The organism is Micromonospora cremea (assembly GCF_900143515.1).
GTDB lineage: Bacteria > Actinomycetota > Actinomycetes > Mycobacteriales > Micromonosporaceae > Micromonospora > Micromonospora cremea.
Map to the genome: position 1 here is coordinate 2,516,365 of NZ_FSQT01000001.1, position 230,686 is coordinate 2,747,050.

At 70.2% G+C, this 230,686-nt stretch carries 199 protein-coding genes and 5 pseudogenes (2 of these 204 running past the window's edge); 108 read left to right on the plus strand and 96 right to left on the minus strand.

Annotated elements, in window-relative coordinates:
* Positions 1-1,113, minus strand: partial view of a CocE/NonD family hydrolase gene (locus BUS84_RS11600; protein WP_074311279.1) — the 5' portion only. Its footprint begins 801 nt before the window's first position; 1,113 of the gene's 1,914 nt are visible here — the first part of the coding sequence; its start codon is at positions 1,111-1,113; its stop codon lies off the left edge, out of view.
* 374 nt (positions 1,114-1,487) lie between these two features.
* Between BUS84_RS11600 and BUS84_RS11610 the strand changes: the two genes are divergently transcribed.
* The 6 genes from BUS84_RS11610 to BUS84_RS11635 all read left to right on the plus strand — a co-directional run bounded on the left by BUS84_RS11610 (position 1,488) and on the right by BUS84_RS11635 (position 8,577).
* Positions 1,488-2,321, plus strand: a complete 834-nt coding sequence (locus tag BUS84_RS11610) for a carbohydrate ABC transporter permease (protein ID WP_143728332.1) — start codon at positions 1,488-1,490, stop codon at positions 2,319-2,321.
* On the plus strand, positions 2,318-3,619 hold the full coding sequence (locus BUS84_RS11615; protein WP_074311283.1) for an ABC transporter substrate-binding protein: 1,302 nt from the start codon (positions 2,318-2,320) through the stop codon (positions 3,617-3,619). The genes BUS84_RS11610 and BUS84_RS11615 overlap by 4 nt, the downstream gene beginning before the upstream one ends.
* On the plus strand, positions 3,612-4,622 hold the full coding sequence (locus BUS84_RS11620; RefSeq protein ID WP_074311285.1) for an ABC transporter ATP-binding protein: 1,011 nt from the start codon (positions 3,612-3,614) through the stop codon (positions 4,620-4,622). The genes BUS84_RS11615 and BUS84_RS11620 overlap by 8 nt, the downstream gene beginning before the upstream one ends.
* The gene (locus BUS84_RS11625; protein ID WP_159451011.1) at positions 4,619-5,500 is read left to right on the plus strand and encodes a carbohydrate ABC transporter permease; all 882 of its coding nucleotides are present in this window, start codon (positions 4,619-4,621) and stop codon (positions 5,498-5,500) included. The genes BUS84_RS11620 and BUS84_RS11625 overlap by 4 nt, the downstream gene beginning before the upstream one ends.
* 18 nt (positions 5,501-5,518) lie before the next feature.
* The gene (locus tag BUS84_RS11630; protein WP_143728333.1) at positions 5,519-5,986 is read left to right on the plus strand and encodes a hypothetical protein; all 468 of its coding nucleotides are present in this window, start codon (positions 5,519-5,521) and stop codon (positions 5,984-5,986) included.
* 242 nt (positions 5,987-6,228) lie between these two features.
* Positions 6,229-8,577: a WD40/YVTN/BNR-like repeat-containing protein gene (locus BUS84_RS11635; protein ID WP_074311290.1), complete on the plus strand. Its 2,349-nt coding sequence runs from the start codon at positions 6,229-6,231 to the stop codon at positions 8,575-8,577.
* A 532-nt stretch (positions 8,578-9,109) separates the two neighbouring features.
* On the opposite strand, the gene BUS84_RS39820 is transcribed toward BUS84_RS11635, so the two are convergent.
* The 3 genes from BUS84_RS39820 to BUS84_RS11650 all read right to left on the minus strand — a co-directional run bounded on the left by BUS84_RS39820 (position 9,110) and on the right by BUS84_RS11650 (position 10,696).
* The gene (locus tag BUS84_RS39820; protein ID WP_244298479.1) at positions 9,110-9,997 is read right to left on the minus strand and encodes a hypothetical protein; all 888 of its coding nucleotides are present in this window, start codon (positions 9,995-9,997) and stop codon (positions 9,110-9,112) included.
* Between the two features lie 151 nt (positions 9,998-10,148).
* Positions 10,149-10,400 (minus strand): hypothetical protein, encoded by a 252-nt coding sequence (locus tag BUS84_RS11645; RefSeq protein ID WP_074311292.1) that lies wholly within the window; start codon positions 10,398-10,400, stop codon positions 10,149-10,151.
* Positions 10,397-10,696 (minus strand): DivIVA domain-containing protein, encoded by a 300-nt coding sequence (locus tag BUS84_RS11650; protein ID WP_074311295.1) that lies wholly within the window; start codon positions 10,694-10,696, stop codon positions 10,397-10,399. The genes BUS84_RS11645 and BUS84_RS11650 overlap by 4 nt, the downstream gene beginning before the upstream one ends.
* A 242-nt stretch (positions 10,697-10,938) precedes the next feature.
* Here BUS84_RS11650 and BUS84_RS11655 point away from each other — a divergent pair, with 242 nt between their 5' ends.
* Positions 10,939-11,355, plus strand: a complete 417-nt coding sequence (locus BUS84_RS11655; RefSeq protein WP_074311297.1) for a GntR family transcriptional regulator — start codon at positions 10,939-10,941, stop codon at positions 11,353-11,355.
* Positions 11,356-11,469: 114 nt separating this feature from the next.
* Here BUS84_RS11655 and BUS84_RS11660 read toward each other — a convergent pair whose 3' ends face one another.
* The 3 genes from BUS84_RS11660 to BUS84_RS11670 are packed head-to-tail and all read right to left on the minus strand — an operon-like array spanning position 11,470 to position 21,394.
* Positions 11,470-12,732 (minus strand): serine/threonine-protein kinase, encoded by a 1,263-nt coding sequence (locus BUS84_RS11660; protein WP_074311299.1) that lies wholly within the window; start codon positions 12,730-12,732, stop codon positions 11,470-11,472.
* A 50-nt stretch (positions 12,733-12,782) separates the two neighbouring features.
* Positions 12,783-14,966, minus strand: a complete 2,184-nt coding sequence (locus tag BUS84_RS11665; RefSeq protein ID WP_074312518.1) for a UvrD-helicase domain-containing protein — start codon at positions 14,964-14,966, stop codon at positions 12,783-12,785.
* Positions 14,963-21,394 carry a DEAD/DEAH box helicase gene (locus BUS84_RS11670; protein ID WP_074311301.1) on the minus strand — a complete coding sequence of 2,144 codons (6,432 nt, stop codon included), beginning with the start codon at positions 21,392-21,394 and terminating at the stop codon, positions 14,963-14,965. The genes BUS84_RS11665 and BUS84_RS11670 overlap by 4 nt, the downstream gene beginning before the upstream one ends.
* Positions 21,395-21,630: 236 nt before the next feature.
* Between BUS84_RS11670 and BUS84_RS11675 the strand changes: the two genes are divergently transcribed.
* Together BUS84_RS11675 and BUS84_RS11680 are read left to right on the plus strand one after the other, a co-directional pair.
* Positions 21,631-25,440 carry a GTPase gene (locus BUS84_RS11675; RefSeq protein ID WP_208869582.1) on the plus strand — a complete coding sequence of 1,270 codons (3,810 nt, stop codon included), beginning with the start codon at positions 21,631-21,633 and terminating at the stop codon, positions 25,438-25,440.
* Between the two features lie 2 nt (positions 25,441-25,442).
* The gene (locus tag BUS84_RS11680) at positions 25,443-27,056 is read left to right on the plus strand and encodes a GTPase domain-containing protein (RefSeq protein WP_074311303.1); all 1,614 of its coding nucleotides are present in this window, start codon (positions 25,443-25,445) and stop codon (positions 27,054-27,056) included.
* Positions 27,057-27,323: 267 nt separating this feature from the next.
* Here BUS84_RS11680 and BUS84_RS41220 read toward each other — a convergent pair whose 3' ends face one another.
* Together BUS84_RS41220 and BUS84_RS11690 are read right to left on the minus strand one after the other, a co-directional pair.
* Positions 27,324-27,557, minus strand: a complete 234-nt coding sequence (locus tag BUS84_RS41220) for a helix-turn-helix domain-containing protein (protein WP_425293451.1) — start codon at positions 27,555-27,557, stop codon at positions 27,324-27,326.
* Positions 27,558-27,593: 36 nt separating this feature from the next.
* Complete coding sequence (locus BUS84_RS11690; protein ID WP_084757353.1) at positions 27,594-28,037, minus strand: hypothetical protein; 444 nt, start codon at positions 28,035-28,037, stop codon at positions 27,594-27,596.
* A gap of 71 nt (positions 28,038-28,108) precedes the next feature.
* Here BUS84_RS11690 and BUS84_RS11695 point away from each other — a divergent pair, with 71 nt between their 5' ends.
* The 4 genes from BUS84_RS11695 (at position 28,109) to BUS84_RS11710 (ending at position 32,051) form a co-directional block, all read left to right on the plus strand.
* Complete coding sequence (locus tag BUS84_RS11695; RefSeq protein WP_074311305.1) at positions 28,109-28,381, plus strand: hypothetical protein; 273 nt, start codon at positions 28,109-28,111, stop codon at positions 28,379-28,381.
* Entirely contained in the window at positions 28,374-28,985 is a 612-nt protein-coding gene (locus BUS84_RS11700; RefSeq protein WP_074311307.1) for a DUF6879 family protein, read from the plus strand. Before BUS84_RS11695 ends, BUS84_RS11700 begins: the two co-directional genes overlap by 8 nt.
* A gap of 3 nt (positions 28,986-28,988) precedes the next feature.
* Positions 28,989-31,388, plus strand: coding sequence for an ATP-binding protein (locus tag BUS84_RS11705; RefSeq protein ID WP_074311309.1), 2,400 nt, complete (start codon positions 28,989-28,991; stop codon positions 31,386-31,388).
* A gap of 87 nt (positions 31,389-31,475) precedes the next feature.
* The gene (locus BUS84_RS11710) at positions 31,476-32,051 is read left to right on the plus strand and encodes a hypothetical protein (protein ID WP_074311311.1); all 576 of its coding nucleotides are present in this window, start codon (positions 31,476-31,478) and stop codon (positions 32,049-32,051) included.
* 23 nt (positions 32,052-32,074) lie between these two features.
* Here the strand turns inward: BUS84_RS11710 and BUS84_RS11715 are convergent, their stop codons facing one another.
* Positions 32,075-32,467 (minus strand): hypothetical protein, encoded by a 393-nt coding sequence (locus BUS84_RS11715; protein ID WP_143728334.1) that lies wholly within the window; start codon positions 32,465-32,467, stop codon positions 32,075-32,077.
* Between the two features lie 1,232 nt (positions 32,468-33,699).
* Between BUS84_RS11715 and BUS84_RS40645 the strand changes: the two genes are divergently transcribed.
* The 4 genes from BUS84_RS40645 (at position 33,700) to BUS84_RS11730 (ending at position 35,296) form a co-directional block, all read left to right on the plus strand.
* On the plus strand, positions 33,700-33,822 hold the full coding sequence (locus tag BUS84_RS40645) for a hypothetical protein (RefSeq protein WP_280175113.1): 123 nt from the start codon (positions 33,700-33,702) through the stop codon (positions 33,820-33,822).
* 24 nt (positions 33,823-33,846) lie between these two features.
* On the plus strand, positions 33,847-34,008 hold the full coding sequence (locus BUS84_RS11720) for a hypothetical protein (RefSeq protein ID WP_244298480.1): 162 nt from the start codon (positions 33,847-33,849) through the stop codon (positions 34,006-34,008).
* A 216-nt stretch (positions 34,009-34,224) separates the two neighbouring features.
* Positions 34,225-35,106 carry a helix-turn-helix domain-containing protein gene (locus BUS84_RS11725; RefSeq protein WP_074311315.1) on the plus strand — a complete coding sequence of 294 codons (882 nt, stop codon included), beginning with the start codon at positions 34,225-34,227 and terminating at the stop codon, positions 35,104-35,106.
* Entirely contained in the window at positions 35,099-35,296 is a 198-nt protein-coding gene (locus BUS84_RS11730; RefSeq protein WP_074311317.1) for a DUF397 domain-containing protein, read from the plus strand. The genes BUS84_RS11725 and BUS84_RS11730 overlap by 8 nt, the downstream gene beginning before the upstream one ends.
* 63 nt (positions 35,297-35,359) lie before the next feature.
* On the opposite strand, the gene BUS84_RS11735 is transcribed toward BUS84_RS11730, so the two are convergent.
* The 5 genes from BUS84_RS11735 to BUS84_RS11755 form a co-directional block, all read right to left on the minus strand.
* A complete protein-coding gene (locus tag BUS84_RS11735) occupies positions 35,360-35,803 on the minus strand; it encodes a hypothetical protein (protein ID WP_074311319.1) in 444 nt (147 codons plus the stop codon).
* A gap of 35 nt (positions 35,804-35,838) precedes the next feature.
* Positions 35,839-40,755 (minus strand): DNA methyltransferase family protein, encoded by a 4,917-nt coding sequence (locus tag BUS84_RS11740; RefSeq protein ID WP_074311321.1) that lies wholly within the window; start codon positions 40,753-40,755, stop codon positions 35,839-35,841.
* Positions 40,752-43,553 carry an SNF2-related protein gene (locus BUS84_RS11745; protein ID WP_074311323.1) on the minus strand — a complete coding sequence of 934 codons (2,802 nt, stop codon included), beginning with the start codon at positions 43,551-43,553 and terminating at the stop codon, positions 40,752-40,754. The genes BUS84_RS11740 and BUS84_RS11745 overlap by 4 nt, the downstream gene beginning before the upstream one ends.
* Before the next feature lie 13 nt (positions 43,554-43,566).
* Complete coding sequence (locus BUS84_RS11750) at positions 43,567-44,631, minus strand: serine/threonine-protein kinase (protein WP_074311325.1); 1,065 nt, start codon at positions 44,629-44,631, stop codon at positions 43,567-43,569.
* A 144-nt stretch (positions 44,632-44,775) separates the two neighbouring features.
* Positions 44,776-46,698 carry an N-6 DNA methylase gene (locus tag BUS84_RS11755; protein ID WP_244298481.1) on the minus strand — a complete coding sequence of 641 codons (1,923 nt, stop codon included), beginning with the start codon at positions 46,696-46,698 and terminating at the stop codon, positions 44,776-44,778.
* A gap of 84 nt (positions 46,699-46,782) precedes the next feature.
* Here BUS84_RS11755 and BUS84_RS11760 point away from each other — a divergent pair, with 84 nt between their 5' ends.
* The 5 genes from BUS84_RS11760 (at position 46,783) to BUS84_RS11780 (ending at position 51,913) form a co-directional block, all read left to right on the plus strand.
* Positions 46,783-47,307, plus strand: coding sequence for a DUF4352 domain-containing protein (locus BUS84_RS11760; RefSeq protein WP_074311327.1), 525 nt, complete (start codon positions 46,783-46,785; stop codon positions 47,305-47,307).
* A gap of 83 nt (positions 47,308-47,390) precedes the next feature.
* The gene (locus BUS84_RS11765; RefSeq protein ID WP_074311329.1) at positions 47,391-48,134 is read left to right on the plus strand and encodes a hypothetical protein; all 744 of its coding nucleotides are present in this window, start codon (positions 47,391-47,393) and stop codon (positions 48,132-48,134) included.
* A gap of 27 nt (positions 48,135-48,161) precedes the next feature.
* The gene (locus BUS84_RS11770) at positions 48,162-48,980 is read left to right on the plus strand and encodes a ribonuclease HI (protein ID WP_084757354.1); all 819 of its coding nucleotides are present in this window, start codon (positions 48,162-48,164) and stop codon (positions 48,978-48,980) included.
* A 93-nt stretch (positions 48,981-49,073) separates the two neighbouring features.
* On the plus strand, positions 49,074-51,527 hold the full coding sequence (locus tag BUS84_RS11775) for an AAA family ATPase (RefSeq protein WP_074311333.1): 2,454 nt from the start codon (positions 49,074-49,076) through the stop codon (positions 51,525-51,527).
* Entirely contained in the window at positions 51,524-51,913 is a 390-nt protein-coding gene (locus tag BUS84_RS11780) for a hypothetical protein (RefSeq protein ID WP_074311335.1), read from the plus strand. The genes BUS84_RS11775 and BUS84_RS11780 overlap by 4 nt, the downstream gene beginning before the upstream one ends.
* 117 nt (positions 51,914-52,030) lie before the next feature.
* Here the strand turns inward: BUS84_RS11780 and tnpA are convergent.
* A pseudogene (gene tnpA, locus BUS84_RS11785) lies at positions 52,031-52,448 on the minus strand (IS200/IS605 family transposase).
* A gap of 22 nt (positions 52,449-52,470) precedes the next feature.
* On the opposite strand from tnpA, the gene BUS84_RS11790 reads away from it, so the two are divergent.
* Together BUS84_RS11790 and BUS84_RS37470 are read left to right on the plus strand one after the other, a co-directional pair.
* A complete protein-coding gene (locus tag BUS84_RS11790; protein ID WP_143728335.1) occupies positions 52,471-53,703 on the plus strand; it encodes an RNA-guided endonuclease InsQ/TnpB family protein in 1,233 nt (410 codons plus the stop codon).
* Between the two features lie 47 nt (positions 53,704-53,750).
* A complete protein-coding gene (locus BUS84_RS37470) occupies positions 53,751-54,050 on the plus strand; it encodes a DUF4190 domain-containing protein (protein WP_143728336.1) in 300 nt (99 codons plus the stop codon).
* Positions 54,051-54,148: 98 nt separating this feature from the next.
* Here the strand turns inward: BUS84_RS37470 and BUS84_RS38625 are convergent, their stop codons facing one another.
* The 4 genes from BUS84_RS38625 to BUS84_RS11815 all read right to left on the minus strand — a co-directional run bounded on the left by BUS84_RS38625 (position 54,149) and on the right by BUS84_RS11815 (position 59,734).
* The gene (locus tag BUS84_RS38625; RefSeq protein ID WP_074311339.1) at positions 54,149-54,682 is read right to left on the minus strand and encodes a hypothetical protein; all 534 of its coding nucleotides are present in this window, start codon (positions 54,680-54,682) and stop codon (positions 54,149-54,151) included.
* Between the two features lie 261 nt (positions 54,683-54,943).
* Positions 54,944-57,505, minus strand: a complete 2,562-nt coding sequence (locus BUS84_RS11805) for a M14 family metallopeptidase (protein WP_143728337.1) — start codon at positions 57,503-57,505, stop codon at positions 54,944-54,946.
* A gap of 292 nt (positions 57,506-57,797) precedes the next feature.
* On the minus strand, positions 57,798-59,435 hold the full coding sequence (locus BUS84_RS11810; protein ID WP_208869583.1) for an amidase: 1,638 nt from the start codon (positions 59,433-59,435) through the stop codon (positions 57,798-57,800).
* Positions 59,432-59,734 (minus strand): hypothetical protein, encoded by a 303-nt coding sequence (locus tag BUS84_RS11815; protein WP_074311343.1) that lies wholly within the window; start codon positions 59,732-59,734, stop codon positions 59,432-59,434. The genes BUS84_RS11810 and BUS84_RS11815 overlap by 4 nt, the downstream gene beginning before the upstream one ends.
* Positions 59,735-60,254: 520 nt before the next feature.
* Here BUS84_RS11815 and BUS84_RS11820 point away from each other — a divergent pair.
* Positions 60,255-60,674: a PPOX class F420-dependent oxidoreductase gene (locus tag BUS84_RS11820; RefSeq protein ID WP_074311345.1), complete on the plus strand. Its 420-nt coding sequence runs from the start codon at positions 60,255-60,257 to the stop codon at positions 60,672-60,674.
* Positions 60,675-60,724: 50 nt separating this feature from the next.
* Here BUS84_RS11820 and BUS84_RS11825 read toward each other — a convergent pair whose 3' ends face one another.
* Positions 60,725-61,609, minus strand: coding sequence for a bile acid:sodium symporter family protein (locus BUS84_RS11825; RefSeq protein WP_074311348.1), 885 nt, complete (start codon positions 61,607-61,609; stop codon positions 60,725-60,727).
* 144 nt (positions 61,610-61,753) lie between these two features.
* Between BUS84_RS11825 and BUS84_RS11830 the strand changes: the two genes are divergently transcribed.
* Positions 61,754-63,097, plus strand: coding sequence for a glycoside hydrolase family 18 protein (locus BUS84_RS11830; protein WP_074311350.1), 1,344 nt, complete (start codon positions 61,754-61,756; stop codon positions 63,095-63,097).
* A 108-nt stretch (positions 63,098-63,205) separates the two neighbouring features.
* Here the strand turns inward: BUS84_RS11830 and BUS84_RS11835 are convergent, their stop codons facing one another.
* Positions 63,206-63,601, minus strand: coding sequence for an effector-associated constant component EACC1 (locus tag BUS84_RS11835; protein ID WP_143728338.1), 396 nt, complete (start codon positions 63,599-63,601; stop codon positions 63,206-63,208).
* Between the two features lie 179 nt (positions 63,602-63,780).
* Between BUS84_RS11835 and BUS84_RS11840 the strand changes: the two genes are divergently transcribed.
* The gene (locus tag BUS84_RS11840; protein WP_244298482.1) at positions 63,781-66,582 is read left to right on the plus strand and encodes a M14 family zinc carboxypeptidase; all 2,802 of its coding nucleotides are present in this window, start codon (positions 63,781-63,783) and stop codon (positions 66,580-66,582) included.
* A 315-nt stretch (positions 66,583-66,897) separates the two neighbouring features.
* On the opposite strand, the gene BUS84_RS11845 is transcribed toward BUS84_RS11840, so the two are convergent.
* A complete protein-coding gene (locus BUS84_RS11845; protein ID WP_074311356.1) occupies positions 66,898-67,836 on the minus strand; it encodes a replication-relaxation family protein in 939 nt (312 codons plus the stop codon).
* Between the two features lie 461 nt (positions 67,837-68,297).
* Positions 68,298-69,029: a DUF2637 domain-containing protein gene (locus BUS84_RS11850; protein ID WP_084757462.1), complete on the minus strand. Its 732-nt coding sequence runs from the start codon at positions 69,027-69,029 to the stop codon at positions 68,298-68,300.
* 1,279 nt (positions 69,030-70,308) lie between these two features.
* Between BUS84_RS11850 and BUS84_RS11855 the strand changes: the two genes are divergently transcribed.
* Entirely contained in the window at positions 70,309-71,673 is a 1,365-nt protein-coding gene (locus BUS84_RS11855; RefSeq protein ID WP_074311360.1) for a serine hydrolase domain-containing protein, read from the plus strand.
* Positions 71,674-71,723: 50 nt separating this feature from the next.
* On the plus strand, positions 71,724-72,434 hold the full coding sequence (locus BUS84_RS11860; RefSeq protein WP_074311362.1) for a SanA/YdcF family protein: 711 nt from the start codon (positions 71,724-71,726) through the stop codon (positions 72,432-72,434).
* 62 nt (positions 72,435-72,496) lie between these two features.
* Here BUS84_RS11860 and BUS84_RS11865 read toward each other — a convergent pair whose 3' ends face one another.
* On the minus strand, positions 72,497-73,519 hold the full coding sequence (locus BUS84_RS11865) for a LacI family DNA-binding transcriptional regulator (protein ID WP_074311364.1): 1,023 nt from the start codon (positions 73,517-73,519) through the stop codon (positions 72,497-72,499).
* 228 nt (positions 73,520-73,747) lie between these two features.
* On the opposite strand from BUS84_RS11865, the gene BUS84_RS11870 reads away from it, so the two are divergent.
* Complete coding sequence (locus BUS84_RS11870) at positions 73,748-75,373, plus strand: glycoside hydrolase family 43 protein (protein ID WP_074311366.1); 1,626 nt, start codon at positions 73,748-73,750, stop codon at positions 75,371-75,373.
* Between the two features lie 52 nt (positions 75,374-75,425).
* Here BUS84_RS11870 and BUS84_RS11875 read toward each other — a convergent pair whose 3' ends face one another.
* Positions 75,426-76,253, minus strand: a complete 828-nt coding sequence (locus BUS84_RS11875) for an ABC transporter permease (RefSeq protein ID WP_084757356.1) — start codon at positions 76,251-76,253, stop codon at positions 75,426-75,428.
* A gap of 57 nt (positions 76,254-76,310) precedes the next feature.
* Positions 76,311-77,537, minus strand: coding sequence for an MFS transporter (locus tag BUS84_RS11880; RefSeq protein ID WP_074311370.1), 1,227 nt, complete (start codon positions 77,535-77,537; stop codon positions 76,311-76,313).
* A gap of 41 nt (positions 77,538-77,578) precedes the next feature.
* On the opposite strand from BUS84_RS11880, the gene BUS84_RS11885 reads away from it, so the two are divergent.
* A complete protein-coding gene (locus BUS84_RS11885) occupies positions 77,579-78,721 on the plus strand; it encodes an ROK family transcriptional regulator (protein ID WP_074311372.1) in 1,143 nt (380 codons plus the stop codon).
* Here the strand turns inward: BUS84_RS11885 and BUS84_RS11890 are convergent.
* Positions 78,718-79,323 (minus strand): TIGR03086 family metal-binding protein, encoded by a 606-nt coding sequence (locus BUS84_RS11890; RefSeq protein ID WP_074311374.1) that lies wholly within the window; start codon positions 79,321-79,323, stop codon positions 78,718-78,720. The genes BUS84_RS11885 and BUS84_RS11890 overlap by 4 nt on opposite strands.
* Before the next feature lie 119 nt (positions 79,324-79,442).
* On the opposite strand from BUS84_RS11890, the gene BUS84_RS11895 reads away from it, so the two are divergent.
* The 3 genes from BUS84_RS11895 (at position 79,443) to BUS84_RS11905 (ending at position 82,343) form a co-directional block, all read left to right on the plus strand.
* Positions 79,443-79,823 (plus strand): YccF domain-containing protein, encoded by a 381-nt coding sequence (locus BUS84_RS11895; RefSeq protein WP_208869584.1) that lies wholly within the window; start codon positions 79,443-79,445, stop codon positions 79,821-79,823.
* 113 nt (positions 79,824-79,936) lie between these two features.
* On the plus strand, positions 79,937-80,734 hold the full coding sequence (locus BUS84_RS11900; RefSeq protein ID WP_074311378.1) for an SAM-dependent methyltransferase: 798 nt from the start codon (positions 79,937-79,939) through the stop codon (positions 80,732-80,734).
* 190 nt (positions 80,735-80,924) lie between these two features.
* Positions 80,925-82,343 carry a WGR domain-containing protein gene (locus BUS84_RS11905; RefSeq protein ID WP_074312528.1) on the plus strand — a complete coding sequence of 473 codons (1,419 nt, stop codon included), beginning with the start codon at positions 80,925-80,927 and terminating at the stop codon, positions 82,341-82,343.
* Positions 82,344-82,376: 33 nt separating this feature from the next.
* Here the strand turns inward: BUS84_RS11905 and BUS84_RS11910 are convergent, their stop codons facing one another.
* A complete protein-coding gene (locus BUS84_RS11910) occupies positions 82,377-83,216 on the minus strand; it encodes a peptidoglycan-binding domain-containing protein (RefSeq protein ID WP_208869585.1) in 840 nt (279 codons plus the stop codon).
* Between the two features lie 172 nt (positions 83,217-83,388).
* Between BUS84_RS11910 and BUS84_RS11915 the strand changes: the two genes are divergently transcribed.
* From BUS84_RS11915 to BUS84_RS11930, 4 genes are all read left to right on the plus strand, one after another.
* Positions 83,389-84,519: an endonuclease domain-containing protein gene (locus BUS84_RS11915; RefSeq protein WP_084757357.1), complete on the plus strand. Its 1,131-nt coding sequence runs from the start codon at positions 83,389-83,391 to the stop codon at positions 84,517-84,519.
* Positions 84,516-85,190, plus strand: coding sequence for a hypothetical protein (locus BUS84_RS11920; RefSeq protein WP_074311380.1), 675 nt, complete (start codon positions 84,516-84,518; stop codon positions 85,188-85,190). The genes BUS84_RS11915 and BUS84_RS11920 overlap by 4 nt, the downstream gene beginning before the upstream one ends.
* Complete coding sequence (locus tag BUS84_RS11925) at positions 85,187-88,441, plus strand: helicase HerA domain-containing protein (protein ID WP_074311383.1); 3,255 nt, start codon at positions 85,187-85,189, stop codon at positions 88,439-88,441. The genes BUS84_RS11920 and BUS84_RS11925 overlap by 4 nt, the downstream gene beginning before the upstream one ends.
* A 71-nt stretch (positions 88,442-88,512) precedes the next feature.
* On the plus strand, positions 88,513-89,439 hold the full coding sequence (locus BUS84_RS11930; protein WP_074311385.1) for an acetamidase/formamidase family protein: 927 nt from the start codon (positions 88,513-88,515) through the stop codon (positions 89,437-89,439).
* 42 nt (positions 89,440-89,481) lie between these two features.
* Here BUS84_RS11930 and BUS84_RS11935 read toward each other — a convergent pair whose 3' ends face one another.
* Positions 89,482-90,387 (minus strand): LysR family transcriptional regulator, encoded by a 906-nt coding sequence (locus BUS84_RS11935; protein ID WP_074311387.1) that lies wholly within the window; start codon positions 90,385-90,387, stop codon positions 89,482-89,484.
* Positions 90,388-90,645: 258 nt separating this feature from the next.
* Between BUS84_RS11935 and BUS84_RS11940 the strand changes: the two genes are divergently transcribed.
* The 6 genes from BUS84_RS11940 (at position 90,646) to BUS84_RS11965 (ending at position 98,281) form a co-directional block, all read left to right on the plus strand.
* Positions 90,646-91,584 carry an SDR family NAD(P)-dependent oxidoreductase gene (locus BUS84_RS11940; RefSeq protein WP_208869586.1) on the plus strand — a complete coding sequence of 313 codons (939 nt, stop codon included), beginning with the start codon at positions 90,646-90,648 and terminating at the stop codon, positions 91,582-91,584.
* A 247-nt stretch (positions 91,585-91,831) separates the two neighbouring features.
* The gene (locus BUS84_RS11945) at positions 91,832-93,109 is read left to right on the plus strand and encodes an IS701 family transposase (RefSeq protein ID WP_143728152.1); all 1,278 of its coding nucleotides are present in this window, start codon (positions 91,832-91,834) and stop codon (positions 93,107-93,109) included.
* 52 nt (positions 93,110-93,161) lie between these two features.
* Positions 93,162-93,707: an MFS transporter gene (locus BUS84_RS11950; protein ID WP_074311389.1), complete on the plus strand. Its 546-nt coding sequence runs from the start codon at positions 93,162-93,164 to the stop codon at positions 93,705-93,707.
* Between the two features lie 100 nt (positions 93,708-93,807).
* On the plus strand, positions 93,808-94,581 hold the full coding sequence (locus BUS84_RS11955) for a DUF1223 domain-containing protein (protein WP_074311391.1): 774 nt from the start codon (positions 93,808-93,810) through the stop codon (positions 94,579-94,581).
* A gap of 87 nt (positions 94,582-94,668) precedes the next feature.
* Positions 94,669-95,169 (plus strand): hypothetical protein, encoded by a 501-nt coding sequence (locus BUS84_RS11960; protein WP_074311392.1) that lies wholly within the window; start codon positions 94,669-94,671, stop codon positions 95,167-95,169.
* A 241-nt stretch (positions 95,170-95,410) separates the two neighbouring features.
* Positions 95,411-98,281, plus strand: a complete 2,871-nt coding sequence (locus BUS84_RS11965; RefSeq protein ID WP_084757358.1) for a glycosyl hydrolase — start codon at positions 95,411-95,413, stop codon at positions 98,279-98,281.
* A 63-nt stretch (positions 98,282-98,344) separates the two neighbouring features.
* Here BUS84_RS11965 and BUS84_RS11970 read toward each other — a convergent pair whose 3' ends face one another.
* Entirely contained in the window at positions 98,345-99,436 is a 1,092-nt protein-coding gene (locus tag BUS84_RS11970) for a winged helix DNA-binding domain-containing protein (protein ID WP_074311394.1), read from the minus strand.
* Between the two features lie 100 nt (positions 99,437-99,536).
* Here BUS84_RS11970 and BUS84_RS11975 point away from each other — a divergent pair, with 100 nt between their 5' ends.
* Together BUS84_RS11975 and BUS84_RS11980 are read left to right on the plus strand one after the other, a co-directional pair.
* Positions 99,537-100,529, plus strand: a complete 993-nt coding sequence (locus tag BUS84_RS11975) for a helix-turn-helix transcriptional regulator (protein WP_074311396.1) — start codon at positions 99,537-99,539, stop codon at positions 100,527-100,529.
* Positions 100,530-100,599: 70 nt separating this feature from the next.
* Positions 100,600-101,139 (plus strand): DinB family protein, encoded by a 540-nt coding sequence (locus tag BUS84_RS11980; protein ID WP_074311398.1) that lies wholly within the window; start codon positions 100,600-100,602, stop codon positions 101,137-101,139.
* 82 nt (positions 101,140-101,221) lie between these two features.
* Here the strand turns inward: BUS84_RS11980 and BUS84_RS11985 are convergent, their stop codons facing one another.
* The 4 genes from BUS84_RS11985 to BUS84_RS12000 form a co-directional block, all read right to left on the minus strand.
* Positions 101,222-103,375: an FtsX-like permease family protein gene (locus BUS84_RS11985; RefSeq protein ID WP_074311400.1), complete on the minus strand. Its 2,154-nt coding sequence runs from the start codon at positions 103,373-103,375 to the stop codon at positions 101,222-101,224.
* A complete protein-coding gene (locus BUS84_RS11990) occupies positions 103,372-104,052 on the minus strand; it encodes an ABC transporter ATP-binding protein (protein WP_074311402.1) in 681 nt (226 codons plus the stop codon). The genes BUS84_RS11985 and BUS84_RS11990 overlap by 4 nt, the downstream gene beginning before the upstream one ends.
* On the minus strand, positions 104,049-104,573 hold the full coding sequence (locus BUS84_RS11995; protein ID WP_074311404.1) for a PadR family transcriptional regulator: 525 nt from the start codon (positions 104,571-104,573) through the stop codon (positions 104,049-104,051). The genes BUS84_RS11990 and BUS84_RS11995 overlap by 4 nt, the downstream gene beginning before the upstream one ends.
* Before the next feature lie 264 nt (positions 104,574-104,837).
* Entirely contained in the window at positions 104,838-105,554 is a 717-nt protein-coding gene (locus BUS84_RS12000) for an isocitrate lyase/PEP mutase family protein (protein ID WP_074311405.1), read from the minus strand.
* Positions 105,555-105,900: 346 nt separating this feature from the next.
* Between BUS84_RS12000 and BUS84_RS12005 the strand changes: the two genes are divergently transcribed.
* Positions 105,901-107,085 carry a low temperature requirement protein A gene (locus BUS84_RS12005; RefSeq protein ID WP_074311407.1) on the plus strand — a complete coding sequence of 395 codons (1,185 nt, stop codon included), beginning with the start codon at positions 105,901-105,903 and terminating at the stop codon, positions 107,083-107,085.
* A 40-nt stretch (positions 107,086-107,125) separates the two neighbouring features.
* Here the strand turns inward: BUS84_RS12005 and BUS84_RS12010 are convergent, their stop codons facing one another.
* From BUS84_RS12010 to BUS84_RS12040, 7 genes are all read right to left on the minus strand, one after another.
* Positions 107,126-108,313: a low temperature requirement protein A gene (locus BUS84_RS12010; protein WP_074311409.1), complete on the minus strand. Its 1,188-nt coding sequence runs from the start codon at positions 108,311-108,313 to the stop codon at positions 107,126-107,128.
* Positions 108,314-108,425: 112 nt separating this feature from the next.
* The gene (gene pdxY / locus BUS84_RS12015) at positions 108,426-109,277 is read right to left on the minus strand and encodes a pyridoxal kinase PdxY (protein WP_074311411.1); all 852 of its coding nucleotides are present in this window, start codon (positions 109,275-109,277) and stop codon (positions 108,426-108,428) included.
* Positions 109,278-109,354: 77 nt separating this feature from the next.
* Complete coding sequence (locus BUS84_RS12020) at positions 109,355-109,963, minus strand: hypothetical protein (RefSeq protein ID WP_074311413.1); 609 nt, start codon at positions 109,961-109,963, stop codon at positions 109,355-109,357.
* A gap of 102 nt (positions 109,964-110,065) precedes the next feature.
* The gene (locus BUS84_RS12025) at positions 110,066-110,974 is read right to left on the minus strand and encodes a hypothetical protein (RefSeq protein ID WP_143728341.1); all 909 of its coding nucleotides are present in this window, start codon (positions 110,972-110,974) and stop codon (positions 110,066-110,068) included.
* Between the two features lie 151 nt (positions 110,975-111,125).
* The gene (locus BUS84_RS12030) at positions 111,126-112,097 is read right to left on the minus strand and encodes a pyridoxal-phosphate dependent enzyme (protein ID WP_074311417.1); all 972 of its coding nucleotides are present in this window, start codon (positions 112,095-112,097) and stop codon (positions 111,126-111,128) included.
* Positions 112,098-112,243: 146 nt separating this feature from the next.
* Positions 112,244-113,110: an alpha/beta fold hydrolase gene (locus BUS84_RS12035; protein ID WP_074311419.1), complete on the minus strand. Its 867-nt coding sequence runs from the start codon at positions 113,108-113,110 to the stop codon at positions 112,244-112,246.
* Positions 113,111-113,259: 149 nt separating this feature from the next.
* On the minus strand, positions 113,260-114,786 hold the full coding sequence (locus BUS84_RS12040; RefSeq protein WP_074311421.1) for a glycerol-3-phosphate dehydrogenase/oxidase: 1,527 nt from the start codon (positions 114,784-114,786) through the stop codon (positions 113,260-113,262).
* Between the two features lie 45 nt (positions 114,787-114,831).
* Here BUS84_RS12040 and BUS84_RS12045 point away from each other — a divergent pair, with 45 nt between their 5' ends.
* Both BUS84_RS12045 and BUS84_RS12050 read left to right on the plus strand, forming a co-directional pair.
* Positions 114,832-116,397, plus strand: coding sequence for an FAD-binding oxidoreductase (locus BUS84_RS12045; protein WP_074311423.1), 1,566 nt, complete (start codon positions 114,832-114,834; stop codon positions 116,395-116,397).
* A gap of 1 nt (position 116,398) precedes the next feature.
* Entirely contained in the window at positions 116,399-117,262 is an 864-nt protein-coding gene (locus tag BUS84_RS12050; RefSeq protein ID WP_074311425.1) for a diacylglycerol/lipid kinase family protein, read from the plus strand.
* An 85-nt stretch (positions 117,263-117,347) separates the two neighbouring features.
* On the opposite strand, the gene BUS84_RS12055 is transcribed toward BUS84_RS12050, so the two are convergent.
* The 7 genes from BUS84_RS12055 to BUS84_RS38210 form a co-directional block, all read right to left on the minus strand.
* The gene (locus tag BUS84_RS12055) at positions 117,348-117,938 is read right to left on the minus strand and encodes a TetR/AcrR family transcriptional regulator (RefSeq protein WP_074311427.1); all 591 of its coding nucleotides are present in this window, start codon (positions 117,936-117,938) and stop codon (positions 117,348-117,350) included.
* Between the two features lie 73 nt (positions 117,939-118,011).
* A complete protein-coding gene (locus tag BUS84_RS12060) occupies positions 118,012-118,824 on the minus strand; it encodes an RNA polymerase sigma factor SigF (RefSeq protein WP_074311428.1) in 813 nt (270 codons plus the stop codon).
* 207 nt (positions 118,825-119,031) lie between these two features.
* Positions 119,032-119,511 (minus strand): DUF3618 domain-containing protein, encoded by a 480-nt coding sequence (locus tag BUS84_RS12065; protein ID WP_074311429.1) that lies wholly within the window; start codon positions 119,509-119,511, stop codon positions 119,032-119,034.
* Complete coding sequence (locus BUS84_RS12070; RefSeq protein ID WP_074311430.1) at positions 119,508-119,939, minus strand: phage holin family protein; 432 nt, start codon at positions 119,937-119,939, stop codon at positions 119,508-119,510. Before BUS84_RS12070 ends, BUS84_RS12065 begins: the two co-directional genes overlap by 4 nt.
* A 94-nt stretch (positions 119,940-120,033) precedes the next feature.
* Positions 120,034-120,264, minus strand: a complete 231-nt coding sequence (locus BUS84_RS12075; protein WP_074311431.1) for a hypothetical protein — start codon at positions 120,262-120,264, stop codon at positions 120,034-120,036.
* A 95-nt stretch (positions 120,265-120,359) separates the two neighbouring features.
* A complete protein-coding gene (locus BUS84_RS12080; RefSeq protein ID WP_074312538.1) occupies positions 120,360-121,382 on the minus strand; it encodes a fatty acid desaturase family protein in 1,023 nt (340 codons plus the stop codon).
* A gap of 58 nt (positions 121,383-121,440) precedes the next feature.
* Positions 121,441-121,605, minus strand: a complete 165-nt coding sequence (locus BUS84_RS38210) for a hypothetical protein (protein ID WP_159451013.1) — start codon at positions 121,603-121,605, stop codon at positions 121,441-121,443.
* Positions 121,606-121,763: 158 nt separating this feature from the next.
* Here BUS84_RS38210 and BUS84_RS12085 point away from each other — a divergent pair, with 158 nt between their 5' ends.
* From BUS84_RS12085 to BUS84_RS12095, 3 genes are all read left to right on the plus strand, one after another.
* Positions 121,764-122,591, plus strand: coding sequence for a Stf0 family sulfotransferase (locus BUS84_RS12085; RefSeq protein WP_159451014.1), 828 nt, complete (start codon positions 121,764-121,766; stop codon positions 122,589-122,591).
* A gap of 7 nt (positions 122,592-122,598) precedes the next feature.
* Entirely contained in the window at positions 122,599-123,099 is a 501-nt protein-coding gene (locus BUS84_RS12090) for a helix-turn-helix domain-containing protein (RefSeq protein ID WP_425293429.1), read from the plus strand.
* A 117-nt stretch (positions 123,100-123,216) separates the two neighbouring features.
* Positions 123,217-123,519: a GNAT family N-acetyltransferase gene (locus BUS84_RS12095; RefSeq protein WP_074311433.1), complete on the plus strand. Its 303-nt coding sequence runs from the start codon at positions 123,217-123,219 to the stop codon at positions 123,517-123,519.
* A gap of 17 nt (positions 123,520-123,536) precedes the next feature.
* Here BUS84_RS12095 and BUS84_RS12100 read toward each other — a convergent pair whose 3' ends face one another.
* Positions 123,537-123,992 (minus strand): MarR family transcriptional regulator, encoded by a 456-nt coding sequence (locus BUS84_RS12100; RefSeq protein ID WP_208869587.1) that lies wholly within the window; start codon positions 123,990-123,992, stop codon positions 123,537-123,539.
* Positions 123,993-124,079: 87 nt separating this feature from the next.
* Between BUS84_RS12100 and BUS84_RS12105 the strand changes: the two genes are divergently transcribed.
* A complete protein-coding gene (locus BUS84_RS12105; RefSeq protein ID WP_074311435.1) occupies positions 124,080-124,622 on the plus strand; it encodes a hypothetical protein in 543 nt (180 codons plus the stop codon).
* A gap of 185 nt (positions 124,623-124,807) precedes the next feature.
* Positions 124,808-126,628: an AMP-dependent synthetase/ligase gene (locus BUS84_RS12110; RefSeq protein ID WP_208869588.1), complete on the plus strand. Its 1,821-nt coding sequence runs from the start codon at positions 124,808-124,810 to the stop codon at positions 126,626-126,628.
* An 84-nt stretch (positions 126,629-126,712) separates the two neighbouring features.
* Here the strand turns inward: BUS84_RS12110 and BUS84_RS12115 are convergent, their stop codons facing one another.
* The 4 genes from BUS84_RS12115 to BUS84_RS12130 all read right to left on the minus strand — a co-directional run bounded on the left by BUS84_RS12115 (position 126,713) and on the right by BUS84_RS12130 (position 129,637).
* Positions 126,713-127,888 carry a zinc-dependent alcohol dehydrogenase gene (locus tag BUS84_RS12115; protein WP_074311437.1) on the minus strand — a complete coding sequence of 392 codons (1,176 nt, stop codon included), beginning with the start codon at positions 127,886-127,888 and terminating at the stop codon, positions 126,713-126,715.
* 8 nt (positions 127,889-127,896) lie between these two features.
* Entirely contained in the window at positions 127,897-128,877 is a 981-nt protein-coding gene (locus BUS84_RS12120) for an SRPBCC family protein (protein WP_244298483.1), read from the minus strand.
* 185 nt (positions 128,878-129,062) lie between these two features.
* Positions 129,063-129,500, minus strand: coding sequence for a nitroreductase/quinone reductase family protein (locus BUS84_RS12125; RefSeq protein ID WP_074311438.1), 438 nt, complete (start codon positions 129,498-129,500; stop codon positions 129,063-129,065).
* Positions 129,501-129,514: 14 nt separating this feature from the next.
* Positions 129,515-129,637 (minus strand): ribosomal protein bL36, encoded by a 123-nt coding sequence (locus BUS84_RS12130; RefSeq protein ID WP_074311439.1) that lies wholly within the window; start codon positions 129,635-129,637, stop codon positions 129,515-129,517.
* A 297-nt stretch (positions 129,638-129,934) separates the two neighbouring features.
* Between BUS84_RS12130 and BUS84_RS12135 the strand changes: the two genes are divergently transcribed.
* Both BUS84_RS12135 and hflX read left to right on the plus strand, forming a co-directional pair.
* A complete protein-coding gene (locus BUS84_RS12135) occupies positions 129,935-130,411 on the plus strand; it encodes a PPC domain-containing DNA-binding protein (protein WP_074311440.1) in 477 nt (158 codons plus the stop codon).
* A 99-nt stretch (positions 130,412-130,510) separates the two neighbouring features.
* On the plus strand, positions 130,511-131,662 hold the full coding sequence (hflX, locus tag BUS84_RS12140) for a GTPase HflX (RefSeq protein ID WP_074311441.1): 1,152 nt from the start codon (positions 130,511-130,513) through the stop codon (positions 131,660-131,662).
* Positions 131,663-131,708: 46 nt separating this feature from the next.
* On the opposite strand, the gene BUS84_RS12145 is transcribed toward hflX, so the two are convergent.
* Positions 131,709-132,449 carry a class I SAM-dependent DNA methyltransferase gene (locus tag BUS84_RS12145; RefSeq protein ID WP_074311442.1) on the minus strand — a complete coding sequence of 247 codons (741 nt, stop codon included), beginning with the start codon at positions 132,447-132,449 and terminating at the stop codon, positions 131,709-131,711.
* A gap of 479 nt (positions 132,450-132,928) precedes the next feature.
* Between BUS84_RS12145 and BUS84_RS12150 the strand changes: the two genes are divergently transcribed.
* Positions 132,929-138,388 (plus strand): ATP-binding protein, encoded by a 5,460-nt coding sequence (locus BUS84_RS12150; RefSeq protein WP_074311443.1) that lies wholly within the window; start codon positions 132,929-132,931, stop codon positions 138,386-138,388.
* A 51-nt stretch (positions 138,389-138,439) separates the two neighbouring features.
* On the opposite strand, the gene BUS84_RS12155 is transcribed toward BUS84_RS12150, so the two are convergent.
* From BUS84_RS12155 to aceB, 5 genes are read right to left on the minus strand one after another with little or no spacing between them, the layout of a single operon-like run.
* Complete coding sequence (locus BUS84_RS12155; RefSeq protein ID WP_074311444.1) at positions 138,440-140,296, minus strand: L-lactate permease; 1,857 nt, start codon at positions 140,294-140,296, stop codon at positions 138,440-138,442.
* A 43-nt stretch (positions 140,297-140,339) separates the two neighbouring features.
* The gene (locus BUS84_RS12160) at positions 140,340-141,779 is read right to left on the minus strand and encodes a (Fe-S)-binding protein (protein ID WP_084757361.1); all 1,440 of its coding nucleotides are present in this window, start codon (positions 141,777-141,779) and stop codon (positions 140,340-140,342) included.
* Between the two features lies 1 nt (position 141,780).
* Positions 141,781-143,067 (minus strand): FAD-binding oxidoreductase, encoded by a 1,287-nt coding sequence (locus tag BUS84_RS12165; protein WP_084757362.1) that lies wholly within the window; start codon positions 143,065-143,067, stop codon positions 141,781-141,783.
* Complete coding sequence (locus BUS84_RS12170) at positions 143,067-144,539, minus strand: FAD-linked oxidase C-terminal domain-containing protein (RefSeq protein WP_074311445.1); 1,473 nt, start codon at positions 144,537-144,539, stop codon at positions 143,067-143,069. Before BUS84_RS12170 ends, BUS84_RS12165 begins: the two co-directional genes overlap by 1 nt.
* A gap of 32 nt (positions 144,540-144,571) precedes the next feature.
* Complete coding sequence (gene aceB, locus BUS84_RS12175; protein WP_074311447.1) at positions 144,572-146,155, minus strand: malate synthase A; 1,584 nt, start codon at positions 146,153-146,155, stop codon at positions 144,572-144,574.
* 158 nt (positions 146,156-146,313) lie between these two features.
* Here aceB and BUS84_RS12180 point away from each other — a divergent pair, with 158 nt between their 5' ends.
* Together BUS84_RS12180 and BUS84_RS12185 are read left to right on the plus strand one after the other, a co-directional pair.
* Positions 146,314-147,219, plus strand: coding sequence for a hypothetical protein (locus BUS84_RS12180; protein ID WP_244298484.1), 906 nt, complete (start codon positions 146,314-146,316; stop codon positions 147,217-147,219).
* A gap of 375 nt (positions 147,220-147,594) precedes the next feature.
* Positions 147,595-148,788, plus strand: coding sequence for an endo-1,4-beta-xylanase (locus tag BUS84_RS12185; RefSeq protein ID WP_074311451.1), 1,194 nt, complete (start codon positions 147,595-147,597; stop codon positions 148,786-148,788).
* Between the two features lie 1,162 nt (positions 148,789-149,950).
* Here BUS84_RS12185 and BUS84_RS12190 read toward each other — a convergent pair.
* Positions 149,951-150,772 carry an SAM-dependent methyltransferase gene (locus BUS84_RS12190; RefSeq protein WP_244298485.1) on the minus strand — a complete coding sequence of 274 codons (822 nt, stop codon included), beginning with the start codon at positions 150,770-150,772 and terminating at the stop codon, positions 149,951-149,953.
* Positions 150,773-150,902: 130 nt separating this feature from the next.
* Between BUS84_RS12190 and BUS84_RS12195 the strand changes: the two genes are divergently transcribed.
* Positions 150,903-151,364 carry a VOC family protein gene (locus BUS84_RS12195; RefSeq protein WP_074311455.1) on the plus strand — a complete coding sequence of 154 codons (462 nt, stop codon included), beginning with the start codon at positions 150,903-150,905 and terminating at the stop codon, positions 151,362-151,364.
* Between the two features lie 46 nt (positions 151,365-151,410).
* Here the strand turns inward: BUS84_RS12195 and BUS84_RS12200 are convergent, their stop codons facing one another.
* The 3 genes from BUS84_RS12200 to BUS84_RS12210 form a co-directional block, all read right to left on the minus strand.
* Positions 151,411-152,064 (minus strand): class I SAM-dependent methyltransferase, encoded by a 654-nt coding sequence (locus tag BUS84_RS12200; protein WP_074311457.1) that lies wholly within the window; start codon positions 152,062-152,064, stop codon positions 151,411-151,413.
* Between the two features lie 148 nt (positions 152,065-152,212).
* Entirely contained in the window at positions 152,213-153,631 is a 1,419-nt protein-coding gene (locus BUS84_RS12205) for an FAD-dependent oxidoreductase (protein WP_074311459.1), read from the minus strand.
* 73 nt (positions 153,632-153,704) lie between these two features.
* Positions 153,705-154,202: a GNAT family N-acetyltransferase gene (locus BUS84_RS12210; RefSeq protein ID WP_074311461.1), complete on the minus strand. Its 498-nt coding sequence runs from the start codon at positions 154,200-154,202 to the stop codon at positions 153,705-153,707.
* Positions 154,203-154,368: 166 nt separating this feature from the next.
* Between BUS84_RS12210 and BUS84_RS12215 the strand changes: the two genes are divergently transcribed.
* The 4 genes from BUS84_RS12215 to BUS84_RS12225 all read left to right on the plus strand — a co-directional run bounded on the left by BUS84_RS12215 (position 154,369) and on the right by BUS84_RS12225 (position 156,016).
* Positions 154,369-154,743, plus strand: a complete 375-nt coding sequence (locus BUS84_RS12215) for an ArsR/SmtB family transcription factor (RefSeq protein ID WP_074311463.1) — start codon at positions 154,369-154,371, stop codon at positions 154,741-154,743.
* 39 nt (positions 154,744-154,782) lie between these two features.
* Complete coding sequence (locus tag BUS84_RS39825) at positions 154,783-155,067, plus strand: aquaporin (protein ID WP_244298486.1); 285 nt, start codon at positions 154,783-154,785, stop codon at positions 155,065-155,067.
* Positions 155,068-155,118: 51 nt separating this feature from the next.
* Complete coding sequence (locus BUS84_RS39830) at positions 155,119-155,529, plus strand: MIP/aquaporin family protein (protein ID WP_244298487.1); 411 nt, start codon at positions 155,119-155,121, stop codon at positions 155,527-155,529.
* A 79-nt stretch (positions 155,530-155,608) separates the two neighbouring features.
* Positions 155,609-156,016 carry an arsenate reductase ArsC gene (locus BUS84_RS12225; RefSeq protein WP_074311465.1) on the plus strand — a complete coding sequence of 136 codons (408 nt, stop codon included), beginning with the start codon at positions 155,609-155,611 and terminating at the stop codon, positions 156,014-156,016.
* 4 nt (positions 156,017-156,020) lie between these two features.
* Here BUS84_RS12225 and BUS84_RS12230 read toward each other — a convergent pair whose 3' ends face one another.
* Positions 156,021-157,244, minus strand: a complete 1,224-nt coding sequence (locus BUS84_RS12230) for an MFS transporter (protein ID WP_074311467.1) — start codon at positions 157,242-157,244, stop codon at positions 156,021-156,023.
* Positions 157,245-157,277: 33 nt separating this feature from the next.
* Positions 157,278-158,066, minus strand: coding sequence for an SDR family oxidoreductase (locus tag BUS84_RS12235; protein WP_074311469.1), 789 nt, complete (start codon positions 158,064-158,066; stop codon positions 157,278-157,280).
* A 56-nt stretch (positions 158,067-158,122) separates the two neighbouring features.
* On the opposite strand from BUS84_RS12235, the gene BUS84_RS12240 reads away from it, so the two are divergent.
* Positions 158,123-159,133 carry an ArsR/SmtB family transcription factor gene (locus BUS84_RS12240; protein ID WP_074311471.1) on the plus strand — a complete coding sequence of 337 codons (1,011 nt, stop codon included), beginning with the start codon at positions 158,123-158,125 and terminating at the stop codon, positions 159,131-159,133.
* Positions 159,134-159,187: 54 nt separating this feature from the next.
* Here the strand turns inward: BUS84_RS12240 and BUS84_RS12245 are convergent, their stop codons facing one another.
* Positions 159,188-159,952, minus strand: a complete 765-nt coding sequence (locus BUS84_RS12245; protein ID WP_244298488.1) for a FadR/GntR family transcriptional regulator — start codon at positions 159,950-159,952, stop codon at positions 159,188-159,190.
* 187 nt (positions 159,953-160,139) lie between these two features.
* Here BUS84_RS12245 and BUS84_RS12250 point away from each other — a divergent pair, with 187 nt between their 5' ends.
* From BUS84_RS12250 to BUS84_RS12290, 9 genes are all read left to right on the plus strand, one after another.
* A complete protein-coding gene (locus BUS84_RS12250; RefSeq protein WP_244298489.1) occupies positions 160,140-161,381 on the plus strand; it encodes an ABC transporter substrate-binding protein in 1,242 nt (413 codons plus the stop codon).
* Between the two features lie 70 nt (positions 161,382-161,451).
* Positions 161,452-162,399, plus strand: coding sequence for a carbohydrate ABC transporter permease (locus BUS84_RS12255; protein ID WP_074312549.1), 948 nt, complete (start codon positions 161,452-161,454; stop codon positions 162,397-162,399).
* Entirely contained in the window at positions 162,396-163,211 is an 816-nt protein-coding gene (locus tag BUS84_RS12260) for a carbohydrate ABC transporter permease (protein ID WP_074311475.1), read from the plus strand. The genes BUS84_RS12255 and BUS84_RS12260 overlap by 4 nt, the downstream gene beginning before the upstream one ends.
* 7 nt (positions 163,212-163,218) lie before the next feature.
* On the plus strand, positions 163,219-164,367 hold the full coding sequence (gene dgoD, locus BUS84_RS12265) for a galactonate dehydratase (protein ID WP_074311477.1): 1,149 nt from the start codon (positions 163,219-163,221) through the stop codon (positions 164,365-164,367).
* Between the two features lie 2 nt (positions 164,368-164,369).
* Positions 164,370-165,008 (plus strand): bifunctional 4-hydroxy-2-oxoglutarate aldolase/2-dehydro-3-deoxy-phosphogluconate aldolase, encoded by a 639-nt coding sequence (locus BUS84_RS12270; protein WP_244298490.1) that lies wholly within the window; start codon positions 164,370-164,372, stop codon positions 165,006-165,008.
* On the plus strand, positions 165,005-165,958 hold the full coding sequence (locus BUS84_RS12275) for a sugar kinase (protein ID WP_074311481.1): 954 nt from the start codon (positions 165,005-165,007) through the stop codon (positions 165,956-165,958). Before BUS84_RS12270 ends, BUS84_RS12275 begins: the two co-directional genes overlap by 4 nt.
* 34 nt (positions 165,959-165,992) lie before the next feature.
* Entirely contained in the window at positions 165,993-167,222 is a 1,230-nt protein-coding gene (gene manD / locus BUS84_RS12280) for a D-mannonate dehydratase ManD (RefSeq protein ID WP_074311483.1), read from the plus strand.
* On the plus strand, positions 167,212-167,787 hold the full coding sequence (locus BUS84_RS12285; RefSeq protein ID WP_074311485.1) for a gluconokinase: 576 nt from the start codon (positions 167,212-167,214) through the stop codon (positions 167,785-167,787). The genes manD and BUS84_RS12285 overlap by 11 nt, the downstream gene beginning before the upstream one ends.
* A gap of 271 nt (positions 167,788-168,058) precedes the next feature.
* On the plus strand, positions 168,059-168,958 hold the full coding sequence (locus tag BUS84_RS12290) for an SDR family oxidoreductase (protein WP_074311487.1): 900 nt from the start codon (positions 168,059-168,061) through the stop codon (positions 168,956-168,958).
* Positions 168,959-169,013: 55 nt separating this feature from the next.
* Here BUS84_RS12290 and BUS84_RS12295 read toward each other — a convergent pair whose 3' ends face one another.
* Together BUS84_RS12295 and BUS84_RS12300 are read right to left on the minus strand one after the other, a co-directional pair.
* Positions 169,014-169,715, minus strand: coding sequence for a GAF and ANTAR domain-containing protein (locus BUS84_RS12295; protein WP_074311489.1), 702 nt, complete (start codon positions 169,713-169,715; stop codon positions 169,014-169,016).
* A 29-nt stretch (positions 169,716-169,744) separates the two neighbouring features.
* Entirely contained in the window at positions 169,745-170,458 is a 714-nt protein-coding gene (locus BUS84_RS12300; RefSeq protein ID WP_074311491.1) for an ANTAR domain-containing protein, read from the minus strand.
* Between the two features lie 240 nt (positions 170,459-170,698).
* Here BUS84_RS12300 and BUS84_RS12305 point away from each other — a divergent pair, with 240 nt between their 5' ends.
* Together BUS84_RS12305 and BUS84_RS12310 are read left to right on the plus strand one after the other, a co-directional pair.
* Positions 170,699-171,604 (plus strand): helix-turn-helix domain-containing GNAT family N-acetyltransferase, encoded by a 906-nt coding sequence (locus tag BUS84_RS12305; RefSeq protein WP_074311493.1) that lies wholly within the window; start codon positions 170,699-170,701, stop codon positions 171,602-171,604.
* A gap of 67 nt (positions 171,605-171,671) precedes the next feature.
* A complete protein-coding gene (locus BUS84_RS12310; RefSeq protein ID WP_074311495.1) occupies positions 171,672-172,436 on the plus strand; it encodes an inositol monophosphatase family protein in 765 nt (254 codons plus the stop codon).
* A 37-nt stretch (positions 172,437-172,473) separates the two neighbouring features.
* On the opposite strand, the gene bla is transcribed toward BUS84_RS12310, so the two are convergent.
* The 3 genes from bla to BUS84_RS12320 all read right to left on the minus strand — a co-directional run bounded on the left by bla (position 172,474) and on the right by BUS84_RS12320 (position 174,707).
* Positions 172,474-173,430 carry a class A beta-lactamase gene (gene bla / locus BUS84_RS12315; RefSeq protein ID WP_084757364.1) on the minus strand — a complete coding sequence of 319 codons (957 nt, stop codon included), beginning with the start codon at positions 173,428-173,430 and terminating at the stop codon, positions 172,474-172,476.
* 130 nt (positions 173,431-173,560) lie between these two features.
* Positions 173,561-173,692 carry a hypothetical protein gene (locus BUS84_RS40650; protein WP_280175115.1) on the minus strand — a complete coding sequence of 44 codons (132 nt, stop codon included), beginning with the start codon at positions 173,690-173,692 and terminating at the stop codon, positions 173,561-173,563.
* 64 nt (positions 173,693-173,756) lie between these two features.
* Entirely contained in the window at positions 173,757-174,707 is a 951-nt protein-coding gene (locus BUS84_RS12320; RefSeq protein ID WP_074311499.1) for a nucleoside hydrolase, read from the minus strand.
* Between the two features lie 155 nt (positions 174,708-174,862).
* Between BUS84_RS12320 and BUS84_RS12325 the strand changes: the two are divergent.
* A pseudogene (locus BUS84_RS12325) lies at positions 174,863-175,485 on the plus strand (DUF6766 family protein).
* Between the two features lie 12 nt (positions 175,486-175,497).
* Here BUS84_RS12325 and BUS84_RS12330 read toward each other — a convergent pair.
* Positions 175,498-176,211 (minus strand): GAF and ANTAR domain-containing protein, encoded by a 714-nt coding sequence (locus BUS84_RS12330; RefSeq protein ID WP_074311501.1) that lies wholly within the window; start codon positions 176,209-176,211, stop codon positions 175,498-175,500.
* 439 nt (positions 176,212-176,650) lie between these two features.
* Here BUS84_RS12330 and BUS84_RS12335 point away from each other — a divergent pair, with 439 nt between their 5' ends.
* The 6 genes from BUS84_RS12335 (at position 176,651) to BUS84_RS12365 (ending at position 181,924) form a co-directional block, all read left to right on the plus strand.
* Positions 176,651-177,082 (plus strand): STAS domain-containing protein, encoded by a 432-nt coding sequence (locus tag BUS84_RS12335; RefSeq protein WP_074311503.1) that lies wholly within the window; start codon positions 176,651-176,653, stop codon positions 177,080-177,082.
* Between the two features lie 327 nt (positions 177,083-177,409).
* The gene (locus BUS84_RS12340) at positions 177,410-178,279 is read left to right on the plus strand and encodes a manganese catalase (RefSeq protein WP_074311505.1); all 870 of its coding nucleotides are present in this window, start codon (positions 177,410-177,412) and stop codon (positions 178,277-178,279) included.
* 69 nt (positions 178,280-178,348) lie between these two features.
* Positions 178,349-179,461 carry a putative manganese transporter gene (locus BUS84_RS12345; RefSeq protein WP_074311507.1) on the plus strand — a complete coding sequence of 371 codons (1,113 nt, stop codon included), beginning with the start codon at positions 178,349-178,351 and terminating at the stop codon, positions 179,459-179,461.
* Positions 179,462-179,478: 17 nt separating this feature from the next.
* Positions 179,479-179,856 carry a hypothetical protein gene (locus BUS84_RS12350; protein WP_143728343.1) on the plus strand — a complete coding sequence of 126 codons (378 nt, stop codon included), beginning with the start codon at positions 179,479-179,481 and terminating at the stop codon, positions 179,854-179,856.
* A gap of 409 nt (positions 179,857-180,265) precedes the next feature.
* The gene (locus tag BUS84_RS39835; protein ID WP_244298492.1) at positions 180,266-180,880 is read left to right on the plus strand and encodes an SDR family oxidoreductase; all 615 of its coding nucleotides are present in this window, start codon (positions 180,266-180,268) and stop codon (positions 180,878-180,880) included.
* Positions 180,881-180,964: 84 nt separating this feature from the next.
* On the plus strand, positions 180,965-181,924 hold the full coding sequence (locus BUS84_RS12365; RefSeq protein ID WP_074311513.1) for a TIGR03557 family F420-dependent LLM class oxidoreductase: 960 nt from the start codon (positions 180,965-180,967) through the stop codon (positions 181,922-181,924).
* Here the strand turns inward: BUS84_RS12365 and BUS84_RS12370 are convergent.
* The 4 genes from BUS84_RS12370 to BUS84_RS39020 form a co-directional block, all read right to left on the minus strand.
* Entirely contained in the window at positions 181,917-182,321 is a 405-nt protein-coding gene (locus tag BUS84_RS12370) for a four-helix bundle copper-binding protein (protein WP_074312551.1), read from the minus strand. The two genes, BUS84_RS12365 and BUS84_RS12370, sit on opposite strands and share 8 nt — an antisense overlap.
* A gap of 106 nt (positions 182,322-182,427) precedes the next feature.
* Positions 182,428-182,886, minus strand: coding sequence for a hypothetical protein (locus BUS84_RS12375; RefSeq protein WP_074311515.1), 459 nt, complete (start codon positions 182,884-182,886; stop codon positions 182,428-182,430).
* Positions 182,887-182,889: 3 nt separating this feature from the next.
* On the minus strand, positions 182,890-185,325 hold the full coding sequence (locus BUS84_RS12380; protein ID WP_074311517.1) for a molybdopterin oxidoreductase family protein: 2,436 nt from the start codon (positions 185,323-185,325) through the stop codon (positions 182,890-182,892).
* Positions 185,326-185,426: 101 nt separating this feature from the next.
* On the minus strand, positions 185,427-185,588 hold the full coding sequence (locus tag BUS84_RS39020; RefSeq protein WP_208869591.1) for a hypothetical protein: 162 nt from the start codon (positions 185,586-185,588) through the stop codon (positions 185,427-185,429).
* A 36-nt stretch (positions 185,589-185,624) separates the two neighbouring features.
* On the opposite strand from BUS84_RS39020, the gene BUS84_RS12390 reads away from it, so the two are divergent.
* Together BUS84_RS12390 and BUS84_RS12395 are read left to right on the plus strand one after the other, a co-directional pair.
* Complete coding sequence (locus tag BUS84_RS12390) at positions 185,625-185,930, plus strand: hypothetical protein (RefSeq protein ID WP_208869592.1); 306 nt, start codon at positions 185,625-185,627, stop codon at positions 185,928-185,930.
* Positions 185,931-186,122: 192 nt separating this feature from the next.
* Positions 186,123-187,262, plus strand: a complete 1,140-nt coding sequence (locus BUS84_RS12395) for a carboxylate-amine ligase (RefSeq protein WP_074311519.1) — start codon at positions 186,123-186,125, stop codon at positions 187,260-187,262.
* Between the two features lie 64 nt (positions 187,263-187,326).
* On the opposite strand, the gene BUS84_RS39840 is transcribed toward BUS84_RS12395, so the two are convergent.
* The 4 genes and pseudogenes from BUS84_RS39840 to BUS84_RS12415 all read right to left on the minus strand — a co-directional run bounded on the left by BUS84_RS39840 (position 187,327) and on the right by BUS84_RS12415 (position 190,990).
* Positions 187,327-187,656, minus strand: a complete 330-nt coding sequence (locus BUS84_RS39840) for a hypothetical protein (protein WP_244298493.1) — start codon at positions 187,654-187,656, stop codon at positions 187,327-187,329.
* A 346-nt stretch (positions 187,657-188,002) separates the two neighbouring features.
* Positions 188,003-188,721 (minus strand): annotated as a pseudogene (locus BUS84_RS12405) (SigB/SigF/SigG family RNA polymerase sigma factor).
* A 491-nt stretch (positions 188,722-189,212) separates the two neighbouring features.
* Entirely contained in the window at positions 189,213-189,875 is a 663-nt protein-coding gene (locus BUS84_RS12410; protein ID WP_074311521.1) for a response regulator, read from the minus strand.
* On the minus strand, positions 189,872-190,990 hold the full coding sequence (locus tag BUS84_RS12415; protein ID WP_074311523.1) for a sensor histidine kinase: 1,119 nt from the start codon (positions 190,988-190,990) through the stop codon (positions 189,872-189,874). Before BUS84_RS12415 ends, BUS84_RS12410 begins: the two co-directional genes overlap by 4 nt.
* A gap of 238 nt (positions 190,991-191,228) precedes the next feature.
* Between BUS84_RS12415 and BUS84_RS12420 the strand changes: the two genes are divergently transcribed.
* The 3 genes from BUS84_RS12420 (at position 191,229) to BUS84_RS12425 (ending at position 194,455) form a co-directional block, all read left to right on the plus strand.
* Positions 191,229-191,651 (plus strand): DUF6223 family protein, encoded by a 423-nt coding sequence (locus BUS84_RS12420; protein WP_074311525.1) that lies wholly within the window; start codon positions 191,229-191,231, stop codon positions 191,649-191,651.
* Between the two features lie 149 nt (positions 191,652-191,800).
* The gene (locus tag BUS84_RS38215) at positions 191,801-191,938 is read left to right on the plus strand and encodes a hypothetical protein (protein WP_159451015.1); all 138 of its coding nucleotides are present in this window, start codon (positions 191,801-191,803) and stop codon (positions 191,936-191,938) included.
* 273 nt (positions 191,939-192,211) lie between these two features.
* Entirely contained in the window at positions 192,212-194,455 is a 2,244-nt protein-coding gene (locus tag BUS84_RS12425) for a penicillin acylase family protein (RefSeq protein WP_208869593.1), read from the plus strand.
* Between the two features lie 157 nt (positions 194,456-194,612).
* Here BUS84_RS12425 and BUS84_RS12430 read toward each other — a convergent pair whose 3' ends face one another.
* Positions 194,613-195,407 (minus strand): helix-turn-helix domain-containing protein, encoded by a 795-nt coding sequence (locus tag BUS84_RS12430; RefSeq protein WP_143728414.1) that lies wholly within the window; start codon positions 195,405-195,407, stop codon positions 194,613-194,615.
* A 132-nt stretch (positions 195,408-195,539) separates the two neighbouring features.
* On the opposite strand from BUS84_RS12430, the gene BUS84_RS12435 reads away from it, so the two are divergent.
* The 4 genes from BUS84_RS12435 (at position 195,540) to BUS84_RS12450 (ending at position 197,482) form a co-directional block, all read left to right on the plus strand.
* The gene (locus BUS84_RS12435; RefSeq protein WP_074311529.1) at positions 195,540-195,908 is read left to right on the plus strand and encodes a nuclear transport factor 2 family protein; all 369 of its coding nucleotides are present in this window, start codon (positions 195,540-195,542) and stop codon (positions 195,906-195,908) included.
* A gap of 89 nt (positions 195,909-195,997) precedes the next feature.
* Positions 195,998-196,342 (plus strand): DUF1330 domain-containing protein, encoded by a 345-nt coding sequence (locus BUS84_RS12440; protein WP_074311531.1) that lies wholly within the window; start codon positions 195,998-196,000, stop codon positions 196,340-196,342.
* A 33-nt stretch (positions 196,343-196,375) separates the two neighbouring features.
* Positions 196,376-197,158, plus strand: coding sequence for a protein phosphatase 2C domain-containing protein (locus tag BUS84_RS12445; RefSeq protein ID WP_074312555.1), 783 nt, complete (start codon positions 196,376-196,378; stop codon positions 197,156-197,158).
* 135 nt (positions 197,159-197,293) lie between these two features.
* On the plus strand, positions 197,294-197,482 hold the full coding sequence (locus tag BUS84_RS12450; RefSeq protein ID WP_074311533.1) for a hypothetical protein: 189 nt from the start codon (positions 197,294-197,296) through the stop codon (positions 197,480-197,482).
* 107 nt (positions 197,483-197,589) lie between these two features.
* Here the strand turns inward: BUS84_RS12450 and BUS84_RS12455 are convergent, their stop codons facing one another.
* A complete protein-coding gene (locus BUS84_RS12455; protein ID WP_084757367.1) occupies positions 197,590-198,024 on the minus strand; it encodes a ChaB family protein in 435 nt (144 codons plus the stop codon).
* 429 nt (positions 198,025-198,453) lie between these two features.
* Here BUS84_RS12455 and BUS84_RS12460 point away from each other — a divergent pair, with 429 nt between their 5' ends.
* Complete coding sequence (locus tag BUS84_RS12460) at positions 198,454-199,170, plus strand: hypothetical protein (protein ID WP_208869594.1); 717 nt, start codon at positions 198,454-198,456, stop codon at positions 199,168-199,170.
* Between the two features lie 129 nt (positions 199,171-199,299).
* Here BUS84_RS12460 and BUS84_RS39845 read toward each other — a convergent pair.
* Positions 199,300-199,485, minus strand: a pseudogene (locus BUS84_RS39845) (cation:proton antiporter); the annotation flags it as partial.
* A 348-nt stretch (positions 199,486-199,833) separates the two neighbouring features.
* On the opposite strand from BUS84_RS39845, the pseudogene BUS84_RS41225 reads away from it, so the two are divergent.
* A pseudogene (locus BUS84_RS41225) lies at positions 199,834-199,962 on the plus strand (hypothetical protein); the annotation flags it as partial.
* 80 nt (positions 199,963-200,042) lie between these two features.
* On the opposite strand, the gene BUS84_RS12475 reads toward BUS84_RS41225, so the two are convergent.
* Positions 200,043-200,657 carry a dihydrofolate reductase family protein gene (locus tag BUS84_RS12475; protein ID WP_074311535.1) on the minus strand — a complete coding sequence of 205 codons (615 nt, stop codon included), beginning with the start codon at positions 200,655-200,657 and terminating at the stop codon, positions 200,043-200,045.
* A 129-nt stretch (positions 200,658-200,786) separates the two neighbouring features.
* On the opposite strand from BUS84_RS12475, the gene BUS84_RS12480 reads away from it, so the two are divergent.
* Positions 200,787-201,497: a DNA alkylation repair protein gene (locus tag BUS84_RS12480; protein ID WP_074311537.1), complete on the plus strand. Its 711-nt coding sequence runs from the start codon at positions 200,787-200,789 to the stop codon at positions 201,495-201,497.
* Between the two features lie 107 nt (positions 201,498-201,604).
* The gene (locus tag BUS84_RS12485; RefSeq protein WP_074312561.1) at positions 201,605-203,107 is read left to right on the plus strand and encodes an IMP dehydrogenase; all 1,503 of its coding nucleotides are present in this window, start codon (positions 201,605-201,607) and stop codon (positions 203,105-203,107) included.
* 186 nt (positions 203,108-203,293) lie between these two features.
* Here BUS84_RS12485 and BUS84_RS12490 read toward each other — a convergent pair whose 3' ends face one another.
* Positions 203,294-203,791: a DinB family protein gene (locus BUS84_RS12490; protein ID WP_074311539.1), complete on the minus strand. Its 498-nt coding sequence runs from the start codon at positions 203,789-203,791 to the stop codon at positions 203,294-203,296.
* Between the two features lie 105 nt (positions 203,792-203,896).
* On the opposite strand from BUS84_RS12490, the gene BUS84_RS12495 reads away from it, so the two are divergent.
* Positions 203,897-204,355, plus strand: a complete 459-nt coding sequence (locus tag BUS84_RS12495) for an alpha/beta fold hydrolase (protein WP_074311541.1) — start codon at positions 203,897-203,899, stop codon at positions 204,353-204,355.
* A gap of 57 nt (positions 204,356-204,412) precedes the next feature.
* Here the strand turns inward: BUS84_RS12495 and BUS84_RS12500 are convergent, their stop codons facing one another.
* Together BUS84_RS12500 and BUS84_RS39850 are read right to left on the minus strand one after the other, a co-directional pair.
* The gene (locus BUS84_RS12500) at positions 204,413-206,845 is read right to left on the minus strand and encodes a M14 family metallopeptidase (protein ID WP_074311543.1); all 2,433 of its coding nucleotides are present in this window, start codon (positions 206,843-206,845) and stop codon (positions 204,413-204,415) included.
* A gap of 413 nt (positions 206,846-207,258) precedes the next feature.
* A complete protein-coding gene (locus BUS84_RS39850) occupies positions 207,259-207,564 on the minus strand; it encodes a LysE family translocator (protein WP_244298494.1) in 306 nt (101 codons plus the stop codon).
* Between the two features lie 60 nt (positions 207,565-207,624).
* On the opposite strand from BUS84_RS39850, the gene BUS84_RS39855 reads away from it, so the two are divergent.
* Positions 207,625-207,876: an endonuclease domain-containing protein gene (locus BUS84_RS39855; RefSeq protein WP_244298495.1), complete on the plus strand. Its 252-nt coding sequence runs from the start codon at positions 207,625-207,627 to the stop codon at positions 207,874-207,876.
* A 196-nt stretch (positions 207,877-208,072) separates the two neighbouring features.
* Here the strand turns inward: BUS84_RS39855 and BUS84_RS12515 are convergent, their stop codons facing one another.
* Together BUS84_RS12515 and BUS84_RS12520 are read right to left on the minus strand one after the other, a co-directional pair.
* On the minus strand, positions 208,073-208,468 hold the full coding sequence (locus BUS84_RS12515) for an AcrVA2 family anti-CRISPR protein (RefSeq protein ID WP_074311547.1): 396 nt from the start codon (positions 208,466-208,468) through the stop codon (positions 208,073-208,075).
* Between the two features lie 378 nt (positions 208,469-208,846).
* Complete coding sequence (locus BUS84_RS12520) at positions 208,847-211,603, minus strand: M36 family metallopeptidase (protein ID WP_244298496.1); 2,757 nt, start codon at positions 211,601-211,603, stop codon at positions 208,847-208,849.
* A gap of 667 nt (positions 211,604-212,270) precedes the next feature.
* On the opposite strand from BUS84_RS12520, the gene BUS84_RS12525 reads away from it, so the two are divergent.
* Positions 212,271-212,675 carry a DUF2007 domain-containing protein gene (locus BUS84_RS12525; protein WP_167627018.1) on the plus strand — a complete coding sequence of 135 codons (405 nt, stop codon included), beginning with the start codon at positions 212,271-212,273 and terminating at the stop codon, positions 212,673-212,675.
* Between the two features lie 366 nt (positions 212,676-213,041).
* Here BUS84_RS12525 and katG read toward each other — a convergent pair whose 3' ends face one another.
* From katG to BUS84_RS12545, 3 genes are all read right to left on the minus strand, one after another.
* Entirely contained in the window at positions 213,042-215,318 is a 2,277-nt protein-coding gene (katG, locus tag BUS84_RS12535; protein ID WP_074311551.1) for a catalase/peroxidase HPI, read from the minus strand.
* Positions 215,319-215,341: 23 nt separating this feature from the next.
* Positions 215,342-215,770, minus strand: a complete 429-nt coding sequence (locus tag BUS84_RS12540) for a Fur family transcriptional regulator (RefSeq protein WP_074311553.1) — start codon at positions 215,768-215,770, stop codon at positions 215,342-215,344.
* Positions 215,771-215,938: 168 nt separating this feature from the next.
* Entirely contained in the window at positions 215,939-217,549 is a 1,611-nt protein-coding gene (locus BUS84_RS12545; RefSeq protein ID WP_074311555.1) for an FAD-binding oxidoreductase, read from the minus strand.
* 355 nt (positions 217,550-217,904) lie between these two features.
* Here BUS84_RS12545 and BUS84_RS37475 point away from each other — a divergent pair, with 355 nt between their 5' ends.
* From BUS84_RS37475 to BUS84_RS12570, 6 genes are all read left to right on the plus strand, one after another.
* Entirely contained in the window at positions 217,905-218,360 is a 456-nt protein-coding gene (locus BUS84_RS37475) for a hypothetical protein (RefSeq protein WP_143728344.1), read from the plus strand.
* A gap of 330 nt (positions 218,361-218,690) precedes the next feature.
* Entirely contained in the window at positions 218,691-219,164 is a 474-nt protein-coding gene (locus tag BUS84_RS12555) for a hypothetical protein (protein WP_074311559.1), read from the plus strand.
* Positions 219,164-219,472, plus strand: a complete 309-nt coding sequence (locus BUS84_RS12560; RefSeq protein ID WP_074311561.1) for a winged helix-turn-helix domain-containing protein — start codon at positions 219,164-219,166, stop codon at positions 219,470-219,472. The genes BUS84_RS12555 and BUS84_RS12560 overlap by 1 nt, the downstream gene beginning before the upstream one ends.
* Before the next feature lie 95 nt (positions 219,473-219,567).
* Positions 219,568-219,834: a zinc finger domain-containing protein gene (locus tag BUS84_RS41230; protein WP_425293430.1), complete on the plus strand. Its 267-nt coding sequence runs from the start codon at positions 219,568-219,570 to the stop codon at positions 219,832-219,834.
* A gap of 561 nt (positions 219,835-220,395) precedes the next feature.
* Positions 220,396-221,373, plus strand: a complete 978-nt coding sequence (locus tag BUS84_RS12565) for a glycoside hydrolase family 11 protein (RefSeq protein ID WP_244298497.1) — start codon at positions 220,396-220,398, stop codon at positions 221,371-221,373.
* Positions 221,374-221,690: 317 nt separating this feature from the next.
* Entirely contained in the window at positions 221,691-223,016 is a 1,326-nt protein-coding gene (locus BUS84_RS12570) for an IS4 family transposase (protein WP_244298498.1), read from the plus strand.
* Between the two features lie 36 nt (positions 223,017-223,052).
* On the opposite strand, the gene BUS84_RS12575 is transcribed toward BUS84_RS12570, so the two are convergent.
* A complete protein-coding gene (locus tag BUS84_RS12575; protein ID WP_074311565.1) occupies positions 223,053-224,501 on the minus strand; it encodes a serine/threonine-protein kinase in 1,449 nt (482 codons plus the stop codon).
* Positions 224,502-224,682: 181 nt separating this feature from the next.
* Here BUS84_RS12575 and BUS84_RS12580 point away from each other — a divergent pair, with 181 nt between their 5' ends.
* Together BUS84_RS12580 and BUS84_RS12585 are read left to right on the plus strand one after the other, a co-directional pair.
* Positions 224,683-225,537, plus strand: coding sequence for an IS5 family transposase (locus BUS84_RS12580; protein ID WP_074311567.1), 855 nt, complete (start codon positions 224,683-224,685; stop codon positions 225,535-225,537).
* Between the two features lie 110 nt (positions 225,538-225,647).
* Complete coding sequence (locus BUS84_RS12585) at positions 225,648-226,334, plus strand: TOPRIM nucleotidyl transferase/hydrolase domain-containing protein (RefSeq protein ID WP_084757370.1); 687 nt, start codon at positions 225,648-225,650, stop codon at positions 226,332-226,334.
* A 149-nt stretch (positions 226,335-226,483) separates the two neighbouring features.
* On the opposite strand, the gene BUS84_RS12590 is transcribed toward BUS84_RS12585, so the two are convergent.
* Together BUS84_RS12590 and BUS84_RS12595 are read right to left on the minus strand one after the other, a co-directional pair.
* Entirely contained in the window at positions 226,484-229,033 is a 2,550-nt protein-coding gene (locus tag BUS84_RS12590) for a hypothetical protein (protein WP_074311569.1), read from the minus strand.
* Positions 229,030-230,364 carry an SWIM zinc finger family protein gene (locus tag BUS84_RS12595; RefSeq protein ID WP_074311571.1) on the minus strand — a complete coding sequence of 445 codons (1,335 nt, stop codon included), beginning with the start codon at positions 230,362-230,364 and terminating at the stop codon, positions 229,030-229,032. The genes BUS84_RS12590 and BUS84_RS12595 overlap by 4 nt, the downstream gene beginning before the upstream one ends.
* Positions 230,365-230,511: 147 nt before the next feature.
* Here BUS84_RS12595 and BUS84_RS12600 point away from each other — a divergent pair, with 147 nt between their 5' ends.
* Positions 230,512-230,686, plus strand: partial view of an RNA polymerase subunit sigma-70 gene (locus tag BUS84_RS12600; RefSeq protein ID WP_074311573.1) — the beginning only. Its footprint extends 824 nt past the window's final position; 175 of the gene's 999 nt are visible here — the first part of the coding sequence; the start codon lies at positions 230,512-230,514; its stop codon lies off the right edge, out of view.

Genomic DNA, 230,686 nt, shown 5'->3' on the forward strand with positions numbered 1-230,686 from the left:
GCCGTTCTTCACCCCGTGCAGCCAGAAGTCGAACCACCGGTGCAGGGTGTGCACCCACTCACCCCGGCGGAAGTCGAACGGGTCGATGTGACCGGTGCCGGTGAGCCAGAGCTTGCGCGGCACGTTCTCCTCGGCCAGCGCGTCCCACCACTTGCTGAAGTGGTCCGCGCGGACGTTGTTGTCGTTGATGCCGTGGACCACGAACACACTCGCTCGCACCCGGTCGGCGTGCGGGACGTAGTCTCGCTCGGCCCAGAAGGCGTTGTAGTCGCCGGTGACGTCGTCGCCGTCGACACCGAGCTGGGTCCGCACCGCCGCACAGTGTTCCCGCCGCTGCGGGTTGGTGACGGTGTTGGCGAGGCTGCCGGAGTAGTTGTTCGCCCGGGTGACCAGGCCGTTGCTGCGCGAGTAGTCGTACCAGCTGGAGATTGCCGAGATCGGCACGATGGTGGTGAGCCCCGGCACGCCGCTGGCGGCGGCCGCGTTGGCCAGCGTCCCGTCGTACGACTTGCCGATCATGCCGGTCTTGCCGTTGTGCCAGTCGGCGACGACCCGTTCGCCGGCCGCGTTGGTGCCGGCCCGACGACCGTTGAGCCAGTCGATCGCGGTCGGCGCGCTGATGTTGTCGGCGCGACCACCGGTGACCGGACAGCCGGTCGAGTTGTTGGTGCCGATCATGTCGAGCAGGACCACCGCGTAGCCGCGCGGGACGAAGTAGTTGTCGTAGAAAAGCGGCCACTGGTCGTTGAGGCCGTCGCCGTCGATGTCAGCCTTGCACTCGCTCTCGTTGCCCCGACACACGGTGGAGTAGTAGGGGCTGGCATCCATGACCACCGGCGCCCGCAGGCCGGCATCGCTGGCCTTGGGCCGCATGATGTCCATCGCCACGACGTCGCGGGCGCCGTCGCCGTCGGTGTCGACGTCGGAGGTGACGAATACCCGCTCGCGGATCGCGTCGGCATACCCGAACACCGGCTGGGTGACTCCGTGCTGAATGAGCGGACTGACCCGGCCCGCCGTCGGCTGCGCCGTCGCGGTTGCCGCCGGTAGGCCGACGGCGATGGCCGCAACGACCATCACCGACGCTCGCCACCAACTCCTTGTGGTTCGCATGGTGCTCCTCCCCATCTCCGGCACCGGCCGTGGACCGGTCGTCCCAGGCGAGGACGACGGGCCGGCGGTGCGGCAGTTGTCTCGCACCCTAGAAACCGATTCACGGATGGTCATCGGACAGATGCGGGAGGTGATCGTCGTTCGGTCCTACGTCTGTCGCATCTCGACAGGCGTAGGACCGGACGGCGGGTGATTCCAACAGGTGCTCGATGACGTGCCGGCCGCCCGGCCATAGGTTCGCCGCACCACCTCCGTCGGCCAACCAGACCGTCACCCAGGGTCACCGGCGGAGCCCATCGGTGGCATCGGAGACGAGCGCGCCAACCGGTTGCCGGGCACGGGAAGGGCGGGATGTGCGGTTCTCGGGCCCAGCCGTGATCCCGCGGTTCATGGGGCGGTTCCTGGTGCCGGCGGCGTTCGCGGCGCTCTTCGCCGCACCACTGTGGTTCATGGTGGTCGGCTCACTGCGACCTGCTGGCCTGCCCCCGCCCCGCACCATCGAGGTGCTCCCACCCGAACCGACCGTGGCCGCGTACGCCCGGCTGCCTGAGCTGATCCCGCTGTTCCGGTACCTGGCCAACTCGGCGCTGGTCGTCGCGGTCGCCGTGCCGCTGACCGTCATCGTCGCCTCACTGACCGGCTTCGGGCTGCGGCTGTTGACGCCGGTTGCCCGCCGCCGGGCGGTCCTGGGCCTGCTGGCGGTGCTCCTGGTGCCGGTCACCGCGGTGTGGGCCACCCGGTTCGAGCTGTTCCGACTGGCCGGCGTGGTCGACACGTACGTTCCGTTGCTGGCCCCGGCGCTGCTCGCCGGCAGCCCCTTCCTGGTGCTGCTCTACGCGTGGAGCTTCGGCGGTGTGCCGGACACCCAGCTCGGGGCGGCCCGGTTGGAGGGCGCCGGTTGGTTGACGATCTGGCGCCGGGTGGCGCTGCCGCAGGTGCGCCCGGCGACGCTGGCCGTCGGTGTGCTCGCCTTCACGCTGCACTGGTCCAACCTGATCGACCCGCTGCTCTACCTGCAGAGCGGTGACCGCTACACATACCCGCTCGGCCTGCAGTTCCTGCGGCTGCTGAACCCGACGGACTGGCCGCTGCTGATGGCCGCCTGCGTTGTCGCGACAGCACCGTGCGTGGTGGTGTTCCTGCTCGCTCAGCGAATCCTGCTCAACGACGATCCGCTGGCGGCACTGAGATCTGGAGGTCGTAGGTGAGCACGTTCCGCGCTCGACGATGGGTTGCCCTGATCACCGCCGCGCTGCTGCTCGGCTACGCGGCCGGCTGCGGCGCCGGCGACCGCGCGGCCGACCGACCAGGCATCACGGTCGTGCTCTTCGGCGACGCTGAGGAGATCGCCGGCTACCGCAGCCTGGTCGCCGCCTTCGAGCAGGCCCACCCCGACGTGCCCGTCAACCTCTCCCCCGTCGCCACCCAGGACGATCTGATGGCCCGCCTGACCACCTCGTTCGCTGGCGGGCAGCCACCGGACGTGTTCCTGCTCAACTACCGCCGTTACGGCCAGTTCGCCGCCCAGCAGGCGATCGAACCAGCGCAGGCGTACCTCGACCGCAGCGAGGCGCTGAAGGAGAGCGACTTTTCCCCGCGGGCGCTGGACGCCTTCCGGTTCGACGGTAAGACGCTGACCTGCCTGCCGCAGAACATGTCCTCCCTGGTCGTCTACTACAACGCCGACCTGTTCGCGGCGGCCGGAGTGCCGCTGCCGAAGGCCGGCTGGACCTGGGACGACTTCCTGGCCGCCGGGCGGGCCCTGACCGGCGACGGGAAGTACGGCGTGGGCGTGGAGCCGTCCCTGCCGCGGCTCGCCCCGTTCGTCTGGTCCAACCGGGGTGAGCTGGTCGACCACCCGGACAAGCCGACCACCCTGACCCTCACCGACGACCCGGCCAGCCGCGCCGCCGTCGACTGGTTCCTCGACCTGCAACTGAAGCACCACGTCGTGCCGCCCGACGCCGAGGAGCAGAGTGAGTCGAGTGAGGCCCGGTTCCTGCGCGGCACGCTCGGCATGTACCTCAACAGCCGGGTCGCCGTGCCGACGCTGCGCACCATCGACGGCTTCACCTGGGACGCGGCGCCGCTGCCGATCGCGCCGGGCGGCGTACCCGCGTCGATCCTGCACAGCGACGCCTACTGCATGAGCGCCGGCCTGCCCGACCACGACCAGGCCTGGCGGTTCATCGAGTTCGCGATGGGCGGGCAGGGCCAGCGGATCCTCGCCGGGTCGGGCCGCACGGTGCCGTCCCGGCTCGACGTGGCCAACTCCCCGGACTTCCTCGACCCGCAGAAGCCCCCTCGGTCGTCGCGGGTCTACCTCGACGCCGAGCCGCACCTGCGCGCCACCCCGCGCACCGGCACCTGGTCGCGCGTGGAGCGCGAGGCCGGTGGCCTGCTCGCGGAGGTCTTCTACGGCCGGATCGGACGCGAGGAGGGGCTGCGACAACTGGAGGACAAGCTCCGGCCGCTCTTCGCGCTCCCGGTGGGCGCCGGTGGCTGAGCGGGGCGTGATCCGCCTCGAATCGCTGACCAAGTCGTACGGGAAGGTCGTCGCCCTCGACGGCGTCGACCTGGCGGTGCGCGCCGGCGAGATGGTGACCCTGGTCGGCCCGTCCGGTTCCGGCAAGTCGACGATCCTGCGGCTGATCGCCGGGCTGGACCGGCCGGACCGTGGCCGGGTCGTCGTCGACGGGCAGGACGTGGCCCAGGTGCCACCGCACCGCCGCGCGGTGGCAATGGTCTTCCAGGACTACGCGCTCTACCCCCACCTCACCGTCCGCGGCAACCTGCTGTTCGGGCTGCGGGTCCGCCGCGTCCGGCGCGCGGAGGCCGAAGAGCGGGCCTGCGCGGCGGCCGACCGGCTCGGCATCGCGGAACTGCTCGACCGCTACCCCGACGAGACCTCCGGCGGGCAGCGCCAGCGCATCGCACTGGCCCGCGCGCTGCTGCGCGAGCCGACCGTCTACCTGCTCGACGAGCCGCTGGCCAGCCTGGACGCGCCGCTGCGCTTCGCCACCCGCGCCGACCTGCTCACCCTGCACCGGGAGCTGGGCACCACCACCATCCACGTCACCCACGACCAGGCCGAGGCGATGACGCTCGGCGAACGGGTCGTCGTCCTGAACCGAGGGCGGGTCCGTCAGATTGGCCCGCCGCAGCAGGTCTACGACGAACCCGAGGACACCTTCGTGGCCGGCTTTCTGGGCAGCCCGCCGATGAATCTGGTGCCCGGCGGCGGCGTGCTGGGCGGCGGCACCGACCTGACCCTCGGCGTACGCCCCGAGGATCTGCGGCTCGACCCCGACGGGCCGGTGACCGCGACCGTGGAAGCGGTCGAGGCGCTCGGCAGCGAGGCCGTCCTGCTGACCCGCTGCGACGACGGCACGCGGCTGACCGTGCGCACCGGCCCTCGGCCCGGCGTGTGGCCGGGCGACCAGGTGCGACTGCGCGCCGACCTGGGCCGGATCCACCGCTTCGACGCCGACACCGGGCGACGCCGGTGACCTCCGGCCGGGTCGGCCGACCACTGACCGCGTGGGCGTTCCTCGCGCCGTACGCGGTGGCGGTCGCGCTGCTGATCGCGCTGCCCGCACTGCTCAACCTCGGCTACGCGTTCACCGACCACACCGGACTGACCCGGGACCCTCATTTCGTCGGCTTGGACAACGCGCGCCGCCTGCTCGCCGACGGTTTCCTCGCCGACAGCATCCAGGCCTCCGCGATCCACCTGGCGCTGGCCGTACCGCTGCGGCTGCTGGCCGCCATCGGGCTCGGGCTGCTGCTGGCCGCGCCCCGCCCTGGCGGCCGCTGGTTCCGGGTCGCGGTCTACCTGCCGACCGTGGTACCCGACGTGGCCCTGGCGGTGCTCTTCCTGTGGGTGCTCAACCCGCTCTACGGCCCGCTCAACCAACTGCTCGGGCTCTTCGGCCACCCGGGCATGAACTGGCTCGCCGAGCCCGGCTCCGCACGGACGGCGGTAGCGCTGATGCTCGCGTTCCCGATCGGTGAGGGTTTCATCGTCGTGCTCGCCGCCCGACGGATGCTCGACGGACGGCTGTACGAGGCTGCGACGCTGGAAGGCTGCGGCCCGTTCGGCCAGTTGCGCCGGCTCACGCTGCCGCTGCTCGCGCCAGTGCTGCTGCTGCTCGCCGTCCGCGACACGATCCTCACCCTGCAGGTCAACTTCGTGCCGGCGTACGTCCTCACCGACGGCCGGCCCGCAAACGCCACGCTCTACCTGCCGGTCTACATCTTCGACCAGGTCTTCGAGTTCTCCGGCTTCGCCTACGGGGCCATGATCACGAGCGTCCTCATGGTGGTCACCGGCGTCATCATCACCGCGCTGCTGCTGATGGTGCGACGCTGGCGGGTGCTGCGCTGAGCGTGACATCCTGCTGCGGTGAGACTCCGGATGTTCGCCGTCGTCGCCACGGTTCCGTTGCTCGTCGCCTGCGGCGGCACGGACGCCGGGCAGCCCACCGACCGGAGGCCGGGAATGCTCGCGAACCTGCCCAGCTGCGACCGGGTGCCGCTGGACGCCGACGCCGAGGTTGACAGCCAGGTCACCGGCCTGCTCCTGCCGGAAGGCGCGCGGGTCACCTCGGTGGTCGAACAGGGCGCCCTGACCACGGTCGCGGCCACCATCCGGATGACCCCGCTGGACGTCCGCGCCCACTACGAGAGCCGTGGCGACATCGACCTACTGCGCGCCGAGGACGAGGTGTTCGAGGCCGAGGTGCTGATGCGGGCGCAGGAACGACGGACGTATCTGCGGGCCACCGCGCTCTGCGCGGACGGAACGACGCTGACCGCGGTGGTCGGGCCCGACTCGGAAGAGGCCGGCCTACCCGAGTTCCAGAGCAACTGACCATCGAACCGAGCTGATGCATGCCGACCCGGAACCAGGCGTTGCGCGTACGTCGGCGCGATCGGCTCGCTCGCTCTCGACAGGTGTCCTAATCAGACAGGGTGAATCGCGACAGATGCTCGGTGACGTCGGCCACTCCACTGTCTAGCGTGCGTACTGAAGACCACTTTCCGGTCGCCACGGCGCGTGGACAGGGAGACTGCATGAGACTCACGCTCGCCCGAAGGTACCGCGGCCTCGCGATGACAACGAGTCTGGGGCTGGTCGTCGCGCTCGCGCTGACCGCCTCGTCCGCACCCCGGCCGGTCCAGGAGTCGCTGGCCACCAACTCGCCCACCGGTCCGATGGAAATCCCCGACGAGTGGATGACCGCCCAGCGGATGAGCGACGGCAGCCGGGACCTCTCGGTGGCCAAGTACGCAAAGGCGCGCGGCGAGGCCCACGATCTCAACCTGCGCACCCGCCTCCTCAACCGCGACCTGGCGCAGCGGGAGTGGAACTTCTTCGGGCCTAGCAACATCGGCGGCCGGGTCGTGGACATCGCCGTCGACCCGCAGGTCCCCGACCAGATCTTCATCGCCGCCGCCTCCGGCGGCGTCTGGAAGTCCGACGACGCCGGCGCCACGTTCGAGACGGCCTGGCCGGACGACGGGACGCACAGCATGGGCGCGGTCGCGATGACCAGCGACGGCGTCCTCTTCGCCGGCACCGGCGAGGCCCAGCCGGGTGGCGGCTCGATCACCTTCGGCGGCGACGGCATCTACCGCTCGAAGGACCGAGGCAAGACCTGGCGGCACGTCGGCCTGAAGGACAGCCACGCCATCGGCCGCTTCGCCATCGACCCGAGCAACGAGGACCGGATTTTCGCCGCCGCCAGCGGCAACCTCTTCGTACCGGGTGGCCAGCGCGGCGTCTACCTCTCGGAGAACGGTGGGAACAGCTGGACGCAGGTGCTCGCGCCGCCGAACGCCACCACCGGCGCCACCGAGGTCGTGATCGACCCGAGCAACCCGCGCCGGATGTACGCGGCCATGTGGGACCACCTGCGCGAACCACATCAGCGCACCTACGGCGGGCTCGGCTCCAGCCTCTGGCGCTCCGACGACGCCGGCCGCACCTGGTCGCGGATGACCAACGGCCTGCCCACCGACGCCGACCAGGGCCGCTGGGGCATCGCGGTCGCCCCGGACAACCCCCAGCGGCTGTACGCGTACGTCGGCACCGCACTCGGCCCGTTCCGCGCCTTCTACCGCTCCGACGACGGCGGCGACAGCTGGACGCAGACCCCGGTCACCGCCGGTCAGGCGTCCCAGTCCACGTTCAGCTGGTGGTTCGGCAAGCTCTTCGTCGACCCCGGTAACTCCGATCACGTCTTCCTCACCGGGGTCAACCTGATGCGCTCGACCAACGGCGCGCAGAGCTTCTCGTCGGTGAGCGGCGTGCACGCCGACCAGCACGCGATGCGCTGGGACCCGAAGGTGCCCGGGCGGGTCTACCTGGGCAACGACGGCGGCCTCTACCGATCCGAGGCGAACGGCGCGAGCGGCTGGGTCAAGGCGACCTACGAGCCTTACACCCAGTTCTACACGGTGGACGTGGCGCAGACCGATCCGGTGTTGAAGGTTGGTGGCGCGCAGGACAACGGCTGCAATCGCGGCTACAACGGCGTCGGTGGCGCGTGGAACGCCATCGGCTGCGGTGACGGCCTCCAGGTGGTCATCCACCCGGAATTCCCGAACATCGTCTTCGGGTGCAGCCAGTACGGCTCCTGCTACCGGTCGGAGAACTCCGGTGGCAGCCCCCGCCAGAGCATCGGCACCGGCCAGACGACCTCGGAGCGGCGCAACTGGCTGACCCCGCTGCAGTTCGACCCGAGCGACCCGAACGTCATGTACTACGCCGGGAATATCCTCAACCGCTCGACGGACAACGGCCGCACCTGGACGCCGATCAGCCCAGACCTCACCGGCGGCGGCCCCAACGACCCGAACGGCTACCCGTGGGGCACGATCACCACCGTCGCCGCTGCGCCCACCGACGGCAACAAGCTCTACGTCGGCACCGACGACGGGCGGTTGTGGTGGACCGACGACCTCGGGCAGAACTGGCAGCAGGTCGACCCGGGGCAGCTGCCCGGCACCTGGGTCACCCGGGTGGCGGTGAACCCCGCCGACAAGAACATCGCCTACGCCACCTTCTCCGCGTTCCGGTCCGGTAGCGACCGGTCGCACGTGATGATGACCCGCGACGGCGGTCGTACCTGGAGCAACATCGGCCAGGGCCTGCCGGACGCGCCGGTGAACTTCGTCGTCCCGACCGCCGACGGCCTGCTGCTGGTCGGCACCGACGTCGGGGTGTTCATGTCGGCGTGGAACGGTGGCGAGTGGGCGGCGCTGGGCACCAACCTGCCGCAGGCGGCCGTGATGTACCTGCGTTACCACGAGCCGAGCCGGCAGCTCACCGCGGCGACCTTCGGGCGGGGCGTCTTCGACCTCACCGTGCCCCGCTGCCCGGCAGCGTCGACCAAGCTGCCGCTCAAGCAGACCGGTGTCGGCGTGATCGGCGTGCTCGCCTCCTGCCGAGCGGGCTGATCAACCGGTAGTTCGTCGCGTCTGACGCGGCTCGCAGGCCACCTTCCGGACCCGGGAGGTGGCCTGCTCGTTGACGCGCAACGCATTCGACACCCGAAGCCCGTCGACTGGTCGGCCGGACAGGCTCGGTACGCCGTGTCACGCCCAGCGCCGCCCTGCCTGCCATCAGGCCGGCAGAGCCGTCCGGTCGTCCGCTCCGCCGGACCGACTCGCACGCCTCTTGCGCCTTCTGCCAAGTAGCGTCGTCGACCCCTTCGAGCCGTCCCACCCCACGGCCGGGACCGCCAGACATGTTCGGGTTCTGAACGGCCGCGCGGTCGGTCTGGCTGAGACATTCCTGGTACGCCGCGAAGCCATTCTGGCCCTGGCTGTCACCGCCTCCGGTAGCCGTGGCGTCCGACCCGCCGCAGGCGCCCATCATCAGCACGGTCGAGGCGGCGGTCAGTGCGGCCGCCACCGGTCGACCCCTTCCAACTGAGGGTTGACGGTGGTCGGCCGGCCCGTTGCGAGCCGGCTTCTCCGTGACTAGTGCTCAGCGCCGGCGCTTGTTCAGACTCGGCAGACCGCCGGACACGGTCCGCACGCTGCCGTCCGGGTTGCTCCGGCCGGGCTTTTGTTGGGCCTCTGTCACCCGCCGCCCGGCCTGGTCGGAGGCACTCAGGTTGACGACGATCCGGTCTGACCGCCGCCAGCTCCGTAGGTGAGCCAGAGCCAGCTGACTGTCGGCGACGCCGGTCAGCGCACGAATCGCCGGCATGGCCCTGGTCGCGTCTGCGAGCAGGAGATGGGCGACGTCGGCTGGGCTCAGATTGCGCGGTGAGGCGTTGCCCGCCGAAACGAGAGACCCGTGGATCTCCCCATTCTCAAGCCACAGCCACACCGGCCGCTTGCCATCGCCGGCCCGCATCACCGGAGTTGTCGACGGGGTAACTGGCCTAGACGACGGCGTGGACGAGGCCGGCTTGGCCGAGAGGTGGGCTTGCAGAGCGGCCGGCGGCCGCGCTCGTCGCCGCGACTGTGCCGGGACGTCGACAATTGAGCGGGGCAAGGCCGCCCCTCCCGACGACGTCCCCGCGCCGGATTGCGGCGGCTCGGTCGGGACCGCCTGCCGTTCCCCCACGAACCAGCCGGCGAATTCCCACTGCTCCGGCGTGAACCTGACCGGGATGGCCTCGGTCAGGTGCGGTGCCGACGGGTCCTGAACGGTGAGTTGTGCGCGTCGCTTCGCATGGTCGGCTGCGGTGAGTGACCCGATGTCGAGGATCGCGGCCAGCGGTATCCGTCTGACGTAGGTCCTCGGCCACGGCAGCAACCGCCAACGCCGGAGGGCAAGGTGCTCCTCCTCGAACCAGGCGTCCCAACGCTGAGCGACCATCCCCGTCACCTCCCGTGCTGCGCACGTTAGCGGCCTGATGATCACGACTGCACTCGGCTCATCGGGCAGTTGAGATGACGGATCATCTGGTTGTGTCAGCGGTGCAGGCGGCGCGAGCAGTCGTCATCGTGACGGCCGCGGAGCACCGGGCACCGACTACTGGTGGCGGAGGAACCGCTGGCCCTCTCGGGGACGGTCATCTACGCAGCCGCCGGGCGCAGGGGCCGTCGTGGCCGTCGCGGAGGAGGCAGCGCCGGCCGCCAGGTAGCCGCAGGTCGCAGAAGACCCGGTGCCGGAGGAACTGCTGGTCCTCTTCGGAGACGGTGGTCTCCCCCGGGTCAGCCATCGGGAGCACCAGCATCCACCGCCCGATGACCCGGGCCAGGCGTTGTGCGGCAGACAGGTCGCTGGCAATCACGGGCAGGTGGATGACGTACCGCTGGCTCATCTCGGGTCGTCCCGCTCGTTGCGGGCACGGGCCTGGTCGGTCTGCCAGCGGCGCAGCGCGTTTTTGATCCGGACAGTCTCGAGGCGGCTCTCGGCGAGAGCGGCGTAGACGGCGGCCATGTCGACGGCGACCCGGTCGAGGAAGGCGTACACGTCGTCGGGGTTCAGACCGCGACGGCCGAGCCCGGTCGGCGCGAAGCGGCGCTCACGCACCTGCCACGGCAGCAGGCTGGTGTACGTCGAGGAGCGATACGTCGCTCCGACCTCTCGTGCCGGTCGTTCGTTGCGGGCAATCATCTGCTCGACCTGCCTTTCCCTTGATGGAAGGGGTGGGCCTTGTTCACACCGCTCGCGCGGGCCCACCCCGCCTGCCACCGCGGCTTCGACTAGCGGCACGGCAGCAGGTTTGCTGTACGGCGTCACTCGACCGGGCTATAGATCCGCCTCCCGCCTTGAGGCTCTGCCGCCTCGACAAATATACGGACAGGGGCACAGGGGCACAACCAGTGCGGCCCACGGGGGGACAAGGCTTACCAGGTATGACCGTCGATCCGCGCTCGCATACACCCGTCTATGTGCAGGTCGCCGACATATTGCGGCGGCGGATCGAATCCGGTGAGCTGGCGCCCGGGGTGTCGCTGCCGAGCGAAGCCCGGCTGACCCAGGAGTACGGCATCGGCCGTGAGGCCGTCCGGATGGCGATGTCGATCCTGCGGTCCGAGGGGTTGGTCAGCACCGTTCGCGGTCACGGAACGAGGGTGCGAAGCTCGCCCGAGCGGCAACGGGTAGAACTGCCGGCCGGCGCGTCGGTCGTCGCTCGAATGCCGACCGGCCGAGAACGGAACGAGCTGCACCTGGACGAGGGCGTCCCGGTGCTGGAGATCCGCCACGGCAAGGGCGAGGTCGAGGTCAAGCCCGGCGACCAGGTCGAGCTAACCCGCCCAACCGAGAGTTAAGCCGCACTAGCGCACCGATCCGCATAGCCCGAGTCTTGATGCTGGGCACCGATGATGGCGTCAAGCTCATCGGAACAGTTCGTCTTCAGGGCGGCGGCATCCGGGAGCTGCGGATCAGGGGCGGCTCACGGCTTCAGTCGACTCGCCTATCTCGAGCTGGCAAGCCACCGCCTGTTGGCGGCACTCTTGGGCAAGATCCTGCCCGTCTTCCGACTGCTCCAGGTCCCGAGCCAACGCCTCGAAGGCATGACGCGCCTGCCGGAAGTCACCCGCGAGCATGCGCAGGTTGGCGAGATCCAGTCGTAGAGCGACGATCTCCCCGACGAGCGGCTCACGACCGCCGGGCGCTGAGTGAAGGACACGTTCCAAGACCTCAGCCGCCTGCACAAAGCGCTCATTCTCGGCCAGTTCCCTGGCCTGCGCCCGCAATTCGACCAGCTCGGGCTGACTTCGCTGCGCCGGTACGGAGGCAGCAGTGGGCGATGAAACAGCCCCAGTGAGCGTCTCCGTCCGGGCGGCTGCCACCCCGCGAGTGCCCCTACCGTCGACGAACGGCGTGAGAAGCTGGTGGACCTCGGCGGCCGACGCGGGCCTCTCCGCTGGCGTCTTGGCCAGGAGGCAGTAGAGGAGATGCGCCAGGTCGTCGGGCACGTCCGAGCGGTACTCGGTGATGATGGGAATCGGCGAACGCACATGGCGGCGCAGCATGTCGGGGGTGTTCGTCGCCTCGTACGGAGGCTTCCCGGCGAGCATTTCGAAGAGCGTGCAGCCCAAGGCGTAAAGGTCGGCCGCTGATCCGACAGGACCGCCTTGAGCCTGTTCGGGTGCGATGTAGGCGGGAGTGCCGAGCGTGCGGCCGGTAGCGGTGAGCCGTGACGCTTCGGCTGAGCCGAGCAGCGCGGCGACGCCGAAATCGAGCACCTTCACCACCCCGAGTGGAGTGATCATGAGGTTCTGGGGCTTCAGGTCGCGGTGCACGAGGGAGGCGGCGTGGGCAACGGTAAGCACCGAACAGACCTGCGCGGCGATGGAAGCCGCTTCGCCGACATGCAGCTGTTCCTGCTCGGCAATGTGGTCGGCGAGGACGATGCCCGGCACGAGTTGCATGACAAGGTAGAGGTCCTCGCCGTGCACGCCCAGGTCGTACACAGATGGCACGCCCGGATGGTCAAGCCGGGCGGTGGCTCTGGCCTCGCGTCGGAAGCGCTTGACGGCCGTGTCGCGCTCGTCCTTCGGCACCTCCAGCTGCCGTAGGAACTTGATCGCCACCGGGCGGTCGAGGCGCTCGTCGAAGCCGGCCCAGACCTGACCCATCCCGCCGCGAGCGACCGGATACGTCAACTCGTACCGGTCACCGATGCGGTCCCCCGCCTGCATGTCTGGTCTCCCTGCGCTTAACACCAGCCCCCGCTGACGCGAGGGCTGAGTCACGGTAGTTGTCTCTGGACGAGACGGCTGGTGAGGAACGGGCTGGGCGTCCCGTGCCAGAACACCGCCAGCTCGTCGCGGGGGCGGGTGGCAGCTACGAAAAGCAACGACCTGTCACGCTGGCGTTCGCGCTGGTACCGCTTCGCGTCGGTGTCCCGGTACTTGCTGATCATCTGCCGGGGCACGAGCCCATCGCTGACCCCGGCGATGATCATGCGCTGGTACTCGAGACCCTTGAACCGGTGCATCGTGCCGATGTGCACTCCGCCAGGCCTTTTCGGACCGTCAGGGCCGATCTCCACCACCGCGAGCCCGTCCGCCTCCAGCCGGCTGATGACGTCGGCCGCCAGGTCCTTCGTCGGTACGCAGATGGCCACCGAGCCGTCGGTCGGGCTGCCCCAACTGCGAAGCTGCTCGACAATCAGGTCCCGTTCCTGTGCCCACGTCGGGGCACCGTGGAAGATCGGGCGGCCGCCGCGTAGCAGCGACCGGTAGCCGGCCAGGTCTTCCTCGCCACCGTCAAGGTCGTCGTACACCTCCCCGGTCATGATCTGAAGGGCGTCGGCGAGGATCTGACGAGTGGTGCGATAGCTCAGCGTGAGCCGCGACGACCGACCGCGGATGTTGACGCCGAGGCTGCTCAACGTGACGTGGTTGTCATAGATGCGCTGGTGGGTGTCGCCGGTGAGGAACATGTCGTCCGGGCCCGGCGCGACCATGGCGCGCAGCATCTTCCAGTGCGCGGCGCTGAGGTCCTGGGCCTCGTCGACCACCACGTGGCGGTAGCGCGGCCGGAAGAACCGGCCGGACGACTCGCCGGCGACCCCGGTGTTCTGCGCCGTGCGGTCCATCTCGAGGCGGGCGGCCCGTTGTGCCACCTGACGCCAGGTCCAAACGCCACGGTTCTCCAGCCAGGTGGTGAAGCGCTCGGTCAGCTGCCAGACCTGGTCCCGTTCCATCCGGGTGAGACTGCGGCCACGGTTGGGGCGGCGGGCCTTGAAGTAGTCCGTCCGCGAGTTGAGTACCTGGCCGAGGATCACCTGGGTCCACTCGGCGGCGAGGAAATCCGCCTGCCAGCCGGTCTCCCCCGTCTCGATGAGGAACTCGTCCCACAGCTCGAGGACACGGTTGTCGTCCACCACGCGCCGGCTACCGCTCGCCTTCGCCTCGGCCACCACGCGGCTGGCCAGGCGGTCGATGTTCACGATGTCGACGCGGGCCACCAGATCCTGCCCGCCCAGCGCCATCAGCCGGGTGCGCAGATCAGCGGCGAGGTTCCGGTTGAAGGTGGTGAGCAGGATCGGCTTGTCCGCTCCGGGCGGCAGTTGGCGGGCGAGGTGCGCCACGCGGTGCAGGGCAACGATCGTCTTGCCGGTGCCCGGCCCACCCCCGACCCGGGCCGGTCCCTTGTATTTCCGCTCGACGAGCTTACGCTGCGTGGGGTGCAGGAAGATCTGCCACCGCTCGAAGGCTTCACCGAGCATCGCCTGCAACGCTTCGTCGTCGGAGGTCACCTGGGTGGCGGGGCGCTCCACCGCCGCTTCGAAGTCCTCGGGATCGACCGGCTCGTCGGCGCGGACCGGGTCGGTGACCTGTTGAAGTACCTCGTCGTAGGGGGTGCCGTCGAAGAGCGCGAAGAGCACGTCGGTGGTGAGCTGCGGCGCCCGGTCGAGCAGTTCCAGCAGTTCCGCGTCGGTGGTCAGCTCCCGGATCTGCGGCAGCAGCGGCTCGGAGACGCCGAGCTCCAGCAGTTGGACGTCGGTGTACGCCTGGAAGAGCGGCTTCTGCGCGGGCTCCGGCTCGACATCCGGCGGAATGACCCGGCCGATGATGCTGTCAGTGACGGGTGCCAGGTCGACGACCTCGATGCCGCCGGTGACCCGGTTGATGCGGTACGCATACCGGGTGAGGTCGTCGTACACCTCACCGCGGTGCTTGACCGCGACGAGCAGGTAGTCGCGCTCGGCGATGTGCAGCAGCAGCGCGCGGTAGTCCTTGTTGACCCGGGCGGACATCAGCCGGGAGTCGCTGTTGAGCGCCTTCAGGTTGAGCCCCGGGTTCTCCGGGTTGTGCCGGAACTTGTGCATGAACTCGTAGACCGCACCGATGTCGGCGCGGGTGAGCTTCATGACCTCCTTGTCGGCGCGGTCCAGCATCCGCAGAGTTGTTGCTCCGGTGCTCATCGCCATTCTCCCCCGCTCGTGGCCTTGATCTGCGCCGCCAACTCGTCAACCGACCATTCCCGAGCGGTCCGGGCGTGCCAGCCCGCCTCCGCGTACGCCCGGTCGCGGTCTTCCGTCTCCGGGTCGCCGGACGGACCGGTGAGCACGATCGCGATCTGTCGATCGGGCCAGGCCAGCTCGGCCGGCCAGCCCTGGTCGCCCAACTCGTAGCCGACCACCGGCGCGGGCAGATCCTGCCGGGCGAGCTGCTGGACGAGCTGGTCCAGAGTGTTCTCGTCCGGGTCCAGGTAGCGCAGGACGTCCCGCCACGGCGACTCCGTGTCAAGCGTCTCGGGGCCGGCGGCCACCGGCTGAGCCGCGACGCCGAGCCACGTCGCCGTCTCCTCGTCGAGCGGCAGCGCGCGTTGAGCCAGCACGAGTCCGGTCCCCTCGGTCACCGCCATCGAGGCCGGCTCGAAGTCGTCGAGGGCGGAGACCGTGAGCTGGCCCGCGTCACCACCACCGTTGGCGAGGAACTGGATGACATTGCCCCATGCCAGCCAGGCGGCCCATCGTTCCTTGTGTCCCTCGCTGGCGACCGCGGCCGGCAGATCGTCGAGCACGGTGAGCGCGGACCAGGTCGGCAACGGCTTGCTCCGCCCGTCGACGACGACCGTCACCGGGCAGTCGGCGTTGTCCCGGGCGCGGGCCACCATGATGTGGCGCGACGCGGTGGGTCCGGGGAGGGGCTCTCCGCGCAGCGCGGGAACCAGCCGTTCACCGACGCCGCCGGAGTCGGTAGCCGTGTTGTCCCGGGCCTGTTTGAGCATGCCCGCCAACGTGGCTTCCGCCCGACGCTGCCATCGGGTGAGATCCGGATCGGCGAGGAAGCGCATCAGCTGCTCGATCGGGTTGACCCAGATGGTCTCTTCGAGCTCGTCCGGGTCCGCGCCAGGAAGGAACTGCCGGTATTTCTCCCGGGCAGCCTGCTTGCTGACCCCGCCGTACGGGGTCCACCGCCCCTGCGCGTCGGCGGCGCCCCAGGTCTTGACGTCGTCCCAGGTGGCGGCGAAGACCAGGTAGCCGTGGGCGCGCAGTCGGGCACGCTTCTCGGCGTCGTCGGCGAGCCGGTTGTACTGGGACGAGGCGTGGTACTTGAAACCGTCGAGGTAGACGGCCACCTCCGGCGACGGGGCGTCGAGGCGTTTGAAGTGGACGTCCGGCCGGGTGCCTCGAACGGTGTTCTGCAGCTTCATCTGCCAGTGGGTGACGCTCTGACCGTTGTCCCGGACGAACCGTAGGTCGGCGATCCGGGCGCCGTCGTGATCGGTACGCCGGTCGATTCGCAGGCCCGATTTGGGTGTCTCGCCAAGCGCGAGCAGCTTGGTGAGGAAGCGCATCTCCAACTCGCTCTCCACCTGGTGGATCAGCGAGATCTCGTCCGTGCGGGTGCCCTCCTGAACGTCCCAACTGTCGAGGAGCTTGTCCAGCATGCCCAACGCCTCATCGCGACTCATCAGGGCGAAGTGCTCGTTGCGCGCGTGACGCAGTAGGCAGCGGTGACACACCGCCCTGCCTTCGTGTCGGCAGACGCAGTCGGCGATCCGCTGCCGGGCCAGCTCGAGGATCGCGCGGAACTCCTCCGGTTTGGCGAGGCGATGCAGGTAGCCGGTGCCTTGCGGCTGGGTGTCGTAGACGACCACGAAGTTGCGCGTCCCGTCGCTCTGCCCGTCCGGCATAGTCGCCGACACGGCCTGAAGGTGCGCGGGGTCACCGCCGTACTGCGCGGCGATACCGAGGCGGATAGCGGCGGCGAACGACGCGATGCGCTCCTGCACCACGGCGGTCGCCGCGGGGATCAGGATGCGCAACGCCTCGGTCTCCAACTCGTGGGCCAGGATCAGATCCACGTGGGTGTCCGGGGCGGCCGGCGATCGTCGGTACGGGCACCAGGGCCGGTGATGCTCGGCACCCTGCACGATGGTCGACCCGGAGGCTTGCGCAGCCAGTTGTTGGCTCATCGCAGGCGCACCGTCGACTGTTGTCCCGCCGCAGGAGGTGCAGGCGTGGAACCGGTTGATTCGCACCTCCTCGCCAGCGAAGAGTTCAGCTGCCCGGTCGTAGCGCTGGGCACCGAGGTTGAAGTGCCGGATCATCGCGTGCCGGCTGTAGTCGACGCCGAAGGTGTCATGAGCGTGCCGCCAGGACGAATCGACCTTGGCCGGGTCAACGTCGACGGCGACACTGGTGGCGTAGAAGCGCCGGTCCCGGTCGTCGCTGTCGTCGCGGATGCGGGCGTCGTCGCGCTTGTCGCGGCTGAGCACCCGGGTCGGTTGGAGGACCTGGAAGAGTCTCCCGTGATCGGCGATGCCCGGGTCCGCACAGCGCGGGCAGGGGCTGGTGTCCTCCTTGGCCAGGTGGGTGCGGACGTAGCCACACTGCGCGCAGATCCGCCACTGCTCGTACGCCGGCCGGTCCGCTGGGCCGACGTCGAGCCCCGAGATCTCGTGTTTGTAGCCCCGCACGTAGTAGCTGTTCCCGGGGGCGATCTCGATCAGCGCCTGGCGGGCGGGGCGCGCGTACTCGCGGAGTTCGCTGTGGAACCGGCGGTCGCCGTCGGTCTTGTCCTCCCAGGTCAGGGTGGCTTCCAGGTCGGTCCGGGTGTCGATGAGCGCGTAGTTCGGCAGCAGACCGAACTCGACCAGGGTGCCGTGCGCGGCAGCCGCGCTGACCTCCCGCAGCCGGCGACGGACCGCACCCTCCTCCGCCTTCAGCATCTTGATTTCGCGGGCGTGGTCCGGGTCGCTGGGCACAAGCGTGCCCCGAGCGGTGGCGAGTTCCTGGAGTCGGCGACGCAGGTCGGCCAACCGGGACTCCCAGACCTCGTCGGCTTCCTTGACCCGGTGGACGATTCCGTCCACCGCGAATTCACGCAGCTGGTCTGCGGCGGCCCGCAGGACCTTGTCGCCGAAGAGCGTCAGGAACTCCTCCACCAGCCGGCCAGCGTCGCGACGGCCAGCCTCGGCGAGGCTGGTCAGCCAACCGGTCGGACCGAACAGCACGTGCGCCCGCCGTGGCATCGGCAGCACTCCGGCCAGTCGCCGGCGGGCGGCCAGGTCGATCAGGTGGGCGAGGTACTGGCGGCGCAGGATCTCCACGGCGGAGAGGAAGCAGCCGGGCGGGACGATCTGGCCGGCGATCATGTCGCGCGGATCGGTGAGGTAGTAGCGATCCCGCTCGGATCGCCCTACCAGGGTCAGCACGAGCGCGTTGCCGCTCTTGCGGCCGGCGCGGCCCGCCCGCTGGACGTAGTTGGCCGGGCCGTGCGGTAGCGACGCGAGCACGACCGCCGAGAGCGCTCCGATGTCGATGCCCATTTCGAGGGTGGGCGTGCAGGAGAGCACGTTCGGGTCGGTGTAGCGCTCGCCGTCGCGGAACTGCTTCTCCACCGTCTCCCGCTGGGCGCGGGTGAGCATGCCGGTGTGTTCGCCGGTGACCACGCGAAACACCGGGCTGTCCAGGTAGAGCCGCCGGTAGTAGTCGTCGGGAGCGGTGCCGTCGTGGGCGGCTTGGAGCTGACCGCGGCAGCGGTACTGCCGGCACGGCTGGCCGATCCAGTCGGCCACCCGGTCGGGGTGCTCCGTCTGCTGCCAGTGGCAGGTGTCGCAGCCGACCCCGGCCGCCGCGGCGGACGCGTCGTCGAGCCGGGTCACGCGCAGGTGGCCGGGCATCAGCCCGTAGACCGTGTTGCCGTCCTCGGTGTCGCCGGCGGCGACCACATCGGCGGCGGCGAGTGCTGGCAACAGCCGGCTGAGGAAGCTAGCGGCGTCGCCGGAGTCGAGACCGAGGCAGCGGGACGTCCAGTCCTGGTACCAGTTGCCACGCGCGGTGATCACGTCGAACTCCGAGCGGGACTTCGGCGTCGCGAGCAGGAACGTGGGCGCGGACAGGCCCCTCGGAAACGCGGGCATGCCGGCGGGGCGGCCGCCCCAGACCTGCCAACGGGTGCCACCGCGCTTCAGGTACGGCACCAGCCACTCGTGGAAAACAGCGCCGCGGGTACGCAGCCGTTCCAGCAGACCACGGAGGAAGGCGAGGTAGCGGGCATCGTCCGGGGGCGACCCGGCGATGTTGCCGGGACCGGTCAGGTGGACGTCCCGGCAGATCGCGGCGGCTCGCGCCGGGTCGTCGAGGGCAACCTCGACGGCGACGCTGCGGGTCAACTCCAGGGTGCGGCCCTGGCGGGAGCGCAGTCCGGTCTCCATCACGGTGGCGAAGACGAGCCGCTCGCTGATCAGCTCCCAGGTCTCCCGGCTGCCGTTGTGCTCACCGGCGAGCAGGCTGTCGACACCGGGCTGGTCGTGCAGGTCCGGCGGCACGACGGTGGAGAGGATCTCCGGCTGCGCCGCCGCTTCGATCATCTTGGCGAAAAGGTCGTCGAGCCCGATCGACTCACCAGCCGTCAGCCGGCTGGCGAGCAGGGAGCGCAGCGAGAACGAGTAGGACCGGTTGGCGACGAAACCGGCGCGGTGCGCGGCGTCCTGGACCGAGTCGTTGAAGAGCAGCGTCTTCTTCTCGGCCTCATCGAGCTCCCCACCGGTGAAGAGTTGCGTGATCGCCACCGAGGCGAGGGTGGCCAGGCCGGCGCCGAGGAAGCGGATGCCGTGGTCCAACTCGCAGGACGGGCAGCGGTCCTTCTCGGCACCGTCGATGTCGAGAACGTCGCCGAGCACCACGATCGCGTCGTCGGCGGGCTCCCGGTCGCGCTGCTCGTCGAAGGGGCGCACCCGACGGCCGTACTCCAGGACCAGCAGGCCACGGGAGCGCTGGCGTACCTCGTCCTCGGTCGCGGCGATCAGCGCGCGGACCCGGCGCTTGTCCCGACCGACGCTGGCTCGATAGATCTTGTCCGGGTCGGTCTCCAGCTCCTGCGGGTCCTTCTCCGGCGACAACGCCATCCAGCCGGAGCGGCCGCAGTGCCGGCAGTAGATGGCCGGCAGCCGGGGGTAGCGGTTGTCGGCCACGACCACGTCGGCGTCGGTGGCGTACGGGTCCAGCTCACGCGGCGCTTCGCCGTACCAGCCGAAGGCGGCCTGGTGGGAGGTGCCGCGCAGCAGGCGGGAGACGGCGCGTACCCACAGGTGGGTTTCGATGTTGAGCAGCGGGCGGCCGGGGGCCTCCGGGTTCTGCGCCACGGAGAGCAGGCCGACGAACCGGGCGAGAGCCTCCGCCGTGATCTCGGGCGGGGTCTTCATCACGCTGCCCCAGCCGGTGGCGTTCTTGCGGGGCAGCACATCGATGATCTCGTCGAGGGTGCACGGCCTCGCCTGGAGCGAGTCGAGCACCGCCTTCGTCAACGGATGCTGGCGGAGCAGGTCACCGAGCCGCGTCGGATCGTCGAGACACTGCTCGCCGAGGACCAGCTCGGCAACCTCAGCCATCATCCGCTCGGGGTCACGGTCGTCGACGGCCGCGAGCTGCTCCGGGCTGGGCAGCGGCAGGCTGAAGTCCTGGCGGGCAATGAACTCGCCGGCCTCGTACCGGTCCTCCCCCACCAACGACCCGGCGTCGAAGGCGACGCCGAAGACCTGCTCGGCGACCTCACGGATCGCGGTACGACCGTCCCGACCGCCGCCCTCACCGAGCGTGGCGGAGGTGGCCACCGGGCAGATCGGCCCGAGGGGCCGCTCCGGCTCGTCGAGGTCGAGCGCGGCGGCGAGCCGACGCAGCAGCATCGCCACGTCGGTGCCCTGCGCGCCGTCGTAGGTGTGGAACTCGTCCAGCACCACGTACGCCGGCTCGGCGCCTTCCCACAACGGCAGGTCGTCGGCGCGCTGGAGCAGCAGGTCCAGCATCTTGTAGTTGGTGATCAGGATGTCCGGCGGCGTGCGCCGCATCTCCGACCGCTTGGTGAACACATGCGGGTACTCGATGGCCGCGACGTCGCCGATGTAGAGACCGGCGGTGACCTGGCTGAGCGCCGGATCGGAGAGCAGCTCGTTGATGCGCTGCGTCTGGTCCGTCGCCAGGGCGTTCATCGGGTAGAGCAGGATCGCCTTGACCCCGGCCTTGCCCTGCTGCTTCTGCCGGCGGCAGTGGTCGAGCACCGGGATCAGGAACGACTCCGTCTTACCCGAGCCGGTGCCGGTGGTGATCAGGGTTGGCTCGGCCGCCTTGCCCTTCGTCGACAACCGGGCGAATGCGTTCGCCTGGTGCAGATAGGGGGTGAAACCGGCCGGCGCCCAGTCCAGGTGCGCGCGCCAATCACCCTCCGCCGGGCGGAAGGGGGTGCGGATCCGCAGGTAAGGGCCGCGGAAGATGCCCTGCTCCGGGTGGGAGAGGAAGCCCTCCAGGCCCTGGCGCACGCCGTCCTCGGTCAAGCCGAAGGTGGTGGTCAGGTACTGGGTGAGGGTCCGACGCAGGGTGTCGGCGGCGATGGTCGGCCTCATGAGCGGATCACTGCCGCATGCTACTTCACCCCTTACCTAGGCTGACCTGCCCGACAGCCCTGGCGGCAGGGTTAAGTCGGATTCACGACACCGGTCGTAGTCGATCACCGCCTAGGCTCCGCACCCATGTCCCCCACGCCCCGAGTCCAGCTTCACGCTGGATCAGGTCGACCGACACCCCGTAGACAAACTTCTCGGCAAGCGTTTCGCCGGGGAGTTGGCGGTGGGTTCGCGCCGTGACCGGTCTCTCAGCGGAAAGTGATGACGAGTTGACGACAGAGGTGGTGTCGCTCGAGGAGGCCGTTCGATCGGCCGTCGAGCAGGGACACGCGGAACTGACGCGCCTGGACGACATCACGGACGGCCTGGTTGGCGCATTCGCGCAAGGGCAGCGCGTCGCACCGTCCTCGTCTGACTTGATCACCCGACTGGACGACTTCACTCGTGGGTTTCCAGGGGAACTGCGACGTCACCTCGATCGTGAGCGCGAGTCGCTCGGGTCGTTCAACATCGCGTTCTTCGGACGCACCGGCGTCGGAAAGAGCACCCTGCTGTCGGCGTTCGGCCAGCTCGACGGGGAGTATGTCTCACCGGGTGTCAGCGATTGGACCACCGAGGTGCGTCCGATCGACTGGCGGGATTGCCGGCTGTTCGACACACCAGGGATCAACGGCTGGGGACGCACCGAGAGCCGCGACGATCTCGAGGCCAAGGCCCGCGAGGCAGTCGAGATCGCCGACATCGTGCTTCTGTGCTTCGACAACCAGTCTCAGCAGGAGATGGAGTTCGAGAAGATCGCCGCCTGGATCCGCGACCACGGAAAGCCGGTGGTGGCGGTCCTCAACGTCCGCAACCCGCGCTGGCGCCACCCCGCGAAAGTCCCCGAGACTCGCCGCAGACATCTGTCCGAATCGGTCCGCCAGCACACCGACAACATTCGGACCCAGCTCGTACAGATTGGGTTGCCCGACACACCGGTCGTCGCGATCCACAGCCGACGGGCCTTGTTCGCGCGCGCCACGACCCCCTTCCACGGCCCAGCCCAGAAGGACTTCCACCACGAACGGGAGGAGTTCGGGAAGGACTACCTCGATCGCTGGTCGAACTTCGGGACGCTAGAGCGCCTGATAGCCACCTCAATCGCGGAAGGCGGCGCCGATCTCCGGTTGACCGCGCTGCGCGAGGACATCCGATCACGGTCCCGCCGAGGGGTCGGCGAACTCGAAGACCTGGCGGTCGAGATCGAGCAGCAAGCGGAATCCCTCGAACGCGAGGTCGAGTCGCTGTTCGCCGTGTTGGGCTATCCGGAAGACGCCGAACGTGCCGTGTGGCTGCACGATGCGGCTCTCAGCGCGGATCTGGTTGACGTGTCCGAGCGCGCGCGGAGCCGCCCCTACACGTCGCCGGTCAAAGGGGCATTGGACCGCTTCGTCCGGCACCTCGCTGCCTCGCATCTTGCGGGATGCCGCCGACAGGCGAAGGCCAACGCGGATGATCTGATCCGGAAGGCATTCGACGAGCGCACAGCGATCGACGAGTCGAAGTTCACGAAGGTTGTGTTCGATCAAGGTGCCATTTCCGCTGCGGCGGAAGCCGTTTGGGCGGATCGCCGGGCGTTCCTACAGCGTGAGCTTGAAGTCGCGGTGGACCATGAGTTTATCGACAACGGGACGGCGGTATCGCACGCCGCGATGGTCCTCGGCGACGAGGGCGGCGGTGTGGCGGGTGATGTTGTCAGGGGGGCGGGCATCGCGGTGGGTCTGGGCGCCCTTGCGGTACCTGCGTTGGCTCTCTTCTGGAACCCCGTAGGTTGGGTACTGGGCGTAGCTGCCGCGGGCGTCGGGATCGCAGGACAGCTCCAGCAGCATTTCGGCAAGAAGATGAGCCAGCAAGCGTCGGAGCGAGCACGAAAAGCGAAGGCTCAGGCAATTGCAGACTGCCATCGCGCTGTGGATCAGACGTTCGTCGATTACGAGGATGCCCTCGTCCGCGACAGCCGGGAAGCGGCGTGGACGTTGTTGGCTCCTGCGGTTGGCGATTCGCTTCGCGCTGCGATCGAGCTTCGCATGGCGCGCAGCCGGATCGTGCGGTTGATCGACAGCCTGCAGACCTACGCCGGCTCGATCAAGCCCGCACCCGCGGTGACCGACGTCCTGCTGCGGGCGCAGCGCCGGATGGGGGAATCCCCGGCCGACGTGACCCGGGCATTGTTGGGCGAGGACTGGCTCGAGTCTGGCGTCGAGCACCAGTCGGCGCAGATCGACCGTGCCGTCCACGAGGCGTACTCGAGTCGCCGGGAGGAGGACCGCAGCCGGCTGACGCGCGTAATAGCTGCGGCGTGGAGCGCACCGTCGACGGCAAACATCCACTCGTGGCGAGGCGACCTCGAGGACGCTGCCCGACGCGACCCGGCACTGTTCGATATCGCACGAACCTTCTGGCGCGTCGACGGGGCAAGACCAGCTCTTGCCGTTCTCGGTGACTACAACTCGGGAAAGTCGTCGTTGATCCGTCGGATCATGGTGGACAGCGGCCGGCAACCGCACGCTGCATTCGACATCCGGGCGTCGCCCGCGACCGCAGCCGCGAACCGCTACCAGTTGCCCCGGTTCGATCTCGTGGACACACCGGGCATGCAGAGCGGACACGCCGAGCACGACAGCGCCGCGCTCGAGGCGATCGCCGAGGCTGCTCTCGTGTTCGTCGTCGTCCACATCAATCTGCTGGTCGGCAACACCTCGATACTGGAAGAGCTCTCGCTCGGCTCGGAGATGATCGCCGCAAAAGGCGGGCGGACGGTGTTCCTCGTCAATCGGTGCGACGAACTGGGCCTGGATCCGCTGACTGCACCCGAGGCGTTCCTCAACCTGCAGAACCGCAAACGCGAGGAACTGCATGCAGCCTTCGCCGCTCGTTCCATCGAAGTCGATATCGACAGAATCCACTGCTTGTCCGGCGATCCGTTCGGACTGGTGGGAGGCGATGCAACAGCAGAACGCGATGATTTCGACGAGAATCGGCTGTGGGACGGCGTGACCGCATTGACGAGCGCCATGTCAGGTCTCTCCGACGAGCAGCTGTCCGCTGCGGCATCGTCGGCCGCCTTTGACGCGGCGGTCACCGACCTCAAGCGTCACCAGCACACGCTTCACCAGGTGCAGGCCGACGACGCGAAAGACCTGCATCGCTCGGAACCGGTGATCGCCGCCCTCCGGGCCGCGGTGAAGGACGCCGTGGTCCTCGAAGGTTCACTGCGACAGGACGCCCGCCGTATGGTGGACCGCCACTTGGTGGCGACGAAATCCGCAGTCGCTGAACTCGGTCGGAAGGACGGCCAGAAGCTGGCGAACCTCGTCGAGGCCTGGTGGAAGGCTCCGCAGTTCGAAGCTGATCTCGAACGCTACCTTGCCGACGCGGCACGCGAACTGGACGAGTGGCACAGTGACCACATATCAGCGATCGGGCGCGAGATGCGCGCTGCTGAGTTCCAGGTGGCACCCGAGTTCGCGGCAGAATTCAAGGCCCAGGGAAACGCCTGGCACGAGGATCTGACCGAGGGTGCCGGTAACGTCGCAGGAACCGCAGCGCCGTTGGTGAAAGCCCTCGGAAATCGGGACGCGGTCTACGCGATCGGCAAGCAGTTCGGCCACAAGTTCAAGCCGTGGGGTGCGGTGAAGGGCGGCGCCAAGGTTGCCAAGGTCGGGGTCGTCCTCGGGGTCGTCGCTGCCGCCGTGGATGTCGCGGCGATGGCCAATGACATCAAGAAGGCTGGGGAACACGAACACCAGCAGGAGTCGGCGTTGCAGGTGATCGACGAATCGGCTGCAGGGATCGTCGCACAGATTGTGCACGGTGCGCAGGGGGAAGGTCCCGTCGGATACCTCGAACAGCGGACCAAGGAGCTCGAAGCAATGCTCGACGAGCACCTCGATCTCGAATCGTCGATCAGGGAACGGATGGACTCGGCGAAAGTGCGGGCCGAGGTAGCCGGGGCCTTGATCATGGCCGCGGACGAATTGATCGGCACACCGGGGAGGAACAAGTAACAGTGGTCGACATCGATGCAGTGCGAGACTGGCTGGGGCGACTTCCAGGCGGATCGTTGGCCGGGCAGTACGTCGATGACTGGGACGCGTTCGAGAAGCTGGACGGACCGGTCGTGACCCTCTTCGGGTCCTACGACACCGGCAAAAGTTCCCTGCTCCGCCGGTTGCTCGTCGATTCTGGCGGAGCTGTTCCCGGCTGGCTCACGATCAGCGCACGCCACGAAACCTTCGAGGTCAACGACGTCGAGGTCGGCGGGTGCATCATCCGTGACACTCCCGGATTCGCGGTCGGTGCGTCCGACATTCGTGCACAGAACAATTCGCGCCGAGCGATGGCGGCGGTCGGACTCACGGACGTTGGCATCGCGGTACTGACTCCGCAGTTGGCGACCGCCGAACGTGACGTGCTTCAGAAGCTGTTCACGCAGGGATGGCCGGTGGGGACGATGTGGTTCGTCATCTCGCGGTTCGACGAGGCGGGTGTGGACCCAGAGTACGACCTCGCGGAGTACCGGGAACTGAGTGATCGCAAGGTTCGCGAGTTGCGGGAACTGTTCGAATTGGACGACAGGACACCGGTATTCGTCGTCTCGCAGGACCCGTTCCAGACGGCAGGGCAGGACACAGATCTCAGCCGAGAGACCTGGGATGACTTCCGTGGCTGGGACGGCATGAGAGACCTTGCGGATGCTTTCGAGGCGGTGTCCCCCGCGGCACTGCCCGGATGGCGACATACGGCCGGGCAGCGGTACTGGACAGCGGTCCTGGACGAAACCGTGACCGAACTGCGGAGGCAACTGGCGGACTACACGGCACGTGCCGAAGTAGCTGCCGGTGGCGTCGCTCGCCGCGACGTATGGGAGAGCGAACTCGACACCTTCGATCGCGCCGCCCACGCGAGCCTTGACGGTCTCGTCGCGGAGGTGATACGCCGGTCGTGGGAGCCGAGTTCCGCCGCCGACGAACTTCAGGCCGAGATTCAGCGCACGCTCGACGAGTGGTTCACCAAGCATGCGGCCCGCCTCCAACGGCTGCGGCAGTCGATCCGCAAGACCAAGGAGCGAGAGCGCGCGCGACCCTCCTGGGCCGGCTTTGCTTCGCTGGTCGCGACCCTCGGGTCCGGGGAGGATGCCGCCACGACCCCGGCAGCACCCGGCGGTGTCGGAGAACATCTCGAGAAGGTCGGGACCATGTTGATCGGTGCATTGAAGGCCGCGAACAATGCAGCCAATCCGATCGGCGGCGGGAAGGCCGGTTCGGCGAAGACGGCTGAGGGTTGGGGACGGCACATCGGCACCGCCGAAGCCGTGCTTCCCCTTGTCGTCTACCTGGCGAAAGTCGTCGACGAGCAGAGAACGGATCGCGTGCGCCTGAACCAGGACAAGGCGGCGGCCGACAAGCAACAACACATCGTCGCTGAGTGCACGCAGCGCGCTCGCGACACCTGGCAGCCGTTCGTCGACGACGTGCGTGAAGCGATCGTCGCGGAGACGAGAGACCAGGTCGACCTCGACGCGAGCCTGCGCCAACTCGTCGGGCAACTGCAAGAAGCTGTGGCGGAAGGCGAGGGTCTTTTTCGAGCGGGTACCGGGCCGCTGCTCGAGACAAAGGCGTAAGCGAGTGGGCCACTGCAACCCGACCTTGGCGTAGTGACGGTTGACGGACTTCTGTCGGCGGGACGGGCGGGTGCGGCGGCGTTTGAACGGGGTCCAGACGGCGCCGCAGGCGCCCTGGTAGCCCTTATCCACGAAGGTCTACACATTCGCGCTGGCCAGCGCGTCGATCAGGCCGTCAGTGCGGTCGCGGTCAGATCATGGTGCGAGCGGGCAGTGCGGCGCACGCCGAGACCAGCCGCCCGGCGGCGTCGGCGAGGACCTGCACGTTCACGCTGCAGCGCTTGTGCTTACCGGAGTCGTACGGCGTAGGTAGCGCCAGACGGTGGTAACCGACACCTCGATGCCGGCCGCGAGGCGGGTGAGGGTATCGCCGTTGCGAAGGTGGGCCGGGGTCATCAATGCCTGCTGCCGCGCGGGCAGCCTGCGCCAATGCCCGCCGAACGCGAACGCGGCCGTTGTTGACGAGGGAAAACGTACCGAGAACGATGCCAGCTGCTGAATGTGCCGCTGCTCGTGAAGCTGCCGGGCGCCATGTCGTCAGTGTCGGGGCGGACCGTCGCCGAGGCAGATGCCGCCGTGGATGTCCCGCGCCTGCACCACCGGCCCGTGCACGTCACCAGAGACCGAGTTCGCGACACCGCCGGCGCCTTCGGCAAGGGTGACCTCGACCTGCGACCACCGCGCACGCAGCTCCGCACCGAAGGCCCTGTCGCGGCGCGATTCGCTGTCGAGGAGCTCGGCGAGGCGACCCACGGCCTCCGGTGACGGCTGTCGCAGAGCACCCTCAATGACGGCATGCGAGGACGAATCGTGCTGAAACCGGGTGCGTAGAAATGCGATCAGGGAGGACACCGCCGCCCGCCCACTCTGGGCCAGCTCGGTTGTCGCCCACGCGATGAGCGTCGTCGCCGCGGTGACCATGATCGGGTCTGTCATGCGTCCGCCTTCCGCCATCGCACCCGGCTCGCGGAGATGCAACACGGGCGACAGTCATCAAGAGAGTTCGATGTTACCGTGAGTGCTCGCACGAACACCTAATTCCGGAGGTCGCGATGAGCGGACAGCGTTGGGAAGCGGACCCTACCGCCGACCTCACGCGCCGTTGGGGTAAGTCCTCCCACGAACTGGGCAACACTTCCGGCGACGGCAGCTGCCCCGACGTCTGGGAGTTGAGCAACGGCGACATCGCGGTGATCGGGCAGGACCTCACCGAGACCTACCAGGAACGACTTCCGGCCGGTGTCTCAGTGGATCCGGGCGAGCGGCTTATCATCATTCCCCGATCGACAATGATCGCGGCGAAGGTGAATATACCTGATGCATGACCTGTTCCGCGGGGATCCTGGCGAGCAACTCCGCCTGGAGGACTACTGGGCGGACTTTGAGGATCGATTCTGGCAGACCGGCGATCCGGGCTTCTGGAAGCTGGAACGCCAGCAGACCTTCAAGGAGCCCGGGGACGAGGGTTGGCAGGCGTTTGCCGACGGGCGGTGGGAGGATTCGCTGCGAATCCTCGACACGCGCCGCCCTGAATTCCAGAGCTACTACCGGCGGATCGCCCAGAACGGGTTCGCCACCCGCCGGGTACGGGTCGTCGAACAGCCCCTCACGCCTTACCTTCGATGGGAGCTGCACGTGCTGCGACTGCGGCACGAGTACGGCGGTATGACCCATGTGGTCGGCGCGGACGCGGTGGCGGCAGCCGAGTCGGGCGGTGTGGCGCCGGAGATCTACACCCTCGGCACCGAGGTGATGTACGAGGCCGTCTACGACGCCGACGGTGTGCTGACGCCCGCCCGCCGCTGGCGTGACCCCGACTTGGTGGCAAGCTGCCAATCCTTCATCGAGTCGCTCTACCAGGGCGGTGAGCCGCTGGACGAGTTCTTCGCCCGTGTGGTGGCGCCGATGGGGCCTCCCCGCGCGGGGTGAGAGATGGAAGGCGCCGGGTCGGACGGAGCCGGGCAGCGGCCCGCTCAGGTGAACCGGTCCGCGCTGTCCGGACCGGCGGAGCTGGTCCAGGCCCGCGACGTGTACGGCGGTGTGCACTTCCACGGCGAGGCTGCTTCCCCGAAGCGACCGCAACAACTCCCCGGTGACGTCCGCAGTTTCGTCAACAGGGTGGAGGAGCTACAAACGCTCAACCGACTGCTGGCCGACGGGGACCGGAGCGTCGATGTCAGCCTGTCGGTGATCACCGGGACGGCCGGCGTCGGTAAGACCTCAGTCGCCCTGCGCTGGGCGCACAGCGTCCGGAGCAGGTTTCCTGACGGGCAGCTCTACGCCAACCCGCGTGGTTACGATCCGGGCGAGCCGGCGCAGCCGGATCAGATCCTCGACCGCTTCCTGCGGGCCCTTGGCGTTCCATCTTCGGCGGTGCCAGCAGATCTGGATGAACGGGCGGCGCTGTACCGCTCCCGACTGGCCGGCCGGCGCGTACTGGTGGTGTTGGACAACGCCGCCACCGCGCGTCAGGTGCGCCCGCTGCTGCCTGGCACGGATCATTGCCTGGTCGTGGTCACCAGCCGGAACATGCTCTCTGGGCTGGCCACCCGCGATGGCGGTCGACGGCTGACGCTGCGCATGTTGACCGAGGACGACGCCGTCACCCTGCTGCGCGGCATCACCTCGCCCTACCGCAGCGGCGACGACCCCGCCGAGCTGGGCGAGCTGGCCCGACTCTGCGCTCGGCTGCCCCTCGCACTGCGCATCGCCGCCGAACGGGCGACGAGCCGGCCATTCATGCCCCTCGGCGAGCTGATCGAGGATCTACGAGACGAGTCGGCCCTGTGGGACGCACTCACCGCCGAGGAAGACGAGGAGTCCGACGCGGTACGCGCGGTGTTTGCCTGGTCCTACCGCGCCCTGAACCCGACGGCCGCCCGACTGTTTCGACTTCTCGGGCTGCACCCTGGCCCCGACCTCAGTGCCCCGGCCGCCGCCGCGCTCACCGGCATGGCAGTGTCCCGGGTACGGCAGCCGCTCGACGCTCTGGTCAGCGCTCACCTGTTGGAGCAGAGCGCTCCGGGACGCTACCAACTCCACGACCTGCTGCGCGCCTACGCGGTCGACCAGGTCCGGCACCTGGAGAGCGCAGAGGATCGGCAGGCGGCACTGCGCCGTGGGCTGGACTGGTATCTACACACCGCCGACGCCGCGCTGGCCCGCACTTTGCCCTTCTACCGGACCGTAGCGTTGGATCCGCCGACCGACGTCACGCCGCTCGCCTTCGCGAGCAGCACCGAGGCGGACGCCTGGTTCGACGCCGAACGGGACAACCTGGTAGCCGCCACACGAGTGGCGGCCGACGCCGGCCTACCGCGGACCGCCTGGCAGCTGGCGGTGCTGCTGCGCAGCGTCTTCATGCATCAGAACGTCTTCGAGGGTTGGTTCGCGACGGCGCGGATCGGGGTGGCGGCAGCCCGCACGCTCGGCGACCGGCGCGGCGAGGCGGAGGCACTGGAAAGCCGCGGCAAGGCCCACTTCCAAGCCCGCCAGCTCACCGAGGCCGCCGAACACCACCGGGCCGCACTGGTCATCCGGCGGGAGATCGGCGACGAGTACGGCACAGCAGTGTCAATCAACGCGCTCGGGTTGCTGGGCCTGCGCAGTCGTCGTCTCACCGACTCACTCACCCACTTCGGCGAGAGTCTGGCGATCTTCGAGCGGCTCGGCAACCGCCGGTGGCAGGCCCTGCTGCTGAGCAACCTCGCCGAGACTCGCTACGAGCTGGGTGAGCTGACCGATGCTGCTGAGCTGCTGGATCGGGCACTCGTGGTGCAGCGGGAGATCGACGACCGGGGGCAGGAGGGCAATTCGCTCTTCTTCCTGAGCATGACCCTGCGGGAACTCGGCCGCACCGACGAGGCGCTCGCCGCGATCGAGTCGGCCATCGCCATCGCCGAGAGCGCGAGCCAGCTGTGGCTGGGGCACTGGCTGGTGGAGTACGCGCGGGTGCTGCGCGCCTTCGGTCGGCAAGCCGAGGCGCTGGAGGCCGTGCACCGGGCGGCCACAATTCAGCGCCAGCTCGGGGACCGCAGCCGCGAGGCGGTGGCCGTCGATGGTGCCGGTGAGGCTTACCGGGGGCTGGGGCAGGCGGACGAGGCGATCGCCTTCCACCTTCGCGCGGCGGCAGTCCACCGGCAGCTCGGCGACAATTGGCAACTCGCCCTGACGCTGGACCACCTGGCCGCCGCGCTGACGGCGGCCGGCCGCTCCGAGGAAGCCGGACAGCACTGGAGGGAGGCTCACTCCCTGCTGGCCGGGTTCGACGACGTACGTGCTGCCGCGCTTTGCGAAGACATCGCGGCGTCGATATCAGGGAACACCGGATAAGTCCACCCAATGGGGCGTGCGCCAGTCGGGGGCGCAGCCAAGCCTCCAGGGCAGACAATCGCGATCTTCCATGTTCTACTGCCTTCCGTGACCACTGAGATCACGACGGGCCTCTTCGGCTTACTGGGCGCGCTCGTTGGTGGCGGCGCCACGTTCGCCGTCGGTTACCTGAGCACCCGCACCCAACGTGCTCAAGCCGAACAGGCTCGCGGCAATGAGCTCGCGGACGCCGAGCGGGCCCGGAGCAGCCAGCTCGCTGACGCGCGTAGCGGGGCCTACGTCGTGCTTTTGACCCGAGTGGACAGCTTCCTTGATCAAGCCCGAGAGCTCAGCGACCTACTGAACCTGCATCCCGAGGGTGAGCAGCCAACAGACCAGCACCGGCAGTACACGGCCGAATGGAACCAACTCGTCGCCGCCAACGCCGTCGTCCAGGTAGCCGGACCTGATTCACTGGCGCAGCGCGCTCAGGCTCTGCTCGACGCGGTCGGCTCGCTCTCAGAAATCATCGACAAGCGGTACCGCGGCCGTCGTTGGCCGCCTGGGCTTGAGGCCGGCTGGGACCGTGCGCGCAAGGAGCGGCTGGAATTCCTACAGGCTGCCCGCCAGACGTACGTCGAGGGCTTCGTGATGGCTTCGCCCGCCACGGTCCACCCAAGCTAGCCGCCCCCACCCGGGTGCGCCACTCAAGGCCTTCCGGCGCTCCCGTACATGCCTCGTTCGGCCACCAAGGGTGAGGCCGGGAATCGCGCCAGAGCGGCCCAGTCCTCCATCGCGGCGACGAGGATCTTCTTAACCTGAGCCTTCGTTTCCTCAAGAGCAAGATCAATAAAGCACTGGCATCTCCTGATGTCATCACCGTTGAACAGACACAACAGCACTCCGGCCACCTGCAGCCCCCGCGCTGTAGCCACCATCTTGGCGTCGGAGGGCAGCGGGATGTTCGACGCGAGTTGACGGGCGAAGGACTGCACGACCCTGTCACCGCCGAGGAGGCTGGCCAGCCAGGCCGCTATGACTCCGACCAGATCGTGCAGCATCTGCTTGCCGGCCAATACTGCCCCGGCCGTCTGCGCCAACAGCTTGCACCTCCTGCGGCGCCGCCGCCTGAAGAGCCTCTTCCAGGTCTCCTCGGCCACGTATTCCGTCACACGGTCGGACACAACATCAGCCCACCCGCCGTCGATAACCCCGACACAGAATTCGGCAGCCTTCTCGACGCGCTCTTGGCGGTGGCGTTCCTGGACTCCCCAACCCCATCCGCTCCCCCCGCGCGAAACGCTCCCGCCAGCGCCCCGCCGACCTGGGCTGGTCGATGCCCGAGACCGTCGTCTTGCCGATCTCTGCTTCGGATGTCGCGGCCCCGCCTCCGGCATTCCCACATGGCGGCCGCACCGTGCCCCTGGCACGCCCACCGGGTTCTTGCAGAGAGTGTTGTCCTTGCACCGGGCACGGCATCGAGGCATGCCGCCATCCTCATCCACACCAGAATGGATTGCTGTCGATATACTTACTCGGCGACTGGCGGTCCAAGCCTGCCTCCCCGGCGGACAATCCTCGTTCTGGGGCGGGTCCCGCCGATGCCGCTACTCCGGCCGACGAGACACTGCGCGATGCGCCGAGTTCCCCGGCAGGCAGGCGCCACCGACGGCCGACGGCGTCGTGTACTCATTCTCCCGGGATGGCGCCGTCTTGGCCGTCCGGGTCCTCGATGGGCGGCGCCGGAAAAGGTCGTCGTCCAGTGCTCAACTTGCCGCCAACTCCAGGCACCACGGACTCGGTTCCGGTTGGCAGAATTGGGCGGATGGGCGTTCCGATGGCTGACCTCCGCGCCGGGCTGCTGGCGATGGCACTGGTTCTGACCCTTGTCGGCTGCTCCGACAGTGCCCCTGATGACGAGCCGACAGGGAGGGCCACCAGCGTGAGCCCGGCACCGGTACGGACCGACCGAGACCCGGTCGCCACACGGTTCCGCGCCTCGGTGACTTCGTAAAGTTTCACTGGCAAGCGTCGATGGCCAGGGCTGACACCCGCGGCGTCCCCGGGCCGACCGACACACGCATCGAGGCCGTGGGCGTGCTGCGACCTGACACCCTGGCCACAACCATCAAAGGGTACGAATGGCAGCCCGCGCCGCCCAAGTGGGACGCGCCGCTGAGCGCCAAGCTGCGCCCGTTCCTGCCGACCGACGGCACCTGGCAGGTCAGCGAGCAGTACGCCGCGGACGTGCGGACGTGCGGACGCCACAGTACAACCGCAACGTCTACCTCGATGCCGGCAGCGGCACGGTCCTCCTGCCGGTCATCGACAGTTGACCCGACAGGCATCGCGCCCGGCCGGGAGCACTCTGCTGCGGTGGAAGCCCGCCACGCCGCTGATCGGGCTGAGCCTGCTGATGGCCGTCCCTGCCGCGTTCGGCACGGTGACCTGGTGATCCTTCCACGGGGTCGGATACCGGGTGCTGAGCGTCGTCATCTGTCTCGTCCTCACCGCACAACTGGCGGTGGCGGTCTCCATCGGCGTCCGGCCGAGCACAGACGTGTCCTGTACGAGGGTCGGGCTGGTCGTTCTCGGCATCCTGCTCACCTGCGGCCTGGCCCGGATTCGCCACGAACTCTAAACCGCACCCCACACCATTCCACCCCCGACAGTACGCCGATTAAGCGCGCGTGGGAATTGCCGTGCTTAGCTGCTGTCGGGGGTGTCTTGTATGGTCAGAGACGTAGTTACTTGGCGTGGTAGCGCCCAATGGAATTGATTCCCGGGTGCAACGGCCGCGCGTTTCACCGATGGCGTCCGGATGTAACAGAATGCAACATGGAGAGGGCGGGAGCCGATGGCCGACGACATGGGATCGACAGTGCCGCGACGTCAGCTCGGGCGAGCACTACGCGAGCTGCGCACCGAGGCCCGGATGACCCTGGACGGCGCGGCCGAGGCGATGCAGTGCAGCCGCCAGAAGATGTGGCGCATCGAAACCGGCCTCGGCCCGGTCCGCGCCCTCGACGTCAAGGCCCTGTGCGAGCTGTACGGGGCGACGCCCGACCTGGCCGGCGCCCTCACCGCCCTGGCCGCCGAGACCGAGGCCAAGGGCTGGTGGCACTCGTACGGCGACGCCGTCCCCGACTGGTTCGAGCTGTACGTCGGCCTGGAATCCGCTGCCTCCCGGCTCCGGGAGCACGACGACACCTTGGTCCCTGGGCTGCTGCAAACTCCTGGCTACACGCGCGGCGTCTACCAAAACCGCCCCAACATGGCGACTGACGAGTTGGAAGAGGTTTTGGAAGTTCGCCGCCGCCGACAGGAGATCCTTGTCCGCCGGCTCCCGAAGGCACCCAAGCTGGAGTGGGTCTTATCGGAGGCCGTCTTGCTGCGACGCGTCGGCGGCCCGGCGGTCATGGCCGAGCAACTGGACCGCCTTCTTGAACGGACCGAGCTACCCAACGTATCGATCCGTGTGCTGCCGCTGTCGGCTGGCGCGCACTACGGCGCGCTGGCGGGGGCCTTCGTCATGCTCGACTTCCCACGCGTCAACCGAGTCGTCCCTGATCAGTCCGTCGTCTACAGCGAGTCGGTGACCGGTGCCCTCTACCTCGACAAGCCGGATGAGTTCGCGGTCTACGAGAAGGTCTGGGCGAGCCTCCTCGACCTCGCACTTGATGAGGAACAATCAAAGGGGATGATCGGCAAGATCAAGGAAGAGGTCCACCATGGCTGACGACCTGCTCGGTGCCCAGTGGCGAAAGTGCACCCGTAGCGGCGACAACAACGGCAACTGCGTGGAGGTCGCCGACAATTTGCCCGGCCTCGTCGCCGTCCGCGACAGCAAGGATCCGGCGGGACCGGCCCTCACCTTCTCCCCCGCCGCCTGGGCCAGCTTCGTCCGGGTCACCAAGTCTGGGCACTGAGCCGGACATCAGACGGGAGCGCAGCCGGCGATCACGCTGGAGGCGCTCCCGTGGCGCAATCGGTCAGGAAGCGGCGTCCCCGATCGCGGGCTGGGCCACGTCCTCGAACAACGACCACCGGTTCCGCCATGCCTCCACGTTCGCTGGGTAGATCGCCGCGTGCCGGCTGTCCGGGTTACGCGGGCGAACACCGCCAACGCTCGCCATGAACTCATCGTGCCGCTGGCGCACCCCGGCACGCAGGTCGTCGCCGGGCACGACATAGAAGTCCCGGCGTCCGTCGGTCACGTCCACGAGGACGTAGAGGTCGACCGACATCGCCGTCATCCTGTCGATGTCCGCGACCATCCAGCCGCCCTGCGCGGCGACCTGCACAGCCGCCGTCCTACCGTTGATCGTCACGAAGGTCTGCGCACCGTGCAGGCTTGCCGAATGGCCGTGCAACAGAGCCTCAGCCACCGCAAGGTGCCGCCCAGCCTGGTGCTTCTGGTGGTTGCTTGGAGCCATCTGTTCTCCTTCGGGGGTGGAAGAGGGGTAGCAGGCTACGACGGCTGCCAGCCCGCGTCGATCGCATCCTGAAGCCGCTTACTGAACACGGCATGCGCCTGCCGATACTCATTCTCCCGATCGGCCTTGTAGAACGGCGCCACATAGCCGTTCGGCGGAAGTTCCATCTCTGGGGATTCCAGATATCTCACTAACCTAAGATGGTCTTCTTTCGACTGACCCACACCGAAAGCGTGGTGATTCGCCGCAATCTTTCGACCCGCATCATCAAACCAGGTTTCCGCTTCATAATCAGCCAAGATTGGAAATCTGGACCGATAGATGGATACCAGTTCCTGGGGAGCGATACCGAGCCACACCGCCACCAAGGCATCAATCTCTACGAGCGCCGCTCTACGCTCTTGCTCAGTACGCAGGGCAGAACTCCACACCCATGAGGGTCCAACATCAGCTAGAGGGCGAGCGGGCCGTTGGCTAATCGACCAGTTTTCGTTGGAAGGCCATGCAGGATCGTAAACCTCCGACCACAGCGTCGAATAAGCGCGGGTCATGCAATTTAGTCGCAGGGTTCGGATTGCCAACGCGGCCGCGAGCGGATGATCAGACTGGGGAGCAGGAAAGTTGCGAGCCTCCGTCATCCGCAAATGGTTCTTACCCCAAACTCGGAGCAGATAGTCCAGCGGAAGTGACGCCCAGAAACCCGCGACAAGAACGGTTCCCAACGACTCCGAGAGCCTCATCGTATTTACTGCATCAACGTGAGTCGGCCCAGGCGGGATAAGAGCAGCATGTAAGCTACGCTCAGTATCGAAAGGGACCATCTCTCGCCAAGCTAGTCGATAAAAGCGAGAGTACCTCTGACCATTCCAGTTGTCTTGTGCCGACTGGAATTTATCAAGAGTGGTGGAGCGACGGTAGTTGGCCCGAGGAACGGTATCCGCATCCATGCTGCTTGGGTCAAATGCCTGCCAGTCACGATTTGACTTGCAGGGAACGTTGGGCTGTTTCGCCAATGGCGTAGCTATGCCGATATGAGTGCCTTGGAGAACGATCGAATCCCAATCCTCGCGAGATCCCGTGTCCCAAACGATTAGCCCGTCCTTCTTGGCCTTTCCTTCATCGAATCCGAGGCTTGTCACTGGATGGAGATGATGTAGGCGGCGGCTGGCCTGGGCGAGCGCAAGCATTGCTCCATCCTCTACTGACGTAACCGGGAACAGCAACCTCGTCTGTTCTACCGACTCCTGGCCGCCCAGCAACTTTCGCCAGTGTTTTAGCCGATCTTGGTCTACCGTCACAAGGCGAGCGCGATGAGGGCGCAGTTCCCATCGCCCATCATGCTTGATACCCGGCGCTTCTCCGCTCCCATCATGAGTTAGGGAGGCGGTGAGCGAGCCAGGCGCGAAAAGCCAACTAACGTGTGTGAAATTGATGGAACCGGTAGCGCCATAGAGGTGGACGCCGAACTGCCGCGTCCCTGCAACCTCATCAAACAGCTGTAGGCGATTCGAGAAGTGCGCATGGAATCTAAGATGCCTGTAGGCAGCCGCTCTAAGCTTACCTTCGCGAGATCCCGCGAAATGCGTGTCCGGATGGATTAGGCCAGCGATTCCGGATTGCCCGAGGTTCTCCCATGCCCGGCACATAAATGCGCGGTACAGGTCGGGCCGGGTGCCATCAAGAAGTGGGTATGTAACGGCACCACCAAGGACTTGCACCACTCCAACGTTCATTGCCAACTCCGAAAGGAAATACTGGAGCCAGCGGTCATGCTTACTGAATTGCTCCGCTTTCCGCTTCCGCCACTCCTCCGTCGTCGGCCTCTCCACGAGCCGAAACCAAGGGTCGCTCTCCGCGAGCACTACATCTTCAACCCAATCGGGCCGCACCCACGGCGGGTTGCCTACCTGGAGGTCGAAGCCGCCCTCGGCGAAGGCTTGGGCGAAGGTTAGTTCCCAGTGAAAAAAGCCTTGCTGCTCGGCGATCTGGTCGGCAGCGAGAAGCCAGGGGAACCGATCGGAGAGGGTCCAGGGTGAATCGACACCGATGACCCCGTCGAGCTTCCGCTCGAACTCGCTCATCTCGCTCAGGCTCGTGAGCTTTCGGCCAAAGAACCGTTCGGTATTCTCATCCGCGTCACTTCGCCCGATGAGCGCCTCGGCGAAGGTCAACCAGTCGTCGAGGCTAGACAGCGGCACCTGCTGACGGAGTTGTTCCGCCACCGTCATCCGCCGGGTGCCGCCGGTCAGCTTGGTCGGGAGCTTCATCTGCTGCGGTTGCACGTTGCCGAAGATGTCCGCGGTTTCGTAGACGGCCGGTTCCTCGTACGCCGGCTCGTCCTTGATGTGCGAGACCTGGACGGGCGCGGCCGGGTAGACCGGGTCGGAGCCGTCGAGCAGCCCGACCTTGTCCAGCGGCCAGAACCACAGCGCGCACCAGACGTCCATCAGCGTCTTGAGCCGCCAGTACGGCGTGCCCGGCGCGGTCAGGTCGGCGAGGATCTCCTCCCGGGGCACCGCCTCCGTGACCTTCGGCAGATCCTCGGCGCCCCAGACTGCGATGTCGCGGCGGATCTCCCGCTCGGAGATGTCGAGCCGCTGCTGCACCAGCCCCCACAGGAACTCGACCCGCCGAGCGAGAGCCTGCAAGCGCTGGACCTGCGAGTTCTTCCCCTTGGCTGACGGCGTGCGCTTCATCGCCGTACGCCACGCCTTTAGTCGGGCGGTCTCAGCCGGCGCCAGCTCGCGGGCCTCCTTCTCCCCCGCGACCGCGCCCCAGCCGTCGGCGGGGAGCAGGAAATGGTGGATGGTGCCCTCGTCGATCGGCCCGTCCCGGAAGGGCTGCTCCTTCGGCGTGGTGGTGAGCCATGACTTGTCGGCGAGCTGCTTCGGGCCGTAGGTCTTGCGTCCGGCGCCGATGAGGGAGTTGCCGCGTTGCAGGTGCAGGCCGAACCAGGGTGCTTGGAGGCCGGCGTGCATGACGTTGAGCCAGAGCGACACCTCGGCCAGTTCGACGGCGGTTCGGTTGAGGTCGACGCCGTAGCTGTTGTGCAGGGCGATGTACGCCTTCACCCGCTGGAGTTCGAGGTGGTAGTCCTCCGGGTCGAGGGTGACCTCCAGCTCCTTCTGGCGGCGCCGCAGGTATTCGGCGGCGACCTGGTTGATCGCCTCGTTGAGGAACGCGCCGGAGCCGAGTGCCGGCTCACAGATCGTCCAGTCCAGCAGCTCACGGGCCGGGGTGATCGTGTCGTCCTGGTCGAGCCGGTACTTGAGGGCGAGCTGGACGGTGACCTCGGTGAGCGACTGTGGGGTGTAGTAGGAGGCGCTGGTCTGCCGGTCGCGGCCGGCGAGCCGGTAGACGAACTCACCGGGTTGGTGACTGACCCGGCTGCGAACGCCGGTGTACGGGTCTTCCTTGTAGACGAAGACACCGTCGTCGTACTCGTCGACCTTGGAGGCCGGAATCATCCACGAGCCATCCTTCGGGTCGCCGTCTTTGGCGACCTCGTATAGCTGCTCGGTGGCGACGAACCCGGTGTACGACATCAGGCCCTCGTAGACCGCGCCGAGCTGGTTGATGCCAAGCTGGGCGTACGAGATGAAGCCGCCGCGGCGCTTCTTGCCACCCTTGGTGAGCATCAGCCGGCGCAGCACCTCGTAGAGGACCTTGTTACGCAGCCGCGTGTCGATCTTCGGTGCGTGCTCGTCGTCGGGGTCGCTGCCCGGCTCGGCGATCAGCCGGCCGATGAGCTTGGTTTTCTCCGGCAGGAACAGGTCGGAGCGCATCGGCTCGAAGCGCAGCCCCTCCCCCTCGCTGGCCTTGTCGTCGACGTCCGCGCCGCCGCGCGGCCGGTGCCCCTCGTTGACCATGCGGAAGAGCAGGTCGAGGGATTCGTACAGGTGGGTGCCGTCCTCGGCGGAGGGAGCGAGGCGGCGGGAGACGAGGTCGCCGAGGCGGGCAAGGCTGTAGCCCTCGACGTACTGGGGGTCGTTGACCGGCAGCACACCCAGTTCGGGGCGCGCCTCGGCGTAGAGCAGGAACAGGATCCGATAGAGGTAGCGCAGCGACTCCCGGCCCAGCTCCTTGGCCAGCTCATCGAGGTCCATCACCTGCTGCGGGTGGAAGCCGGCCCGGCGGATCTGGTCGAGGACCTCGTTGGCGATGAGCTCCACGGAGACCTTCAGGCCCTCGCGGAGTTCGCTGGAGACCCCGACGGCGTGCTGGCGGGAGCCGGCGACCAGTTCGGCGAGGGGTTCGGTGCCGCCCTCGGCAGGCGGACGCAGCGAGTCGGCGCCGAAGAGCGCGGCGACGACGTCGAGTTCCTTGTCGTCGTTGCGGGCGTACGCGGTATCGAGGCTGACGGCCAGGTAGCGGCCCTCGCCCCAGACAGTGCGGTCGGCGAGAGTGATCACGCCACCGCTGAGGATCAGCACGTAACGGGGCTTCGGGCTGTCGGCGGCGAAGAGCAGCGAGGCGAGCTTGGCGCCCGTCTCGATGGTCTCGGTGCTCGACAGGGTGAGCGGGTCGAGCAGGCGGCCGGCGTCCTCCGGGTCCTGTGCTGCCTCGGTGTCGACCGCCCAACCGCAGTCCAACGCGACAATGCCGTGTGCGGTGGTCAACTCGGCGTGGGCGACGCTGACCTCGTACTCCTGGCCGTTGCGCTCGACGGTGATGGTCTGCGGCTGCGGGTCGAAGTCGAGCGCCCGCAGCACGTCCTGGTGCTGCTTGCGCAGCCGCTCCGGGTCGAAGAAGTCGACGTCGGTCAGCTCGGTCTTGGCGTCGAAGTACTGCCGGCGCATGCCGCGCAGGTTCGTGCGTGGCGTGCCCTCCCCGGCTTTCTCCTGCTCGGCCCACTGCTTGAGCAGACCGCCCTTGAGGGTGGTGGGCAGGATCTCGGCGAGGTAGTGCGCGGAGAGGTACTCGCCGCGGTTGGTCAGCGACTCGAAACTCATGCGGCACTCTCCGAGGACGGTACGAGGACGGCGAGCACCCGCAGCAGCGGGTCGCCGGCGGTTTCCAAGCGGTCGAGCAGGTCGTGCTGCTCCTGGACGGTGGTGTCGACGCGTTGGCGTCGCTTCTCCCGGTGCGCACCGGGCAGCTCATCGAAGAGGCTGGCCTGTTGGAAACTCTTCAGCTGCTGGCGGTGCTTCTGCAGCGGCTCGGCGTTGGCCTCGGCCCACTCGGCGCGCTTGCCCTCCAGGTACTGGCGGGCGACGTCGACGGCCTCCGGCAGCAGTGCCTTCAGCGGTTCGATCGCGATGGCCTCGGCGCGGTTGACCATCGTCGGGCCGACGTTGGCTTCACGCAGCACCTCGTCCATCGGCCGGATCGTCGGCGACGCGGGCAGGTCGGAGACGGCCATCCACTGGACGACGGTGGGTTGGCCGAGACGGTTGGCGTAGACGCCCTGGATCAGGAACGTCGGCGCGGCCACGTCGGCGGTGAGCACCGGGGCCTGTTGGCGGCCGAGCCGGATCAGGACCTTGTCGACCAACCAGTCGACCATCGGGTGCACGTCACTGAGGAAAGCGATGTCCGGCCACATCGGAGTCTTGCTCTGCCGGGCCTGGTCGAGCTTGCGCTGCGCGAGGGCGCGATCGAAGGTGACCTTGAGCCGCAGGTCCTCGCCCTCGCGGTGGGCGCGCAGGTAGGTGCGGGGCAGGTCGGTGAGCCGGTGCACCAGGTCGTCTGGGGCGAGGAAGGTCATCAGTTCGTCCTCGCGGCGCAGGTCGATGTGGTCCTCGGGCCGGTCCTCGTAGATCTCGTAGAGGGCGGCGTCGACGAAGTCCTGCGTGGAGGCGAAGAGCTTCGGCACCCGGGCCAGGGGCACGTCCGCCGCCACGGGCGCTGTGCCCACCTCCGCAAAGAGGTCGGCCATCACGTCGACCTCGGCGTGGGCAGCCTCGTAGGACTGGTCCACCGACTTGCCGGCGAGCAGGTCCCGGACCAGCCGGTCCTCCTCGGCCTTGGCGTCGTACTGGCCCGTCACGGCCTCGACGCTGCCGAGGCTGCGGTGCGCGGTCTCCTCCCGGTTGAGGAGCTTCTCGGCGACCGTCCGGTCGTCCTTGGCGTCCTCGCGGTCGGAGGTGAGGATCAGCGCGCGGAACTGCGGCTGGTGCTTCTGCCCGTAACGGTCGATACGGCCGTTGCGCTGCTCGATCCGGATCAGACTCCACGGGATGTCGTAGTGGATCAAGTGGTGGCACTGCTGGTGCAGGTTGACGCCTTCAGAGGCGACGTCGCCGGTGAAGAGCAACCGGACGTCGCTGCCGGCCAGCTCGAACTCCTGCAGGATCGTCTGCTCGTCCTTGTCGGCCACACCGCCGTGCAGCACCCGGATCGCGTTCGGCTTGAGGCCGAGCAGCCCGGGGACGACCTCGGCGAGCCACTTGATGGTCGGCACTCGCTCGGAGAAGACCACGGCCCGCGTGTCGCTGCCCCTGCCGACACCGATTTTCCTCAGCTCGTCGACCAGTCCCTTGAGCTTGCTGGAGCCCCGGTCGGTCATCGCGGAGGTCAGCTCCGCGAGCCGGTCCAGCGCTGCCCGCTCAGTGCCGGTGGTCTTGTCGCGCCGATTCTTCACCGTCTCGTGCAGCGCCCGGTGCGAGGACAGAAAGGACTTCAAGAGGGTGTACGGGAAGAGCCGGTGCTGCCCGGTGATCGCCTCGTCGGTCCACTTGCCGGCCAGCCACACGTCGGTCAGCTCGTCGAAGATCTGCTCCTCGATGGGCGTCGCTGTGCAGTGCAATGCCTGAGAGGGGCCACGGTCAGCCCAGCGGTCACCGATCTGGTCGCGTACCTCCGGGCTGATCTTCGTGCGGCGCAGGTAGAGGTGGGCGATGTCACTGGCCTGGTAGTCCTTCTCGTTGGCGATGGCCGCCGGGTCGAGCAGCGAGATCAGCTGTGCGAAGGACTCCTTGTCGCCGTTGTGCGGGGTCGCGCTGGCCAGCAGCAACGCGTCGGTCTTCGCAGCCAGGCGGCGGGCCAGCTCGTTGCGCTGCGTGCCCTTGTTGATGAGGTTGTGCGACTCGTCGATGACCACGGCGTCCCAGGTCGTCGCGTCCAGGTGATGGCCGAACTGGCCCGCGTCCTTGAGGGTGTCGACCGAGATGATGGCCCGCTTGAAATAGGTGAACGGGTTCCGCCCAGCCGGGATCTCCTGCTGGATGCGTTGAATACCGGTCGAGTCGAGCCGGACCAGCGGGATCGCGAACCTGGTCCACAGTTCTCGTTGGAACTGTTCGAGGACCTGCTGCGGCGAGACAACCAGGATGCGCTCACCTCGGCCCCGTCGGATCAGCTCAGCGAGGATCAGCCCGATCTCCAGGGTCTTGCCCAGGCCCACCACGTCAGCGAGCAGGATCCGCGGCCGCAACCCGGACAGCGCCAACTCGACGGGCCGCTGCTGGTAGGTCAGCGCGTCGAGCAGGAACCGGTCGGCGAGGGCCAACCCACGCTCGGTGCGCGGCAGCGGAGTACGCCGCAGCACCGCCTCTAGGAAGAGGCGGCTCTGCCGGAACCGCGACGACGTGTCCTGAACGAGCTCCGTCTCCTCGGGCACCAGCGGCGTGATGTCCTCAAGCGCGGTGAAGAAGGTCGCCTCGACATCCTGGACGAACTCGGAGACGCCGACCGCCTTCACCATCGTGCCGTCCGCGGTGCCGGTCTTGACGCTGCGGATCAGCCATTCCTCGTCGCGTACGACGATGCGGGAGCCCGGGGCGAAGGTCGCGGCCTGGGAGGTGGTCATCGGTGGTGCCTTCCTACAGGGTCGAGCGGCGGGCGTACTGGCGGCGCATCTTGTCGACCAGCCAGGTGACGTCAGCACGTGGGTTGGCGGGCCGCTCGGGGTCGACCTTCGTGGGTGTCGTCTCCGGCACCGGGACGGTGTCCGCCTCGATGACCGGTGTGCCCTCCGGGTCCTGTCGCGGATCATCCAGGTCCGGCGGAACCAGCAGCTCGGTGTCGCCGTCGTAGGTGAGCGCCGCCACCTCCTGGCGCAGGGCGTGGACGCTCTTGCCGCTGACGGCGGTGGCGACCGCGAGCAGCCGAGCACGAACGTCGGTCAGGCCGGGTCGGGCGGTGGGGTCGAAGGCGAGCATCGTGCCGAGCAACTGCACCAGCTCGGCCGGCACCTCGGAGAGATCAGGAAGATCGGCCGGCTCGCTGATGCGCAGCAACAGGTTCCACGAGTTGGTCGCCGGGTAGAGCCCGTGGCCGGTGAGAGCGAAGACCAACGTCGCGGCGAGGGCATAGATGTCGACCGCCGGGGTGAGGTCCCGTTCACCCTTGACCTGCTCGGGTGACATGTACGCGGGAGTGCCGACCAGGGCACCCGGCTCGGTCAGGTAGTCGTCCCGCTCGATCAGCACCGCAAGACCGAAGTCGATGAGCTTGGGGCCGTCGGGGCCGAGGATGATGTTCTGCGGCTTGAGATCGCGGTGCAACAGCTTGACCTGGTGCACCTTGGCGAGGCCTTCGGCGAGCATCGCGCCGGACATCGCGGCCAATGGCAGCGGAAGCGGCCCTCGCGCGTCGACATGCTGGCGCAGCGTGGCGCCGGGGACGTACTCCACGGCGAGCCAGGCCGGGTTCGCGTAGGGGTCGGCACCCTCCAGGCGGGCAACCCGGGATCCGAAGACCAGCTTGAGGCTGTCGACCTCGGCGGCGAACCGCTCGCGCACCGTGGGCGCCTCGATGAGGTGCTGCTTGATCACCTTGACGGCGACCCGCTCGGCGGTCGGCGACACCGCGAAGAAGACATCGCCCATACCACCTGAGCCGAGCGGCCTGACCAGGTCATAGCCGCCGATTTTGCCCAGCGTCATTCGTCCCCCTCACGATGACACCCGCCCGAACCGCTGATCCGCACTGTCGGACCCGCGCCTGACGGACGCATGACCGTACAACGTTGAACATTCAACGAGGTACCGTCCGAATGGCGGTTCCTGCGGTTGCTGACCAGTCTGACCTCACCGCGGGCTGTCCGGTCGGATCGACCCGCGCGCCAGGCCGTCGGCCGTGAGTTGGGCCAGTTCCGCCCCCAGCGAAGCGGCCTGTCGGATCGCTGACTCGAAGGCGTCGAGGCGCCGGAACGCGTCCCCGTGCGCCCGTTGCTCGTCGAGCGGCAGCCGCCGCACCTGCGCCCGTCGAATGTCGAACCGCATGGTTCCGGAGAGACTCGACGCCTGCTTCTCGTTCGCCGACGTCCGCAGCTGCCCGGCCAGGAACCACGGGTCCAGCGCCGCCGGGTTGGGTCGCAGCAGGTAGAGGTTGCGCCCCAACAGCGCGCCGTCGGCGGTGACCACCCGCGGGATGAGTTGCCGCGCGATCATCGGCACCACCACGTCCCCCACAGCGAGGGGGATCTCCTGCCCGAACCGGTCGTCGACCCGCCCGGACGCCTCCACCCCGGCGAGCACGTCCGGCACGGTGAGCACCGGCGGCCCGTCGGGTGCGGGTGTGGACGTGCCGGCGCGGACCGGGCCGATCAGTTGAAGCGCCCCCGTCTTTGCCAGCTCCCCCACCGTGAGGAAGAGGCCGTCTGGCCCGTCGGGCGCGGGTGTGACCTGCGGCAGCAGCGCCGGCAGCTCGCCGACGATGGCGGCCAAGCGTTCTCTGGTGCGTACCAGATGCTCTCCTGAAGCCTCGCCCGCGACGGCCGGTTGCCGGCGCGCGGGGGTGAGGTCGACCTCCTCGTCGAGCAGCTCGATGACCGGGACCGCGCGGGCGAAGCCGGCCTCTTCGACGTCGGCGTCCGGGGCAGTGGCGAAGGCCCGCCACGCGGCCAGCACGCGCGGTGCGGTGTCGGCCAGGTCGCCGCCTGCGGCGTCGATCAGCAGCGCCCGCGCCGGCGGCGGTGCGTCGGCCGCGGCGCGCCGCAGCACCCACAGGTGCAGGGGTACGCCGTGCGGCGCTGCCACCCCCGGCGGGAGCGCGATGACGGCGCGCAAATGGCCTCGGCGCAGCAGCTCGCTGCGGATCCGCTTGCCGGCGCGCCGGCTGGCCACCGTGGGGGGCATCAGCAGTACGGCGTGCCCGCCCACGCGTAGGTGCGCCAGGGCGTGCTGCGCCCAGGCCAGCTCCGGCTCAGTACGGGGTGTGGTGCCGACGATCCAGCGGGGGTCGTGCCCGAGCTCCTCGTCGCCCCAGTTGGTGGCGCCGAACGGTGGGTGGCAGACGACGGCGACGACGGCGCGGCCGGCGAAGGCGTCGGCGCGCAGTGAGTCACCGGGGCACACCTCCCCGGGTACGTCGTGCAGGGCCAGCCACAGGCCGGCGAGCCGGGCCAGGTCCTCGTCGAGTTCCTGCCCGTACACCGAGGTGCTGCCGGCGCGGACTGCGGCTCGCAGGATGGCGCCGGAGCCGGCGGCCGGGTCGAGCACTGAGCCGCCGCCGACACTGGCGAGCCCGATCATCAGGTCGGCGAGGTCGTCGGGGGTGGCGAAGGGGCGGCCGGGCCCCGGTGCGGAGAACCGCTGCCACAGCTCGTCGAACGCACCCTGCGGGCGCAGCTCGTCCGCGAGCGCGTCGACGTCGGGCAGCAGCGGCGCGAGCTGCGCGTCGGGGTGGCCGCTTCGGGAGCCGCGCTGACGGGCCAACAGCAGCGCGCCGACGGCCGCGAGCCCGGCGGCTGGGGAGTCGCTGGCCGCGGCGAGGTGTCGCCAGAGCCGGTCGGCGGTGGCGAGCTCGGGGAGCTTGCCCTGGGTGCGTAGCCACTGCTCGACCTGGATCAGGTCGAACTCGGGGCTCGCCGTCGTCCCGCCCACTGGGGCGGGGAAGTCGGCGTGCCGTTTGCGCCAGTTGCTGACTGCAGCGCGACCGACGCCGGCGAGCCGGGCGATCTCCGCTGCCGTGATGGTCGGGTTCTCCTGCACGTCGAAAGTCTCGCACATCTGTCAAGCACGAGATTGTCTGTTGACACCGCTCTCGGACGATGCTCTTATTGACGCCGCAACGTTCACATCAGGAGGACAACGATGCGCAAGACCACCACTCTCGCTCTGATCGCCACCGGCCTCATCGCCCTGGGCTGCGGCTCCGGCGCCGCCGACACGTCCACGAGCTCCGGCGGTAGCGGCAAGGGCGAGGACGCCCCGGCGAAGACCGCCAAGGTGGGCGAGGCGGCGCGCGACGGCAAGTTCGAGTTCAAGGTGAAGTCCGCCAAGTGTGGCGTGGCCAAGGTCGGCAGCGACATGCTCGGCCAGAAGGCGCAGGGCCAGTTCTGCCTGGTCACGGTCAACGTGAAGAACATCGGCAAGGAAGCGCAGATGTTCGACGGCAGCAGCCAGAAGGCGTACGCGGCCGACGGCACCGAGTACTCCGCCGACGGCGGCGCGGCGATCTACGCCAACAAGAACGCCGAGACGTTCCTCAACGACGTCAACCCCGGCAACCAGGTCAGCGGCGTCGTCGTCTTCGACATCCCGAAGAACGTCAAGCTCGCCAAGCTCGAGCTGCACGACTCGCCGTTCTCCGGCGGCGTCGACGTCTCCCTCGGCTGACCACTCCCCCGTAGCACCGGGGCGGGTCTGAACGATCCGCCCCGGCTGTTCACAGCCCACCTGTTCACACGAGGAGCTCCGTCATGACTGATCCGACCGCCCCGAATCCGCCCGACCAGCCGACCGGACTGCCGCAGCCCTCGGTGCCGCCGGTCGGCGGTCCGACGTCCGCCGCGACTGCGGACACCATGCTCGTCGGCGAGCTCGGCCCTGCCACCAGCGAGAAGCGGTCCCACGTGCGGGCTTGGGCTGTCGGTGGCATCGCCCTGGCCATCGCCCTCTGCTGCGGCGGCGTTGTCATCGGCACGGTCGCCGGCGACGAACCGGAGGCGACCGCCGGTGCCAGCAGCTCGCCTGCGATCAGTCCCACGAGCGTGTCGCCGACGACAGCGGCTCCCACCACTGCCGCTCCGACCAGCGCGGCCCCTACCAGCGCCAGCCCCAGCCCGACGAAGACGGCCCCGCCGCCCAAGCCGAAGCCGCCGTCGTACAAGACGCTCACTGAGCGGCAGTGGAAGCTGATCGCGAAGGACCCGGACGGTTACCTGGGGAAGACCTACGTGGTCTACGGGCGGGTCACCCAGTTCGACGCGGCCACTGGCGTCGACAGTTTCCGGGCGGACGTCGCTCACCGCCGCATGGCCGACGAGTACGACTACGAGACCAACACCATCTTCAACGGGTCCCAGTCGGACCTCGACAACCTCGTCGAGGACGACATCTTCCGCGCCAACGTCACGGTGCTCGGCTCCTACAGCTACGACACCCAGAGCGGCGGCGAGACCACCGTTCCGCTGCTCCAGGTCGACTCCATCAAGGTCCTCTGAAACTCCCCTGAGACGTCAGGAGGCGTCGTGCGGCCCGATGAATTCCTCCGTGCCCTGGCCGAACTCCCCCCACCATTGCACGGCCGGGCACTCACCCTCCGTCCCTACGCCCGCTCCACCCGCTGCGACGACTGCCAGCGGATCGGTGACGCCGTCCGCCTCGCTCTCACCGCCGCCCACTACGCGGAGCTGACCTCCGCCGGCGAACTGCTCGCTACCGCCGAGCGCCTCGCTGTCGAGCACACCGAGCACGTCGCGCCGCGCTTGGACCAGCAGCGCGGGCGCGGCCGGGTGATCCGCTGGGCGGGGGCGTCCGCGCCGCTGGTGGCTGCGACCGACGCCAGCTGGAAGGGCCGCGCCGGGGGCATCGGGTACGTGGTCAGCGACGGCCATTACGGCCTGCTCGGTCGGGGCACCGGCCGGCTCGACCCGACCGGCGCCTCCCGGGTGCTCGTCGATGAACTGCGCGCGGTCGACTACCTGCTGACCGGGTACGACGAGGTGCCGACCGGCATGACCGTGCTGCTGGACAGCCTGACGGCTCTGCGATACCTGCACCGCTGGCAGGCCGGCGATACCGATGCGATGCCCGCCGGCTACAGCCTGCGCGAGCGCCGCTGGTCCGATCAGCCAACCCTGGTCCGGCTCGCCGAGCAGGTGGCCCACCGCCCCGGCCTGACCTTCGCGCACGTCAAGGGTCACAGCGGCCACCCGCTCAACGAGGCTGCCGACGGCCTGTCGCACATGGCCCGCCGCCGGCGGGAGGAGTCCTTCGACCTGCGCCCCCGGGCGTATGCCCTGGTTGATGCGTTCCTGCGCGACTGGCACGCGAACGCCACGGTCTGACCCGCGCGACCGTCACCACCCCCTACATCCACCGCTCACCCGGGCGGGCCGGCGAGTCGTCGGCCCGCGGACACCACACGCCTGGAGACGACCATGACCCAGCCTCCGCAGCCGACCGCGCCGCTGATCGAGCTGATCTTCGACCGACTTGCCGCCGCTGACGACGTACCGACCGAGACCGCCGAGCTGGTCCTCGCCGCGCTGACCAGCGAGGACGACCTGACCGCGGCGCTCGCCGGCACCCCCACCCGACTCGACCCGCGCTCCCCCACCGGCGACGGTCCAGCGGACCGGATCTGGCTGAAGTCGGTGACCGTCGCCGGCTTCCGCGGCGTCGGTCCGGAACGGACCCTCCGGATCGACCCCGGTCCGGGCCTCACCCTGGTCATTGGCCGCAACGGCTCCGGCAAGTCCAGCTTCGCCGAGGCCGTCGAACTCGCCCTCACCGGCGACAGCGCCCGGTGGGCCGACAAGACGAGCATCTGGCGTACCGGGTGGCGAAACCTGCACAACCCGGATCCGTGCTGGGTCGGCGTGGAGCTGCGGGTCGACGGGGTGGCCACGCCGACCCGGGTGCACCGCGCCTGGCCGGTCGGGGCCGAGCTGGCCGACGCCGAGGTGACCGTCACCAGCGCCCGGGGCCGGCACACCGGCCTCACCGAGTTGGGTCTGGCCCGCCCGCTGGAGCTGTACCGGCCATTCCTCACCGCCGCCGAGCTGGGCAAGCTCGCCGCCGGCACGCAGAGCCAGCTCTTCGACGCGCTGTTCGCGATCCTCGGCCTGGACGCGCTCACCGACGCCGACCAGCGTCTGCTGCGCGCCGCCCGGCCGCACGACACCACCATCAAAGAGGTACGCGCACAGCGCGCCGCCCTGGCCGACGCGCTCGCCGGAATCGCTGACGACCGGGCCCGACGGACCGCATCGCTGCTACGCGGCCGGGGCGCGGTCGACCTCGCGGCGGTGACGGCGATCCTCGACGAGCCCGACGAGCCGACCACCGAAGAGGCCGTGCTGCTCTGCCGGGAACTCGCCGCCCTCGACCCGCCGCCGGTCGACGAGGTGACCCGGCTGGCGGGTCAGCTGCGGGAGGCGGCGGTCGAGGCCCTGCGGTACGACGGCGGCCGGTCCCGCGCCGCGCTGCGCAGCGCCGAACTGCTCCGCCTCGCCCTCGAACATCACGAGGACCAGGGCGACGCGTCGTGCCCGGTCTGCGCCACCGGCACCCTCGACGGCGGATGGCGTACCGCCGCCGCGCAGTCGCTGACCGACCTCCGGCAGCGCAGTGTCGCCGCCCAGACGGCGACGACCCGGCTCACGACTCTGCTGCGGCAGACCCACCACCTGATCGACGATCTCGCGGTGCTCGAGGGTCCCGGGTCGGAGCCGCCGGTCGGCGCGCTGCGCGACGCCGTGGCCGCGCTACGTCGCGTACCCGGGAAGCCGGCCGACCTGGCCGACCACCTGGCCGCGCGGTACCCGGCGGTGGTGGCGGCGGCGGACGCGGCCCGCGCGTACGCGGAGGCGTTTCTGCGGCAGCGCGACACCGGCTGGCGGGCGGCGGCGGCCGAGGTGCGCGAGTGGGTGACCGCCGCCGGCGGGTTGCCGGCGCGGGAGGCGACACTGGCCCGGTTGAAGGCCGCGCGCGGCTGGCTGAAGGACGCCGGTACGGAGATCCGCAACGAGCGGGTCGCGCCGTTCGCCGGGCACTCCCAGCGGATCTGGGCGCAGCTGCGGCAGGAGAGCAACGTCGAGCTGGGAGCGATGACGCTCGAAGGCGCGAACACCCGGCGGCGGGTGGTCTTCCCGGTCAACGTCGACGGCGCCGACAACGGCACCGCCCTCGGCGTGATGAGCCAGGGTGAGATGCAGGCGCTCGGGCTGGCCACCTTCCTGCCGCGCAGCTGCGCCCCCGAGAGCCCGTTCCGATTCATCGTGGTCGACGACCCGGTGCAGAGCATGGACCCGTCGAAGGTGGACGGTCTCGCACGAGTGCTCGCCGAGCTGGCCGAGCAGCGGCAGGTCGTGGTCTTCACCCACGACACCCGCCTGCCCGACGCGGTCACCCGGCTCGGCCTCGGTGACGCCCGCATTGTCGAGGTGCACCGGGCGGAGAAGTCGGTGGTGACGCTGCGGCCGAGCTCCGATCCGGTGACCCGATACCTGGACGACGCGTACGCGCTGTCGCGCAACGAGGACATCCCCGCCGAGGTGCGCGGGCCGGTGGTGGCGGAGCTGTGCCGTTCGGCGCTGGAGGCGGCCTGCCACCGGGTGGTCTGGCGGATACGGGTCGCACGGGGTATCCCGCACGACGACATCGAGGCGGCCATCGAGGCCGCGTCGCGTCGGCTGGCCACCATCGTCGCGTTGGCGCTGTTCGACGACGCCGATCGGGGCGGTGACGTCCTCGGCCAGCTGAGCCGTCGGCACGGACGGCGAGCGGTGGACGCGTACCAGGCGTGCCGGGAAGGCGTGCACGGCGCGTACCTGGCGGACCTGCCGGGCCTGGTCGCGGACGCCCGCTTCCTGGCCGAGGCGCTGCGGTGACCGCGCCGACGCCGCAGCGCTGCCTGGCGGCGGCCGACCAGTTGCTGCGCGGCTCCGGCCGGCTGGGGGCCGTCGCCGTTCCCGGCGGCTGGTGGCCTCGGGCCTGCGCCTGCCTGATCCGGCTCGCCCTGGAAGGCGGCATCGACGCCTACTGGCGGCGGGTCAAGCCGACCGTCGCGGCCTGCCGGCAGGGCCGCGCCAAGCAGCTGATGCTGCGCGGACGGCTCGGGCCGGGCACGGAGACCGCCCGGCGGGTGGCGTACGCGTGGGCCACGCTCTCGACCGCCGCGCACCACCACTGCTACGAGCTGGCGCCGACGGCCGCGGAGCTGCGCCGGCTGCACACCGAGGTGAACGCGCTGCTCGCCCGACTCGACCAGCGATGACCGGACCTACCCACTTGTACGGGAGTGACCATGAGCTACCAAGATGCGGGCCAGTGCTCCGCCCTTTAGGGCGGGGGTCAGGGCCCGCGCGGGAGGGCCGCCAGGCCCGAGCGTGCGCTAACCGGGACGGTGTTGCTGCTCGATGTACTGGCGCAGGAGGTCAAGGGTGCGCCGCTGACCGAGCCGGCGAAGTACGAGGCTAACCACAGCTTGTTGGCTCGGTAGCAGTGGCGGATCAGGTCGGGGAACTCTTGTCGCATCCGCCGCGAGGACACGTTCTTAAAGGCTGTTGACCAGCTTCGCCAGGGCTACCTTGGGCGGAAAGTTGACCAGCAGGTGTAGGTGCTCGCCTTCGCCGTTGAACTCGACCAGGTCGGTGTCGAAGTCGGCGCACACCGCCCGCGTGATCTCCTGCAGGCGGGTCAGGTGCCGGTCACCGAACACTGTGTGCCGAAATTTTGGTCACGAAGACCACATGAGCGTGCAGGGTGAACACGCAGTGTCTGCCGGTGCGAACGTTCGATAATCCGGCCATGGGCCATTGATAGATTGTCCCTGTGCAGCTTCGGTACAACTACCGCGTCTACCCGACGCCGGCTCAGCAGGTTCTGCTGGCGCGGGCGTTCGGGTGCGCGCGGGTGGTGTTCAACGACGGGCTGCGCGCACGCCAGCAGGCGCGCGAGGCGGGCGAGGCGTACCTGTCCGATGGTGACCTGTCGAAGCGGGTCATCACCCAGGCCAAGCAGACGCCTGAGCGGGAGTGGCTGGGCGAGGTGTCGGCGGTGGTACTCCAGCAGGCCCTCGCGGATCTTAACGTCGCGTACCGGAACTTCTTCACCTCGATCAGCGGCAAGCGCCAGGGCCGCACGGTCGCCCCGCCGAGGTTCCGGTCCCGCAAGGACAACCGGCAGGCGATCCGGTTCACCGCGAACGCCCGGTTCAAGGTGCTCGACAACGGCCGGCTCAGGTTGCCGAAGATCGGCGACCTTGCGGTGCGTTGGTCCCGGCATCTGCCGGCCGCACCAACCTCGGTCACGGTCATCCGGGACGCGGCTGGTCGGTACTTCGCCTCGTTCGTTGTGGTCGCCACCGACGACCCGCTGCCGCCGGTCGACACCGAGGTGGGCATCGACCTCGGGTTGACCCACTTCGCCGTGCTGTCCAACGGCAAGAAGGTCGCCGCCCCGAAGTTTTTGCGTCGGGCGGCCCGCAAACTGCGCCGGTTGCAGCAGGACCTGTCCCGAAAGCAGCGGGGCAGCAACAATCGCAAGAAGGCCGTCGTCAAGGTCGCCCGCGCGCACGCTCGGGTGGCCGACAGCCGGCGGGACTGGCAGCACCAGCTCTCGACACGGATCATCCGCGACAACCAAGCGGTGTACGTCGAGGACCTATGCGTCGTCGGTCTCGGCCGGACCCGGCTGGCCAAATCGGTGCACGACGCGGGCTGGGCGCAGTTCGTGCAGATGGTGAAGTACAAGGCCGCCCGGCGCGGGCGGACGTTTGCAAAAATCAACCGGTTCCTGCCCACGTCGCAGACATGCTCGACGTGCGGCCGGATCGACGGACCCAAGTCGCTGTCCGTCCGGTCGTGGACCTGCCCGTGCGGGGCCGTGCACGACCGGGACGTCAACGCGGCCAGAAACATACTCGCGGTGGGACGCGCCGAGAGCCTAAACGCCTGTGGAGCGCAGGTAAGACCGGCACCCGTGCCGGCACCGCGCCGAGAAGCAGGAATCCGCCCAGACGCTGTGCGGTACACGCGCAGCGTGGAGGGAATCTCTGCCCTTTAGGGCGGAGAGAACGTCAACACCCCGGCTATGACCCGCACCGGGCGGCGTTGCCGGCACCGGCCACGCCGGCCAGCCCCGGCCCGTACCCGCCGATCGGTTACCCGCCGGCGCACATCGTCGTGCACGGCCCGCCCACGTCCGGCCTGGCCGTGGCGTCGCTGGTGTTGGGGATTCTCGGCGTGCTCGGCGGGTGGTGCCTGTTCGGGGTGCCGTGCCTGCTCGCCGTCGTCCTCGGCCACGTCGGCCAGCGCGACACCCGTCACAACATGAAGTCCGGCGAGGCATGGCGATCGCCGGCCTGGTCCTCGGGTACGTCTTCGTCGCCCCCATGGTCATCCTCACGATGATGTCTTCTTCGGCGGGCTGATCGGTGCGGCGACGCCCTCGACCACGCCCAGCCCGTGAACCGCGGCTGCACGCCCAGCGCGACCTCGCGCCCGCCATCTCACTCGGCGTCGCCGATCATCCGGCGGATGGTGAGCAGACGGTCGCTGTCGAGAGGCGCCGTGATCCGGCCAGCGTTGTCCCACCGCTCCAACAACCATCGGCCCTTGTCCCGCCGCAGGGTTACCTGGGCATGCGGCCCCACCCCGTGCCATGCCGCACCGCGCAGCGACACTCCGAATCGGCCACGATCCAGCAACTTCACCTTGCGCAGCTGAACGCAGGCGGGGCAGCGGCCGTCGGTCGAGGCGACGCACCGGCCGCAGAGCCGACCACCGCAGAGGACACACGGCTTGACGGGGTCGGGGCAGGCGGGGCAGGTGGCGCACGTCTCCACCTGCCGCACCAGGTGGTGCAGCCGACAGACGCTCGCCTGGTGCAGCGGCTCGCCGGTTACGGCGTCGCGGAGGTACCCGACTGTCTCCCCGGCCACGAGCTGGTACGCGACGGCCATGGTGTCGCCGTTGGCGAGGCGCCATTCCTCCTCCACGTTCAGGCCCACGGTCAGGTCCACTTCGCTGACCCGGCGGCTCATTGCCTGCTGACGTAGATCGGTCAGCAACGTGGCCGGTATCTGTGCCCTCGGCCTGGTCGCTCGCGCCCTCGGCCGGCAGGAAGTAACCGTGGTGCACACCACCGTGCTTGCCCACCAACCGCATCCACTCCCGGGCGAAGCGTTCAAACACTTCGATCTGTTCGGGATTGATGGTGTGCACCACGCAGGTGATCACGCATTCACCATACGCGCGTGGTGGCCGAGCGCAGAGCGCGCTCGGCCACCACGACTGACGTCAGGTCAGCGCTGACCCCCCAGGTACATCGCGTTGAACAGCAGCCGGTACGTACCGTGCGACTGAGCCCGGTGCTGCGGCTTGAAGCCGATCATCACCACCTGCCCGTCGCCCACCTTCGCCGTCACCACGGCCGCCTTGCCACCGATAACGTCCTCACCGAGGAGGAAGCCGCTCTTCAGCAGGTTGGTCTTCGGCCAGGTGGCCGCCACCGTGACACCCTGCGCGCCGTCCTCGACCTCGAACGCCGGCCCGTCGGCGACGAACGCCGACGCGGTCGATCCGAACCCGGCGGCGACCGGGTCACTGGCGTCGACGTTGAGGTTCAGCACCGAGCCCGGAATGTTGTAGCTGGTGTCCGGCACCCCCTCGGTGACGTCCTTGACCGGCACGTCGAACGCCTTGATCGGCAACTCTGCGGCCTTGTTGAGGGTGACCACCGTGCCGCCCGCCTCGACGAACGCCTTCAGGTTGGCCACGCCAGCGTCGGTCATCCCGCCGGTGTACTCCGGCGGCAGCGAGCCAGCCGCCCGGCCGTTGCGCATCGAGTTGTACGTGGCGTCGGGCAGCACGATCGTGTCGAACTTCGCCCGCAGATCGCCGGCCCGGACCGACGCGTTCGTCAGCTTCTGGTAACCGAAGCCGAACTGGTCCAGGGCCAGCCGGGTCCAGCCCTCGTCGTAGTTGTTGAAGCCGTCGTACAGTCCGATCCGAGGCGCGACGAGCTCCCGCACCTTGGCCGGCTTCGCGTCCACCGCGGCGATGCTGAGCCCGTACCGGGCGGCGAGCGCCGTCACCCGAGCCTCGGTGCCCGGACCGGGCGTCACCAGGAACGTGCCAGCCGGCAGCTTGCCAGTGCGAGTGGTCACCTCAGCGCTGCTGTGGAAGACCTTGTCCCCCGCCGCCAGCAGGGAGTTCACGGCGGCGGAGCTGTCGTTGACCCGGGGGTCGAGGGCGTACGCGTACTTCGGCGCGCCGGCCACCACACCCGCCGGCACCTTCGGCGAGTCGACCCGGACAGTGCTGGCCTGCACCGCCTGGCCGAGCTTGTCGACGGCGACGCCCATCTGGAACGACAGGGTGTAGCCGGTGATGTCGTACGGCGGCTCCAGCGGGCCACCCGGGTAGAGCCGCCGGTCCGGATAGACCTGCGGGTTCAGCAGGTCCAACACGGCTGCCCGGTACGGCTGGGCCTCTCGCACGAGGTAGCTCCCGGCTGGGTATGTGCGCTTGCCGACGGTGAAGGAGTTCACCGCACGCTCGACCTGGATGTTGTTCCAGCGCAGCTTGTCCACCAGCTTGGTGGCGGTCGGGAAGTCCGCCTGATCCGCGGGGATCACGTAGGTGGTGCCGGCACCATTGCGGGCACCGTCCCGGGCCATCTGTGCCGCGCCGTAGAGCAGGCCCTCGCGGTCGTCGCTGGCCACCCGCAGCATCGCCCAGGAGGCCGTCTTGATGTAGTCGCAGCTCTGCGACAGGTGCCACTCGCCGCCCTTCCAGGGGCTGGGGTAGAAGACCGACGGTTCGCTCGTCGAGGTGCCGTCCGCGAAGGTCTTCGGGAAGGTCGCCGGGTCGTACACCCTGGGGGTCGCCGAGGCGTGCGCGGTCTCGGTCAGGATGCCGATCTGGTTGTGGTAGTACGGCGCGGTCCGCGCGCCGCCGTTCCACCAGATGTCGTACGACTGGCGGGCCAGCGCGCCGACCTTGCCCTCGCGATCCAGCCGCTGCCCCATCGCGTCGCCGACGAGGTTGACGCCCCGGACCACCTGGGGGTTGATGTTCGGGTTCAGCGGGTCCTCGTACGGCGGGATGCTGATCCGGGCGGGGAAGACCGCGGTCTGGTGCACGTTGTGCATGACCTGCGGAATCCACTCGTGGAACAGTTGACGCCCGACGTTCTGCGTCTCCTGCAGGTTGAACATGTACCAGTCCCGGTTGTTGTCGTGCCCGGCGTACTTCTGGTACAGCTCGGGGTAGCCGGCATCCTGGTAGGGCCCACCCAGGTTCTTCTTGTACCACTCGGCGACCTTCGTGCCGCCGTCCGGGTTCACGTTCGGCACCAACAGGGTGATGACGTTGTCCCGGATCGCTCGCGCCTCGGGCGTCTCGCTGGTCACCAGGTCAAACGCGAACTGCGGGGCGGTCTGGTGGCCGGCCACCTCGGTGGAGTGGATGCCGAAGTCGACCCAGGCGATGGCCTTACCGTTCTTCGCCAGGTCACGCGCCTGAGACTCGGACAGCGAGTCGCCCTGAGAGAGCCGCACCGAGGTTTCCCGGTAGCGCTTGAGGTTCGCGTCCTTGAGATTCTTCTCGGAGGAGACGATCGCCATCAACTGCGGCCGTCCCTCGCTGGTCTTGCCGATCTCGACCAGCTTCATCCGGTCGCTGGCCTTGTCGATTGCCCGGTAGTACTCGGCGATCTGCTCGTAGGTGGCGAGCTTGTAGTCGGCACACGGCGCCCAGCCGATCACCGACTCCGGCTTCGGTACGCGGTTCGAGGCGGTAGCGGTGGTCGCCGACGTCAACACCGGCGTACCGACCAGAGTCAGCGCGCAAGCAACCGACACCGTTGTCCGAGACAGTCTTCGTTTCACCTGATACCCCTTCGCAGTACGTACACGACGGAAAAGGGTCCGGTAGGGGCGGCCGCGCCCATCGGATAGCTTGATTCAACAGGTTTCGATCGAGGTCCGGAATGCTCAGGATGGCAGTTGAGGAAATCTTGAGACTCACCACTGTGCCGGATCGGACCAGGACCAATTTTGTTTAGGAACGACAATTCCACCAAGGATGTAATGGACAGCCCTTGGCGTTGGCGTGGCCACAAAGGGCGGGCATTGAATGCCCGCCCTTTGCACGTCACTGGCTGAGCTCGGCGACCTCCTCGGCCGTCAGGCGGAGCGCTTCGGCGGGAGCTGCGCCCCGCGCGGCGGCGGTGGGCGGGTCGGCCGGCCGCCGCAGATGCCAGTCCGTCACCGCCTGGTAGGCGGCCACCACCGACAACAGCCGGTCCTCGGCGTACGGGAGGCCACCCAGGATGGTGCCGACCGGTAGCCCCGCGGTGGTGAACCCGATCGGGAAGGCGATCTCCGGCAGGCCCAGGATGTCGAAGGGCACCGGGTCGGTCTGCACCACGACGTCGCAGCCGTCGAAGAGGTCGTTGAGAACCCGGTCCATCAGCAGCAGCTTGGCCCGCTGACCGGTGATGAACTCGTTGCCACCCATCAGCGCTCCTTGCAGCCAACTGGTCACCGACACACCGAAGCCGCGCAGGTCTGTGCGCAGGTACGGCATGAACGGCTCGGCTCGCTCGGGCAACCGGATGTTGTTGAAGGTGCTGCCGGTCAGCTGACTCCACTCGGCGGGCAGCTGCACGTCCACCAGGGTGACGCCCGGGATCGCGGCGAGCTGTGCCAGGTACGCCGTACGGGCCAGCGCACCGGGCGAGGTGCCGTTGGCGAAGCCCGGCAGCACGCCGATCCGGGTTTTCCAGCGAAGCTTGACGCGGCGTCCCTGATAGACCGGGCTCGCCGCGTCGATCAGGTTGGGTACGTGGGGCAGGCCCTGGCTGCGCGGGTCCATGGGATCCTCGCCTGCCATCGCGGTCAGCATGATCGCAGCGTCCTTGGCATCGCGCGCCAACGGGCCCGGATGGTCGCGGCTGTACGTGAGCGGAATGATGCCGGCCGCCGAGACCCGACCCATGGTCGGCTTGAGGCCGGTGAGGTTCTGCGCGTTGGACGGGGCGGTGATCGAGCCGCCGGTCTGCGTGCCGATGCCCGAGGTGGCCATCCGGCCGGCAACCGCGGTGGCGGTGCCGGTGGACGACCCGCCCGGGTCGACGCCGCGGTCGGTCGGCGTCCAGGCGTTCACCGTGGTGATCACACCAGCCGGCGTGGTGGCACGGGTGGTCGCCAGCGGGCCCATCTGAGTCTTGCCGAGCACGATCGCGCCGCTTGCCTTCAACCGGGCCACCGCAGTCGCGTCGTACGGAGGCACGAAGTCCTCGAACAGGAACGAGTTCGCGGTGGTGGGGACCCCTTCCGTGTAGTAATTGTCCTTGATGGCCAGTGGGATGCCGTGCAGCGCACCGTGTCGGGGCCTGCGTCCGGCATCTCTCGCGGCCGCAATGGCCGCATCGGCGAGCACCCGGTTGAACGCCTGGTAGCTGCCGTCGTACCGGGAGATGCGATCCAGGTACGCCTCGACCAGGTGCTCGGGGGTGAGTTTGCCGGCGCGGATGAGCCAGGCTGCCTCGGCGACGGTGAGCTCGGACGGATCGGCGAGCGCCTCCGGCCGGGGCTTGGTGTAGGCATTCGGCTGGTCCAGCGGCCGTCCCCCCGCTCCCGGCTTGGCGTTGGTGGACAGGCCGCTACTCGCCAGCGCAACCGAGGGCAGTCCGACGTTGACGCCCACGGCTGAGACGGTGGCCAGAGCGGCGGCGCGGGCCAGAAACGCGCGGCGGTCGACCGTACGGTCGAGTGGTTCGGACGTCATGCCTTCCGCCATTCAGTGCTGTTCGAGGGGTAGAGGACCGGCACGTGCTGCTGCGACAGCGCCTTCGCGGTGTCCGGATCGGTGCCATCGGGAGCGGGCAACTGGTAGGCGGCGAGCGTCGCCACGGTGCCCCGCATGAAGGAGCGCAGCGAGGCGAGAACGGAGTCCCGTCCGGGCGAGCCGGTCTCCGGGTCGGGGCTGGTCCCTGGCGGAAGTTGGTCGAGGTCGATGCCGAGGGCGGCGAGCCGGGCACGGATCAGAACGTTCAGCTCAGCATCCGTGGGCGGAGTAGGTGCCATGATGCTCCCAAGTCGTGCGACAGGGGGTGTCGCGGGTCCCGGTCGAAGTGACCTTGACCGTAGGCCGGTAGCAACTCGCGGCGGCGGGGCGCGCGTACAAGTTGAGCAATATTTGAGTTTGCCGATCATGTTGCAGCCGGCACCCGTCGGAAACGGGTCGGCAGGGCGACCCTGCGCCGGTCACAATGAGCGCCGTGCAGAGATCAACGCAGCGCCTGCTCGACGAACTGGACGTCCTGCCGTACCGGGAGCGGATGGCCACGCTCGCGCGCCGGGCCTTCGATCTCAGCACCACCGGCGAGCTGCCGGGAGTGCTGACGGACCTGCGTGGCGGGACGACGTACCACCGGTTCCTCGCGGTCACCGTGCGACTACCCGGTCCCCCGTCGCGCGCAGCTCCCCGCGATGTACATCGACAATCGCCGACGACCTCAGCGTGCTATGCCCCCCATTCGAACAGGAGCGGACCGGCAGGTGCGTAACGTGCAGGGGTAACCCCCTGACGCGAAGAGGAGACTTCATGTCCAAGCCACCGCTTCCCGAGGCCGCGGTCGCCATGCTTCAGAAGCCGAACCCGGCCGTCATGACCACGCTTCGCAACGGTGGTCAGCCGGTGTCCGCGGCCACCTGGTACCTGTGGGCGGACGGCCGGATCCTGGTGAACATGGACGAGAGCCGCCGCCGGCTGGACCACGTCCGAAACGACCCCCGGGTCTCGCTCACCGTGCTGGATGAGGCCGGCTGGTACACGCACGTCAGCATCATCGGGCACGTCGCCGAACTGCGCGCGGACGAGGGCCTCGCGGACATCGACCGGTTGTCCGAGCACTACACGGGAAGTACGTACCCACGGCGGGAGCGCGCTCGGGTCAGCGCCCTGATCGAGATCGACCGCTGGCACGGCTGGGGCGCGCTCAAGGACAACAACCAGGTCGGCTGACCAACGCGGCCCGGCCGGCGGCACCGGCGGCCGGGCCAGCGACACCACGGTCAGGGCTGCACGGTGGTGGCGGCCGGGGCGCCGACGCGGGTCACCAGGTAGCCGAAGGCTGCCGCGGTGAAGAACATGACGATGCCGTAGACCGCCCCGGGGATCGCCATCTGGGTGCTGTCGAGCAGCGCCGGGCTGAGCGCGATCGTGATGGCCAGGGTGCTGTTGTGGATGCCGATCTCGAACCCGGCCGCGGTGGCGGCGCTCCGGTCGACCCCAGCCATCCGGGGTACGCCGTACCCGATGGCGAGGCTCAGCAGGTTGAAGGCGAGCACGGCCAGGCCGACCGAGACGAAGTAGTCGGCGATGTTCTCGCGTTCGCCGAGCACGGCGCCGGCGATCACCGCGACGAGCACGACGACGGACAGGATCCGGACCGGGCGGTTCAGGCGTTCGGCGATCCGGGGCACCCGGGCGCGGATCAGCATGCCGATCGCGACCGGTACGAGCACGATGGCGAAGACCTGCAACACCTTGACGAACTGCAGGCCGATACTCCTGCCCTCGGGCAGGAAGTACGCCGCCGACAGGTTGACCAGGATCGGCAGGGTGAACACGGCGAGCACCGAGTTGATGGCGGTCAGGGTGATGTTCAGGGCCACGTGTCCGCCGAAGAGGTGGCTGTAGAGGTTGGCCGTGGTGCCGCCGGGGGAAGCGGCCAGCAGCATCATCCCGACGGCCAGCTCCGGTGCCAGGTCGAAGGCGACGACCAGGCCGAAGCAGAGTGCCGGCAGCACCAGCACCTGACACACCAGGGCGATGACGGCGGCCCTTGGATGCTGGGCCACCCGCCGGAAGTCCGCAATGGTCAGTCCGAGACCCAGGCCGAGCATGATAATCCCGAGGGCGATGGGCAGGCCGATCAGAGTCAGGGCTGAGTCCATGACACAACATCGTTACCACCCGGTAACGGCTCCACCATCCCCCATGTGGCCGGACGGCTCTTGACCGTTGACCGTGATCGGCTTAACTTCATCAATCAGACAAGACTCTTTACTAATTCCGCTCCATTCCTCGTGGGAGTGCCGATGCGACCATTCCGCCACCGCCGCCTGACCGCCGTCGTCGCCCTGGCGACCATGCTGCTCACCGCTGCCCCGCCAACCGCTGCGAGCGCGGGTGACAAGCCCGACCGTCGGGCCGGCTACCACCGGGTCGGCTACTTCACCCAGTGGGGCATCTACGGCCGGGCCTTCCCGGTCAAGAAGCTCGACACCTCCGGGGCGGCGAGCCGCCTCACCCACGTCAACTACGCCTTCGGCAACGTCAGCGAGGACGGACGCTGCTATGTGGACGGCGGGCCGGGCGAGGGCGACGCGTGGGCCGACTACCAGCGTCCGGTCCCATCCGAGGAGAGCGTCGACGGCGTCGCCGACGCCCCGGGCCAGGCGCTCAACGGGAACTTCGGCCAACTGGCCAAGCTGAAGGCCAAGCACCGCGACCTGAAGGTGCTGATCTCCCTGGGTGGCTGGAGCTGGTCGACGTACTTCTCGAACGCCGCCCGCACCGACGCCTCCCGCAAGGCGTTCGTCGCCTCCTGCATCGACCTCTACCTCAAGGGCAACCTGCCCGGCGGGGACGGCGCCGCGGGCGGACCGGGTGCCGCCGCCGGCGTCTTCGACGGCATCGACCTGGACTGGGAGTGGCCGAACTGGGCCGGTGAGCCGGGCAACGTCATCCGCCCGCAGGACCGGGAGAACTTCACCAAGCTGCTCGCCGAGTTCCGCCGGCAACTAGACGCGTACGGGCGCACGACCCGCGCGCACTACGCGCTGACCGCCTTCCTGCCGGCCAACCCCGCCACCATGGACGCCGGCTACGAGGGTCGCAAGATCTTCAAGTACCTGGACTTCGCCACCGTGCAGGGGTACGACTTCCACGGCGGCTGGGACGCGGTCACCAACCAGCAGTCCGCGCTGCGCGTACCGGCCGGCGCCCCGGACAACCCGGACTTCTCCGCCGAGGTGGCCATCGACGGCTGGATCGCCCGCGGCGCGCCACGCGACAAGCTGGTCCTGGGCATCCCGTACTACGGTCGCGGCTGGACCGGCGTCACCGGCGGCGGCAACGGCCTCTTCCAGCCGGCCACCGGGCCCGCGCCGGCCACCTTCGAGCCCGGGTACGAGGACTACAAGCAGCTCAAGACCCTGGCCGGCAACGGCTACACCGTGCACCGCGACCTGCGCTCCGGGCACGCCTGGCTGTTCGACGGTACGACCTTCTGGACGTACGACGACCCGGCGGTCGTGCTGCAGAAGACGCTCTACATCCGGCGGGCCGGCCTGGCCGGGGCGATGATCTGGTCGCTGGACGGCGACGACGACAACGCCACGTTGACCAAGACGATCGGCGCCGGGCTGACGACCTGGTAGCCGTACCTCACACGCCGCAGTTTCCCGGCCCGTCGCCGACCGATCCTTCGGCCGGCGGCGGGCCGGCAGGCCATTCGACGGAGGATCAGCGCCCGGCGTCTCGGTGTCTCACGGCTCGCTCGTCTCGGGTTGCACCGCGCGCACCGCCGCCTCGATCAGCGCGGTGACCTGGTCCATGTCCCGGGCCTGGCGCACGTCCAGCTCGGCCGACCAACCGTCGGGACGGGCGAGCCGCACCGTCACGTCCTCGCGGCGGTGGGCCAGCCAGCCGGCGATCGCCTGGACCAGCACCATGACGGCGCCTCCGCTGTCGACAGTCACCACCAGCACGTCCGGGACCCCCGCCGACCCCTGCTCGGCCGGCGTCGGACCGGCGGGCGCGGTGGTCACCTGTCCGCGAAGGCGCTCCTCGGATCGCAGCCAGGACGCCAGAGAACGTCGGGCATCGGCAGACGGAAGATCGGGATAGACCGAGAGCGTGATCGTGTCCTGAGACGTCGGCACCGTCTTCTCCTTCCGGGCGAGGCCACCCGCACACCCTCATCCTGCCAGCCGATCCCCCGCCGGGCATCCCACGCAGTTACCGAAGTCGATCAGACCTTGACCCGGGTACCGGCGGTTCATAGGCTCCGGCCACTGCGAGGCTTTTCCCGAGAAGGGAAACACGAGACATGGCCCCATCGATGCGTCCGTCCTGGACGGCTCCCACGAGGCGGCTGGCGAGTGCCGCCGCGATCACCCTCCTGCTCGGCACGATTCCCCTGCTCAGCGGCACATCCGCCGCGAGCGCCGCCCAATCCTCCGCCCCCTGCAGCACCGACCCGACGGCACGTCTGAGCACCGTGCCCGCCCCGGAGACCGTGCTCGGCTTCCCGCTCGGGGTGGGTCAGGAGCGGGTCGTCACCAACGACGAGGTCCGGACCTACCTGGGAGCGGTGGACGGCGCCTCCGACCGGGTCGTCACCGGAGTGATGGCCACCAGCGTGCTCGGTCAGCCGCTGCCGTACGCGGTGGTGTCCAACGAGCGCAACGTCCGGCCCGCCGCGCTGCGCGAGATCGCCGACGACGTGCGGGACCTGCGCGATCCCCGCCGCACCAGCGCGAGGACGGCCGCCCGGACCGCCAACGACAGCCCGGCCATCGTCTGGGTCACCGCGAACGTGCACGGCGGCGAGAAGAGCGGCACCGACGCGGCGCTCAAGACGCTGTACGAGCTGGCCGCCGGCCTGTCCTGCGCGGTCGAGAAGCGCAACGACAACCTGGTCACCATCATCGTCCCGACGCAGAACCCGGACGGCCGCGACGCGACCCGGCGGCAGAACGAGTTCGGCTTCGACATGAACCGGGACTGGTTCGCCCGCACCCAGCAGGAGACCGACGGCAAGCTCGAACTCCTGCGCCGCTACCCGCCGCAGGTCTTCATCGACGCCCACGAGATGACTGGCCGCCAGTACTTCTTCCCGCCCAACGCGGACCCGATCCACCACGAGATCGCCGGCGAGGCAGTCGACTGGATCAACCGGATCGGCGAGGCAAACAAGGCCGGATTCGGCTACAACGGCGCCTGCGAAAACGACGACGACGCCGAGTGCTACTTCAACTACTCGACCTACGACATGTTCTTCATGGGCTACGGCGACACCGTGCCGACCACCGGCTTCGGCGCGGCCGGCATGACGTACGAGAAGGGCAGCGCCTCGGCGGTGGCCGACCGGGTCCAGCAGCAGTTCAACACCCAGTGGGCGACGCTCGGTTGGGCCGCCGCGAATAAGCACGAGGTGCTGAGCGACTACTTCGACATCTGGACCGACGCGCTCGCCCAGGGCAGGGCGGGCACGCTGGAGCCGAACGAGGTGGTCCAGCCCACCAACGAGGTCCAGTTCCCGGTGCCCGATATCAAGATCCGCTCGTACTTCCTGCTGCCCGACCGGCAGCTCGCCGACGTCCGCCAGCTCGTCGAGCGGCTGCGCCGGATGGACGTCGAGGTGTACGAGGTGCAGAAGCCGACCCGGGTACCCACCGCGCGGGTCTTCGGCGGCCGGACGGCCACCAACGTGACCGTGCCCAAGGGCGCGTACTGGATCCCGATGGACCAGCCGCAGAAGCACTGGATCCAGGCGATCATGGGCGAGGACCCGTACGTCCCCTTCCCCTACTTCTACGACGTGTCCTCCTGGAGCAACCCGCTGCTGATGGGTGTCTCCACCATCTACACCGGCGACAACGTCCGGCCGAAGGCGCAGCTGGTCCGCACGATCTCCGGCGGCCGCAGCGGGTTGGCGTGGCCGTGGGGCTCGTACACGTACCCGCTGGACTCCGCGGCAGCCGCGGAGTTCACCTTCACCCTGCTCGGTCGCGACGTGCCGCTCGTGCGCAACCTGGAGACCAGCACGGTCGCCCTCCCGGCGAGCAGGCTGAGCCGTACGGTCGACGAGCTGGCCGAATCGTTCGGGGTGACCCTCACCCCGGGCGGACGGGCCAGCGGGACCCGACTCGCCCTGCCGGACGTGGGGCTGTTCCAGGGCACCGGTATCTCCACCACGTCCGGCTCACACGGCGAGGCCCGGTACGTGCTCGGCAAGCGGTGGGGGCTCGACCTCACACCGGTGATCACGGCCGACATCAACGACAACACCGAGGCGTTCACCGGACGCACGGTCCTGCTGGTGCCGGACGGCAGCAGCCCGACCGGCGGCCTCACCGCCGCCGGGCAGGCCAACCTGCGCGACTGGATCGCCCAGGGCCACACCTACATCGGGCTGCGCAACGAGGGCACCCGGGTGGCTCGGGCAGCCGGGCTCACCTCCACCACCGAGAAGACCAAACCGGCCGGGTACCAGGTGATCGGCTCGCACCTGCGGGTCGACGTCGACCACGACAGCCCGGTCGCGCTGGGCCGCCCGGCGGAGGACTTCGAGTTCAACAACAGCGACCCGATCCTCAACCCGAGCACCACCGGGACCAACGTGCTCCGCTACCCGGCGGGCGACACCTTCTGGGCCAACGGCTACACCGTCGGCGACGACGCGCTGAAGGGCACGGCGGCACTGGTCGACGAGCCGACCGGCGCCGGCCGGGCGGTGCTGTTCGCGTTCAACCCGCTCTTTCGGGCGTACAACGAGAACGGTCTGCACCTGGTGGCCAACGCGCTGCTCTACCCGGCGCGCGCGACCACCGCGCCGGACGCCCGGCGCACGCCGGGCATCGACCCGGCGCGCGCCAGCGCCGCCGCCGCGCCGGTGGCGGCGGACCTGGGTGGCGGGTGGCGGCCGATCACCATCGAGGTGGCGGCGGGCGACCTCCCGCGCACCCGGGCCATCGTCGAACGCTTCACCTCCGGCGCCCAGGCGTCCGCAAAGGGCGGTTCGGCGTACGTGGTGATCCCGAACCCGCAGGGACTCCAAGTGGACGAACACCCGTTCGCGAGTGATCTGGTGCGCGCCCTGCGCGACGCCAGGGTGCCGCTGCGGTCGGTGGTGGGCTGACAAATCGCTGCACAGCGAAGCGCCCGTCCCCTCGACCGGGGGGGCGGGCGCTTCGGCGCATTCTGGGCCGGTTCCGGATGTGCCGGCGCCCGCCCTTCCTCCGGTCGGTGGAGCTGACCTTCGGCAGTGACCCGCAGCCGAGGCCCGGCTGACGGCTAGGGGGTTGCCGTTGACGACCAGGCCGGCCGGGGGCCGGTGGTGGAGTCCGGAGCCTGTGGAGCTGATGTCGCCAACGATGCAGGCGGGCGGGGCGATCGGGTGTCACGCGGCGTGTCAGCCTCGCCGGCCGCGTGACGCCCCACCTGGCCTGGGCCATCAGGCTGTCCGCTCATTGACGCGGGGCGCGGTGTGGGCCGGAAACTCATCGTCGTGGTGGGTGTCGCTGTAGGGCAGGTCGATGAGGCGGTGGCGGTCGGCGCTGCCGCCGGTCAGTTGCCAGATCTGCTCGGCGGGGCTGGCGCCGAATGCGAGGCGCAGTTCGGTCGTAGCAGTGGCGATGACCGTGTCCAAATCGAGGCCAGCGAGGCGGTGGTGCAGGTTCGCTTCGCGGCGGGCGGAGGGTAGATGGAACAGCACTGGCCACGCCCAGTTGCTGAGGCAGACCAGCCGTTCGTACTTGGCAATCTTCTCGGTGAGGACGTCGAGGCGTTCGCGGCCGGTGTCGTACTCGAGGAAGAACGGCACGGACCGTCCGTGCTCGGTCCACACCCCGGCGCCGTCGGGGCGGGGCAGTTCAGTCGGTCCGTGGACCATCATCTGCGGGTTGCCGCCTCGGCGGTAGAACACCCCGGGCTTGTGGAAGGCCGAGGCCGGCTGCCACCGGTCCAGGGCCGTGTCGGGGTGGGTGCGGGCGTGGGCGGCGAGGTCGATGAAGACCTGGTTGCCGCCGAGCAGGTGCGGCAGGTCCGGCCGGGCGGTCAGGGACTGCTTTCGGCGGCGGGCCTGGTCCCGGCGTGGTCGTCCGAGTCCGCGTTGGGCGTGGACGTGGTCGTAGCCGAGCTGGTCCAGGACGTAGTGGTACGGGTAGGAGCCGCCGTAGGCCCGGTTGGGTCGGAACCGGTCTGTCGCCCTCAGGACGGTGAGGCGACGTAGCCGGCGTTGGGCGAAGTCCAGGGACGGGAACAGGGCGGCGCCGATCTGGTCGGTGGTGAACACACCGTGGTCGTAGAGCCAGCCGAGGAGCCGGTCGTCGCGGGCGGTGATGCTGGCCTGTAGACGCAGCAGCGGGTCCGGAGCCGGTAGCGGTTTACGCATGGCCGGCCCCTGGGGGGACACCCCACACATGAGGGTGTGTCTGGAGCCGGCCCGCGCTCCTGAAAGGGAGCCTGACCTGGGCTGTGAGCGAGTACGGGGGGTCAGTTCGGGGGTCAGGATCAAGACGGACAGTAGAACGGGGACCGACATCGACACCGCAACGGCGAGTCACACCGCGTCCGGCGTAACGGTGCCGTGAGAGTCCGAATGAGCCCGGTCGGTGACGGCGTTGGCGGCGCAGGTGATGGTCGTTGTGCGGGGTCATGATGCGTGATGCTCCTCGATCAGGAATGCGGATGGGTTTTCGATGCGCGCCCGAGCTGCTGCGGCCGGACAGCCGGCGGCGGGCGACGTCGCGGTGACAGTTCTGTCAGGTTCTGTCAGGTCGCGGGCTCGCTGGCAGACGAAAGAGCTGGTCTGACAGCGGCGGTCCGGTCTGACAGAGGATGCTCGTGGTTCGGTCACGCGGCCTCCATTCGCGGCAGTTCCGGCGCAGTCGGAGCCGGTGGAGTGGTCTCGGCGCGCAGGACGCGCACGAGCGCGCAGGCGGTGGCGTTTGACAGCTGATGCCCGTCCAGGCGCAGCTGTCCGGCGAGGGCTTTGCGGGATAGCGGTGTCCCTGCGGCAGTAAGGGCGCGGGCGGCGGTCCGGGCGGCCGGGACCAGCGCCGCCACCTGCGGGCCGTCGTCGCCGATTGCTGCCTCGTGGTCCCGGCGGTCCGGGACCGTCCGGCCCTGGTCCGCAGCGGCGGGGACCGCGGCAGTGGGGTCCCGGACCGTCTCGCTGGTGTCCGAGACGAACGTGTCAGCGACAAGCGTCGGTCGTGGCCCGGTCCGATCGGGCCGGGCGGTCCGGTGAGGGGTCGGGTCCATACGGCCGAGGGCGATCTTTACCATCGCCAGGAATCCGAGCGCCGGTAGCGCGGCGGCCATCCAGCCGATCACCGACGCCTCGGCCTCCACCACCTGCGCGGCCAGGGACAGCAACACCGCCAACGTCAGCACCGTGCTGGGGAAGGCGACGCTGGTGCCTAGGCGCCGGTGGCGGCGCAACTCCAAACCGGCGGCGATCGACGTCAACTCCAGCACGACCGCGTCGGCCCAGGCCAACCAGCCCGGCTGGCCATGCGCCGCCGCGACGTCATGCACATGCGTGAACGACGCCGCGCCCGCCGCGCAGCCGATCAACAGCATGATCGCCACCTGGACCATGTCTTCGAGCCGCTGTCGCCTCGGCCTCGCCTCACCGGGCGGATGGTGGGGTCGATGCTCAGGTGTCGCCAACGGCCCACCGCCTGTCCACAAACGCTCCGCGCGACGCCGCGGCTGGCGTCAAGGCGCGCAGACGAACCGGGACAGCAGCCGCCGTCTCGGCCGGATTGATGTGGTGTGTAGTCACATTCTTCTCCAAGGGTGAGGTTGTAGCTTCGAGGTGCGGAACCAAGTGGAATCCGCCCCGGTCGCGTCTGCCCGCTCCGATACCTTCGGGCAGCCGCGACCCTGCCAGGTGACGCCCGGCCGGGCGGACCCCTCGTGCGTGCAGGGGCCAAGAAAAGTCACTGTGGTCGAGTCAACGGACACGCCAAACCCCGCGCAGGGGCAGGCACCAGGGCAGCAGGCATCGCCCGCAACCCGCATAGCAGGCCTCGGACAGCAGCATGGACACAGGGCAGACGGCCAAGCCGAGCCACAAAGGGTCAGGACTCACCACCGACAGCGCCACAAAAGCGCCTCCGTGGTGCGGCGGCTCAACTCGCCGACAGACGATCCCTCATGTGGGTCCTCCCATCACTCGACGCTCCCGCGCGTCGGCGCGAACAACAGCAGGCACCCACTGTGGGAATGCCTGCCCGCTGCCATCGGCCGACCGCGCCAGCCAGCGCCGCGGGAACGCCTATCCAGTACGCCCCGGAAACCCGATCGAGTCAACCCCCGATTTGCAACAGGTCGGTCACCGAGTCTTACCGGCAGTCCGACCGAGTGCTATACGTTCCGCCCGAGTACTCCCCAGTCCCCTGCGGCCGTACGGAATCGGCGGAAGTCCCTCGCTGCCGCTCAAGAGGTGGACGGCCGATCTCACCATGCAAACCAGGCCGTGACCCGAGCCGACCTCTCGACGTCTGCCGAAAAGCCATCGCGGGCCGCAATTCCTCGACGAAGCCCGTAATTCGCCGGAGCAACCAATACGTCCGCGCGGCGGGTGGCCAGTGCGCGCGAGAGCTGGCACGTTGCCCGTGGCTGGTATGACATTCAATGTGACCGTCATCGCGGCTCTCTTGCTCTTCTGCGTCATCGCCCTGATGGTCGGCTGGATAGTTGTCGCGTCCGCGTTCGGTGGCATGTTGAGGTGGCCGCGTCGACTCCTCCGAGGAGGTGCGCAACTGCGCTGCCAATGACTTCTACAGCCGCTTCCAGGGCCCCGAGCGGACCGACGGGGTGGCGTGCGGGCGGGCCGGCTGCCACCATCACGGGCATGCCCGTTGCCCGTCGCACGCTGCTCGGCGCCGGCCTGGCCGCCGCGACCTCCGCCCTCACCGGCTGCCGTGACACCGGCGCAGCGGCCCCGGGTTGGACCGCCGCCGACGATGCGGTGACCGCGACCGACGTCGCCGGCAACAGGGCGGGGTTCGGCCCGGCCACGAAACCCGGGTACGGCACGGTGAACCCCGGCGGCGGCACCTCGCCGTGGCAGGCCCGCTATGCCGCGGACGTGAGCGCGCTGCTGCGGCGACACCTGCCCGCCACGCCGCAGACCTTCCAGCACAGCGGCTTCCCCGGTGCCGTCGCCGTCGTCCTGGTCAACGGCAAGACGACGGTGCACACCGCTCTCGGGGAGGCGCTCCGCTACGCGGCGGGCCCGAAACTCCTCGCAGCGGACAAACGCGTTCCGATGCGCGGCGACTCCATCTTCGACCTCGCCTCGGTCACCAAGGTCTACACCGCCATCCTGCTCCTGCAGCAGGTCGACAAGGGGCGCGTCGACCTCGCCGCCCCCGTCCGCGACTACCTGCCCGCCTTCACCGGCACCGGCAAGGACCAGGTCACCGTCGAGATGCTGCTCACCCACACCAGCGGCCTCCCCGTCGGCGCCAAGGTCACCGGTCTGGCGGACAACGCGGCCCGGTGGAACGCCGTGCTCGCCACCCCCCTGGTCTCCGGCGCCGTGCCCGGCACGACGTTCCGCTACTCCAGCGTCGGGCTCATGGTCGCCGGCAAGATCGTGGAAAAGGTCACCGGTCAGGGCCTCGAGCAGGCTCTCACGACCAACCTCACCGGCCCCCTCGGCCTGCGCAGCACCGGCTTCAACCCCAACACCTGGCTGTCCAGCGACGCCAGGACCACCCGCCTGGTCGCCACCGACGCCCGCTCGTCCCGCGGCCTGCTTCGCGGCACTGTCCACGACGACGTCGCCAACCACCTCGGCGGCATCGCCGGTCACGCCGGCATCTTCGCCAGCGCCACCGACCTGGCCGCCATCGGCCAACTCCTCCTCAACGGCGGCACATACCAGGGCAAGCGCATCCTCGCCGCCGCGACCGTTCGCCGGATGCTCACCAACCACAACGCCGGGAAACCCGCCATCGACCCCGAGCGCCCCAACCGCACCTCCGCCCACGGCCTCGGTGTCGTCCTCAACCAACCCTGGTTCATGGGCAGGCTCGCCTCCCCCGAAACCTTCGGCCACACCGGCTTCGCCGGGCCCTCACTCCTGGTCGACCCGAACCGCAGACTCGTCCTGGCCCTGCTCACCAACCGGGCCCACCCCAACTGGAGCTGGGCGGACCCCGACCCCGTACGCGCCGCCGTCGGCGACGTCCTCGCCAAGGCCCTGCCCTGAGTGGTGCCCGCAGCACCGGCGGGCCGGAGGAGCAGGAATAATCCCGCGGCATGCGGGGACGAATCGGTGCGGTCCGACGGTGGTACGCCGAGCACAGGCGGGTCGTCCGTCGTAGCCTGCTCGCGCTGGTCGCTGGTGTGGTGCTGCTGGGCGGCGGCGGCACCCTGGCCAGCGTGGTGTGGATTCGCGGTGACGCGGATGACCACATCTACAGCGAGGCCCGTGTGCCGGACGCGCCGGTCGCCCTGGTCCTGGGCACCAAGGTGGACGCGGACGGCGAGCCGTCACCGTTCCTCGCCGCCCGGTTGGAGATCGCGCGGCGGCTGTTCGACGCCGGCAAGGTTCGGGCGATCCTGGTGTCCGGCGACAACATGAACGCCGACTACGACGAGCCCGGGGCGATGATGCGCTGGCTGGTCGACCGGGGCGTGCCGGCGCAGCAGGTGGTGCTGGACCACGCCGGCTTCGACACGTACGACTCGTGCGCGCGAGCCGAGCGGATCTTCGGGGTGAAGCGTGCGACCGTGGTGACCCAGTCCTTCCACCTGCCCCGCGCCGTGGCTCTGTGCCGGCGCCTGGGCATCGACGCCAGCGGCGTGGGCGACGAGACCGTGAAGCGGTACGGCCGACCGTGGCGGGTCAGCTCGACCCGCGAGTACGGTGCCTGCCTGAAGGCGGCTCTGGACCTGCTCTCGGGCCGGGACCCGGTCCATCTGGGCCGCCGCGAGACCGGCGTCGACGACGCTCTCCGGAAGGGCTGACACGGTCGCGGTCCTGGCGCCCGGCCACCGACGCGGATCCGGCAGCCTCGGCCGGCGTCCCGTCAGGGGTGCCGGGGTGCTGCGGCGCTGTCGCGTTCGATGAGGTCGGTGGCGAGTTCGACGCGCGGGCTTTCGATCGTCTCGCCGCAGGCGAGCCGCAGCACGGTACGCGCGGCCAGCATGCCCATCTTGGCCAGGGGTTGGCGGACCTTGGTCAGCGGCGACGAGCACCACTGGACCTCCGGCAGGTCGTCGAAGCCGACCACGCTGATGTCGTCGGGCACCCGTAGGCCGCGTTTGCGGACCGCCTCGTAGACGCCGAGCGCCATCTGGTCGCTGGCGGCGAAGATGGCGGTCGGCGGGTCGGGCAGGCACAGCAGTTGCGTACCGGCGGTGTAGCCGGCCTCGTGGTAGAAGTTGCCGGGGCGGATCAGGGTGTCGTCGACAGCGATACCGGCGGCGGCGAGCGCCGCGCGGTAGCCGTCCAGACGGGCCCTGCTGCACATCAGGTGCGGTGGACCGGCGATGAAGCCGATGCGGCGGTGGCCGAGTCCGAGCAGGTACTGGCTGGCGCTCAGGCTGCCCGCCCAGTTGGTGGCGCCGATGGTGGGTGCCGCCTGCGGGTCGATGCCGGCGGGGTCGACGATCACCACCGGGAGGTGGAGCCGGCTCAGCTCGGCCTGGAGCGGCGGATTCACCATCGAGGTCACGAAGATGACCCCGTCGGTAAAGCGGGCGCGCATGTTGTCGAGCCACTGCTTCGCCGAGAGGATGCGCCAGTGGATGGCCGAGACGACGGTGCCGACGCCGCTGCTCAGCGCGACGTCCTCCACCCCACGGATGATCTCCACTGCCCATGGGCTGTCCAGGTCGTTGAAGACCAGGTCGATCAGGGCGGCATCGGTCCCCCTGACGGACGAACGGCGGCGGTAACCGTGCAGGGTGAGAAGTTCCTCGACCCGTTCCCGGGTCTGGGGTGCGACGTCGGAGCGGCCGTTGATGACCCGGGAGACCGTGGGTACGGAGACGCCGGCCAGCCGCGCGATCACCGCGATGGTGACGGTTCGGCGGTTGTCGGATCCCATGGTCGGCCCTTCGTCTGGCTGAAGTCTCAGGTCGGCTCGACGGTTCGAAGGTGCATGTCCGAAACTTTCGGTGCTTCACCGAATCGATTGCCGGGACGCTACGAGTTGTTTCCACACTGGTCAAGGTCTCTGTCTTATTGCGAAAAGAGCGGCTAGCGTAGTCAGGGCTTCCACAACTTCCGGTCCGCAGAGCCGGAAGTTTCCGAAAAGCCGCACAGAGGAGCCCTCGTGTCGACCGACACCGCTGCCGCGGCGACCGCTGCCCGGTCGATCCGCAACCCTGTCCTCGCCGGGTTCCACCCGGACCCGTCGATCCTGCGCGTCGGCGACGACTACTACCTGGCCACCTCGACGTTCGAGTGGTACCCGGGGGTGCGCGTACACCATTCGCGCGACCTCGTGCACTGGCGGGCACTGGGCGGGATCATCACCGACCGTCGCCTGCTCGACCTTCGCGGCTGCGGGGATTCCAATGGGGTGTGGGCGCCCGACCTGACCTACCACGACGGCGAGTTCCACCTCGTCTACAGCGATGTCGCCAGCTTCGCCAGCGGCTACTGGGATCCGCAGAACTACCTGGTCACCGCCCCTGACATCGCCGGCCCCTGGTCGGATCCGGTACAGCTGCACGGGCGCGGTTTCGATGCCGCGCTGTTCCACGACGACGACGGCACCACCTGGCTGTTGAGCATGAGCGCGGACTGGCGACCCGGCCGGGACCGCTTCGCCGGCATCGAGATCCAGCAGTACGACCGGGTGGCGCGCGCTCTCGTCGGCCGACCCCGCCTGCTGTTCACCGGAACCCCGGTCGGGATGACCGAGGGCCCGCACCTCTACCGCCACGACGGCTGGTACTGGCTGATCACCGCCGAGGGTGGCACCAGTTGGGAGCACCAGGTCACCGTGGCGCGGTCACGGGAGCTGTTCGGGCCCTACGAGGTGGACCCGGACGGCTCGCTGCTCACCTCCGTCGGCCGACCCGACCTGCGCCTGCAGAAGGCCGGCCACGGCAGTCTGGTTCGCACTCCGGACGGCGGCTGGTACCTGGCGCACCTGGCCGGCCGCCCCTATTCGCCGCTGGGCAGCTGCGTGCTCGGCCGGGAGACCGCGATCCAGCGGGTCGACTGGCCGTCGGGGGGCTGGCCTCAGATCCCCGGCGGGGTGCCGGCGGAGGAGGTCGCCGCACCGGACCTGCCGGCGCACCCGTGGCCGGCGGATCCCGCCACCGACCATTTCGACGGCCCGGAGCTGGCCCGCTGCTGGTCGACGTTGCGCCGCCCGGCCAGCGCGGACTGGCTCGACCTGCGCTCCCGCCCGTCGCACCTGCGGATCTACGGCGGGCAGTCGCCAGTGGGCCGGCAGAGCCCCAGTCTGGTCGCGCGGCGCGTCGGGGCGACGCACTGCTCGCTGGAGACCGTGGTCGAGTTCGACCCGGTCGACCACCGCCAGCTCGCCGGGATCACCGCCTACTACAACACCCTCAACTGGCACCACCTCTACCTGAGCCGCGCCGACGATGGGCGGGTCGTCCTGGAGCTGCTCAGTTCCGACAACGGGCGGCGCACCCCGTACCCCGAACTGACCGTCGACGCCTGCGACGTCGCCCGCGTCGGCCTGCGGGCGACGTTCGACGGGCCTGTCGTGCGCTTCGAGTACGACCTTGGCGCCGGTTGGCGCCAGCTTCCGGTGGACCTGGACGCGACCATCCTGTCCGACGAGCACGCCGCGCTGATCATCGACGGGGAGCCGGCTGCGTGGGGTTTCACCGGAGCGTTCCTCGGCCTGTGGGTGCAGGACCTCGGCCGCGACGGCGCCTACGCCGACTTCGACCTGGCCACTTACCGGGAGCACTGACCGGCGTCCGTCCCCCACGGCCGACCGGAGATGGGGACCGCTTGATGAGCGGTCAGGGCTCCGCCCGGCTGGCCGGTTGTCGGGACAACCACGGCGCGACGCGGGTCCAGGCGCGATCCGCTCGCTGCGGCCCCGATCCGGCGCGCTGGAGCAGGCCACGGGCGACCAGGTCGACGGTGAGCACGACGGCGACGGCCTCGACGGCGAGGAGCCCGACGAGCACGACCAGCTGCGTCACACCGGCGGCGAGGGGGCTCGCCCCACCGAGCAGCACCCCGACGAACGCACCCGGCAAGGTCACCAGGCCCACCGTCCGGGTCTGGTCCAGTGCCGGGACCAGTGCCTGTCCGGCCGCCGGACGGCACACCAGCAGCACGGCGTCCCGTGGCAGCAGGCCCAGGGCCAGGCCGGCCTCCACCTCACCGCGCCGGCTGGTCAGCTCGTCCAGCGCGCGGCGACCGGCCAACGAGGTGGCGGTCATCGCCCCGCCGATCAGGATCCCCGCCACTGGAATGATCGCGATGCCACGCGGCGGCACCAGATTCGCCAGCAGCAATCCCAGCACCACCAGCATGCTGCCCGCGACGATCGGCGCGCCGGCCCACCACCCCTGCCCGCCACCGGTGATGCGCCGGCCGGAGGTGCCCGCCGCCACCACGCACATCAGGACGACGAACGCGGCCGTGGCCCAGAGCGACGACACGATGGCCGCGATCAGCAGCGACACGGCGCCCAGCTGGATCGCGGCACGGACGGCGGCGACCATGACCTCTCGACCGTGACCCAGCTTCCCCACGGTCACGACGACCGCCGCCACGAGGGTCAGGACCATCAGCGCCACGGCGAGCTTCGGGCCGACCACCAACATCGTCGAGGACATGAGATCAGTCTCGCGCCGCGTTGATCCGGACGCGTGCCCACGTCCCCGCCGGGTGGGTCAGTGCGCGACGGCGACCGGCTCCGCCTCGCGCGAGCGTCGGTCGGCTGACAGGCTGACACCGGCCAGGACCAGCCCGAGGACCGCCAGGGCCAGGCCCACCCGGGCGGGTGCGAGATAACCGAGCCCGGCGGCGATGGCGACGCTGCCCAGCGCAGCGCCCAGACTGTTCGCGATGTTCATGGCCGACTGGTTGACCGCCGCACCCATCAGCTGCGCTCCGGGGGCGACGGTGATCAGGCGCGCCTGCAGGACCGGACCCAGATAGAGGCTGGTCGCGCCGACCAGGAACGCACCCACGAACAGGCCGGTGCGGGTCGACGCGACGAGGCTGAACACGGCGATGCTCGCGATCATCGCGACGAAGCCGATGATCATGCTTCGGCGCAGGTCCCGGTCCGCGAGCCAGCCTCCCAGGGCATTGCCGACAGTCATGCCGAGACCGACCGCCACCAGCGCCCACGGCACGGTCGCGGCCGAGAGGCCGGCGACGTCGGTGGTGACCGGCGCGATGTAGGAGTCGACCGCGAAGAATCCGGCGAAGCCGACCGCCCCCGTCGCCGCGACCAGCCAGACCTGCGAGGTCCGCAGCGCCCTCAGCTCGGCGGCCGGCGAGCCGTCCGCCGCCGCGGCGACCTCCGGGACGACCGCCAGCACCGCCAGCAGGGTGAGCAGGAAGACGCCGGCGATGACCAGGTAGGCGATGCGCCAGCCGGCCGCCTGCCCGAGCCGGGTGATCAGCGGTACGCCCACCACGTTGGCCGCGGTCAGGCCGCTGAGCACGGTGGCGAAGCCGCGTGCCTCCCTGCCCGGACCCATCAGGGCCGCCGCGAGCAGGCCGGCGGCACCGAAGTACGCACCGTGCGGCAGCGCCGCGACGAACCGGGCCACCAGCACCAGGCCGAACGTCGGGGCGGTGGCGGACGCGATCGTGCCGACGGCGAAGAGGACGAGCAGCCCGAGGACGAGCTTCTTGCGGGGTACGCGCGCGCTCAGGGCGGCGATCAGGGGCGCTCCGACGACCACGCCGAGCGCGTAGGCGGTGATCATCCAGCCCGCCCGGGCCACCGCGCCCGACGACGAGTGGGCGTACTGCTCGGGAAGCAGGCCGCGCGCGATCTCGGGCAGCAGGCCCATCGCCACGAACTCGGTCAGGCCGACCGCGACGCCACCCAGGGCCAGGGCGACGACGGCAGCCAGGCGTCGACCTCTGCTCAATCCATGCACGGAGAGAATTTAGCAACAGCGTTGCGTAATATGGTGGTGAGATGACTCGCACCACAGCCGACGTGACGTTCCTGCGCGGCTACAACCAGGCGCTCGTCATGGCGGTGGGACGTACCGCGCGCACGTTCGAACGGTCCACCGTCGTCAACGCCACCGGCCTGACCCCGCAGGCTGTCTCCAAGGTCATCGCCCGCCTGGTCGCCGACGGCCTGATCCGGTCCGCCGGTGTCCGCCGCGCGTCCATCGGCAAGCCCGCGGTGGTCTACGAACTGGTCCCCGACAGCCGGTACGCCATCGGCGCCCACGTCGCCGGGCGCACTCTGCGGCTGGTCCTGGTCGACCTGGCCGGCACCGTGCAGCACTCGGCGGTCAGCCCGCTGCCCAGCGACTTCACCCCGGAGCAGCTTCTGCACACCCTGAAGTCGGGCATCGACGCCATCACCAGCGGCAACGACCTCCGCGGCCGACTGACCGGCGTGGGGCTCGGCATGATCGGCCCGCTGGACCACGAGCATGGCCTGGTGCGTGGCGCGCACGGTCTGCGGCACTGGCACGAGGTACCGCTGCGCGAGCTCGCCGAGGCGTACCTGGGCCTGCCGGTGCATCTCGACAAGGACGTCGCCGCGGGGATCACGGCCGAGGCGTGGCGCCATGGCGGAACGTTCGGCGACGCCGCGCTCATCATGGTCGAGTCGGGCATCGGCGGCGGCTTCTGGCTCGGCGGCGGCGCACACCGCGGCGCACACACCAACGCCGGAGAGTTCGGCCACACGGTCGTCGATCTGGACGGGCCCCTCTGCGTCTGCGGACGCCACGGCTGCCTGGAGATCGTCCACAACCAGGCCGCCGACGCGGGAGACATCCCTCGCGCGGCCCACGTCCTGGCGATCGGCGTGGTCAACCTGCTCCAGACACTCGACCTCGCCCACGTGGTACTGGCGGGCGCGGATCTCCTGCGGCACGCGGACATCTACCTCGCCGCGGTCGAGCAGGCCGTCCGGGCGGACACGCGGCGCAGGGACTGGCTCACCACGGACGTGGGCCTGTCGAGCCTCGGCGCGGACGCGATCGCCGCGGGCGCCGCCATGCAGGTCCTCGACGAGCAGTACGGCATCCCGGGTCTTGCCCCGCTCTCGGACTCCGCCCCGCCCCTCCCCCAGCGCGTGGCCACTGCCAGGCGCTAGGAAGCCACCGCTGCACTCCAGGCCGGGTCGCGGCCGGTGAGCCCGACGACCCGGTCGAGCAGCGCAGCCTCGTCCGGCACCGCGATCGACGGCCCGAACAGCCCCGGGGTGCCCTGGCTGCTCGCTTGTTGCGACACCAGACCATGGACCCACTCGAGGGTCCGCGGGTCGACGTCGTATGCCTGACCGGTCGCTCGGGCGAGATCCCAGCCGTGAACGAGCACCTCGTTCAGCGCGAACAGGCCCATGACCTCAGCCGGCAGCACGACGCCACCGGCCGCGGCTTCACCCGTCCAGGCGCTCGGTACGCGCCACGCGGCGGCCAGTTGGTCGAGCTGCGCGGGCAGGACCGTGCGCCACCCAGGGTCCAGGTTGGCCATCGTGGAATCGCCGGGCCCGCCCGGCGCAGCGTCGGGAGCCTTCTCGGCGGCCATCCGGAACGCGATCGTGAGCCCGACGAGATGATCGAGCAGGTCACCGACGACCCATCCCGCGCACGGGGTGGGAGAGGTGAGCTGGTCATCGGTCACCCTCTGCACCAGCGACGTCAACGCGCGGGACGCCTGTGCGAAGTCCGGGGTGGCGGTGGTGATGTCGGGCATCTCGCTACTCCTTCGGGACGGATCGTCCGCACGCTAGTCGGGGGGTCCGACAAGGCGCCCTGGTCGGCCGGGGCGCTGGGCCGACCTGTGCGGTGGCGAGCGTCGCTCATGCTGGAAGGGTGATTCGCTTCGTGCTGAACGTGCTGTGGCTCATCTTCGGCGGTGGCATCGTGCTGGCGGTCAGTTACGGCATCGCCGCGCTGATCTGCTTCGTCCTGGTCATCACCATCCCGTTCGGCGTCGCGTCGCTGCGTCTCGCCGTCTACTCGTTGTGGCCGTTCGGCCGCACGCTGGTGCCCAAGCCGGGCGCCGGTGTCGCCTCCGGGCTGGCCAACGTCCTGTGGGTGGTGCTGGCGGGCTGGTGGCTCGCGCTGTCCCACATCGTCGCCGGCATCGCCCTCTGCGTCACGATCATCGGGATTCCGTTCGGCATCGCCAACTTCAAGCTCGTCCCGGCCGCGTTCTGGCCCCTCGGCCGCGAGGTCGTCGGCACCCCGTGACGTCAGCTCCGCCCGGCTTGGCCGGGCACCGTCGACAGTGGACGCCTGGGTACCATGCTGGTCGTACCGCAGCGGTGGCCTTGAGTCCGACGAACCTTCGATAGGAGCCTGGCATGGCCGGCCCGGATGCCGAACTCGCAGCGAAGCTTGAGCCCGACGTGCCGCGCGCGGCACGGATCTGGAACTACTGGATGGGGGGCAAGGACAACTTCCAGGCCGACCGGGCGGCCGGCGACGCCGTGGCCGAGGTCTACCCGGAGATCGTCGTCATGGCGCAGCAGTCCCGCCGGTTCCTGGTGCGGGCCGTGCGCTATCTGGCGGCCGAGGCGGGCATCCGGCAGTTCCTGGACATCGGCACCGGCCTGCCCACCATGCAGAACACCCACGCGGTCGCCCAGGGGATCGCGCCCGAGTCGCGGATCGTCTACGTCGACAACGACCCGATGGTCCTCGTGCACGCCCGGGCGCTGCTGGCCAGCACGACCTCGGAGGGCGTCACCACCTACGTGCCCGCCGACTACCACGACCCGGAGAAGATTCTCGCCGAGGCCGCGCAGACGCTGGACTTCGACCAGCCCATCGCCGTGATGTACATGGGCGTGATGGGCTACGAGCCCGACCTGGCCGTGGTGCGCTCCATCGTCGGGCGGACGATGGACGCGACCACGTCTGGCAGCCACCTGGTGCTGTGGGACGGCACCAACACCAGCCCGGCGGTGGTCTCCGGCGCCGAGCGGCTGGCGGTGAACGGCGGCGTCCCGTACATCCTGCGCAGCCCCGAGGAGCTCGCCAGCTGCTTCGCGGGGCTGACGATGGTGGAGCCCGGCCTGGTGCCGATTCCGCTGTGGCGCCCGGACGGCGCCGACGCCACGGGGATCGACGCGTACGGCGCCGTGGCCCGCAAGCCCTGACCATCGGGGCCGACGACCCGGCTCGTCAATGACCCAGGAACGCGGCCGGCCCGATCGGGCCGGTCGCGTTTCGGTGTTGCGGTGGCGGTGCCCGGCGGCAGCCGATCTTGTCGGAGGGCGCGGTTAGCGTGTGGTCACTGTCGCCGCGCCGGCCACGTCGGGCCGGTCGCTGACCCCCTCGGAGGCCGCCATGCCGCAGGAGACGACCTACCTCGAACTGTCCGAAGTGGATGGTGCGCACAAGTTCTACGAGGTCGTTGTCGATGACGCCACGCTGACCGTGCGCTACGGCCGGATCGGCGACCAGGGGCAGGTCAAGGCAAGCGCCTACCCGGACAACGCCCGGGCGCGGGCGGCCGCGGCGAAGAAGATCGGGGAGAAGGTCCGCAAGGGGTACGCTCCGGCGGTCCCCGGCGTCCGACAGAAGCGCAGTGTCTCGCGGCGGCAGATCGTTAGCACCCGCTCCACGGCCCGCACCGCCCCGGTGCTCTGGCGCTACGACTCCGGCGCCCCCGCCTTCGGCATCTTCGTCGACGAGCAGCACTGCATGGTGGGCAACGAGCACGGCGTGATCACCACCCTCGGCCACGACGCCCGGGTGCGCGGTCAGGTCCGGCTCCCCGACGGGGTGAAGTGCATCGTCGCCGACGACGCCTGGGTCTACGCGGGCTGCGACGACGGCAACGTCTACGACCTGTGCGGCAAGGTGCCCCGGGTGGCGTACGCGATCGCCCCCGAGATCGACATCTACTGGCTGGACATCCACGACGGCGTCCTGGGCGTCTCGGACGCCGACGGTGGGATCGCCGCCATCGACCACGAGGACGAGTTCCTCTGGCGTCGGCCCGGGCGGGGTCGCTCGGCATGGATGGTGCGCTGCGACACCGACGCGCTCTACCACGGCCATTCCCAGGGGGTGACCGGTTACGACTGGCGTACCGGCCGCGAGCTCTGGCACGCCAGGACCGGTTCGGTGCTCTTCGGGTGGCAGGAGCGCGGCAGCGTGTTCGCCGGGACGGGCACCCGCGAGGTGGTGCGGCTGGCCAAGGACGGCCGGGTCGAACGCAGCTACCGGTGCGACGCCCCGGTCTTCTCCTGTGCCACCGCCGAGGGTGGCCGGTTCGTGTTCGCCGGCGACAGCCAGTCCTCGATCTACTGCTTCGACGCGGCGGGCACCCGGCTGTGGAAGCTCGGCACCGGCTGTGGCTCGGCGTACTCCATGCAGTACCACGGCGATCGGCTCTACGTCGTCACCACCGGCGGCCATCTGGCCTGCATCGACGCCAGTGAGCAGGCGATCCGGGCGGCCCAGGTCGGGGACGTGCCGGACGTGCTGGACGTCAAGGCGCCCCGGCAGGCACCGCGGACCGTGGAGCCGACGGTGGTCGAGGTGACCAGCGACGCCGGCGCGGGCGTGGTGGTGCAGTGCCTGGACGATCGGGGCCGGATGCGGGTCCAGGTGGTGTCGGACGGCTACCGGCGCGACTGGTCGGTGCAGTTCCCCAAGGGCATCCGCGAGCCGGGTGCCCGCTACCTGGTGACCGAGGTCCGCGAGTCGGGCCGAGGGGGGTTCTACCGGGCGTACGGCGACATCCGCCGGCTGCGCTGAGCGGCCATCGGGCCCGCCACCGTCCGTCACTGCTCAGGTCGTTCGCTGGTACTCCTCCCAGGACAGCTTGGGCGTGACGACCGGCCCGTCGTCGGCGGCCCGGTTGGCGAGTCCGTTGAGGCCCAGGTAGTAGTCCCCGGCCTGGTGCTGCGCGGCAGCCGACTGGTCGGTGTCCGCCAGCGCGATGGCGTGGATGTGGTACGGCCAGTCGCCCTGCGACGGCGTGCGCAGCCACGCCGCGAAGCCCACCCGGCGCAACTGTGCGACCACGGTGGTGCGGTAGGTGGTGGTCAGGCCGCTCACCGAGAGGTCCAACGCGCCGCCGCCGTCGTGCGTGCCGGCGGAACTCGAGTTGTCGGAGCTGTACGAGCCCTGCGTGATGGCCAACTGCCTGCCGAGCAGCCGCTCCGCCTCCAGCAGCATGGCCCTGGTGCGCGTGTTCACGGTGACCCCGCGGAAGGACACCCTGCTGCCCGGCGAGAGCGGGAGGGTCACCGTGTACCGCTGGTCGCCGAGCAGGCGCAGCGAGGTCATCCCGGGCAGGCCGGTGGCGTCGAGCCCCGAATACCCCAGCGACCGCTGGTACGCGGCGTACGCCGCGACGGTGCTGGTGCCGAAGTGGCCGTCGACGTAGGTGGCGGACAGCAGGCCCCGGGCCTGCAACGCCCGCTCCACCTGGAGCACGCTGTCCTTGCTGCCCGCGGTGATCGTGGTGTCGGCGCGGCGCGGGTCGATCTGCGCGGCCTTGATGAGCGCCTCCATGTTGACCTGAGGCAGGGCGGCGGCCGGCGCGGCCTGGGCGGCCCGCCCCGCGGCAACCAGCGACGCCGTCGCGGCAGCGGCGGTGACCAGCAGATGTCTCCGAGTGGGCACTGATCCTCCAGGACGATGACCGGGAACGAGCGCGTACGACGAAAAGTTTCTATACGTCGATGGATAGTGACAGAGATCTTCTCCAACCGAAAGCCTCCGGACCCCGGTGGGCGGTGGACCTGCCAACGAGGGCCAGCCCCGGCCGGGCGCTGCCATGACGTATGGTGCCGGCATGGCGCACCCCGTCCGCGCCGACGGCGAGGCCGCCGAGGCGCTGCACCCCCCCGCGGTGATCCCGGCCTGGTGGGCCGCCCCGCCACCGCGGTTGGTCAGCCACCTGCCGGACGTCGACCCGGAAGTGCTCCGGGTGGCGCTCGACCCGCTGCCACCGGCAGCTCCCGCGATCGTGCACTACCGGCCAGCGGTCGTGGGTTCGCTCGGCGACCTGGTGGATGCTCTGCTCGACCAGCTGGATTCCGTGGCGCTCGCAATGTTTCCCCGCTGGTTGCCGACGGCCGACCGCCTCGACGGGGAGGGGATGCTCGGCGTGGCTGCGGTCCGCGCCCTCGCAGCGCGCGCAGCGGCCCGCTCCCGGCACTTCGGCCCGTTCCTCGCGGATCTCGCCGAGCGCGGGCTGCGCTTTCCACGCCGGCCCGGTGGTCGGTCCCGCTTCCCGGCGGAGGTACGCGCCGCCGGGCTCGCCCGGGTGATCGCCGAGGCGTACGACCGGGAGGGTTGCGTACTTCTCGTCGCGCTGCCCGATCTGGGTCCGGACGCCGAACGGACGCTCGTGGCCGCGGCCGAGTGGCTGGTGCGGCACAGCGGCTTCACGGTGTGGCTGACCGGCGCACCCCTGCGCCATGCGGACCGGATCCGCTCGGTGACCGTGACGGTGCCGGCACGGTTCGCCGACCTGGTCGTCCCGACCGGCCGAACGCCCGAGACAGCCACCCGACGGGAGTCGATGCTGCTGGCCTGGCCGCCGATTGCCGGCGTGCCGCGCGGTGACAGCGCCGCCGAGCAGGCGCTGGAACGCGCGCTCGCGCCGCATGCATGGGCGCGGGGCCGGCGCTGGAACCAGACGTACGAATGGCATGTGCTCGGCGAGGCGTACCGGCTTGACCTCTTCTGGCCCGCTGAGGGTCTTGCGGTCGAGGTGGACGGCCCGGAGCATCGGGGGCCGATAGCTTTCGCCAACGACCGGCGGAGGGACGTGCAGCTGCAACTTCTCGGGCTGGACGTGCTTCGCTTCACCAATGAGCAGGTGCTGTCCGACGCGCCGGCGGTGGTCGACGGGATCCGTCGACTGCTGGCCCGGCGACGCGCGGATGGCACGCACCCCCATGGAGATGAGACATCATGACGAGCCCGGCGGACGTTCCGAGTCTGACGCCGAACCAGGTCAACGCCCTCGTGGTGCTGATGGCCGAGGCGCGCCGCCTCACCAATGTCGAGCTACGTGAGCTGGCCGGCTTCGCGCTGACCGGCAAGGACAATGAGAAGCTCGTCAAGCTGGGCCTGGTCGAGACCGACCGGACGCACCGGCCGTTCGCCCACGAGCTGACCGACGTGGGCTGGCGCGTGGTACGCCAGCTGCACACCACCGCGCCGCCGAAGCAGGGCGGCTCCGCCACCCGGTCCATGTTCACTGTCCTGTCCAACCTGCACCGCTCGCTGGATCGGCTCCGGGTCAGCCACGGCGACTTCTTCAAGCAGAACGATGGGGCGACTCCGGCCGCCACCATGCCTGACTCCGCCGCCCCGGCGGCAGGGGACGTGGAGACGCTGGTTCGCGCGGCGTACCGGGACCTGGCCAATGCGCCGGGCGCCTGGGTCGGGCTCGCCGACGTCCGGGACCGCCTCGCCAACACCGACAGGACGACCGTGGACGCGACGCTGCGGGCGATGGTCGGCCGCGAGGATGTCCGCATCATCCCGGTGGCGAACACCAAGTCGCTGACCGCACGCGACCGGGCCGCGGCCGTACGGATCGGGAACGAGGACAACCACGCCCTGGCGATCGGCCCGGCGTGATCTCTGAAGAGCAGCGGGCCGCCCTGGAGGCGGTGAGCCTCAACCCGGCTGTCACCCCGGACGACGTCTGGCGGCCCAGCCGCCACAACGTGCCCGAGCTGCACGAGAAGGTGGTCGCGGAGATTCTCCGTGGGGTGGCGCGGGCGCGAACCGACGACACGACCGTGCCTCTCGGCGTGGCCATGCAAGGCCGCGCGGGCGCCGGCAAGACACACCTGCTCGGCGCGGTCCGGGAACGCATCCAGCACGGCGGCGGCTACTTCTTCCTCGTCGAACTGGTGAGCGGTAAGACGTTCTGGGAGAGCGTCGCCCTGGCACTGGTGGAGGGCATGGGTCGCGACGCGATCGGCTGGGGCACGCAGCTGCGAACCTTCCTGCGCCGGCTCACCGCGCAGCTCGGCCTGCCGGTCGACGTCCGTGACGCGGTCGCCGGCGCCCGCGAGGTGAACCGTGAGCATCTGGACGCGTTCATCCGGGCGCTGCGCACCCGCGATCGTGAGGTTGGACGGGACTGCCAGGACACCGCCCGGGCGCTCGTCCTGCACGGCGCCATCGACTTCGAGGCGCAGGACGTGGGTTACGGCCACCTGATCTCCGAACCGGGCGAGCCGGGCATGAGGGCCGCATGGGGGCTGAGCCCCGCGATACGCACCCCGCAGCAGATCGTGCAGGACATCTCCCGGCTGATGGCCCTCACGCTGGACCCGACGGTCATCGCCGTAGACCAGCTCGACACGCTCTTTGCCCAGACCAGCACGTCGCTGCTCGACCAGCACGCCGGGATCGAGGACGGCCAGGCCAAGATAATCGGCCCGATCGCCGACGGCCTGCTCAAGCTCCGTGACGTCACCCGCCGGACGCTGCTCGTCGTCTCCTGCCTGCCGGACACCTGGGAGCTGCTGACCCGCAGCGCACCGACCCCGGTCGGCGACCGGTTCCGCCAGGCGACCCTTCCGGACCGGATTCCCAGCCCGGAGATCGGCCGGGCGATCGTGGCAAAGCGGATGTCGGCCGCATTCGCGGACCCGCACTTCGTACCGCCCCACCCCACCTGGCCCATCGACCCCGCTGCCTTCGCCGACGCGCCCACGCTGACTCCTCGCGCTCTGCTGCGGCGGGTGGACCGCCACGTCGCATGGTGCCGAGACCGCGACGAGGTTGTGGAACTCGACCGACTCATCGACGGCGTCGACGTCACACCGACTCCGGCCACCGCTTTCGGCCTGCCCGGCGACGTGACAGCGGACGAACGGCAGCTGGGCGAGTTGGACGTGCGGTTCGCTGAGCTGATCGCGGCGGCGGACGTGGGGGCCGCCCTCACCCCGACGACCGAGGACGAGCAGATGCCGCCGCTGCTCGCGGCCGGCCTGGCCGCCTGGATCGCCGAACAGGCCCCGACCGGCGCCACCTACAAGTACGACCCGCCGCCCGGGCGCAAGCCCGCCCTGCACGGACGGCTGATCGAGGTACTCGACGAGGCGACCGAGAATGAGGCGCACTGGTGCTTCCGGGCGATCGCGCACCCCAACGCGATCGCCGTCACCGCGCGGGTCAAGGCCGCCTGCACCATGGCTGGGTTGGACCGGGACCTGCCGCAACGACGATTGGTGCTGCTGCGCAACGGTGCGTGGCCGAGCGGGAAGCGTACGACCGAGGTGTTGACCGCATTCGACGTGGCGGGCGGCGTCCGGTGCGGGGTGACGGAAGCGGACCTGCGGGTCTTCGCGGCGCTGCGGGTGATGGCGGCCGAGCCGTCCGCCGCGTTGCAGGAGTGGCTGGTCGCCCGTCGCCCGGCCAGCGGCACCGACCTGTTCCGGGCGGTCCTGCCCGGGCCCGACCCCACGTCCGGCGACACCGTAGCCGGCCCGGCAGGCGCGCCGCCCGCCGACGTGGCCGGTGGACCCTCGACCAGTCCCGGCGCCGCTCTCGTGCCTGCCGGCGCTGACGCGGCCGACCTAGTGGCCGATGCCGCCGACCAGACCCCTGACATCGTCGCCGCGGCGGTCGACGGGCGGTCGATCGGGCTCGGACGGACCGTCGAGGAGGGCGAACCCTTCACGGTGGACCTGGAGTCGCTACGTCGGCACGCCGTCGTATTCGCCGGCTCTGGCTCGGGCAAGACGGTGCTCATCCGCCGGCTCGTCGAGGAGTGCGCCCGGCAGGGCGTCTCCGCCATCGTGCTCGACCCCAACAACGACCTGGCCCGACTCGGCGACCCGTGGCCGGACCCGCCGAGCGGCTGGACGCCCGGCGACGCCGAACGGGCCGCGGACTACCTCGCCCACACCGAGGTCGTGGTGTGGACGCCCCGGGTCACCGCCGGCCGTCCGCTGAGCTTCCAGCCGCTGCCCGACTTCACCTCGCTGCGGGACTGGCCGGACGAGTTCGACCAGGCGATCCGCTCCGCCGTGGAGGCACTCGCGCCGCGGGCCGGTGTCGACCGGTCGACCAGGCTGGCCCAGCAGGGCAAGGCCGTCCTCACCGAGGCCCTCCAGGCATATGCCAGGAGTGGCATGGTGGGCCTGTCCGGCTTCACCGAGTTCCTCGCCGATCTGCCCGACGGGGTCAGCCGGCTGGCCCGCGCCGACAAGCTCGCTCAGGACCTGGCCGAGACGCTGAAGGCGGCGATGGTCACCGACCCGCTCTTCGGTGGGGTCGGTGCGCCGGCCGACCCGGGGCTGCTACTAACGCCGTCGCCGGGACGGCGGGCGCGGGTGTCGGTGATCAGTTTCATCGGTCTCGCCTCCGACCAGGAACGGCAGAGCTTCGTCAATCAGTTGCAGATGGCACTCTTCGCCTGGATCAAGCGGCACCCCGCGGGCGATCGGCCACTGGGTGGGCTCTTCGTCATGGACGAGGCACAGACGCTCGCCCCGTCCACCGGGAACACGGCCTGTACGGCCAGCTCGATCGCCCTCGCCTCGCAGGCCCGCAAGTACGGGCTCGGGCTGGTTTTCGCCACCCAGGCGCCCAAGGGCCTGCACAACCAGATCTCCGGCAACGCGACGACGCAGTTCTTCGGGCTGCTCAACGCGCCCGCGCAAATCGACGCGGCCCGTCAACTGGCCGAGGCCAAGGGTGGGCGGCTGCCCGACATCGGCCTGCTGAGCAGCGGCGAATTCTACGCGGCTGGGGAGGGGTTCTCGTTCGCCAAGGTCCGTACCCCGCTGTGCCTCACTCACCATCCCAAAGCACCGCTGAGTCCCGAGGAGGTCATCGCCCGCGCCCGCCCGGGCAGCGCCGACAGCTGACCCGCCCGGGGTGACCGCTCGTGGGCATTGAGCATCTACCCTGCCCCGGCAGCAGCCACTAGCCTGCCCGGATGCGACACACCCTCACACCGGGCGATGAAACCCTGCACGGTCACTTCTCCCCCGACTTCCCGCCGGTGCTGACCATCGACCCGGGTGACACCGTCACCTACCGCACCCTGGACTGCTGGTGGTCGGTCGGCCCGTACCCCGGCGGGCGCAACCGGGACCGGCCGCGGGTCCCGCAGCACCAGCCCGACCACGGACACGCGCTGATCGGTCCGGTTGCGGTGCGCGGCGCCCGCGCCGGCCAGACCCTCGAGGTGCACATCGACGCGATCGTCCCGGGGAACTGGGGAACCACCGTCGCGGGTGGCTGGCCGAGCGGCTTCAACGAGCGGTACGGCGTCGAGCAGGACGGGGTGGTGCACGACTGGGCACTGGACCCGGTGGCGATGACCGGCCGCAACCAGCACGGCCACACGGTCACGCTGCGCCCCTTCATGGGGGTGCTCGGCATGCCGCCGGCCGAGCCGGGGCGGCACTCGACGGTTCCGCCCCGACCCTGCGGCGGCAACCTGGACTGCAAGGACCTGACCGCTGGCACCACCCTGCTGCTGCCGATCCCGGTCGACGGGGCCCTGTTCTCCGTCGGGGACGGGCACGCCGCGCAGGGCGACGGCGAGATCGGCGGCACCGCGATCGAGTGCCCGATGGACGAGGTGACGCTGACCTTGGACGTCCGCGACGACTTCCCGGTCACCGGCCCGGTGGCCCGAACCGCGGACGCCTGGCTGACGCTCGGCGTCGGAGCGACCCTCGACGACGCCACCTTCATGGCGCTGGACTCGATGCTGACGCTGATGCAACGGCTGTACGGCGTCAGCCGTCCGGACGCGGTGGCGCTGGCAAGCGTCGCGGTCGACGTGCGGGTGACGCAGATCGTCAACCAGACCGTCGGCGCGCACGCGGTACTCCGCAACGACGCGCTGCGATGAGGGCTCCTGGTCAGACCGAACTGTCGACGGGGACTGCGGAGCTCAGCCGGTCTCGGTCAGGTCGGTCGTTGCCGCGAGTTCGGTGACCACGTCCAGCAGCCGGTGCAGGGCCGGTGGGGTGTTGCCGGCCAGCCACACCACCTCGGTACGCGCGGAGGCGCCGGTCAGCGGAACGAACACCACGCCGGTACGGCGAAGGCTGCGTGCCGAGCGGGCGAGCCGAGTGACCCCGATACCAGCGGCGACCAAGCCGAGCAGGCTCTGCACGTTGGCCTCCTCCTGGACGATGTCCGGGACGAAGCCCGCTTCTCGGAACTGGTCGTCGTAGGCGCGGTGCCAGGGTTCCCACGAGCTACGCGGGGTCATCACCCACGGTTCGTTCGCCAGGTCGGCGAGATTCAGTTCGGCGCGCTCGGCGAGCGGGTGGCCCTCGGGCAGTACGGCGCACACCGGTTCGGTCGCCAGGGTCCTGGATTGCAGGCCGGGCACGAGCGGGGTCCGGGTGAAGGCGGCGTCATAGCGCCCGGCGAGGACACCCTCGACCAGGGGCGCGATGGTGACGGACTCCGTCGCCAGGCGAAGGTCGGGGAGTTGGTCACGCACGGCTCGGACCACCGGGGGCAGGAGGTGGTTGGCGACGGAGGTCAGGAAGGCCAGGCTGAGGCTGCCGACCTCGCCCCTGTGGGCCCGGCCCACGACGGCGACGGCCTCGTCGGCACGGTCCGTCACGGCGCGGGCCTCGGCGACGAACAGGGCGCCAATGTCGGTCAGGGTGGTGCCGCGGCTGTCGCGGTCGAACAGCCTGACCCCGAGGAGGCGTTCCAGGGCGGTGATCTGCTGGGACAGCGACTGCTGAGCGATCATCAGGCGGGCGGCGGCCCGTGTGAAGCTCAGTTCCTCCGCGAGGACCAGGAAATATCGCAGTTGCCGCAGTTCAGGGGTGGCCACAGGGACAGACTGTAGCCATGCCAGGAAGCGTGTGTTGGGCGCTTCGCAGGCTGCCGCGCAGGATGGTTTCGGGAGCGATTGCCGGCGTACCTGTCAGGCCCAAGCAGTGCGGACATGACGAGGCCGGCATGCAGGACGGGCTCGAACTGCGGCACCGTGCTCCCGCCACGGCGAGCGCCGAAGTCGGGCAAAAGCACAATTTCAGACCCGGTTGTCGCCGCTGGACCCGAAACGACAAGTTATCTAAGGAATCCGATCATGAATACAGAGCGCGTCACCACGCCTTTCGGCGCCCAATCCACCGCCGGTGACGTCGTCGCCGGTGTCGACCTCACCGGGCAGCGCGCCGTCGTCACCGGCGCCTCGTCGGGCATCGGTGTCGAAACGGCCCGGGCCCTCGCAGCCGCCGGCGCCGCGGTGACCTTGGCGGTACGAGACGTGGTTTCCGGCGAGGTGGCGGCGGACGACATCCGCGCCACGACTGGGAGCCAACTGATCCGGGTCGCTCCCCTGGACCTCTCCGACCAGGGGTCGGTCGCCGCCTTCATCAGCGCCTGGGAAGGCCCCCTGCACATCCTGGTCAACAACGCCGGGGTGTCGGCGACCCCCGAGATGCGGACGGCGGAGGGCTGGGAGCTGCAGTTCGCGACCAACCACCTGGGCCACTTTGCGCTCACCAACGGGCTGCACCCGGCCCTCGCCGCGGCCGGCCGGGCCCGCGTGGTGTCGCTCAGCTCGATCGCACACGTGCAGGCACCGATGGTCTTCGACGACGTCAACTTCCGCGAACGCCCCTACGACCGTCTCCTCGCCTACGGCGAGTCGAAGACGGCCACCGCGCTGTTCGCGGTCGAGGCGAACAGGCGCTGGGCCGGCGACGGCATCACCACCAACGCGGCCAACCCGGGCGCGGTCACCACCAACCTGGGGCGCCACCTCACTGAAGAGGACCTCGCGCAGCTTCCGGCGTACGACTTCAAGACCCCGCAGCAGGGGGCGGCCACCTCCGTGCTTCTCGCGTCCTGGCCGCAGCTCGAGGGTATCGGCGGCCGGTACTTCGAGGACTGCAACGAGGCGCCGCGCTACAACCCCGATGTACCGCTTCAGGGCGTCGCCGACCACGCGCTCGACCCCGCAGCAGCCGAGCGACTGTGGCAGGTGTCGCTCGACATGCTCGCCGACGCACAGCGCGGCTGACCGGACAGCGCCCTCCCGGCCGGTCCCCGAACCGCCACTTCCAGTACGGCGTCTCCTCGCCGGCCGGGCAGGGCCTTCTCCGGTCGTCGGTATTCCTGGCTAGTACGGCAGCCGCCGTTTGAGATGCCGCTGGTAGAGCGGGGTGGACGCAAGGCGGCCACCGCGTGATCGTCTGTATGTTGTGGACATAACTTCAGATCTGGCGGTGGCCGCGGGTCACAGCGTAAACCCTGCCGGGTGGCGACGAGTGCTGGCTGGGGTGCTCGCCTCCTTCGCGGGCAGGTTCGGACGGGTCGAGCCGCGTCGCACGGCGGTGGCGTTCGTGACCGGGCTGCTGGCCGATATCGAGGTCAAGACGTGTTGGCAGTTGGCGGAGCAGGCTGGGCATGCTCGGCCGGATGCGATGCAAAGGTTGTTGTATCGGGCGGTGTGGGACGCTGACGCCGTCCGTGACGACCTGCGTCAGGTGATCGTCGAACGGTTCGGTGACCCGGACGGGGTCCTGGTCGTCGACGAGACCGGGGATCTGAAGAAGGGCGTTCACTCGGTCGGGGTGCAACGCCAGTACACCGGCACCGCCGGCAGGATCGAGAACGCGCAGGTCGGGGTGTTCCTCGGCTACGCCAGCGAGCACGGGCACACCCTGATCGACCGCAGGGTCTACCTGCCGGTGTCGTGGACCGAGGACCGGGACCGCTGCCAGGATGCCGGTGTCCCGGACGAGGTCGAGTTCGCCACGAAACCCGAGCTGGCAGCCGACATGGTCACCGCGGCGGTCGACGCCGACGTGCCCGCACGGTGGGTCGCTGCGGACGAGGCCTACGGCAACAGCAGCGCTTTCCGAGCTCACCTGCGCCAACACCGACTCGGTTATGTCCTGGCCGTGTCCCGCAGCCACCTGGTGCCCCTCGACGGCGGCAAGGTCAAGGTCCGGGCCGACCATGTCGCCGCCGACCTACCAGCCTCGGCCTGGCAGCGCCGCAGCGCGGGCGCCGGATCCAAGGGCCCGCGCTTCTACGACTGGGCCTGGCTCGACGAGGTCACCACCGACGCCGACCCTGACGACAGCGGCCGACACAGCCTCCTGATCAGGCGCAACACCTCCACCGGGGAACTGGCCTTCTACCGCTGCTGGACACCGCAATCGGCCACCCTCGCCCAACTCGTCCGGGTCGCCGGGATCCGCTGGACCGTAGAGGTAGCCTTCCAAGCCGCCAAGAGTCAGGTCGGCCTCGATCAGCACCAGGTCCGCCGCTGGGACTCCTGGCACCGCTTCACCACTCTCGCCCTGGCCGCCCTCGCCATCCTGGCGATCTGCGCCGCCGACGCCGCCGACGAACCCCCGAAGAGCGACTTGATCAAGCTGACCGTCAACGAAGTCCGTCGTTTGATCAACGCCTTCATCATCCGACCGATCCACGAACTCGCCCACCGTCTGCGCTGGTCACAGTGGCGGCGCCGCCATCAAGCCCGAGCCCGACAAGCCCACTACGAACGACGCCTCAACGCCGACCTTCAGCCATGATCCCGAACGGCGGCTGCCGTACTAGTACCTCGTCTTTACACCCGCGGCGCTCGTGCACGGTCCGGCCAGTTGGCCGGCGCTGCTGCCGGGACTCGCCCTGATCGGCGTCGGCGTCGGCCTCGCGACGCCCATCCTCGGCTCGGTCTCCATGTCCCTGGTGCCCGCCGAGCGCGGCGGCATGGCCGCCGGGGCCGTCAACACCACCCGCCAGCTGGGTTTCGCGTTCGGCATCGCCGCGCTGGGCAGTGTCTTCACCGCCCAGGCGCAGGCCACCCTGGCCGGACGTGGCATCCCGGACCCGGCACACGCGGCGCACGCCATCGCCGGCGGGCAGACACCCGGCCTGCTGCGTGCCACGCCGGCAGCCGGGCGGCAACTGCTGGACAGCGCGGCGCACGCCGCCGGGGTGGCCGGTGTCCAGGCGACCTTCGCCGTGGCCGGAGCCGCCGGCGTCCTCGCCAGCCTGCTCGTGGCCGTCCTCATGCGACCCGGCCGGCCGCGCGCCGCCACCCCGAGCGAGCGTCCGCCCGTCGCGGACGGGGGCGGGACGGTGCCCCGAACCCGGGACGCCCCCGCTCGGTTCGGTACCGGGCGGTAGCCGCTGGTCCCGGGGACGCGCGGCGAGGAGCCGGCAGGCATGGTCGCCGCCGTAACGGGAACCGGAGAGCCGCCAGCAGGACCGACGGAGGAGACGCGCCATGACGGACGCATCGAGCACCGGGGCGAATCGTGCCCGCCTGCCGGGTTCGCAGGCGCAGGACGTCGCACCGCCGAACGGCGGCTTCGCCGTCGTGGAGATGTTCACCTCGCAGGGCTGCTCAAGCTGTCCTCCCGCCGAGGAGGTGCTGACCGAGATCGAGCGCGACGCCCGGATGCGGGGACAGCCGGTCTTCGCGCTCGGATTCCACGTCGACTACTGGGACGATCTGGGCTGGCCCGACCGGTTCGCCGACGCGGCGTACACCGCGCGGCAGGAGGCGTACGCACGGGCCTTCGGCACCGGACGCCTGTACACCCCCCAGATGGTTGTCAACGGCACCGTCGAGTTCGTCGGTTCCGACCGTCGACGGGCGGCGACGGCGATCGCGTCCGGCCTGACGTCGGCAACCACCACACCGCTCACACTGTCGGTGCAGGACTACGCCGCAGGCACGGGTGCCGGGCAACGGGTGGTGCTGGGCTACGAGACCGAGCGGCCTCCGGAGCGCGGGGTGCTGAACGTGGCGATCGTCGAACGCGGCCTGGAGAGCGAAATCGCCCGGGGTGAGAATGCCGGGCGGACGCTGCGGCAGGACAACGTGGTGCGCGCCTTCACCTCGCTGGGTCTGGACGCCGAGCGTGCGCAGGTGGAGCTGCAGGCGCCGCCAGATCTTGATCCTCGGCAGGCCACTGTGGTCGGTTACGTGCAGAACGACGGTGACAAGGCGGTCGTCGCCGCCGCCGCCGTCGACCTGTCCGCCGTCGCGGGATGAGCGTGGGCTGATGGCGGTGCGTGAGCGGGCGTCACGTGACCATGGCGCTCTGGCAGAGGGGGCCTCGCGAAGCTAAGGTCCAAGACCATGTCGGGGCGGTGGAGCCGAGCGCTCGGAATCCTGGCGATCGGGCTGTTCCTGGTCGCGTGCTACGGCTGCTTCACCCGGAGTTTGCCGGTGTGGCAGATCGTTGCCCTGGGCGCCATCGCGGTCTTCGGCGCGGTGGTGTGGACGGCGCTGACGGTGACGAAGGCGGTTCGGGAACGCGGTCCCGCCCAGGCGACCGCCACGGCGTACCTGGACGCGCTCGTCGCGGCTGAGTTCGCGGTCGCGTACGAGTTGCTCGACGAGCAGCGTCGGCAGGCCAGCGACCTGCCGACGTTCTCCGAACTGCACTCCGGTGGTCGGCAGCTCACCGGTTATTCGGTGGAGGGGACGACGGTGGTCGGCCCTGGGCAACCTCGTGCCGAGGTACAGGCGCACGCCCGCTTCGTTGATGGCGAGGTCGCGCCGCTGCAGCTGCTGCTGATCCGGCAGGCCGACGGCCAGTGGCGGGTCGCCGCATGGCGCACCGGCGAGCGGTGGTAGGTGAGCTGAGCGCGGCCGGGTGAGGTGTCGGGTCGCGGCGATCAGCAAAGTGGGTGCAGGGTTTCGCGGGGGCGTTCACATCGCGACATCAGCACGCAGCCCGAGGGACACATTGACGAGTGTCTCCATGCTCGATTACCGTGCCGGAGTGAGAGAGCGCTCTCTCACTCGACCTTCTCCTCGATTCAGACAACGTGCCAGCGTCGGCGAGGCCGGCATCCTGGCACGCGATGGAGGCACCGTGAAACCTCCCGTCCCCCACCGCCGTTGGGTCCTGGCCGCCGCCACCGCTCTGACCCTGGTCGCCGGCGGCCTCGTCATGTCCGTCACCCGCCCCGCGGAGGCCGCGCCCGTCGGCGCCGGCAGCTACACCACCACCCCGGTCGGCCCGCTCCCCACCGGCTGCGACTCGATGTCGAACAACCCCCGGCAGTTCGCCACCGCCAACGCGCCAGCCGGTGCGGTGCCCACCAACGACTGGTGGTCCTCGCTGCTCTGGAAGCGCACCGACTGCGCCTTCAGCGAGCCCCTGCACGCCCACCCGCTCTCGTACGACACCTTCACCGACGGCCTCGGCTTCTCCGCCAACTCCACGCCCGCCATCAGCGGCACCTCGACCGGGGTCGGCGAGTACCACTACCCGTACGTCCAGGACATCCGGGTCGGCGTGGCCGGGCTCGACGCGCCCCAGGTCAAGGTCGACGGCTGGACCGACTGGACGGTCAGCCCGCACTGGAGCGACGCAGCGCGGACGATGCGTGCCACCATCGGCCACGGCCTGCCCTTCGCGTACTTCCAGACCACCGGTGGGGACGCGGTGATTAGCGCGACGGGCACCGCCGACGTCTGGTCCAACAGCGGCGCCACGGTGGGCTTCCGGGTCAACGGCCACGACTACGTCGGGTACGCCCCCAGCGGCGCCACCTGGACCGTCAGCGGCGGCCGGATCTCCTCCACCCTGGCCGGTCGGGGCTACCTCTCCGTCGCCCTCCTGCCGCCGTCGACGAGCGCGGCCGAGCGCGCCGACCTGGCCACCACCTACGGCCGGTACGCGCACGCCCACGTCACCGGCACCACCGTCTCGTACGCCTACAACCCGCCGACCAGCGCGCTGACCACCACGTACGCGTTCACCACGACCGCCCGGGAAGGGACTGCCACGCAGACGGTGGTCAGCCTCTACCCGCACCAGTGGAAGTCGCTGACCGGCTCCACGCCGATCACTCCGACCTACCCGTCGGCGCGCGGCCGGATGAAGGTGCTCACCGGCGTCAACCAGTTCCGCACCGCCATGAAGTTCCAGGGCGTCCTGCCGGAACTGCCGGCCGTCGGCGACGGCAGCGGCGCCGACCTGTCGACGCTCTCCAACCACCTGGCCGCCGCCCGAGCGAACCCGATGGACCAGCGCGGCGGCGACACGTACTGGACGGGCAAGGGGCTCGGCCGGGCCGCCCGGCTCGCCGAGGTGGCCGACCTGGTCAACGACACCGCGACGCGGGACAGCGCGCTGAACGCGATCCGCAGCACGCTCACCGACTGGTTCACCGCGTCCAGCGGCAAGACCTCGAAGGTCTTCTACTACGACGGCAACTGGGGCACGCTGATCGGCTACCCGGCGTCGTACGGCTCCGACCAGGAACTCAACGACCACCACTTCCACTACGGCTACTACATCGCCGCCGCCGCGACGCTGGCCAAGTTCGACCCGGCATGGGCCGCCAAGACCCGCTACGGCGGCATGGTGGACCTGCTGATCCGGGACGCCAACAACTACCGCCGCGACGACACCCGCATTCCCTACCTGCGCGACTTCGACATCTACGCCGGCCACGACTGGGCGTCCGGGCACGGCTCGTTCGGCTCGGGCAACAACCAGGAGTCGTCGTCGGAGGGGATGAACTTCGCCAACGCCCTGATCCAGTGGGGGCAGGTGACCGGCGACACCGCCGTCCGCGACGCCGGCATCTTCCTCTACACCACCCAGGCCGCGGCCATCCAGGAGTACTGGTTCGACGTCAGCGACCAGAACTTCCCCGCCGCCTTCGGGCACTCGACGGTCGGCATGGTCTGGGGTGACGGCGGCGCGTACGCCACCTGGTTCAGCGGCGAGCCGGAGATGATCCAGGGCATCAACCTGCTGCCGGTCACCGGCGGACACCTCTACCTGGGCAACAACCCGGCGTACGTACGGACCAACTACGCCGAACTGGTGCGCAACAACGGTGGGCCGCCGACGGTGTGGCAGGACATCCTCTGGCAGTTCCAGGCCCTCGGCGACGGCGACGCGGCGCTGGCGAACCTCCGCGCGAACCCCAACTACACCGTCGAGGAGGGAGAGAGCCGGGCACACACCTTCCACTGGATCCGCAACCTCGCGGCGCTGGGCACCGTCGACACGACGGTGACCGCCAACCACCCGCTGTCGGCGGTGTTCTCGCGCAACGGGGCGCGCACGTACGTGGCGTCGAACCCGACCGCGACGGCGATCACGGTGACGTTCTCCAACGGCACGACGCTCGCCGTGCCGGCCGGACGCACGGCCACCACCGGGGCGTACACCTGGAGCGGCGGCAACGCGTCGGGCGGCGTACCCCCGGTGACCCCACCGCCCACCGACCCGCCGCCCACCGACCCACCGCCCCCGTCGGGCTCGCCGACGCGGTACCTGCTGGCCGGTGGCGGGCTGGGCACCGCCGGCGGCGCGGCCACGACCACGGTCGCGGCGGCCAACGGCAACCACGACGGCACGCCGACCAACGCGCAGGTCTTCACGGCGACCGGCCTCAACCTCGCCTACTCCGGCGGGCAGACCACCTTCGACCTGTTCGTGGACGCCGGCACCGCGGTCGGTAACGGCGTGCAGGTGCGGATCTCCTACGACCTGACGGGCAACGGCAGCTGGGAGCGGGTGGAGACGTCGCGGTACTTCGCCACCGACCCGGTCCCCGGCTACGAGCACTACACCCAGAGCACCGGCCTGGCCTCGGCCACCGGCACGTTGGGCGCGCTGAGCAACGGCACGGTCCGGGTGGAGGTCTGGTCGGCGATCGGCAACAACCCGAGCACGGTGGGCATCGGCAACCAGTCGGTGCTCCGGCTGCCGTACTCCTGATCGATCCACCCGCGCCGCCGCCGGTTCGGTAGGGCCGGCGGCGGCGCGGCGCACGCCCCATCCTCATCGGGGGGACGGGGCGACCTCCACCCGATGGCTCTCGTTGTCGGAGAGGAACGACGCCAGCGCCCGCCCCTGCTCGGCGACGGCGGCGCGGTCGGCTCGGGACAATCGGCGCAGCGGATTGACGGTCACCGTGCCGCCCGCGACGCTCCAGGTCGCGGCGACCCGACCGTCGACCAGGACCGCGCGCTCGCCGGCGACCGACAGGCCGCGGTGGGCGTCGTCGACGATCCGGCTCCGGTCGTGGTAGCCAAGTATCGCGTTGTCGAAAGCAGGCAGGAACCGCACCGGGGCGGGTGTGTCGGCGTCGGGGCGCGGCGCGTCGGGCAGGTCCAGCAGCTCGCGCCCACGCTCGTCGCGGAACGTGACCAACTCCCCGCGCATCGCGGTCACCGCGGCCGGCAGTCCGGCGAGGCCGCACCAGGCGCGCAGGTCGGCCGTCGCCGCGGGACCGAACGCTGCCAGGTAGCGGCGTACCAGCGCCCGGCCGACCGGGTCCGCCCCATCGGGTGCCGGAGGGTCGATCTCCCGACCGAGCCAGGAGGAGAGCAGGGCGTAGCGGGCACCGGCCCTCGTGCGCCACACCCCACGCGGCGGCAGTTGCACCATCGGGATCAGCGCGGCGACCAGCATCTCGCCGATCGGCCTCGGCCCCGGCACCGGCCAACGCTCGGTGAGGGCCCGCGCGAGTTCGGTCATCGTGCGCGGCTCGTCGTCCGCCATCACCGACAGCCCCGCCGCCCCCAGCTCGTCGAGGTCCACCCCGTCAAGCTCGCGGCGGTAGGTCCCGAGCACCCGTTGGCGCAGCATGGCATCGTGCCGCGCACGCCAGGCCAGAGCGTCGTCGGCGGCCAGCAGGTGGACGGTGCGACGCATGAGGTGTGTCCGCACCACGCTTCGCCGGGTCAGCAGGTCCGAGAGCACCGCCGGGTCGAACGCACGCAGCCTCGACCAGAGCCCGACGAACGGCTCCTGCGCCTGCAGGCCGCCGAGGTGCGCGACGGCGTCGAGGACCGGCAGGTCGGCGCGATCGAGCAGCAACTGTCGGGCGAGCGTCGCGCGGTTGAGCGCGCGGGTGTCGAGAACCGTCATCGGGTGCAGGGGTCCTTGCGGTCGTTCGGGTGCTGGCAGAAGCAACGGTCGCAGGTGAAGCGGTCAGGATCTGGCCGCTACTCGTGGCAATATCGGGTTCGTGCTGAAGACCTCAGCGCGGCTGCTGTCGTTGCTCTCGCTGCTCCAAGCGCGCCGGGACTGGCCGGGGGCACTGCTGGCCGAACGGCTGGACATCAGCCCGCGCACCATTCGCCGGGACGTCGACCGCCTACGTGAGCTCGGCTATCCCATCCTGGCCACCAAGGGCCCCGACGGTGGGTACCGGCTCGACGCGGGTACGGAACTGCCGCCGCTGCTGTTCGACGACGAGCAGGCCGTCGCCCTCGCCGTCGCACTCCAGATCGCCACCACCGCCGGTGCCGGCATCGAGGAGGCCGCGGCGCGCGCGCTGCACACCGTCCGGCAGGTCATGCCCGCGCGGCTGCGCCGCCGCATCGACACCGTGGTGGTCACCGCCGTCGAGCGGCCCGCGACCCGATCGAGCCCACAGGCCGACAGTGGCGTGCTCCTGGCGCTCAGCGCCGCCGTCCACGCCCGCGAGGTGCTGCGCTTCGACTACGACCCCGCATACACACCGGCGGCCGCCAACGATCAGGCCGACACTGCGCCGCGTCGGGTGCAGCCCCACCACGTCGTCACCTGGGGCGGGCGCTGGTACCTCGTCGCCTGGGACCTCGACCGCGACGACTGGCGCACCTTCCGCGTTGACCGGATCAGGCCCCGCACCCCCACCGGGCCCCGCTTCACCCCGCGTCAACTACCCGCAGGGGACGTGGCCGCCTTCGTGGTCAGCAGGTTCCAGGGCCCCGAAGGCTGGCCCTGCCAGGGCGAGGTGATCCTCGGCCTCCCCGCCGAGGTCGCGGCCCGCTACACCAGCGACGGACTCGTCGAGGCCCTCGGGCAGGACCGCTGCCGGCTCGTCGCGGGCTCCTGGTCATGGCCCGGCCTGGCCGCCGCCATCGGTAGGTTCGACGCCGACATCGAGGTCGTCGGGCCGGCCGAGCTCCGAGACGCCTTCGCGCGCCTGGCCCGCCGCTACGCCGACGCCGCGGCCGGCGGACCCGCCACCTGACGTCCAGTGGTCCCGACGAACCGGTAACCCATTTGCGCCCGCCACGGCTCGTCATGAAGGGTCGGGAACCATGAGCGACATGTGGGTGGACCCCGCCGACGATCCACGAACCTACGGCAACCCGAAGGGCGAGAAGGCGACGCTGCGGGAGTACCTCTTCAACTACCGGCTGACCCTGGACATGAAGTGCGCCGGTCTCGACGCCGAGCAGCTCGCCCGCCGCTCCGTGCCGCCGAGCACCATGAGCCTGCTCGGCCTCGTCCGGCACCTGGCGAAGGTGGAGAACCAGTGGTTCCAGCGGGTGCTGCGGGGCAGGACCGACGGGCCGCGCCTGTTCAGCAGCGACGACGACCGGGACGCGGACTTCAACGACGCGGTCGCGGACCCCGCCGTCGTCGAGGAGGCGTTCGCCACGTGGAAGGCGGAGATCGCGGCGGCCGATCAGTGGCTCGACGCGCTCGACGAGGACGACCTCGGGCGGGAGGTGCCGTTCGACGATGGCACGGTCAGCGTCCGCGACGTCCTCGTTCACATGATCGAGGAGTACGCCCGGCACGCTGGCCACGCCGACCTGCTGCGCGAGTGCGTCGACGGCCGCACCGGCCAGTGAGTTAGGCGGACGACCAGGGCCGCTCGAGTCGCCCGGCTTCCGAGTGGGCGGCGGGGGTGTGTCTCCCCCGCCGCCCACACGGTCACTCGCTGCGTGCGGTCTCCGGGCCGGTGATCCTTTCCAGCAACGGCAGGGTGGACGCGATGATGCCGAGGCAGGCGGCCAGGCCGACGATCACGATCGCGTAGAACTCGGGGCCCGGGGCGGTGAGGGTGTAGTCCATCTGTGCCTTGAGGAACAGCTGGGCGGCGACGAGGCCCATGCCGATCGCGACCACGGCGACGGCCAACATCGGTACGGCGCTTTCCAGGGCGACCACACGCCGCAGGACCCGCACCGGCGCGCCACTAAGGCGGAGCAGGCTGAACGGGCGCCTGCGTTCGCTCAGACCGCCGACCACGCTGACCGCCAGGCTGCAACCGGCGAGGCCGAGGCTGGCGACGATGATGACGTTGGCCAACTGCTGCCAACCACGCAGCTGGTCGGCGAAGGACGACTCGAACTCACCGGGAGCGGTCGGTGCCACCCAGAAGTTCGGGTCGGCGAGCGAGAGAACCGTGCGCGATCGTTCCAGCGGGGCCGACGAACCGTCCGTGCCGACGACGACCGACGCCACCGGCAACCGCTGGAGGTCGTCGAGGGAGACGGGTGCGGCCGGCCAGACCCTGGTGGCGGACGCCGACTCGCGGAACGGGATGAAGTTGTGGGCCACCGCCGCCACGGTGGCACCATCGGCGCACCGGCCGTACGCCTCGGGGATGTCGGTGCACGCGATCACGCCAGGCTCGGCCATCCTGTCCGGGTTCCGGTGAACCACCGTTGCGCTCCGCACGCCCGGGATCGAGCGCAGCTCAGTCAGCAGTGAGTCGGGCACCGAGGGCTGGTCTTCGGAGAAGCTGGTGGACAGGGTGCCCGCCTCCGTCGAGCCGATCGGGGCCGGGCCACGGTTGGCGACGATCGTGGTGATCACACCGATGGACACACTCGTGACGAAGAGCGCGAGCATGATGCCGCTGATCGCCCGGAACCCGGCCTTGGGATTGTCGGCGAGGCGTCGCGCCGCGATGAGCGCCGCGGGGCGGCTCGCGCGGCTGGCCATGACACGGGCGCCGACCATGGTGAGCCAGGGGCCAGCGAGGATCAGGCCGATCATGATGAGCAGCAGCCCGGGCAGGAACGCCGCGGTCTGGCCGTCAGAGGTCTGCGGCCTGCGGCCGATGAAGTACGCCAGCTCGGCCACCCCCAGCACGAGTGGGATCAGCCGGTAGGCGCGGGGCGGACGGGGGGTGACCTGCCGCGTGACGCCGAGCGGAGAGATCCGGACGCGCCGTAGCGAGACCCACGCCGCCAGCGCCGCGCCGGCCGGGACGCCGAGCGCCACCACCAGGGCGTCCACCGGTCTCAAGAACATGTCGATGGGGAAGAACCGCATGCCGGTGAACGGGATCGCCGCCAGTTGGCCACGGAACGCGAAGAACAGCGCGAAACCGAGGGCCGTGCCGGCGACGGCCGCGGCGGCCGCCTCGGTCGCCGCGATCACCGAGATCTGTCTGGGCGTCGCGCCGACCAGGCGCATCGCCGCGAACCGTTGCTCCCGGCGGGCGGCGCTGAGCCGGGTGGCCGTGCCGATGAAGATCAGTACCGGGAACAGCAGCCCACCGGCTATGACACCGAGGATGAGGTCCACGACCGCCTCCGGCAGTGCGGGGGCGTCGGCGCCGACGCTCGTGACCTGTTTGACGTTCGGCAACGTGGTGGCCTCGTCGACGGTGTGGCCGACGATGACCAGGAGGGCGTCCGGTGACGGCAGCGCGGCGGGGCCGATCGTGCCGAGGTTCCGCCCGGGGTAGCGGTCGCTGAGCTGAGCGGCGGGGGTCGCCGTCAGCAGCTCGGTGAGCGCCGGTGAGGCGTAGTACTCCCCCGGTCCCGGTGTCTTCGGGACGCCGACCGGGGTCGGTGAGCCCGGCCCGGCGGCAGCGACGTCGACCCGCACGATTTCTTCGCCGCGGAAGTAGTCCTCGCGTGTGGACCACCACAGTGGATCCGCGCCGCCTTCCGCCGACGCGCTCGGGTACAGGGACGCGTACCGCGTGAGCTGCGCGTTCACGGCGTTGAGACCCGCGAGGGTGACCAGCAGCAGCCCGGCACCGACCGCGACGGCGGTGCCGATGATGATGAGGCGGGTGAGCGCCTCCCGCCCGCCCGCCACGGCGAGGCGGAGCCCAAAGCGGATCATGACGCGATCCGGTCCGGCGCGTTCACGCGGCCGTCGCGCACGATGACCTCACGGTCGGCGTACGCGGCGACCCGTGGTTCGTGGGTGACCAGGATGACCGTCGTGCCCTGCTCACGGGCCGCGGTGACCAGCAGATCCATGACCTGCTCGCCGGTGAGCGAGTCGAGCGCACCGGTCGGCTCGTCGGCGAAGAGGACCTCCGGCCCGGCGACCAGACCTCGGGCGAGGGCGACCCGCTGGGCCTGCCCTCCGGAGAGCTCGCCGGACCGGCGCTGCTCCAGCCCTTCCAGGCCGAGCCGCTCGAACCAGCCGTACGCCTTGCGCAGCGCCTCGGCCCTGCGGGTGCCGTTGAGCAGCAGCGGCAGGGCCACGTTCTCCGCGGTGGTCAACTCGGGAACGAGCTGACCGAACTGGAAGACGAACCCGAAGCGGTCCCGGCGCAGGCTGCTGCGCCGGGCCTCAGTCATGGAGTCGACCCGGGCCCCGTCGAACAGGACCTCGCCGGAATCCGGAACCAGGATGCCGGCCAGGCAGTGCAGCAACGTCGACTTACCCGAGCCGCTGGCCCCCATGATCGCGACGATCTCGCCCTCGTCCACGGCGATGCTGGCGCCCCGGAGCGCGGGTGTCTGGCCGAACGAGAAGACGACGTTCCTCGCTTCGATCGCGATGGTCATGGCCGTACCGCTTTCTTCAGGGAGTCCAGCCGGGCGCCGGTCATCTCGATCCACCTGAGGTCCGCCTCCAGGTGGTACAGGCCGTGGTCGGCGAGCAGTGCGTCGACGAGGTTGCCGGTGCGCTTGATCTCGGTGAGCTCACGCATCCGCTGCAGGTGCGCGCTGCGCTGGGTGTCGAGGTATTCGTCGGCCGGGCGGTCCAGCATCAGCGCGAGCACGACCTTGGCGAAGAGGACGGTCTGCAGGTGCGGTTCCGGCTCGACCGGCTGGGTCAGCCACTGCTCGACCTCGGTCGCGCCCAGGTCGGTGATGATGTAGCGCTTGCGGTCGGGTCCTTCGCCGGGGCCGACCTCGCTGATCACCACCTTGCCGTCGCGAGCCAGGCGGCTGAGGGTCGAGTAGACCTGCCCGAACGGCAGCGGCTTACCGCGGCCGAAGTAGGTGTCGTACTCGCGCTTGAGGTCGTACCCGTGGCTGGGCTCGCGATCGAGCAGGCCGAGGAGGGTGAGGGGAACGCTCATGCCAGCACCATACACCGGAGGTATACACCGCGTATATACCCTCGGTTTCTACGTCCGCCGAGGATTGAAACGGGCCTTGTCGGCGGCGGGGTCGCCCAGGCGACGACGACGAAGGCCTCCGGTCATGGAGCCAAGGTCCAGAGACCGCGCCACCACCAGGAGGCCTTCATCACGGCCGTGGTCCTTACTGCACTCCGGGAGGACCAGGTCCCTCTCGACGCCGGGCCCGTTCTCCGCCATCGCATCCGACCGGGCTGCCGGACGTCAGACCCGCAGCGCCGCCGCGAGGTCGCCGATCGTCCGCGCCGCGTACCGCTGCATCCCCGGGCCGAAGGTGATACGCGTGGCGCCCAGCCGTCCCAGCTCGGCCACGGACTCCCTGTCCGGCTCGGCAGCCATGTTGATCGGGCCCTCGATGCCCTCCCGCAGGAGCGGGAGCACCTCGGGCGGCGCCAGGAGCGGGTACACGCAGTCGGCGCCGGCGGCCAGGTACAGACGGGCGCGGGCCAACGCGTCGGCCGGCTCACCCGTCCCTACCAGGAAGGTGTCGACGCGCGCGTTGATGAAGAGCGCGTCACCCGCCTCGGCGCGCACCTCGGCCAGCCAGTCCGCGTGCCGCTGAGGGTCCTTGAGCGTGGCGTGACCCTCGGAGTCTTCCAGATTGCAGCCGACGGCGCCGGTCTCCAGGATCCGCTCGACGAGCTCCTTCGGTGCGAGGCCGTAACCGCCCTCGACGTCGGCGGACACGGGCACGGAAACGGCCCGGACGATCCTCGCCACCGCGGCGAACATCTCGTCGGGCGGGGTGGCGCCGTCCTCGTAGCCGAGCGAGGCGGCGATCCCGGCGCTCGGTGTGGCGAGCGCGGGAAAGCCGGCGTCGGCGAGGACCCGGGCGCTGGCCGCGTCCCACGGCCCCGGCAGGACGAGCGGGTCGCCGGTAGCGCGGCCGTGATGCAGGGCGCGGAAGGTGGCGGCGGTCATTTGACGTCTCCCGAGGAAGCAATGCGGTGATGGCACAGACGGGTGATAACGCTACGCGCCCGGGGGCACTGGCTCACGGCCCATCCCGTCGCTGGCGCTCAGGGCGCGGCGGGTGCGTACGTGTCATCGATGAACAGCCGTCGGTTCTGAAGGCTGCCGCGAGTCCACTGTTGCTCGCGCGGTCCCCGTTCGTGGCAGGCTGGCGTCCCCGGTCGATGACGCGCCCTCAGATGCGCCCTTTCGGGTGTCCGAGCATGTCATGTTTTGTAGGTTCAGAGGTGCCAGGTACCTTGCCAGGTTGCCAGCGCCTCCGCTCCCGGTCGGGCGTCCCTAGGAGGCAGACGCCGTGACGTCGAGTCCGCTACCCCGGATTCTTCGCCGCCGCGGCGAGCCCGAGTTTCCGACCTTCCTGGAGCTCTTCTTCGATCTGGTCTACATCTTCATGTTCTCCCGGCTCGCCGCCGGGCTGGTGAACGACCTCAGCGCCCGCAACGCGGCGCAGACCGCCGTCCTGCTGCTGGCCGCATGGTGGGTCTGGGTGCTGACCGCGTGGCTCACCGACCTGTTCAACCCGCGGTTGCCGCTGGTCCAGGCCACCGTTCTCCTGGTCATGTTCGGCACACTGTTGATGGCCATCGCGATCCCGAGGGCCTTCGGCACACACGGGTGGCTCTTCGTCGCGGCGTACTTCGCCATCCACTTGGTCCGGGATTCCGTTCTCATTCCCGGCACCCGCATGAACCGGCCGATCCAGGCCAGGAGCATCCGCGTCTTCTTCTGGTTCGGCGTCACCGTCGGGCCATGGGTGGCCGGAGCCCTCGTGGACGGCACGGCCAGGCTGGTGCTCTGGTCCATCGCGGTCGCGGTCGACCTCGGGTCGGCCCGGATCGGTTGGCCGACACCGAGGCTCGGTCGGACCGAACTCGCCAGCCAGATCTTCACCGGTGCCCACCTGTCCGAACGGCACCGGCAGATCTTCATCATCTCTCTCGGCGAGTTGGTCCTGACCGTCGGTATGGGGTTGGCCGCCAGCGACTTCGAGGCCAGCCGGGTGGCGGCGTGCACTATCGCGCTCGCCAACGCGCTCCTGCTGTTCCAGATGTACTTCCACCGGATTCGACAGCTGCTGGCACCGGACGCCGTCTCGATGGTGGAGCGGGTCCGCTCCGGCACCGCCACCTCGTACACCCACCTGGTCATGGTGGCGGGGGTGGTGGTCATCTCGGCCGGCGACACGCTCGTCATCGACCGTCCGTTCGGGGAGGCGCCGCCAGGCTGGATCGTCGTCATCCTGGGTGGGCCCGCCTTGTTCCTGCTCGGCGGCTGTCTGTTCGACTTCGTGGTCACCGGTCGGATCCTCTGGCCACGGGTGCTGGGGATCGTCGTGCTGGGCGCCGTCGGACCCGCGATGCCGCTGCTGCCACCGCTCGCCATCATGATCGTGGCGAACCTGGTCCTGCTGCTCACGCTGATCGTCGAGACGGTGGCCCCCCGCTCGCGACTGACCAGCGCTCCGCTGCCCGCCGGGTGAGCCGGCACCGCCACCGGTCGGTGGTACCGACCCGACCGGGTCAGCGCAGCGCCGGTGGTGCCGCCGTTCGGGGGTGCAGCCGGGTGCTCAGCAGATTCGCCACGGCGACCAGGGCCAGAACGATCATGGCGAGGAGGGCGACCACGAGCGGCGGCAGCAGGTACGTCACCGGTGCCACCCCGCCCAGCAGGACCAGACCAGCCAGCCGCGACCTGGACACCCGACCGAACACGGTGTAGTCCAGCACCCCACGGCCGAGCAGGAAGAGAGCCGGGCCGCCGAGGATGACCACGGCCCAGGACGGTGGGGTCTCACCGAACGGCCGATCGACCACGAGCGTGCCGGTGACCGCCGCACCCCCGATGCCGGCCACCATGATCAGGTGAGTGACCGCGGCGGACTGGCCGAGCAGTGAGGGTCTCGTCGACTTGGCGATCGCCTCGGTCAGCATTTCTCCGGCCCGGTAGATGTAGATCCGCCACATCAGCACCACGATCAGGAAAACGACCACGAGCGCCCAGACCCGCGGAGCCCTGTAGTCGCTGTCGCTGAAGGCTTCGGCGACCGCGAAAATCGATACGCCGAGCGCGACGATGACGAACTGGCGGTACCGCTCGGAGAGCCTCTCACCGGCCAGCCTCCACTCCTCCGAGCGCGAACGCCCCATTCCTGGCACGGGCCAGCCGAGCGCGGCCGCGGCGTACTCGATCCCGACGGCCACCGCCCAGAGCACCAGGCGAGCCGTGTCGCCGAGGAATGCCCCACCGATCCACCCGATCCCGGCGACGACCTCCCAGAACAGGATCCGGCTGCACCTCCGCCGCTGGACCGGCTCCCGCACGACCAGCATGAGGTAGACGCTGGAGCCCAGGTGGATCGCCAGGTACGTGCTCGCGAACAGCAGGCCGCGGCTGCCGTACGCGTCGGCAACCGTGGCCGCCAGCAGCAGGCTTGCCGCCATCGTCCCGATGAACTGCACCTGGAGCGCTGACCGGGCCCGGTCGAGCGTGTCACCCGACCACGCGGTCAACGCCCAGATGAACGTGAACGCGAGCAGCAGCACCAGGGTCTGGGCGGCACCCGTCCAGGTGAGCTCGTTGGCCAACTTCTCGGCGAGGGAGATCAGCGCGAAGACGTAGACCAGGTCGAAGAACAACTCCAGGAATGCCGGATGCGCCGGATTCTTCCGGCCGGGGTCCGCCGACCGGGCGTCGCTCTCCGCAGCCATCGATCACCCCGTCGCGCCCGTTCACGGTCACCCGCTTGACGACACTACGGGTTGCGGGTCAGCAACAGAGGGTGGTTGCCCGGGGCGGCTCGCGGGGACCGCGTACCGGTGGTCAGCGCAGGCGCCGGGCGGTGAACCTGGTTGGCGGATCGGCGATCGCGTCCTGGGCCGCGATCAGTTGAATCTCCCGGGTGCCCGCCGCGAGGGTTGCCTCCAGGACGGCGAAGACGGAGGCGATGGTGCGTTCCAGCGCCGTCGCGGGCGAGCCCGTCGTGCATAGATGCGCGAGGTACAGCGCCGCGGTGACGTCGCCGCCGCCGTTCGGGTTGATCGGCAGCAGCGGCGTGGTGACCGCCCAGGCGCCCTCGTCCGAGACAGCCACCACCTCCAGTGACCCCTCCGGCACGTCGCCGTGCAGGACGCTGGTGACCAGGACGTGCCGCGGCCCCGTCTCGCGCACCACGTCGACCGCCGCCAGCACCTCCGTCAGGGAGTTCGTCGTACGGCCGGCGAGAAAGTCCAGCTCGAAATGGTTCGGGGTGATGATGTCGGCGCGCGGGACGACGATGTCCCGCATGTACTCCGGGATACCCGGCCGGACGAACATCCCGCGGCCGATGTCGCCCATCACCGGGTCACAGCAGTACACGGCGGCCGGGTTGGCCGCCTTGACCTTGTCCACCGCGTCGAGGATCACCGCGCCCATCGCCGGGTCGCCCTGGTAGCCCGACAGCACCGCGTCGGCGCTGCCGAGGACCCCGCGGTCCGCGATGCCATCGATCACCTCCGCCACCTGGGCCGGCTCCAGCAGCGGCCCGCGCCATGCGCCGTACCCCGTGTGGTTGGAGAAGTGGACCGTCAGCACCGGCCAGACCTCGTGCCCGAGCCGCTGGAGGGGGAAGGCGGCCGCTGAGTTGCCGACGTAGCCGTAGGCGACCGAAGACTGGATGGACAGGATCTTCACCGCCCCATCATGGCGGTTCGCGCCGGTGGCACACGAGGACCCACCATTTGTGTCGGGTGGCCCACTCCGGGCGCGCCCTACCTGGGCTCGGAAATCGACGCGCGATTGATGTAGGCGACCTGGGTGGCGAAGGCCAGCAGGGCCAACACGGTGCCGACGCCGATCGCGAACCCGGACGACAGCCCCGCAAGTCCGGCCAGCAGCGTGACCGAGAGCCCCGCCAGCAGCGCGTTCACCGCACCCACCATCGCCGCCGTGGTGAGCAACATCTGCGCCCGCCCGGGCGCGCTGCCGACCGCCGCCCAACTCGCCCGCATGGTGCCCTCACTCTGCACCGCATCGGCGAAGAAGTCGTGCTCGGCGGCCAGCCGGTGCTGGTAGTACGCCCTGATGCGTTGGATCCGCGCGAGATCCAGCTCGTTCTCCACCATGTCCTGCACCAGCCGCAGGAATGTGAGCAGCCCGGTGATCATCAGCGTGGGCAGCACCGCCCCGAGGTACGGCCCGACGAACGCGGCGTTGCTGGAGACGAAACCGAGCCCGATCAGAGCGGCAGAGAGCATGGAGAGGAAAACCGTCGCCCGACCCACCGACTCGGTGACGGTGGCGCTGCGGGAGGTCTGAAGCACGAAATGCTCGGTGGTCAGGGCGGTGAGCAACGCCTGCTCGCGTTCTCCGTCGTCCATGCACCTCACCGTCCGCGCTGAGCAGGGGACATTGTCACGATACGAGGTCCGGGGTTGCGCGGGTCCGGAAAACCGAGGGCCGGGCTCGTTTTCTGCCTGCGGTCAGGCCCCCTCCGGCCCGCGACCGCCGTGGTGACCCCGACGGTCGTCCCCGTCGCCGGGATCCACGCCCCGCGCCCCGTCATCGCCGCCATCGCTGCGGCTGAGCCCATGGCCCCAGGTCGGTGCCGCGAGCACGAGCAGTGCGATCGCAAGGACTGGCATGAGCGCCAGCAGTGGTGCCGTCACCAGGCCGGGCGAGGAAGCGTGGCCGAGCGCCACCGCACTCTCCAAGCGGATGCCCGGCTCAAGGAATCCGGGTTGGTCGCTGAACGAGTGCAACTCTTGCAGGACAACCGGCCGGAGCGGCGCCACAGCCGCCAGGTCAGCGTCGATGACGGCAGCGGCCAGCAGAAAGGCCCCCAGCATCGCCGGGACACCGAACCGCCGCTGCCGGCCGGCGGCCACCACGAGCACCGTCAGCCCGGCGGCAACCGCCAGCATGGTCGGCAACCGGACGGCGAGCGCGACCAGCAGCCGGGGCAGGTCGCCTCCGCCGACGGGGGCGAGCAGGACGACGGCCAGCCCGGCGACGGCGGCCCACGCGACCCAACGGATCCAGCGTGTGTCGGTCCGCGGCCGACCGGTCAACGTCACCACCGATCCGCCGCAGATCAGCGACATGCCCAGCAATGCCGGCCAATGCTGGGTGACCTGCGCCGACAACGCCTCACCCAGCCACGCGAGATCGTCGGCGAGGGACGGGCGTGGAGCGTTCAGCGGCGCGTAGAACGGCGACAGGTACCTCGGCCCGTCCGAGCCCTTCGCCGACAGCACGGCGTCGACGGCGAGCACGCCGACACCAGCGGCCACGGCGACGCGGCCGCGCCCGGTACCGAGCAGCACGATCACCGCGAGGCCGGTCAGTGCCACCGCGATCGCCTGCCCCGCGAGGACCCACGCGCCCGACATCGCGCCAGCCACATGCACCACCGACGCGCCGGCAACCACCGACCAACACACCGATCCAGGAGACAGCCGCACGGCGAACATCCAACCACGGCACCCGGTCAGCTCGTCGCCTCCGATGCCCACCAACCCGGACGACGCCGACCGCTGTTCCCTATCGTCCAGGCGCGAGGCTTTCGGCGTACGCGGGAATCTCGGGGTGCCCGAACAGCCCGGGAAGCCCGCCCGTGTGGATGAAGACCGTCGTGTCGCCCGGTTCGATCTCGCCTCGCCGGATCGCCGCGATGAGCCCCGCCATCGCGCGCCCGGTGTACGTGGGGTCGAGGATGATCCCCTCGAGCCGGGCGACGAGCGTCAGCGCCTCCTGGACCGTCGCGGTCAGGCTCGCGTAGCCGCTGCCGACCTGGTCACGGTCGACCCGCAGGTCTTCGGCACGAACATTCGGCGAGAGCGGGGTGACGAACGACGCGACGCGCTGCCGGGGGTCGACCACCGCCCCCACGTCGACGCCCAGCGTGCGATCCGGGCCCAGGCTCGCGACGAGCCCGGCCATCGTTGCGCCCGAGCCGAGCGCGACCACGGCGGTACGCAGGTCGGGCACCTGGGACAGCAACTCCTCGCCGCACTGTGCGTAACCGCGGGCCGCCAACGCGGTGGACCCGCCGAACGGGATGAGGGCGGGGCGTGCACCTTCGGAACGCAGCCGGTCGCACACCCGCGTGGCGGCGTCTGCGAGCGCCGGCTGACCCTGCACACCGGTGAAGACGACCTCGGCGCCGAGGAACGCATCCAGAACGAGGTTGCCGGTTCGAGCCACCGGCGGTTCACCCGGGAACACCAGCACGGCGCGCAGGCCGAGGCGCGCGGCGGCCGCGGCGGTGAGCCGGGCGTGGTTGCTCTGTGGCGCCCCCGTGGTGACCAGCGTGTCGGCGTCATTCGCGAGTGCTTCGGCGACCGTCCACTCCAACTTGCGGATCTTGTTGCCGCCGCCGCCGAGGCCGGTGAGGTCGTCCCTCTTGACGAGCAGGTCATCGCGACCGAGCCCGAGCGCGGTGGCCAGGCGGGGCATCGGCTCCACCGGTGTGGGCCACGTGCCGAGCGCGAGCGGAACGATCGGTCCGGACATGCTGGTGGCTCCTCAGTGTCGGCGTGGCACGGCAGCGGTCGGCGCGACTGGCACCCTATGTCCCGGCCGTCCGGTCGCCTCCACTCGCCGGCCGCCTCGGCGTTCGGTCGGCAGCAAGTGGCGGTCGCGACCGGCCGCCCGCCGCTCTACCTCAGGAAATCCAGCAGGTGCCGTGCGGTCTCCTCGGGAGCCTCTTCCGGAATGAAGTGCCCAACCGGGACCGGCCCGCCGCGAACGTCGTCGGACCATTGCCTCCAGATGCCGAGCGGGTCGTCGTAGAGCTTCGCGACCTGACCCTGTTGACTCCAGAGAAACAGCACGGGGCACGCGATCTTCCGGTTGCCTCGGTCCGCCTCGTCCTGCTGGTAGTCCAGCGTGGCGGCGGCGCGGAATTCCTCGCAGATCGCGTGGACGGTAGCGGGATCGCTGAACTGTCGGACGTAGGCGGCCCGCACCTCGGCTGGGAACGCGTCCTTCACCTCAGGCCACGTGTCGAGCATGAAGTCCACGAGGACGGCGGGCGCCGCGTCGATGAACCGCTCGGGCACCGGCGCCGGTGCCGCCAGGAACGACCACACCCAGTACGAGAGGCTGAACGTCTTGTCGGCACGGTCGTACACGTCGCCGACCGGCACGACGTCCAGGACGGCGAGCCGGGTGACGACGTCTGGTTCGTCGAGCGCGAGACGGTAGGCGCACCGTGCCCCGCGATCATGCCCGACGAGCCTGAACCGCTCATGACCCAGACTCCGCATGACCTCGATCTGGTCGCGGGCGATCGCTCGCATGCTGTACGGCTCGTGATCGGCTCTGCTCGGCGGTTTGCTGCTGTCGCCCCAGCCGCGCATGTCGGTTACGACCACGGTGTGGTTCTCGGCAAGCTGCGGCGCTACGCGATGCCACATGAGGTGCGTCTCGGGAATGCCGTGCAGGAGCAGAACCGGGGGCCCGCTTCCGCCGCGGCGTCCGTGGATCGTCGCCCCCGACGTCGGGATGTCGAACCCCTCGAACATCGCCCCGGACCCCCCTCCCGCGACTCTTGAGGACCGTCGTCGCACGATCTGCTCGTGGCTCGCTGGAGGACCGGCTCCGCGCTCTCCTGGGCCAGGTACGACGCTAGCAGGGGAAGAGGAAATGGTCGGACTTCAGACGGAATATCCGGTCACGCCTCGGCGGCCAGCGCGAGGACGTCTCGCGCGGTGGGCAGTGCGGCCTCGCGGTGCGCCGGGACGAGACCGATGCGGGTGCGCCGGTCGAGCAGGTCGTCGACAGTGAGTGCGAGTTCGTGCCGGGCGGCCCAGAGGAGTTCCGCGCCGGTGACCGGGATGTCGGGGCCGATCGGCTGCCGGAGTTCGGTGGGCGCGTCGGCCAGGACGTTGACGGCCTCGGTGCCGTACCGGTGGATGAGCCGGCGTGGCGCGGGGACTCGGGCCAGCTGCGCCCTGCTCGCCGCGCCGGGCAGCGGGAGGCGGCGGGTGCGGCACCGGCCGGCAGCGAGGCGGCGCTGACGGATGGCGGTGTCGACGGCGTCCTGGGCCATCCGGCGGTAGGTGGTGAGCTTGCCGCCGATCACGCTGATGATCCCGTCGGGATCGTCGATGACGGCGTGTCGGCGGGACAGGTCGGCGGTTCGGGTGTCGGCGTCGGCGAGCAGCGGCCGTAGCCCGGCGTAGGCACCGAGGACGTCGGTGGGTTGTAGCGGCTGATCGAGGACGCTGTTGAGGACGTCGAGCAGGAACGCGATGTCGGCGTCGGTGGGTTGCGGCACATCGGGGACCGGTCCGCTCACCGGCTCGTCGGTCAGCCCGGCGTACACCAGGCCGTCGGTCTGGGGCAGGGCGAAGACGTAGCGGGTGAACTCGCCGGGGACCGGGATGGTGAGGCCGGCCCAGAGCCCGCCCAGACGGGCGGCGGACAGGACGATGTGGGTTCCGCGGGACGGACGCAGGTGTACGTGTGGAGTCAGGCTGCTGGCCCACACGCCCGTGGCGTTGATGACGGCTCGGGCGGCGACGTGCATGCGTGCCCCGGTGCGGGTGTCCTCGATGGTGGCGCCCTCCCGGTGCAGGCTGATCGCCCGGCAGCGGGTCAGGATGCGGGCGGAGTGCGCCGCGGCGGCGCGCGCGAGGCCGACGACGAGGCGAGCGTCGTCGCAGAGCTGGCCGTCCCAGGACAGGTGTGCACCGCGCAGGCCGCCCGGCCGCAGGGCGGGTGCCATCGCGCGCGCCTCGGCCGAGCCGAGCCGGCGCGTTCCGGGCAGAGTCCGTCGGGAGGTTCCGGCGCAGGTGCGCAGCAGGTCTCCGGCGTGCAGGCCGGCCGCCGCGGCACCCGCCTGCCAACGGCTGGTGTACGCGGTCGCCGGGAGCAGCATCGGCAACGGGCGCGTCAGGTGCGGCGCGGTGCGAGTGAGCAGCAGGTGGCGCTCGGCGGCGCTCTCGTAGGCGATGCCGACCTGGCCGTGTGCGAGATATCGCAGGCCCCCGTGGATCAGTTTGGAGCTCCACCGGGAGGTGCCGTGGGCCAGGTCGTCGGCGTCGACGGCGACCACGGACAGTCCACGGCTCGCGGCGTCGAGCGCCACTCCGGCGCCGGTGACGCCCAGCCCGACCACCAGGACGTCGACGGGCGCCCCGGCGGCCAGCTCGGTGAGGTCACGTTCCCGGCGGGAGACGGTCAGCGAGGTTTTCACACGCCTCCTTGCGATGCAGTGACGTTCGATGTCACTCTGTCACACATGAATATGGAAGGGGAAGCGTCGACCGTCGGGTGGGCCCGCTGGGGCGCCACGAAGAACGCGAAGGCGCTACCGGACTCCGCTTCGACGCTGCTGGCGCAGGTGCTCGAACTGACACCGCCGCCGCCGGCCGTACCGCTGGCCGAGGTGACGGTGCCCGACTGCGAGCTGGACGACACGGTCCTCAGCGCGCTGCGACGGGCCCTGGGCGCCGAGCACGTGGTCACCACCCACGACGCCCGGGCACGACACGCGTCCGGCATGTCGACACCGGACCTGCTACGCCACCGGCACGGCGAGGTGCCGGTGGCACCGCAGGCCGTGCTGCGCCCGGCAGACCACGCCGAGGTGCTGTCCATCCTCGGCCTCTGCTCCCGGTACCCGGTGGCCGTGGTCCCGTTCGGTGGTGGCACCTCGGTCGTGGGCGGGCTCACGCCGTCCGCGACGCGGCACGTCGCCGTCGATCTGAGCCGGCTGGACAATGTCGTCGCCATCGACCCGTTGTCGCGGACCGCCACGCTCCAGGCCGGGCTGCGCGCCCCACGGGCCGCCGAGCTGCTCGCCGAGCACGGGTTCACCCTCGGCCACGTCCCGCAGTCCTACGAGTACGCCACCATCGGTGGATTCGCCGCCACCCGATCGTCCGGCCAGGCGTCGGCCGGCTACGGCCGCTTCGACGACATGGTCATGGCGCTGACGGTCGCCACGCCGCGGGGCACCGTCCGGGCGGGCCGCGCCCCCGCCTCGGCCGCCGGCCCCGATCTGCGGCAACTGTTCCTCGGCAGCGAGGGGGCACTCGGCGTCATCACCGACGTGACCGTCCGGATCCGACCCCTGCCAGCGCAGTCACACTACGAGGGCTGGTGGTTCGAGTCGTTCGCCGATGGCCTGCACGCCGTGCGGCGGCTGGCGCAGGACGGGCCGCGGCCCACGGTGCTCCGACTGTCCGACGAGGTCGAGACCATGATCGGGGCGACGGGATCCGGGCGCGCCGACGGCGGCTGCCAGCTCATCGCCGGGTACGAAGGCACGGACGTCCTTCCCACCGTCGAGGCGGCCGCCGATGTGCTGGCGGCGCACGGCGGGGTGCCACTGGGCGACGAGCCGGGTCACCAGTGGGCGCGGCACCGCTTCGACGCCCCCTATCTGCGGGACGCGCTGCTGGACGCGGGGGCGTTCGCGGAGACCCTGGAGACCGCGGCGTACTGGTCGGCGCTGCCGGAGGTGCACGACCGGGTCCGGCTGGCGATCCTCGACGCGTTGCCGGACGGGGCGCTGGTGTTGGCGCACGTGTCCCATGTCTACGAGACCGGCGCGTCGCTGTACTTCACGGTGATCTGCTCTCCCGGCTCGGATCCGGTCGAGCGCTGGCGCAAGGCGAAAGCGGCGGCCAGCGACGCGATCGCCGCCGCGGGCGCCACCATCAGCCACCATCACGGTGTGGGCGCGGATCATCGCCCCTGGTACGCCGCTGAGATCGGCGATGTCGCCGTGGACCTGCTGCGATCGGTCAAACAGCAGTTGGATCCGGCCGGCATCCTCAATCCCGGCATCCTGGTGCCGTGAGGTGCGGTCCTTCGCAGTGATCCTCGGGCCCACCGCGCGCCGAGGGTTGTCCCGCCTGATGCCGGTGGCCCATCTGCTCCGCGCCGCCGGCGCCCGGATCCGGGTCGAATACACCCAGACAGCCGAGCAGGCCCGCCAGTGCGCCACGGCGGCGGTGCACGGCGGTGAGGTGGTCGTCGCCGCCGGGGGCGACGGCACCATCCGGCTGCTCGCCGGCGTGGTCGCCGACACCGACGGGCTGCTAGGCGTCGTCCCCGCCGGTCGTGGCAACGACTTCGCCCGCCAGCTCGGGTTGCCGCACTCCCCGGACGCGGTCGCGGACCTGCTGCTGCACGGACGGCCGCGGCACCTCGACGTCCTGAGCGTCGCGGGGCGGACCATCGTCGGCAGCGTCTACGTCGGCGTCGACGCGGCGGCCAACGAGCTGGCGAACCGGTCGCGTCTGCCCGCGCCGCTGGTGTATCCCACCGCCGGTCTGCGGGCGCTGCTGCGCTGGCCGCGCACCCGGTACACGATCACGGTGGACGGCCGGACGGAGCAGACGTACGCCTACACGGTGGTGGTCGCCAACTGCGGGTACTACGGCGGTGGCCTGCACGTCGCCCCGGCGGCGCAGCCCGACGACGGGACGATGGACGTCGTGGTGATCGGACACGCGCCCAAGCTGCTGTTCCCGATCGCGCTGCGACAGATGCGCACCGGCCGGCACGTGGAGCGCCGGCACGTCTTCTCCTACCGCGGCACGTCGGTCACCGTGTGCGCCGACCGTCCGATGACCGTGTACGGCGACGGTGATCCCGTCGGCCGGACCGCCGAGCTGCACGTCGAGGTCCGCCCGCGGGCGCTGCGCGTCATCGCCGGCTAGGTGCCCGGCTTCCAACAGATCGACACCGTGCGTCACGGAGAACACGAGCACGTCCTGCTCATGCTGGCGAGTTCGCCGGGAAAGCCTAGGCCGGTCGTAGGTAGCCGTCGACGAGCAGCGCCAGCTCCCGGTCGAACTCGGCGAGCGGCACGTCGTCGGCGACCGTGCGGACGGACAGCACGAAGGACTGCGTGGTCAGAAAGACAGCGCGGGCCATGACGTCGGGTGTGCCGGGCCGGATCGAGCGGTCCTCGTGACCGTCGGCCAGCGCCGCCGCGAGGAACTGGAGCATCTCGTCCTGCCCGTTGCCCCGCCGGTCCAGCAGGTACGGGAGCAGCACCTCCGGATCGACGTCACGGATCTTGCACAGCAGCGGGTGGTCCCGCAGCTGCCCCGCCACCGCGACCACCCGCGACACCAGACGTGACCGGGCAGAGCCGCCGGCCTCGGCGTCCGCCGCGGCCATCAGCACCTGATGCCACTCGCGGCTCATCAGGTCCCCGATCAGGGACTGCACGTCCGGCCAGCGCCGGTAGACGGTCATCCGGGAGACGCTGGCGCGTCGCGCCACGTCCGTCATCGTCGTGCGACGGACGCCGTACGCCAGCACGCAGTCACGGGCAGCGTCGAGAACCGTGTCGTCGACGCTGCGCTCGGACTGGCTCGCCTCCACCACGTCGACTGTCTACCACAGCGGCGATGTGGCCCCGGCCGCGGACGCGCGCGTCACGGATGATGCGGGCAGCGGCTCAGAAGGTGTCGACCAGCTGCGTACGCAGCTTGGCGAGCGCGCGGGCCAGCAGCCGGGATACGTGCATCTGGGAGACGCCAACCTGGTCGGCGATCTCGCTCTGCGTCTGGTTGCCGTAGAAGCGCAGGGTGAGGATCTTCTGCTCCCGCTCGTCGAGCGTGGCGAGCGCCGGGCCGAGAGCCACACGCAGCTCGGCCAGGGCGAACTCGGCGTCCTCGTCGCCCAGCATCTCGCCCAGTTCGGTGCCGCGCTCGCCGTCGCCGACCGGGGTGGACAGCGACACCGCGTTGTACGCCCGCGCACCCTCCAGCCCTTCCAGCACCTGTTCCTCGGTGAGCCCGAGGTGAGCGGCGATGTCGGCGACGGTCGGCGAACGACCCAACGTCTGCAGCAGCGTGCTGTTGGCGTCCGAGATCGCCAGCCGCATCTCCTGGAGCCGGCGGGGCACCCGGATGTCCCACGTGCGGTCCCGGAAGTGGCGCTTCAGTTCCCCGACGATCGTGGGGATCGCGTAACCGGCGAAGTCGACGCCACGGGAGGGGTCGAACTTGTCGACCGCCTTGATCAGACCCAGTGCGGCGGTCTGTGTCAGGTCCCCGGTCGGCTCGCCGCGCCCGCTGTAGCGCCGGGCGAGATGATTGGCCAGCGGAAGCCACGCCTCGATCGCCTGGTCCCGTAGCGCGGCGCGCGACGGGTGGTCGGCGGGCAGCGCCGCCATCGCGAGAAGCAGCGTGGTGGCGGGTGAGTCGGTCGAGGCGTCGTGGTCAATGGAAGTGGTCGTCGTCGCGGGCCGGTCGGTGGTGGTGATCATGCTGGTTCCTCCGCATCGCACCGGCCGCGCTCCGTCTGTCCGGCGCCAACCGTCTGAGCAGAGAGTAGACCAAAGGCCACTTGAAACCTAGCCGAACGGATGATGCGGCGTTGCCATACGCCATGAAACCAGGCGCCGGCATCGGCGCATGAGAGTGGCGGAGGCGCGAGTGTTTCAGTCGTCGCAGTCCAACCGTTGCACTCTCCGTCACCTCAGGCACCTCAGGCGGCGACGTCGATAGGCCATGACCGCGAGGCTGGCCGCGGCGCCGGTGGCGACCAGGACCGGCGCGGGTTTCGCGCGTATCGAGCTGCCGATCCTGGTTGACGCGGCGCGGGCGGAGGTGACAAGGGTCGAGCCGGCCTTACCGGTGGTCTGGGTGCCCGCTATCGCCGATTCTCGTACCGCAGTGGTGGTGTCCTGGGCTGTCCGCTTGACCGACTTGGCGCGTTGGGAGCTCTTCTGGCTCATCGTGCGCGTCATCTGGGTCGCGGTGCTCTTCGCGGACCGACTGGCCTGGGTGACGCGCTGTCGGAGTTCACTCGCAGCGGTGCTGGCCTTGGCGCGAAAGCGGTTCTTGACGTCGGTCTTGGCGGCCAGGGCGGCAACGGTATCGCCGAGGTCCGCGCGCGTCTGCTGGATGTCGCGTCGCGTCTGTTCCGGATCGCTTCCCGCTGGCATGCTCATGGCTGCCTCCGGCTGGCTGCGTTTCGAATCGTCTCGGCGTCCGCGCGTACGCTGTCCCGAGTCGCCGTTGGCATGGCGGGCATGGCCTGGGTCACCTGCTGCTTGCCGCGTTTGGCCACTATGGCGGCGGCGATGGCGAGGATGACGGTGACGATCAAGGCGGCCAGCGCATCCGGAATGATCGCGGCCAGGGTCAGCACGACGGTGGCGACGAGCATGCCGCCGGCGTAGAAACCGAGCATCGCGCCGCCGCCGAGCATCCCGGCGCCAGAGCCGGCTCGTTTGCCCTTCGCGGTCATCTCCGCCCGCACCATCGTCAACTCGTCGCGGACCAGCCGGGTGATCTGTTCCGTGGCGCGCTGCACGAGCTCAGCGACTGGCGTGTCGGCAGATGCGCCGCCAGGGCTGCCGCTGGAACGCTCCGCCATGAGTGCCCCTCCTTCTCTCGATGCCGCGCCGAACGGCCAGATGTCCCGACGAGGACCTGGGTGGCCACGTCCGCTGAAGCAGTGGATCGTCGGTTCAGCCCTGCGGGGCCGCTGGCGTGCTCACGGATTTCTGCGCGGGACTGTCGTATCGTCCGCCCAGCGGCGGGGCCGACTGGCCCAGTTGGGCACCGGCGGCGTCCGCCGGGGTGTCGGCCTCCTGCCAGCGGCGCCGCAACGTCAGCATGCCGACCGCCCCGGTCAACGCCCCCGCGGCGAAAGCGAGAATCAGGGCCGGTCGCCTGGTCGAGGGTCTCCTGCTTGCCATAACTACTCCCGAAAATCATCCTGCCTGATTAGTACTTACTTGTCCGACTGTGCCCGCGAAGACGGCCAGCCTCTGCGAGATGGCGCCAGGGCACCTCAGCGCACCGCGACGTCGGTTCGAGGGTCTGGGCTTCCCACCTCCCGCAGGTGGCGCAGCCCCTCCGCCCAGGAGCGGCCCAGACTGGTTTCGTGGTAGTCGATGCCGTGCTTGGCGCAGAACCGCTGGATCAATGGCCGGGCACGACGCAAATTGGGGCACGGCATGTTCGGGAACAGGTGATGTTCAATCTGGTAGTTCAGGCCGCCGAACACGGTGTCGAGGACCCTCCCGCCCCGGACGTTGCGGGAGGTGACCACCTGCCGCCGCAGGTAGTCGAGGTTGTCCTCAGCGCCGAGGATCGGCATGCCCTTGTGGTTGGGCGCGAAGGAACAGCCGAGGTAGAGGCCCAGCACGCCCTGATTGACGAGGATGAACGCGACCGCCTGCGCGGGGCTCAGGACCAGGAACACCGCGGCGAGGTACCCGCCCAGATGCAGGGCCAGCAGCCCCGCCTCGGCGGGCCGACGCGCCAGGCGGCGCGGGCCGAGGACAGCCCGCAGGCTGATGGCGTGCAGGTGCAGGCCCTCCAGCAGAAGGAGTGGAAAGAAGAGGTACGCCTGGTGACGGACGAACAGTGCGCCGAGGCCGCGCCGCCGCCGGACCTGGTCGGGGGTGAATGACAGGGGCGCCACGCTGATGTCGGGGTCCTTGCCTTCGGTGTTCGGGTGGGCGTGGTGCCGGTTGTGTTTGTCCACCCACCAGCCGTAGCTGATCCCGGTCAGGAGGTTGCCGTGCACGATGCCGATCAGGTCGTTCGCCCGGCGCGAGCGACCTATCTGCCGGTGCCCGGCATCGTGACCGATGAACCCGGCCTGCGCGATCACCACCGCGAGGGCCACCGCCACGCCGAGCTGCCACCACGACTCACCGAGTCGCCCGAACAGCGCCCACAGCCCTGCGAAGGCACCGACGACGAGACCGATACGCACCACGTAGTAGCCGCGCCGCCGCTCGAGCAGACCCGCTTCGCGGACCTGCCGGGACAGGTCGGCGTAGTCGCTGCCCCGCTGGCGGTCCATGCCGAGACTGGTGTCGCTCACGATGACAGCTCCCGCCGACCCCTGTCCGCCGGATGTCTCAGCGGCGTCGGCTCGACCGGCCGGTCAGGCGGCCCATCAGCTGTTGGAGCTTCTGTTGCGTGCTGGGCTTGGCCGCCTGGCGGCGGCCCCGCTGCATCAGGTCACGCCCTCGTGGGCTGTTCAGCAGGCCCTTGATCCGTTGGCTCATCGATCCCGATGTCACGGCGCACTCCCCTCTGGCCGGCCCCCGCCGGCGGGCTCCCGTACTGCCAGTTTCGCCTGACCAGCCTGCCGGTCGGACGGGATTGGGCAGATTGCGCGGAGTGGAGCCGGGACGAGGTCGGCGAAGGAAGACAACAGCGGTTACGTCATGCTGTGCCGATGACCGCCGGAGATCGAGTGGACTCCTATTTCATCTGCGCCACCCCGCGCACCGGCAGTTCGCTGCTCCTGGGGTTACTGGAGTCCACGGGCGTCGCCGGCCACCCGCAGGCGTACTTCCGCGCTCCGGACGAGCCGTTGTGGGCTGAGCGATGGATGCTTCCCCGCACCCCTGCCGGTGGGTTCGATCACGCGGCCTACGTACGTGCGGCACGTGACGCCGGTCGCACCGACAACGGGGTGTTCGGCGCGAAGCTGATGTGGGGCGCGCTCGACGAGCTGGTCGACAAGCTCGGCAGGGTCCACCCCGACCTCGCCGGCCAGGATGTCGCGTTGCTGGAGCGGGCATTCGGTCGTACCCGGTTCGTGTATCTGCGGCGTGACGACGTACTGGCACAGGCGGTGTCCTGGCTGCGGGCCGAGCAGACCCAGGTCTGGTACGTCGGTGGTGACGGCGAGATCAGCGGCGGCGGCGACCGCAACGGGCAGGAGCCGGACTTCGATACGGACGGGATCGACGGCCTCATTCAGACGATCGAAGAGCACAACGCCGGATGGCATGCGTGGTTCTCCGCGGCCGGTGTGCGTCCCCACGTCGTCCGCTACGAGGATCTCGATGAGGACATGGTCGCCGCCACGCGTGGAATCCTGGATTTCCTCGGCCTAGACCTGCCGGACGGTCGCGCTGTCGTGCCCCGACACCAGCGTCAGGCCGACGACCTCAACCGTGAGTGGATCCAGCGATACCGGGCCGGGTCGCCGATCGCGACGGGCCAACCCGGTATTGCTCAACCCGTCCAGCGCTTGCCCCGCAGTGACCGTCAGTGATCATACGATGCCGGACCGCAGCGCCGGACAGCGACGGTCGGCGATCGAGGTTAGCCTGAGCGTCGACCACGGGGGAAGCGACGGCCAGGACATGGGTGAGATGCCGGCAACCGCGCAGGCAGCGTTCGCGCGGTTCGTCCGCCACGCGGTCGAGGCCGCCCGCGACGAGCGCGGTTGGCCGGTCGCAGAGGTGGCGGCTCGCAGCGGCGTCAGCCGCTCCACCGTCTTTCGATGGTTGTCGGGTGACTGGCAGCACCACCCGGAACTCCCCAAGGTGCGCACCTTCTGCGCGGTCCTGGACGTGCCGCTCGGTGTGGCGCTGCGCGCCCTCACCCCGCCGCCAGCGGACGCGCCACAGCCCTCCCCGCCCCGGACAGATCCGAGCGTGGAGGCGCACATCGCGGCCATCCGCGACCGACTCGCCGACCCCCGCACCTCCGCCGCCGACAGGCAGCACATCCGCGCCACCCTGCAGATGCTCGCCCTCGCTGAGTCCCGCGCCGGCTGACCGCCTCAGGACGTCGGATGGGCGGCTCGGCTCGGCCGGGCAGCGCGACCAGCATGCGGTCACTGGCGTAACCATTCTCACCGGCCGGTCGGCTGACCAGCGTGGTTGGATGGGCCGGTGCAGTTCACCGTGACAGACGCGCCGACGCGGGAGCGATTCGAGGCGCGCGACGAGGCGGGCGTGGTCGCCGGAGTGGTCACCTACCAGCTGACCGGCACCATCATCGTCTACACCCACACCGAGGTCGATCCGGAGTTCGAGGGCAAGGGCGTCGGGTCGACCCTGGCTCGCGCGGTGATGGACGACGCGCGGGCCAGGGGCCGGACCGTCGTCCCGCTCTGCCCGTTCCTCAGCAAGTGGCTGGTCAAGCACCCCGAGTACGAGGACATCGTCGCCCGATCGACCCGCAAGGTGAAATAACGTACCGCCCGTTCCGGTCAGGCCGGCGGTCCCGCCGCCGACCGCCCCTGTTCGGTGAGCCGTGCGGTCTGGGATCGGAGCACCCGCACCGTGTTTTCGATGTAATCGACCACCGTGGCCATTTGTCGTTCGTCGTACCGGCTCATGAAGGCATTCATCTCCCGGCTCAGATCGGCGAAGATGCCGGTGAGGTCGGGGGCCCGAGATGGATCCGCGGTCACCAGCACCCGCCGCCGGTCGCTCGGGTCGGGCTCGCGGCGAACGTAGCCGGCCTGTTCGAGCCGATCGACGATCCCGGTGACGGCGCTGACGCCGACCCCGAGTTGAGGTGCCAGGGCACCGGTCGGCAGCGGGCCGGCGCGCATGATCAGCCCTAGGGCCTTGTGCTCGGCGGCGTTCAGGCCGAGCCGTCGCGCGATCGCCTCGTGAAACAGCACGACCGCCGTGCTCAACTCCCAGCCGTAATCTGTCATGCCCTCATCCATTGCTCCAGTTTGATGGATAGTCCATCATCAGAGATAGTTCATGTCTCTGAAGTATAGCGACCGGAGGGCAGCGTCATGCGGACGGGGCTCGCACTCAGCGGGGCGGCTTTTCGGTGGGCGACGCACTTCTACGCCCGACACTTCTGGCTCGTGTTCGGCCTGTCGATGATTCCAACCGCGCAGCGGTTCATCGCGGTCCGCTACGGTGACGACCTGCCGGCCGTCGCCCAGGTCGGCGGCGAGATCCTCACAGGGCTCGCCCGGTTGCTCCTGGTCGGCGTCGTCCTCCATCTGGCGTTCCGGGAACCCGGCCTGTCCAACCTGACCCTTCGTGAGCGCTGGCTACGGCTGGCGGCCGGAATCGACGCGCGGGTCCGCGACTTCTGGTTCCAGTTTCTCGTCCTGGCGGCAGCCTTCGTGGTGCTCGACGTCCTGCCAACCACCGCCATCGCTCTCTGGGTGCCCGACGAGCGGCAGAATCTGATGAATTCCGTGCTGGTGAGCGCGAAGAACCCCACGGTGATCGCCTTCACGATCCTCTGGATGATCGGCGTCGGGCGGACCCTGATGGTGCGCCGCCAGCAGACCGTGCCAATCCAGGAGTCGTCCGCGACCTGAGGCGGCGTCGCGGTGGTGAGCTCGGCAGCGGCCACCGCCTGAGTCATCGCACGGGACGGCGGCGCAAGCGGCGGTTTCGTCGTTCACCGTCGTCGTGACCGCCGGCGGCGTCATCATGACCGCGTAGCCGCTTCGGTCGCCAGGCGGGCGCCGGTGGTGGAGGGGGTGCGGCGAACGTGCGGGAGATGTCGGTTGCGCCGGTGGTCACGGGGGCCGCCTCACCGGGCCTGGCGGACATGGTGTGGGACAACGCGCGTCAAGATCCCGAAGGGGTGCAGTTCCTGCGTCCGGCGCCGGTCTCTCGGGCCTGGCCGGCGGGGCCATCGGCACACGGGGCCGTGCCCGTGACGTGCGCGCAGTTCCACGCTGACGTGCTTACTCTCGCCCGCGGCTTCATCGACGCCGGAATCGGGCACGGCGACCGGGTGGGGTTGATGAGTCGCACCCGCTACGAATGGACGCTCGTCGACTATGCGCTGTGGTCGATCGGGGCCGTCACCGTCCCGATCTACGACACATCCAGCCCGGAGCAGATGGAATGGATCCTCGCGGACTCCGGTGCGGTGGGATGTGTGGTCGAGGCCGACAAGCACGCCGCCATGCTCGCCGGCCTGCGCGATGGCCTGCCCGCGGTGCGTCAGGTATGGCGGATCAACGCCGGGGACCTGATCGCGCTGGCCGGTCAGGGTCGGGCCATCGACGACGCCCAGGTGGACGTCCGCCGCACGGCGGTCACAGGCAGCGACATGGCGACGATCGTCTACACCAGCGGCACGACCGGCCGGCCGAAGGGCTGCGTGCTGACGCACCGCAACATCTACTGCGACATCAGCAATGCCACCGCGGTACTGCCGGAGCTGTTGCATCCGGGAGCGTCGACGGTGCTGTTCCTGCCGTTGGCGCACGCGTTCGCCCGCCTGATCCAGGTCGGCATGGTGCTGACCCGCGCCACCCTGGTGCACAGCGCCGACATGACCGGAGTACTGAAGCAACTACAGCAGCACCGTCCCACCTTCATCCTCGCCGTGCCGAGGGTGTTCGAGAAGATGCACACCCAGACACGGCAGAAGGCCGCCGACGCACACCAGGAATGGCTGTTCAGCATCGCGGACGCCGTCGCGGTGCGCTACAGCCGCGCCATGGACACGCCACAGGGCCCAGGAGGACTGCTGCGGCTGACGCGCAGGGTGTTCGACGTGATCGTCTATCGGAAACTGCGGGCCGCGCTGGGCGGACGCTGTCACACCGCGATCGTCGGTGGCGCCCCGCTCGGGGAGCGCCTCGGTCATTTCTTCCGCGGCGCCGGCCTGACCGCGCTGGAAGGGTACGGGCTGACCGAGACATCACCGGCGTTGACGCTGAACCTGCCGACCGCACTTCGGATCGGCACGGTCGGTCGCCCGATCCCCGGCGTGCAGATCCGCATCGCCGACGACGCGGAGGTCATCGCGCGCGGCGAGATGGTGTTCGGCGGCTACTGGAACAACCCGGACGCCACCCAGGCCACCTTCACGTCGGACGGGTGGCTGCGAACCGGGGACCAGGGCAGCCTCGACGACGACGGCTTCCTGCGCATCACCGGCCGTACGAAAGAGATCATCGTTACGGCGGCGGGAACGAACCTCGCCCCCGCCCCGGTCGAGGAACGCATCCGCGCCCACCCCCTGATCAGTCAGTGCGTCCTGATCGGTGATCACCGGCCGTACGTCACCGCGCTGATCACCATCGACCAGCAGGAGTGGAAGCGGTGGACGGCCAGCCACGGCCATCCCCACGCGTCGATAGCCGACCTACGAGAGAGCCCCGACCTGCGCAAGGAGGTCCAGGGAGCCGTCGACGAGGGCAACGAGACGGTGTCCCGGGCCGAGAGGGTCAAGATCTTCCGCATCCTGTCCCGAGACCTCACCGAAGCCGACGGAGAACTCACCCCCACCCTCAAGATCAAGCGCGAGGTGGTGGAGTCACACTTCGCCGCCGACGTCGACGCCCTCTATCGCGGGCACTGACCCCGCGACCCGCACGGAACGCCGGGGCGGCAGACCACTCAACTCGGCCCGCCGCCCCTCTCGTTCCGGCGCGCGTCCCCGGCGCTACGGCTTGAGCACCACCTTCAGACACTCGTCCTGCTTGTTCTTGAAGATGTCGAACCCGTGCGGGGCGTCCTCAAGCCGCATCGTGTGGGTGATGATGAAGCTCGGGTCGATCTCGCCCTTGCGGATCCGTTCCAGCAGCGGCCGCATGTAGCGTTGAACGTGCGCCTGCCCGGACCGCATGGTCAGCGAGCGATTCATGAACGAGCCCATCGGGAACTTGTCGATGAAACCGCCGTAGGCGCCAATCACGGACACCGTGCCACCGTTGCGGCAGCTCAACACCGCCTCCCGCAGCGCGTGCGGCCGGTCAGGCTCCGTCTTCGTCACCTGCTTGGCCTTGTCGTACGCGTGCAGCGCGGCCGACGCGTGGTGCCCCTCCATGCCGACCGCGTCGATGCAGGCGTCCGGCCCGCGACCGGCCGTCATCTCCCGCAGGGCGTCCAGGACGTCGGTCTGCTCGTAGTTGATCGTCTCCACGCCGGTGTTCTCCCGGGCGACCCGCAGCCTGTAGGGGAACCGGTCGATGACGATGACCCGTTCCGCGCCGAGCATGAGGGCGCTCGCGGCAGCGAACTGGCCGACCGGCCCGGCACCCCAGATCGCGATGGTGTCACCGCGCTTGATGTCACACATCTCGGCGGCCATGTAGCCGGTGGGCAGCACGTCAGACAGGAACAGCACCTGCTCGTCCGCCAGGTCGTCCTCGATCTTGATGGTCCCGACGTCGGCGTAGGGCACCCGGGCGTACTGAGCCTGGCCGCCCGCGTAGCCGCCGAGCAGATGCGAGTAGCCGAAGATGCCGGCGGGCGAGTGGCCCATCACCTTCTCCGCTATCGCCGCGTTCGGGTTCGAGTTCTCGCAGATCGAAAAGAGGCCGTCCTCGCAGGAAGCGCAGTTGCCGCAGGCGATCGGGAAGGCCACCACCACCCGGTCGCCGACGCTCAGACCGTCCCGAACGCCCGGACCCAGTTCCACGACCTCGCCCATGAACTCGTGACCGAGCACGTCCCCCTTCTTCATGGCCGGGATGTACCCGTGGAGAAGATGCAGGTCCGAGCCGCAGATCGCCGTCGAAGTGATCCGCACGATGGCGTCGCGTGGGTTGAGGATCTGCGGGTCGGGGACGTTCTTGACCGCCAGGTTGTTGGGTGCGATCCAGCAGTTCGCTCTCATCGTTCCCCCTACCTGCCGGACCCGCGCGTCGCCAGCGGCTGCGCCGGGCGCTGCTTCAGCTGCTGCTGGATGTTGCTGCCGTCCGGACTGCCATCGGAGCGGGTGACCTCGCCGGTCTCGATCACCTGCTTGAACCTGCGCAGGTCGTCGCAGACCTGCTGCTGCGGGTTCTCACCGAACAGCTTGGCGACCCGCGCGCCGAACATGCCCCCGGGCACCCGGTAGCCAAGCTCGACCCGCACCTCGGTGCCGCGCCCCCCGGTCGCCGGGACGAAGCGCACCGAGCCGGAGTTGGGCACCCGCGCACCGTCCACAGAGCGCCAGCTGATCAGCTGGCCCGGGCGGTCGTCGACGATCTCCGCGTCCCAGCTGACCTTCCGACCGGCCGGCGCCTTCGCCGTCCAGCGCGACCGCCGGTCACCCGTGGTCTGCACCGACTGGAGGTGGGACATGAAGCGCGGCAGGTTCTCGAAGTCGTGCCAGAACCGGTAGGCGTCCGCGGCACTGCGGTTGATGGTCACCGACCCGTACACCCGCTTGGCGTCCCGCCCCCGCCGCCCACGGGTGGCCCGCACCGCGGTGTACAGATCGACCGCGGTGATCCCGGCCAACGCCCAGGTCGTGTACGTCAGGCGCTGGCGCTGCTCGCCACACCGACCCTTCATCGCCTGCCCGGCGGCGGCGAGGTCCAGCACGTCGCCGGCGACCCGCGTCCACGCCCCCCACCTCGCGCGCCGGGGAATCAGCAGCGCGGCGGCGTGGCCCAGCTCGCGGACCCCCGCCGCCGCCAACACCTGCCGCGCGGTGGGCGAGTCGTCGACCCCGGTCAACCGGCTCACCTGCTCCCGGCGCGCGAGGACGGTCACACCCAGACCGAGGCTGAGCCAGCCCAGGAACCGGGCCAGCCCCTCCGATCCGCGGTCCCGCCCGGCCCGCTCGATTCCCAGGCTGTCGGTCACCGACCGGACACCCATGGTGGTTTTTCCCATGATCACCCCTCGTGAGTTCTTCGTTGTCGGCCGCGCCGTACCGGACGGCCGTCGCCCGACGTCGAGCCGTTGAGGGGATCGGCCCGCACGCCTCCCAGCAGATCAGGCGGATGCGGTCCGCGCCGGCCGACCGGGAAGATGAGGGTCGAGGGAACGGGCGGGACCGCGGCCACGCCCGGCGGGAATCACGGTGGATCCAGATCGATGCGCACCGTCAGCGGGTTCGCGTTCATCGCCTTCGAGGTGCGCAGGCAGAGCCGGCGCATGAAACCGCTCCGCGCGAGGATCCGCTGGCGCTCGTGGGGATCATCGTCCTCGACCAGCCGCGCCGTTCCGGCCCGCCAGCGTGCACGCGGCCCGCCGCCCACCTTGACCCGGACGTGGGGATCGGCCTCGACGTTTCGCACCCAGTCGGCACGGCGCCCCCGCTGCGAGACCAGCCAGAAGACATCACCGTCCAGGCCGTCACACACCGGGGTGTACCGCGGCTGCCCCGTACGCCGTCCGCTCGTCTCCAACAGGGCATCGCCGGGGATCGGAATTTTCCAGTCCCACGCTCGCCTGACGATCGGGTTGATCAGGCGCTGCTGGAGCACGCGAGGCATCCCGGCCAGCGAGAACATGACAGGATCCGCTCTCAGCCCTGCCGGGCCTTCTGACGCCGGTCGGACTTGTTGATCACGAAAGTCCGGCCCCGGCGGCGTACCACGATCGAGTTCATCTTGTTCTTCAACCCGCGCAGTGAGTTCCTGACCTTCATCGCAGTCACCCTCTCCTGGTCGTATCCGGGTTCCGATCGACGATCCGGCACCCGCGTGGCGATCCACAACGAGATGCGACGACTCGCCCTTCACGGGCCTCGTGCGCCACAGTCGCTCCGCCACGGCCCCGCTCGCGTACCCGACGCGTCCTCGCTCATTCGTGGCGTCGATGCTGGCCCGACGCCGCCAGCAGCGAGCCCCGGCGCGGCCCATGCACGCGCCGCCATCGGGTATCACAGGTGGCGCGACACCGGCACGCGGCCGGGCCGTGCATCATCCGGCAGGGAGGCACGACCATGAGGAAGACCGAGCTGACCGACGGTGGCCGACGCGTCGTGGTGGTCGCCGTGGACAAGGGTGAGGACGCCGTGGCGGCCATCCACGACGCGGCAGCCGAGTGCGACATCCGCGGCGCGCGTGTCACCGCTGTCGGCGGGTTCCACTCGGCCGAGGTGGGCTACTTCGACCGCGAGAAGCGTGACTACATCCGCATTCCCGTGGACGAGCAGGTCGAGGTCCTGTCGCTGCTCGGCGACATCGCCGACGACCGCGGCACGGTCGCCCTGCACGCGCACACCGTCCTCGGTCGTCGGGACGGCACGACCGTCGGCGGGCACCTCATGCGGGGTGAGGTCTGGCCGACCCTGGAGGTCATCATCACCGAAGTCGGCACCAATCTCACCAAGCAGGTCGATCCGGAGACCGGCCTCGCCCTGTTCCCGGCAACCACCAACCGGACACCGATCACCGCGCAGGATCGCACCGCTCGATGACGGTCCGACGACCCGTCCTGATGGCGTCCCGACCCCGGCCCACATGTCTGCCATCGCCGCGGGTAGATCGGAGCGCACCGAGACGAGGCGAGGTGAACGATGGCGGGATCGTGGTTGCTGGGCTCCGGTGTCGGCGCGCCAGGTGAACGCCCGACGGCGGTGCTGGTGGCGGTCCATCAGCAGGACGAGGCCGGCGACAGCGGACCGGGCACGGAGACGTCCCTGACCGAGCTACGCCGGTTGGCCGACACCGACGGCCTGACCGTCGCCGACGCGGTGGTGCAGAACCGGAGCAGACCCGACCCGGCCACCTACGTCGGCTCCGGAAAGGTCGATGAGTTGACCGCCTTGGCCGAGCGCGCCCACGCAGATGTGGTGATCGCCGACGGCGAGTTGAGCCCCGGGCAGGTCCGCAACCTGGAGGAACGGGTCGGAGTTCGGGTCGTCGACCGCACCGCGCTGATCCTGGACATCTTTGCCGAGCACGCGCGTACCAGCGAGGGCCGGGTGCAGGTGGAACTGGCGCAGATCGCGTACCAGTTGCCCCGCCTGCGCGGCGACGGCCGCTCCATGTCCCGCGTCGGCGGTGGCCGGATGGCCGGCGGCGCCGGAATGGGTGTGCGTGGTCCCGGTGAGATGCGGTTGGAGACCCAGCGGCGGACGCTGCGCCAGCGGGCCACCCGGCTGCGTCGCAACGCCTCCGAGCTGGCTCGGAGGCGGGAGCGGGTTCGGGGTCGACGCGCCCGCAACCAGGTGCCCTCGGTCTCCATCACCGGCTACACCAACGCCGGGAAGTCCGCCCTGCTCAACCGGCTCACAGGGGCGAACGCTGAGGTACAGGACGTCCTGTTCGCCACCCTCGACCCGACCGTGCGCCGGATCGGCACCGGCGAGCTGACCTACACCGTCGTCGACACCGTCGGCTTCGTCCGTCACCTGCCACACCAGCTCGTCGACGCGTTCCGCTCGACGCTGGAGGAGGTCACCCGCAGCGACCTGACAATGCACGTGGTCGACGCCTCGGCCCCGGACGCCCTGGACCAGATCACCACCGTCCACGGGGTACTGCACGAGATCGGCGCGGGTTCGGTCCCTGAGCTACTCGTGCTCAACAAAATCGACGTAGCACCACCGGAATCGGTGCTGGCGCTGCAGCGCGTCTATCCGGACGCGGTGGCGGTCTCGGCGCTGACCGGCGCCGGCATCAATGACCTGCGGGCCACACTGGCCGACCAACTGTCGAGTCGTTGATCCGCCCCCCGACGGCCCCCAGCACCGGTCCGGTGCAGACGACGGCTCATGCCGTCATCGGTCGCCGGTAGACCGACACGTGGTCGCGGCTGCCATCGGTGAAGGGCCGGGCCGCCCAGTCCTCCCACCGGTGTTCCCGGGCCATCCCCGCCAGCTGCGCCATCAGGTCGAGCTCGGCAGGCCAGGCGTAGCGGTGATTGGCGGGCAGCAGGTCGACCCCCGTCCCGGTGAGCCGGACCTTCGTGGTGATCATCCGCTGCTCTGCCGGGTGCAGCAGGGCCGCCTCCAGCATGACCGCGTCTTGCGCGACCTGCACCGGCCGCAGTGCCGCTCCGGCCCGGAACGCGGCCAGGTCCGGCACCCATGCCTCGACGACGAAACGACCACCGGGACGCAGGTGCGCGACGGCGTTGCGGAAGCACGCGACCTGCGCCGCCTGGTCCGGCAAGGCGAAGATCGTGTTGAACGCGAGCAGCACCAGAGCGAATTCGCCCGGCACCCGGGTCACGGCAAAGTCGCCGACGGCCACCTCGATCCGTTCCCCACCCGGCTTCTCCCGTAGCCGAGCAGCCATCACCGGGGACCCCTCCACACCCGCGACAGTCAGCCCGCGTTCCTGCAGTGGCAGTGCCAGCCGGCCGGTGCCCACCCCGAACTCGCAGACCGGACCGCCGTCCGCGAGCTCCACGAGCCGCTCGACCGCCGACGTCGGATCCAGATGCGCGAAGGCATCGTCGTAGACGTCGGCCGGTATGTGCCGGCCGTACTCGCTCGCGTCGAACGGCAACGGTGCCTCCCGGGCATGGTGCGGCCCGCAGGCCGACGGGCGCTCGCACAAGATGCCCACATTTAGCCCATTAAAACCGAAACACCCGACCCGGGCACGCCCCGCCACCGGGCGCCCCCTGCCGTCGAGCGCCCCCTGCCGTCGATCTAGGGCATATCTTCACTCGCAGAGATCAACTAGCGGTGATATGCCCTAGATCGACGCGGCAGGGGCGGGCGGGGCGCGGCGGGCGGGCGGGGCGGGGACGGCGCAGGGGGTGGCGTCGTAGTCGGCGGGGCACGGTGTGTGACGCTGCCTGGCACGCATTGTGTGTTTGCGGTCCGGCGGCCAAAAACTCTTGTCGGGTTCCTACAACTGAGGGCCGGGTGGTTCGGCGATTGCGCCATGGCGCTGGCAGCCACCAGACGGAAGGGTGGACCACTGCGGGGAGTCGTCGTCTCCCCGTGAGCAGATCATGGTCTACCAAAGGGGTCAGTCGGGTGTTCAACCGTGTCGCCATCGTCAACCGTGGTGAGGCCGCCATGCGCCTCATCCACGCGGTCCGAGAGTTGGCCGCGGAGACCGGCGTCCGGATCGAGACGGTCGCCCTGTACACCGACGTCGACCGCACCGCCACCTTCGTGCGCGAGGCGGACATCGCGTACGACCTCGGTCCGGCGTCTTCCCGCCCGTACCTGAATCTCGCGGTGCTGGAGCGCGCCCTGACCGAGACCGGGGCCGACGCGGCGTGGGTCGGCTGGGGTTTCGTCGCCGAGGACCCGGCGTTCGCGGAGCTGTGCGAGAAGATCGGCGTCACGTTCGTCGGGCCGAGCGCGGAAGCCATGCGCCAGCTCGGTGACAAGATTGGCTCGAAGCTGATCGCCGAGGAGGTCGGCGTGCCGGTCGCGCCGTGGAGCCGCGGCGCCGTCGAGACGCTGGCCGCCGCCCGGGCTGCGGCGGCCGAGATCGGTTACCCGTTGATGCTGAAGGCGACCGCGGGCGGCGGCGGGCGCGGCATCCGCGTGATCACCAGCGAGGCCGAGCTCGATGACGCGTACGAGCGCACCAGTCAGGAGGCGGCGCGGGCGTTCGGCAGCGGCATCGTGTTCCTGGAGCGCCTGGTCACCGGGGCCCGGCACGTCGAGGTCCAGGTCATCGCCGACGGGCAGGGCACCGCCTGGGCGCTCGGGGTCCGTGACTGCTCGGTGCAGCGACGCAACCAGAAGGTCATCGAGGAGTCGTCGTCGCCGGTGCTCAGCCCGGCGCAGGCGGCCGAGCTCAAGGCGTCGGCCGAGCGGCTGGCCCTGGCGGTGGGTTACTGCGGCGCGGCGACCGTCGAGTTCCTCTACCACCCCGGCGATCAACTGTTCGCGTTCCTCGAGGTCAACACCCGACTGCAGGTCGAGCACCCGATCACCGAGTTGACCACCGGCTTCGATCTGGTCAAGGCGCAGCTGCACGTCGCCTCGGGCGGCCGGCTCGACGGCGAGCCCCCGGTGGAGCGCGGGCACGCCATCGAGGCCCGGCTGAACGCCGAGGACCCGGACCGCGACTTCGCGCCGTCGCCGGGCCGCATCGCGCGGCTGGACCTGCCCAGCGGCCCGGGCATCCGGGTGGACACCGGTGTCAGCGAGGGTGACACCATCCCGGCCGACTTCGACTCGATGATCGCGAAGATCATCGCGTACGGCCGTGATCGTGGCGAGGCGCTCGGCAAGCTGCGCCGGGCGATGGCGAACACCACGGTGATCATCGAGGGCGGCGCGACGAACAAGAGTTTCGTGCTCGACCTGCTCGACCAGCCCGAGGTGATCGACGCCAGCGCGGACACCGGCTGGATCGACCGTGTTCGCGGCGAGGGCAGACTCGTCGCGCACCGGCACTCCGGGGTCGCGTTGGCGGCCGCCGCCATCGAGGCGTACGAGGAGGAGGAGAGCGTCGAGCGGCAGCGCCTGCTGTCGACGGCGTCCGGTGGGCGCCCCCAGGTGCAGCACAAGAGCGGCCGGCCGCTGGACCTGAAGCTGCGCGGGGTCACGTACCGCATGCGCGTGGCGCGGGTCGGCGCGCACCGGTTCCGCGTCGGCATCGAGGTGGGCGCCGCGGTGCGTACCGCCGACGTCGAACTGGACCGCTTCGACCGGCACACCGGCCAGATCGTCGTCAACGGCGCCCGGTACCGCCTGCTGACCAGCACCCACGGGCCGACCCACCTGGTCGAGGTGGACGGCGTGACGCACCGGGTCAGCCGCGACGAGGGCGGCGTCGTCCGCTCCCCCATGCCCGCGCTGGTCGTCGCCACGCCGCTGGAGGTGGGCGCCGAGGTCGAGGCGGGCGCGCCGGTGCTGGTGCTGGAGGCCATGAAGATGGAGACGGTGCTGCGGGCGCCGTTCAAGGCTCGGCTGAAGGAGTGTTCGGTCTCGGTCGGCAGCCAGGTGGAGGCCGGTGCGCCGCTGCTGCGCCTGGAGCCGCTCGCCGACGACGCCGCCGAGACCGCGGACGACCCGGCCGCCGTCTCCGTCGAGCTGGACCTGCCCGCCACCGCCGAGGACGTTCCGGCGTACCTGCGCAGCAGGCGCGGCCAGGAGGACCTGCGCGCCCTTCTGCTCGGCTTCGACGTCGACCCGCACGACGACCGTCGGGTGCTCGACGACTACCTCACCGCGCGGCGGGAGGCCACCGAGGCGGGCCACCGGCCGCTGGCCGAGGAACTCGACCTCGTCGACGTGTTCGCCGACCTCACCGAGCTGAGCCGCAACCGGCCGACGGGTGAGGACAGCGGCGCCCACGTGCGTAGCGCCCGCGAGTACTTCCACACCTACCTGCAGAGCCTCGACGTCGAGCGGGCCGCTCTGCCGGATTCCTTCCAGGCCAAGCTCGCGAAGGCGCTCGGGCACTACGGCGTCACCGACCTGGACCGCTGCCCGGAGCTCGAAGCCGCCGTGTTCCGGATCTTCCTCGCCCAGCAACGCGCGGCCGCCGACGCCACGGTTGTCGCGACGCTGTTGCGCGCCTGGCTGCGGGAGACCCCGCCGGACGAGACGCTGCGTGAGCCCGCCGGTCTGGCGCTGGAGCGGCTGGTGGCGGCGACCCAGGTGCGCTTCCCCGCGGTCGCCGACCTCGCCCGTGGCGTGGTGTTCGCCTGGTTCGCCCAGCCGCTGCTGCGCCGCAACCGCGCCCGCGTCTACGCGGAGGTCCGTGGGCACCTGCGGCACTTGGACGCGCACCCGGACGCGGCGGACCGCGCCGAGCGCATCGCGGAGATGGTCCGCAGCACCGAGCCACTGGTACGGCTGCTCGGCCAGCGGCTCGTCCGTGATCACCTCGACAACGCGGTGATGCTGGAGGTGCTGACCCGGCGGTACTACGGCAACAAGGCGCTCACCAGCGTGCGCACCAGCGAGGTCGCGGGCTGCGCGTTCGTGGTCGCCGAGCGCGCGGATTCGAGCGTCGTCTCCGCCGCGGTGAGCTTCGACGCGCTCGGCGGCGCGCTGCGCGGGCTCGCCGAGCTGGCGAGTGGCGAGGACGCCGTCGACGCCGACATCTACCTCGGCTGGGAGAACCAGCCGGAGGACTTCGACGCGATGGCGGTGGCGCTGCTCGAGGTCATCGCCGTGCACCCGCTGCCGCCCGGCGTCCGTCGGCTCACCGCCACCGTGGCGGGTCGCGGCGGAGCGGTGATGCACCACCACTTCACCTTCCGCCCGTCCGGCGAGGGGATGACCGAGGACCGGCTGATCCGCGGCCTGCACCCGTACATCGCGCAGCGGATGCAGCTGGAGCGGCTGCACCAGTTCGACCTGACCCGGCTGCCGTCGTCGGACGAGGAGGTCTACCTCTTCCAGGCCGTGGCGCGGGAGAACCGGTCGGACGAGCGCCTCGTCGCGTTCGCGCAGGTGCGTGACCTGACCGAGCTGCGCGAGCACGACGGTCGGCTGGTCGCGCTGCCGACGACCGAGGACGCGGTGGCCGCGTGCCTCGACTCGATCCGCCGCGCCCAGTCGCGGCGACCGTCGAAGACGCGCTTCAACACCAACCGCATCGTGATCTACGTCTGGCCGCCGAGCGAGCTGACCCGCGAGGAGATGGAGATGATCGCCGGGCGCGTGCGCCCGACGACCGCGGGCGCCGGGCTGGAGGAGATCCTGTTCATCGCGCGGCAGCGCGACCGGCGGACCGGCGAGCTGACCAAGATCGCCGTGCGGATCTCCTTCGACACCGCGGGCGGCGCCGAGCTGGCCATCGGCGCACCGCCGGTGGAGCCGGTCGAGCCGCTCGACGAATACCGGTTGAAGGTGCTGCGCGCGAGCAGCCGCAACACGGTGTACCCGTACGAGCTGACCGGCCGGCTCGGTGACTTCGTCGAGCACGACCTCGACGACGACCACGCGCTGGTGCCGGTGGACCGGCCGAAGGGGCGCAACGGCGCCGCGATCGTCGCCGGGGTGGTCACCACGCCGACCGTGCAGCATCCGCAGGGTGTCACCCGGGTGGTGCTGCTCGGCGATCCGACGAAGTCGCTGGGTGCCCTGTCGGAGCCGGAGTGCCGGCGCGTGATCGCCGCGCTGGACCTGGCGGAGCGGATGGGGGTGCCGCTGGAGTGGTGGGCGCTGTCCGCCGGGGCCCGGATCTCCATGACCTCGGGCACGGAGAACATGGACTGGGTGGCCGCGGCGCTCAAGCGGATCGTCGAGTTCACCCAGGCCGGAGGTGAGATCAACATTGTCGTCGCGGGCATCAACGTCGGCGCGCAGCCGTACTGGAACGCCGAGGCGACGATGCTTATGCACACCAAGGGCGTCCTGGTGATGACGCCGGAGTCGGCGATGGTGCTCACCGGCAAGCAGTCGCTCGACTTCTCCGGTGGTGTGTCCGCCGAGGACAACTTCGGCATCGGCGGCTACGACCGGGTGATGGGGCCGAACGGGCAGGCGCAGTACTGGGCGCCGAACCTGACCGCCGCGCGGGACGTGTTGATGTCGCACTACGAGCACACGTACGTCGCGCCTGGCGAGGACGCGCCCCGGCGGGCGACCACCACCGACCCCGTGGACCGGGACATCTCCGCCTTCCCGCACGACGTGGCGGGCAGCGCGTTCAGCACCGTCGGCGAGATCTTCTCGACCGAGTCCAACCCGGACCGCAAGAAGCCGTTCGACATCCGGACGGTGATGCGGGCGCTCTCCGACCAGGACCACCCGGTGCTGGAACGCTGGGCGGGCATGGCCGACGCGGAGACCGCGGTGGTGCAGGACGTGCACCTCGGCGGCATCCCGGTGTGTCTGCTCGGCATCGAGTCACGATCGGTGCCACGTCGCGGGTTCCCGCCCACCGACGGTCCCGACACCTACACCGCGGGCACGCTGTTCCCGAGGTCGTCGAAGAAGGCCGCGCGGGCGATCAACGCGGCCAGCGGCAACCGGCCGCTGGTGGTGCTGGCGAACCTGTCGGGCTTCGATGGCTCACCGGAGTCGATGCGCAAGCTTCAACTGGAGTACGGCGCCGAGATCGGCCGGGCGATCGTCAACTTCCGCGGGCCCATCGTCTTCTGCGTGATCTCGCGGTACCACGGTGGCGCGTTCGTGGTGTTCTCGAAGGCGCTGAACCCGAACATGACCGTCCTCGCGTTGGAAGGCTCGTTCGCCTCAGTGCTCGGTGGCGCTCCCGCCGCCGCGGTGGTGTTCGCCGGCGACGTCAACGCTCGCACGGCGGCCGACCCGCGCGTGCGGGCGTTGGAGGCCCGGGTCGCGGCCGTGTCCGGCACCGAACGCGCCGCGTTGACCTCGGAGCTCGACGAGTTGCGCTCCGCGGTGCGTGCGGAGAAGCTCGGCGAGGTGGCCACGGAGTTCGACCGCGTGCACAACATCCAGCGTGCCGTCGAGGTCGGCTCGGTGGACGCCGTCATCCGCGCCGCCGAACTGCGTCCGCGCATCATCGACGCGATCGAGTCCCGCCTGCGCTAGGCGTCCGGTGGGGCCGCCCCCGCGAGGGGACGGCCCCACCGTCGAGCGGGATCAGGGCACCATCCAGCCGAGGACCGGCGAGCCCTGGAGCGCGACCAGCACACACATGAACAGCAGCAGGAGCAGGCTCCAGCCGAACACCTTGCGGAAGATCTCCCCCTCCCGGCCGGCCATGCCGACCGCGGCGGCGGCGATGGCCAGGTTCTGCGGGCTGATCATCTTGCCCAGCACCCCGCCGGAGGAGTTGGCGGCGGCCAGCAACACCGGGTCCAGCCCGGCGCGGGCCGCCGTCTCCACCTGCAACGCCCCGAACAACGCGTTGGCCGAGGTGTCCGAGCCGGTCACCGCCACGCCGATCCAACCGAGGATCGCCGAGAGGAAGACGAACGCCCCACCGGCGGCGGCCAGGAACGCGCCGAGGGTGTTGGTCTGCCCGGACTGGTTCATCACGTACGCCAGGGCGAGCACCGCCATGACGGTGACGATGGCGTACCGCAGCTCGACGTAGGTGCGCCCGTAGGCTCGCAGTGCCCGGCCGGCGGAGACCCGCAGCACCAACGCGGTGAGCACCCCGGCGAGGATCATCAGCGTGCCGGCGGCGGGCAGCCAGTTGAGGGTGAACGTGGCCGACGACAGCTGGTTGCCGTTCCCGCCGAGGATGTCCAGGCCGGGCCAGGCGAACTTCACCGTCCACGGCTCGTTGGCCAGGGCGTCCTTCACCGGCCCGAGATTGGCGATGGAGAAGATCGCGATGATGATCAGGTAGGGCGCGTACGCGCGGGCCACCTCCGCGGGGGTGTCGGCGACCCGGGGGGCGTCCGATCGGTGCGTGCCGCTGTCGGCCGGGTCCCGGTGCTCCCCTGGACTGTCGTGCGAGACCAGCGGGTCGCCCGGCGGGGTCTCGCCGCCGGGGCCGTCGAGCGACGGTGCGGCGGCGGTGGTCGTACCGGAGCGGCGACCGGCGGTGGCGCGGACGGCGCCGGGGTCGGCGAGCTCGGCCTCGGCGGGCTCGCGGGCGGCGGGCACGCTCGCCGCCTCCGGCTCGCGGCCCAGATCGGCGGGGGTTACCGGGCGCCAGACGCGGATCAGCAGCACGACGGCGGCGGCCGAGACCAGCGCGGCGACGATGTCGGTCAGCGGCACGGAGATGTAGTTCGCGGCGACGAACTGCGCCAGGCCGAACGTCACGCCGGCGACCAGCGCGGCGGGCCAGGTCTGCCGGATACCGCGCCGTCCGTCCACCAGGGCCACCAGCAGCAGGGGTACGACCACCGCGAGGATCGGCGTCTGCCGGCCGATCATCGCGCCGAGGGTGTCCACGGTGAGCCGGGAGTCGTCGTTGACGCCGCTGGTGACGGTGGCCAGGGTGACGACCGGGGTGGCGAGCGCGCCGAACGCCACCGGCGCCGTGTTGGCCAGCAGCGCCACCGAGGCGGCGTGGATCGGTCGGAAGCCGAGCGCCATCAGCATCACCACGGTGATGGCGACCGGGGTGCCGAACCCGGCCAGCGCCTCCAGCAGCGCGCCGAAGCAGAACGCGATGATGATCGCCTGGATCCGCATGTCCGGGCTGACCCGTTCGAACGAGCGACGCAGCACGTCGAAGTGGCCGCTCTCGACGGTGAGGTTGTAGACCCAGATGGCGTTGAGAACGATCCACAGGATCGGGAAGAAACCGAAGGCGGCGCCCTCGGTGGCCGAGAGCACGGCCTGCCCGACGGGCATGGCGTAGACGGCGATCGCCACCACCAGCGCGACCGCGAGCGAGATCAGCCCGGCCAGCCAGGCCTTCACCTTCAGCACGCCGAGCAGGACGAAGAGGGTGAGCAGGGGCAGGACGGCGAAGATGGCCGAGAGTGCGACGGAATCACTGACGGGATCGGTGACGACTGTGAACTGGTCGAACATGGGTCACCTCGACGCTCGGAGACGGTGGCGGGTGAGTTGGGCCCTACAGCAACTCCTCCACCGGCCGGGCGCGGAGGGAGGCGTCGAGGACCTGGGCGGTGTGGGCCAGCGCGATGTCGCCGCCGGCGCGGGTCACCGCGGCGGCGACCTGCATGAGGCAGCCGGGGTTGGCGGTGACGAGCAGCCGCGCCCCGGTGGCCAGTACGGTGCGGGCCTTGCGGTCGCCGAGTTCGGCGGCCGGCCCGGGGTGGAGCACGTTCCAGATCCCGGCCGACCCGCAGCAGATCTCCGGGTCGGCGATCTCCCGCAGCTCCAGCCCGGGAATGTCGCGCAGCAGCCGGCGGGGCTGGGCGCGGACGCCCTGGGCGTGGGCCAGGTGGCAGGCGTCGTGATAGGCGACGGTCACCGGCAGCGGGTGCCGGGTGGCGACCGGGCCCAGCTCGTCGAGGAGTTCGGACAGGTCACGCACCTTGCCGGCGAAGTCGGCGGCGAGCGCGGCGTAGCGAGGATCGTCCCGGAGCAGGTCACCGTACTCCTTGAGGGTGGAGCCGCAGCCGGCCGCGTTGACCACGAAGAAGTCGATGCCAGCGGCGGCGAACGTGTCGAGCATTCGGCGGGCGAAGCGCTGCGCCTCCGCCTCGCGTCCGTTGTGCACGCTCAGCGCGCCACAGCAGCCCTGCCGGTCCGGCAGGATGACCACGTCGCAGCCCTCGGCGGCGAGCACCCGGGCGGTGGCGGCGTTGACCTCGGGAAAGAACGCGCCCTGTACGCAGCCGGTGAGCATGCCGACCACGGCCCGCCGGGGGCCGACCGCGGGCACCCGCTGCGGTGGGCGTGCCGGCCGGCGGAGTCGGGGAGCGAGAGACTCCAGCGCCGCCAGGGTGGGCGCCAGCCGGGGCAGCAGCCCGGTCCGCTGGACCAGGCGACGCACTCCGCTGGCCTGGTACGCCCGCAGCGGACCGCGCAGCAGCCGCAGCCGCCGCCGGTACGGGAAGATCGCGAAGATCGCCGCCCGCAGCGCCCGCTCCCGGGGCCCGCGATGGTGCCGGCGTTCGACCTGCTGCCGGGTGTCCTCGATGAGCCGGTCGTAGCGGACGCCGGACGGGCAGGCGGTGACGCAGGACATGCAGCCGAGGCACTGGTCGAAGTGGGTGACCATCGAGTCGGACAGCGGCTCGCCCTCCAGGCCCTCCTTCATCAGGTAGATCCGCCCGCGCGGCGAGTCCATCTCCTCGCCCCACAGCACGTAGGTGGGGCAGGTGGGCAGGCAGAAGCCGCAGTGCACACAGTCCGAGACCAGCTCGGCGGCCGGCGGGTGGTGCGCGTCGAACGCGCCTACGCCGGGCGGTTGGCCGGCCAGGCCGAGCACGTCACGCGGCCCGCTGGCCGGGCGGGTTCCGCCCGGGGAGGAGAGCGGCGCGGGGACGGAGGGCCGACCGGTGCTCGTCAGGTCGCGGGGGTCGGGCTGCTGGGGAACGGACATCTCAGATCCCTCCCACGAATCGGCCGGGCGCGAGCCGGGCATCGGGGTCGAAGCGCTCCTTGACCCGGCGCATCAGTGCCAGACCGTCGACGGGTCCCCACAGGTCGACCCGGTCCCGCACGGGCGGGGGCGCGGTGAGCACCACGGCGTGCCCGGCGACGGCGGCGCTCGCCGTCCGCAGCGCGTCGACCAGGTCGGCGACCCGCTGCGGGTCGGCCGTGCCGGGCAGCCCGGCGTAGAGCACTCCGACGCCGGCCGAGCCGCGCAGCGCGAGCGGCAGGCCGCGCCGGTCGGCCGCGGCCCGGGCGTCGGCCAGCAGCCGGGGTACGCCGGAGAGCGCTGCGGTCAGCTTCAGCCCGGTGTCGCCGTCCCGCCACGGGTACCGGCCCCAGCCGTCCGGAGGCTCGTCGGACGCGGTGGCGTCGACGCCGAGCAGCCGGCGGGTCGCCTCCGCGCGGGCGGCCACCCCGGCCGCGGTGCCCTCCAGCAGCACCGTCACCGCCGCTCCCCCACCGGCCGGCGCGTCCAGCTCCAGCGCGGTGGGCACGAGCTGCGCGGCGCGTACGCTGCCGGCGAGCCGACCCGCCTCGGCCGGGTCGTCGGTCCGGCGGGTGACGTACGCGACCGCGGGCGGCAGCGGGTGCAGCCGGAACGCGCACTCGGTGATCAGCCCGAGCGTGCCGTACGCGCCGGTGACCAGCTTGGCCAGGTCGTAGCCGGCGACGTTCTTGACCACCTTGCCGCCGGCGTGCGCGATCACGCCGTCGGCGCGGACCATGGTGACCCCGATGATCAGGTCGCGCACCGTGCCGTAGAGCATCCGGCGGGGCCCGCTGGCGTTGGTGGCGACCATCCCGCCGACCGTGCCGCCGGGCAGCGCCGCGTCGAGGGCGAGCTGCTGGCGGGCGCCGGCCAGGGTGGCGGCCAGCTCGTCGAGGCGGGTGCCGGCCCGGACCACGGTGATCAGGTCACCGGCGGCGTGCTCGACCACCCCGGCCAGCGCGGTGGTGTCGAGGATGAGGTCGAGTCGCGAGGGTGGGCCTCCCCACGACTGCTTCGTGGCGGCGCCGCGGACCGTCACCGCGAGGTCGAGGGCGGCGGCCGTCCGCAGCAGGGCCGCGGCCCCGGCGGTGTCGCGGGGTGCGGCGACGTAGCGCGCGGGCACCCCGGCGATCACGTCGTGCTCGCCGGCCGGCCGGACCGACTCGGAGCCGTCCGAGCGCCGGCCGTCGGTCGTGGTCTCTCCGGCGGCGGCGCGGAGCCGGTCGAGGATCGCGTCGGTGGGCATCAGAACGCCTCCGCCAGGCCGGCCTCCTGCGCCGGATGGACCCCCTTGCGTCGACCGGGGATCTCACCGCAGAGCCGGGGCGTCGGGAAGACCTTGCCGGGGTTCGCCAGACCGGCCGGGTCGAACGCGCAGCGCAGCAACTGCATGGTGTCCAGGTCGTCGTCGGTGAACATCCGCGGCATGTACTTCGCCTTGTCCATGCCGACGCCGTGCTCACCGGTGATCGACCCACCGTGGCTCACGCAGAGGTCGAGGATCGCGCCGGAGACCTCCTCGGCGCGTTCGGTCTGCCCGTCGACGGCCGCGTCGAAGAGGACGAGCGGGTGCAGGTTGCCGTCGCCGGCGTGAAAGACGTTGGCGACCCGGATGCCGCGTTCGGCGGAGAGCTCACCGATGCGGCGCAGCACCGCGGGCAGGGCGGTGCGCGGGATGACCCCGTCCTGGACGATGTAGTCGGGGCTGATCCGCCCGACGGCGGCGAACGCGGACTTGCGGCCCTTCCAGAACAGCGCCCGCTCGGCGTCGTCGGCGGCGATCCGAATCTCGAACGCCCGGTTGTCCCGGCAGAGCCGTACCACCTGGTCGAACTGGGCGGCCACCTCCGGTTCCGGCCCGTCCAGCTCGACGATGAGCACGGCGCCGGCACCGGCCGGGTAGCCACAGTGCACGGCCTCCTCGGCGGCGGAGATGGCGAGCGCGTCCATCATCTCCACCGCCGCCGGCACCACCCCCGCCGCGATGATCGCCGAGGTCGCCGCGCCAGCCTGGTCGGTGCTCTCGAAGGCGGCCAGCAGGGTGCGCACCGACTCGGGCAACCGGGTCAGCCGCACGGTCACCTCGGTGGCGATGCCGAGGGTGCCCTCGGAGCCGACGAACGCTCCGAGCAGGTCGTAGCCGGGGGCGTCGGGCGCCCGGCCGCCGAGGCGTACCCGATCGCCGTCGGGGGTGACCAGCTCGACGCCCGTGACGTGGTTGGTCGTGAAGCCGTACTTCAGGCAGTGGGCGCCGCCGGAGTTCTCCGCCACGTTCCCGCCGATGGAGCAAATCTGCTGGCTGGACGGGTCGGGCGCGTAGTACCAACCGTGCGGGGCGGCGGCCCGGCTGACCGCCAGGTTGATCACGCCGGGCTGCACCACCGCCCGCTCGTCGGACGGCGCGACCTCCAGGATCTCCCGCATCTGCGAGGTGACGATCAGGACGCCGTCGGCGTGCGGCAGCGCGCCTCCGGAGAGCCCGGTGCCGGAGCCGCGGGCCACGAACGGGGTGTCGGCGGCGACGCAGGCGCGGACCACGGCGGCGCACTGCGCGGCATCGGCGGGAAGGGCGACGAGGGCGGGGACCACCTTGTACTGGGCCAGCCCGTCGCACTCGTAGGTGCGCAGCTGCTGTCGGTCGCTGATCACCCGATCCGCGCCGATGGCGGCCCGCAGGGCGACGGTGAGAGCTTCAAGGTCCATTCTGGCTGTGCTCATCGCCCACCTCCGCGCGTCGGGTCGGTCGTCGGTCAGGGCATCCGTTCGTACGCCGGCACGGTGAGGAAGTCCGCGAAGTCGTCGGCGACGGCGACCTCCATGAACAGCGTCCGGGCGGCGGTGTAGTCGCCCGGGTCGCCGGGGAGCTTGGCGATCTCCTCGTCGGCGATCCGCTCGACCAGCTCCCGGGTGACCCGGGCGCCGGTGTCGTCGAGGGTGAGGTCGTTGTGCAGCCACTGCCACACCTGGCTGCGGGAGATCTCCGCCGTGGCGGCGTCCTCCATGAGGTTGAAGATGGCCACCGCGCCGGAGCCACGCAGCCAGCTGGCCAGGTACTGCACGCCGACGCTGACCGCGTTGCGCAGCCCGGTCTCGCTGTGCGGGCCCGGGGTGGCGCGCACGGAGAGCAGGTCCGCGGCGGTGACCCGCACGTCGTCGCGGGTGCGGTCGAGCTGGTTCGGCCGGTCGCCGAGCACCGTGTCGAAGACCTCCCGGCAGATCGGCACCAGGTCGGGGTGGGCCACCCAGGAGCCGTCGAAACCGTCGCCGGCCTCGCGGGTCTTGTCGTCGCGGACCTTCGCCAGGGCGGTCTCGTTGACCTGCGGGTCGCGTCGACTGGGGATGAAGGCGGCCATTCCGCCGATGGCGTGCGCGCCACGTCGGTGGCAGGTCCGCACCAGCAGCTCGGTGTACGCCCGCATGAACGGCACGGTCATCGTCACCGCGTTCCGGTCCGGCAGCAGGAAGTCGGCGCCCCGGGTGCGGAACTTCTTGATCACGCTGAACATGTAGTCCCACCGGCCGGCGTTCAGCCCGGCGGAGTGCTCCCGCAGCTCGTAGAGGATCTCGTCCATCTCGAACGCGGCCGGGAAGGTCTCGATCAGCACGGTGGCACGGATGGTGCCGCGCGGGATGTCGAGCCGTTCCTGAGCGGCCAGGAAGACGTCGTTCCACAATCGCGCTTCGAGGTGGCTTTCCATCTTGGGCAGGTAGAAGTAGGGCCCGGCGCCGCGGTCGATCTGCCGGCGGGCGCAGTGGAACAAGTAGAGCCCGAAGTCGACGAGGCTGCCGGAGGTGCGCTCGCCGTCGACGAGGATGTGCTTCTCGGTGAGGTGCCAGCCGCGCGGGCGTACCACGATCGTAGCCAGTTGACCGTCGTGCAACGCGTACTGCTTGCCCTCGGGGGATGTGAAGGCGAGCTTGCCGTCGATGGCGTCGCGCAGGTTGAGCTGACCGGAGATGACGTTCTCCCAGAGCGGGGTGTTGGCGTCCTCGTGGTCGGCCAGCCACACCTTCGCCCCGGAGTTGAGCGCGTTGATGGTCATCTTCGCGTCGGTGGGGCCGGTGATCTCGACGCGGCGGTCGACCAGGCCGGGTGCCGGCTCGGCGACCCGCCAGTCGGCCTCGCGGATCTCCCGGGTCTCGGGCAGGAAGTCCAGCAAACCACCGTCGGCCAGCTCGGCCTCACGCTGCCGTCGGAGGGCGAGCAGGTCCCGGCGACGCGGGTCGAAGGCGCGATGCAGATCGGCGAGGAAGGTCAGCGCCTCCGGGGTGAGGATCTCGTCGTACCGGGGGTGCATCGGGCCCGTGACCTCGATGCCCGCAGGGATGGTCATCGGCTCGCTCCTCACCATGACATGCGTGGTGATCGATTGGACGCGCTCCTGCCGACTGTAGTTCTTGCAGTTCGGACCCGCGACCTGAGCGACGACACAGTCGCCGGGAGCGGTCGACCCGGTGCGGCGAACGGCGCCTCAGGCGCGGCGAGCGGCAAATGAGCCGCGAGGCGGCGAGAGCCGGGTGCGGCCCGCGACGCCGGCCCGGCGGCCGCCACGTTCAGCCGCCGTTAATCTCCACGTCGGTATGCTGCGGCCGCGGATGGAAGCGGGGGGCGATGGGTGCGGGTGACTGGATGCGCGGAGGATCGCTGATCGCGAGCGTGTTGGTCATGGCGGGACTTGCCGGCTGCGCGCAGCGCCCTGTCCCGCCACCACCACCCCCACCGCCCTCGGTGGACCCCGCGCCGTCGGCGAGACCGGCCGAGCCGCAGGCTCTGATGGCGATGATCGGTGGGCTGGTCGAGCAGACCGGTGTCGGGGACGACATCCGGCAGGGCGAGATCGAGACCGGCGAGGCCCATTTCGAACCCTGCGACCTGCTCATCACCGACCCGAACCGGGCGATGGGGGTCGGGCTTGATCTTGATGCGGTGTGGGCCGCTGGCCTTGAGGTCAATCCCGTGCCGTCCTTCCAGAACATCCAGCCCCCGATGACCCTCATGGACGTCCGGGTGGTCCATCTGTCCGAGGACTCCGCGGCCGCCGACGCCGCAAACCAGGTGCGCACCGCGAAGTGCCCGAGTGACGAGTTCCGGCTCAACATCGGCCAGGCGACTGCCCGGTGGGGAGCACGCACGGTGGCGGTCGGCCCGACGAGCGCGCGGCTGACCTCGGCGACGGTGAAGCGGGTGAACCCGGAGATCGAAGCCGGCGTGGCGTATCTGCCCGGCGATGCGCGGCTGGTCTTCGCACACGGGCCACTGCTGATCAGCATCGAGGCGCTCACGTTGTGGCCGCGCAAGCTGAACTCCGCCGCCGAGATCACCGCCGCGGCTCAGGAGAAGGCGATGACCCTGGCGGCGGCCATCGTGCGGGCCCTCCCATCGGCAAGCGAGGGGTGACGGAGCGCACCACGGGTGGGGCGCCGAGCGTCGACGCCAGGACCACGGCACGCAGTGGCAGATGCCGCTACGTCCGAGCCCGCCTCTTGATCTGCCAGTGCTATCAGGTTTCGAAAGTTTCGAGCCGGACCGCACCGGTGCTGCGCAGGTCACGGGTTGAATTTCCGGAAGTGTTCGCGCTTGACGGGCTCCATCGACCGACTTAACGTTTCGAGCAGGTTTCCGGTCTCCACACGGCGGAGCTGTCAGCGCCACCTCGGTCAGCCCGAGACCTCCGGACACCCCGCACCGGCCTCACTTCCAGCCCACCAGCACCATGCCCGCACCCTCCACTTTATGATCGATTTCTATCGATTGATGCCGAAAGGAAGGCAGATGAAGCAACGACGGTGGATCAGTGTCGGCGCGGTCGCGGTCGCGACCGTTGCGGCACTGAACGCGGTGCCCGCCACCGCGAGCCGGCCGTACGATCCGACCGCCCAGAGCCTGGCCGCTCTCGGGCTGCGCCACGGCCTCCAGGTCGGCACCGCGGTGGACCTGGCAGCCCTCAACGACGCCAACGACCCGCAGTACCGCCGCCTGGCCGCCTCCGAGTTCTCCTCGGTCACCGCCGAGAACGCGATGAAGTGGGAGAGCCTGGAACCCACCCGCGGCGTGTACGACTGGGCCGCGGCCGATCAACTCGTCGAGTTCGCGCGACGCAACAAGCAGAGCGTGCGCGGCCACGTGCTGGTCTGGCACAACCAGCTGCCCACCTGGCTGACCAGCGGGGTCGCCGACGGCTCCATCAGCAAGCAGGAGCTGCGCGAGCTGCTGCGCAAGCACATCACCACCGTCGTCAGCCGCTACAAGGGCAAGATCTGGCAGTGGGACGTGGTCAACGAGGCGGTCGGCGACCCGTGGGACACCCCGTCGACCCTGCACTACAAGGGCTTCTGGGCGCAGAACCTCGGGCCCGGCTACATCGCCGACGCGTTCCGCTGGGCGCGGGCCGCCGACCCCAGGGCGCTGCTGTTCTACAACGACTACAACATCGAGGCGTTCGGCTCCGGCAACCCCGCCGACGACAAACCGCAGTTCGTCTACGACATGGTCAAGGGGTTGCGCGCCCAGGGCGTCCCGATCGACGGCATCGGCTCCCAGGGCCATCTGGGCACCCAGTACGGCAACTACGACACCCTCCAGGTGACCGCCGCGCTGAAGAAGTTCGCCGCGCTCGGTGTCGCCACCGCGTTCACCGAGGTCGACGTTCGCAGCGAGATGACCGAGGCGGTCCAGGCCGGCAACTCGGCCGAGATCAACCCCCGGTTGCAGGCGTCAGCCGCCAACTTCAGCGTGCTGATGAAGGCCTGCCTCGCCGTACGCAGCTGCCTGTCGTACACCGTCTGGGGTTTCACCGACAGGCACTCCTGGGTGCCGGGGTGGTTCACCGAGCCGCCGCAGGGCATGGCCGCCATCTACGACGAGAACTACCAGCCCAAGCGGGCGTACCACGAGCTGAAGTCCGACCTGATCTTCGCCGGCCCGCCGTACGTCCTGCCACGCGTCGCACCGAAGCCGCGCCGCTGACCCGCTCCGGGAACACCGGAACACCACCGGGCCGTGTGAGGCTTTGCGCCCCACACGGCCCGCACGCGACGATGATGCTCCTGCCGATGGGCCAGCAGTAAGATCGCTGGCACCTCAGCGAAGACTCTCGCCTGCGTCATCCGGAGTCCGCGTGTCCGAGCAGCCAGCCGTCGACGTCACCCACGATCCCCGGAGGTGCCGTCTGCTGCGCGGTCCCGCTCCTGGTCAGAGTCCGTGGACGGCGCATGGCTGACCGTTGGTACCGGACTACCCGCCGGGCACTGGCCGTCGTGTGCCTGATCGCCGCCGCCGCGGTGCCGGCCGGTTCATCGGCGGCCTCCACGACCCGGTCCGCGGCCCTGCGGGTGCTCCAGATGAACCTCTGCAACAGCGGCCGGGCCGGCTGCTACACGGGTCGGTCGGTGACCGCGGCGGCTGAGGCGATCAGTGCGGAGCTGCCCGACGTGGTGTCCCTCAACGAGATCTGCCGGGACGATGTGGCCGCGCTGGAGGGCGTGCTCGCGAACGTCCACACCGGCGGCGCCGTCGTGTCCGCCTTCACGGCTGCCGGCGACCGCCCCAGCGGCTCCGTCACCCAGTGCCGCAACGGCGAGCCGTACGGCATCGGACTACTGACCCACCTCAAGGCGGCGAGCACCCCGTACACGGTCCGCAGCGGGATCTACCCGACCCAGGACGTCTCGGACCCCGAGCAACGAGCCTGGGTCTGCGTCCACGTCCCTCGCGCGCTGCACGCCTGCACCACACACCTGGCGGCCACCAGCCTCACCGTCGCGCTCGCCCAGTGCCATCACCTGCTCGACACGGTCGTACCAGCGATCCGCAGGAGCAGTGGGTACGCGCCCACGGTGCTGAGCGGCGACCTCAACCTCCGGCACGACCGCTCCCCCGACGTGCGGTCCTGCATGCCGCCGGACTACCTGCGGGTCGACGACGGCGCGCTACAGCACCTGATGGCGACAGCCGACGTCACGATCTGTTGCAGCCGGTCGATAGGCATGCACGGGGCGACCGACCACCCGGGGCTGCTGGCCACACTCACGATCGAGGGCAGACGTCCCGGCTGGACCCGGTCGCACAGCGCCGGGCCCTTGCCCGCGCCCTGTAGGTCCGCCGCAGTCGATCAACCCGCCGCTGCTGGCTATCGCACGATGCGGGCGACGGCGCCGTTGAAGGACACGTCCTGCACGGATGGACGGGGCTGCGGGGCGTCATCCGCGCGCCACCGCGCCACGGACACGATGCCCGGATCGACGAGTTCCATCCCATCGAGCAGGCCGGCGAACTGCTCCGTGCTCCGGGCACGGAACCTGCCGTCGTGATTGTTGGCTTCGAGCTTCGCGATCACGGCCGGCGGGAGGAATTCCCAGGTGACGTGCGAGGCGACCACGTAGCTGCCGGCCGGGAGCGCGGCGACGAGCCGGGCGAGGATGCCCCCGGGGTCTTCGTCATCACGGATGAAGTGCAGGATCGCCACCAGCATCAGCGCGACGGGCTGGGACAGGTCCAACGTGGTCCGCAGATCCGGGTGGGCGAGGATCTGCTCCGGCTCACGCAGGTCGGCGTCGAGGTAGGCAGTGTGGCCCTCAGCTGTGCTGCTCAACAGCGCGCGGGCGTGGGCGAGGACGATCGGGTCGTTGTCGACGTAGACGACCCGGGCGGTCGGGTCGATCGCCTGGGCGACCTCGTGGGTGTTGTCGGCGGTCGGGATCCCGGTGCCGATATCCAGGAACTGCCGGACGCCTTGTTGCGCCAGGAAACGCACCGCCCGCTGCAGGAACATCCGGTTCTCGACGGCGGCCAGCCGGACGGTGGGCATCGCGGCCGCGAGGGCGTCACCGGACTCCCGGTCGGCAGCGAAATTGTCCTTGCCGCCCAGCAGGTAGTTGTACCTGCGAGCCGGGTGCGCGACCGTGGTGTCGATCCGGTCCGCCGCTGACAGTTCCCCGCTCCGGCCAGTCACCAGGCCCCCCATCGCCGCGTTCGACCTCTACAAGGTACACAGCCGACGGTCGTTGGGAATGCCGTCATCCCTCCGGGATGAAGGTCTGCCCGCTGCGCGACCTACGAGACCCGCTACGAACGGAGCACCGATGAGCCGCCACCTCCAGGTCACCTTCGACGCCCACGACCCGCGGGCGCTTTCGTCCTTCTGGCGCGACGTACTGGAATACGTCCTCCCCGGCCCGCCCGGAGTCGACCTGCCCGAGGGCGCCGACCCGTTGGCCGCGTGGGACGACTTCCTGGCGCGAATCGGCGTACCGGAGGAGCAGCGCAACACGAGATCGGCCATCGAGGACCCGGACGGGCACGGCCCACGGCTGTTCTTCCAGCAGGTGCCGGAGGACAAGGTCGCCAAGAACCGCGTCCACCTCGACGTCCGTGTGGCCCCCGGGCTGGAGGGAGAAAAGCGGATGGCGGCGCTGGAGGCCGAGTGCGACCGGCTCGTGGCGCTGGGAGCGACGCGGGTACGTCGTGACGAGCCGGCTCCCCCACTGAGCGCCGGCCACATCGTGATGACCGACCCCGAGGGCAACGAGTTCTGCCTGGACTGACGCGGCTCAGCTGTGGCCACGGAGGCGGTGTGGGGCGGGCCGCCGGCTAGGTGCCGAAGGCTCGGACCGTGCGGAGCAGGAAGCCGGCCAGGAGAAGCTGACGGCCGCCTGTCTCCGCGGCCACGTCGATCTCCTCGACCTCCGTGTCGACCCACTCCGGCTCGGGGAAGCCCGCCCGCAGGAGGTCCTCGGTCACGCCCCAGCCGTGGCCCGCCTTCAAGGACACCGCCAGGACGAAGACGCTCGCGCCCGGCGCGGCGAGACCCGGCAGCAGCGCGACGTATTCGTCCACCTCGCCGCCGCCGCGCCGGTTGAGGCTGTGGAGCAGGCCGGAGTCGAACACCGTGTCGAACGGTGCCGACGACAACGACAGGGCCCTGGCATCCTGGACCTCGAAGTTCACCGTCAAGCCCTGGCTGGCGGCCTTGGCGCGGGCCATGTCGATCGCCACGCGTGAGATGTCGACCGCCGTCACCTCGTAGCCGCGGCGGGCGAGGGCGATCGCGAGATCGCCCGTGCCGCAGCCGACGTCGAGCACCTTCGGGCCCTTCACCCCGTTGTCCAGCACCTGCGCGAGTGCCGGCTGCGGGCCGCCGATGTCCCACGGTGGCCCACCCGAGCTGGCGGTTTCGCGGTAGGTCTCGTCGTAGTCGATCTCATCGGGCTCGCCGCCGTTGATCTCGGCGTTGTGTGCGGTCATCGCAGACCCCCTGGACAACCAGGTCGCCGACGTCAACCTGGGCTCGACGAACGCGGCAGGACCTGACGGGTGTAGGAGGCGATCCTACGTCGCGGCTGGTGCGGCGGCCTGCCGCTGTGCAATCGACGGGCATCGTCGTGGTGCGCCATCAGCTGCCGCAGCAGCCGCCGGCCTGCCCGCCGGTGGGGGCGGCGTCGAGGGCGATCAGGTTCAGGGGCGCGGACAGCAGGCCCCCGGAGATACCGGTGGCGAGCCCGCGCGCTGTCGGCTCGGCGGCGGGCGCCGGCCCGCAGCAGCTATCGCCGGCGGCGGAGTCCGCGGGGTTGCTGTTGCACACGCCGGTTTCGGGCAGGTCGAGCTGGACGTCACGGGCGGCGGCCCAGTCGCCGGCGAGGGCGGCGACGACGGAGCGGACCTGCTCGTAGCCGGTGGCCATCAGGAACGTCGGCGCCCGACCGTAGGACTTCATACCGACGGCGTAGTAGCCGGGCTCCGGGTGAGCGAGCTCGTCGACGCCGTGCGGGGGCACCGTGCCGCAGGAGTGCTCGTTCGGGTCGATCAGCGGCGCGAGGGCGCGGGTGGCGCCCATGATCGGGTCGAGGTCCAGGCGCAGCTCGGCGGCGATCGAGTGGTCGGGCCGAAAGCCCGTCGCGGCGACGATCCGGTCCGCGGTGACGGACTCTTCGCCGCCGTCGCCATGCCGCACGACGACACTCACCCGGCCGTCGGTGGGGGTGAGGGCGTGCACGGAGAAGCCGGTGAGCAGCCGGATCCGACCGGCGTCGACGTGGGCGCGCAGCCGCGAGCCCAGCGCACCGCGGGCCGGCAGCGCGTCAGCGTCCCCGCCGCCGTAGGTACGCGCCGGTGAGGCGGTGCGGATCGCCCAGGTCACCTCGGTGCCCGGCGTGGATTCGGCCAGCTCGGCCAGGGACAGCAGCGTGTTCGCGGCGGAGTGGCCGGCCCCGACAACCAGGGTGTGCCGACCGGCGAACCGGTCCCGGGCCGCGCCGAGCACGTCGGGCAGCGCGTGCTCCAGGAACGAAGCGACATTGGTCTCGCCCCGAGCGGGCAGGCCGGACGCGCCGAGCACGTTCGGGGTGGCCCAGGTGCCGGAGGCGTCGATCACGGCGCGGGCGAGCAGCTCGTCGCCGTCGGCGAGGCGGATCAGGAACGGGGTGCTGTCACGGCCGGCGGTACGCAGCCGGTCCAGGCCCAGGCGGCCGATCGCCTCGACCCGGGCGCCGTAGCGCACGTACGGCTTGAGCTGCGGCAGCTCCGCGAGAGGCCGCAGGTACTCGCCGACCAACTCCGCTCCGGTCGGCAGGGCCTCCAGGTCGGGGGCGACCCAACCGGCCCCGTCCAGGATCCGGCGGGCGGCCGGGTCGATGTTGTAGCGCCACGGGGAGAACACCCGCACGTGCCCCCACTGCCGCACCGCCGCGCCGGCCGTCTCGCCGGCTTCCAGGACGGTGCAGGCGATCCCCCGCTCGTGCAGGTGCGCGGCGGCGGCCAGACCGATCGGTCCGGCGCCGATCACTGCGATGGGAAGGCTGTCCAGGGCGCTCATCACGTGACTCCTGTCTTGAAGTATGTCGAATCAGAAAGATGGCCGGGGCCTGGTGCTCGCGGCGGGGGGCTCGTCAGGTGATGGTGGGGCTGCGGCGTTCCAGCAGGACGACGTCCCGCCAGCGGTCGTGATGGCGACCGACGCGCTCGCGAACGCCGATGACGCGGAACCCGGCCCGCTCGTGCAGGGTGAGGCTGGCGGTGTTCTCCGGAAAGACTCCGGACTGGATCGTCCAGATGCCGGCGGCTTCGGTCGAGGCGATCAGCGTGTCCAGCAGCAGTCGGGCGATCCCGCGCCCGTGGGCGGCGGGGTCGACGTAGACGGAGTGTTCGACCACGCCCGCGTAGACCGCGCGGGTCGAGGTTGGCGAGACCGCGATCCAGCCGAGGACGGCGCCGTCGCCGCTGACGGCCACGAAGCGGTGCGCGGTCAGCCTCGCGGCGTCGAACGCCGACCAGGTCGGCGCTGTGACCTCGAAGCTGGCGTCGCCGGCGTCGAGCCCGGCCTGGTAGATCGCCAGGACCCGCTCGGCGTCACCGGCAGCCATGGGACGCACGGAGATGTCGACCATCAGCAGGCTCCGTTCGGGCTGGGTGCGGGTCGGCCCAGGACGACGTCCGCGGGCCTGCCCGCTGATCGGCCGGTGGTGACCATTTTCCCTCCCCTCAAGTCGGCTGTCTTGACGTCTCTCGAAGCAGAGAGTTGCACATTGATTAGATGTACGTCAACCTAGAGACATGTCGAAGCAGGCCCTCCTGGCCCTCCTCAGTCTGAGCGCTGACACGCCCTGCTGCCCTTCCCTTGCGCAGCAGCGCGTACCGGCCGAGACCGCCACGGTGCTCGCGCCGGCGTTCAAGGCCCTCGGCGACCCGGTACGGCTGCAGCTGATGTCGATGATCGCCTCCGCGAAGGGCGGGGAGGTGTGCGTCTGCGACCTGACGCCAGCGTTCGACCTGACCGGCCCGACGATCTCCCATCACCTGAAGACGCTGCGCGAGGCGGGGCTCGTCGACGCGGAGCGGCGGGGCACCTGGGTGTACTACCGTGCCCGGCCGGCCATCCTGCGCCAGCTCGCCGCGCTGCTCACCGTCGAGCCGACCACCGCCGCGTAAGCCGCCGCCGACGCACGCCAAGACGAAGAGAAGAGACGGATGACCATCGCATTACGGCGGCGCCTGCTGGCCGAGTTCACCGGCACCGCCCTGCTGGTCACCGCCGTGGTCGGCTCCGGCATCATGGCCACCACCCTCTCCCCCGACGACGTCGGGCTCCAACTGCTGGAGAACTCGGTCGCCACCGCGTTCGCCCTGGGCGCCCTGATTCTGATCTTCGGGCCGGTCTCCGGGGCGCACCTCAATCCGGTCGTGTCCGCGGCGGGCTGGTTCCTCGGCCGCCGCACCGGCACCGGCCTCACCGGCCGTGACCTCGCCGGTTAGAGCGCGGCCCAGATCCTCGGGGCCATCACGGGGTCGGTCCTCGCCAACCTCATGTTCGACCTGGCCGCCGTCGACTTCGCCGCCAGGGACCGCGCGGCGGGACACCTGTGGCTCGGTGAGGTCGTCGCCACCGCCGGGCTGATCCTGCTGATCTTCGCCCTCGCCCGCTCCGGTCGCGCGCCGGTCGCCCCGGCCGCCGTCGGCGCCTACATCGGCGCGGCGTACTGGTTCACCTCGTCCACCTCGTTCGCCAACCCGGCGGTCACGATCGGGCGGGCGTTCACCGACACCTTCGCCGGCATCGCCCCCGCCTCCGTGCCCGGCTTCGTCATCGCCCAGCTCATCGGCCTCGCCGTCGGCATCGTGCTCCTTGCCGCCCTCTACCCCGACGCCGGACGGGCCGCCGACCAGGTGGTCGTTCCGGCGAACGGGCGCGACCGGGCGCTCGACGATCCCGCCTGAACACGCCAGCTCACCCGCCGATTCCGGCCCGGGCGCCGGTCAACCGGCCCGGCGACCCGTACCTCGAGAGAGGCTCCTGATGTCCGACAAGCCCAGCGTCCTGTTCGTCTGCGTGCACAACGCCGGCCGCTCCCAAATGGCCGCCGGCTGGCTGCGCCACCTCGCCGGCGACACCGTCGAAGTCCGCTCCGCCGGCTCCGCCCCGGCCGAGACGGTCAACCCCGCCGCGGTACAGGCCATGCGCGAGGTCGGCATCGACATCACCGACCAGACCCCCAAGCTCCTCGAGTACGCCACGGCCGAGTCCTCGGACGTCATCGTGACCATGGGCTGCGGTGACGCCTGCCCGGTCTTGCCCGGCAAGCGCTACGAGGACTGGAAACTCGACGACCCCGCCGGCAAGGGCGTCGAAGCCGTACGCCCCATCCGCGACGAGATCCGCGCCCGGGTGGAAAAGCTCCTCACCGAGCTGCGCCCGACAACCTGACCCGTCATCTCCACGCCTCCTTGCCACCCCGCGCGGCCACGACATCGACAACCGCTCGACCACGCCGGAGATCCGAATCTGGTGTCAGGTGCCGGGCCAGGGCTGCTGCGGCGAGCAGCGCCAGGAACAGGCACACGCCAGGCCACCCGAGGTAGGTGTAGGCGCGGGCTCCGAGCCAGGAGCCCACGCCGCCCCCCAGATAGGCGCACGTCATGTAGGCGGTGTTGCGTCGGCTTCGCGCCTCCGGGCACAGGGCGTAGTTCCGCACCTGGTTGGCGACCATGCCGGACTGCATCCCGACATCGAGCAGCAACGTACCCAGCACCAGAGCAGCCAGGCCCGTCGTCCCGCCGAGGCTGCCGAACCCGAGGACGACGGCCGAGACGATGACCACGAGCATGCAGACGAGGTTCACCGGGGCCGGTCCCCGACGGTCCACCTGACGTCCGGCGATCGGTGTGCAGAGCATCGTTCCCGCGTTGACCAGTGCGAGCATGCCGACCGCCGGTGCGCCCAGGCCGTACGTCGGGCCGGTCAGCAGCAGTGCCACGCCCGTCCAGGCCGCCGAGAAACCAGCGAATATCGTCGCCTGATAGAAGCAGGAACGGCGCAGGTCCGGCTCGGTACGCAGCAAGCGCAGCGGTTCGGCCAGCAGCCTCGGATAACGGTGCCCGGACGGCGGAGGCGTGGTCGGCAGTACGCGGGCCATCACCACAGCGACGAACAGCACGACCGCCGCGGCTACCAGGTAGGGACCGCGCCAGCCCAGCCAGTCACCGACGGTCCCTGCGACAGTGCGGGACAGCAGCATGCCGGCGATCGAGCCGCTCAGCAACGTCCCGCTGACCGCTCCACGCTGGTCGTCGGCTACGAGGCCGGCCGCCATCGGACCAACGATCGGCGCCACCACGGTCGTGACGCCGACGAGGGCGCTCGTGCCGATGAGCGACGGCAGCGAGGGAGCGAGGCTCGCGGCGAGCAGTCCCAACCCGGTGAGAGCGAGCAGCGTGACGATCAGTGGCCGGTGCGCGAGTCGATCGCCCAGCGGCACCAGCAGGAAGATCCCGGCAGCGTAGCCGAACTGCGTCGCGGTGACGACCAGTGCGGCCGAGTCGAGGCTGACGTGCAGGCCGGCCGCGACCAACGGGCTGATCGTCTGCGGGAAGTAGATGTTGCCGACGGCCACCCCGCACGTGAGGGCCAGCAGCAGGACCACCCGGCGGCTCATGCCGCACCCGCCTCCTGGAAATCGTCGGGCACGTCAGTCCACCGCTCCGCCGGCCACGTAGATGACCTGGCCGGTGACGAACCCCGCCTCGGGGTTCACGAGGAACGACGCGGTGTACGCGATGTCCTCCGGCTGGCCGACCCGGCGGACCGGGATCGACTGCGCCACGATCCGCTGATGCTCTTCGAAGCTGCGACCGCGCCGCCGGGCCGCGACCCTGGTCATGTCACTGACGACGAAGCCCGGGGCGATGGCGTTGGCGGTCACGCCGTGCGGCCCGAGCTGGCGGGCGAGCGACTTGGTGAAGCCGATCAGGCCAGCCTTCGCGCTGGCGTAGTCGACGCGGCCGGCATCGCCGAGCGCGGAAATGCTCGACATGTTGACGATCCGTCCCCAGCCGGTCGCCGTCATGTAGGGGGTCACAGCCCGGGTGAGGAAGAAGGCGCCCCGCAGACTGACTCCCGTGACCGCGTCCCACTGCTGGGTGCTCGTCTCCTCGACGCCGGCGTTGGGGCCGCCGATGCCAGCGTTGTTGATCAGCACCGTTGGTGGTCCCAACTCTGCGGCGATCCGGGTGACGGCAGTGGCCACGGCGTTCTCGTCATCGACGTCGGCGGCGAAGGCAGCCGCTGTTCCGCCGTCGGCGGTGATGGCTCCGACGGTGCCGGCGCAGTCCTCCTCGCTCAGGTCAATCACCCCGACCGCGAGGCCGTCCCGCGCCAGGCGCCGGGCCACCGCCGCTCCGATTCCTCGCGCCGCACCCGTGACGATCGCCGTACACCCTCGGTTGGCCTGATCTGCCGTGTTGATCTGATGTGTCATGCCGGAGAGTCCATGGCACGGGCCGTCGGCCGCCAAGCGATGTAGCATATTGCTTAATGATCAGCTTCGTACTCGGCGTCGAGGACCTCGCGGACACCCGATTCGGAATCTCACCGATCCACGAGACCGTGCTGAGTTTCCGGGTACTGCGCGAGCCCGGCCTCTACGCGCTGCACCTACCGTGGCGAAGATCGGTTCTGGGCAGGCTCGACGCCCTCGACACTGAGCTGTTGACGGCCCTGGTCGGGCCGGACCGCGCCCTTCCGGATTTCCTGACGCCGCGGCCGACGAGGTTCGCCGCGACATTCGAGGAAGAGCTGACCACCGTACGCCGGACGCCTCCGGGCATCGTCCGCCGCGACGTGTTGGCCGCGTACCCGCGTGGCCGGCTCCCCGACGTCCTGCGGGAGATCGCCGCAGACGACGACGCTCCTGCCCTCGCGCTTCGCGATGCCGTCTGTGCTGCTCTGCAGCGCTACTGGGACGTAGCGATCAAGCCGACCTGGCCACAGATGCGACTCGTACTCGAAGCCGACATGACCTACCGCGCCCGGCAGCTGGCCCTAGGCGGCGCGCGCCTGCTCTTCGCCGACATGCACCCGAACCTGCGGTGGCACGACGGCGTGCTGCACATCGACAAGATGATCGGCAGGCACCGGGTCCTGGTGTCCGGCCGAGGACTGCTGCTGCTGCCATCGGTGTTCGCCCACAAGCCCGCCCCACCGGTCAGTCCGGAGCAACCACCACTGCTGGCATACCCCTGCCGTGGCGTAGCGACGCTGTGGGCCCCGACGCCGACCGCCGACGGGGCCGCCCTCACGTCGCTTCTCGGCGCGCCCAGAACTCGACTGCTGGGCCTCCTCGACGAGCCGCTGCCGACGGTGGAGATCGCTCGCCGGCTCACCGTGACGCCCAGCGCCGTTTCGCAGCACCTGCGGGTGCTGCACGCGACAGGCCTGGTCAGCCGCACGCGCGACGGACGGCACGTGCTGTACCGCCGCAGCCCGCTCGGGGATCAGCTCGTGGCCCCCGCGTCGCAGTCGGTGTTTGCGGCCGAGGTCGGCTGAAGCCACCGATCTGACCGGGCCGGGCCGATCGCGTCGGTTCCCGCTGAACGCCGCTCAGCCCTGGCCTGGTTCGCCGGTCTGCTCCCACATCGACTTCATCTCGCCGAACGCCTGCTCCATGATCTGGACCATGGCGGCCTGGGCGCGGTCGCCGTCGCGGCGCTGGATCGCCTGCGCCACGTCGGCGTGCAGTTGAAGTGCCTGCTCGTGCGGGTAGTGCGGCATCAGGTCGTAGTGGTGGCGGCCGGTGAGCACCTCCGCCACCAGGTCCTGCAGCTTGACGAACATCTCGTTGCCCGAGGCGGCCAGCACCCGCCGGTGGAACTCGATGTCGAGGTCGAGGAAACGCTCCTCGTCCCCGGCCTTCCCGGCGGCCCACATCTTGGCCGCCAAACCGACGAGGTCGCTGGCCTCGTCGTGGTCGACCCGGCGGGCGGCCAGCCAGGCGGCGTGCGGCTCGACGGCCGTCCGTAGTTCGGTGATCGAGCGCATCTGCGCCATCCGGCCGTCCGAGGCCAGGCGCCAACGGATCACCTGCGGGTCGAAGACGTTCCAGTCGCGTGTCGGCCGGATCATCACCCCGACCCGGCGGCGGGTCTCGATGAACCCCATGGCGGCGAGCACCCGCAGGACCTCGCGGACGACCGAGCGGGACACGCCGTACCGGTCGACCAGCTCGTCGATGTTGAGGACGGAGCCCGGCGTCAGCTGGCCGCCGCAGATGGCGGTGCCGAGGTGGTCGAGAACTTGTGCGTGCAGCCCGGCCTCGGCAGGGGCCTTCTTTTGGACGGCTGCAACCCCTGATGAGGACCGGTCCACACGTTGGAGCATATCAGTTGAAGATCACCCCTTGAATAAATCCGCTTTGTCGGCCTAGCATCCGGACGTTAAGCGGACGTTAACAGCGAGGTCGCGCTCTACCCCCGAAGCGACGACCACGACAGAAGGAGAGATGGACGTGCGGCGTCGATCGATATTGGGAACTTCTCTGGCCGTGGTTGCCGCCATGGGCCTGTCTGCGTGCGGCGGCGGCGGGGACGACAGCGCCTCGTCGAAGACCGTGCGGGTGACCCTGGCCAATCACGTGTGGACGGAGAACATCAAGCAGGCCCTGCCCGAGTTCGAGAAGCAGACCGGCCTGAAGGTCGAGATCACGCAGCTCGGCGAGGACCAGCTCTCCGACCAGTACAACGTGAAGCTCAACGCCGGCTCCAGCGACATCGACGTGATGATGTACCGCCCCCTGCAGGAGGGGAAGCTGTTCGCCAAGAACAAGTACCTCGCCGACCTGTCCGACGAGGTGAAGTCCAACAAGGACTGGGACGTCAGCGACTTCCAGGCCGGCCCGGTGGACGCCACCTCGTACGAGGGCAAGGCGGTCGGTGTCCCGATCATCACCGAGCAGGAGGTCCTCTACTACCGCAAGGACCTGCTGGGCAAGGCCGGTCTGACCGCCCCGCCGAAGACGCTCGACGAGCTCAAGGCGGCCGCCGCCAAGATCAAGGCCGCCGACCCGAGCGTCGCGGGCTTCGTGGCGCGTACCGGCAAGTCGCCGGCGGTCACCCAGTTCTCCAGCTTCCTCTACAGCTTCGGCGGTGACTTCGTCGACAGCAGCGGCAAGGCCGCCGTCAACAGCGAGCAGGCCAAGCAGGCGTACGCCTACTACGGCGGGCTCCTCAAGGACCACGGCCCGGCGAACGTCAGCACCGACATGAGCTGGCCCGAGGCGATGGCCATCTTCACCCAGGGCAAGGCGGCGTTCTACACCGAGGCCAACTCGCTCTACAAGAACGCCACCGACCCGGCCAAGTCGAAGGTCTCCGAGACTGTCGGCTTCGCGCCCTTCCCGGCCGGCCCCGCCGGTTCGAAGCCCTACAACATCCCCTCCTGGGCGCTGGGCATCAACGACAACTCGGAGAACCAGAGCAACGCCTGGAAGTTCGTCGAGTGGGCGACCAGCAAGGAGCAGACGCTCGCGCAGCAGAAGTCCGGCGTGCCGGGCGCGCGTACCTCGGTCTGGGCCAACCCGGAGGGCACGGCCACGTACCCGAAGGACCTCGTCGAGGCCATCGCGGCCAGCACCAAGGACGGCGTGGGTCACGACCGGCCGCTGGTCAACAAGGTCGCCCAGGCCCGCGAGATCGTCGGCCAGCCGATCGTCGACGCCATCGCCGGCAAGGACGCGGCGGCGGCGGCCGACACCGCCAACGAGGCGTTCCAGAAGTTCCTGGACGACGAGGCCAAGTAAGCCTGGCGCGGGGGTGGCGGAGCCGTCCGGCCCCGCCACCCCCGCCCGGTCCGCCCACCCCGGAGATCTCATGGCAGCAGTGACCACCCCCACCCGATCGCCCCGCAGAGCCTCGGAGACGCCGGACACGCCGGCGTGGGCACGCTGGGCCAACGACCACCGCAAGTGGCTCTTCGCGGCGCCGGCCATGATCTTCGTCGCCGCGCTGATCGTCTTTCCGCTGGCCTGGACCGGATACCTCAGCCTCACCGACGCCGAAGGCTCGGTCCGGGCGGAATCCGAGTTCGTGGGCTTCCAGAACTACGTCGAGGTGCTCTCGGACACCGACCGGTTCTGGCCCGCCGTCGGCCGAACCGCCGCGTTCACCGTGGTCGCGCTGCTGTTCGAGGTCGTCCTCGGCATGGCGATCGCGCTGCTGCTGTGGCGACCGTTCCGGGGTCAGAAATGGGTCCGGGTCGCCATCCTGATGCCGTTGGTCGCCACCCCGGTCGCGGTCGGCATGATGTGGCGGCTCATCTTCGACCCGAACATCGGGCTTGCGAACCAGGTCCTCGGCTGGATCGGCATCGGCCCTCAACCGTGGCTGGCCGGCCAGCACTCGGCGCTGCCCACGACGATCTTCATCGACGTCTGGCAGTGGACCCCGATGGTGGTGCTGATCCTGCTCGCCGGCCTGACCTCGCTCTCCGACGAGCCCCAGGAGGCGGCGCGCATCGACGGCGCCAGCACCTGGCAGCGGTTCCGGCACGTCACCCTGCCGCTGGTGATGCCGACCGTGATCGTCGCGATCCTGCTGCGCGGCATCGACGCGCTGAAGACCTTCGACATCCTCTACGCCACCAAGGGCCGCGGCGGCGGCTCCTTCCACGAGGTCGAGACGCTCAACGTGTACGCCTACGGCTTGAGCTTCGACTACAACGAGTACGGCATCTCATCGACGGTTCTCATCGTCTTCTTCCTGATCATCATCGGATCGATGTGGGCCCTGACGTCGCGTAGGAAGGAGGCGCAGCGATGAAGTCCCGCCCCGCCTACCGGGTGTTCCGCGTGGTGGCGCTCGCCGTCGTGGTGATCGCGCTGCTCGCACCGCTGATCTGGATGGTCGCCGCGTCGTTCAAGACGAACGTCGACATCTACGACACGGGCAAGGCGCTCGCCTTCTCGCCCACCCTGGACAACTACGCGAACGTCCTGGAGCAGGCCAACTACGCCCAGTTCATCGGCAACAGCCTCTGGGTGGCCTTCGCGGCCACCGTGCTCTCCATCGTCCTGGGCGTGCCGGCGGCGTACTCCATGAGCCGCTTCAACATGCGCAAGTCCGCCCTCGTGGTGCTGATGGCGCGGGTCATCCCCGGCGTCTCCCTGCTGGTGCCCTGGTACTACGTCTTCTCGAACCTGAAGATGGTCGGCGGCTTCAGCGTGCTCATCCTCAGCCACATGTTCGTGTCGCTGCCGCTGGTGGTCTACATCATGATGGGCTACTTCGACAGCCTCCCCATCGAGCTCGAGGAGGCGGCGCTCGTCGACGGGTTGACCCACATCGGCGCGTTCCGCCGGATCACGCTGCCGCTGTCGATACCGGGCGTGGCCACCGCCGGCATCCTGTCCTTCATCTTCTCCTGGAACAACTTCATGTTCGCCCTCGTGCTCTCCGGGGCCGACACCAAGACCCTGCCCGTCGCGATCTTCGACTTCGTCGGCTACGCCAGCATCGACTGGGGCGGCCTCATGGCGGCGGCCAGCGTCGTCACGCTGCCGATCATGTTGATCGCCCTGTTCGTGCAGAAGTACGTCGTCTCCGGCCTCACCGCCGGCGCGACGAAGGGCTGAGGACACCGTGACGACAATCGCTCGGGTCGAGACCTTCCTGGTCGCCCCCCGCTGGCTCTTCGTCCGCGTCGAGACCGAATCCGGGATCGTCGGCTGGGGCGAGGCGACCTGCGAGGGCCGCTCCGAAACCGTCCGCACCGCCGTGGAGCAGCTCAGCGAGCTCCTGATCGGCCGCGACGCGCTACGGATCGAGGACCACTGGCAGACCATGACGAAGGGCTCCTTCTACCGGGGCGGCCCGATCCTGGCCAGCGCCGTGTCCGGCCTGGACCAGGCGCTGTGGGACATCGCCGGCAAGCGGTACGGGGCGCCGGTGCACCAACTGCTCGGCGGCCCGGTCCGGGACCGGATCCGGGTCTACGGCTGGGTCGGCGGCGACGAGCCCAGCGAGGTCCGCGACCACATCGCGGCGCAGGTGGCGGCCGGGCTGACCGCCGTCAAGATGAACGCCTCGGGGCGGATGAGCCCGATCGCGTCGGTCGCGGAGCTGGACGGGGTGGTCCAGCGGGTCGCCGCCGCCCGGGAGGTGCTGGGCGACGAGCGTGACGTCGCCGTCGACTTCCACGGCCGGTTCACCCTCGCCAACGCCCGCCGCGTCGCCCCGCTGCTCGAGCCGTACCGGCCGCTCTTTCTCGAAGAGCCGGTCGTACCGGAGAACTCCCACCTCATCGGCGACTTCGTGCGGTCCACGACCACGCCCGTGTCGACCGGAGAGCGGCTCTACAGCCGGCAGGAGTTCCTGCCCGTCTTCCAGGCCGGCATCGCGGTCGCCCAGCCGGACCTCTCGCACGCCGGCGGGATCTCCGAGGTACGCCGGATCGCCGCGCTCGCCGAGGTCTACGACGTGCAACTCGCCCCGCACTGCCCGCTCGGGCCGATCGCCCTCGCGGCGTGCCTGCAGATCGGCTTCGCCACACCCAACTACCTGATCCAGGAACAGAGCATCGGCATCCACTACAACCTCGGCGCCGAGGTGCTCGACTACGTCGTGGAGACCACGCCGCTGCTCTTCGTCGACGGGCACATCGAGCGGCTCACCGCGCCGGGGCTCGGCATCGAGATCGACGAGCAGGCGGTACGGGCAGCGGACAAGCGCGGGCACGTGTGGCGCAGCCCCACCTTCCGGCACCCCGACGGCTCCTACGCGGAATGGTGAGCATGACCCTCGACCTGACCGGCGAACTCGCCGCGGCCCGCGTACTGGGGATCATCCGCGGCACCGACACGGCCGCCGCGATCGCCACCGGCGTGGCGCTGCTCCAGGAGGGCGTACGCATCGTCGAGGTGGCCCTCACCACGCCGGGAGCGTTGCGCGCCATCGAGGCCATCCGGGCGGCCGCGCCCGTCGGAGCGCTGATCGGCGCGGGAACGGTGCTCACCGCCGCCGACGTCGCCGACGTGGCCGCCGCCGGAGCGCACTTCGTCGTCACCCCGGCGGTCGTCGAGTCGATCCCCGAGGCCGTTCGCCGCGGGCTACCGGTCGCCGCCGGGGCGCTCACACCGACCGAGGCGTACACCGCGGTCCGGATGGGGGCGTCCGCGGTGAAGCTCTTCCCCGCCTCGCTCGGCGGGCCGGCGTACCTCCGGGCGCTGCGCGACCCGTTCCCGGAGCTTCCCCTCGTCGCGGTCGGTGGGGTGGGCCTGGCCGAGATGCCCGCCTACCTGGCTGCCGGGGCCATCGCCGTCGGCGTCGGCGGCCCGCTGGTGGGCGACGCCGCGTCCGGCGGCGACCTCGACGCGCTGCGCGTCCGGGCGCGCGCCTACCTGGCGGCGGCGACCGACCGGCCGGTCTCATGACCGCGGTCGACCTGCTCACCTTCGGCGAGTCACTGGTGTCGCTGCGGTCGGCCGGACCGCTGGCGCTCGGGGGCGCCCTGACCATGCACCTGGCCGGCGCGGAGTCGAACGTCGCGATCGGTCTGGCCCGGCTCGGCCACCGGGCCGCCTGGGTCGGTCGGGTCAGCGACGACGAGCTGGGCGAGTACGTGCTGCGGCAACTGCGCGCCGAAGGCGTACGCGTCGACGGCGTGACCACCGATCCCGCCCGGCCGGCCGGGCTGATGTTCCTGGAGCGGCGCACCGCCGACGTGACCCGGGTGCGGTACCACCGGACAGGCTCCGCCGGGTCCGCCCTGAGCGTCGAGGACGTGCGCACACCGATCGCCGAGGGTGCCCGCGTGCTGCATCTGACCGGGATCACCCCGGCGCTGTCCGGCAGCGCCCGCGACGCCGCCACCTGGGCGGCCGAGGCCGCCTCCCGGTCCGGAACGCTGGTCTGCCTCGACGTCAACTACCGGGCCCGGCTCTGGACCCGGGAGGCGGCCCGCGCGACGCTCACCCCGCTGACCGCGTACGCCTCGCTGGTCATCGCCTCCGCCGACGAGCTGGACCTCGTCGACGAGCCCGGGGCGGACGAGTCCACCGTCGTCGCGCGCCTGCTGACGCGCGGCGTGCGGACCGTCCTGGTCAAGCTCGGCGCCGACGGCGCCCGGGCACACACCCGCCAGGGCGTCCGACACGTCGCGGCGGTGCCGGTGACCGCGGTGGACACGGTCGGGGCCGGTGACGCCTTCAGCGCCGGCTACCTCTCCGGGCATCTCGACGGACTCGACCTCGACGGCCGCCTGCGCCGCGCGGTCACCGTGGGCGCCTTCGCCGTCGCCGGCCACGGCGACTGGGAGGGCCTGCCCCGCCGCGCCGAGCTGTCCCTTCTGGACGGACACGAGACCGGAAGCACCATTCGCTAAATCCGCCCAGCGCGGCACCTGAGAAAGGCACCCCGTGAGAATCGTCGCAGCGGACGTCATCGTCTCCAGCCCGGACCGCAACTTCGTCACCCTGAAGATCACCACTGACGACGGGGTCACCGGCCTGGGCGACGGCACCCTCAACGGGCGGGAACTGTCGGTCGCCTCGTACCTGCGCGACCATGTCGTCCCGCTGTTGATCGGGCGCGATCCGCACCGCATCGAGGACACCTGGCAGTTCCTGTACCGCTCCGCGTACTGGCGGCGTGGTCCGGTGACCATGGCGGCGATCGCGGCCGTGGACGTCGCGCTCTGGGACATCAAGGCCAAGGCCGCCGGCATGCCGCTCTACCAGCTGCTGGGCGGCGCGTCGCGGACCGGCATCATGGCGTACGGCCACGCCTCGGGGCGGGACATCCCGGAGCTGTTCGACTCGATCCGCCACCATCTCGAACTCGGGTTCCGATCGATCCGGGTCCAGACGTCCGTCCCGGGCATCAACGCCGTCTACGGGGTCGCCGCCCAGACCAGTGCCGACGGCAAGCGGTACGACTACGAACCGGCGCAGCGCACGCCGCTGCCGGCCGAGGAGGACTGGGACACTCGCTCCTACATGCGTCACCTGCCTGGCGTCTTTGAGGCGGTACGCAACGAGTTCGGGGCCGAGCTTCCGCTGCTGCACGACGGTCACCACCGGATGACCCCGATCCAGGCCGCCCGGCTCGGCAAGGACCTCGAGCCGTACGACCTGTTCTGGCTCGAGGACTGCACTCCCGCCGAGAACCAGGAGGCCCTGCGCCTGGTCCGCCACCACACGACCACGCCGCTGGCGATCGGCGAGGTCTTCAACACCGTGTGGGACTACCAGACGCTCATCCGCGAACAGTTGATCGACTACGTCCGGTCCGCCGTCACCCACACCGGCGGCATCACTGCGATGCGCAAGCTGCTCGACTTCGCCGCGCAGTACCAGATCAAGTCCGGTATCCACGGCCCGACCGACATCTCACCGGTCGGCATGGCCGCCGCCCTGCACCTCGACCTGGCCATCCACAACTTCGGCATCCAGGAGTACATGCAGCACGGCGCCCTGACCGACGAGGTGTTCCGGCAGTCCTTCACGTTCGCCGACGGCTACCTCCACCCGGGCGAGCAGCCGGGCCTGGGCGTGGAACTCGACGAGGAGGCCGCCGAGCGGTTCCCGTACGTGCCGGCCTACCTGCCGTTCAACCGGCTCAAGGACGGAACCGTCCATGACTGGTGAGCAGGGTGCCGGCGCCGGGCCCGGCCGCCGGCAGCCGCCCCGGCACGTCGTCGTGATGGGGGTGTCCGGTGCGGGCAAGACGACAGTGGCGAGAGGAATCAGCGACCTCGCCGGCCTGACCTTCGCCGAGGCCGACGAGTTCCACTCCGAGGCCAACGTGGCGAGGATGCGCTCCGGGGTACCCCTCGACGACGCCGCCCGCTGGCCCTGGCTCCGCGCCCTCGCCGACTGGATGGCCACCCGTGACGCCGAGGGCGTGTCGACGGTGCTGGCCTGCTCGGCGTTGAAGCGGTCCTACCGGGACGTGCTCCGGCAGGGCCCCCCGAGCGTGGACTTCGTCCACCTGGACGGGACGGCCGAGGTCATCCGGGAGCGGATGGCCCGACGCGCGGGGCACTACATGCCGGCGAGCCTCCTGGACTCGCAGCTGGCCATCCTGGAGCGGTTCGAGCCGGGCGAGCCATCGGGTCTGGTGCTCGACGTCTCGCTGCCTCCGGAGCAGCTCGTGTCGGCCGCAGTGGACCGTCTCGGGCTGCGTACCGGAGCCGCCGCCGTAGGTGGGTAGCCGCCGCGCCCACCCTGCCACCGGCACCCGACCTCCGTCCGGGTGACGGCCGGTTCCGCTGCCGCGCCCGTGCCGCCGGTCGCGCTGAACCGTGCGCCCAGCCGCGACATCGGGCGCGCACGTTTTCCGTCCGAACGGGTGGGTACGGCGCAGATCCCCGGACGAGGCAGGCGCATGTTCAATCCGCTGGATCACAGGGGGATCCCACTGGAGCCCTCGGACAGGTGCATCCGGGGCGGTCCCGCGGAAGAACATGAGAAGGGACAGGACCGTGAGCGGCAACCAGTATCAGGAGCAGGACCCCAAGGAGCAGTACCGCGGGCCGGACGAGCAGACCGGCGGCCAACAGCCGGCGCCCGGCACCACCCGGGAGATGCCGGACGAGCCGGACCACGGTGAGGAGAGCTATCAGGGCAGCGGTCGGCTGACCGGCAAGCGGGCGGTCATCACCGGTGGCGACTCCGGCATCGGCCGGGCGGTCGCCATCGCCTTCGCCCGCGAGGGCGCCGACGTGCTCATCACGTACCTGCCCGAGGAGGAGGACGACGCCCGACAGACCGCGCAGCTGATCGAGAAGGCCGGAGGCAGGGCGGTCACCGTCGCCGGCGACATCCGCGACGAGTCGCACTGCGAGGACATCATCTCCCGCGCGGTCAGCGACCTCGGCGGACTGGACATCCTGGTCAACAACGCGGCCTACCAGATGTCCCGGTCCGGTGGCATCACCGACATCACCACCGAGCAGTTCGACCGCGTGCTCAAGACCAACCTGTACGCGATGTTCTGGCTCTCCAAGGCCGCTGTCCCCCACATGAAGCCCGGCTCCACGATCATCAACACCGCGTCGATCCAGGGCTACCAGCCGTCCCCCGACCTGCTCGACTACGCGACCACGAAGGCCGGCATCATCGCCTTCACGAAGGGCCTCGGCGAGAACCTCGCGGACAAGGGCATCCGGGTCAACGCGGTCGCGCCCGGCCCGATCTGGACCCCGCTGATCCCCGCCACCATGCCGGAGGAGAAGGTCGAGTCGTTCGGCGGGGACGTTCCCCTCGGCCGCGCCGGGCAGCCGGCCGAGCTGGCCCCGGCGTACGTCTTCTTCGCCTCGCAGGAATCCAGCTACATCACCGGCGAGGTACTCGGCGTCACCGGCGGCAAGCCGCTGGTCTGACCGTCCCCGCTGATCGGAGGGCCGCCCGCGTGTCGCCGCGGGCGGCCCGTCCGCGTCAGCTCGCGTACTGGCGCAGGATGGCGTTCGCCGTGCCGGTCACCGGCGCGCCGGCTTCGGTCGCCTCGACCAGCCGCCGGTAGGCCGACCCGAGAGCGATGTTGTCCCGGTCCATCAGCAAGCCGAGCGCCCGTTGCACGAGATCACGGCTGAGCAGCGCGTCCGCGAGCCCCGCGAGAAACTGCTCGCTGCCGGCGTCCATCCGCGGCAGCACCTGGGTCGGTCCGGCGAGATAGCAGGACTGGACCCGCTGGATCAGCAGCCGCATGCCGGCGGCGTCCCGGGCGTAGAGGTTCAGCGCGGCCACCAGGACGCCGCTGCCGGCGAAGAGCGGAACGGACAGCGAGGCCCGGACCCCGTACCGCCAGGCCACGTCCCGAAAGCCGGGCCAGACCACCACGCCGCCAATGTCGGGTACGCCGACCGTCTCGCCGGAATGCAGCGCCAGCAGGCAGGGGCCGGCGTCCTCCGCGTACTGGGCCAAGTCGACGGCCTCGGCCACCTCATTGCTGGACGCGTGGGTGCGGTGGCCCTCCACGGCGAACACGGTGATCGAGGCGAAGTCGACCGGATCCACCACCTCCGCGCTCAGCCGGACGATCGTGCTCAGCTGCCCCGGCAGTGCCGGAGAGTCGTCGGGCAGCCCGGCGAGGACGAGCAGTGCCTCCCTCAGCTCGGGGTCCGGCTGGGGCGAGGACAATCCATCTCCTTGATCGGCTGGCCTGGTGCTCACGCCCGAGTTCTCCGAACTGCCTGGTTGACGAGGGCCTTAGCGACATCACGAACCTTGCGGTTGGTGTCCTGAGAGATCTTCGACAGCAGCGCGAACGCCTCCTCCGGCGAGCAGCGTCGCTCCCCGATGATGATTCCCTTGGCCTGCTCGATCACCGCCCGGCCCCGCATCGCCTCCCGCATCTGCTCGGCCAGCGTGGCGGCGCTGTCGTACAGGTGCGCGTTGGCCAGCGCCACCGCCGCGTACGCGGCGAAGCGCTCGGCGATGGCGATGGCCGCCGGATCGAAGGCGTTCGCCGCGGCGCCGTGGACGTTGAGCGTACCCACCACCGACCCCTGGATCGGTAGCCCGATCGACAGCGAACTTTCGACCCCGACGGCACGAGCCCTGGCCGCCCATTCCGGCCACCGCTGCTCAGCGGCCATCTCCGGCACCGAGATGCTGTCCCCGCTGGCGGAGGCATCCAGGCACGGCCCCCGGTGCTGCTCGTACTGCCACTCGTCCAGTTGACAGGCCACGTCACCGGTGAACGCGGCGGTCCAGTTGGCCCGGCCCCGGACCAGAGTGACAGAGACGTCCCTGGTCCCGGGAACGCTTCGGTTGGCCAGCTCGGCGATCCGGCGCAGCATCTCATCGAGGCTGGTCTCGTCGAGCCTGATCCGGCCCAGCTCGGCCAGGGCGTCGGCGGGATCCACGGTCGGCTGTGTCATCGCCAAACAGTCCTTGTCAGCCGGCACGCGCCAGCAGGTCGGGGCCACGAATGGACGGTCGCCCCCCATCAGACACCCGGCAGCGTCTCGCCGAGCGGCCGTCGTGGCTCCTGTCCCTACCCACTGGTCGCCGGCTCACACCCCGGGTCTGGCGTGCCCCGGGACCAAGTCCTGCCCGGGGCCGCGGTGTCGACGCCGGAGACTTGGCAGCGACCCGAATACCTGACTAAAGTCAGCTAAGTGAAATCTGAACTCGTCGCCGCGGTGCGGCGTTTCAACCGGACGGTGACCCAGCGCGTCGGCGCACTCGACGACGAGTACATGACCTCCGGACGCCCCCTGGCGCAGGCGCGACTGCTGTGGGAGATCGGTCCGGACGGCGCCGAGGTCGCGGCGCTACGGGCCCGACTCGGTCTGGACTCGGGCTACCTCAGCCGGCTGCTGCGCACCCTGCAAGGCGACGGGCTCGTCACGGTCGGGCCGGCCGAGCAGGTCGGCGGCGACGCACGCGTACGGGTGGCGGCGCTCACCGAAGCTGGGCGGGCGGAGTGGGCCACGCTCGACGAGCGCTCCGACGAGTTCGCCTGGTCGATCCTCGCACCGCTGTCCGGGCAACGCCGCGACCAGCTCGTCGCGGCGATGGCCCAGGTCGAGCGGCTGCTCATCGCGTCGATGGTGGTCGTCGAGCCCTGCCCGCCCAGCGATCCGCGCGCCCGGGCATGCCTGCGCGCCTACGCCCGGGACATCGCCCGGCGCTTCGACGACGGGTTCGACCCGGCACTGAGCAACCCTGTCCACGACGAGGAGCTCGTCCCGCCCGCCGGTGTGTTCCTGCTGGCCACCCTCAACTCCGAGCCCGTCGGCTGCGGCGCGGTCAAACTGCATCCCGACGCACCTGCCGAGATCAAGCGGGTCTGGGTGGCAGACACCGTGCGGGGGCTCGGCATGGGCCGGCGGATACTCGGCGACCTGGAGCGGTACGCGGCCGAGCGAGGCTGGACCAGGGTGCGGCTGGACACGAACCGGAACCTCACCGAGGCGATCGCGATGTACCACTCGGCCGGGTACCGGGAGATCGAGCCGTACAACACCGAGCACTTCGCCCACCACTGGTTCGAGAAACAGCTCGATCCATCCCAGGGCTGAAACAACTGCCACGGCTGCTCGCCGGCACGTTGAGGGCGGGTGGCCCGGGCTGTTAGCGTCGTCGGTCGTGGACAACGCTGATGACCTGCGACTCGCGTTCGACACATCGGATCTGGCGGCGGACCTCGCGCTCGCTCACTTCGAGTCTGGCGTTTCGGCAACGCTGAAGGCCGACGGCACACCAGTCACGGAAGCCGACCGGGCAGTCGAGCGACTGTTTCGCGAGACGTTGTCCGCGGCGCGGCCGGAAGATGCGCTCCTCGGCGAGGAACTTGGTCGACTCGGTGAGTCCGATCGGGTCTGGATCATCGACCCGGTCGACGGCACGTCGTTCTTCAGTCGGCGTGACCCGAACTGGCGAGTTCACATCGCGCTGGAGGTTGCCGGGATCACTGAGCTCGCGGTCGTCACCGCTCCTGCGCTGCGACGCTGCTGGTGGGCGACCCGAGGCGGCGGTTCCTTCGAGTCGTCCTGGCCACGCGAGGAGGCCGAGTCGAAGCGCCTGGAAGTCAGCACCACTTCGCTGGTGGCTGATGCGCGGATCGATGCTCTGGACGACGCGTCCACAGCCCGACTCCCACCGGGCGTGGCCCGCTCACCGGCAAGCCCCCTCCCGCTCGTCGAGCTCGTTCGTGGCGAGATCGACGCCTTCCTGGTCGAGCGATACCACATCTGGGATCACGCGCCATGGATTCTGCTCGTCGAGGAGGCGGGCGGGCGTTTCACCGATCGGACCGGCGGACATGCGGGCGATCAAGGCGGTGGCCTGTACTCCAACGCCAACCTGCACGGTCAGTTGCTCACCGCGCTTCAATACCCGGCGCGCCCCTGACCGCCGGGACCGAGCGACCTCCGGCGCTGTGGTCATATCAGGTCAGCGTGGCAACCACATACGCGGCGGCCTCAGCGATGAGCGCCTGATCATGCTCCGTATCCTTCTCGGCCTTGCTCGACATGATTCCGATGACCAGTGGCGCGGCTGCCGGGGGCCATACGACACCTATGTCGTTCACGGTGCCGTAGCCGCCGGTCCCGGTCTTGTCAGCCACGGTCCAGCCCCGCGGCACACCGGCCCGGATCCGTTGCGCACCGACGCTGGTGGCGTTGCGCTCCAGCAGGTCACGAAGAAAGGCCCGCTTGTCAGGTGGCAGGGCCTCCCCCAGCACGATGTGCTGGTAGTTGGTGCTCAACGCTCGCGGGCTGGTCGTGTCCCGCGGGTCCCCCGGGATGGCACTGGCGACCGCCGGCTCGATCCGATCCATCCGGGTGACCGTGTCGCCGAGGCCACGGACGTACGCCGTCAGCTCTCTCGGCCCGCCCAGGTCACGCAGCAGGAGATTGCCGGCCGTGCCATCGCTGTAGCGGACTGCGGCGTCACTCAGTTGACGGAGCGTCATCCCCCTGGCCACATGCTGCCGGGTGATGACGGAGCTCTCCATGAGATCGTCCCTGGTGTACCGGACGACGCTGCTCAGATCTGACAGCGGATGACGATGCAGCACCGCTGCCGCAGCGAGCCCTTTGAACGTCGAGCAGAACGGGAACCGTTCGTCCGCCCGATGGGCGATCGTGGCCCCGGTGCCGGTGGCCAGTGCGTACACGCCGAGGCGCGCGTCGAACTTTCGTTCCAACGAGGCCAGGTGATCGTGATGGTCGTTGGGCGAGGCCGTCGCGGGAGAGATCGGCGCGGAGGAAGGCGAGACAGAGGCGGAGGCGGAGGAAGAGGCGGCCGGCGGGTTGTCGCGCTCCGTGCAACCGGCCAATGGCACAACGACCGCCGCCCCCAGCAGAGCGCGTCGAGTGATGGCCGGCTGCGCTGACGTCATGAGCTTTCCTCCGCTGATCGGTCGCGAGGATGGCGCGGCCCGGCCACCCCCTTATGCGACACGCGCCGCCGACCACCAACGGTTGCATTCCCGCCCGCACCGCCAGGCCGAACACCCGGACGAGGGCGTGTCACGCGACTGCGGACACCGGAATGACTGGAGTGTCGTCGTTGATGTCCGGCCCGAAGAACTTGAACACCACGAGACCGTCGGCGCCCGTGTTCTCCACGAGGTGCGGTGCCGTCGCCACGCCGTGGGTCACCAGGCAGCTCGCCGCGGTCGGCCCGTCCCGACTACACGGCGTGACTGCAGTACCGGCGGTCGCGTCACTCAGGTACGCCGGTGGACGGGAATGCCTCCACGACCGCGAAGTAGTGGTCGAGGAAGGCCTGCTCCCGCACGTCGAGCGCGACCTCGTGCGACGCCGGAAGGCGGCCCGACCGGGCGCCGTAGCCTGCCTCCGCACCAGACTCGACGTCGTCGGCGGGCCGCCAGGTCGTGGTGCCCGCCGCCGGCCCGCCCTCGCACCTGACGGCCACCTCGCCGGGGGCGAAGGAGCAGAGCGAAGAATCGAAGAGCGTCGCCGCCGCCAGCGGGTCGTGAAACGTGACCTCCGGCCGGTCGGCGAACCAGGACGCGGCCATGTCGGCCACCGGGCGCAGCAGCGGGGCGTCGCACCGCTGGAGAAACTCGTCGGCCTTCATTCGGACCTGGTTCGTGACGTCGAGCCCGATCGAGCGGTGGACCGGTACCGCCGCGGCGTAGACGCGGGCCGCCGCATGCGGATCACAGTGGATGTTCCACTCCGGGCCGGACCCGGCGGCGAACGCCCCGCCCATCATGACCAGCGACCGCAGCAACGAGGGAATCTGCGGGTCGACGGCGAACAGCAGCGCGACGTTCGTCAGCGGGCCGATCGCCAGCAGCGTCACCTGACCCGGGTGCGCGTGGATGGTCCGCCGCAGGAACTCCACCGCCTCGCCAGCGGGGAACGAACTGTCGTGATCCCATCGTGCGAGCGCGGCGGCCTGCGGCGGTGCGCCCTGGACCGGTGCGCTGGCCAACGGTGCCGCCGCCCCGGGGTAGATCGGCACGTGGCGGCCCGCCACCTGGCAGAGCACGCTGGCGAGGGCGGCCCGCTGCTCCGGCTCGGCGGTGACCGTCGTGATGCCGAGCAGATCGCAGCGCGGCTGCGCCAGCAGATAGGCGAGGCACACCGCGTCGTCGATGTCATTGCCGATGTCGGTGTCCACTAGGACCAGATGGCGGTTATCCATGGCGGATCCATTATCCAAGCAGGCAGGCCGAACACCAGGGTTGCCCGGCGGTTCCCCCACTCACCGCCGGGAGACCGCCGTACGCGTAGCGACCGGACCCGGCGCGAGGAGACCGCATGTGGCGTGAACTGCGAAAGCACGGCCTGACGGTCGCGATGCTGGGCGCCTTCGTGATCTTCCTTGCGCTCCAGAGCGTGTTTGGTTGGCACGTTCACAACGAAGAACTGACCCGGTACGGCAGGGAAGGGTTGTCGTATCTGGCGTACCTGGGCACCGGGCACTTCGCCGAGGCGACCTTCGAGAACTGGGAGTCGGAGTTCCTGCAGATGGGCGGCTATGTTCTGCTCACCGCGTACCTGGTGCAGCAGGGTTCGTCCGAGTCGAAGCCGGTGAACCAGGGCGACCGCGAGGAGGATCGGGCGGAGAACGCCACCACCGACTCACCCTGGCCGGTGCGGGTGGGCGGCCTTCCGTTGGTGATCTACCGCAACAGCCTGTCCATCGCCCTGCTGATGATCTTCGCGGGTCGTTCATCGGTCATCTGCTCGGGGGTACAGCCGACTACAACGAGCAGCAGATGTTGGAAAGTGGCGCTGCCCCGATCAGTGCCTGGCGGTTTCTAGGCACCAGTGACTTCTGGTTCCAGTCGATGCAGAACTGGCAGAGCGAGTTCCTCGCCGTCGGGGCGCTGATCGTGCTGAGCATCTTCCTGCGCCAGCACGCCTCCCCCGAATCCAAGCCCGTCACCTCTCCGCACACCACAACCGAAGCCACTTGACCGTCGGCGGGGTCAGACGCCGGACGTCCGGGCCGCCCGGTCGACCAGGGCCTGGGCCACCTCGCGGACCTTACGGTTCGAGTCCTGCGACACCTTGGACAGGATCGTGAACGCCTCCGCCGGACTGCAGCGTCGCTCGGCCATGATGATGCCCTTGGCCTGCTCGATGACCGCTCGGCTCGTCATCGCCTCCTGCATCTGCCGGGCGAGAGTGGCGGTGCTGTCGTAGAGCTGGGCGTTGGCCAGGGCGACCGCGGCGTACGCGCCGAACGTCTTGAGGATCGACACCGAGTCGTCGTCGAAGGCGTGCGGCATGTGCGCGTAGACGTTGAGTGCTCCGACGACCGCCTCCTGGATCGGCAGACCGATCGACACCGAACTACCCACTCCGGCCTGGCGGCCACGTTGGGCCCAGTCCGGCCAGCGGTCGTCCGCGGTCAGGTCCGGGACGGACAGGACGTTACCGCTGGCGGCCGCCTCCAGGCACGGGCCGCGGCCGTGCGCGTACTGCCGCTCGTCGAGGTCGCGGGCCAGTTCGTCGGTGAACGCGGCCGTATGCCCGGTCCCGCCGCGCACCAGCGTGACCGACACCTCCACCGGGATCGGCAGGGCGCGTTTGGCGAGCTCGGCGACGCGCTGCAGGACATCGTCCAGACTGTTCTCGTCGAGTTTGATGCGGCCGAGTTCGGCGAAGGCGTCGGTGGGGTCCAGGGGCGGCCGCGTCATGGCGTCAGGTCCTCACGACCGGCGCGCCGGTGGTAGGCCAAAGCCGTGGGCACGCGGGTGGCAGCTCGCGGGTGGCGAGCCGCTGCACGGACCCACCGGGGCGGAGCCGGACGACGCCAGGCTCTCGACGCCGGTTCGCCGCACCCGATACCGGCGGATGCGGGCTACAGGAGTGCCAATCTACTCCTCTCCGATCCCGAGGCACCCTCCGCGTGAAGGGTCGGTGGGCACCTCACCGTGCCCGGAGCAGCGTCACCACTGTTGGCACGCGCGGGGATGTTGATCAACGCGGCGGCAGCCCCGACACGTCGTCAGGCGCAGGTGCCGACGGCCGAAACGGCAGGTAGGGTGATCAGCGGGTCAAGACATGCGCCCAGGTCGCCACCGAGCCCGACGCGGTGGCGAAGCCGACCTGACCGATGCACCATCGGGAGCCGCGATGTCGACCCTTGAGCACTCCACCCGGCGTCAGATCCCGCCCGCCGAACCGATCATGACGCTGTCCCTGGACACCGTTGGGCCCGCGACCGTGATCACCGTCAGCGGTGAGGTCGACATGAGCAACGCGCATCTCATCACCGATCTGACTGAACACGCGATTGGTCGGCTGCCCGCACGACTCGTGCTCGACCTCTCCAGCGTGACCTTCTTCAGCGCCCATGGCATCAGCGCCCTGCTGCGCACGCAGAACACCGCGGCCCACGCCCAGGTGCAGCTGATCCTGCGCGACGCCGCCCCCTGTGTCATCACGATCCTGGCGGCGACCGGCACCCTGACGAATCTCTGTCCGGGCCGCGGCCACCGCCCTGGCGCCCAGACAGCGCGGCCCGTCGCCCAGGTTCCCCGGGTGTCCGCGCTGCCCGGTGTTTGACGGACCCGGCGCCGGCCGAGGCTTCCTTCGCCGTGGCCTGGCCGTCCGGTTTGTGAGCCGCGACGGACCGGGAAGGCGCCGCAGCCCGGTCAGCGATGCCTCCACGGTGCTGCAGCGGCCGACAGTGATCAACCGGTCCCGCTCACCGCTCACCCGCTCGTCGCCGCCGACGGCGAACGTCTCTGCGCGCCTGCCGCGATCTTCGGAAGGCGATCGGTGCTGCCCCCGACGTGCCCACGGTTGGCCCGGCGGGGCCGCCAGTTGGCCCGGGTGGGCCACCTCGGCGGGAAGTCTCCTTGCCAACCCCAACGGCACCGAGGAGGACCAATGTTCAGCCACATCAAGGACCTGCAGTTCGAGGCGAAGCCGGACGGCCCGGACGCGGCGTTCGCCCGCCGGTTGCAGGAGATCCTGGGCGGCAAGTGGGGCGAGATGACCGTCGCCAACCAGTACCTCTACCAGGGCTGGAACTGCCGGCTGCCCGGCAAGTACAAGGACCTGCTGCTCGACGTCGGCACCGAGGAGATGGGCCACGTCGAGATGATCGCCACCATGATCACCCGCCTGCTGGAGAACGCCCCCCTGTCCCTGCAGGAAGCCGCCGACGACAACCCCATGGTCGCCGCGATCTACGGCGGGTCCAACCCGGCGCACTTCATCCACGGCGGCGGCGGCGCGCTGCCCACCGACAGCAACGGCGTGCCCTGGAACGCCGCGTTCATCACCGCCAGCGGCAACCTGATGGCCGACTTCCAACTCAACGTCACCGCCGAGGCCCAGGGCCGCCTGCAGGTCGCCCGCCTGTTCAACATGACCGACGACCCCGGCGTCAAGCAGATGCTGCGCTTCCTGCTGGCCCGCGACACCATGCACCAGAACATGTGGATGGCCGCCATCGAACAACTCAAACAGGACGGCCTGGAAGAAATGCCAGTCCCCGACGCCTTCACCGACTCCCAGGAGTTCACCAAGGAATACAGCTACACCTACCTCGACTTCTCCCCCGGCCAGGACGCCGCCGAAGGCCGCTGGGCCTCCGGCCCCACCCCGGACGGCAAGAGCGAATTCACCTACGACCACAGCCCCCGCGCCCACGCCCCCGAACCGATGCTCGCACCCGGCGACCCCCGCCTGTACGGCACCAACCCGGGCATGGCGCAGGGCGTCGTCAACAAGGTCAAGAGCAAGGTCACCTGACCCCATCTCGCCGGGTCGCCCGGTTTGCCGGGCGGACCGGCCCGCCGTCGTACGCGCAGGAGGTGCGCCGTGACCGAACTCGTCCTCCGTCCACTCGCTGACGCGTTCATGCAGGTCGGCGTGTACGTCGCCGTCATGGTGGCGCTGTTCGGCGCGCTGCGCTGGCGCTACGGGGATCGGGTCACCGATGGGCTGACCCGGCGACGCCGGCTCGGCCCACTGGTCGGCGCGCTGCTCGGCGTCAGCCCCGGCTGCGGCGGCGCCATCGTCCTCATGCCCCTGTACGCCCGCGGCAAGGTCTCCTTCGGCACCGTGGTCGCCGCACTGACCGCCACCATGGGGGACTCATCGTGGGTCGTGCTCGCCTGGAACCCGGCCTTCGCGCTGAAACTGCACGCCCTGCTGTTCGCCGTCGGCCTGGTCACCGGATACGTCGTCGACGCTCTCGGCATCGATCCGGCTCGGGCCACCCAGCGCCGGCCGAAGCTCGCGCCAACCGCCGCACCGGTCGGCCTCGCCTCCGCCAGTGGGCTCAACCTGGCCGCGTCCCAACGCCTGCTCGGCGGGCTCCTGCCCCGGGTGCCCGCGTCGACGGCATTCTGGGGCCTGACCACACCGGCCTTCGCCGTGTCCGTACCGGTCGTGTTCCAGCTCGTCGACCCGGCCGCGCTGACCCAGGCCCTCGGCGGGGTGGACCCGTACCTGGCGCTCGGTGTGCTCGGCACGCTGACCGCGGCGCTCATCTTCGCCGCCGGGCGGGGGCGGCTGGCCGACGACACCCTGGAGACCGCGCACGCCCGTTCCATCGGCGCCACGCTGCGGCACAGCGCCCACGAGGCCTCCTTCGTCACCGTCTGGGTCGCCGCGGCCTACCTCGGTTGGCAGGTGCTGACCACCACCACCGGTTTCGACGGCTCACAGCTGGCCGTGACCGGCATCATCGGTGTGCTGGTCGGCGCCGGGATCGGACTCATCCCCGGCTGTGCCGTGCAGATCGTCTTCACCGCTCTCTACGTCAGCGGCGGCCTGCCGCTACCGACCCTGGTCGCCAACGCGATCAGCCAGGACGGAGACGCACTGATCCCGCTTGCCGCGATGCGCCGGCATTCGGCTGCGCTGGCCACCGTCATCACCACCGTGCCGGCAGCAGCCGTTGGTGCCGCCCTGCTCGTCGTCCTGTGATCCTGAAGGGAGCAATCGTGTCCTCCGTCGCCACGCCAACCCTCGTCTCACTGTCGCGCACCCGCCGCAAGCTGGCGATCTTCACCGCGCTGACCGTCGTCGCGCTCGTCGCCGGGCTGCCCGGCTGGACCATCGCCGCCCTGGCGCTGACCAGCCTGACCATCCCCCTCGCCGTAGCCCTCGCCGGAGGACGAAATCTCCTTCGGGACCTGCTGCGCCCGAGGCTCAGCGACACGGGACGGCACGTGCCGACAACCCGGTCGAGGGGTGCCAGGTGTCTCCAGCCGATCGGTAGTGGCGCCGGGTTCCGCACTCCGGCGCACGGGACGGAGCCCAACCGCCAGACCGGCAACACGTGCTGGCCCGAGTGCCCCTCCGTGCGACGCGGATCGTAAAATGCTCTCCTGTAGCGCGTCTGTACGTCGTGAACGAGCGTCAAGCAGCGGCGCCGGTCCTGACCCCACGTCGGGTTCGTACAGCGGTCCGTTCGCACGCGGGCCCCCGCCCCGCGCTGTCCAGCTTCGTTCGAGGTCGACCGCGCCCGTTCCACAGAGACGCCAGACGCATGCCACAGGCCCCCCTCGATCTCACCCAGGCCCTCATCGAGCTGGGTACGATCCGGTACGGCGAAGCGAGCCTGAACACCGTCCTGGTCAGGATCACGGAGATCGCCAAACAGACGGCGCCCGGGTCGGAGGACGTGTCGGTGACCCTGATTCAGGGCTCCAGGTCGTACACCGCGGCGTACACCGGCGACCTGGCGTTGCGGCTCGACGAGTTGCAGTACGAGCAGGGCCGCGGCCCGTGCCTGGACGGGTCGAGGACGTGGCCACGGAGCGCCGTTGGCCGGCCTGGGCGGCGAGCGCACGCGCCACCGGCGCCGCGAGCTCTCTGTCGGTGGCGCTGCCCATCCAGGAGGCGGTGGTCGGCGCGCTGAACATCTATGGCCGGGCCCCGCGGGCCCTCACCGAGGTCGTCCAATTGGCCCAGACCTTCGCCCGGCCATGCGGCAGTCGCCGCTACTACCGGGTGACCAAGGCGGCCCTCGACCACCTACCGGAGAACTCGGCGATCATCAACACGGCCTCGATCAACGGGCTCAAGGGCAATGGCCACCTGATCGACTACTCGGCCACCAAGGGCGCGATCATCGCCCTCACCTACTCCCTCGCCCAATCCCTGATCAAGAAGCGGATCCGGGTCAACTGTGTCGCCCCCGGGCCGGTCTGGACGCCCCTGATCCCCGCCACGTTCCCCGCGGACAAGGTGCAGGAGTTTGGCCAGCAGATGCCGATGGGACGCGCCGCGCAACCGGACGAGATCGCTCCCTCGTACGTGTTCTTCGCCAGCGACCAACTGTCGTCCTACTACACCGGCGAGGTGCTCGCCCCGATCGGCGGCATCACCCTGCCCGACTGACGGCCAGCGGAACCCCGCTTCTCGGAGCCCGATCGGTGAGAGGGTGACGGACAGGAACCGCACGGACCGGTCAAGGAGAACGGCATGCGGATCGGGTACAAGCTGTCCACCGAGGGATTCGGCCCGAAGGAGATCATCCGGCAGGCGGTCCGCGCCGAGCAGGTGGGCTTCGACTTCGTGGAGATGAGCGACCACTACCACCCGTGGCTGGATGTCCAGGGCCACGCGTCGTTCACCTGGACGGTGTTCGGGGCGATCGCCGCGCAGACCGAGCGGATCGGCCTGGCCACGGGGGTGACCTGCCCGACGGTGCGCTACCACCCGGCGATCATCGCGCAGGCGGCCGCCACTCTGGCGATCGTCTCCGACGGCAGGTTCACCCTCGGCGTGGGCGCCGGCGAGCGGCTCAACGAGCACGTCGTCGGCCAGGGGTTCCCCAGCGCGCGCGGGCGGCACGAGCGGCTGCGGGAGGCCTTGGAGATCATCCGGCTGCTGTGGTCCGGTGGCTACCAGTCCTACGAGGGTAAGCACCTCCAGCTGGAGGACGCGCGGGTGTTCGACCTGCCGGAGCAGCCGCCGGTCATCGCCGTCGCGGCCAGCGGCCCCGCGTCGGTGGCGATCGCCGCTGACCTCGGCGACGGCCTGTTCGCCACCGAGCCCGAGCCCGGCCTCGTGGAGGCGTACCGGCACGGCGGCGGCACGGGGCCCCGCTACGCCGAGGTGCCGGTGGCGTGGGCCCCCGACGAGCAGCAGGCGGTGCAGGCGGCCTGGCAGACCAGCCGGTGGGCGGTCACCGGCTGGAAGGTGATGAGTGAGCTGCCCAATCCGGTCAACTTCGACGCCGCGTCCCGCACGGTCACCGAGGACGACATCCGACAGCAGTTCGCGGTCGGCCCCGACCCCGACACCCACGTGCAGGCGGTGCGGAAGTACGTGGACGCGGGCTTCGACCATCTCGTGCTGCAGAACGCCGGCCCGGACCCCGACGGTTTCCTCGACTTCTTCCGCGACACTCTCGCCGACCGCCTCCGCGCGCTCAGCTGATGGTCGCCAGCAGGTCGCGGCAGGCCTGCTCGCAGGCCCGGCACACATCGGCGCAGATTCGGCAGTGTTCGTGCATCTGCGCGTGCCGGGCGCACTCGTCACCACAGGACCTGCAGACGGTGGCGCAGGCCTCCAGCAGGGTGCGGCTGATGTTGGCGTCATAGCCGGTGTGCCGGGACAGCACCCGGGAGGTGGTGGTGCAGATGTCGGCGCAGTCCAGGTCGGTACGCACACACTTGGTCAACTCGGCGACGCTGTCCTCACTCAGGCAGGCGTCCGCGCACGCCGTGCACGCCTGCGCGCATTCGTTGAGCGCGTCGATGGTCGCCGCCAGCTTCGCCCGGTCGAGGTTGATCGACTTCGGATAGGTCTCCAGCATCGACATGGTGATCGTCATGGTCGTCTCCTTGATCGGCTTCCGGCCCACCTGCGCTACCCGCCTGCGTCCTGGCCATGCTTGGGCCGGGCGAGCGGCCTGTGCGGGCTGGCGTGGCCGGCGGCCGTCAGTCGGCGACGACGAGGGCCTGCGGAGCGGACTGCTTCATCCTGGTACGCAGCCACTTGAGCTGGATCGCGGTCTCCCCCTCGCAGCCCTGCACCGTCGCGAGCAGGTCCTCGTCCCGAACTCCGTAGGCGGCCTGTCCGACGACGGTCCAGGCGATGTCGCACTCGGCTGCCATCAGGTAAAGGTCCTGCAGGTCACGCAGGATTCCGAGGCCGCCGGTACGGGTGCCGGTGAACAGCTGCGAGTGCAGCCGGTCCGGTTCGGCGGGTGCCTCCTCGGCGTAGCGGGCGGCGAACGGCTGCAGGCGTTCGGCGTGGGCGTCGCAGCGCTGGGCCTGCTGCTGGCAGAGGTGCTGGATGTCGGGCTCGTCGGCATGGGCCTCGGCGACCTGCCGGAACGCGTCCGCGAGGTTGACCTGTGCGCGGTGCAGCAGGCCAAGGTAGTGGGCGAGGTGCATGACTCACTCCTTCCCGCTGGTCGCCTGGGCGGCCGGTCCGCCGACGGTCGGCGGCACGTCGGCGTCCGGGGGCGGCTCACTGCCGCCGACCGTCGGCGCCGGCGAGGGTACGCCCCGCCCGTCGGCGAGTTTCGCCACCGCGACGGCGGCCACCTTGAAGAGGGGCTGCTTGGAGACCGCGTCCCAGGCGGTGATGGTCAGCTCGTTGGCGGCGCGCGGTGTGCGCTCGGCCGGGTCCTGGTCGAAGTAGCCGTAGTGGAACGGCAGGAACACCACGCCGGGGCGGATGCCGCAGAGCCGGGCGCGCGCCTGGATCGCGCCGCGAGCGGAGGAGACGCCGACCAGGTCACCCTCGACGATGCCGAGCCGGTCGGCGTCGGCCGGGTTGAGCTCCACCCACACCTCCGGGGCGGCCTGGTTGAGCTGTGGGGCTCGGCCGGTCTTTGTACGGGTGTGGAACTGGTAGACCGTACGCCCGGTGGTGAGCAGCATCGGGTGTTCCTCGTCGGGCACCTCCGGTGAGGGCTGGTAGTCGACGGCGTGCAGGAACGCCCGTCCCTTCGGCTCCTTGGCGCGGTACTCGGGTTCAGTGAACTCGGCGCCCGTGGCGAGATCCTGGCCGTACGTCTCGCAGTAGTCGGGGTCGGTGTTGAACCGGCCGTCGGTGTAGAGCCGCTCGGCGCCGTCGGGGTGGTCGTCGTTGCAGGGCCACTGGATGCCGGAGCCGCCGCGCAGCCGCTCGTAGGTGATGCCGCTGTAGTCGCAGGGCCGCCCCCGGGAACACTCCTTCCACGCCTCGAACACCTCCTCCGGCGCGGTCCACCGGATCAGCGGCGCGCCGTCGCGGTCGCGGAAGTCCATCCGCCGCGCGTAGTCGAGAAAGATGTCCAGGTCGGCGCGGGCCTCACCGGGCGGGTCGACGGCCTTCTCCGAGATGTGCACGGTGCGGTCGGCGCTGGTGAAGGTGCCGGTCTTCTCACCCCAGGTCGCACCGGGCAGCACCACGTCGGCCAGCTCAGCGGTCTCGGTCAGGAACAGGTCCTGCACCACCACGAACAGCTCCGGCTGCTGGAGGATCCGCCGGATGCGCGACAGGTCGGGCAGGGATACCGCCGGGTTGGTGGCGGAGATCCAGAGCAGTTTGATCGAGCCCTGCTCCGCGTACCGGAAGATCTGCATGGCGTGCGTCGGCGGCGCCCAGTGCGGGATGGTGTCGACCTCGACGTTCCACAGCCGTGCCAGCTCCGCGACGTGCTGCTCGTTGTCCCAGTTCCGGAGGCCGGGCAGGTCGCCGTCAGCGCCGGTTTCCCGGGTGTTCTGTGCCGTGGGCTGGCCGTTCATCTGGTAGATCCCCGCGCCCGGGCGACCGATCATGCCCCGGAGCAGGTGCACGTTGTTGACGGCGCAGGAGGCGGCGGTGGCCTGGTTGGACTGGTAGAAGCCCTGAAGAACCGTCGACAGCAGCCGCTGGGAGGTGCCGAGCAACTCGGCGGCGCGCTCCACGTCGACGGCCGGGACGTCGCAGATGTCAGCCACCCGGCTGGGTGGATAACCGTCGACCGTCCGGCACAGCTCCTCGAACCCGAGGGTGTGCGCGTCGACGTAGTCGGAGTCGTACCAACCCCGCTGGATGATCTCGCGGAGCAGCCCGTTCATCAGGGCCATGTTCGTGCCGTTACGGACGGCGAGGTGCAGGTCGGCCTCCCGCGCGACCGGGGTGGCCCGCGGGTCGACCGCGAGCATCGCCGGCGGGTTCGGCCCACGCCGCCGGTCGAGCATCCGCATCCAGAGCACCGTCTGGGTCTCGGCGACGTTGTGGCCCCACAGCGCGATCGCGTCGCAGTGGTCGACGTCGGTGTACGAGCCCGGCTGCCCGTCGGTGCCGAAGCTGGCCTTCAGCGCCGCCGCGGCCGTGGCGGTACACAACCGGGTGTTGCCGTCCATGTGCGGGGTGCCCAGGCCGGCCTTTCCGATCACCCCGAGCGTGTAGTACTCCTCCAGGAACAACTGCCCCGTTGTGTAGAAGCCGAAGTGACCCCACCCGCCCGGTCCGTCCAGTAGTTCCTTCGAGCGGACGACGATCCGGCCCATCGCCGTGTCCCAGTCCGTCTCCACCAGGCGGTCGCCGTCGCGGACCAGCGGACGGGTCAGCCGGTCCGCGCTGTGGTTGGCCTGCCAGCCGTAGAGGTCCTTCGGGTCGAGCCGTCCCCGATTGACCCGGTCGACCGCGCGGCCACGCACTCCGACGATCCTGCCGCCGGCGACCGCGATGTCCATCGCGTCCCCGTTGGAGTGCAGCACCGACGCCGACTGGGCCCACCGATCGACGTCAGCCTCGGTCCGGTCACCGTCGAGGAACCGGTCCACCCGGACCGGCCACTCCTGCCCCGGCCCGTACGGGGTCCGCTCACCCCAGGGATCAGCGATCCGGTCGACCATTCCGCGCTCCCGTCGTCGACGCTCCCCCTCCACCTCTGATCGTCACAGTTCTCCCGTCCTGGTCCGAGCAAACAACCAACAGTCATCGCATTTCGCAGCCGTCACCGCGGGTCGTCGATGCCCTCCGTGGCACGCTCCCGGCGCAGGTGCGCCAACGCCCGCCGACCCAGGTCGGTGTCCTCGCGGCCGAGCGCCTGGTACATCGCCTCGACCTTCTCGTACGGTTGTGCTGGCGGGAGCAGCGGGATCGCCGGATCCACCATCGCCTCGATGCGCGTGGGCCGGTCCGCCGACAGGGCGTGATCCCAGGCCGCGTCGACCTCGGCGGGCGTGGTGACCCGAACTCCGTGCAGGCCCAGCAGTTCGGCCCAACGGGCGTACGGGGCGTCGGGCAGGGGCCGAGCCTCATCGGCGGACCGGACCTGACCTATCTGCCGGAGGCGACGCCACTCACCGACGACACGGCTCTGCCCCCGCCGCCCGATCCCAAGCCGTACGCCACCTACGACGGCTCCCGGGGCCCGGGCAAGACCGGTGACGCCGCCGGGGCGCACGCCCAGGGAGTCACCAACGTGGTCAAGAAGGTGAAGGACGCCCTGGATTGACGCGGGCGTACGCACGCCGCTCCCGGTCTCCCGGAGGTAGGAGGCCGGGACGGGGGGCCGGAGACAGCCGGTGACCACGCCAGCCGGGTGACGGGATGTGACCAGCATCCAGTGGGCCCTGCCGGGTTTGTCCGCCTGAGAACCGGGAAATCGCGGCGACCTCACTCTGGCCTCGACAGGAGCGGACGCACGATGACGCAACGTCCCACGGCCACCACCACCGCCGCCCGACCCGGCACGGACGTGCTGACGCTCGGCGTAGAGGAGGAATACCTGCTCCTCGACCCGGAGACGGGCGTGAACATGCCGGTGGCCGACGAGGTCCTCGCCGCCCTGCATGGCGACGCCCGCCAACTGAGCCGCCAGGAGTTCCGGCACAGCATGATCGAGATGGTCACGCCCGTCTGCACGGACCTCGACGAGCTCCGGAACCAGCTCGTGGAGCTGCGCGGGGCCGCGTCGCGGGCCGCCGTGAACTTGGGCGCCCGCCTGGTGGCGGTCGGTGCGACCCCCGTCGCGGAGCCACACCGCTCGGTGCCGGACAGGCCGCGCTACCACGCCATGTCGGACCGCTACGGACCCGTCGCACACGACCCCGCCGTTTGCGGCTGCCACATCCATGTCGGCATCCCCGACCGGGAACTCGCCGTGCAGGTGTGCAACCACCTGCGGGTCTGGATGCCGGTCATTCAAGCCATCACCGTCAACTCACCCCTGCATGACGGGGTCGACAGCGGCCACGCCAGCTGGCGCTCGATGCAACTCGAACGCTGGCCCAGCATCGGCCCCACCCCGCACTTCACCTCTGCCGCCGACTACGAGGAGACCGTCGCCGCGCTGGTCACGGCCGGAGTTATGCTCGACGAGGCGATGGTCTACTGGTACGCCCGCCCGTCCGCCGCCTACCCCACAGTGGAGATCCGGGTCGGCGACGTGTGCCCCACCGTCGACGACACCGTGCTGGTCGCCGGGCTGGTCCGCGCGCTGGTCGCGACCGTGATCGAGGACATCAACGCCGGAATCGCCGCGCCCCGCGTCCGAGGCTGCCTGGTCTCCGCCGCCCACTGGCGGGCTGCGCACGACGGGCTCGAGGGCACCCTCATCGACCTGCGCGCCGGCGGAGCCCGCCCGGCCTGGGACCTCATCGACGAACTCTTCGCCACCGTCGCACCCGCGCTCCTGCGCCACGGCAACCTCGGCTACGTGCTGGCCCAACTGGGCAGGTTACGCCGCGACGGCACGGGCGCCCGACGGCAGCGCCGAACGCTCGAGCGCACGGGAGACCTCCACGCCGTGCTGGACCTGCTGGCGGCACAGACCACCGCCCAGTGACAGCTTCTTCCGCGGCGCGCTGGTCGCTGACCACCTACCGGAGACCCGATCCCCGGTACAGGCCCTACCTCCGTCGTCCCGACACGGCATGGGCGGCACCGCGCGGCAGCGGGCCGACGTCGGAACGGCGACCGGGACGCAACGCCGCGTGCCGCTGGCCGGGGCCGGCGCCGTCGCGGGCGGCGAGGGCATCCGCGACCGCCCCGGTGACGAATCCGTAGACGGACTTGTGCAGTACGTCGACGGCCTGCTCGGAGCGTGGCCAGGTCTGCGGCGGGGCCCCCACGCCGGTGGCGTTCTCCAGGATCTGATCGCTGGTCAACCGCACCACGGTGAACATTCCCGACGCCCACGGACCCCGCAGGCCAGCCTGCGCCATGGTGCTGCGCAGCACGCGCCCACGAGCGCACCCTGCCCGTAGTGCATCGTGAGGTTCCGCCACCGCGGCTGACGCTTCGGTGCCTCCGGCATGCCCGTGAGCCGTGCCAGTACGCGGGCCGGCACGTACGAGTCGGGCCGCCCGGTCAACCGCTGCTCCAGCTTCTCCGCCGCGGTCATCACCGCCGCCCCCGCCAACCCGGCGACCAGCCCTTGCCACACCGCACGCTTCAGCATGGCGACCCCCTACCCACCGGTTGGGCACCTACACCCGCCACGCCGCGGTCGGTTCACCTCCCCTCCGGTGAGCAGCCGGTGAGCCGCAGCCCGACGCTGTGGATCGAGTCCCGCCCGCGCACCCCTCACGAGGTGGCGGTCAGCTGGACCCTCAGCTTTGCCAGCGCCCGGGCCAGTAGCCGGGAGACGTGCATCTGTGACACGCCGACCTGCTCGGCGATCTCCTGCTGGGTCAGGTTGCCGTGGAAGCGCAGTGCGATGATCTTCCGCTCCCGGTCAGTCAGGGTGCCGAGCGCTGGCACGAGAGCCACCCTCAGCTCAGCGAGGGCGAGGTCGTTGTCCTCGCCGCCGAGCATGTCGCCCAACTCCCTGGACGTGGTGCCATCGCCGAACGGGTGGACAGTGAGACCGCGTTGTAGGCGCGGGCGCCTTCCAGCCCCTCGAGGACCTCCTCCTCGGTGAGGTCCAGGTGTCCGGCGATGTCGGCGACGGTCGGCGAGCGGCCCAACAGGGGGGTGAGGCTGTTGTTGGCCTCGGCGATGGCCATGCGCCGCTCCTGCAGCCGCCGGGGAACACGGATGTCCCAGGTGCGATCGCGAAAGTGGCGCTTGATCTCCCCAACGATGGTGGGGATCGCGTAGTTGGCGAAGTCGATTCCACGCGACGGGTCGAACTTGTCGATCGCCTTGATCAGCCCCAAGGCTGCCGTCTGCGGCAGGTCGTCGCCGGGTTCGCCGCGGCCGCTGTAACGCCGGGCGAGGTGATGGGCCAGCGGGAGCCAGGCCTCGATGGCGCGATCCCGAGCGGCCGGCCTGGCCGGATGACCGGCCGGCAGCGTGACCATTGCGGTGAGGAGGTGGCTGGCCTACGACTCGGATGCGGTGCCGTCGGCGGTCGGGGTGTTCGTCGGCGTGGGCCGACCCGTCGAGGTGGTGATCATGAGCATCCTCTGCGGTCCGATGTGGGTGCTGTTCCGGCTGCGGTCACGATCACCGATGGTGTGCCGAGGTGGACCGTCCGCCAGAAGGACGCCGACCGGGGCTGTCGTGGCGTCGTGGCGGTTGCGACCACCGCGAGGGGATGCCGCACCGTGCCCAGATCGGGGCGGGCTGCCAGCCTCCGCAAACCTGTGCCCAGATGGACACCAGGCGGGCCTTCGCGGCCCCTGCGGTAGCTGGATCACCGGTCACGTGCGGACCTCCCGAGACTCGGGATCGTGTCGGGCACGTGGCTTGACCCAGAGCAGAGCCTAGAACGGGTGACGGACTTCTGGCACCGGTGCTGCGGCGGCCGCGTCCGCAAGGGCGGCGCCCGGCCTCCTGCGGGAGGGGGACCTCACCGGTTGCGTGGTGTCACCAGGCCGGATTCGTACGCGAGGACCACGAGTTGGGCACGGTCCCGGGCGTGGAGCTTGGTCATGGCCCGGTTGACGTGGGTCTTGGCGGTCAGTGGGCTGATCACCATCCGTTCGGCGATCTGGTCGTTGGACAGGCCCTGCGCGACGAGGGCGACGCTCTCGCGTTCGCGGTTGGTCAGCCCGTTCAGGTCTGCGTCGGCGGCGGTGTGGAGCGGCTCGGTGACGTACCGGTTGATCAGCTTGCGGGTGATGGCCGGTGCGAGCAGCGCGTCGCCGCGGGCGGCGACACGCATGGCGTGCAGGAAGTCCTCTGGCTCGATGTCCTTGACGAGAAATCCGGCGGCCCCGGCGCGCAGGGCGTGAAAGACGTGTTCGTCAAAGCCGTAGTTGGTCAGGATGACGACGTGCACCCGCGCCAGGGCCGGGTCGGCGGCGATGCGACGGGTCGCCTCGATGCCGTCCATGACCGGCATCTGGATGTCGATGAGCGCGATGTCAGGCAGGTGCTCCCTGGCGAGAGCCAGGCCCTCCTGCCCGTCGCCGGCCTCGGCCACCACCTCGATGTCGTCCTCGACATCGAGGAGCGCGCGGAAGCCGCTGCGAAGGAGCGGCTGGTCGTCGACCAGCAGGACGCGGATCATGACGTACGGCCCATGGGGAGTTCGGCGAGGACGCTGAAGCCGCCCTCGTTGCGTGGTTCCGCGCGGAGGCGACCGCCGAGGGCGGTGACTCGTTCGCGCATCCCGAGCAGCCCGACGCCGGGAATCGGGGCAACGTCCGGCGTGGCCCTGCCGTCGTCGTCGACCCGGATCGCGAGGGCGTCCGGACGGTAGTCGACCCGGACCGACGCCGTGGCGGCGGCGGCGTGACGGGCGATGTTGGTGAGGGATTCCTGAACGATCCGGTAGGCCGTCCGGTCCACCGCGGCCGGCACGTCGTGCCGTTGTCCCTCGATCGTCAACGTCGCGTCCAGACCCGTCAAGCGCGCCCGTTCCACCAGTTCCGGGAGGTGGTCGAGCCCGTGCGACGGGGTCGCGTCGTCGTCGCGCAGCGTCTCCAGGGTCGCGCGCAGTTCCCGGTTCGCCTCACGACCGGCCTCGCGGATCGCCAGCAGGGCCTCCGGCACCTGCTCTCCACGCTTGCGGGCCAGGTGCACGGCCACTTCCGCCTGCACCTTGATGATGGAGATCTGGTGGGTGAGCGAGTCGTGCAGCTCGCGCGCGATGTGCAGCCGCTCCTCGTCGGCGCGCCGCCGCGCGGTCTCCTCCCGGGTGCGCTCGGCCTCGTCCGCCCGCCGCTCGGCCTGCCGCAGTGCTTCACCCGCGGCGCCGGCGGCGACCAGCCACGCCAGCTCGAGGGCGCCCCGGGCCCGCGCGAGCGCCTCCCCCACGGACATGTCCTGCGGCAGGGCGAGGGCCGCGAGCGGGAGAGCGGCCAGCATCAGCACAGCCACCACGACCGTGACGACACGGTGGCCCGCCCGCACGGCGGCGTACACCGCGAACAGGAACGCGACGGCGGGCACGTCGAAGCCGACCGCCTGGTAGCCCACCGCGCAGAGCCCGGTGACGGCCAGGACGGGCACCGAAGCCCGGCGGCGCGCCGACAGCGCCAGGCCGCCGGCCGCCAACAGCGCATAGCCGAGCAGGTCGATACCCGCCGCAGGGTGGTCCCCGGACCGCCCGGCGACCAGCAGCACCGCCGCCACGCCGAGCGCGATCGCCCAATCGCTGACCGCGGCCCGTCCTGTGCTCATGCGCGCACCATAGCCGGATGTCGCCGCCGGGCGACTCCTGCTCGCGGAGGAGCGGGCACCTACCGCACACGCAGTACCTACGCGGCGCCTACGGCGTCCGCGGCAGCGCGGTGCGTCACCGGCGGCAGCGCGAAGTGCATCCGGCTGCGGGACGACCGGCGGCGCTCGCGGCGACATGCTCAGGCTCCTGTCAAGACGTACGAAAGAGGAGCGGAACATGCGCCCATCACGAGCCCCGATGTCAGTCCGACTTGTCCTTGCCGCTGCCGGAGCCGTCCTGATCGGAGGTCTCGGGTTCGCCGTACCGGCGGCCGCGCACGCCTCGGCCCAGCCGATCGCCGCCGGCGTCGACACCATGAGCGCCGGGCGACTCGGGGCATCCGTGGCCGCCATGCTGGGGCTGGCCGGCGTGATCATCGGTGGGCTGGCTCTGGCCCGCCCCACCAGTCGTCTCGGCACCGGCAACGGGCGACTCGGAGCCATGTTGGCCCTGGCCGTGGGGCTGATCGGCATCGCCCTCGGCGGTCTGGTCGTGGCCACCTCCGACAGTGGCATCGGCACCGGCAACGGACGAGGAGGTGCCTACGTCGCCCTGGTGGTGGGGCTGATCGCCGCGGCCCTCGGTGGTCTGGCCCTGGCCCGCTCCCGCCGCGCCGGCTGACCGCGACCGCACGGCTGGTGCGACGGCCGACCACACCCGTCGTGGCGCATGCCTCCCATAAACCATCCTCGGATGTCTATTGCGGTGCGGCAGATCGAGTGGTAGTCATCTTGGTGACGGTTGATCACCAAGCGACCCAGGAGGCGGCGATGATCGTTGCCGTGCCCTGGCCGAACGGCCGCGACCCGGCCACCGAGCAGCTCTCCGACCAGTCCTCCGACCGCGTCGCCACGTCCGGCCACCCGAGCACACGGGTGGTCGGCACCGCGACCACGTCTGTCCGGTAGGGATCGACCGTCGAGTGTGCGAAACCCGTGACCCGTCCATCACACCGAGGTATCGGGGTACGGGTGGCGGGCGCCGCCGCGCCGGCGGCGGTGATCCCCGCGGCGGGCGCGGCGCAGCCAGGAGCGGGCCCGCTCTCGACGTGCGGGGCGCGCCGGCCACCGGGTCGGGGTCCACCCGTGGTGCCAGCGACCGCCCTCGGGCGCGGCCCCCACCGCGCCGATCGGGCAAGCCGGCACGATCCCCCGCACCCCCCGAGAAAGGTGGACCCATTCATGAACCACCCGCAGAACGAAGGGCTGAGCCGGCGCCGCATGCTGGGCGGAGCAGCCGGACTGGCCGCTGGAGCCACGGTGGTCGCGGCGGGGCTGCCGTCCGGTGCCACCGCCGCTCCCGCGCGGACCGCGCCCGACGTCGCCCGCTGGCGCAGGCAGGCCGCGCACGTCACGATCACCCGGGATGACTGGGGCATCCCGCACGTGGTGGGCAAGACCGACGCCGACGCGGTGTTCGGAATGATGTACGCCCAGGCCGAGGACGACTTCAACCGGATCGAGCGAAACTACCTGGTGAGCCTCGGTCGGCTCGCCGAGGCCGAGGGCGAGAGTGCCATCTGGCAGGACCTGCGCCAGCGACTGTACGTCGACCCCGAGGCGCTGAAGCGGGAGTACGCGCACTGCCCGTCCTGGCTGCGCAAGCTGATGCAGGCCTGGGCCGACGGGCTGAACTACTACCTCGCGACCCACCCCGAGGTGCAGCCGCGCGTCATCAGGCGGTTCGAGCCGTGGATGCCGCTGAGCTTCTCCGAGGGCAGCATCGGCGGCGACATCGAGCGGGTGCCGCTCTCGCAGCTCGAAGCCTTCTACAGCGGGCGCACGGTACCGATGACCGACGAGGAGCGCGGGCTGCTGTTCCGCGAACCCAGCGGCTCGAACGGCATGGCGATCGCGCCGAGCCACACCCGAAACGGCCACGCGTTGCTGCTGATCAACCCGCACACCAGCTTCTTCTTCCGCTCCGAGCAGCATGTGACGAGCCGGGAAGGGCTCGACGCCTACGGCGCGGCCACCTGGGGGCAGTTCTTCATCTACCAGGGCTTCAACCCGAACACCGGCTGGATGCACACGTCGAGCGGCGTCGACAACGTCGACGAGTTCGCCGAGACGATCGTGACCGGCGCAGATGGACGGCACTCCTACCGCTACGGCGACGCCCTGCGGCCGGTGCGAACGAAGACGATCACGCTGTCGTACCGCACGGCGGATGGCGGACGCGCTCGGCGCAGCTTCTCCACCCTCGCCACGCACCACGGCCCGATCGTCCGGGAAGCGGACGGCAAATGGATCGCGTTCGCGCTGATGAACAGGCCCGTCGAGGCGTTGCAGCAGAGCTTCCTGCGCACCAAGACGCGGGACTACGCGGACTTCATCCAGGTGGCGGGGCTCAAGGCAAACAGTTCGAACAACACGCTCTTCGCCGACTCAAAGGGTGAGATCGCCTTCCTGGTGCCGCAGTTCATGCCAGTCCGCGACGATCGCTTCGACTACCGCAGGCCCGTCGACGGCAGCGACCCGGCGACCGACTGGCGTGGACTGCACAGCCTCCGGAGTCTCCCGCAAGCGGTGAATCCGAGAAACGGCTGGGCGTTCAACACGAACAACTGGCCCTGGACCGCGGCCGGCCCGGACAGCCCCGACGCCGCCGACTATCCGCGCTACTTCGACCAGGCCGGGGAGAACCCACGCGGGCCGCAGGCGATCCGGGTGCTCAGCGCGCGCAACGACTTCACCCCGGAGACACTCATCGCAGCGGCCTTCGACACCTACCTCACCGCCTTCGCCCGGCTCGTGCCCGGGTTGGTGGCGGCCTGGGACAAGCTGCCCGAGGGCGACCAGCAGAAGGCCGGGCTCGCCGGCCCGATCGGCCTGCTGCGCGACTGGGACCACCGCTGGAGCGCGCAGTCGACCGCGACGTCGCTGGCGGTGTTCTGGGGGGAGGCGCTCTGGGCGCCCCTGGCCCAGGCGGCCCGAGACGCGGGCATGTCGATGTGGGACTACCTGGCCGAGCGCGCCACCGATGCGCAGCGGCTCACGGCGCTCGAGGCCGCGGCGGACCGGCTGACGCAGGACTTCGGCAGCTGGCAGGTGCCCTGGGGCGAGATCAACCGCTTCCAGCGCAACGACGGCGCGATCGTCCAGACGTTCGACGACGCCAAGCCGAGCAGCCCGGTGCCCTTCACCTCCGCGCAGTGGGGCTCGCTCGCCTCGTTCGGGGCGAGGCGCTACCCGGGAACGAAGCGCTACTACGGCACCAGCGGCAACAGCTTCGTGGCGGTCGTGGAGTTCGGACCGAGGCTGCGCGCCTGGGCCGTGACGGCGGGCGGCGCGAGCGGCCACCCGGACTCGCCGCACTTCAACGACCAGGTCGAACGCTACGCGAGCGGCAACCTCCGGCCCGTCTACTTCTACCCGGAGGACCTCAAGGGCCATGTCGAGCGGCGCTACCGGCCGGGCTCGTGACCAACCGCCGGCGGCGGCGGGGCGAATCTTGATGTCGAGAACGCTGACGTAGGGAAGGTCGTCGACGCCGACGCAGGCTCCGGCCGGCCAACCGGTCGGTGCACGCGTCGGCGTCGGCGCTGGCCCTACGCGGCCACCACCAACCGCCCATGCCGGCTCAGGACGTCGCGAGGGTGTGGAGCGTTTCGGTGGTCGCCGAGTCGGCGGGGAAGAAGGCCTCGACGGCCAACCCGGAGACAGTGACATCCAGCGGCGTGCCGAAGAGGGTCGTGGTGCTGACGAAGGACAGCTCACGGTCGTTGTGGCGGTACCGGAGCGGAACGACGACGCGCGAAACGGCGTCGTTGATCGGTGCCGCATGGGCGTGGCCGCCGGGATAGCCGCCAAGCTCCTCGTGCAGGTCGTACAGAACCGGGTCGTTGGTCATCACGGCCTGCTGGCGCAGCCGACTGAGCAGGTGGGCGCGCCACTCCGGCAGATTGAGGATTCGCGGTGCCATGCCGTCGGGGTGCAGGCTGAGCCGCAGCACGTTGACCGGTGGAGTGAGAAGGTGGGACTGCGCGCCGGCGGTGAACAGGGCGACGGCAGGATTGGCTTCGACGAGATGCCAATGCTGGTCGATGAGCACCGCCGGGTACGGGCGGTGCCCGTCGAGGATCTGCCGGACGGCGGCACGTACCGGCGCCAGTTCCGGATCGCTCAGCTCGTGGCTGGGGTAGGCCGGCGCGTAGCCGCCGGCGAGCAGCATCGTGTTGCGCTCCGCCAGCGGCATCGCAAGCTGCTCCGCCAGCCGCAGGATCAACTCCGGGCTCGGCCGAGATCTCCCGGTCTCGACGAAGCTCAGATGCCGGGCCGACACCCCTGCCTCGATCGCCAGGTCGAGCTGACTCATGCCGCGAGTTCGGCGCCAGCCGCGCAGCAGTTCCCCCACTGGACGCCCGGGCCTGGTCATGGTCGTCACGCCACCGACCCTAATCACCGCACCTGCGCACAGACCATTACCTGCGACGTAATCGACAGCCACCACGGCGCCGGAAATCATCTCTTCCAGACGCGACCATTCCCGGCGAACGAGGAGAGATCCATGGCGACCACATTCGACGAGCTGGCCGAGCGGTACATCGCGGTCTGGAACGAGACCGATCCGGCGAGGCGGCGCCGCGACATCGACGACCTGTGGGCCCCCGAGGGCCGCTACGTCGACCCGCTGGCCGTCGCCGAGGGCCCGGACGCGATCGACGCGACGATAGCCGCGGTGCAGAGCCAGTTCCCCGGCATGACGTTCCGGTTGGCCGGCCCGGTCGACGGCCACCACAACCAGGTCCGCTTCACCTGGGAACTCGGGCCGGAAGACGTCGAGGCGCCAATCGTCGGCTTCGACGTCGCAGTGACCGACGGCAACGGACGGCTGACCCAGGTGCTGGGTTTCCTGGACCGAGTCCCAGCGGCCTGAGGATCCCCGGGGGCGGCGGCCACCGCCGGCCGCCCCCGCTGCTCGCCACCACCGGCACAAGCGCCGGGACCCGACCCGAACGGAGACTCATGACGGCGTACGCGCTCGCACACCTGCGCAAGGCACCCATCCACGCCGACGTGCTGGAGTACCTGGAGCGCATCCAGGCCACCCTCGCCCCCTTCGAGGGCCGATTCCTCGTCCACGGAGGAACCATCGACGTACTGGAAGGCGACTGGCCGGGTGACCTGGTGATCATCGAGTTTCCCGACCTGGGCAAGGCCCGCTCCTGGTACCACTCCAGCACCTATCAGGAGATCAAACCCCTGCGAACGAGGCACCTCGCCGGCGAGGTGATCCTGGTCGAGGGGGTCGAGACTGACCACAGCTCGTCGCAGATGGCTGCCGAACTCCGTCAAGCCAATGGTCTGTAGTGGCGGAAGGGCGGCAGGGACATGCGGGTGACGATGGCGAGTGCTGCGGCACGGCCCGGCCGCGCGAACGAGGACTTCACCGGCGCCGTACCGACGGCGGCAGTGCTCATCGACGGCGCCGGCATTCCCGGCAGCGAATCGATCTGCCGGCACGGTGTGGCCTGGTACGCCAGCCGCCTGGGCGGCACGCTCCTCAGCCTCCTGTCACTCGTGCGGGACCGCAGTCTCCCGGCGCTGCTCGCCGAGGCCATCGAGCAGGTGACGGACGATCACCGGGGCACCTGCGACGTCGTCGACCCCATCAGTCCGTCGGCGACCGTAGCCATCCTGCGCCTGTCCGACGGCCTCATCGAGCACCTGGTGCTCGGTGATTCGGTCCTCGTGCTGGACAGAGCAGATGGCGGGCCGCTCGTCGTCTCCGATCCACGGGAGGTGATCATCAGCCGGTCGTACGAGGCCGCGCTCGAGGCCGTCGCCGCGGACAGCGACGAGTACCACCGGATCCTGCGGGACCTGCGCGCCAACCGGAACCAGCCGGGCGGCTTCTGGATGGCCAAGGACGACCCGCGGGCGGCGGGCGAGGCGATCACCGGAAGCTGCCCGGTCTCCGAGCTGGCCGGCGCCGTCCTGCTCAGCAATGGAGCCAGCCGCATCGTGGACCGGTTCCGGCTCGCCGACTGGCCGAGGGTCATGGCCGTCCTCGCGTCGACCGGACCCGCCGAGATCATCCGTCGTGTCCGGCAGGCGGAGGTGCGCGACGCGGTAGCGGCGGACGACGCGACGATCGCACACTGCACCGATTTCAACGGGGCATGATTCGCGTCCTTCCCCGCCGCTGACGCGGCTGACCACGACCGCGCGGCCGGCAGTCGTGGCCGGACTGGCCGGCCGGTTTCCCCGTCGGTGACCGGGGTACCGCCGCTGTGCACGACCGAGGGAGGGACGCACCGGATGAGTGAGGGGGAAGAGCACCGCGACGGCGACCGTATCGGGGTGCCGCACGACGCGGCGGCGAAGCGGACCCGGGCGGCGCAGGATGCGCACGGCGGCAGCATGGCGCCGGGCATGGTGGACGGCACGGGCCAGCCGATCACCGAGGCGCCGGCCGACCGCGTGGCCGAGACCGACGGCGCCGACTGACGGCCGTTACGGACGACGCGACAACGCCGTCGGCGTCGCCCGTCGGTCTTCGCCGTACTCGTCGCCCATGCCGCAGCCACCGCCACCTGATCGGGCACCTGCCGGAGTTACCGCCTCCGGGCCCGCGCGGTGGCCCGGGCGTTGGCCTTCTCGATCGCGCGGACCTCGTCGTCCTTGCTCAGGTTCTCCGGGCCGTCGATGCCGACCCGTCGGGCGACGTCGTCAAGATGTCCCTTGCTGGCGTTAGCGTCGACCCCTTGGGCGGTGTCACGGCGTCCCTGCGTCGACGCGGGCGTTCCCTGCTCAGCCTGCGGGTCCGAGGGGCCCTTGTGCTCCTTGGGCTCCCAGTGGTCCCCGACCTTTTCGTGGGTGTGCTTGAGCGAGGCGAACGCGGTGCGGTGGGCCCGTTCGCCGTCGCCGTAGGACTCCTCCGCCGACTCGAGGGTCTTCTTGTAGGTCCGTACCGCCTTGTCATCGGAGCGCGCGATGGTCGACGGCACGTCGTCGCGCATCTGCTCGGCCTGCTCATGCTTGTCCGGCATGACAACGTCTCCCTTACCGCGATGCGATTGGAGGCGGCTGTCGCCCACCGACGGCCGCCTCGCACCGGTCCGTGACGCGAAGTCGTGCGAACCCGGCACCCGTGCATGCCCGCCCTGCCGACAGAGAAACGCCGTCCACGCCGTCAGGGGCTTGCGTCAGCGGCTGACGAGCGTCCGCGCCGACCACGAACGGCACCGGTGTCGACTTCATCCAGGCGAAACGGTGCACCGGGGAGGTCGGCAGCGCGGGCGGGCGGCCGGCATGGCGTGAGAGCCAGCGGGTACCGCCTCCCAATGGCCGATCCGATCCAGTCGAAGAAGTACTGCGCGGCGTTGACGACATCCTCAGGATCCTGACGGACGACTGGCTCGACTTCCCTGACGACGTCAGCGAAGCCTTCGGGCAGGCGTGACCCGCCGGGCAGGACGATGACCGACGACGCGCCCCGCGAGGAGCGTGCGCGCCCCGCGCGGCAGGAGAACGAGAACGACGCCCGACTGCACGGTCTCGCCCGTCGGTTGGACAAGCCGATGGGCGTACTGGGGATCCTTTTCCTGCTGCTGGTGGTTGGCCAGGCCCTCACCCACGACAAGCCGCTCGTCACCGTGCTGACTGTCGCCAGTTGGATGCTGTGGGCCGTCTTCGTCGCGGAGTTCGCGCTGCGTGCCTGGCTGGCCCGCCATTACGCCCGCGACTTTTGGAGGCGCAACTGGTGGCAGGTGATCTTCCTCGCGGTGCCCTTCCTACGGTTCGCCCGTGCCGCCGCCGCACTGCGGGCCGCACGCGGCACCGGCGTGGTCGCCGCCGCCGTCCGCGGCTCCCGATCAGCGGGCCGGCTGCTGACCGACCGGCTGGCCTGGCTCGCGGTGGTCACCGTGGCGATCATCCTCGCCGCCGGGCAGCTCCTGGTCCTCACCGACTCCTACCCGACATACGGGCAGGCCCTGCACGGTGTCGCGCTGACCACCATCACCGGTGAGCCGCTCGACGCCACCGACACTTTCGCACAGGTCCTCGAACTGGTTCTCGCCGCGTACTCCGTGGTGGTCTTCGGCACCCTCGCCGGTGCCCTCGGCGCGTTCTTCCTCAGCCAGCAACGCGACGAGGAGCAGCCCAAACGAACGCGGGCCGAAGCGAAGCAGTGAGCGGCGAACAACCACGTGTCAGCGGCGCAAGACCACCGGGCCAGCGTCGGTGTCCAGGTGGACGAATCCCGACCCGCCGGGCGACACGCTCACGCCGGTCGGCGTCGGCTAGGAAAGGGTGAGCGAGCTTCAGCCGTCGGGGGACGACCTGTCCCGACCTGGCCGCCGGGGCCGCAGTGACCGGCGGGTGCGGTGCAGTACACCAAACCAGGCAGGGGCCTCCCGGGACTCGTCGAATGCCCGCGCGATCACGACGTCGGTCGAGGAGTGCAGCAGAAGGGAGATGACGATCGTCAGCGCGACGAGGTGGAACACCCGAAATGCGCACTGACCGATGCACTGCAGCCAAGCCAACCTCCGCCTGCGCGGCCAGGTGTGACGATGAGTGCGAGGAGTGCCGGGAACCCGATTGGCGACTAGATCAACGTCGACCGAGATGGCCGCCACGAGCGCACGCAACTGTGGCCGTCCCAGACGGCGACAGACAGCCGGCGGATCAAGGTATGGCAGCCGGAGACGTCCTTGTAGTCGACCGCAAGCCGGGAGTGTTGTAGCTCGCGTTTCAGTCAGGCACTGCGGCCGTACGTCGACGGCGCCTACGTCAACGTGCCGAACATCGGGATGGCGGAATGAGAAACCGCCTACTGGGGACGCAACTTCAACCAACTGCGCAAGATCAAGGCGAAGTACGACCCCACAACGTCTTCCAGTACGAGCAGAGCATCCCACCGGCGACATTCTGAGCGGAGTTCCCCCGGGAGCCCGATCCCGATCCGGCACGAGCGCGCGTGACACGTGGAACGAGCGCGGTGACGGTGCACGACGATGGGGCTCCCGGAGGATCGGGATCGTTACCAACGGCAGGTCCCAGACTAGTTCCCGGCGGGTACCTGGTCCTTGACCTCGTCGTAGCCGACCTTGGCGGGTGGCGAGGTCGGCGAGTAGATCACGCGGATCACGCCCGTCGGGAACGCCTCCGTCGCCGTCATCTTCAGGTGGTATGGCGCGTCCCCCTCGTCGAACAGCTTGCGGCCCTTACGCGCGGCAACCGGATGCACCAGCAAGCGCAGCTCATCGACCAGCCCTGCCGCGAGGAGCTGCTGCACCACGGAGATCGACCCGGGGATGAGGATGCCTCTGCTGCCGGCATCGGCCTTGAGCGAGGTGACGGCATCGAGGAGATCGCCCTGCATCAGCTCCGAGTTGCGCCAGGAGAACTCCAGCGGCTGGCGCGAGACGACCACCTTGCGCACGTCGCCGAGTTGCTTGGCGAACGGGGCGTCCTCCCCACCCGCGGCCTCACGCTCGGGCCATGCTCCGGCGAAGCTGTCGTAGGTCTCGCGGCCGATGAGCAGCACGTCAGCGGTGTCATAGTCCTCGCCGACGGCGCGACCCATGTTGTCGTCGAAGTACGGGAAGTGCCAATCCGGGTCGATCTCGACCACACCGTCGGCGGAGATGAACAGCGTGGAGATGACCTTTGCCATCGGGGTGCTCCCTTCGTGTCAGGTGATGTCGGTAGGTAGACCGGCGCATCATCCCAAACTCATCGGCCAGCCACAGGTCCTTGCCGACGGAGAGTTCGGCATGTCGAGCTCGCGGTAGGTTGCACAGTCATGGCCGCGAACGCCGACGTCCGTCACGAACTCGCCAGCCTCGCCGACCCACGTCGGGCGGAGGGGTCGAGCCGGTTTCTGCAGATGATGCCGGGCGGGTACGGCGAGGGCGACCGGGCCATCGGGGTCTCCGTGCCGGATCAGCGCAGGGTGGCCGCCCGGTACTGGCGTGGCCTCTCCCTGGCCGAGACAGCGGAGCTGCTGAGCAGCAGCGTGCACGAGGAGAGGCTGACGTCGCTGTTCATCCTGGTGCGAAAGTTCGCCAAGGGAGACGAGGAGGAGCGGGGCCGGATCTTCCGCCTCATCCTGGCCAACACCGGCCGCATCAACAACTGGGACCTGGTGGACTCGTCCGCGCCGTACATCGTCGGCCCCTGGCTGATCGACAAGGACCGGAGCATCCTGGATCGGTTGGCCGAGTCGAGCCTGGTGTGGGACCGGCGCATCGCCATCATGGCGACCTTCGCCTTCATCAGGGCCGGTGACTTCCATTGGACCTTCCGGCTCAGTGAACGGCTCCTGCGCGACCCGCACGACCTGGTCCAGAAGGCGGTTGGCTGGATGCTGCGCGAGGTGGGCAACCGGGACAGAGCGGCGGAGGAGGAGTTTCTGGCCCGGCGTTACCGGGCCATGCCACGGATCATGCTGCGATACGCGATCGAGAAGTTCGAACCGCAGCGACGTAGGGAGTACCTGACCGGCGTGCTGTAGACGGGAAGAGCGGACGCAGCTCGACGGCCGGGTACGACGCTGGGCGCGGGGCGGGTGGGTGTAATTTCTAGGCTTTACCCAGCTCGACCCACTGCTCAGGAGTGTTCTTGAAGATCCTCGACGAAGTGTCGCGCACGCTGAACGAATACCTGCTGCTGCCGAACCTGACCACCGCGGACTGCACCCCGGACACGGTCGATCTGAGCGTGCCTCTTGTGCGGCACCGACTCGACGAGCAACCGGCCATCCGCGTCGCCACCCCGCTGACCAGCGCCATCATGAGCGCCGTCTCCTCACCCCGGCTGGCGATCGCCCTGGCCCAGTGCGGCGGACTGAGCTTCATCCATCAGAACCAGCCGGTCGAGGCGCAAGCGGCCATGGTGACAGCGGTCAAGCGGCACAAGGCCGGTTTCCGCTTCTCGGACATCAACATCAAACCGTCCGCGACACTGGGCGAGGTTGCCACCCTGTTGGAGTCCGCGGAACGCGACGTCGCTGTCGTCACCGACGACGGCAGTCCACACGGGCTGTTCGTCGGCCTCATCTCGACCGATGATTTCCACCCCCGCCGGCACGACCTCGGCGACTCCGTCGAGTCGCGCATGCGGCGGGCCGCAGACCTGGTCACCGCCCCTCCGACGGTGTCCCTGTCCGAGGCCAACACGCTGATCTGGGACCACCGCCTCGACGTAATACCCGTCGTCGACGACGAGGGCCTGCTGCACTCCATCGTGCTTCGCCGCGACTACGAGCTGCACAAGCAGTTCCGCAACGAGTCGATCGACACCGACAAGCGGTTCCGGGTCGGCGCCGGCGTCAACACCCACGACTACCGCGAACGCATCCCCGCGCTGGTCGACGCGGGCGCCGACCTGCTGTGCATCGACTCATCCGACGGCTACTCGGTCTGGCAGGCCGACACCCTCAAATTCGTCCGGCACACCTACGGCGACGACGTCCGTATCGGCGCGGGCAACGTCGTCGACGGACGCGCTTTTCGTTACCTCGCCGACGCTGGCGCGGATTTCGTCAAGGTCGGGATCGGCGGCGGCTCGATCTGCATCACCCGCGACCAGAAGGGCATCGGTCGCGGGCAGGCATCGGCTTTGATCGACGTCGTCGAAGCCCGCGACGCCTACCTGCGCGAGACCGGCGTCTACGTGCCGCTGTGCTGCGACGGTGGCCTCCTGACCGATTCCCACATGGCTGTCGCGCTCGCCCTCGGCGCAGACTTCGTGATGCTCGGCCGTTACTTCGCCCGCTTCGACGAGAGTCCGGCGCCGCTCGTCCGAGTCGGCGGTCAGTTCTTCAAGGAGTACTGGGGCGAAGGCTCAAACCGCGCCCGGAACGTCACCCGCTACGAGCACGGCGGCGGGAACGAACTCGCCTTCGAAGAAGGTGTCGACGGCTACGTGCCGTACGCGGGCAGCCTCTACGACAACGTCGACACCACGATCGCCAAGCTGAAGGCAACGATGATCAGCTGCGGTGCGACCAACCTGCCGCAATTTCACGAGAACGCCGTGCTGGTGCCCGTGTCGCAGCAGAGCTTCCTGCAGAACACCGCAGAGATCCAGCTCCGCGACCGGCCGAGCGACACCGGCCGCTAGAGCAACCTCCGCGACCACCGGGGCGCTCACGTGAGCGCCCCGGGTGGTCCCACTCCCCCGCCGCTCTCTGGCCGATGCCGGCACACGCGGTTACGCGACGAGCAGGAGCACGCTGATCGCCAGCACGCCGTAGGTGGGCTCGGTCAGTGGGACGTGAACGTCGGTGGACGGCACGAAGCCCGCGCGCTAATCGCTCAGGAGCTGCTCGCGCAGGATGTCTGCGTGCCCGCAGTGCTGAGCGATCTCGCGCAGCATGTGGAGGTACACCCAGCGCAGCGGGAGCGGGCCGCGCCGGTTGCCGTTCAGAATGTCGTCCAGTCCGAGGGACGACGTCGCGCGGCGTGACGCTTCGCATGCCTCGGCGTGTGCTCGCCGGACAACAGCGATGGTGTCGCCGTCATCGAGGATGAACGACTCGTCCGGCGTCGCGGGGATGCCGATCTCGGCGCGCGACCGGCATGTGACAGCTTCGTCGAACCAGACCTTCTCGACGAAGGTCGCGTGCTTCACCAGGCCCAGCAGCGTGGTCCGGGACGGCACCAAGGACCGGCGCGCCTGCTCCTCGGTCAGCCCGTCCAAGCAGTCATTGAGCGCGCGGCGGTGCTCATCCAGAAACGCCTCGAACTGGGCCTTGGCCGGCTGGTCGATCACGTCTTCGGCGAAGGTCGTCGGGAGGGACACCATGGGCGAAGCATCCCAAGACTCGTCCCCCAGGAGCAACCAGCGTTCCGGCAGACCTCGCGGAGCTGAGCAGTCGTGTCCCCGCCCGCCCGAAACGCGACGTCCTAGGTGGAGGTCAGCGATCTGGATCGCCGGGAGCTGGCCGAGCTTCGACGGGGAGAGCCCTGGTTCCCGGCGGCCTTCGTTGCCTTCGAACGCATCTGGTCGGGCCAGCCCACCGCCGCCGACTGGGAGGCGATCACACCGTTCACCCACGGCCGGTGGGACGCCGACCGCCGGGCCCGGGTCGCAGGGGAGGCGGGGCAGCGCAACGACGACGCAGCGGCCGTCTACTACTCGGCCGGAGCCGTCGACCCGGAGACTGTCAGGTCCGCCCTCGGTCACCTTCAGGCGCCGGTCTTGCTGCTCGCCTGCGAGTACGACGTCGGGCTCCCGCCGAAGCGCGCAGCCGAGTACGCCGGCCTGTTCCCGCGGGCCGAGTTGGCGGTGCAGCCGGGCGCCGGGCACTATCCGTGGCTCGACGATCCGGAGTGGTTCGTGGAGACGATGGCCGGATTCCTGCGTTGAGCGGTGACGGCCGCGGCGCCCAGGAGCGCCGCGGCCGTCCCTACCTGCCGTGATTCGTCAGCTGGTCGGCAGGACCGCCTGGCCGTTGCGGTAGTTCTTGCCGCTGCCGTCCGGGGTGTAGTTGTTCTCGACGTTGCCGGCCGAGTCGACCGAGAACCAGTTGATCCGGGTGCCGGCCGGGATCGTCAGGGTCTCCCCACCCTCGCGGATGCCCGCCGAGCCGTAGAGCGTCGACGAGTACGTCGGCGTAGCGCCGTCGAGGGTGTAGAAGACCGAGGCGGGCTCGGAGACGCCGAAGGTCACGTTCACCATGCCCGGTGTCGAGCTGGGGGCGACCGTGAGGGTGCTCTCCGGGCGGGTCCGGTCCTTGGCGAAGTCCCGGGCCACCCGCATCAGCTCGACCAGGCCGTTGGAGAACTCCATCGCCTCGGAGTGCGCCTCCTCCCAGTCCGGTTGGAAGGACGTGCCGACCTCGAAGTTCCAGGCGTAGATGCCGTACTTGTACCAGAGCATGTCGCCGGAGTTGCCCGCCGCCGAGTAGAGCACGTCGGAGATCGGGCCCGTGCGGGCCGGGGTGACCGCCATGTTCCGGTGCTGCTTGATGGCGGTCAGGATCCGCGAGGACGCGCCCCAGAAGGCCGACTCCTCGGCCAGCGTCGGCCGCGGCGCCGAGGTCCGGTCCGGCAGGGCGTACGCGCCCGGCGACCACATGAAGTAGTTCCCGGAGGAGTGCAGGTTCATCGAAAACTTGATGTTGGGGCGGGCAGCCAGCCAGTCGACATTGCGGTTCTCCGGCTCGGAGAGCTCGCTCGGCCCGGCGTAGGTGCCGCTGGTGCAGCTGCTCGACGCGCCCGAGTACCCGTCGAAGAGGCTGTACTCGGTGTAGTTGCGGTTGTTGTCAACGCCCCACGAGTCCCGGCCGAGGAAGTCCGCGGCCCCGGTCGACGGGCAGTGGTTGGTCATGTTCTTGCGCTGCGAGTTGAAGTCGTAGAAGGAGTAGTGGCCGCCGTCCGGGTTGACCGACGGAGCGATCCAGATATCCAGGTTGTTCAGCAGCTGCTTGGTCTGCCCGTCGTGCGCGTAGTTGCGCAGCAACCGCTCGGCGGTCTCGACGGCGACCAGCGGCGGCACCCACTCCCGCGCGTGCTCCTGCGCGTAGGCGAGCACCCCCGGCTTCGAACCGTCCCTAACCTTGCCGATCCGGATCGCATACACCGGTTGCGGATCGCGGGAGACGGAGGCCGGCGCACTCAGGTCGTCGGTGAGCGCGGTCCGCGCCGCCGGCGCGACCACGCCGTTGCCCGGGCTGCCGCGATAGGTGTACGCCTTGACCAGCGACCCGGCCGCGGCGTTGAGCGCCGCGACGACCTCGGCGGCGGTGCTGGTCACCGCGCCCGCGCCGTCGGTACCGAGGGCCACCCGGATGGCCTTACCGCTCACGGTCACCGCCAGCGCCGCGTTGCCGGCGCCCGGGTTCACCAGCTCCACCGAGATGTCGTTGCCACCCTGGTGCCCCCAGGCCAGGGAGTCCACCGCGACCCGGCTGGCGTTGGCGCTGCCGAGGACGGCCTGGGCGTGCCGCCGGTAGCCGTTGGTCTTGTACGGCAGCTCGACGATCTCGGCCAGGTTGGGGAACTCGGCGGCGAGCTGGTGGATCCGGGCGTACAGCTCGGTCGGGGTGAGGTAGCTGGTGACGAAGTCCTTCTGGTAGCCCGGTCCCTCCGGGCTGGTCTCCGGGGTGGGCAGCCACTCCTGCACCTTGACCTCGGCCACGTCCCCGGTGGGGCTGGTGATCCGGATACGGTCCGGCCGGCTGGTCACCGCCGAGGCGCCACGATGGTAGAGGTAGACGCCGGCGTCGACGAAGCGGGAGATGGTCTGCGTGCCGCCGGAGCCGATCGCGGTGCCCGGCCCACTGTCCCGCTCGACGGTGAGCGTGTTGCTGGCCGTCTGGCCCTGCGCCCACTTCGCCTCGACAGAGAGGACCTGGCTGGCACCGGAGGTGTAGTAGTCCGCGCGGATGATCTTGATGTCGGAGACGTCCGGAGCGGTCGGGTCGGCTGCGGCGGCGGCGAACTCCCGGTTCTCGGCGAGGTGCGCGGCGATGGTCGACTCGCGCTCCTCGACGCGGGCCCGGGCGTCCTCGGGGCGATGCAGCACGTCGCCGAGGGTGAAGCCGGCCGCGGTCAGTCGGGCGGCTTCGCTCGGCGTGATCACCGCGTGCGCGACCACGCCGTTCTCCGAGCGTTCGACATGGTGGTCGAGGTCCACTCCGGTGGCGACCAGCGCGTCCAGCTCCGCGGTGCCGGCGAGCAGCACCTCCACGACGTTCGCCGGCTCACCGGCGACCGGGCCGGAATCGGCCGGTGCGGCGGCGTCCGGCGCGGTCGCCGAGGCCGGGCTGACCAGCAGCACGATGGCCATGGCGGCGGCCAGCGCCGCCGGGACCGGAAGGCGGCGTCGCCACCGCGCGGGTAGGGATTTCGGCATGGTGATGTCTGCCCTTCTGGCTACTCGGCCTGATGGCCGTAGGAGATGGCCGAGGGGCACGCCCGGGGTACGCGGCTCCATCCGTTGGGTCGCGCGCGGTCGTTGCGGCAACCGAGCGCGCGACGCGGTGAGAAAGGGAAGGTGACGTCGTCCGGCTCCGTCGCCTCGACGTGACCCGCATCGCCGAATTGCGGGGCGTCGAGCGATGGTGACGGAGGCTCTCCGGTGACAGTTGGTGGACTGAGGCAATCCTCAGCTGTCACAGCGTGAGCTGTCAATCCTCTGCTGGGCCCGTTGACTTTCGGGGCGGTAGTCCTCACCGAACACGCCGATGAGGTGGGGTAGGTGGGGCAGGTCCCGCGCCAAGCCTTCCTGAGCCTAGAAGGCGTCGACGGACCGCCTGCTGTCTCCGGTCAGGTCACCGCGGAGCGGACGCCGAGGCCGATGAGGACGGCGCCGGTGAGCCGGTCGAGGGTACGGCGCACGCGTGGGGTGCGCAGCGGCCGTGCGGCTGCGCCGGTGACCGCGGTCCAGCCGGCCAGCCAGAAGGTGTGCAGCAGGGCGTGTGCGGTGGCGAGCACCAACATGGGGACCAGCACCGGCCCGGACGGGTGGAGGAACTGCGGGGCGAGGGTGAGGTAGACGGCGGCGGCCTTGGGATTGAGCACGTCCGACACGGCCCGGACATCCCAGCCCTCATTCCTCAGGTGTATCTGCACTACGACCCCTACGCCAGGTCCGAGCGGGGAGCGGCCGGAGCGGTCTTGGCCCGTCAGCGCATGGACTTTCTGCTGCTGCTGCCCAACCGGGGCCGGATTGTCATCGAATGCGACGGGATCCAGCACTACGCCGATGACCTCCCACGCGCCGACTCTCGCCGGTACGCCGAGATGGTCGCCGAGGATCGGGCGCTGCGGCTGCGGGGTTACGAGGTCTACCGCTTCGGCGGGTACGAGTTGACCGAGGGCCCCGAGTCCGAGGCGCTGCTGGACACGTTCTTCGACCAGTTGGCCAGCAGGCACACCACGTGACGCTGTCGTGGACCGGTTAGCACGCTGACCTGCTCCGGGTGGACCGGGCGCATGACTTCCCGTGAAGGGCTCTCGCAGGGCCCATTTGGCGGGACCTGTCTGCCCTCGCCCGCGAGGTTGGTCTACCACCCGGCGGCGATGAGCGCTGCGCGGCGAGAACCATGGTCGAGCTAGCAGAACATGGCCGGCCTACCGGTCAGCTGAGGTGATCACGCGGGGCGCTGCTATTGGCGGCGCCGTCTGACGCGATGAGCACCTTCCGTCCAGTAACAGTGCCGGCGGCGAAGTCGCCGCGCGGGTACCCGCTGATCCAGATGGCGCGGTGCTCGCCCATGCTGGCGTGCCACTGCTGCTTCCAGTGCCCGCGCACCCAGTGACCACGGACGGGAGCGCCGGCGCGGGCGGCGCGGGCGGCGTCGAGCTCCTCCTGGGCGTGTTCGGGCCGGCGCAGATGCACCCGTCGGATCAGCGGATCCGGGCGACCGGCGCGCTGGGCGGCCTGGCCGGTGGCCTTCGACCCGGGTGTGGTCTCGTCGCGGACGAGCGGAGTGCGGCACAGCGCCGCGAAGGTCTGCAGTGTGCCAACCGCCACCGCGTTGGCCAGGGTCGTAGATACTGTCTGACGCGGCCGCCAGCCAGTATCACCACCCGATGTTCGTGTGGAACAGCAGCAAGGCACACCGCTCCCCGGTAGCGCCGGCCGGGCGGGACGGCTGCGGCCGTAGCGTCCAGGGCCTACTCCAGAATGAAGATCGTTGGGCGTGAGGATCATCTGAGAGTCGGCTTGGAGCGATCAAGGCCCGGAGCCGGCCGAGGTGAAACCGCACTGGCGACGGACCCCTGCCCGGTGGTCATATTCGGTCAGCCAGGCCGGTACCTGGCACCCGGCAGGTTTCCTCGCAGACCGACCGGAGGGAGCGTTCCGCTTCCGGAACGCCCCCTCCGGCTCACCTGATACCGCTGCTACGGCTCAGTCGGTGAACCTGAAGTAGGCGCGGTGTTGGAATCCGTTGTCGAGGGTGAGCACGAACTCGCGGCAGGTGCCCGCCCAGGTCGGGTCGGTCTTCCACGGGTAGTTGTATAGGCCGTTCGCGTTGGCCGACAGCCCTGACCCGCCCGCACTGACGGCGGCGACCGGGATCGGCCGGGGAGTGGTGGCGGCGTCCGGGCCGACCGTCTTGAGCGTCTCGCAGTCGACCAGCCGCGAGTACGGCGACCCGCTGGCGAGGATGTCCAGGCCCCGGTTGGTGGCCAGCTTGAACTTCATCGGTACGGCGTCACCGGCGACGACGGTGTTGAGGGCGGGCTGTGCGGCCCGCTCCACGAAGTCGCCGCGACAGGACGGGTGGGTGTCGAACGCCTCGGTGTTGTCATTGCGGCTGGTGGTGCCCTGAACGGCGCTGTAGCCGAGACCCCGGCGGGCGAAGGAGGCCCAGAGGGTGCAGGCGTTGTCGCCGCCGGTGAGGGCCGCGTCGGCGGCGATGATCGCGTTGCGGCCAGTGACGAAGCCAGGGCCGCAACCCTGCATCTTCAGGCCATCGATGACGAGCTGGAGGGCGAGGTTGTTGCCGCCGGTGTTCCAGGCCTCGTAGACGTTGGGATTGAAGCCGTGTCGCTCGACAAGGTCCCAGGTCATGTCCCACAGTACGGCCGCCCAGCCGTGTCCGATGCCGTGCGGAGCGGCCAGGGACGTGCCGTCCAGCCAGCCGCCGGTCTTGATGCTGTCGTACGTGAACGGCTGGATCTCCATGTTGCGCGAGTAGGGCCGCGGGCGGATCCCGCCACCCACCCGGCTGTCCTGGAACAGCGCGTACTGGCCGTAACCGCGAGCATTCTCCGGATCGTCGATCGCGGGGTTCAGCAGCGAGGTGATCGCGAGGAAGTCGCTCCAGCCCTCACCCATCTGCTCCTCACCGGTGAGGCAGTTGACCGTCGGGCCACCGGTCAGCCGGTTGGACACCCCGTGGCCGTACTCGTGGAAGATCGTCTCCGAGCGGAACGAGGCGTCCCGCATCGCCGGCCGGTTCAGGTTGCGGTGCACCCGGCCGGAGGCCGGCAGTCCCGCCTTGATGGTGTCTCCGTCGGCCTGGCTCACCATGACCGCGGGGATGCCGACCGCCGGGTTCATGGATCCGCTCATCACTGCCGGGGCGCCCGCGACGTTGTTGACGACCACCACCGCGGCGGCGCCAGCTGCCTCGGCGTTGACCACCTGCGTGAACGCGTTGCAACTGCTGGTCCGGTCGACGACGGCGATCGCGCCGGCGGGCAGGCTGTAGGCACTGCAGCCGTCGCCGCTCGCCCCGGTGCCGTCGTTGACCGGCACCAGTTCACCGGCGAAGCCAGCGCTGGTGGGCGCGGGGGTGAACCGGGCGTACTCCGCCTCGTACGTGCCGGCGGCGGAGCCCCCGTTGATCGTCACGGCGTTCGGCAGGCCGAACTGGTTGCCCGGCCAGAGGAACATCTGCATCCGGGGCCGCCCGCCGTCCAGCGCCGGGGTGGAGAAGTTGGCGTTGTTCTGGCCGGAGCCGTCGTGCGCCTCGCACTGCACGTCGTCGCCGCCGGTTCCGCCCCGCCCGTAGTTGTTGACCTGGAAGTTGCCGGACGCCTCGTCGAAGCCGTACCGGTAGGTCAGGTCGTGGACCATGTTGCACCAGTAGAACTGGTTCACCACTGCGGCCTGGGTGTACGTCTGCGGATGCTCGTTCAGGTCCGCCGGGAAGTTGAAGCTCAGGCCGGCCCCGCCATCAGCTCCGCTGGCGGGGTCGATCTGGTTGTTGGCGTCCCGGTCGGTGTACGCGTGCGCGTTGTTGCCCCGGGTAATGGTGTAGTCGGCGCCCGGGGCGCCGTCGGTGTCGTGCCAGCCGTACGGTGACGCGGTCCCGTCCGCCGGGTTGGTCACCAGGCTCTGCGGGCCGTCGTTCGGGTCGCCCTTCGGAAACTCGAAGACGCGGTAGCTCGATCCGTCGTCGACCGGGTTCGGCGGCGTGACCCTCGGGGCGGGGATGCTCGCGGTGGCGATGGTCGGCGCCTCGTTCGCACGGCGGCCCAGCGTGCTGGCCAGGTCGGTCGGGCTGTCCTGGTGGGTCCAGTCCTCGGTGTTGAGCAGCTCGCTGGTCTCGGCGTCGATGGTGACGTTCCAGAGGTGGACGTCGGAAGAGTCGTCGATCACCAGCTGCCAGGCCGGGCGCAGTCCGTCGTCGGTCGGCTGCCAGCCCAGCTCCGCCGGGATGGGCTGCTCGGAGATGCCGCTGCCGGAGACGACGGTGCGCTGCGCCGGGCCGCCGCTGCGGCTCATCACCCGGGGGCTGGCTGGGTCGGCCAGGTCGAGGGCGTCGGCGGCCGCCTCCACCGCCTCGACCGCGTCGAGGGAGATGGTTCCGGCGGCCTTGTCGGACAGGCCGGGAACCAGGGTGTCGCCGACGAAGATGACGCTTCCGTCCCGGGCGATGTTGACGGTGGCGGTGGCCCCGAAGACCTCCAGGTCCTTGTAGCGCTGCGCCAGGTTGACGTGCGTCACGCCGTTGTGGCGGCTGGTGTAGCTGGAGGCCACCGCGAGGTCGGTGAGGTCCGCGCCGCGGACACCGTGCTCGGCGGGATGTGCCTGCAGGTAGCTGACGGCGATGTCGTTCGGCGCGCCGCTGTTGGCACCGGTGAGGAAGATCGGGTTCGCGGGGCGGGCCTGGGCAGGATCAGCCCAGGCGGGTTTCACGGTCAGCGATGTCATGGATGCGACGAGGGTTGTGGACAGCAGTAACGCGGCGTTGCGTCGACCACGGGATGGACCGAGAGGTAGGGGCACCGCTGCTCCCTTCAGGAGAGGCGAAAGACGGCATGGAGCTTCGGCTCACGACCGCCGCAGCGGCCCGCCGCGCTGATCGGTAGCGCCCGTCCGGCTGTCACGTTCAGTGATCGCGTCGGTGCGGGGTGAATTGCATCGACGCTACGGTGAGGCCGGCAACCACTCTTCCGACGAGTGGCGAAATATTTCGATGGCTGGTCCTACGCTTGTCGTGGCCCGCCCGGCCCAGCGGAGCTGGACGATCCCGTGAGGACGGTGACGGGAGCGCTCACCCAAGGCGGTCTTTTGGGCGCGCGCTAGCCCACCAGGCGGCGTTCCCAGGCCCAGGAATCCGCTGGCCGGCTCGTGGGCGATTGAAGGCTCGGACGTGCCTCCGCCATCTGCACGAGGCTGTGCACGTTCAGCTGTACCTGGCTGTGCACGTCTCCAGAGTCTCTTCCACTCCGGATGTCTACCACCGTGCTCGGGCCACCGGGCAGCGAGTTTCGCTGCCCGGTGGCCCCGCTGGCTGTGGTGGAACCCGACCTGCTCGCGGCGAGTGTCCCAACTGGGACTGCCGACGTTGGCGATTCACGCCCGTACTCCCCTGGCGGTGTTGTTCGATGTCATCCAGCCGTTCCCGACGTTTCCCGAGGCGATCTTCCTGGCGCTGCGTGACCTCGACGCCCAGGTCTCCTCGCCGGGCCCGCACCTGTCGGTGCCTGTGTCGGCCAGCCGGCGTGCGAGCTGTAACGAAGGAGGGATTGCCATGGAGGAAGGCGCAACGGTGCCATTGACGGTCGTCGGCAGCCGCACGGAGGCGGACCTCATCGTCGGCCTGCTACGCAGTTACGGCCTAAGAGCTGCCGTGGCAGCGGACGACGTCGGCGGGCAGGAGCCGCACCTGCAACTACAAGGGGTCCGCGTGCTGGTCGCCCCCGCCGACGAAGCCTCCGCCCGTCAGCTCCTGGCCGCTGCCGAGCAGGACGGGAGCGACGGGCCGCCGATCGGCAGCTGATTGACCGTGCCGGACCGCGTTGGCACGCCTGCCGTCTCAGCGGATGGCTGCGAGGGATCGCGACTGTCGGCCATCCCTCTGCTCACCACGCTGACCTGGCGCAACCGACGCGGAGACGAGCGCACTCTGAAGTACGTCGTCGACGGCCGTCTCGAACGCTCCATCAGCCTTCAAGGCCTCTATCGCCTGACTGACGAATCCGCCGCTCGATTGGGTGCACTGCTCGACAACGCGCCAACCCCGACCCGAATCGCGTAGACCGTTGCCGGGCACGCGCGACATCCTGTACGCCGCGTCAGCTGCAGGACGGACGAGCCCCGGTCGATCGCTGGTGGATCGGCCGGGGCTCGCCTGCTTCACGCCGGGTCAGTCGAGGTCGAACCGGTCGAGTTCCATGACCTTGGTCCAGGCTGCGACGAAGTCAGCCACGAACTTGTCGCGCGCGTCCTGGCTGGCGTAGACCTCCGCGAGGGCCCGCAGCTGGGAGTTGGAGCCGAAGATGAGGTCGACCGCGGTCGCGGTCCACTTCACCTCATCGGCGGCCAGGTCCCGGATCTCGTACACGTGCTCGTCGGACTCCGACGCCTTCCACCGGGTGCCCGGGGAGAGCAGGTTGGCGAAGAAGTCGTTCGTGAGCACGCCGGGCTGATCGGTGAGGACGCCGTGCTTCGTGCCGCCGACGTTGGCCCCGAGGGAGCGCAGGCCGCCGACGAGGACGGTCATCTCGGGCGCGCTCAGGCTGAGCATGTAGGCACGGTCGAGGAGCAGCACCTCCGGCTGGGTCTTCTCACCGGGACGCAGGTAGTTGCGGAACCCGTCGGCGCGCGGCTCGAGGACCCGGAAGGACTCGACGTCCGTCTGCTCCGGAGTGGCGTCGGTGCGGCCCGGGCGGAACGGCACGGTCACCTCGGCGCCAGCGTCGCGCGCCGCCTTCTCGACGGCGGCCGAGCCGGCCAGCACGATCAGGTCCGCGAGCGAGATCTTCGCGCCGCCGGCCTCGTTGAACTCCCGCTGAATGCCCTCGAGGGTCTCCAGAACCGTCGCGAGCTGCTCGGGCTGGTTGACCTCCCAGCTGCGCTGCGGCTCCAGACGGATCCGCGCGCCGTTGGCGCCACCGCGCTTGTCGGTGGACCGGAAGCTGGCGGCGGAGGCCCAGGCGGTGGAGACCAGCTGGGCGGTCGTCAGGCCGGACTCCAGGACCTTCGCCTTGAGAGCGGCGATGTCGGCGTCACCCACGAGCTCGTGGTCGACGGCCGGCACCGGGTCCTGCCACAGCTGCGGCTCCGCCACCCATGGCCCGAGGAAGCGGTCGATCGGGCCCATGTCGCGGTGCAGCAGCTTGTACCAGGCCTTGGCGAACGCCAGCGCGAACTCGTCGGGGTTCTCCAGGAAGCGGCGCGAGACCTTCTCGTACGCCGGATCGAAACGCAGCGCCAGGTCGGTCGTGAGCATCGTCGGCTTGTGCTTCTTGGACGCGTCGAACGGGTCCGGGATGATCTCCGGGGCGTCCTTGGCGACCCACTGCTTCGCACCGGCGGGGCTCGTGGTGAGCTCCCACTCGAAGCCGAAGAGGATCTCGAAGAAGCGGTTGCTCCACTGCGTCGGCACGTCGGTCCACGTCACCTCGAGGCCGCTGGTGATCGTGTCGCGGCCCTTGCCGCTGCCGTGGCTGCTCAGCCAGCCCAGGCCCTGCGCCTCCAGCGGGGCACCCTCGGGCTCCGGGCCCACGTGGTTGTCGGCGGGGGCCGCGCCGTGGGCCTTGCCGAAGGTGTGACCCCCGGCGATGAGGGCGACGGTCTCCTCGTCGTTCATCGCCATCCGGCCGAAGGTCTCCCGGATGAAGTACGCCGCCGCCCGCGGGTCCGCGTTGCCGTTCGGGCCCTCCGGGTTGACGTAGATGAGGCCCATCTCGGTCGAGCCGACCTCGGGCGCCATCTCGGCCTCGCCGACGTAACGCTCGTCACCCAGCCAGGTGTCCTCGGGACCCCAGAAGATCTCCTCGGGCTCCCAGATGTCCTCGCGACCGAAACCGAAGCCGAAGGTCTTGAAGCCCATCGACTCCAGGGAGACGTTGCCGGCGAGCACGAGCAGGTCGGCCCAGGAGATCTTCTGGCCGTACTTCTGCTTGACCGGCCACAGCAGCCGGCGGGCCTTGTCGAGGTTGGCGTTGTCCGGCCAGCTGTTGAGCGGTGCGAAACGCTGTCCGCCGTCGCCAGCGCCGCCACGACCGTCGTGGATGCGGTAGGTGCCGGCGGAGTGCCAGCTCATCCGGATCATCAGACCGCCGTAGTGGCCGAAGTCGGCCGGCCACCAGTCCTGCGAGGTGGTGAGGACGTTGATGATGTCCTGCTTGAGCGCCTCGACGTCGAGCTTGGCGAACTCCTTGGCGTAGCTGAAGTTCTCCCCCAGCGGGTTGCTCTTGGAGGAGTGGGCGTGCAGCACGGACAGATCGAGCTGGTTGGGCCACCAGTCCCGGTTGGTCCGCGGACGACCTCCGGTCTTGGGGGTCGGCGAGTCGATCGCCGGGTTCTCGCTCTCGCTGCCGTGCGCGGTAACGGAGTCGTGCGCGACCGGGCAGCCGGCCTCCGCCTTCTTGTCCACGCCCTGGGCGCTGGAGGGACCGTTGTCCTGGGTGTCGCTCATGTACTTCCTTCCGAACTGACGGATCACTGGGCGGTACGTTCGGTCGCGCAGTCGGGGCAGGTGCCCCAGTAGACGACCTCCGCCTCGTCGACCACGAACCCGTGGTCGTCCGAGGCGGTGAGACAGGGAGCCTGGCCGACAGCGCAGTCGACGTCGGCGATCGCACCGCAGGAGCGGCACACGATGTGGTGGTGGTTGTCCGCCACCCGCGCTTCGTAGCGTGCGGTGGCACCGGTGGGCTGGATGCGGCGCACCAGACCGGCGTCGGTGAGCGCGCGCAGGACGTCGTACACCGCCTGGTGGGAGACCGCGGGGAGATCGGTCCGGACCAGCCGGATCACCGTGTCGGTATCGACGTGCGGATGGTCGCGCAGCGCGGCGAGCACCGCCAACCGGGGCCGGGTCACGCGCAACGAGACCGCCCGAAGCTGAGTCTCGAAGTCGGACGCCACGTGCCGAACATAGTCCACTATTCTGGAGTAGTTCAAGTTTGGCTCGGCCGTCACCCGGTAGGTGGAGCTCACCGGAAGGGCGAAACGCCGCGATATCAGACACGCTACCGCCCACCGCTGATCTGTACCAGCAGGCTGAAGAGTTGTTCACCGCCCAGAGCTGATCGGTCAACTGGTGGAATCGACGAGGACGCCGGGGTTGAGGATCCAGGACGGGTCGAGCGCGCTCTTGGCGGCGCGCAACGCGAGCGCGACCTGGTCCGGACGCTGCCGGTCGTACCACGGTCGGTGGTCACGGCCGACGGCGTGGTGGTGGGTGATGGTGCCGCCGGCGGCGAGCAGCGCCTCGGAGACGGCATGCTTGATCTGGTCCCACTGGGCGAGGGTGGCGCCCCAGCGGCCGGTGGCGTACACGCCGAAGTAGGGGGCGGGGCCGTCCGGGTAGACATGCGTGAAGCGGCAGGTGACCACGCCGGTCGCGGCGACGGCACGGAGCGCTTCGCCGGCCGCGTCGAGCACGGCGGCGCGTAGGGCGGGGAATCGGTCCCAGGTGCACGCGGTCTCGAACGTCTCCACGATCATCGACCGGGCGGCGAGCGCGTCGCGCTGGTACGGCATCCGGAGGAACGAGGACCGCCAGGCGTCGGCGGCGGTCCGCTGCGCTGGACCGGACGAGTCGTCGCTGCGGGACGGCTCCGGCAGGGTTCCCCCGTGGTCGCGGCACAGGTCGACGGCGCGGTCCAGCGACGGTGTGACCGGATGATCGGCGGACTCGAATCCCAGGACGAGCACGCCCCCGGTGGTGGCGGCGCCGGCGTTGAGGAGCGCTTCCGCCGGATCGAGCAGCCGGCAGTTGCTCGGGTGCAGACCGGACTGGGCGATGGCCCGGGTGGCGGCGACCGCCTCGTCGTAGTCGGTGAAGTGCACCGAGGCGCCCGCCCGCCAGCGGGGCCGGTCCTGCAGCCGCATCCACGCCTCGGTGATGACGCCGAGCATGCCCTCCGAGCCGAGGAACAGCCGATCCGGGGACGGCCCGGCGCCGGAGCCGGGCAGCCGGCGCGACTGGCTGATGCCCGCCGGGGTCACCACCCGCAGGGACTCCACCAGGTCGTCGATGTGGGTCAGGAGGGTGGCATAGTGGCCGCCGGCGCGGGTGGCCAACCAGCCGCCGAGGGTGGAGAACTCGAACGACTGCGGGAAGTGCCGCAGCGTGAGGTCGTGCCGCCGGAGCTGGTCCTCCAGCGCCGGGCCGAACACGCCGGCCTGGATGCGGGCCGCCCGGCTGGTCGGGTCCACCTCCAGCACCCGGTCGAGGCGCCCAAGGTCGAGACTGATTGCCGCCGGATACGCGTCGTCGAGCCGCGGCTCCACACCGCCAACCACTGACGAGCCGCCGCCGTAAGGGATCACCGCGATGTCCCGGCCCGTGCACCAGTCGAGCACGTCGACGATGTCCTGCTCGGTCACCGGCCGGATCACCAGGTCCGGCGGGTCGTGGACCTCCCCGTGCAGGTTGCGGACGACGTCCCGGAACGCCTTGCCGTGGGTGTGCGCCGCCCGGTCGGCCAGGTCCGTCGAGCACAGCCGGGCGAGTGACGCCGGCGGATCGACCCGCGGCGGGCGCAGGCCGAGTTCGGCCACCGGTGGCGCAACGTGCTCGGTCAGGTCGGCGTCGGGCAGCAGGGTACGCACCCGCTCCGCCAACGCCGTGGCCTCCGCGCCGGTCACCGCGTCCTCGACGTGCCCCCAGCCCCACCACGAACGGCGTTTCCCGGCCATGCGGCCTCCCCGTCGTCCACCATCGCCAGATGACTCGCCGGTAACGTACTCGACGGCCGGCACCGCGTCGATGCCGTCGTCCAAGCCGCGAACGTGCCTGCGACTACGCCCCGCCCTGCCCCCGCGCGCCGTCGGCACCGGGCACGGGCTCCCTACGCGCCGCAGAGGGACACGGTGTCAGCCGTGCCCGTACCCGGCCGCCGCACGCTCTTCATGGTGAGCCGCCGCCCCGCTTCGCACGTGCTCCCTGGTCGCCTCGGGCCGCAGCGCCCAGCGGCGAGACGAGCCGAATGACCCGGCCGGTACGCGTCGCCTGACGCCGGGTGCGTCGGCCCGGCGGCTTCGACCGGCGCGGATGACCGACGCTCTTGCCGGTGGTCCCGCTGTGCCGGGCTTGTTGCGACGAGTCCGGCTGCCTGCCGAAGGCGCACCGGACCCGACTGTTGGCTTCCGCCTGGGAGAGACCGGACGCGACGAGCAGGTCGCTGGCCGTGGTGCGTATCTGGGCGAGGACGACGGTTCCGGAGAAACCGATCTCACCCTTGTACGCCGCGCCGGCATGGTGAACGGCTTGCAGGGCTTTCTCCCGCGCATCGTGCGGCTCCTTTCGAGCAGCGAACTCGTCCCGGAGTATCCGCACCGCCTCAGCAAGGCCGAGAACCGCGTTGATCATCGCTGCCGAGACTGGTTCCTTGTCCTCGATGACAGTGACAGCTCGACGGATCAGGGCCCCGCTGCTGCCCATCGCCCTCTCCAGTGGCTCGGCGGTTCGGGCGTAGTGACTGAGCACGCCGTGCCGGTGCCGCCATGACAAGGGGGACAGCCGGGTGACCTCCCGTGCGCCGGCCACCGCCTCCCGCAACACCCGAAGTTCCTCCTGGTTGCCGCGCAGTCGGGTACGGGCGCGGATCGCGCGCTCGATATCGCGCTCGCACAACGCCTCTGCCGTTTCCGTCAGTTGTTCGACGAGCGTTCGCAGCGCCGGTCCGGCGGCGCGCCTGACCACTCACAACGGGTTGCGGGTGCAGCGCCGCGCCGCCGACACCGGGCAACCCGCTGCCCCGAACGACCGCTTTCCTGTGAGGAAAGCCACGACCGCTTTCCTTGCGAGAAAGCAGTCCAACGATCAAGGATGGGTCCCATGAAGCCTCAAGATGCCCAGTTATCGCTCGACGACATTCGGCGTCTGCAGGACAGGACTCGCGAGCAGATCGTCGGCCAGAGCTTCGTCCGTTCCCACGTCCCGCTCGCGGCATTGGGACTCTTTGCCGGGTTGGCGTCCGTTGATCTCCAGAACCCTTGGCGCACCGCCACCCTCCTCTTCGGGTTCGGACTCTTCGTCGGAGTGGGGATCGTGCACGAACACCGGACCCTCGTGCAGCGCAAGCCCACCGGCCTGGAGTGGCTGTTCTGGGTGGGATTGTCGGCCGGGCCCATGCTGCTGTTCGGCGTCTTCCGAATCGCCGCCTGGGCATGGCTGGCTCTGCCCTCGCAGGGGCTGCTATCGCAGGGCACGCTCGCCGCTGCCGCCACGGCTGCGACCTTTGTCGCCATCACGCCCTTGAGCCGCCGGACCTTCGCGGAGATCGTGCTGCGCGAGAGCCGACGCGCCTGATGGACCCCCGCTTCGACGAGTTCCTGCACGTCCCGGCACGGTTGTCCATCGTCGCCCTGCTGGCACCGGCCGCCTGGGTGGATTTCGGTTTTCTGAGGGACACGATCGGTACCAGCGATTCGGCGCTGTCCAAGCATGTCTCGGCCCTGGCCGAGGCCGGATATGTCACCGTTCGCAAGGATCAGCAACGCCGGGCACGGCGCACCTTCGTCCAGCTCACCCCGCAGGGACGGCACGCGTTTCAGCGGCACGCGGCCGCGCTGGAGCACATCGTCGCCGCCGCCCACGCATCACCGGAAGCCAACTAAACCGGACAGCCGAGCTGGTGAGCCGGCCGAGAGTTCCGAGTCGGCGGTTGAACACGGGTACGTGCGACGGCGCGCACAGCGGGAAGGCCGGTTGGATGAATGACCCAGGGGATCTGGCGCGAAGCGCGCTCGAGCGAATCCACAAGGCTGCCGTGAGACACCGGGACCCTGAGCTGCACCACGCCGCCGCCGACATCGTCCGAGCCGCCCAGGCGAGGGGCCTCGATCCGGGGCCGGTCGAGTCGTACCGCCCCTGCCCGGTGTGCGGTGCTGAGCCCGGACAGTTGTGCATCAACGTCCCTGGTCACCCCGTAGCCCCGGCAGACATGCACCCGGAACGGACGGAAACGGCAGCACCGTAGGCTCCGCTACCGGGAAGGTCGGCTGAGAGCTGCCGCTCACCATGTACGGCCTGATCGGGCTGGACGCCGACGCACCACTGTGGACGCCACCGGCACGACCCTCGTCCGGAAAGCCTCCGGAACTTTCGATGACGCTGTCCCGGATCTGATCCCTTGACCGAGATTCTCGATGTGATCAGCCCAGGGCACCGGTCGGCCAGTTGGGACTTCTGTACAGGCTGAACGCTCTCCCGCAGAAGGCCCGGTCGCCGAGGCCAGGTTTCCACGAAGTTTCCGGAAATTGTTGACAAGCCAACGGGCGGCTCAATACGGTCGCCATCGACGGTGCTCGATAACCGTCGATGCCATCCACCGCGACCCACTCCCCCGGTCGTCGCGCAGGACGACCAGCCACCCACCACCACGCGGTACGACGCCGATGTCCGGCGGCATTCGCCTGGCCGCCGACAGGTCGCTGGGGGTCGTACCGCACTGCTGGCCTCCCGCCAGCCGTCACGAGGAGGAAGCAAGCACATGGACGACATGAACCACACAGCCACCAGACCGAGGGGGCGCGGCCGCATGCGGTTGCTCCTCGGCGCCACGTGCGCCGCAGTGGTGGCCATCGGCAGCACGATGATGGCCACCAACGCGTACGCCGAGGCCGATCGGACCGTCAGCTCGAACACCACCGGCACGCACAACGGGTTCTTCTTCTCGTTCTGGAAGGACAGCGGCAACGCCAGCATGACGTTGCGTGCCGACGGCCGGTACTCCAGCCAGTGGGGCAGCGGCACCAACAACTGGGTCGGCGGCAAGGGATGGGCCACCGGCAGCCGAAGGACGATCAACTACTCGGGCACCTACAGCCCGAACGGCAACAGCTACCTCGCCCTGTACGGATGGACGCGGAACCCGCTCATCGAGTACTACGTCGTGGAGAACTTCGGCACCTACAACCCGAGCACCGGCGCCACCCGCGTGGGCTCCGTCACCACCGACGGCGGCACCTACGACCTCTACCGCACCCAGCGGGTCAACCAGCCGTCGATCGACGGCATCGCCACGTTCTACCAGTACTGGAGCGTCCGGCAGCAGAAGCGCACCGGTGGCACCATCACCACCGCCAACCACTTCGACGCCTGGGCCCGCGCCGGCTTGAATCTCGGCACCAACCACAGCTACCAGATCATGGCCACCGAGGGCTACCAGAGCAGCGGGAGCTCCGACATCACCGTCCGGGAGGGCAGTGGCGGCAACCCCGGCCCCGGGCCCACCACCAACCCGCCCGGGAACGGCAACTGCACCGCGACGCTGTCCACAGGCCAGCAGTGGGGCGACCGGTTCAACCTCAACGTCGCGCTCAGCGGCACCAACAACTGGGTCGTCAGCCTCGGCCTCGGCGGCGGCCAGAGCGTGCAGAACAGCTGGAACGCCTCTGTCAGCGGCACGAGCGGAACCGTCACCGCCAGACCGAACGGCAACGGCAACAACTTCGGGGTAACGATCATGGCCAACGGCAACTGGACCTGGCCGACGGTCACCTGCCGCACAGGCTGACCCCAATTAACCCCTGACACCGCACCTGTGGCGCGGCGGCCGAGGCCGCCGCGCCACACTGGCGTCCGTAACCAGCTGCCGTCAACCCTCGGGCTCGGGTCAACCGGTGCACCATGAGGCAGGGCGGGCGGTGTTGTCGGCGATCGCGGCCTTCGCCGTCGTCGGCTAGACCCAACGCCGTTCAGTTAGGCGGCGTGGTGGGTTGTCAAGCGTGTCGTGGAGACGAAGCAGCGGAGCTCCGGTATAGAGGGTGGTCACTCTAAGACGCCCTTGCACCTGGAGCTCCGCTGGCTGATCAGATTGCCATAACTCGGACGGTGACGGTAGCCGCGGGTGTGTTCGCGCCAGGTCACCTGGGCGAGTTGACTCGTCTGGTGCCGTTCGAGATGGTCGATGATGTCCTGGCCTCGACCAGGCGTACCGAGTCACGGGTCCGGCTGTTGCCGGCCCGGGTCGTGATGTATTTACTGCTCGCGGGATGCCTGTTCGCCGAACTGGGATACCAGCAGGTATGGCGCAAGCTGACCAGCGGATTGTCCGGCCTGCCGATCGTCTCGCCCAGCGGCAGCGCGTTGCGCCAGGCCCGGCAACGCCTCGGCCCGCAACCGGTGCGGGCGTTGTTCGATCTGCTGCGTGGCCCGGCCGCCACCAACGCCGCCCAGGTGCGCTGGCGTGGTCTGCTGCTGGCCGTAATCGACGGAACCCTCCTGACGGTCGCGGACTCAGCCGCGAACACCGGCCGCTATGCCAAACAGCGATGCAACAACGGCGCATCCGGCTACCCCCAACTACGGCTCAGCGCCCTGATGTCCTGCGGCACCCGCTCGGTCCTCGACGCCGTGTTCGACCCGGTCAGCACCGGCGAACTCGACCAGGCCCGCCACCTCGCCCGCAGCCTACGGCCCGGGATGCTGCTGCTGGCCGACCGAAACTACGCCGCCGCCGACCTGGTCACCACCCTGGCCGCGACCGGCGCGCACCTGCTCATCCGCTGCAAGAACGGCCGCAAACTACCGACTTTGCGCCGCCACCGCGACGGCTCCTTCTCCTCGGTCATCGGCGGGCTACCGATCCGGGTCATCGACGCGCAGATCAGCATCACCACCACCGAGGACACCCGCACCAGCGGCTACCGACTGATCACCACGTTGCTCAACCCGCTCACCCATCCCGGCGCCGAACTGATCCGGCTCCACCACCAGCGCTGGGAGATCGAGACCGCCTACCTCGAACTCAAATCCTCGATCCTGGGCGGACGTGTCCTACGCGCCCGCACCCCCGACGGCGTTCAGCAAGAGATCTACGCCCTGCTCAGCGTCTACCAACTACTCCGCACCGCGATGGTCGACGCCACCGACAGCCGGCCCGGCCTCGACCCCGACCGGGCCAGCTTCACCACCGCCCTGAACACCGCCCGCGACCAGATCGTGCACGCCGCCGGCGTCATCGCCGACACCGCCATCGACCTCGTCGGCGTCATCGGCGCCGATGTTCTGGCCCACCTGCTCCCCGACCGCCGCCTGCGCACCAAGACACGCATGATCAAACGCTCGAACAGCAAATACCAAGCCCGCGGCCCCAACATCGACCGACGCAGCTATCAAGCCACCACCAGCATCGACATCGTCATCCCCGACCCTTGACGCCCACACCAACCGCCTAACTGAACGGCGTTGCGGCTAGACCTGCGGCGCTGCGGTCCCTCCGGCTGATTCCTCCGCCGTTGGTTCCTCGGTTGGTTCCTCGGATGACTCCTCGGTCGGGTCCGCCGTTGGTTCCTCCGTCGGCTCCACGGTCGGTGCCGACGTCGTTCCGCCCGTCGGAGCTGCCGTCGGTCCCTGAGGGGCGCTTTCGGAGGTGGTGGGGCTGGGTGCGCCCACACTGCTCCCACCTGAAGGCGTAGGTCCGGCCGTCGTCCCCTCGGCCGCTGGACGGGTGGTCGTCGGGCTCGGGGTTCCCGGCGCTCGAACCGGCAGACCGGCAGAATTCCGGTTGGCCGGTTCGCCGCCACCGACGCCAGGGCCAGGGCCAGGTCCCCCCTGCGACGGCGGCACCGCAGGCGGCACCGCGGGCGGCACCGACGGTCGCCCGGTCGGGCCCGGCATCATCCCAGTGGGATCAGCGAACACCAGGACAGCAGCCGCTGCGGCCAACGATACGAGCAGCACCGCGAGCGCCTTGGGCCCAGGACTGACGGCCCGGCTCACGGCACCGCCGACGGCCGACCGCCGGGCGGGCCGGTGCTCGGTTCGCGGCCCGGTCAAAGTCACCCAGGTAGCGGCCCTCACCTGCGTATCGGACGAGTCCGCGAGCGCCTGCGCCGCGGCGGCCATGGCCGCCGCCGTCGGGAACCGGTCACTGGGCGCCTTGGCCATCGCGGTGGCCACCAGCTGCCGCACCTCCGCCGGGACGTCGTCGGGCAGCGGCGGCGGTTCCTCTTCGAGGTGCCGCAGCGCCACCGCGACGGCATTGTCACCCTGGTACGGGGGTTCACCGGCGAGGCAGTGGTAGACGACGGCACCCAGCGCGTAGATGTCGATCGCCGCTGTGGTCTCGTTCTTGGACACCTGCTCGGGCGCCATGTACAGGGCGGTGCCGACGACCTGGTTCGCCCCGGTCAGGCTCGCCGCGTCGTGCGTGACGGCAACGCCGAAGTCGACCAGGACGACGTGCCCGTCCGGCTCGATGATCAGATTGTTGGGCTTGACGTCACGGTGCACGACGCCGGCATCGTGCGCGGCCTGCAGGGCCCGGGCGGTCTGCGCGGCGACCGACATCGTCTCGCCCGCGTCCAGCTGGCCGACCTCGGCGATCCGCTCGGACAAGGACTGTCCCTGCACGCATTCCATCACGATGTAGGCGAGGTCCGGCCCCTCGGGCCGGGACACCTCGCCGTAGTCGTAGACCTGTGCGACACCCGGGTGACGCAAGGCCGCCATCGCGCGTGCCTCGCGGCGGAACCGCTCGCCGAAGCCGGGGTCGGTGACCAGGCTGGGGCGCAGCATCTTGACGGCCACGCAGCGGTCCAGGGTCTCGTCAACCGCCCGCCACACGTCGCCCATCCCACCGCTGGCGATGCTCTCGACCAGGCGGTAACGGTCTCCGACGAGTTGCCCCACACTCGGCATAGAGCTTCCGGTACCCAGGACTCCTCGATCTCAAGCACCCCAGCGCCGCCCCGCCGTTCGACCTCCTTAGAGCGACCGGCAGTAGGTAGAGGATCTGGGCAGACGGGACCCTCGGGGTAGCAAGCAGGCACGGGGCCATAGATCATCGGAGTTCTCTACGCTTCGTGACCGATGGAGTCCCGTGCCTGCGTTGCCATCTTCGTTGTTCGAACCTGTCTGGGTCCAGTTCGCCGCGCTCTGGCCTGAGCAACCCGAGTTCGATCCAGCACATCCGTTGGGCTGCCATCGGCGCCGGATCCCTGACCGGGTCGTGTTCGAGCACGTCATCGCCGCTTTGGTACACGGCTCGGGCTATGAGCGCGTCGCGTCGGATGCCTGCTCGGACCGCACGATCTGCCGGCGTCTGCGGTCGTGGGCCCAGGCCGGCCTGGGCGAACAGCTTCATGAGCTCGCCCTGGATGCCTACGACCGCATGATCGGGCTGGACCTGGCCGACGTCAGCGCCGACGGCGCCATCACGAAGGCCCCGTGCGGCGGGGACCGGGCCGGCCGGTCCCCGGTCGACCGCGGCAAAGGCGGCATGAAACGCTCGACCGGCGTCGACGGCTACGGCATCCCGCTCGGAATCACCAGCGCGCCCGCCAACCGGCACGACTCCCCGCTGCTACGCGACACCTTCACAGCATGCAGCACCCAACTGCGGCACCACTGGCCCGAGCAGGTCACCGCGCACCTGGACCGCGGCTACGACAGCAACCGAACCCGTGACCTGCTCGAAGAGATCGGCTTCGACGCCGAGATCGCCCGCAAGGGCATACCCACCCCAGTCCAAATCGGCAAACGCTGGGTCGTGGAGAGAACCAACTCCTGGATGAACGGCTTCGGCAAGATCCGCCGCTGCACCGACCGCGACGCCCAGATCATCGACCTCTACCTGTACCTGGCCGCGACGATCGTCACCATCCGTCAACTCATCCAACGAGCCCGCACCCTCTACCGCTGGGACACCCGACCCACCACCCGCCGACTCAAATAACGCCTATCGCCGGTCGCTCTTAATCGGTTGTCGCCGCCGTACGCCTCGACGACGATGGCCACGACCCGCGAGCTGTCCAGCTCAGCCATCACCAGCCGACGGAACCCACCATGGATCTCGCCCAACGTCGTGAGCTCGCCCTCAGGGCGCTCGACGGCTACGAGAGTGGCCCTGACGCCACAACCCGGGCGATGATCAGCGCCCGAGCGAAGATCGACGACGCTGCGGCCCTGGTCCTGGTCGAGGGTGTCAGCGACCAGATCGCGCTGGAAACGGCCGCGACCGGCCGCGACCGGGATCTCGAAGCGGAGCGCGTCGTGATCGTGCCGATCGGCGGGGCGCACGCGATCGGCCGCTTCCTGACCGAACTGGGCCCCCGGATCGCTCAGGTGCGCCTCGCTGGCCTGTACGACGTGCGTGAGGAGGAAGTCTTCCGGCGCGCACTGGTCGCCGCCCAGGTCGGCACGCCCCGCACCCGCGCCGACATGGTGCGCCTCGGGTTTCACGTCTGCGTCGACGACCTCGAAGAGGAACTGATCCGTGCCGTCGGCGCCGCAGAGGTCGAAGTCCTGTTCGACTCGCAGGGCGATCTGGGGTCGTTCCGCTCACTGCAGAATCAGCCCGCCTGGCGCGGCCAGGAGCCCGAGCGGCAGATGTGGCGGTTCCTGCGCAGCGGCGCGCGCCGCAACCTGCGCTACGCACGACTGCTCACCGAGGCAGCGATGGGCCCGGATGCCCTGCCTCGGCCAATCGCCGCGGTGCTCGACGCGGCGCGGACCGACCGGTCTGTGGCGTGACAGCGGAGCACCTCCCGCGGTGAACGTGATGACGCGGACGCACCACCTGATCGGTGCTTCGTTCGCGTCACCACGTTCGTCACCGGCGACGGCTCGGCAGCGGTCGGCCGGGCGCCCGGCCCGACCGGCAGTACGGGCCGATCAGCAGGTCAGGCGGCCAGCTCGGTGGCGAGACGGCGGGCCTCGGTCACCAGCCGGCTCGCGCCACCGCGTGCCACGGTGTCGGCCAGCCCCGGCACCTCGATGCGTACCTCGGTCGCACGGGCCGTCTCGGCCGCCAGGGTGAGCAGGTCGGGGGTGCCGCGGGGCGGGGTCGGCGCGACCAGCAGCGGCGGCAGCGCGGCGGCGAGCAACCGCCACACGCTCAGTCGGGCGCCGGCCGCGACCGCGTCACGTAGCGGCGTCACCACCCGGGTCAGCGTCACCTGGCCGTCCGCCGCCAGCGCGCCCAACTGCCGGCCGACGCCCGGGGCGTCGAGATCGTTGGCCGCCGCCAGTATCAGCAGGGCGTCGAGGGCGGCGACCCGGTCCACCTCGTGCCGGGCGCACAGCCCGTACGCCAGTGCCAGGTCGAGGGCGGGGCCGCCCGTGCCGGTGCAGTCGGCGAGCGCCGGCAGGATCGTGGCGGCTTCCTGTACGTCTTCCTGTGCGGCCCCGGCGAACTCGGGCAGCACGTGGGCGGCGACCAGGCCCCGGTGGCCGGGCAGCAGCGCCGGCCAGAGGTCGCCCCAGTCGCCGCGCCCCCTTCCGACCAGTTGCGCCGGCACGGTCAGCAGCCCGAGCGGGTCCGTCACGCCCTCGGGCGGGGCGCTGACGACGACGGTCCGCCGGACCGGTAGCCGGTCGTAGCCGAAGTCGAAGTCGCCCGCCCGCTCGCGCCGGCCGACCGTGACCACCTGGTGGACCGGCGCCGGCAGGGCGTCCCCGCGCAGCCAGCTGGCCAGCTCGTCGCCGGCCGCGGTGCCGAGCGCTGCGGCGCGGGCCGCCAGCGCGTCGTCGACACCGACGGGCAGCCGCAGCAGCGCCTGGGTGAGATCCCACCGCCAGACGGGACGATCCTCGAGGGCGGCCAGCCGTTCGTAGAGGGCGGTCGGATCGATTGCCCCGGTGGCCGAGGTGGGCGCCGCCAGCAGCCCTGGGTCGTTCCGCCCGTCCAACCGCTGACCGATCTCGGCGAGCCGGGCGCAGTACACCAGCATGAGTGCGGACCGGCGGGGCGGGTCTGTGGCCGGCCGGTTCCGGAACGGGCGCAACGTCCGGGTCAGCGACTCGCTGAGAATGCTGGACCACTGGTCGCGGCGGGTGGACGCCTCGGCGGGCGCGGCGGCGGTCAGCAGGACGCCGTGCAGCTGGACCGGCAGGTTGAACACCGCCCACGGATGGTCGTGGGCGCCCACCTGCCCGCGTCGCAGCACCGGCCGCAGTGCGGTCGCCAGCCGATCGCGCTCGGTGGTGGTCAGTCGGACCAGCCCGTCGAGGACCCGCTCCATGGCCAGCGCGAGCCAGCGCCGACCGAGCAGCCCGGACACCTCCTCGACCAGCTCGTCCACCTCGGTGATCGCCGGCGGCGCGAGCGCGGGCGACGGCGGCGGGGGCAGGTCGTCGCCGGCCACCGCCACGGTGACCGTGGCAAGCGGCCGGTGACCGTGCCGCTGCGCCAGCGCCGTCGCCCGGTCCCGCAGGTCGGCGGCCGGATGCTCGGCGCCCAACGCCAGAACCTCCGCGATGTCCGCGGCCCGCTCGGAGCGCTGTCGGGCGAGCCGGTCCAGCCAGGACAGCTGCGCCCGCACCAGCGTCTTCTCCGGCCGGCCCAGGACGACCCGTGCCGCGTCCAGCACCGACTCGAACTCCACGTTGCCGCCCGAGTCCCGCAGCGCCCGCTGCGCCAGAACGGCCACCGGCCCCGGCCCGTCGGCGAGCAGCCGCAGGTAGGCACTCGCCCGCGCCGCCACCTCGTCGGGGGTGGGTCCGAGCTGCTCGTGCAGGGCGAGGAACGGACGCAGCGCGCCCGGTCGGTCCCCGCGCAGCAGCCGGCCGAGTGTCCCATCCAGCAGCGCCGCCCGGTCGAGCCGCCCCTGCGCCGCGAGCGCGACCAGGGCCCGGGGCACAGCCTGCCCGTCGCCGCTGGACGCCAGGTCGGCGCCGACCCCGTCGACTTCGAACAGCCTGGGCAGCAGCGCGTCCAGGAACGGGTCGGCGCGCAGCCGGTCGACCAGGGGCAGCTGCTGCTGCCGGTCGTGGAGCCGCTGCCACCACATCGCGTACGCCCAGCCGGCGACGAACGCGTCCCCGGTCGGCGGCGTCGCCTTCTCCGCCAGCAGCAGCCCGGCGGTGAAGTGCCAGCCCTCCCACGGTTCGCTGCGGCGCAGCCGCTCGGCCAGCCGGTACGCCAGGTCGGCCAGCCAGGTCACGCCCCGCTGCCGGGCCGCGGCGACCACGGGCTCGGGGTCGGCGTCCCGTAGCGCGATCGACCGCCGGCCGAGCAGCGCGGCGGTCTTCGTCGCGGTGCTGAGCGTGCCCACGGCGGCCACCGCCAGGGCGGTCGATTCTTTGCCCCACCACCAGTTGTCCTGGCGACGCCGGACGTGGGCGATCAGTTCGTCGCCGAGCGTTCGCCGGGCCGGTTCGTCCAGCGTGTGCAGCACCGACACGACGGCGGTGACGTCGCCGCGGACCAGAGACTCGAAGAAGTCCGTCACGCCCCCACCTCCGCCGGCGCCACGACCATGGACACCGCGAGGGCGTGCTTGCACGGTCCGCGCTGGCCTCGGTGCTTCGCCCACCATCGACAGGAGCAGGTGAAGTTCCCGTCGGGCAGCCGGCGTACCCGGTACTCCTCGTCGCCGCTGCGTACCGTGGCGTGCTCCCCGTCGCGGCGGACCGCGCCCTGGCGCGCCTGCGTCCGCGCGCCGACCAGGCGGGGGTTGTCCCGCTCGGCCCGGCTCGCGTCGTAGGGCATCACCCGGTGGAAGTACGCGCCCTCGGCGACGTCGTAGCCGACCCGTCCGGCCGTGCCGAGCTGGGCCAGGGCGGCGCGGACCTGGTCGTCGGGCAGGCCGGCCGCGTCCGCCAGCGCGGCGACGTCGATCGTCGGATCCCAGGAGAGCAGCCTGCCGACCAGCTCCGCGTCGTCGATCACCTCGTCACCGGCGAGCGCGAGCAGAGCGGCTCCCTCGCCGGAGAACCCCCGGTACGGCTCGGGAGAGAGTGTCAGCGACAGCCGCAACGCCCCGGTGTCCAGCTCCCACGTGCTCGGCGCGGCCGGCGAACCGGCGCGCACGCCCGGCCCGTACACCCGCAGGGTGCGCGCGTGCCGGAGCAGTCCGCGCAGCGCCGCGAGCCGCCCCGCGCCGGCCAGGCAGACGGCCCCCGGTGCGGGCCGCGAGGTCAGCCGGAGGGTACGCCCGGCCGGCACCGCCCAGAGCACCGAGCGGTCGCCGGCCCCGGGCAGCCGGCGCAGGAACGCGGCCGCCTCGGCGGCGGGGATCTCGGCGCGCGGTTCGAACCCGGCGGTGAGCACCTGCACCTCGGCGAAGCCCCGCAGCCAGCGCCCCGGCAGTGGGACCTTCCGCTCCACCACCGCGCCCTCCATGGTGGAAACGGTGAGGTCGTCCGGGCCGACGGCCACGTGCAGCGGCTCGATTCCACCCATCCGGGCGAGCGCCTCCCGCAGCGGCGGGTTGACGTCGACGTTGGTGGTGCCGTGCCCGACGACCTCGCCGTCGAAGCCGGCCGGGATGACGTCCATCCGGGCGTACACCCCGCAGCAACCGGAGAAGGACTCGAAGCGCAACCGCTCCCGGCTGCCGGTCACCACCGGGTCCAGGCTGGCCGGGCTGACCGGCTGGTGGTAGCGCGTGCGGGCCACCTCGGCCACGGCGAGCAGGCCAGCGGCCGCAGCAGCAGGTGTGGTGAGAAACCCGGAGAAGAAACGCGGGTTGGCCGCCGGGCCACCGCAGGTCTGGAGGTCGAGGCCAGCTGCGCGCAGGGCGGACGGCTGGAGGTATCGGTACGTCTGGACGGCGTTCACGGCGCACACCGTAGGCCGACCGACCGACATCGTTTCGATCAGCAGCAGTACTCGCGATCGAGCTGTGGCGGCGACCCGGGTGATGAGTTGTCGCGCCCGCACCCGTCACACCTACGACGGGACACGACGAGACGGAAGGATGACGTGATGAGTGCGGACACGCGGCTGGAGGAGCTGGGCGTGAGCGGTCTGGGCGAGGTCGACGAGCCGGCGTTCTCGGGGCTGGCGGAGCGCCACCGGCGGGAGCTGCACGTGCACTGCTACCGGATGCTCGGGTCGTTCGAGGACGCCGAGGACACCGTGCAGGAGACGTTCCTCCGTG

What these genes read in the sequence shown, in the direction of transcription:
- BUS84_RS11635 (WP_074311290.1), top strand. Translation starts at nt 6,229, where the DNA reads ATGACAACGAGTCTGGGGCTGGTCGTCGCGCTCGCGCTGACCGCCTCG.
- BUS84_RS11645 (WP_074311292.1), bottom strand. Translation starts at nt 10,400, where the DNA reads ATGAGCCAGCGGTACGTCATCCACCTGCCCGTGATTGCCAGCGACCTG.
- BUS84_RS11650 (WP_074311295.1), bottom strand. Translation starts at nt 10,696, where the DNA reads ATGATTGCCCGCAACGAACGACCGGCACGAGAGGTCGGAGCGACGTAT.
- BUS84_RS11655 (WP_074311297.1), top strand. Translation starts at nt 10,939, where the DNA reads ATGACCGTCGATCCGCGCTCGCATACACCCGTCTATGTGCAGGTCGCC.
- BUS84_RS11660 (WP_074311299.1), bottom strand. Translation starts at nt 12,732, where the DNA reads ATGCAGGCGGGGGACCGCATCGGTGACCGGTACGAGTTGACGTATCCG.
- BUS84_RS11665 (WP_074312518.1), bottom strand. Translation starts at nt 14,966, where the DNA reads ATGAGCACCGGAGCAACAACTCTGCGGATGCTGGACCGCGCCGACAAG.
- BUS84_RS11670 (WP_074311301.1), bottom strand. Translation starts at nt 21,394, where the DNA reads ATGAGGCCGACCATCGCCGCCGACACCCTGCGTCGGACCCTCACCCAG.
- BUS84_RS11695 (WP_074311305.1), top strand. Translation starts at nt 28,109, where the DNA reads ATGAGCGGACAGCGTTGGGAAGCGGACCCTACCGCCGACCTCACGCGC.
- BUS84_RS11700 (WP_074311307.1), top strand. Translation starts at nt 28,374, where the DNA reads ATGCATGACCTGTTCCGCGGGGATCCTGGCGAGCAACTCCGCCTGGAG.
- BUS84_RS11705 (WP_074311309.1), top strand. Translation starts at nt 28,989, where the DNA reads ATGGAAGGCGCCGGGTCGGACGGAGCCGGGCAGCGGCCCGCTCAGGTG.
- BUS84_RS11725 (WP_074311315.1), top strand. Translation starts at nt 34,225, where the DNA reads ATGGCCGACGACATGGGATCGACAGTGCCGCGACGTCAGCTCGGGCGA.
- BUS84_RS11730 (WP_074311317.1), top strand. Translation starts at nt 35,099, where the DNA reads ATGGCTGACGACCTGCTCGGTGCCCAGTGGCGAAAGTGCACCCGTAGC.
- BUS84_RS11735 (WP_074311319.1), bottom strand. Translation starts at nt 35,803, where the DNA reads ATGGCTCCAAGCAACCACCAGAAGCACCAGGCTGGGCGGCACCTTGCG.
- BUS84_RS11740 (WP_074311321.1), bottom strand. Translation starts at nt 40,755, where the DNA reads ATGAGTTTCGAGTCGCTGACCAACCGCGGCGAGTACCTCTCCGCGCAC.
- BUS84_RS11745 (WP_074311323.1), bottom strand. Translation starts at nt 43,553, where the DNA reads ATGACCACCTCCCAGGCCGCGACCTTCGCCCCGGGCTCCCGCATCGTC.
- BUS84_RS11750 (WP_074311325.1), bottom strand. Translation starts at nt 44,631, where the DNA reads ATGACGCTGGGCAAAATCGGCGGCTATGACCTGGTCAGGCCGCTCGGC.
- BUS84_RS11755 (WP_244298481.1), bottom strand. Translation starts at nt 46,698, where the DNA reads ATGTGCGAGACTTTCGACGTGCAGGAGAACCCGACCATCACGGCAGCG.
- BUS84_RS11760 (WP_074311327.1), top strand. Translation starts at nt 46,783, where the DNA reads ATGCGCAAGACCACCACTCTCGCTCTGATCGCCACCGGCCTCATCGCC.
- BUS84_RS11765 (WP_074311329.1), top strand. Translation starts at nt 47,391, where the DNA reads ATGACTGATCCGACCGCCCCGAATCCGCCCGACCAGCCGACCGGACTG.
- BUS84_RS11775 (WP_074311333.1), top strand. Translation starts at nt 49,074, where the DNA reads ATGACCCAGCCTCCGCAGCCGACCGCGCCGCTGATCGAGCTGATCTTC.
- BUS84_RS38625 (WP_074311339.1), bottom strand. Translation starts at nt 54,682, where the DNA reads ATGAGCCGCCGGGTCAGCGAAGTGGACCTGACCGTGGGCCTGAACGTG.
- BUS84_RS11810 (WP_208869583.1), bottom strand. Translation starts at nt 59,435, where the DNA reads ATGACGTCCGAACCACTCGACCGTACGGTCGACCGCCGCGCGTTTCTG.
- BUS84_RS11815 (WP_074311343.1), bottom strand. Translation starts at nt 59,734, where the DNA reads ATGGCACCTACTCCGCCCACGGATGCTGAGCTGAACGTTCTGATCCGT.
- BUS84_RS11820 (WP_074311345.1), top strand. Translation starts at nt 60,255, where the DNA reads ATGTCCAAGCCACCGCTTCCCGAGGCCGCGGTCGCCATGCTTCAGAAG.
- BUS84_RS11825 (WP_074311348.1), bottom strand. Translation starts at nt 61,609, where the DNA reads ATGGACTCAGCCCTGACTCTGATCGGCCTGCCCATCGCCCTCGGGATT.
- BUS84_RS11830 (WP_074311350.1), top strand. Translation starts at nt 61,754, where the DNA reads ATGCGACCATTCCGCCACCGCCGCCTGACCGCCGTCGTCGCCCTGGCG.
- BUS84_RS11840 (WP_244298482.1), top strand. Translation starts at nt 63,781, where the DNA reads ATGCGTCCGTCCTGGACGGCTCCCACGAGGCGGCTGGCGAGTGCCGCC.
- BUS84_RS11845 (WP_074311356.1), bottom strand. Translation starts at nt 67,836, where the DNA reads ATGCGTAAACCGCTACCGGCTCCGGACCCGCTGCTGCGTCTACAGGCC.
- BUS84_RS11850 (WP_084757462.1), bottom strand. Translation starts at nt 69,029, where the DNA reads ATGCTGTTGATCGGCTGCGCGGCGGGCGCGGCGTCGTTCACGCATGTG.
- BUS84_RS11855 (WP_074311360.1), top strand. Translation starts at nt 70,309, where the DNA reads ATGCCCGTTGCCCGTCGCACGCTGCTCGGCGCCGGCCTGGCCGCCGCG.
- BUS84_RS11860 (WP_074311362.1), top strand. Translation starts at nt 71,724, where the DNA reads ATGCGGGGACGAATCGGTGCGGTCCGACGGTGGTACGCCGAGCACAGG.
- BUS84_RS11865 (WP_074311364.1), bottom strand. Translation starts at nt 73,519, where the DNA reads ATGGGATCCGACAACCGCCGAACCGTCACCATCGCGGTGATCGCGCGG.
- BUS84_RS11875 (WP_084757356.1), bottom strand. Translation starts at nt 76,253, where the DNA reads ATGTCCTCGACGATGTTGGTGGTCGGCCCGAAGCTCGCCGTGGCGCTG.
- BUS84_RS11885 (WP_074311372.1), top strand. Translation starts at nt 77,579, where the DNA reads ATGACTCGCACCACAGCCGACGTGACGTTCCTGCGCGGCTACAACCAG.
- BUS84_RS11890 (WP_074311374.1), bottom strand. Translation starts at nt 79,323, where the DNA reads ATGCCCGACATCACCACCGCCACCCCGGACTTCGCACAGGCGTCCCGC.
- BUS84_RS11900 (WP_074311378.1), top strand. Translation starts at nt 79,937, where the DNA reads ATGGCCGGCCCGGATGCCGAACTCGCAGCGAAGCTTGAGCCCGACGTG.
- BUS84_RS11905 (WP_074312528.1), top strand. Translation starts at nt 80,925, where the DNA reads ATGCCGCAGGAGACGACCTACCTCGAACTGTCCGAAGTGGATGGTGCG.
- BUS84_RS11915 (WP_084757357.1), top strand. Translation starts at nt 83,389, where the DNA reads ATGGCGCACCCCGTCCGCGCCGACGGCGAGGCCGCCGAGGCGCTGCAC.
- BUS84_RS11920 (WP_074311380.1), top strand. Translation starts at nt 84,516, where the DNA reads ATGACGAGCCCGGCGGACGTTCCGAGTCTGACGCCGAACCAGGTCAAC.
- BUS84_RS11930 (WP_074311385.1), top strand. Translation starts at nt 88,513, where the DNA reads ATGCGACACACCCTCACACCGGGCGATGAAACCCTGCACGGTCACTTC.
- BUS84_RS11940 (WP_208869586.1), top strand. Translation starts at nt 90,646, where the DNA reads ATGAATACAGAGCGCGTCACCACGCCTTTCGGCGCCCAATCCACCGCC.
- BUS84_RS11955 (WP_074311391.1), top strand. Translation starts at nt 93,808, where the DNA reads ATGACGGACGCATCGAGCACCGGGGCGAATCGTGCCCGCCTGCCGGGT.
- BUS84_RS11960 (WP_074311392.1), top strand. Translation starts at nt 94,669, where the DNA reads ATGTCGGGGCGGTGGAGCCGAGCGCTCGGAATCCTGGCGATCGGGCTG.
- BUS84_RS11970 (WP_074311394.1), bottom strand. Translation starts at nt 99,436, where the DNA reads ATGACGGTTCTCGACACCCGCGCGCTCAACCGCGCGACGCTCGCCCGA.
- BUS84_RS11980 (WP_074311398.1), top strand. Translation starts at nt 100,600, where the DNA reads ATGAGCGACATGTGGGTGGACCCCGCCGACGATCCACGAACCTACGGC.
- BUS84_RS11985 (WP_074311400.1), bottom strand. Translation starts at nt 103,375, where the DNA reads ATGATCCGCTTTGGGCTCCGCCTCGCCGTGGCGGGCGGGCGGGAGGCG.
- BUS84_RS11990 (WP_074311402.1), bottom strand. Translation starts at nt 104,052, where the DNA reads ATGACCATCGCGATCGAAGCGAGGAACGTCGTCTTCTCGTTCGGCCAG.
- BUS84_RS11995 (WP_074311404.1), bottom strand. Translation starts at nt 104,573, where the DNA reads ATGAGCGTTCCCCTCACCCTCCTCGGCCTGCTCGATCGCGAGCCCAGC.
- BUS84_RS12000 (WP_074311405.1), bottom strand. Translation starts at nt 105,554, where the DNA reads ATGACCGCCGCCACCTTCCGCGCCCTGCATCACGGCCGCGCTACCGGC.
- BUS84_RS12010 (WP_074311409.1), bottom strand. Translation starts at nt 108,313, where the DNA reads ATGGCTGCGGAGAGCGACGCCCGGTCGGCGGACCCCGGCCGGAAGAAT.
- BUS84_RS12020 (WP_074311413.1), bottom strand. Translation starts at nt 109,963, where the DNA reads ATGGACGACGGAGAACGCGAGCAGGCGTTGCTCACCGCCCTGACCACC.
- BUS84_RS12025 (WP_143728341.1), bottom strand. Translation starts at nt 110,974, where the DNA reads ATGTCGGGCGCGTGGGTCCTCGCGGGGCAGGCGATCGCGGTGGCACTG.
- BUS84_RS12030 (WP_074311417.1), bottom strand. Translation starts at nt 112,097, where the DNA reads ATGTCCGGACCGATCGTTCCGCTCGCGCTCGGCACGTGGCCCACACCG.
- BUS84_RS12035 (WP_074311419.1), bottom strand. Translation starts at nt 113,110, where the DNA reads ATGTTCGAGGGGTTCGACATCCCGACGTCGGGGGCGACGATCCACGGA.
- BUS84_RS12045 (WP_074311423.1), top strand. Translation starts at nt 114,832, where the DNA reads ATGAATATGGAAGGGGAAGCGTCGACCGTCGGGTGGGCCCGCTGGGGC.
- BUS84_RS12060 (WP_074311428.1), bottom strand. Translation starts at nt 118,824, where the DNA reads ATGATCACCACCACCGACCGGCCCGCGACGACGACCACTTCCATTGAC.
- BUS84_RS12065 (WP_074311429.1), bottom strand. Translation starts at nt 119,511, where the DNA reads ATGAGCATGCCAGCGGGAAGCGATCCGGAACAGACGCGACGCGACATC.
- BUS84_RS12070 (WP_074311430.1), bottom strand. Translation starts at nt 119,939, where the DNA reads ATGGCGGAGCGTTCCAGCGGCAGCCCTGGCGGCGCATCTGCCGACACG.
- BUS84_RS12075 (WP_074311431.1), bottom strand. Translation starts at nt 120,264, where the DNA reads ATGGCAAGCAGGAGACCCTCGACCAGGCGACCGGCCCTGATTCTCGCT.
- BUS84_RS12080 (WP_074312538.1), bottom strand. Translation starts at nt 121,382, where the DNA reads ATGGACCGCCAGCGGGGCAGCGACTACGCCGACCTGTCCCGGCAGGTC.
- BUS84_RS12085 (WP_159451014.1), top strand. Translation starts at nt 121,764, where the DNA reads ATGACCGCCGGAGATCGAGTGGACTCCTATTTCATCTGCGCCACCCCG.
- BUS84_RS12090 (WP_425293429.1), top strand. Translation starts at nt 122,599, where the DNA reads ATGCCGGACCGCAGCGCCGGACAGCGACGGTCGGCGATCGAGGTTAGC.
- BUS84_RS12100 (WP_208869587.1), bottom strand. Translation starts at nt 123,992, where the DNA reads ATGACAGATTACGGCTGGGAGTTGAGCACGGCGGTCGTGCTGTTTCAC.
- BUS84_RS12105 (WP_074311435.1), top strand. Translation starts at nt 124,080, where the DNA reads ATGCGGACGGGGCTCGCACTCAGCGGGGCGGCTTTTCGGTGGGCGACG.
- BUS84_RS12110 (WP_208869588.1), top strand. Translation starts at nt 124,808, where the DNA reads ATGTCGGTTGCGCCGGTGGTCACGGGGGCCGCCTCACCGGGCCTGGCG.
- BUS84_RS12115 (WP_074311437.1), bottom strand. Translation starts at nt 127,888, where the DNA reads ATGAGAGCGAACTGCTGGATCGCACCCAACAACCTGGCGGTCAAGAAC.
- BUS84_RS12120 (WP_244298483.1), bottom strand. Translation starts at nt 128,877, where the DNA reads ATGGGAAAAACCACCATGGGTGTCCGGTCGGTGACCGACAGCCTGGGA.
- BUS84_RS12125 (WP_074311438.1), bottom strand. Translation starts at nt 129,500, where the DNA reads ATGTTCTCGCTGGCCGGGATGCCTCGCGTGCTCCAGCAGCGCCTGATC.
- BUS84_RS12130 (WP_074311439.1), bottom strand. Translation starts at nt 129,637, where the DNA reads ATGAAGGTCAGGAACTCACTGCGCGGGTTGAAGAACAAGATGAACTCG.
- BUS84_RS12135 (WP_074311440.1), top strand. Translation starts at nt 129,935, where the DNA reads ATGAGGAAGACCGAGCTGACCGACGGTGGCCGACGCGTCGTGGTGGTC.
- hflX (WP_074311441.1), top strand. Translation starts at nt 130,511, where the DNA reads ATGGCGGGATCGTGGTTGCTGGGCTCCGGTGTCGGCGCGCCAGGTGAA.
- BUS84_RS12155 (WP_074311444.1), bottom strand. Translation starts at nt 140,296, where the DNA reads ATGTTCGACCAGTTCACAGTCGTCACCGATCCCGTCAGTGATTCCGTC.
- BUS84_RS12160 (WP_084757361.1), bottom strand. Translation starts at nt 141,779, where the DNA reads ATGTCCGTTCCCCAGCAGCCCGACCCCCGCGACCTGACGAGCACCGGT.
- BUS84_RS12165 (WP_084757362.1), bottom strand. Translation starts at nt 143,067, where the DNA reads ATGCCCACCGACGCGATCCTCGACCGGCTCCGCGCCGCCGCCGGAGAG.
- BUS84_RS12170 (WP_074311445.1), bottom strand. Translation starts at nt 144,539, where the DNA reads ATGAGCACAGCCAGAATGGACCTTGAAGCTCTCACCGTCGCCCTGCGG.
- aceB (WP_074311447.1), bottom strand. Translation starts at nt 146,155, where the DNA reads ATGACCATCCCTGCGGGCATCGAGGTCACGGGCCCGATGCACCCCCGG.
- BUS84_RS12180 (WP_244298484.1), top strand. Translation starts at nt 146,314, where the DNA reads ATGAGCCGCGAGGCGGCGAGAGCCGGGTGCGGCCCGCGACGCCGGCCC.
- BUS84_RS12185 (WP_074311451.1), top strand. Translation starts at nt 147,595, where the DNA reads ATGAAGCAACGACGGTGGATCAGTGTCGGCGCGGTCGCGGTCGCGACC.
- BUS84_RS12195 (WP_074311455.1), top strand. Translation starts at nt 150,903, where the DNA reads ATGAGCCGCCACCTCCAGGTCACCTTCGACGCCCACGACCCGCGGGCG.
- BUS84_RS12200 (WP_074311457.1), bottom strand. Translation starts at nt 152,064, where the DNA reads ATGACCGCACACAACGCCGAGATCAACGGCGGCGAGCCCGATGAGATC.
- BUS84_RS12205 (WP_074311459.1), bottom strand. Translation starts at nt 153,631, where the DNA reads ATGAGCGCCCTGGACAGCCTTCCCATCGCAGTGATCGGCGCCGGACCG.
- BUS84_RS12210 (WP_074311461.1), bottom strand. Translation starts at nt 154,202, where the DNA reads ATGGTCGACATCTCCGTGCGTCCCATGGCTGCCGGTGACGCCGAGCGG.
- BUS84_RS12215 (WP_074311463.1), top strand. Translation starts at nt 154,369, where the DNA reads ATGTCGAAGCAGGCCCTCCTGGCCCTCCTCAGTCTGAGCGCTGACACG.
- BUS84_RS39825 (WP_244298486.1), top strand. Translation starts at nt 154,783, where the DNA reads ATGACCATCGCATTACGGCGGCGCCTGCTGGCCGAGTTCACCGGCACC.
- BUS84_RS39830 (WP_244298487.1), top strand. Translation starts at nt 155,119, where the DNA reads ATGTTCGACCTGGCCGCCGTCGACTTCGCCGCCAGGGACCGCGCGGCG.
- BUS84_RS12225 (WP_074311465.1), top strand. Translation starts at nt 155,609, where the DNA reads ATGTCCGACAAGCCCAGCGTCCTGTTCGTCTGCGTGCACAACGCCGGC.
- BUS84_RS12230 (WP_074311467.1), bottom strand. Translation starts at nt 157,244, where the DNA reads ATGAGCCGCCGGGTGGTCCTGCTGCTGGCCCTCACGTGCGGGGTGGCC.
- BUS84_RS12235 (WP_074311469.1), bottom strand. Translation starts at nt 158,066, where the DNA reads ATGACACATCAGATCAACACGGCAGATCAGGCCAACCGAGGGTGTACG.
- BUS84_RS12240 (WP_074311471.1), top strand. Translation starts at nt 158,123, where the DNA reads ATGATCAGCTTCGTACTCGGCGTCGAGGACCTCGCGGACACCCGATTC.
- BUS84_RS12250 (WP_244298489.1), top strand. Translation starts at nt 160,140, where the DNA reads ATGGGCCTGTCTGCGTGCGGCGGCGGCGGGGACGACAGCGCCTCGTCG.
- BUS84_RS12255 (WP_074312549.1), top strand. Translation starts at nt 161,452, where the DNA reads ATGGCAGCAGTGACCACCCCCACCCGATCGCCCCGCAGAGCCTCGGAG.
- BUS84_RS12260 (WP_074311475.1), top strand. Translation starts at nt 162,396, where the DNA reads ATGAAGTCCCGCCCCGCCTACCGGGTGTTCCGCGTGGTGGCGCTCGCC.
- BUS84_RS12270 (WP_244298490.1), top strand. Translation starts at nt 164,370, where the DNA reads ATGACCCTCGACCTGACCGGCGAACTCGCCGCGGCCCGCGTACTGGGG.
- BUS84_RS12275 (WP_074311481.1), top strand. Translation starts at nt 165,005, where the DNA reads ATGACCGCGGTCGACCTGCTCACCTTCGGCGAGTCACTGGTGTCGCTG.
- BUS84_RS12285 (WP_074311485.1), top strand. Translation starts at nt 167,212, where the DNA reads ATGACTGGTGAGCAGGGTGCCGGCGCCGGGCCCGGCCGCCGGCAGCCG.
- BUS84_RS12300 (WP_074311491.1), bottom strand. Translation starts at nt 170,458, where the DNA reads ATGACACAGCCGACCGTGGATCCCGCCGACGCCCTGGCCGAGCTGGGC.
- bla (WP_084757364.1), bottom strand. Translation starts at nt 173,430, where the DNA reads ATGACGTCAGCGCAGCCGGCCATCACTCGACGCGCTCTGCTGGGGGCG.
- BUS84_RS12320 (WP_074311499.1), bottom strand. Translation starts at nt 174,707, where the DNA reads ATGGATAACCGCCATCTGGTCCTAGTGGACACCGACATCGGCAATGAC.
- BUS84_RS12330 (WP_074311501.1), bottom strand. Translation starts at nt 176,211, where the DNA reads ATGACGCGGCCGCCCCTGGACCCCACCGACGCCTTCGCCGAACTCGGC.
- BUS84_RS12335 (WP_074311503.1), top strand. Translation starts at nt 176,651, where the DNA reads ATGTCGACCCTTGAGCACTCCACCCGGCGTCAGATCCCGCCCGCCGAA.
- BUS84_RS12340 (WP_074311505.1), top strand. Translation starts at nt 177,410, where the DNA reads ATGTTCAGCCACATCAAGGACCTGCAGTTCGAGGCGAAGCCGGACGGC.
- BUS84_RS12365 (WP_074311513.1), top strand. Translation starts at nt 180,965, where the DNA reads ATGCGGATCGGGTACAAGCTGTCCACCGAGGGATTCGGCCCGAAGGAG.
- BUS84_RS12370 (WP_074312551.1), bottom strand. Translation starts at nt 182,321, where the DNA reads ATGACGATCACCATGTCGATGCTGGAGACCTATCCGAAGTCGATCAAC.
- BUS84_RS12375 (WP_074311515.1), bottom strand. Translation starts at nt 182,886, where the DNA reads ATGCACCTCGCCCACTACCTTGGCCTGCTGCACCGCGCACAGGTCAAC.
- BUS84_RS12380 (WP_074311517.1), bottom strand. Translation starts at nt 185,325, where the DNA reads ATGGTCGACCGGATCGCTGATCCCTGGGGTGAGCGGACCCCGTACGGG.
- BUS84_RS39020 (WP_208869591.1), bottom strand. Translation starts at nt 185,588, where the DNA reads ATGGTGGATCCGGCGATCCCGCTGCTCCCGCCAGCACAACCGTACGAG.
- BUS84_RS12395 (WP_074311519.1), top strand. Translation starts at nt 186,123, where the DNA reads ATGACGCAACGTCCCACGGCCACCACCACCGCCGCCCGACCCGGCACG.
- BUS84_RS12410 (WP_074311521.1), bottom strand. Translation starts at nt 189,875, where the DNA reads ATGATCCGCGTCCTGCTGGTCGACGACCAGCCGCTCCTTCGCAGCGGC.
- BUS84_RS12415 (WP_074311523.1), bottom strand. Translation starts at nt 190,990, where the DNA reads ATGAGCACAGGACGGGCCGCGGTCAGCGATTGGGCGATCGCGCTCGGC.
- BUS84_RS12420 (WP_074311525.1), top strand. Translation starts at nt 191,229, where the DNA reads ATGTCAGTCCGACTTGTCCTTGCCGCTGCCGGAGCCGTCCTGATCGGA.
- BUS84_RS38215 (WP_159451015.1), top strand. Translation starts at nt 191,801, where the DNA reads ATGATCGTTGCCGTGCCCTGGCCGAACGGCCGCGACCCGGCCACCGAG.
- BUS84_RS12425 (WP_208869593.1), top strand. Translation starts at nt 192,212, where the DNA reads ATGAACCACCCGCAGAACGAAGGGCTGAGCCGGCGCCGCATGCTGGGC.
- BUS84_RS12430 (WP_143728414.1), bottom strand. Translation starts at nt 195,407, where the DNA reads ATGACCAGGCCCGGGCGTCCAGTGGGGGAACTGCTGCGCGGCTGGCGC.
- BUS84_RS12435 (WP_074311529.1), top strand. Translation starts at nt 195,540, where the DNA reads ATGGCGACCACATTCGACGAGCTGGCCGAGCGGTACATCGCGGTCTGG.
- BUS84_RS12440 (WP_074311531.1), top strand. Translation starts at nt 195,998, where the DNA reads ATGACGGCGTACGCGCTCGCACACCTGCGCAAGGCACCCATCCACGCC.
- BUS84_RS12445 (WP_074312555.1), top strand. Translation starts at nt 196,376, where the DNA reads ATGGCGAGTGCTGCGGCACGGCCCGGCCGCGCGAACGAGGACTTCACC.
- BUS84_RS12450 (WP_074311533.1), top strand. Translation starts at nt 197,294, where the DNA reads ATGAGTGAGGGGGAAGAGCACCGCGACGGCGACCGTATCGGGGTGCCG.
- BUS84_RS12455 (WP_084757367.1), bottom strand. Translation starts at nt 198,024, where the DNA reads ATGCCGGACAAGCATGAGCAGGCCGAGCAGATGCGCGACGACGTGCCG.
- BUS84_RS12460 (WP_208869594.1), top strand. Translation starts at nt 198,454, where the DNA reads ATGACCGACGACGCGCCCCGCGAGGAGCGTGCGCGCCCCGCGCGGCAG.
- BUS84_RS12475 (WP_074311535.1), bottom strand. Translation starts at nt 200,657, where the DNA reads ATGGCAAAGGTCATCTCCACGCTGTTCATCTCCGCCGACGGTGTGGTC.
- BUS84_RS12480 (WP_074311537.1), top strand. Translation starts at nt 200,787, where the DNA reads ATGGCCGCGAACGCCGACGTCCGTCACGAACTCGCCAGCCTCGCCGAC.
- BUS84_RS12490 (WP_074311539.1), bottom strand. Translation starts at nt 203,791, where the DNA reads ATGGTGTCCCTCCCGACGACCTTCGCCGAAGACGTGATCGACCAGCCG.
- BUS84_RS12500 (WP_074311543.1), bottom strand. Translation starts at nt 206,845, where the DNA reads ATGCCGAAATCCCTACCCGCGCGGTGGCGACGCCGCCTTCCGGTCCCG.
- BUS84_RS39855 (WP_244298495.1), top strand. Translation starts at nt 207,625, where the DNA reads ATGGACTTTCTGCTGCTGCTGCCCAACCGGGGCCGGATTGTCATCGAA.
- BUS84_RS12520 (WP_244298496.1), bottom strand. Translation starts at nt 211,603, where the DNA reads ATGACATCGCTGACCGTGAAACCCGCCTGGGCTGATCCTGCCCAGGCC.
- katG (WP_074311551.1), bottom strand. Translation starts at nt 215,318, where the DNA reads ATGAGCGACACCCAGGACAACGGTCCCTCCAGCGCCCAGGGCGTGGAC.
- BUS84_RS12545 (WP_074311555.1), bottom strand. Translation starts at nt 217,549, where the DNA reads ATGGCCGGGAAACGCCGTTCGTGGTGGGGCTGGGGGCACGTCGAGGAC.
- BUS84_RS37475 (WP_143728344.1), top strand. Translation starts at nt 217,905, where the DNA reads ATGACCGACGCTCTTGCCGGTGGTCCCGCTGTGCCGGGCTTGTTGCGA.
- BUS84_RS12555 (WP_074311559.1), top strand. Translation starts at nt 218,691, where the DNA reads ATGAAGCCTCAAGATGCCCAGTTATCGCTCGACGACATTCGGCGTCTG.
- BUS84_RS12560 (WP_074311561.1), top strand. Translation starts at nt 219,164, where the DNA reads ATGGACCCCCGCTTCGACGAGTTCCTGCACGTCCCGGCACGGTTGTCC.
- BUS84_RS41230 (WP_425293430.1), top strand. Translation starts at nt 219,568, where the DNA reads ATGAATGACCCAGGGGATCTGGCGCGAAGCGCGCTCGAGCGAATCCAC.
- BUS84_RS12565 (WP_244298497.1), top strand. Translation starts at nt 220,396, where the DNA reads ATGCGGTTGCTCCTCGGCGCCACGTGCGCCGCAGTGGTGGCCATCGGC.
- BUS84_RS12575 (WP_074311565.1), bottom strand. Translation starts at nt 224,501, where the DNA reads ATGCCGAGTGTGGGGCAACTCGTCGGAGACCGTTACCGCCTGGTCGAG.
- BUS84_RS12585 (WP_084757370.1), top strand. Translation starts at nt 225,648, where the DNA reads ATGGATCTCGCCCAACGTCGTGAGCTCGCCCTCAGGGCGCTCGACGGC.